211 protein-coding genes, 7 tRNA genes and 2 pseudogenes (2 of these 220 only partly in view) are annotated in these 227863 nt (G+C 60.1%); 103 read left to right on the top strand and 117 right to left on the bottom strand.

Translation table 11 applies throughout. The annotated features are described in order from the left end of the window. The 3 genes from ACXADQ_RS15750 to ACXADQ_RS15740 all read left to right on the top strand — a co-directional run. A protein-coding gene (locus tag ACXADQ_RS15750; protein WP_475322868.1) for a DctP family TRAP transporter solute-binding subunit crosses the window boundary here: on the top strand, positions 1-697 show its 3' portion. The gene continues 311 nt to the left of window position 1, outside the view; the window shows 697 of its 1008 coding nt (coding positions 312-1008); its start codon lies off the left edge, out of view; it ends in the stop codon at positions 695-697. Between the two features lie 80 nt (positions 698-777). Then, positions 778-1467: a TRAP transporter small permease gene (locus ACXADQ_RS15745; protein WP_475322864.1), complete on the top strand. Its 690-nt coding sequence runs from the start codon at positions 778-780 to the stop codon at positions 1465-1467. A 4-nt stretch (positions 1468-1471) separates the two neighbouring features. Further along, entirely contained in the window at positions 1472-2848 is a 1377-nt protein-coding gene (locus ACXADQ_RS15740; RefSeq protein ID WP_475322859.1) for a TRAP transporter large permease, read from the top strand. A gap of 67 nt (positions 2849-2915) precedes the next feature. Here the strand turns inward: ACXADQ_RS15740 and tpiA are convergent, their stop codons facing one another. The 5 genes from tpiA to ACXADQ_RS15715 form a co-directional block, all read right to left on the bottom strand. Continuing rightward, positions 2916-3665 (bottom strand): triose-phosphate isomerase, encoded by a 750-nt coding sequence (gene tpiA / locus ACXADQ_RS15735; RefSeq protein ID WP_475322856.1) that lies wholly within the window; start codon positions 3663-3665, stop codon positions 2916-2918. A gap of 95 nt (positions 3666-3760) precedes the next feature. After that, positions 3761-4138 (bottom strand): TfoX/Sxy family protein, encoded by a 378-nt coding sequence (locus ACXADQ_RS15730; protein ID WP_475322853.1) that lies wholly within the window; start codon positions 4136-4138, stop codon positions 3761-3763. After that, the gene (locus tag ACXADQ_RS15725) at positions 4139-4489 is read right to left on the bottom strand and encodes a HesB/IscA family protein (protein WP_475322849.1); all 351 of its coding nucleotides are present in this window, start codon (positions 4487-4489) and stop codon (positions 4139-4141) included. It lies immediately after the preceding gene. 59 nt (positions 4490-4548) lie between these two features. Further along, a complete protein-coding gene (locus tag ACXADQ_RS15720) occupies positions 4549-4920 on the bottom strand; it encodes an SUF system Fe-S cluster assembly protein (RefSeq protein ID WP_475322845.1) in 372 nt (123 codons plus the stop codon). A gap of 94 nt (positions 4921-5014) precedes the next feature. Continuing rightward, entirely contained in the window at positions 5015-5785 is a 771-nt protein-coding gene (locus ACXADQ_RS15715) for an enoyl-CoA hydratase-related protein (RefSeq protein ID WP_475322840.1), read from the bottom strand. A 108-nt stretch (positions 5786-5893) separates the two neighbouring features. Between ACXADQ_RS15715 and tgt the strand changes: the two genes are divergently transcribed. The 3 genes from tgt (at position 5894) to ACXADQ_RS15700 (ending at position 9943) form a co-directional block, all read left to right on the top strand. Next, positions 5894-7024 (top strand): tRNA guanosine(34) transglycosylase Tgt, encoded by a 1131-nt coding sequence (gene tgt, locus ACXADQ_RS15710; protein WP_475322836.1) that lies wholly within the window; start codon positions 5894-5896, stop codon positions 7022-7024. A 316-nt stretch (positions 7025-7340) separates the two neighbouring features. Then, positions 7341-9746, top strand: a complete 2406-nt coding sequence (gene lon / locus ACXADQ_RS15705) for an endopeptidase La (protein WP_475322834.1) — start codon at positions 7341-7343, stop codon at positions 9744-9746. 122 nt (positions 9747-9868) lie between these two features. Beyond that, positions 9869-9943 (top strand) — tRNA-Val (locus tag ACXADQ_RS15700). An 84-nt stretch (positions 9944-10027) separates the two neighbouring features. Here ACXADQ_RS15700 and ACXADQ_RS15695 read toward each other — a convergent pair. Continuing rightward, on the bottom strand, positions 10028-10753 hold the full coding sequence (locus tag ACXADQ_RS15695) for a glutamine amidotransferase (protein WP_475322831.1): 726 nt from the start codon (positions 10751-10753) through the stop codon (positions 10028-10030). Positions 10754-10910: 157 nt separating this feature from the next. Beyond that, a complete protein-coding gene (gene mepK / locus ACXADQ_RS15690; protein ID WP_475322828.1) occupies positions 10911-11480 on the bottom strand; it encodes a peptidoglycan L,D-endopeptidase MepK in 570 nt (189 codons plus the stop codon). Positions 11481-11812: 332 nt separating this feature from the next. Between mepK and ACXADQ_RS15685 the strand changes: the two genes are divergently transcribed. Genes ACXADQ_RS15685 through ACXADQ_RS15670 form a run of 4 tightly spaced genes read left to right on the top strand, consistent with a single transcriptional unit; the run spans position 11813 to position 16062 of the window. After that, positions 11813-13438, top strand: a complete 1626-nt coding sequence (locus ACXADQ_RS15685) for a L,D-transpeptidase family protein (protein WP_475322826.1) — start codon at positions 11813-11815, stop codon at positions 13436-13438. A 34-nt stretch (positions 13439-13472) separates the two neighbouring features. After that, positions 13473-14564: a UDP-3-O-(3-hydroxymyristoyl)glucosamine N-acyltransferase gene (lpxD, locus tag ACXADQ_RS15680; protein WP_475322820.1), complete on the top strand. Its 1092-nt coding sequence runs from the start codon at positions 13473-13475 to the stop codon at positions 14562-14564. A 32-nt stretch (positions 14565-14596) separates the two neighbouring features. Next, a complete protein-coding gene (locus tag ACXADQ_RS15675) occupies positions 14597-14857 on the top strand; it encodes an acyl carrier protein (protein ID WP_475322819.1) in 261 nt (86 codons plus the stop codon). After that, positions 14854-16062, top strand: a complete 1209-nt coding sequence (locus ACXADQ_RS15670) for a beta-ketoacyl-[acyl-carrier-protein] synthase family protein (RefSeq protein ID WP_475322816.1) — start codon at positions 14854-14856, stop codon at positions 16060-16062. The genes ACXADQ_RS15675 and ACXADQ_RS15670 overlap by 4 nt, the downstream gene beginning before the upstream one ends. 75 nt (positions 16063-16137) lie before the next feature. Here the strand turns inward: ACXADQ_RS15670 and ACXADQ_RS15665 are convergent, their stop codons facing one another. Beyond that, entirely contained in the window at positions 16138-16710 is a 573-nt protein-coding gene (locus tag ACXADQ_RS15665; protein WP_475322812.1) for an invasion associated locus B family protein, read from the bottom strand. A gap of 437 nt (positions 16711-17147) precedes the next feature. Here ACXADQ_RS15665 and ACXADQ_RS15660 point away from each other — a divergent pair, with 437 nt between their 5' ends. Continuing rightward, positions 17148-18698, top strand: coding sequence for a helicase HerA-like domain-containing protein (locus tag ACXADQ_RS15660; protein ID WP_475322808.1), 1551 nt, complete (start codon positions 17148-17150; stop codon positions 18696-18698). Between the two features lie 105 nt (positions 18699-18803). Here the strand turns inward: ACXADQ_RS15660 and ACXADQ_RS15655 are convergent, their stop codons facing one another. The 5 genes from ACXADQ_RS15655 to ACXADQ_RS15635 form a co-directional block, all read right to left on the bottom strand. Beyond that, complete coding sequence (locus ACXADQ_RS15655) at positions 18804-20108, bottom strand: branched-chain amino acid ABC transporter permease (protein WP_475322804.1); 1305 nt, start codon at positions 20106-20108, stop codon at positions 18804-18806. After that, entirely contained in the window at positions 20105-21115 is a 1011-nt protein-coding gene (locus ACXADQ_RS15650; RefSeq protein ID WP_475326095.1) for a branched-chain amino acid ABC transporter permease, read from the bottom strand. Before ACXADQ_RS15650 ends, ACXADQ_RS15655 begins: the two co-directional genes overlap by 4 nt. A 9-nt stretch (positions 21116-21124) precedes the next feature. Next, positions 21125-21952, bottom strand: coding sequence for an ABC transporter ATP-binding protein (locus ACXADQ_RS15645; protein WP_475322801.1), 828 nt, complete (start codon positions 21950-21952; stop codon positions 21125-21127). Then, positions 21949-22731 (bottom strand): ABC transporter ATP-binding protein, encoded by a 783-nt coding sequence (locus ACXADQ_RS15640; RefSeq protein ID WP_475322796.1) that lies wholly within the window; start codon positions 22729-22731, stop codon positions 21949-21951. The genes ACXADQ_RS15645 and ACXADQ_RS15640 overlap by 4 nt, the downstream gene beginning before the upstream one ends. Positions 22732-22821: 90 nt before the next feature. Beyond that, positions 22822-24018: an ABC transporter substrate-binding protein gene (locus ACXADQ_RS15635; RefSeq protein ID WP_475322792.1), complete on the bottom strand. Its 1197-nt coding sequence runs from the start codon at positions 24016-24018 to the stop codon at positions 22822-22824. 169 nt (positions 24019-24187) lie between these two features. On the opposite strand from ACXADQ_RS15635, the gene ACXADQ_RS15630 reads away from it, so the two are divergent. Further along, the gene (locus tag ACXADQ_RS15630) at positions 24188-25285 is read left to right on the top strand and encodes a PQQ-dependent sugar dehydrogenase (RefSeq protein WP_475322787.1); all 1098 of its coding nucleotides are present in this window, start codon (positions 24188-24190) and stop codon (positions 25283-25285) included. Here the strand turns inward: ACXADQ_RS15630 and ACXADQ_RS15625 are convergent. Continuing rightward, a complete protein-coding gene (locus tag ACXADQ_RS15625; RefSeq protein WP_475322783.1) occupies positions 25282-26280 on the bottom strand; it encodes a GlxA family transcriptional regulator in 999 nt (332 codons plus the stop codon). The genes ACXADQ_RS15630 and ACXADQ_RS15625 overlap by 4 nt on opposite strands. 184 nt (positions 26281-26464) lie before the next feature. Here ACXADQ_RS15625 and ACXADQ_RS15620 point away from each other — a divergent pair, with 184 nt between their 5' ends. Continuing rightward, a complete protein-coding gene (locus ACXADQ_RS15620; RefSeq protein WP_475322779.1) occupies positions 26465-27832 on the top strand; it encodes a class II 3-deoxy-7-phosphoheptulonate synthase in 1368 nt (455 codons plus the stop codon). Positions 27833-27915: 83 nt separating this feature from the next. Here ACXADQ_RS15620 and ACXADQ_RS15615 read toward each other — a convergent pair whose 3' ends face one another. Further along, on the bottom strand, positions 27916-28635 hold the full coding sequence (locus ACXADQ_RS15615; RefSeq protein ID WP_475322776.1) for a PAS domain-containing protein: 720 nt from the start codon (positions 28633-28635) through the stop codon (positions 27916-27918). A gap of 223 nt (positions 28636-28858) precedes the next feature. On the opposite strand from ACXADQ_RS15615, the gene ACXADQ_RS15610 reads away from it, so the two are divergent. From ACXADQ_RS15610 to phoB, 10 genes are all read left to right on the top strand, one after another. Further along, positions 28859-29764 carry a YicC/YloC family endoribonuclease gene (locus ACXADQ_RS15610; RefSeq protein WP_475322772.1) on the top strand — a complete coding sequence of 302 codons (906 nt, stop codon included), beginning with the start codon at positions 28859-28861 and terminating at the stop codon, positions 29762-29764. 3 nt (positions 29765-29767) lie between these two features. Beyond that, entirely contained in the window at positions 29768-30406 is a 639-nt protein-coding gene (gene gmk / locus ACXADQ_RS15605; protein WP_475322770.1) for a guanylate kinase, read from the top strand. Next, positions 30403-30933 (top strand): gamma carbonic anhydrase family protein, encoded by a 531-nt coding sequence (locus ACXADQ_RS15600; protein ID WP_475322768.1) that lies wholly within the window; start codon positions 30403-30405, stop codon positions 30931-30933. The genes gmk and ACXADQ_RS15600 overlap by 4 nt, the downstream gene beginning before the upstream one ends. 22 nt (positions 30934-30955) lie before the next feature. Continuing rightward, positions 30956-31996, top strand: coding sequence for a sensor histidine kinase (locus ACXADQ_RS15595; RefSeq protein ID WP_475322766.1), 1041 nt, complete (start codon positions 30956-30958; stop codon positions 31994-31996). A gap of 372 nt (positions 31997-32368) precedes the next feature. Then, positions 32369-33424 carry a substrate-binding domain-containing protein gene (locus ACXADQ_RS15590; protein WP_475322761.1) on the top strand — a complete coding sequence of 352 codons (1056 nt, stop codon included), beginning with the start codon at positions 32369-32371 and terminating at the stop codon, positions 33422-33424. Positions 33425-33508: 84 nt separating this feature from the next. Beyond that, positions 33509-34981, top strand: a complete 1473-nt coding sequence (gene pstC / locus ACXADQ_RS15585) for a phosphate ABC transporter permease subunit PstC (RefSeq protein WP_475322757.1) — start codon at positions 33509-33511, stop codon at positions 34979-34981. Then, positions 34978-36300 carry a phosphate ABC transporter permease PstA gene (pstA, locus tag ACXADQ_RS15580; RefSeq protein ID WP_475322755.1) on the top strand — a complete coding sequence of 441 codons (1323 nt, stop codon included), beginning with the start codon at positions 34978-34980 and terminating at the stop codon, positions 36298-36300. Before pstC ends, pstA begins: the two co-directional genes overlap by 4 nt. Positions 36301-36315: 15 nt before the next feature. Then, positions 36316-37113 carry a phosphate ABC transporter ATP-binding protein PstB gene (pstB, locus tag ACXADQ_RS15575; protein WP_475322751.1) on the top strand — a complete coding sequence of 266 codons (798 nt, stop codon included), beginning with the start codon at positions 36316-36318 and terminating at the stop codon, positions 37111-37113. 11 nt (positions 37114-37124) lie between these two features. Then, positions 37125-37841, top strand: a complete 717-nt coding sequence (gene phoU / locus ACXADQ_RS15570) for a phosphate signaling complex protein PhoU (RefSeq protein WP_475322748.1) — start codon at positions 37125-37127, stop codon at positions 37839-37841. Positions 37842-37871: 30 nt separating this feature from the next. Then, positions 37872-38564 (top strand): phosphate regulon transcriptional regulator PhoB, encoded by a 693-nt coding sequence (phoB, locus tag ACXADQ_RS15565; RefSeq protein ID WP_475322744.1) that lies wholly within the window; start codon positions 37872-37874, stop codon positions 38562-38564. Here phoB and ACXADQ_RS15560 read toward each other — a convergent pair. After that, complete coding sequence (locus tag ACXADQ_RS15560) at positions 38561-39469, bottom strand: LysR family transcriptional regulator (RefSeq protein WP_475322738.1); 909 nt, start codon at positions 39467-39469, stop codon at positions 38561-38563. The genes phoB and ACXADQ_RS15560 overlap by 4 nt on opposite strands. Before the next feature lie 101 nt (positions 39470-39570). Here ACXADQ_RS15560 and ACXADQ_RS15555 point away from each other — a divergent pair, with 101 nt between their 5' ends. Then, the gene (locus ACXADQ_RS15555) at positions 39571-40791 is read left to right on the top strand and encodes an acyl-CoA dehydrogenase (RefSeq protein WP_475322734.1); all 1221 of its coding nucleotides are present in this window, start codon (positions 39571-39573) and stop codon (positions 40789-40791) included. A 253-nt stretch (positions 40792-41044) separates the two neighbouring features. Beyond that, on the top strand, positions 41045-41803 hold the full coding sequence (locus tag ACXADQ_RS15550; protein ID WP_475326094.1) for an autoinducer binding domain-containing protein: 759 nt from the start codon (positions 41045-41047) through the stop codon (positions 41801-41803). 490 nt (positions 41804-42293) lie between these two features. Here the strand turns inward: ACXADQ_RS15550 and tsf are convergent, their stop codons facing one another. The 3 genes from tsf to ACXADQ_RS15535 all read right to left on the bottom strand — a co-directional run bounded on the left by tsf (position 42294) and on the right by ACXADQ_RS15535 (position 45301). Beyond that, complete coding sequence (tsf, locus tag ACXADQ_RS15545; protein ID WP_475322730.1) at positions 42294-43169, bottom strand: translation elongation factor Ts; 876 nt, start codon at positions 43167-43169, stop codon at positions 42294-42296. Positions 43170-43250: 81 nt separating this feature from the next. Next, positions 43251-44012: a 30S ribosomal protein S2 gene (rpsB, locus tag ACXADQ_RS15540; protein WP_475322727.1), complete on the bottom strand. Its 762-nt coding sequence runs from the start codon at positions 44010-44012 to the stop codon at positions 43251-43253. Positions 44013-44173: 161 nt separating this feature from the next. After that, on the bottom strand, positions 44174-45301 hold the full coding sequence (locus ACXADQ_RS15535) for a HupE/UreJ family protein (RefSeq protein WP_475322725.1): 1128 nt from the start codon (positions 45299-45301) through the stop codon (positions 44174-44176). Here ACXADQ_RS15535 and ACXADQ_RS15530 point away from each other — a divergent pair. The 4 genes from ACXADQ_RS15530 (at position 45291) to ACXADQ_RS15515 (ending at position 48820) form a co-directional block, all read left to right on the top strand. Next, complete coding sequence (locus ACXADQ_RS15530; protein ID WP_475322722.1) at positions 45291-46091, top strand: DUF4198 domain-containing protein; 801 nt, start codon at positions 45291-45293, stop codon at positions 46089-46091. The genes ACXADQ_RS15535 and ACXADQ_RS15530 overlap by 11 nt on opposite strands. Before the next feature lie 150 nt (positions 46092-46241). Continuing rightward, positions 46242-47135 (top strand): PfkB family carbohydrate kinase, encoded by an 894-nt coding sequence (locus ACXADQ_RS15525; protein WP_475322719.1) that lies wholly within the window; start codon positions 46242-46244, stop codon positions 47133-47135. Beyond that, a complete protein-coding gene (locus tag ACXADQ_RS15520; protein WP_475322716.1) occupies positions 47132-48043 on the top strand; it encodes a pseudouridine-5'-phosphate glycosidase in 912 nt (303 codons plus the stop codon). The genes ACXADQ_RS15525 and ACXADQ_RS15520 overlap by 4 nt, the downstream gene beginning before the upstream one ends. A gap of 93 nt (positions 48044-48136) precedes the next feature. Further along, on the top strand, positions 48137-48820 hold the full coding sequence (locus ACXADQ_RS15515) for a DUF502 domain-containing protein (protein WP_475322714.1): 684 nt from the start codon (positions 48137-48139) through the stop codon (positions 48818-48820). A 3-nt stretch (positions 48821-48823) separates the two neighbouring features. On the opposite strand, the gene ACXADQ_RS15510 is transcribed toward ACXADQ_RS15515, so the two are convergent. Then, complete coding sequence (locus tag ACXADQ_RS15510) at positions 48824-49870, bottom strand: patatin-like phospholipase family protein (RefSeq protein WP_475322712.1); 1047 nt, start codon at positions 49868-49870, stop codon at positions 48824-48826. An 84-nt stretch (positions 49871-49954) separates the two neighbouring features. Beyond that, positions 49955-50728, bottom strand: coding sequence for a 3-hydroxybutyrate dehydrogenase (locus tag ACXADQ_RS15505; RefSeq protein WP_475322707.1), 774 nt, complete (start codon positions 50726-50728; stop codon positions 49955-49957). Between the two features lie 322 nt (positions 50729-51050). Between ACXADQ_RS15505 and ACXADQ_RS15500 the strand changes: the two genes are divergently transcribed. Together ACXADQ_RS15500 and ACXADQ_RS15495 are read left to right on the top strand one after the other, a co-directional pair. Further along, positions 51051-52868, top strand: coding sequence for an extracellular solute-binding protein (locus ACXADQ_RS15500; RefSeq protein WP_475322703.1), 1818 nt, complete (start codon positions 51051-51053; stop codon positions 52866-52868). 6 nt (positions 52869-52874) lie between these two features. Continuing rightward, entirely contained in the window at positions 52875-52991 is a 117-nt protein-coding gene (locus ACXADQ_RS15495; RefSeq protein WP_475322699.1) for an entericidin EcnA/B family protein, read from the top strand. Between the two features lies 1 nt (position 52992). Here the strand turns inward: ACXADQ_RS15495 and ACXADQ_RS15490 are convergent, their stop codons facing one another. After that, entirely contained in the window at positions 52993-53616 is a 624-nt protein-coding gene (locus ACXADQ_RS15490) for a helix-turn-helix domain-containing protein (RefSeq protein WP_475322697.1), read from the bottom strand. Positions 53617-53681: 65 nt separating this feature from the next. Between ACXADQ_RS15490 and ACXADQ_RS15485 the strand changes: the two genes are divergently transcribed. From ACXADQ_RS15485 to ACXADQ_RS15470, 4 genes are all read left to right on the top strand, one after another. Beyond that, positions 53682-55199 carry a class I adenylate-forming enzyme family protein gene (locus ACXADQ_RS15485; RefSeq protein ID WP_475322693.1) on the top strand — a complete coding sequence of 506 codons (1518 nt, stop codon included), beginning with the start codon at positions 53682-53684 and terminating at the stop codon, positions 55197-55199. A 61-nt stretch (positions 55200-55260) separates the two neighbouring features. Beyond that, positions 55261-55905 (top strand): DsbA family oxidoreductase, encoded by a 645-nt coding sequence (locus tag ACXADQ_RS15480; protein ID WP_475322688.1) that lies wholly within the window; start codon positions 55261-55263, stop codon positions 55903-55905. Further along, positions 55902-56291 (top strand): potassium channel family protein, encoded by a 390-nt coding sequence (locus tag ACXADQ_RS15475; RefSeq protein ID WP_475322683.1) that lies wholly within the window; start codon positions 55902-55904, stop codon positions 56289-56291. The genes ACXADQ_RS15480 and ACXADQ_RS15475 overlap by 4 nt, the downstream gene beginning before the upstream one ends. A 48-nt stretch (positions 56292-56339) precedes the next feature. After that, positions 56340-56413: transfer RNA gene (locus ACXADQ_RS15470), tRNA-Gly, on the top strand. Between the two features lie 308 nt (positions 56414-56721). Here the strand turns inward: ACXADQ_RS15470 and ACXADQ_RS15465 are convergent. Both ACXADQ_RS15465 and ACXADQ_RS15460 read right to left on the bottom strand, forming a co-directional pair. After that, positions 56722-58755 carry a calcium-binding protein gene (locus ACXADQ_RS15465; protein ID WP_475322679.1) on the bottom strand — a complete coding sequence of 678 codons (2034 nt, stop codon included), beginning with the start codon at positions 58753-58755 and terminating at the stop codon, positions 56722-56724. Positions 58756-58965: 210 nt separating this feature from the next. Further along, a pseudogene (locus tag ACXADQ_RS15460) lies at positions 58966-59297 on the bottom strand (IS3 family transposase); the annotation flags it as partial. A gap of 13 nt (positions 59298-59310) precedes the next feature. On the opposite strand from ACXADQ_RS15460, the gene ACXADQ_RS15455 reads away from it, so the two are divergent. Further along, positions 59311-59490 (top strand): hypothetical protein, encoded by a 180-nt coding sequence (locus tag ACXADQ_RS15455; protein WP_475322674.1) that lies wholly within the window; start codon positions 59311-59313, stop codon positions 59488-59490. 308 nt (positions 59491-59798) lie between these two features. On the opposite strand, the gene ACXADQ_RS15450 is transcribed toward ACXADQ_RS15455, so the two are convergent. Beyond that, on the bottom strand, positions 59799-62288 hold the full coding sequence (locus ACXADQ_RS15450) for a calcium-binding protein (RefSeq protein ID WP_475322670.1): 2490 nt from the start codon (positions 62286-62288) through the stop codon (positions 59799-59801). Between the two features lie 415 nt (positions 62289-62703). Further along, positions 62704-63399: an SOS response-associated peptidase gene (locus ACXADQ_RS15445; RefSeq protein WP_475322666.1), complete on the bottom strand. Its 696-nt coding sequence runs from the start codon at positions 63397-63399 to the stop codon at positions 62704-62706. 250 nt (positions 63400-63649) lie between these two features. Here ACXADQ_RS15445 and ACXADQ_RS15440 point away from each other — a divergent pair, with 250 nt between their 5' ends. Both ACXADQ_RS15440 and ACXADQ_RS15435 read left to right on the top strand, forming a co-directional pair. Then, positions 63650-64717: an AbrB family transcriptional regulator gene (locus ACXADQ_RS15440; protein ID WP_475322662.1), complete on the top strand. Its 1068-nt coding sequence runs from the start codon at positions 63650-63652 to the stop codon at positions 64715-64717. Between the two features lie 62 nt (positions 64718-64779). Continuing rightward, positions 64780-65535: an SDR family NAD(P)-dependent oxidoreductase gene (locus ACXADQ_RS15435; protein ID WP_475322658.1), complete on the top strand. Its 756-nt coding sequence runs from the start codon at positions 64780-64782 to the stop codon at positions 65533-65535. A gap of 49 nt (positions 65536-65584) precedes the next feature. Here the strand turns inward: ACXADQ_RS15435 and ACXADQ_RS15430 are convergent, their stop codons facing one another. The 3 genes from ACXADQ_RS15430 to ACXADQ_RS15420 all read right to left on the bottom strand — a co-directional run bounded on the left by ACXADQ_RS15430 (position 65585) and on the right by ACXADQ_RS15420 (position 68751). Then, positions 65585-67393, bottom strand: coding sequence for an ABC-F family ATP-binding cassette domain-containing protein (locus ACXADQ_RS15430; RefSeq protein ID WP_475322653.1), 1809 nt, complete (start codon positions 67391-67393; stop codon positions 65585-65587). A gap of 40 nt (positions 67394-67433) precedes the next feature. After that, positions 67434-68168 carry a GNAT family N-acetyltransferase gene (locus tag ACXADQ_RS15425; RefSeq protein ID WP_475322649.1) on the bottom strand — a complete coding sequence of 245 codons (735 nt, stop codon included), beginning with the start codon at positions 68166-68168 and terminating at the stop codon, positions 67434-67436. Positions 68169-68295: 127 nt separating this feature from the next. Next, a complete protein-coding gene (locus ACXADQ_RS15420; protein WP_475322644.1) occupies positions 68296-68751 on the bottom strand; it encodes an outer membrane protein assembly factor BamE in 456 nt (151 codons plus the stop codon). A 100-nt stretch (positions 68752-68851) separates the two neighbouring features. Here ACXADQ_RS15420 and ACXADQ_RS15415 point away from each other — a divergent pair, with 100 nt between their 5' ends. The 10 genes from ACXADQ_RS15415 (at position 68852) to ACXADQ_RS15370 (ending at position 76657) form a co-directional block, all read left to right on the top strand. Continuing rightward, positions 68852-69403: a YceD family protein gene (locus ACXADQ_RS15415; RefSeq protein WP_475322640.1), complete on the top strand. Its 552-nt coding sequence runs from the start codon at positions 68852-68854 to the stop codon at positions 69401-69403. Positions 69404-69555: 152 nt separating this feature from the next. Next, a complete protein-coding gene (gene rpmF, locus ACXADQ_RS15410) occupies positions 69556-69762 on the top strand; it encodes a 50S ribosomal protein L32 (protein ID WP_475322636.1) in 207 nt (68 codons plus the stop codon). 23 nt (positions 69763-69785) lie between these two features. Then, entirely contained in the window at positions 69786-70868 is a 1083-nt protein-coding gene (gene plsX / locus ACXADQ_RS15405; protein ID WP_475322632.1) for a phosphate acyltransferase PlsX, read from the top strand. Positions 70869-70886: 18 nt separating this feature from the next. Then, on the top strand, positions 70887-71861 hold the full coding sequence (locus ACXADQ_RS15400) for a beta-ketoacyl-ACP synthase III (protein WP_475322628.1): 975 nt from the start codon (positions 70887-70889) through the stop codon (positions 71859-71861). Positions 71862-71968: 107 nt separating this feature from the next. Next, entirely contained in the window at positions 71969-72271 is a 303-nt protein-coding gene (gene ihfA / locus ACXADQ_RS15395) for an integration host factor subunit alpha (RefSeq protein WP_475322624.1), read from the top strand. An 18-nt stretch (positions 72272-72289) separates the two neighbouring features. After that, positions 72290-73108: a MerR family transcriptional regulator gene (locus tag ACXADQ_RS15390; protein ID WP_475322620.1), complete on the top strand. Its 819-nt coding sequence runs from the start codon at positions 72290-72292 to the stop codon at positions 73106-73108. A 66-nt stretch (positions 73109-73174) separates the two neighbouring features. Beyond that, a tRNA-Pro gene (locus ACXADQ_RS15385) sits at positions 73175-73251 on the top strand. 178 nt (positions 73252-73429) lie between these two features. Continuing rightward, complete coding sequence (locus ACXADQ_RS15380; RefSeq protein WP_475322616.1) at positions 73430-74230, top strand: crotonase/enoyl-CoA hydratase family protein; 801 nt, start codon at positions 73430-73432, stop codon at positions 74228-74230. A gap of 108 nt (positions 74231-74338) precedes the next feature. Beyond that, the gene (locus ACXADQ_RS15375; protein WP_475322612.1) at positions 74339-75421 is read left to right on the top strand and encodes a 2'-deoxycytidine 5'-triphosphate deaminase; all 1083 of its coding nucleotides are present in this window, start codon (positions 74339-74341) and stop codon (positions 75419-75421) included. 72 nt (positions 75422-75493) lie between these two features. Next, positions 75494-76657 carry an MFS transporter gene (locus ACXADQ_RS15370; RefSeq protein WP_475322608.1) on the top strand — a complete coding sequence of 388 codons (1164 nt, stop codon included), beginning with the start codon at positions 75494-75496 and terminating at the stop codon, positions 76655-76657. Here the strand turns inward: ACXADQ_RS15370 and ACXADQ_RS15365 are convergent. The 7 genes from ACXADQ_RS15365 to ACXADQ_RS15335 form a co-directional block, all read right to left on the bottom strand. Next, a complete protein-coding gene (locus ACXADQ_RS15365) occupies positions 76632-76817 on the bottom strand; it encodes a hypothetical protein (RefSeq protein WP_475322604.1) in 186 nt (61 codons plus the stop codon). The genes ACXADQ_RS15370 and ACXADQ_RS15365 overlap by 26 nt on opposite strands. A 72-nt stretch (positions 76818-76889) precedes the next feature. Next, positions 76890-77537: an SMC-Scp complex subunit ScpB gene (scpB, locus tag ACXADQ_RS15360; RefSeq protein WP_475322600.1), complete on the bottom strand. Its 648-nt coding sequence runs from the start codon at positions 77535-77537 to the stop codon at positions 76890-76892. Continuing rightward, complete coding sequence (locus ACXADQ_RS15355; protein WP_475322596.1) at positions 77530-78351, bottom strand: segregation and condensation protein A; 822 nt, start codon at positions 78349-78351, stop codon at positions 77530-77532. The genes scpB and ACXADQ_RS15355 overlap by 8 nt, the downstream gene beginning before the upstream one ends. A 6-nt stretch (positions 78352-78357) precedes the next feature. Continuing rightward, positions 78358-79368 (bottom strand): beta-N-acetylhexosaminidase, encoded by a 1011-nt coding sequence (gene nagZ, locus ACXADQ_RS15350; RefSeq protein ID WP_475322592.1) that lies wholly within the window; start codon positions 79366-79368, stop codon positions 78358-78360. Then, entirely contained in the window at positions 79344-80240 is an 897-nt protein-coding gene (locus tag ACXADQ_RS15345; protein ID WP_475322588.1) for an SPOR domain-containing protein, read from the bottom strand. Before ACXADQ_RS15345 ends, nagZ begins: the two co-directional genes overlap by 25 nt. A 66-nt stretch (positions 80241-80306) precedes the next feature. Next, the gene (gene argS, locus ACXADQ_RS15340; RefSeq protein WP_475322584.1) at positions 80307-82052 is read right to left on the bottom strand and encodes an arginine--tRNA ligase; all 1746 of its coding nucleotides are present in this window, start codon (positions 82050-82052) and stop codon (positions 80307-80309) included. Positions 82053-82121: 69 nt separating this feature from the next. Continuing rightward, positions 82122-83309 (bottom strand): deoxyguanosinetriphosphate triphosphohydrolase, encoded by a 1188-nt coding sequence (locus ACXADQ_RS15335; RefSeq protein ID WP_475322581.1) that lies wholly within the window; start codon positions 83307-83309, stop codon positions 82122-82124. A gap of 95 nt (positions 83310-83404) precedes the next feature. Between ACXADQ_RS15335 and ACXADQ_RS15330 the strand changes: the two genes are divergently transcribed. Further along, positions 83405-83728: a HesB/IscA family protein gene (locus tag ACXADQ_RS15330; protein WP_475322577.1), complete on the top strand. Its 324-nt coding sequence runs from the start codon at positions 83405-83407 to the stop codon at positions 83726-83728. A gap of 123 nt (positions 83729-83851) precedes the next feature. Further along, positions 83852-84658, top strand: a complete 807-nt coding sequence (gene xth / locus ACXADQ_RS15325; protein WP_475322575.1) for an exodeoxyribonuclease III — start codon at positions 83852-83854, stop codon at positions 84656-84658. A 3-nt stretch (positions 84659-84661) separates the two neighbouring features. On the opposite strand, the gene ACXADQ_RS15320 is transcribed toward xth, so the two are convergent. Both ACXADQ_RS15320 and dksA read right to left on the bottom strand, forming a co-directional pair. After that, positions 84662-85831 (bottom strand): FAD-dependent oxidoreductase, encoded by a 1170-nt coding sequence (locus ACXADQ_RS15320; protein WP_475322571.1) that lies wholly within the window; start codon positions 85829-85831, stop codon positions 84662-84664. A 101-nt stretch (positions 85832-85932) separates the two neighbouring features. Then, a complete protein-coding gene (dksA, locus tag ACXADQ_RS15315) occupies positions 85933-86355 on the bottom strand; it encodes an RNA polymerase-binding protein DksA (RefSeq protein ID WP_475322568.1) in 423 nt (140 codons plus the stop codon). 182 nt (positions 86356-86537) lie between these two features. On the opposite strand from dksA, the gene ACXADQ_RS15310 reads away from it, so the two are divergent. Genes ACXADQ_RS15310 through ACXADQ_RS15295 form a run of 4 tightly spaced genes read left to right on the top strand, consistent with a single transcriptional unit; the run spans position 86538 to position 90145 of the window. Further along, entirely contained in the window at positions 86538-87380 is an 843-nt protein-coding gene (locus tag ACXADQ_RS15310; protein ID WP_475322565.1) for an AAA family ATPase, read from the top strand. 48 nt (positions 87381-87428) lie between these two features. Then, a complete protein-coding gene (locus tag ACXADQ_RS15305; RefSeq protein WP_475322563.1) occupies positions 87429-88793 on the top strand; it encodes a DUF2927 domain-containing protein in 1365 nt (454 codons plus the stop codon). Beyond that, a complete protein-coding gene (locus ACXADQ_RS15300) occupies positions 88790-88957 on the top strand; it encodes a hypothetical protein (RefSeq protein ID WP_475322561.1) in 168 nt (55 codons plus the stop codon). The genes ACXADQ_RS15305 and ACXADQ_RS15300 overlap by 4 nt, the downstream gene beginning before the upstream one ends. A gap of 3 nt (positions 88958-88960) precedes the next feature. Next, positions 88961-90145: a vWA domain-containing protein gene (locus tag ACXADQ_RS15295; RefSeq protein WP_475322558.1), complete on the top strand. Its 1185-nt coding sequence runs from the start codon at positions 88961-88963 to the stop codon at positions 90143-90145. On the opposite strand, the gene ACXADQ_RS15290 is transcribed toward ACXADQ_RS15295, so the two are convergent. Continuing rightward, positions 90142-90867 (bottom strand): maleate cis-trans isomerase family protein, encoded by a 726-nt coding sequence (locus ACXADQ_RS15290; protein ID WP_475322556.1) that lies wholly within the window; start codon positions 90865-90867, stop codon positions 90142-90144. The genes ACXADQ_RS15295 and ACXADQ_RS15290 overlap by 4 nt on opposite strands. Positions 90868-90968: 101 nt before the next feature. Here ACXADQ_RS15290 and ACXADQ_RS15285 point away from each other — a divergent pair, with 101 nt between their 5' ends. After that, positions 90969-91658, top strand: a complete 690-nt coding sequence (locus ACXADQ_RS15285) for a M48 family metallopeptidase (RefSeq protein WP_475322554.1) — start codon at positions 90969-90971, stop codon at positions 91656-91658. On the opposite strand, the gene ACXADQ_RS15280 is transcribed toward ACXADQ_RS15285, so the two are convergent. Genes ACXADQ_RS15280 through ACXADQ_RS15270 form a run of 3 tightly spaced genes read right to left on the bottom strand, consistent with a single transcriptional unit; the run spans position 91648 to position 96134 of the window. Next, a complete protein-coding gene (locus ACXADQ_RS15280; protein WP_475322550.1) occupies positions 91648-92190 on the bottom strand; it encodes an RSP_2648 family PIN domain-containing protein in 543 nt (180 codons plus the stop codon). The two genes, ACXADQ_RS15285 and ACXADQ_RS15280, sit on opposite strands and share 11 nt — an antisense overlap. Next, the gene (locus ACXADQ_RS15275; protein ID WP_475322546.1) at positions 92187-93383 is read right to left on the bottom strand and encodes an RSP_2647 family RNA methyltransferase; all 1197 of its coding nucleotides are present in this window, start codon (positions 93381-93383) and stop codon (positions 92187-92189) included. Before ACXADQ_RS15275 ends, ACXADQ_RS15280 begins: the two co-directional genes overlap by 4 nt. 42 nt (positions 93384-93425) lie before the next feature. After that, positions 93426-96134: a CHAT domain-containing protein gene (locus ACXADQ_RS15270; RefSeq protein WP_475322541.1), complete on the bottom strand. Its 2709-nt coding sequence runs from the start codon at positions 96132-96134 to the stop codon at positions 93426-93428. A gap of 63 nt (positions 96135-96197) precedes the next feature. On the opposite strand from ACXADQ_RS15270, the gene edd reads away from it, so the two are divergent. Further along, positions 96198-98003, top strand: a complete 1806-nt coding sequence (gene edd, locus ACXADQ_RS15265) for a phosphogluconate dehydratase (protein WP_475322537.1) — start codon at positions 96198-96200, stop codon at positions 98001-98003. 7 nt (positions 98004-98010) lie between these two features. After that, positions 98011-98649 carry a bifunctional 4-hydroxy-2-oxoglutarate aldolase/2-dehydro-3-deoxy-phosphogluconate aldolase gene (gene eda, locus ACXADQ_RS15260; protein WP_475322533.1) on the top strand — a complete coding sequence of 213 codons (639 nt, stop codon included), beginning with the start codon at positions 98011-98013 and terminating at the stop codon, positions 98647-98649. 22 nt (positions 98650-98671) lie between these two features. On the opposite strand, the gene ACXADQ_RS15255 is transcribed toward eda, so the two are convergent. Next, a complete protein-coding gene (locus tag ACXADQ_RS15255) occupies positions 98672-98941 on the bottom strand; it encodes a hypothetical protein (RefSeq protein WP_475322530.1) in 270 nt (89 codons plus the stop codon). After that, positions 98942-101737, bottom strand: coding sequence for a bifunctional [glutamine synthetase] adenylyltransferase/[glutamine synthetase]-adenylyl-L-tyrosine phosphorylase (locus tag ACXADQ_RS15250; protein WP_475322525.1), 2796 nt, complete (start codon positions 101735-101737; stop codon positions 98942-98944). 84 nt (positions 101738-101821) lie between these two features. Between ACXADQ_RS15250 and ACXADQ_RS15245 the strand changes: the two genes are divergently transcribed. The 4 genes from ACXADQ_RS15245 (at position 101822) to ACXADQ_RS15230 (ending at position 104245) form a co-directional block, all read left to right on the top strand. Then, complete coding sequence (locus ACXADQ_RS15245; protein WP_475322521.1) at positions 101822-102289, top strand: YbaK/EbsC family protein; 468 nt, start codon at positions 101822-101824, stop codon at positions 102287-102289. Between the two features lie 112 nt (positions 102290-102401). Further along, positions 102402-102833, top strand: coding sequence for a DUF2852 domain-containing protein (locus ACXADQ_RS15240; protein ID WP_475322516.1), 432 nt, complete (start codon positions 102402-102404; stop codon positions 102831-102833). 70 nt (positions 102834-102903) lie between these two features. Next, positions 102904-103347 carry an RDD family protein gene (locus ACXADQ_RS15235; RefSeq protein WP_475322513.1) on the top strand — a complete coding sequence of 148 codons (444 nt, stop codon included), beginning with the start codon at positions 102904-102906 and terminating at the stop codon, positions 103345-103347. Between the two features lie 88 nt (positions 103348-103435). Beyond that, on the top strand, positions 103436-104245 hold the full coding sequence (locus ACXADQ_RS15230; RefSeq protein ID WP_475322509.1) for an arginyltransferase: 810 nt from the start codon (positions 103436-103438) through the stop codon (positions 104243-104245). A 71-nt stretch (positions 104246-104316) separates the two neighbouring features. On the opposite strand, the gene ACXADQ_RS15225 is transcribed toward ACXADQ_RS15230, so the two are convergent. The 3 genes from ACXADQ_RS15225 to ACXADQ_RS15215 form a co-directional block, all read right to left on the bottom strand. After that, positions 104317-106671: a TRAP transporter large permease gene (locus tag ACXADQ_RS15225; protein WP_475322504.1), complete on the bottom strand. Its 2355-nt coding sequence runs from the start codon at positions 106669-106671 to the stop codon at positions 104317-104319. A gap of 17 nt (positions 106672-106688) precedes the next feature. Next, complete coding sequence (locus ACXADQ_RS15220; RefSeq protein WP_475322500.1) at positions 106689-107615, bottom strand: TRAP transporter small permease subunit; 927 nt, start codon at positions 107613-107615, stop codon at positions 106689-106691. A gap of 118 nt (positions 107616-107733) precedes the next feature. Next, positions 107734-108819, bottom strand: a complete 1086-nt coding sequence (locus ACXADQ_RS15215; protein ID WP_475322496.1) for a TRAP transporter substrate-binding protein — start codon at positions 108817-108819, stop codon at positions 107734-107736. Positions 108820-109068: 249 nt separating this feature from the next. On the opposite strand from ACXADQ_RS15215, the gene ACXADQ_RS15210 reads away from it, so the two are divergent. Together ACXADQ_RS15210 and ACXADQ_RS15205 are read left to right on the top strand one after the other, a co-directional pair. After that, positions 109069-110496 (top strand): cache domain-containing protein, encoded by a 1428-nt coding sequence (locus ACXADQ_RS15210; protein ID WP_475322492.1) that lies wholly within the window; start codon positions 109069-109071, stop codon positions 110494-110496. Then, positions 110493-111137, top strand: coding sequence for a response regulator transcription factor (locus ACXADQ_RS15205; protein WP_475322488.1), 645 nt, complete (start codon positions 110493-110495; stop codon positions 111135-111137). The genes ACXADQ_RS15210 and ACXADQ_RS15205 overlap by 4 nt, the downstream gene beginning before the upstream one ends. Here ACXADQ_RS15205 and ACXADQ_RS15200 read toward each other — a convergent pair whose 3' ends face one another. Both ACXADQ_RS15200 and ACXADQ_RS15195 read right to left on the bottom strand, forming a co-directional pair. Further along, positions 111138-111497 (bottom strand): hypothetical protein, encoded by a 360-nt coding sequence (locus ACXADQ_RS15200; RefSeq protein ID WP_475322483.1) that lies wholly within the window; start codon positions 111495-111497, stop codon positions 111138-111140. Between the two features lie 197 nt (positions 111498-111694). After that, positions 111695-113566, bottom strand: coding sequence for a PhoX family protein (locus tag ACXADQ_RS15195; protein WP_475322479.1), 1872 nt, complete (start codon positions 113564-113566; stop codon positions 111695-111697). Positions 113567-114044: 478 nt separating this feature from the next. On the opposite strand from ACXADQ_RS15195, the gene ACXADQ_RS15190 reads away from it, so the two are divergent. Both ACXADQ_RS15190 and ilvN read left to right on the top strand, forming a co-directional pair. Then, positions 114045-115799, top strand: coding sequence for an acetolactate synthase 3 large subunit (locus ACXADQ_RS15190; RefSeq protein ID WP_475322475.1), 1755 nt, complete (start codon positions 114045-114047; stop codon positions 115797-115799). A gap of 60 nt (positions 115800-115859) precedes the next feature. Continuing rightward, positions 115860-116420, top strand: coding sequence for an acetolactate synthase small subunit (gene ilvN, locus ACXADQ_RS15185; RefSeq protein ID WP_475322471.1), 561 nt, complete (start codon positions 115860-115862; stop codon positions 116418-116420). Between the two features lie 54 nt (positions 116421-116474). Here the strand turns inward: ilvN and ACXADQ_RS15180 are convergent, their stop codons facing one another. From ACXADQ_RS15180 to ACXADQ_RS15150, 7 genes are all read right to left on the bottom strand, one after another. After that, positions 116475-116879, bottom strand: a complete 405-nt coding sequence (locus ACXADQ_RS15180; RefSeq protein ID WP_475322467.1) for a c-type cytochrome — start codon at positions 116877-116879, stop codon at positions 116475-116477. A 117-nt stretch (positions 116880-116996) separates the two neighbouring features. After that, positions 116997-117773 carry a DUF2189 domain-containing protein gene (locus ACXADQ_RS15175; RefSeq protein WP_475322463.1) on the bottom strand — a complete coding sequence of 259 codons (777 nt, stop codon included), beginning with the start codon at positions 117771-117773 and terminating at the stop codon, positions 116997-116999. A gap of 69 nt (positions 117774-117842) precedes the next feature. Further along, positions 117843-119258, bottom strand: coding sequence for an amidase (locus ACXADQ_RS15170; protein ID WP_475322460.1), 1416 nt, complete (start codon positions 119256-119258; stop codon positions 117843-117845). A 90-nt stretch (positions 119259-119348) separates the two neighbouring features. After that, positions 119349-120476: a peptide chain release factor 2 gene (gene prfB, locus ACXADQ_RS15165; protein WP_475322455.1), complete on the bottom strand. Its 1128-nt coding sequence runs from the start codon at positions 120474-120476 to the stop codon at positions 119349-119351. 75 nt (positions 120477-120551) lie between these two features. Beyond that, the gene (locus ACXADQ_RS15160; protein WP_475322452.1) at positions 120552-123104 is read right to left on the bottom strand and encodes a penicillin-binding protein 1A; all 2553 of its coding nucleotides are present in this window, start codon (positions 123102-123104) and stop codon (positions 120552-120554) included. Between the two features lie 100 nt (positions 123105-123204). Further along, positions 123205-124425: an N-acetylmuramoyl-L-alanine amidase gene (locus ACXADQ_RS15155; RefSeq protein ID WP_475322449.1), complete on the bottom strand. Its 1221-nt coding sequence runs from the start codon at positions 124423-124425 to the stop codon at positions 123205-123207. A 93-nt stretch (positions 124426-124518) separates the two neighbouring features. Further along, complete coding sequence (locus tag ACXADQ_RS15150; protein WP_475322445.1) at positions 124519-125664, bottom strand: pyridoxal phosphate-dependent aminotransferase; 1146 nt, start codon at positions 125662-125664, stop codon at positions 124519-124521. Between the two features lie 60 nt (positions 125665-125724). Here ACXADQ_RS15150 and ACXADQ_RS15145 point away from each other — a divergent pair, with 60 nt between their 5' ends. Both ACXADQ_RS15145 and ACXADQ_RS15140 read left to right on the top strand, forming a co-directional pair. Further along, entirely contained in the window at positions 125725-127053 is a 1329-nt protein-coding gene (locus ACXADQ_RS15145) for a M48 family metalloprotease (protein ID WP_475322441.1), read from the top strand. A 1-nt stretch (position 127054) separates the two neighbouring features. Beyond that, positions 127055-127807 carry a DsbA family protein gene (locus ACXADQ_RS15140; RefSeq protein ID WP_475322438.1) on the top strand — a complete coding sequence of 251 codons (753 nt, stop codon included), beginning with the start codon at positions 127055-127057 and terminating at the stop codon, positions 127805-127807. A 3-nt stretch (positions 127808-127810) separates the two neighbouring features. Here ACXADQ_RS15140 and ispG read toward each other — a convergent pair whose 3' ends face one another. The 3 genes from ispG to hemA form a co-directional block, all read right to left on the bottom strand. Continuing rightward, entirely contained in the window at positions 127811-128944 is a 1134-nt protein-coding gene (gene ispG / locus ACXADQ_RS15135; RefSeq protein ID WP_475322436.1) for a flavodoxin-dependent (E)-4-hydroxy-3-methylbut-2-enyl-diphosphate synthase, read from the bottom strand. A gap of 76 nt (positions 128945-129020) precedes the next feature. After that, on the bottom strand, positions 129021-130193 hold the full coding sequence (locus tag ACXADQ_RS15130; protein ID WP_475322433.1) for a helix-turn-helix domain-containing protein: 1173 nt from the start codon (positions 130191-130193) through the stop codon (positions 129021-129023). Between the two features lie 109 nt (positions 130194-130302). Continuing rightward, positions 130303-131526, bottom strand: coding sequence for a 5-aminolevulinate synthase (gene hemA / locus ACXADQ_RS15125; RefSeq protein ID WP_475322428.1), 1224 nt, complete (start codon positions 131524-131526; stop codon positions 130303-130305). Positions 131527-131732: 206 nt separating this feature from the next. On the opposite strand from hemA, the gene ACXADQ_RS15120 reads away from it, so the two are divergent. Together ACXADQ_RS15120 and ACXADQ_RS15115 are read left to right on the top strand one after the other, a co-directional pair. Beyond that, positions 131733-133109: a M20/M25/M40 family metallo-hydrolase gene (locus ACXADQ_RS15120; protein ID WP_475322424.1), complete on the top strand. Its 1377-nt coding sequence runs from the start codon at positions 131733-131735 to the stop codon at positions 133107-133109. A gap of 67 nt (positions 133110-133176) precedes the next feature. Continuing rightward, positions 133177-134028 (top strand): alpha/beta fold hydrolase, encoded by an 852-nt coding sequence (locus ACXADQ_RS15115; RefSeq protein WP_475322420.1) that lies wholly within the window; start codon positions 133177-133179, stop codon positions 134026-134028. Here ACXADQ_RS15115 and ACXADQ_RS15110 read toward each other — a convergent pair. Continuing rightward, the gene (locus ACXADQ_RS15110; RefSeq protein WP_475322417.1) at positions 134025-134900 is read right to left on the bottom strand and encodes a glycosyltransferase family 2 protein; all 876 of its coding nucleotides are present in this window, start codon (positions 134898-134900) and stop codon (positions 134025-134027) included. The two genes, ACXADQ_RS15115 and ACXADQ_RS15110, sit on opposite strands and share 4 nt — an antisense overlap. Positions 134901-134973: 73 nt before the next feature. Between ACXADQ_RS15110 and ACXADQ_RS15105 the strand changes: the two genes are divergently transcribed. After that, positions 134974-135747 carry a hypothetical protein gene (locus ACXADQ_RS15105; RefSeq protein WP_475322412.1) on the top strand — a complete coding sequence of 258 codons (774 nt, stop codon included), beginning with the start codon at positions 134974-134976 and terminating at the stop codon, positions 135745-135747. A gap of 52 nt (positions 135748-135799) precedes the next feature. Here the strand turns inward: ACXADQ_RS15105 and ACXADQ_RS15100 are convergent. Both ACXADQ_RS15100 and ACXADQ_RS15095 read right to left on the bottom strand, forming a co-directional pair. After that, positions 135800-135876: transfer RNA gene (locus ACXADQ_RS15100), tRNA-Asp, on the bottom strand. Between the two features lie 41 nt (positions 135877-135917). Continuing rightward, positions 135918-135994: transfer RNA gene (locus ACXADQ_RS15095), tRNA-Asp, on the bottom strand. A gap of 68 nt (positions 135995-136062) precedes the next feature. On the opposite strand from ACXADQ_RS15095, the gene ACXADQ_RS15090 reads away from it, so the two are divergent. Next, complete coding sequence (locus tag ACXADQ_RS15090; RefSeq protein WP_475322408.1) at positions 136063-136242, top strand: hypothetical protein; 180 nt, start codon at positions 136063-136065, stop codon at positions 136240-136242. Between the two features lie 113 nt (positions 136243-136355). Here the strand turns inward: ACXADQ_RS15090 and ACXADQ_RS15085 are convergent. Then, positions 136356-136431, bottom strand: a tRNA-Val gene (locus tag ACXADQ_RS15085). 46 nt (positions 136432-136477) lie between these two features. On the opposite strand from ACXADQ_RS15085, the gene ACXADQ_RS15080 reads away from it, so the two are divergent. Continuing rightward, positions 136478-137275, top strand: a complete 798-nt coding sequence (locus ACXADQ_RS15080; protein WP_475322405.1) for an HAD-IIB family hydrolase — start codon at positions 136478-136480, stop codon at positions 137273-137275. A gap of 3 nt (positions 137276-137278) precedes the next feature. Next, entirely contained in the window at positions 137279-138499 is a 1221-nt protein-coding gene (locus ACXADQ_RS15075) for a glycosyltransferase family protein (RefSeq protein ID WP_475322401.1), read from the top strand. A 15-nt stretch (positions 138500-138514) separates the two neighbouring features. On the opposite strand, the gene ACXADQ_RS15070 is transcribed toward ACXADQ_RS15075, so the two are convergent. The 12 genes from ACXADQ_RS15070 to iscR all read right to left on the bottom strand — a co-directional run bounded on the left by ACXADQ_RS15070 (position 138515) and on the right by iscR (position 148732). Continuing rightward, positions 138515-140272 carry a sugar phosphorylase gene (locus tag ACXADQ_RS15070; RefSeq protein WP_475322398.1) on the bottom strand — a complete coding sequence of 586 codons (1758 nt, stop codon included), beginning with the start codon at positions 140270-140272 and terminating at the stop codon, positions 138515-138517. Between the two features lie 237 nt (positions 140273-140509). Continuing rightward, positions 140510-140586 (bottom strand) — tRNA-Arg (locus ACXADQ_RS15065). Positions 140587-140664: 78 nt separating this feature from the next. Next, the gene (locus ACXADQ_RS15060) at positions 140665-141885 is read right to left on the bottom strand and encodes a cysteine desulfurase (protein ID WP_475322394.1); all 1221 of its coding nucleotides are present in this window, start codon (positions 141883-141885) and stop codon (positions 140665-140667) included. 3 nt (positions 141886-141888) lie between these two features. Then, entirely contained in the window at positions 141889-142461 is a 573-nt protein-coding gene (locus ACXADQ_RS15055) for a YIP1 family protein (RefSeq protein WP_475322391.1), read from the bottom strand. 4 nt (positions 142462-142465) lie between these two features. Further along, positions 142466-142975 carry a YIP1 family protein gene (locus tag ACXADQ_RS15050; RefSeq protein ID WP_475322389.1) on the bottom strand — a complete coding sequence of 170 codons (510 nt, stop codon included), beginning with the start codon at positions 142973-142975 and terminating at the stop codon, positions 142466-142468. Then, positions 142975-144264 carry a Fe-S cluster assembly protein SufD gene (sufD, locus tag ACXADQ_RS15045; RefSeq protein ID WP_475322387.1) on the bottom strand — a complete coding sequence of 430 codons (1290 nt, stop codon included), beginning with the start codon at positions 144262-144264 and terminating at the stop codon, positions 142975-142977. The genes ACXADQ_RS15050 and sufD overlap by 1 nt, the downstream gene beginning before the upstream one ends. Then, positions 144264-145019: a Fe-S cluster assembly ATPase SufC gene (gene sufC, locus ACXADQ_RS15040; protein ID WP_475322383.1), complete on the bottom strand. Its 756-nt coding sequence runs from the start codon at positions 145017-145019 to the stop codon at positions 144264-144266. The genes sufD and sufC overlap by 1 nt, the downstream gene beginning before the upstream one ends. Positions 145020-145136: 117 nt before the next feature. Beyond that, on the bottom strand, positions 145137-145451 hold the full coding sequence (locus ACXADQ_RS15035; protein ID WP_475322378.1) for a heavy metal-binding domain-containing protein: 315 nt from the start codon (positions 145449-145451) through the stop codon (positions 145137-145139). Next, positions 145448-145678: an HTH-like domain-containing protein gene (locus ACXADQ_RS15030; RefSeq protein ID WP_475322374.1), complete on the bottom strand. Its 231-nt coding sequence runs from the start codon at positions 145676-145678 to the stop codon at positions 145448-145450. The genes ACXADQ_RS15035 and ACXADQ_RS15030 overlap by 4 nt, the downstream gene beginning before the upstream one ends. Next, a complete protein-coding gene (gene sufB, locus ACXADQ_RS15025; protein WP_475322370.1) occupies positions 145678-147201 on the bottom strand; it encodes a Fe-S cluster assembly protein SufB in 1524 nt (507 codons plus the stop codon). Before sufB ends, ACXADQ_RS15030 begins: the two co-directional genes overlap by 1 nt. 26 nt (positions 147202-147227) lie before the next feature. After that, on the bottom strand, positions 147228-148271 hold the full coding sequence (locus ACXADQ_RS15020; protein WP_475322368.1) for a cysteine desulfurase family protein: 1044 nt from the start codon (positions 148269-148271) through the stop codon (positions 147228-147230). Further along, a complete protein-coding gene (gene iscR, locus ACXADQ_RS15015; RefSeq protein ID WP_475322363.1) occupies positions 148271-148732 on the bottom strand; it encodes a Fe-S cluster assembly transcriptional regulator IscR in 462 nt (153 codons plus the stop codon). The genes ACXADQ_RS15020 and iscR overlap by 1 nt, the downstream gene beginning before the upstream one ends. Positions 148733-148888: 156 nt before the next feature. Here iscR and ACXADQ_RS15010 point away from each other — a divergent pair, with 156 nt between their 5' ends. From ACXADQ_RS15010 to ACXADQ_RS15000, 3 genes are read left to right on the top strand one after another with little or no spacing between them, the layout of a single operon-like run. Further along, positions 148889-149545, top strand: a complete 657-nt coding sequence (locus ACXADQ_RS15010; protein WP_475322359.1) for an alpha/beta hydrolase — start codon at positions 148889-148891, stop codon at positions 149543-149545. Positions 149546-149552: 7 nt separating this feature from the next. Beyond that, positions 149553-149789, top strand: coding sequence for a hypothetical protein (locus ACXADQ_RS15005; RefSeq protein ID WP_475322355.1), 237 nt, complete (start codon positions 149553-149555; stop codon positions 149787-149789). Next, entirely contained in the window at positions 149782-150363 is a 582-nt protein-coding gene (locus ACXADQ_RS15000; protein WP_475322351.1) for an HD domain-containing protein, read from the top strand. The genes ACXADQ_RS15005 and ACXADQ_RS15000 overlap by 8 nt, the downstream gene beginning before the upstream one ends. A 69-nt stretch (positions 150364-150432) precedes the next feature. Here the strand turns inward: ACXADQ_RS15000 and mfd are convergent, their stop codons facing one another. Both mfd and ACXADQ_RS14990 read right to left on the bottom strand, forming a co-directional pair. Next, positions 150433-153894, bottom strand: a complete 3462-nt coding sequence (gene mfd / locus ACXADQ_RS14995; protein WP_475322347.1) for a transcription-repair coupling factor — start codon at positions 153892-153894, stop codon at positions 150433-150435. Positions 153895-153900: 6 nt separating this feature from the next. Then, entirely contained in the window at positions 153901-154458 is a 558-nt protein-coding gene (locus ACXADQ_RS14990; RefSeq protein ID WP_475322343.1) for a component of SufBCD complex, read from the bottom strand. A 114-nt stretch (positions 154459-154572) separates the two neighbouring features. On the opposite strand from ACXADQ_RS14990, the gene hemB reads away from it, so the two are divergent. The 3 genes from hemB (at position 154573) to gyrA (ending at position 159261) form a co-directional block, all read left to right on the top strand. Beyond that, entirely contained in the window at positions 154573-155577 is a 1005-nt protein-coding gene (gene hemB / locus ACXADQ_RS14985) for a porphobilinogen synthase (RefSeq protein ID WP_475322339.1), read from the top strand. 133 nt (positions 155578-155710) lie between these two features. Beyond that, positions 155711-156271 carry a lipid-binding SYLF domain-containing protein gene (locus ACXADQ_RS14980; RefSeq protein WP_475322335.1) on the top strand — a complete coding sequence of 187 codons (561 nt, stop codon included), beginning with the start codon at positions 155711-155713 and terminating at the stop codon, positions 156269-156271. Between the two features lie 248 nt (positions 156272-156519). Continuing rightward, positions 156520-159261: a DNA gyrase subunit A gene (gyrA, locus tag ACXADQ_RS14975; RefSeq protein WP_475322332.1), complete on the top strand. Its 2742-nt coding sequence runs from the start codon at positions 156520-156522 to the stop codon at positions 159259-159261. Between the two features lie 88 nt (positions 159262-159349). Here gyrA and ACXADQ_RS14970 read toward each other — a convergent pair whose 3' ends face one another. The 3 genes from ACXADQ_RS14970 to ACXADQ_RS14960 all read right to left on the bottom strand — a co-directional run bounded on the left by ACXADQ_RS14970 (position 159350) and on the right by ACXADQ_RS14960 (position 162794). Continuing rightward, entirely contained in the window at positions 159350-160819 is a 1470-nt protein-coding gene (locus tag ACXADQ_RS14970; RefSeq protein WP_475322327.1) for a carboxypeptidase M32, read from the bottom strand. 1 nt (position 160820) lies between these two features. After that, positions 160821-161966: a heme A synthase gene (gene ctaA, locus ACXADQ_RS14965; protein WP_475322323.1), complete on the bottom strand. Its 1146-nt coding sequence runs from the start codon at positions 161964-161966 to the stop codon at positions 160821-160823. A gap of 84 nt (positions 161967-162050) precedes the next feature. Then, a complete protein-coding gene (locus ACXADQ_RS14960) occupies positions 162051-162794 on the bottom strand; it encodes an RNA methyltransferase (protein WP_475322319.1) in 744 nt (247 codons plus the stop codon). 132 nt (positions 162795-162926) lie between these two features. Here ACXADQ_RS14960 and ACXADQ_RS14955 point away from each other — a divergent pair, with 132 nt between their 5' ends. Continuing rightward, entirely contained in the window at positions 162927-163544 is a 618-nt protein-coding gene (locus tag ACXADQ_RS14955; RefSeq protein WP_475322314.1) for a thiamine phosphate synthase, read from the top strand. Here ACXADQ_RS14955 and lpxB read toward each other — a convergent pair. The 13 genes from lpxB to pyrH form a co-directional block, all read right to left on the bottom strand. Continuing rightward, complete coding sequence (gene lpxB, locus ACXADQ_RS14950) at positions 163541-164704, bottom strand: lipid-A-disaccharide synthase (protein ID WP_475326093.1); 1164 nt, start codon at positions 164702-164704, stop codon at positions 163541-163543. The two genes, ACXADQ_RS14955 and lpxB, sit on opposite strands and share 4 nt — an antisense overlap. Then, on the bottom strand, positions 164704-165507 hold the full coding sequence (locus ACXADQ_RS14945; RefSeq protein ID WP_475322310.1) for an LpxI family protein: 804 nt from the start codon (positions 165505-165507) through the stop codon (positions 164704-164706). Before ACXADQ_RS14945 ends, lpxB begins: the two co-directional genes overlap by 1 nt. Next, complete coding sequence (gene lpxA, locus ACXADQ_RS14940; RefSeq protein WP_475322307.1) at positions 165504-166292, bottom strand: acyl-ACP--UDP-N-acetylglucosamine O-acyltransferase; 789 nt, start codon at positions 166290-166292, stop codon at positions 165504-165506. The genes ACXADQ_RS14945 and lpxA overlap by 4 nt, the downstream gene beginning before the upstream one ends. An 11-nt stretch (positions 166293-166303) precedes the next feature. Beyond that, the gene (gene fabZ / locus ACXADQ_RS14935) at positions 166304-166762 is read right to left on the bottom strand and encodes a 3-hydroxyacyl-ACP dehydratase FabZ (RefSeq protein WP_475322303.1); all 459 of its coding nucleotides are present in this window, start codon (positions 166760-166762) and stop codon (positions 166304-166306) included. Between the two features lie 62 nt (positions 166763-166824). Next, the gene (locus ACXADQ_RS14930; protein ID WP_475322299.1) at positions 166825-167415 is read right to left on the bottom strand and encodes an OmpH/Skp family outer membrane protein; all 591 of its coding nucleotides are present in this window, start codon (positions 167413-167415) and stop codon (positions 166825-166827) included. Between the two features lie 38 nt (positions 167416-167453). Beyond that, entirely contained in the window at positions 167454-169808 is a 2355-nt protein-coding gene (bamA, locus tag ACXADQ_RS14925) for an outer membrane protein assembly factor BamA (RefSeq protein ID WP_475322297.1), read from the bottom strand. 126 nt (positions 169809-169934) lie between these two features. Continuing rightward, positions 169935-170060, bottom strand: a complete 126-nt coding sequence (locus tag ACXADQ_RS14920; protein WP_475322295.1) for a hypothetical protein — start codon at positions 170058-170060, stop codon at positions 169935-169937. A 99-nt stretch (positions 170061-170159) separates the two neighbouring features. After that, positions 170160-171500 (bottom strand): RIP metalloprotease RseP, encoded by a 1341-nt coding sequence (gene rseP / locus ACXADQ_RS14915; RefSeq protein ID WP_475322291.1) that lies wholly within the window; start codon positions 171498-171500, stop codon positions 170160-170162. Between the two features lie 28 nt (positions 171501-171528). Further along, positions 171529-172704, bottom strand: coding sequence for a 1-deoxy-D-xylulose-5-phosphate reductoisomerase (dxr, locus tag ACXADQ_RS14910; RefSeq protein WP_475322286.1), 1176 nt, complete (start codon positions 172702-172704; stop codon positions 171529-171531). Continuing rightward, positions 172701-173486, bottom strand: a complete 786-nt coding sequence (locus tag ACXADQ_RS14905; RefSeq protein WP_475322283.1) for a phosphatidate cytidylyltransferase — start codon at positions 173484-173486, stop codon at positions 172701-172703. Before ACXADQ_RS14905 ends, dxr begins: the two co-directional genes overlap by 4 nt. Next, entirely contained in the window at positions 173486-174211 is a 726-nt protein-coding gene (gene uppS / locus ACXADQ_RS14900; RefSeq protein WP_475322281.1) for a polyprenyl diphosphate synthase, read from the bottom strand. The genes ACXADQ_RS14905 and uppS overlap by 1 nt, the downstream gene beginning before the upstream one ends. Before the next feature lie 18 nt (positions 174212-174229). After that, complete coding sequence (gene frr, locus ACXADQ_RS14895; RefSeq protein ID WP_475322277.1) at positions 174230-174796, bottom strand: ribosome recycling factor; 567 nt, start codon at positions 174794-174796, stop codon at positions 174230-174232. A gap of 63 nt (positions 174797-174859) precedes the next feature. Further along, a complete protein-coding gene (gene pyrH / locus ACXADQ_RS14890; protein WP_475322274.1) occupies positions 174860-175609 on the bottom strand; it encodes a UMP kinase in 750 nt (249 codons plus the stop codon). 141 nt (positions 175610-175750) lie between these two features. Here pyrH and miaA point away from each other — a divergent pair, with 141 nt between their 5' ends. Together miaA and ACXADQ_RS14880 are read left to right on the top strand one after the other, a co-directional pair. Further along, positions 175751-176632, top strand: a complete 882-nt coding sequence (gene miaA / locus ACXADQ_RS14885) for a tRNA (adenosine(37)-N6)-dimethylallyltransferase MiaA (protein WP_475322271.1) — start codon at positions 175751-175753, stop codon at positions 176630-176632. Positions 176633-176705: 73 nt separating this feature from the next. Continuing rightward, positions 176706-177542, top strand: coding sequence for an AraC family transcriptional regulator (locus tag ACXADQ_RS14880; protein ID WP_475322269.1), 837 nt, complete (start codon positions 176706-176708; stop codon positions 177540-177542). Here ACXADQ_RS14880 and ACXADQ_RS14875 read toward each other — a convergent pair whose 3' ends face one another. Then, positions 177543-178700: a cytochrome-c peroxidase gene (locus ACXADQ_RS14875; RefSeq protein ID WP_475322267.1), complete on the bottom strand. Its 1158-nt coding sequence runs from the start codon at positions 178698-178700 to the stop codon at positions 177543-177545. It lies immediately after the preceding gene. 100 nt (positions 178701-178800) lie between these two features. Then, positions 178801-179385 (bottom strand): lytic transglycosylase domain-containing protein, encoded by a 585-nt coding sequence (locus ACXADQ_RS14870; protein WP_475326092.1) that lies wholly within the window; start codon positions 179383-179385, stop codon positions 178801-178803. A gap of 182 nt (positions 179386-179567) precedes the next feature. Between ACXADQ_RS14870 and ssb the strand changes: the two genes are divergently transcribed. The 4 genes from ssb (at position 179568) to ACXADQ_RS14850 (ending at position 183646) form a co-directional block, all read left to right on the top strand. Next, entirely contained in the window at positions 179568-180059 is a 492-nt protein-coding gene (gene ssb, locus ACXADQ_RS14865; RefSeq protein WP_475322262.1) for a single-stranded DNA-binding protein, read from the top strand. Positions 180060-180274: 215 nt separating this feature from the next. Beyond that, positions 180275-181186, top strand: a complete 912-nt coding sequence (locus tag ACXADQ_RS14860; protein ID WP_475322258.1) for a GNAT family N-acetyltransferase — start codon at positions 180275-180277, stop codon at positions 181184-181186. Continuing rightward, positions 181149-182966: a translational GTPase TypA gene (typA, locus tag ACXADQ_RS14855; protein WP_475322254.1), complete on the top strand. Its 1818-nt coding sequence runs from the start codon at positions 181149-181151 to the stop codon at positions 182964-182966. Before ACXADQ_RS14860 ends, typA begins: the two co-directional genes overlap by 38 nt. A gap of 98 nt (positions 182967-183064) precedes the next feature. Then, entirely contained in the window at positions 183065-183646 is a 582-nt protein-coding gene (locus ACXADQ_RS14850; protein ID WP_475322252.1) for a VOC family protein, read from the top strand. Positions 183647-183707: 61 nt separating this feature from the next. Here ACXADQ_RS14850 and ACXADQ_RS14845 read toward each other — a convergent pair whose 3' ends face one another. The 3 genes from ACXADQ_RS14845 to recA form a co-directional block, all read right to left on the bottom strand. Next, on the bottom strand, positions 183708-183995 hold the full coding sequence (locus ACXADQ_RS14845) for a DUF1330 domain-containing protein (protein ID WP_475322250.1): 288 nt from the start codon (positions 183993-183995) through the stop codon (positions 183708-183710). A 2-nt stretch (positions 183996-183997) separates the two neighbouring features. After that, the gene (gene alaS / locus ACXADQ_RS14840) at positions 183998-186670 is read right to left on the bottom strand and encodes an alanine--tRNA ligase (protein ID WP_475322248.1); all 2673 of its coding nucleotides are present in this window, start codon (positions 186668-186670) and stop codon (positions 183998-184000) included. 147 nt (positions 186671-186817) lie between these two features. After that, positions 186818-187885 (bottom strand): recombinase RecA, encoded by a 1068-nt coding sequence (recA, locus tag ACXADQ_RS14835; RefSeq protein ID WP_475322246.1) that lies wholly within the window; start codon positions 187883-187885, stop codon positions 186818-186820. Between the two features lie 193 nt (positions 187886-188078). Here recA and ACXADQ_RS14830 point away from each other — a divergent pair, with 193 nt between their 5' ends. Beyond that, positions 188079-188681 (top strand): gamma-glutamyl kinase, encoded by a 603-nt coding sequence (locus ACXADQ_RS14830; RefSeq protein WP_475322244.1) that lies wholly within the window; start codon positions 188079-188081, stop codon positions 188679-188681. Here ACXADQ_RS14830 and ACXADQ_RS14825 read toward each other — a convergent pair. The 3 genes from ACXADQ_RS14825 to guaB form a co-directional block, all read right to left on the bottom strand. After that, a complete protein-coding gene (locus ACXADQ_RS14825; RefSeq protein WP_475322240.1) occupies positions 188676-190979 on the bottom strand; it encodes a hybrid sensor histidine kinase/response regulator in 2304 nt (767 codons plus the stop codon). The genes ACXADQ_RS14830 and ACXADQ_RS14825 overlap by 6 nt on opposite strands. Before the next feature lie 93 nt (positions 190980-191072). Beyond that, positions 191073-192239, bottom strand: a complete 1167-nt coding sequence (locus ACXADQ_RS14820) for an RsmB/NOP family class I SAM-dependent RNA methyltransferase (RefSeq protein WP_475322238.1) — start codon at positions 192237-192239, stop codon at positions 191073-191075. Positions 192240-192245: 6 nt separating this feature from the next. Then, on the bottom strand, positions 192246-193694 hold the full coding sequence (gene guaB, locus ACXADQ_RS14815) for an IMP dehydrogenase (protein ID WP_475322236.1): 1449 nt from the start codon (positions 193692-193694) through the stop codon (positions 192246-192248). A gap of 176 nt (positions 193695-193870) precedes the next feature. Between guaB and speB the strand changes: the two genes are divergently transcribed. From speB to ACXADQ_RS14795, 4 genes are all read left to right on the top strand, one after another. After that, complete coding sequence (gene speB / locus ACXADQ_RS14810; RefSeq protein WP_475322233.1) at positions 193871-194827, top strand: agmatinase; 957 nt, start codon at positions 193871-193873, stop codon at positions 194825-194827. 160 nt (positions 194828-194987) lie between these two features. Next, a complete protein-coding gene (locus ACXADQ_RS14805) occupies positions 194988-197021 on the top strand; it encodes an ASKHA domain-containing protein (protein WP_475322230.1) in 2034 nt (677 codons plus the stop codon). 92 nt (positions 197022-197113) lie between these two features. Beyond that, a complete protein-coding gene (locus ACXADQ_RS14800) occupies positions 197114-198334 on the top strand; it encodes a multidrug effflux MFS transporter (protein WP_475322226.1) in 1221 nt (406 codons plus the stop codon). 4 nt (positions 198335-198338) lie between these two features. Further along, entirely contained in the window at positions 198339-198671 is a 333-nt protein-coding gene (locus ACXADQ_RS14795; RefSeq protein ID WP_475322221.1) for an SMR family transporter, read from the top strand. Positions 198672-198746: 75 nt separating this feature from the next. Here the strand turns inward: ACXADQ_RS14795 and ACXADQ_RS14790 are convergent, their stop codons facing one another. Then, complete coding sequence (locus tag ACXADQ_RS14790; RefSeq protein WP_475322217.1) at positions 198747-199634, bottom strand: NAD(P)-dependent oxidoreductase; 888 nt, start codon at positions 199632-199634, stop codon at positions 198747-198749. A 58-nt stretch (positions 199635-199692) separates the two neighbouring features. On the opposite strand from ACXADQ_RS14790, the gene ACXADQ_RS14785 reads away from it, so the two are divergent. Continuing rightward, the gene (locus ACXADQ_RS14785) at positions 199693-202158 is read left to right on the top strand and encodes a penicillin acylase family protein (protein WP_475322213.1); all 2466 of its coding nucleotides are present in this window, start codon (positions 199693-199695) and stop codon (positions 202156-202158) included. A gap of 28 nt (positions 202159-202186) precedes the next feature. Here ACXADQ_RS14785 and hflX read toward each other — a convergent pair whose 3' ends face one another. The 4 genes from hflX to trkA form a co-directional block, all read right to left on the bottom strand. Then, positions 202187-203461 carry a GTPase HflX gene (hflX, locus tag ACXADQ_RS14780; RefSeq protein WP_475322210.1) on the bottom strand — a complete coding sequence of 425 codons (1275 nt, stop codon included), beginning with the start codon at positions 203459-203461 and terminating at the stop codon, positions 202187-202189. Then, positions 203461-203700 (bottom strand): RNA chaperone Hfq, encoded by a 240-nt coding sequence (gene hfq, locus ACXADQ_RS14775; protein ID WP_475322206.1) that lies wholly within the window; start codon positions 203698-203700, stop codon positions 203461-203463. The genes hflX and hfq overlap by 1 nt, the downstream gene beginning before the upstream one ends. Positions 203701-203828: 128 nt before the next feature. After that, positions 203829-205349: a TrkH family potassium uptake protein gene (locus ACXADQ_RS14770; protein ID WP_475322202.1), complete on the bottom strand. Its 1521-nt coding sequence runs from the start codon at positions 205347-205349 to the stop codon at positions 203829-203831. 3 nt (positions 205350-205352) lie between these two features. Beyond that, entirely contained in the window at positions 205353-206732 is a 1380-nt protein-coding gene (trkA, locus tag ACXADQ_RS14765; protein ID WP_475322198.1) for a Trk system potassium transporter TrkA, read from the bottom strand. A gap of 211 nt (positions 206733-206943) precedes the next feature. Between trkA and ACXADQ_RS14760 the strand changes: the two genes are divergently transcribed. Further along, positions 206944-207387 (top strand): hypothetical protein, encoded by a 444-nt coding sequence (locus ACXADQ_RS14760; protein ID WP_475322194.1) that lies wholly within the window; start codon positions 206944-206946, stop codon positions 207385-207387. Here the strand turns inward: ACXADQ_RS14760 and ntrX are convergent. The 5 genes and pseudogenes from ntrX to dusB form a co-directional block, all read right to left on the bottom strand. Further along, entirely contained in the window at positions 207384-208793 is a 1410-nt protein-coding gene (ntrX, locus tag ACXADQ_RS14755) for a nitrogen assimilation response regulator NtrX (protein ID WP_475322191.1), read from the bottom strand. The two genes, ACXADQ_RS14760 and ntrX, sit on opposite strands and share 4 nt — an antisense overlap. A gap of 6 nt (positions 208794-208799) precedes the next feature. Continuing rightward, positions 208800-210977 (bottom strand): annotated as a pseudogene (locus ACXADQ_RS14750) (sensor histidine kinase NtrY-like). Positions 210978-211138: 161 nt separating this feature from the next. Then, the gene (locus tag ACXADQ_RS14745) at positions 211139-212509 is read right to left on the bottom strand and encodes a response regulator (RefSeq protein ID WP_475322187.1); all 1371 of its coding nucleotides are present in this window, start codon (positions 212507-212509) and stop codon (positions 211139-211141) included. Further along, positions 212509-213600 carry a two-component system sensor histidine kinase NtrB gene (locus ACXADQ_RS14740; protein WP_475322185.1) on the bottom strand — a complete coding sequence of 364 codons (1092 nt, stop codon included), beginning with the start codon at positions 213598-213600 and terminating at the stop codon, positions 212509-212511. The genes ACXADQ_RS14745 and ACXADQ_RS14740 overlap by 1 nt, the downstream gene beginning before the upstream one ends. Continuing rightward, positions 213597-214580, bottom strand: coding sequence for a tRNA dihydrouridine synthase DusB (dusB, locus tag ACXADQ_RS14735; RefSeq protein WP_475322183.1), 984 nt, complete (start codon positions 214578-214580; stop codon positions 213597-213599). The genes ACXADQ_RS14740 and dusB overlap by 4 nt, the downstream gene beginning before the upstream one ends. Positions 214581-214773: 193 nt before the next feature. Between dusB and ACXADQ_RS14730 the strand changes: the two genes are divergently transcribed. From ACXADQ_RS14730 to ACXADQ_RS14715, 4 genes are all read left to right on the top strand, one after another. Further along, positions 214774-215913 carry a bifunctional 2-C-methyl-D-erythritol 4-phosphate cytidylyltransferase/2-C-methyl-D-erythritol 2,4-cyclodiphosphate synthase gene (locus ACXADQ_RS14730; RefSeq protein WP_475326091.1) on the top strand — a complete coding sequence of 380 codons (1140 nt, stop codon included), beginning with the start codon at positions 214774-214776 and terminating at the stop codon, positions 215911-215913. Beyond that, positions 215910-216392, top strand: coding sequence for a phosphatidylglycerophosphatase A family protein (locus tag ACXADQ_RS14725; protein WP_475322181.1), 483 nt, complete (start codon positions 215910-215912; stop codon positions 216390-216392). Before ACXADQ_RS14730 ends, ACXADQ_RS14725 begins: the two co-directional genes overlap by 4 nt. Next, a complete protein-coding gene (locus ACXADQ_RS14720) occupies positions 216389-216856 on the top strand; it encodes a CinA family protein (protein WP_475322177.1) in 468 nt (155 codons plus the stop codon). The genes ACXADQ_RS14725 and ACXADQ_RS14720 overlap by 4 nt, the downstream gene beginning before the upstream one ends. 166 nt (positions 216857-217022) lie before the next feature. After that, positions 217023-218201 (top strand): ammonium transporter, encoded by a 1179-nt coding sequence (locus tag ACXADQ_RS14715; RefSeq protein WP_475322174.1) that lies wholly within the window; start codon positions 217023-217025, stop codon positions 218199-218201. Positions 218202-218257: 56 nt separating this feature from the next. On the opposite strand, the gene ACXADQ_RS14710 is transcribed toward ACXADQ_RS14715, so the two are convergent. Further along, on the bottom strand, positions 218258-218704 hold the full coding sequence (locus tag ACXADQ_RS14710; protein ID WP_475322171.1) for a type II toxin-antitoxin system RatA family toxin: 447 nt from the start codon (positions 218702-218704) through the stop codon (positions 218258-218260). A 72-nt stretch (positions 218705-218776) separates the two neighbouring features. On the opposite strand from ACXADQ_RS14710, the gene hpt reads away from it, so the two are divergent. From hpt to ACXADQ_RS14695, 3 genes are read left to right on the top strand one after another with little or no spacing between them, the layout of a single operon-like run. Further along, on the top strand, positions 218777-219319 hold the full coding sequence (gene hpt / locus ACXADQ_RS14705; protein ID WP_475322168.1) for a hypoxanthine phosphoribosyltransferase: 543 nt from the start codon (positions 218777-218779) through the stop codon (positions 219317-219319). A 4-nt stretch (positions 219320-219323) separates the two neighbouring features. After that, on the top strand, positions 219324-219485 hold the full coding sequence (locus ACXADQ_RS14700) for a hypothetical protein (RefSeq protein ID WP_475322164.1): 162 nt from the start codon (positions 219324-219326) through the stop codon (positions 219483-219485). 4 nt (positions 219486-219489) lie between these two features. Further along, entirely contained in the window at positions 219490-220350 is an 861-nt protein-coding gene (locus ACXADQ_RS14695) for a c-type cytochrome (protein WP_475322161.1), read from the top strand. Here the strand turns inward: ACXADQ_RS14695 and ACXADQ_RS14690 are convergent, their stop codons facing one another. Continuing rightward, entirely contained in the window at positions 220351-220689 is a 339-nt protein-coding gene (locus ACXADQ_RS14690) for a cupin domain-containing protein (protein WP_475322157.1), read from the bottom strand. It abuts the gene before it with no gap. Continuing rightward, complete coding sequence (gene lipA / locus ACXADQ_RS14685) at positions 220686-221636, bottom strand: lipoyl synthase (RefSeq protein WP_475322153.1); 951 nt, start codon at positions 221634-221636, stop codon at positions 220686-220688. The genes ACXADQ_RS14690 and lipA overlap by 4 nt, the downstream gene beginning before the upstream one ends. A 266-nt stretch (positions 221637-221902) precedes the next feature. On the opposite strand from lipA, the gene ACXADQ_RS14680 reads away from it, so the two are divergent. Continuing rightward, positions 221903-222454 carry a redoxin family protein gene (locus ACXADQ_RS14680; protein WP_475322151.1) on the top strand — a complete coding sequence of 184 codons (552 nt, stop codon included), beginning with the start codon at positions 221903-221905 and terminating at the stop codon, positions 222452-222454. Between the two features lie 54 nt (positions 222455-222508). On the opposite strand, the gene ACXADQ_RS14675 is transcribed toward ACXADQ_RS14680, so the two are convergent. Together ACXADQ_RS14675 and ACXADQ_RS14670 are read right to left on the bottom strand one after the other, a co-directional pair. Then, positions 222509-223441, bottom strand: a complete 933-nt coding sequence (locus ACXADQ_RS14675; protein WP_475322148.1) for a LysR substrate-binding domain-containing protein — start codon at positions 223439-223441, stop codon at positions 222509-222511. Positions 223442-223488: 47 nt separating this feature from the next. Further along, on the bottom strand, positions 223489-224616 hold the full coding sequence (locus tag ACXADQ_RS14670; RefSeq protein WP_475322144.1) for a DUF6456 domain-containing protein: 1128 nt from the start codon (positions 224614-224616) through the stop codon (positions 223489-223491). 234 nt (positions 224617-224850) lie between these two features. Between ACXADQ_RS14670 and ACXADQ_RS14665 the strand changes: the two genes are divergently transcribed. Next, positions 224851-225138, top strand: a complete 288-nt coding sequence (locus tag ACXADQ_RS14665) for a DUF6477 family protein (RefSeq protein WP_475322140.1) — start codon at positions 224851-224853, stop codon at positions 225136-225138. On the opposite strand, the gene ACXADQ_RS14660 is transcribed toward ACXADQ_RS14665, so the two are convergent. Further along, positions 225139-226680 carry a trimethylamine methyltransferase family protein gene (locus ACXADQ_RS14660; protein WP_475322136.1) on the bottom strand — a complete coding sequence of 514 codons (1542 nt, stop codon included), beginning with the start codon at positions 226678-226680 and terminating at the stop codon, positions 225139-225141. A 170-nt stretch (positions 226681-226850) separates the two neighbouring features. On the opposite strand from ACXADQ_RS14660, the gene guaA reads away from it, so the two are divergent. Continuing rightward, positions 226851-227863, top strand: the 5' portion of a protein-coding gene (gene guaA / locus ACXADQ_RS14655; protein WP_475322132.1) for a glutamine-hydrolyzing GMP synthase. 553 nt of this gene lie beyond the right edge of the window; 1013 of the gene's 1566 nt are visible here — the first part of the coding sequence; it begins with the start codon at positions 226851-226853; its stop codon lies beyond the right edge, outside the window.

Here is a 227863-nt window from a genome sequence, read left to right as displayed (position 1 = left end):
CAAGAAATTCCGCATCTTCGATCTGCCCTTCATGTTCAAGAACATCGAAGCCGTGAACGAATTCCAGAAATCGGAAACCGGTCAGGCGATGAAGGAAACCATGGTGCGCCGTGGCCTGCTGGGCCTGGGGTTCTGGCACAATGGTATGAAGCAGATGTCGGCCAACAAGCCGCTGATCAGCCCCAAGGACGCCGAGGGCCTGAAATTCCGCGTGCAGAACTCGGATGTGCTCAAGGCGCAGATGGCCGCCCTGGGTGGCAGCCCGCAGCCCATGGCCTTCAAAGAGGTGTATGGCGCGCTGCAAACCGGCGTTGTGGATGGTCAGGAAAACACCTGGTCCAACATCTATGGCCAGAAATTCTTTGAGGTACAGGACGGCACCACCGAGACCAACCACGGTGTGCTGGACTATATGGTTGTGACCAGTGCTGACTGGTGGGACAGCCTGCCTGACGACGTGCGCACCCAACTGGGTCAGATTGTGGACGAGGTCACCGAGACCCGAAACGCAGCTGTGGCCGAGGTCGATGCACAGGCCCGTCAGGCCGTATTGGACGCGGGCGGGGTCATCCGCGAACTGACTGCTGAACAGCGTGGCGAATGGCTGAAGGTCATGAAACCCGTCTGGGAGCAGTTCACCAAAGACGTCGGTCAAGAGAACATCGACGCGGCTCAGGCGATCAACGCCAAACACTAAGCCTGATCAACAGGCCGAACTGACCCGGCCCCAGCAACGGGGCCGGGCTTTTCATATCCTCGGGGGAAAGGGGATACATCATGTCCACCCATTACCATGCAAAAACGGCCCTGGGCCGCTGGGTCAACGAGTTCGAGGAGACCGCCATCGCGGTGCTTCTGGGCCTGATGACCCTGATCACATTCGTCAACGTCGTGCTGCGCTATGGCTTTAACACCGGGCTGATCTGGGGGCTGGAGGCCGTGACCTTCCTGTTCGCCTGGCTGGTTCTGTTCGGGCTGAGCTATGCAGTGAAAGTCACCGCCCATCTGGGTGTGGACGCGTTGATTGCCTTCTTCAACCCATCCCTGCGCCGGGCGGTCGGCCTGATCGCCGGAGCCCTGTGCATCATCTATGCGGCCCTTTTGATGAAGGGCGCCTGGGATTACTGGGCCAACTTTGCCAACCTGCCGCAAACCACCGGGCGCTGGTTGCCCACCGGGCTCGAGGAAATGAAGCGCACCTCGTATCGCGGTTGGTACGAAGTCATCGACATTCCCTTTCCTGAATGGCTGCGCTGGATCGAACCCATCATGAATGACGGCGAAAGCTATGAAAAGCTGCCCCGTTTTATTCCTTATTTCATTCTTCCCTTCGGCATGGCGCTGCTGCTGTTCCGCTTTGTTCAGGCCACCTGGCGCCTGTTCCAGGGCGAGGTCGACAGCCTGATTGTCAGCCACGAGGCCGAGGACGCCGTGGAAGATGTCAAACACATGAACGCCGGAGACTAAGATCATGGAAGTCGCAATTCTCTTTGCCATGGTCATTGGCCTGATGCTGATCGGGGTGCCGATTGCCGTATCGCTTGGCCTTTCGTCCATCGTGTTCCTGCTGGTGCTTAGCGATACCTCGCTGGCCTCTATCGCGCAGACGCTGTTTCAGGCCATGGCGGGCCACTATACCCTGCTGGCGATCCCGTTCTTTATCCTGGCGTCGTCTTTCATGTCGACGGGGGGTGTGGCCAAGCGGATCATCCGGTTCTCGATCGCCATCGTGGGGCACTTCCCCGGCGGTCTGGCCATCGCGGGTGTGTTTGCCTGTATGCTGTTCGCCGCGCTGTCCGGCTCCAGCCCCGCCACCGTTGTTGCCATCGGCTCGATCGTGATCGCGGGCATGCGCCAGGTTGGGTATTCCAAGGATTTCGCCGCCGGTGTCATCGCCAATGCGGGCACACTGGGCATCCTGATCCCGCCGTCCATCGTGATGGTGGTCTATGCCTCGGCCACGGATGTGTCCGTGGGGCGGATGTTCCTGGCGGGTGTGATCCCGGGCCTGATGGCGGGCACCATGCTGATGCTGACCATCTATCTGATCGCCAAGGTGAAAAACCTGCCCAAGGGCGAATGGAAAGGCTGGGGCGAGGCGTTCTCGGCCGGGCGCGAGGCCGGTTGGGGCCTGTTCCTGATCGTCATCATCCTGGGCGGCATCTATGGCGGGATTTTCACCCCGACCGAGGCCGCAGCGGTCGCCGCTGTCTATGCCTTCTTCATCGCGAACTTCATCTATCGCGACATGGGTCCGCTGGCCCGTCCCGAGGGTGAACGCAACCTGTCGCTGCTGCAAAAACCTCTGTCCATCATCACCGCGTTTTTCCACCGTGACACGCGTGATACCCTGTTCGAGGCCGGCAAGCTGACCGTCACGCTGATGTTCATCATCGCCAACGCCCTGATCCTGAAACACGTGCTGACAGACGAGCAGATCCCCCAGCAAATCGCCGAGGCGATGCTGTCGGCAGGGTTCGGCGCGGTCATGTTCCTGATCATCGTGAACATCATCCTGCTGATCGGCGGTCAGTTCATGGAGCCCTCGGGCCTGATCGTGATCGTCGCACCGCTGGTGTTCCCCATCGCGATCGAGCTGGGCATCGATCCGATCCATCTGGGCATCATCATGGTGGTCAACATGGAGATCGGCATGATCACACCGCCCGTAGGTTTGAACCTGTTCGTGACCTCGGGGGTCGCGGGGATGCCGATGATGCGGGTCGTGCGCGCGGCGCTGCCGTTCCTGGCCGTGCTCTTCGTCTTCCTGATCATGGTGACCTATATCCCGTGGCTGTCGACCTATCTGCCGACGACCTTTATGGGGCCGGAAATCATCACCAAGTGATCCGGGATACAGAAACAAAAAACGGCGCCTCTTGGGGCGCCGTTTTGCATGTCTGGGGTAGGGCGGTTCAGGCCGCTTCCAGGGCCTTGATGATCGGGGTGAAATCTGCGGCCTTCAGGCTGGCCCCACCAACCAGCGCGCCGTCCACGTTGGAGACGGCGAAAATCTCTGCCGCGTTGCCGGGTTTGACCGAACCACCATACAGGATACGCACCCCATCAGCGGTGTCCGTGCCATAACGGGTGATCAGCTCTGCGCGGATGAAATCATGCACCTCGGCGATCTGTTCCAGCGTGGGGACCAGCCCGGTGCCGATGGCCCAGATGGGTTCATAGGCGATCACCAGCTTGTCGGCGTCCACCTCGTCGGGCAGCGACCCGGCCAGCTGCGCGCCGATGACTTTCAGGGTGTCTCCGGCCTCGCGCTCGGCCAGCAACTCGCCCAGACAGGTGACTGAGATCAACCCGGCCTCCATCGCGGTCACCGATTTGGCACGCACATCCGCGTCGCTTTCGCCATGATCCTCGCGCCGTTCCGAGTGGCCCAGGATCACTGCGCCAGCGCCCGCATCGGCCAGCATTTGCGCCGAGATATCGCCCGTATGCGCGCCCGAGTCCTTTGCATGGCAATCCTGCCCACCAATCATCAGCGGATGATCGGCCAGTTTCGCGGCGCAAACCCCCACCAGCGTGGCTGGGGGACAAATCAGCAGATCTACCGAAGGGTCGCTGTTCTGGTCGGCAATGGCTTTTAGCTCGGACAGCTGGGCAATCAGCCCGTTCATCTTCCAGTTTCCAGCGGCAAGTTTGCGTCGCATTCACAGCACCCCGTCAAATTTGATTATCTATTGGGCGCAAATATTGCGATGGGGTGCCTTAGGTCAAGTCTGATGACGTCAAAGCAGGCACAAGGTTACGACTTCTTCTTGCGTGCCTTTTGTTTGCGCTTTTCCTCGGCGGCTACGCGGGCCGGGGGAAGGGCCAGATTTGCCCAGTGCATGGCCTGTTCGGGATCGTCCAGCGCGCTTTCAGGAAGGGTCATAAAGGTATGAAGTTCCAGACGTTTTTCGCCGCGCATATACCAGAAGGCTTCGCTGCCGGCAGTCTGAAATTCCTCCAGCGTGCTGTCGTCGGACTTCATATAGACCGTACCCGAGGACGAGATCATCGCGAACATCACGTCGTCTTCGACGAACAGGCCCGCGCCGCCGAACATGCGACCGGTGCGAATGGGGCCAAGATCGGCAAACAGCTCCAGAACATGGGTCAGGAACTCTTGCTCGACCGCCACTTACATGCCCTCGAACTTGATGGATTCCCCGCAGCCGCAAGCCTCGGTGACGTTTGGGTTGTTGAACTTGAAGGCCAATTCCAACAACGAGACCTCATAGTCGATTTCAGTGCCAAACAGGAACATCTGCGCCATCGGAGCAATCATCACGCGTGCGCCGTCCTGTTCGACGACCTCGTCATTCGGATCAACGTCGTCGACATAGTCCATGGTGTATTCCATGCCCGCGCAGCCGCCCTTTTTCACACCGATGCGCAAGCCCTTATGGCCGTCCTTGGCCATCAGCTTGGCGATCTGCGCCGCTGCCTTGGGGGTCATGCTGACCGCTTGTTTTCCCGGAATTCCGAACATGCGCATTTCCTGTGTTGCATGAGGATGACTCTAATCACCCTCGTCCTTTTCTCAAGGGGTTACATGAACCCGAGTTCAAGGCGGGCTTCGTCGCTCATCATGTCCATGCCCCAAGGCGGTTCCCAGGTTAGATCGACGCTGACGGATTTCACGCCTTCCAGCGGCTCCACCGCATCGACCACCCAGCCGGGCATATCGCCGGCCACGGGACATCCCGGCGCGGTCAGCGTCATGATGATACGCACGTCGCTTTCGGGTGAAATATCGATCGTGTAGATCAGGCCCAGATCATAGATATTGACCGGGATTTCAGGGTCATAGACCGACCGACAGCCTTCGACAACGGCGTCGAACAACGGGTGGTCAACGTTCGAAGGGGCGATCAGCGGTGTGCCCTCCATGGGGTCTTTGGGCTCGGGCGTTTCGGTCATGGGGCTGTCCTGTATTTCCTGACCGAAGATATAGGGAATGATGCTGGCTTCGTCCAGAGCGCGCACACACATGTTTTCGCAACTGCGGCAATCCCTAGCGCGTCTGGTCCTTTTTGATGCGGTGCTGATCCATGAAATGCGCGATCATGGTCTTGGTGGCGCGGGCATAGGCCTGTTTCAGCGGTAGCTCCAGATGCTCATACAGCGTTGCTTTGCCCGAGGCGATCGCAGGCGGGTGATAACTGGCGATCTTGCGGGCAAATTCCATTGTGTGGGCGTGGATATCCTTAGCGGGCAAAATGCGGTTGATCAGGCCGGTTGCCAGCGCCCAGTGCGCGTCCATGGGCGTGCCGGACAGGGCCAGCTCCATCATATGTTTGCGCGACAGGTTGCGGGACACGGCAACCGCAGGCGTGGTGCAAAACCCTCCGTTCAACACGCCGGGCAGGCAGAAACTAGCGTCGGGGGTGGCATAGGCCAGATCGCAAGCGGCGACCAGTTGCAGCCCGCCAGCGGTCGCGATGCCCTCGACCAGCGCGATCGAGGGTTTGGGGCAGTTGCTCAGGTCCAGCATCATGGCGCTGCAATCGGTGAACAGCTTGGTCAGGTACGCTTCACCCTGATCAGGATCGTTGCGATGGGCTGCGATTTCCTTGAGATCATGCCCGGCACAGAAAATATGGCCGGGCCCATGGAGAATGATGGCCCTTATGGCCTCATCGCGGGCCGCTTGATCGATCAGATCGTGCAGCGCGTGGATCATCGCCAATGACAGAGGATGGGCCACGCCATTGCCCAGCGACAGTGTCAGGACACCATCGTTCAGATCGGGCTGCACCAGGGGCAGGGGGGTCATATCGGTCATGTCTGTGCCTCTGGGATTGACTATGTCACGCTGAGCGGGGTTTTCAACGCTTGGCATTTCGGGCGCGGCGTGAAAATAAAGCGGGATCCGAAAGAAAAGGGTAGCACAATGGCAGAGAAATTCTCGTTCGAGCATCAGGCAACTGATGGCCAGGCGCGGCGCGGCGTGATCCGCACCACGCGCGGGGATATTCGTACGCCTGCCTTCATGCCGGTGGGCACCGCAGCGACCGTGAAGGCGATGATGCCCGAAAGCGTGGCCGCCACGGGGGCGGATATCCTGCTGGGCAACACCTATCATTTGATGCTGCGCCCCACGGCGGAACGCGTGGACCGTTTGGGCGGGCTGCACAAATTCATGAACTGGGACAAGCCGATCCTGACCGACAGTGGCGGGTTCCAGGTGATGAGCCTGTCGGATCTGCGCAAGCTGACCGAGGAGGGGGTGACCTTCAAATCACATATTGATGGCTCCAAGCATTTCCTGACACCTGAACGGTCAATGGAAATTCAAAAGCTGTTGGGCTCGGATATCGTGATGTGCTTTGACGAATGCCCCGCGCTGCCCGCTGATGAAAAGCGCGTGGCCGAAAGCATGCGCCTGTCGATGCGGTGGGCTCAGCGGTCGCGCGATGCCTTTGGCGATCGGCCCGGACATGCGTTGTTTGGCATCATGCAGGGCGGGGTGACGCCGCATTTGCGCGAAGAAAGTGCCGAGGCCTTGCTGGATATCGGCTTTGATGGCTATGCAGTCGGGGGTCTGGCCGTGGGCGAGGGCCAAGAGGCCATGTTTGGTGTGCTGGACTATGCCACCGGGTATCTGCCGCAGGACAAGCCGCGCTATTTGATGGGGGTGGGCAAACCCGACGACATCGTTGGCGCGGTGAAACGGGGCGTGGACATGATGGACTGCGTTCTGCCGTCTCGGTCAGGGCGGACGGGGCAGGCCTGGACGCGTCACGGGGTGGTAAACATTAAGAACGCGCGCCATCAGGATGATCCGCGCCCTCTGGACGAAGAGTGCACCTGTCCGGCGTGCCGCAACTATAGCCGGGCCTATCTGCATCATGTGTATCGTTCGGGCGAGATGATCTCGGGGATGCTGTTGACCTGGCACAATCTGCATTATTTCCAGGAAATCATGGCCGGAATGCGAGACGCGATTTCCGAGGGGCGCTTTGAGGCCTGGGAGGCGGATTTTCATGCGCAACGCGCCCAGGGTGATATAGAACGATTGTAATTTTATTAGGAACGGTAAGTGACGCTCGCTGACGCATCGCCCCACCCACCGTCCCTATATATTGGGTCTGATGCGGCAAAGCCCGTCTTAATTGGTGGTTTGTTGCTGCCTTTGCGGTCGGATTCAGGTCTTTTCAACCGAAGCGACCGTTCGTGTCTTGCACCTTTGCCCGGGGGCGGGCAGTCTGGTGTCAGGAAATTGTGACAAGGTTGAAATCGGGGGGCTCGCGCCCCAGATTAACAATCTGGAAACGGAGTCAGACGGGGTTGCCGATACTCGGGGCCGGGGCTGACTTGCCAAGAACAAGGAAATGAGCATGCAAGAGCAACTCAACGCATCCTATCCCGTGCTGCCGCTGCGCGACATTGTCGTGTTCCCGCATATGATCGTGCCGCTTTTCGTCGGGCGAGACAAATCGGTGCGCGCGCTTGAGGAAGTGATGCAAGACGACAAGCAGATCCTGCTGTCCAGTCAGATTGATCCGGCGATTGATGATCCCACCGAGGATGGGATTTATCGCACGGGCGTCTTGGCCAACGTACTGCAACTGCTGAAACTGCCGGACGGCACTGTGAAGGTGCTGGTCGAGGGGCAATCGCGTGTGCAGATCACCGAGTTCATCGAGAATGAGCAATTCTTTGAGGCCCGGGCTGAGCTGTTGATGGAAAGCGAGGGCGATCCCGAAGCGATCACGGCGCTGTTGCGGACCGTTGCGGTTGAATTCGAGCGCTATGCCAAGGTGAAAAAGAACATCCCCGAAGAAGCGCTGGTCGCTGTTTCGGAAACCAGCGAAGCCGACAAGCTGGCCGATCTGGTCTCGGGGCATTTGGGCATCGAGGTCAACGAAAAACAGGACCTCTTGGAAACTCTGTCCGTCAGCGAGCGGCTGGAAAAGGTCTATGGCCTGATGCAGGGCGAAATGTCCGTCCTGAAAGTCGAGAAAAAGATCAAAACCCGCGTCAAATCGCAGATGGAGCGCACCCAGCGCGAATATTATCTGAATGAGCAGATGAAAGCCATTCAGAAAGAGCTGGGAGATGGCGAGGATGGCAGCAACGAAATCGCCGAGCTGGAAGAGAAAATCGCCGGGGCGAAGCTGTCGAAAGAAGCCAAGGAAAAGGCCGATGGCGAGCTGAAAAAGCTGAAAAACATGAGCCCGATGAGCGCCGAGGCGACCGTCGTGCGCAACTACCTGGATTGGCTGCTGGGCATTCCGTGGGGCACCAAGTCGCGCGTGAAAAAGAACCTGAACAAGGCCCAAGAGGTGCTGGACGCCGATCACTATGGTCTGGAAAAGGTCAAGGAACGTATCGTCGAGTATCTGGCGGTGCAGCAGCGCTCGGCCAAGCTGAAGGGCCCGATCCTGTGCCTTGTCGGACCGCCGGGTGTGGGTAAAACCTCGCTGGGGAAATCGGTTGCCAAGGCCACGGGGCGCGAGTTCATCCGCATCTCGTTGGGCGGCGTGCGTGACGAAAGCGAAATTCGCGGTCACCGCCGCACGTATATCGGCTCGATGCCCGGTAAGATCATCCAGGCGCTGAAAAAGGCGAAAACCACCAACCCGCTGATCTTGTTGGATGAGATTGACAAGATGGGCCAGGATTTCCGCGGCGATCCCGCCTCGGCGATGCTGGAGGTGCTGGACCCCGAACAGAACGGCACCTTTGTAGATCACTATCTGGAGGTCGAATATGACCTCAGCAACGTGATGTTCCTGACCACCGCGAACTCCTACAACATGCCGGGCCCGCTGCTGGACCGGATGGAGATCATTTCGCTGGCCGGCTACACCGAGGACGAAAAACGCGAAATCGCCCGTCAGCACCTGATTGAAAAGCAGGTGAAAAACCACGGGCTGCGCAAAGGCGAGTTCGAGGTCACGGATGATGCGCTGGACGAGATGATCCGCCGCTACACCCGCGAGGCGGGCGTTCGGAACCTGGAACGCGAGATCGGTAAACTGGCCCGAAAGGCCGTGACTCAGATCGTGAAGGGCGAGGCCAAGACCATCAAGGTGACGCCGGAAAACCTGGATGATTTCCTGGGCGTGAAGAAATTCCGCTATGGTCTGGCCGAGAAAGAGGATCAGGTCGGGGTTGTCACCGGGCTGGCCTATACCTCGGTCGGGGGCGATCTGTTGCAGATCGAAGCCCTGCGCCTGCCGGGCAAAGGCCGGATGAAGACCACCGGGAAACTGGGCGACGTGATGAAAGAATCCATCGACGCGGCCAGCTCTTATGTGCGATCCATCGCGCCGCAAATCGGGGTCAAACCGCCCAAGTTCGACAAGATGGACATCCACGTCCACGTGCCCGATGGCGCTACGCCCAAGGACGGCCCCAGCGCGGGTCTGGCCATGGTCACCGGCATTGTGTCCGTTCTGACGGGTATCCCGGTGCGCAAAGACATCGCCATGACCGGCGAGGTCACGCTGCGCGGCAATGCTTCGGCGATTGGTGGGCTCAAGGAAAAACTGCTGGCCGCCCTGCGCGGGGGCATCAAGACTGTCCTCATCCCCGAGGAAAACGAGAAAGACCTGGCCGACATTCCGGACAATGTGAAGGAAGGGCTGAAGATCATTCCCGTGACCCATGTCAGCGAAGTGCTGAAACTGGCGCTGGTGCGCGAGCCCGAGGCGATCGAATGGGATGAAGAGGCCGAAGAGGCCGCCGCCGCCGCAGCCCTGGCCGCGAAACCGGGGGCAGGGGCTGTCGCGCATTGATCCCCTAGGGATATCGGAAAAGGCGCCCATCGCGGCGCCTTTTTCATGCGCGAAATTCCTGCAGAAACAGCGCGCGAACCCTCTTGCACATCGGTTTGGGATTCTCTAAACACCGCGCTACCGGGTGATTAGCTCAGTGGTAGAGCGCTTCGTTCACATCGAAGATGTCAGGAGTTCAAATCTCTTATCACCCACCATTTTCCCTTTGATCCGACTGATCTGATCCCAGTGCTGTTGCGCTACAGGCATGTTGTTCCGCCTTTGGGGCAAGGATGACTGCGTCAGGCGCCGTAGCGTTGGACAAAGTTGCGCAAAATGCGTTCGGGGGCGTGGACATCGGCGGCGCGACACATGGCGATCAGCTCGTCCGCCTCGTCCGGATGGAAATAGCCTTTGTTTTTGTACAAACGGATGCGCAGTTCGAACCCGGCGCTGTCGGCCTCGGGATGGAACTGGGTGGCATAGACGTTCTGTTTGTAGCGGATCATCTGAAACGGGCAGGGATCCGAGGCCAGGATCTGCACCGCGCCTTTGGGCAGGTGTTGCACGGCCTCTTTGTGGCCGACAAAGGCCAGGAATTCCTGTGGCAGGCCCTCTAGCATCGGATCGTCCGCGGTGATCTTGCAGTTGGTCGGACCCACCGGTTCGCCGTATTTTTCTTTGGACACGGTGGCGCCCAGATGATGCGCCAGAATGCCGATCCCATAGCAGCACCCCATGAAAGGAATGTCGTTTTCGGTGATTTGCGGCATCAGCGACAGAATCTCGGCCTCGATCTTGGCCTCAAGCGGGTCCTTTTTATCGGCTGGGTCGCTGACACAGCCCGGTCCGCCGCCGACGATGACCCCGGAATATTCAGACAGGTCCAGCGCGGGCATGTCTTCTTGTTCCAGCCGGATGCGATGGGTCTGATCCGCGCTCAGCCCGCCCTTGGCCTGAAAGGCGGCATATTCATCGTCCGAGGCTTCGGCCTCGGGGCGCAATTGCAGGATCAGGAAGGGTTTCATCGGCGCAACTCTGTTTTTGGGCCGCGCCGGAGATAAAAGATCAGGCGCAGCGTGAAAAGATCAAACTGCATCTGCGCGTGTATTCTGAGCGCGGGACATCAAAAAACCCGCCGAAAAATCCGGCGGGCTTTTTTTAGCGTTGGAGAGACGCTTGGGATTACCGGCCCCAGCTGCGCACAACACCACAATCCATGTGGACGAAATTCGAGCGGCTATAGCGGCCCACGCCACCGGCCTTGCAGCTGGAGGCGGCGCGATAAATCTGGCTGACCGAGCGCGACGCAAGACGCAAATCCGCCGCCTGGCCTTTCATATGCAGGGAATTCTTGGCGACGGCCCGGGATTTCGAGCGTAGCATCGCGTTGGTTTGAGGGCTGCGATAGCCCGACAGCAACATATAGGGTTCGCTGACATCCAGCAGGTTATGTGTGGCCGAGATGATATCAATGGTGCGGGTGTCCATCGACTTGGTGCCGTCGGTCCGCCAGTCGCGCATGAAATAGTTGATCTCTTTCAGCGCGTCCTTGATGTAGTTGCCTTCGATCCAGTAGATCATATCGATCTTTTCACCCGTGCGGCCGGAATACATGCGGATGCGGCGAATGTCGCCTGACCCGCGCAGAAACCCTGCGGCGTTGGAAAAAGTCGGAGCCGCTGTTACAGCGGTTGCCGCGAATGCGCCCAGTAACGCACGTCGCGAAATGCTCGACGAGCAATCTTCAGTCATGTTAAGCGCCGTCCCGTCGCTCTTGCTTGGCCGCGATGTTACGCGGCACCTGCCTTGTCATCCCCCAGATGCACGGGTTTTATTACACAAGTTTTCCCCGTGACCAACGCCGTTTTTTCGAAAATTTTCGAAATCAAGAGGTCTCGGCGAATTTTTGCTGAAAATTTCAGTTTGTGGCAAACTTGTGAATACGCCACTGAATTGTTGGGGCTTGAATGCATCACTGTCGAAGCTTGCTTTCCTCCTGATCAAAATGTGAATAGACAAGGGGTTAAGACGTTTGTGACACTGGTGCGACGTAACGCGCGAATGAATTTGAAAGGGACGAGATCATGCTGCCGCTGACCCGTTCCGGCTTGGTCCGGTTTTTCAGTGCAACCTTGGTTGCGATTTTTGTTGTTTCTGCCTCGGGGGCGCACACTGGGGCGCAGGCCCAGGGCAACGATATGGCGTTTAAACAGGCGCTCGCCGAGGCTGCGGCTCTGGATCGCGATATCGCCGAGTTTTATAGGGACGGGGGGTATGTCCCTGTTTGGACGGGGAAATCCCGGACCGATCGCAAACGTCGCAGCGCCCTGATCGAGGCCCTGAATGGCGCTGCGCTGCATGGGTTGCCCGCAGACCGTTATAATGTGGCCGAGCTGACGCGGATGTTGAAATCTGTGCGCAGCCCGCGTGATCTGGGCCGGGCCGAGGTCGCGCTGAGCAAGGCTTTTGTGGCCTATGCGCGCGATGTCCAGACCGGGATTCTGACGCCCTCGAAGGTGGACGCTGACATCAAACGCAAGGTCCCGCTGCGCGAACGTAAATCTTACCTGACGTCGTTTGTGCAAAGCTCTCCGGCAGCGTTTCTGCGATCCTTGCCGCCGCAATCGGCTGAATATGCCCGCCTGATGAAGGCGCGTTTGCAGCTGGAACAGGTTGTTGCGCGCGGTGGTTGGGGTGCCAAAGTGCCCGGCAAAAAGCTGGAACAAGGCGACAGCGGCAATTCCGTTGTGGCGCTGCGCAACCGTCTGATCGCGATGGGTTACCTGAAACGGTCCTCGACCCGCAGCTATGATTCGGCAATGGTGCAGGCCGTTCAGAAGTTCCAAAGCGCCCATGGTCTGGAGCCCGACGGCGTGGCCGGTGGAACCACCCTGCAAGAGATCAATGTGCCCGCGGACAAGCGCCTGAAATCCGTGCTGGTCGCGATGGAACGCGAGCGGTGGTTCAACCGCGAACTGGGCAAGCGTCATGTGTTGGTGAACCTGACCGATTACACTGCCAAGATCGTCGACAATGGCAAGGTCACGTTCCGCACGCGCTCGGTGGTTGGGGCGAACCAGTCGGACCGTCGCAGCCCGGAATTTTCGGACGTGATGGAGCATATGGTCATCAACCCGACATGGAACGTGCCGCGTTCCATCGCGGTCAAAGAATACCTGCCGATGATGAAGCGGAACGCGAATGCGGCCGGGCATCTGAAGCTGCTGGACGGGCGTGGACGTGCCGTCAGCCGGGGCAATATCGACTTTAGCCAGTATAACGAGCGGAATTTTCCGTTTGATCTGAAACAGCCGCCCTCGCGCTCGAACGCGTTGGGATTGGTGAAGTTCATGTTCCCCAATCGCTATAATATCTACCTGCATGATACGCCCGCCAAGAACCTGTTCGCGCGGGAAACCCGGGCCTATAGCCACGGCTGTATCCGCCTGCACCAGCCCTTTGATTTCGCCTATGCGCTGCTGAAACCGCAAAGCAGCGATCCCAAGGGCGAGTTCCACCGTCATCTGAAGACCGGGCGCGAAACGCAGGTGGATCTGGTCACTCAGGTGCCCGTGCACATCATCTATCGCACCGCGCTGACCACCGCCAAGGGCGGGCTGGAGTTCCGTCGCGATGTTTATGGCCGCGATGGGCGGATTTGGACCGCCTTGTCCCGCGCAGGGGTGGCATTGGGCGCCGTTCAGGGATAAATCTGCCGCCAGAGTAGTTCTGGAGGCAATCCATATGGCCTATACGGTCCAAGACATCGCAACCGCTTTGGGCGCTTCGGCCTATGGCGATCTGGACCTGACAATCGACGGCGTGGCCGAGCCAGCAATGGCCGGCCCCCGTGATCTGGCTCTGGCGATGAGCCCCAAATATGCCGAAGGCCTGGCCCAGGGACAGGCGCAGGTTGCCATGCTGTGGGACGGCGCAGACTGGCAGGCGATGGGGCTAAAGGCGATGCTGGTCGCGCCGCGTCCGCGCTTTGCCATGTCCAGCCTCAGCCAGATGATGGATCTGGGGCAGGGCTATGCCGCTGGTATCCACCCGTCGGCGGTGATTGATCCCTCGGCCGAGCTGGGTGCGGATGTCTCGGTGGGGCCTTTGAGCGTGATCGGAGCGGGCGCGCGGATCGGTGCGGGCTCGGTCATCGGGCCGCAATGTTTTATCGGAACGGATGTGACCTTGGGCGCGGGCGCCTTTCTGCGCGAGGGCGTCAAGCTGGGCGCACGCGTCACAATCGGTCGCAACTTCATCGCGCAGCCAGGTGCGACGGTTGGCGCAGATGGGTTCTCGTTTGTCACGCCCGAAGAATTGGCCGTGGAACGCGTGCGCGACAGCCTGGGTGATCAGGGCGAGATGAAGGGCCAATCCTATGCCCGCATTCACAGCTTGGGCAATGTCACCATCGGCGACGACGTGGAACTGGGGGCAAATGCCTGTATCGACCGGGGCACCGTGCGCGACACGCGCATCGGCAATGGGGTGAAATTCGATAACCTGGCGCAGATCGGCCACAACGTTGAAATCGGAAATGACTGTCTTATCTGTGCTCAGGTGGGTGTCGCAGGATCGACACGAATTGGGAATAACGTGGTTCTGGGCGGCCAGACCGGTGTCAGCGATAATATTTTTATCGGTGATCATGTGATCACGGGCGGGGCCACGAAAGTGCTGTCAAACGTGCCTGCGGGCCGTGTTTTGTTGGGCTATCCGGCGATGAAGATGGACCAGCATATCGAGGTCTACAAGTCGTTGCGCCGCCTGCCGCGTCTTATGCGTGACATATCCATGTTACAAAAATCGCTTTCTAAGGCGCGAGACAAAGACTAGACAAGCCTCATCACGAGGAAAGGGCCGGGATCATGAGCATCAAGGACAAAGTGATCGCAATTATCGCAGAACAAGCCGTTCTGGAACCATCCGACGTCACCATGGACAGCACGCTGGAAAGCCTGGGCATCGACAGCCTGGGATTGGTGGAATCGATCTTCGCCATCGAAGAATTGTTCGACATCACAGTGCCATTCAACGCCAATGAACCCGAAGAGAGCGATTTCGATATCTCCTCGGTTGCAAGCATCATCGCGGGCATCGAACAACTGGTGGCCGAGCAAGCCGCATGAAACGTGTTGTCATTACCGGGGCGGGAACGATCAACGCCCTTGGGCACTCGGTCGCCGAGACCATGGAGGCCATGCGCGAAGGGCGTTGTGGCATCGGTCCGCTGGAGTTTCGCGACGTTGACCGCCTGGCCATCAAGATCGGCGGGCAGGTTCAGGACTTTGACCCCGAAGAGAAATTCAACCGCCAACAGCTGGCGCTGTATGACCGGTTCACCCAGTTTACGCTGATCGCGGCGCGTCAGGCGATCGCGCAGGCCGGGCTGGAGTTTTCCGGCGAGCTGGCCGCGCGCTCGGGCGTGGTGTTGGGGAATTCGGGCGGCGGCATGACCACGCTGGATGAGAATTACCGCAGCGTTTATGAGGACGGTAAAAACCGCGTGCACCCCTTCGTGGTGCCCAAGCTGATGAACAACGCCGCCGCCAGCCATGTGTCGATGGAGTTCAACCTCAAGGGCCCATCCTTTACGGTGTCGACGGCCTGCGCGTCCAGCAACCACGCGATGAGCCAGGCGTTCCAGATGGTCCATGGCGGTCTGTGTAAGGCGATGGTCACCGGTGGCTCGGAATCGATGCTGTGTTTTGGCGGGGTGAAGGCCTGGGAAGGCCTGCGCGTGATGTCCAAGGATGCCTGTCGCCCCTTCAGCGCCAACCGCAACGGCATGGTGCAGGGCGAGGGTGCGGCGATCTTTGTGTTCGAGGAATACGAACATGCCAAGGCGCGCGGGGCCGAAATTCTGGCCGAGGTGGCCGGGTTTGCCATGTCCTCGGATGCGGCGGATATCGTGATGCCCAGCAAGCAAGGCGCGGCGCGGGCGATTTCCGGGGCGCTAAGCGATGCGCGGATCAATCCCGACCAGGTGGGGTATATCAACGCTCATGGCACTGGAACGGCTGCAAATGATAAAACCGAATGCGCGGCCGTGGCCGATGTGTTTGGGGCGCATTCCGATAAGCTGATGATCTCGTCCACCAAGGCGATGCATGGCCATTTGATCGGTGGCACGGGCGCAGTCGAGCTGCTGGCCGTGATCATGGCATTGCGCGACGGGGTGATTGCGCCGACCATCAGCTATGAAGAATATGATCCCGAATGCGCTCTGGATGTGGTGCCCAACGAGGCGCGCGACGCCAATGTCGAATATGCGCTGTCCAATGCCTTTGCGTTTGGTGGCCTGAACGCTGTGCTGGCGCTGCGCAAAGTCTGATCCAGACCGGCAGACCCCAAAAAAAAGCCCGCGCTGTTCAGGCGCGGGCTTTTCGTATTTCGCGATCTCTGACGCTTACTGGTCGATGATGCTGATCTTATCATAACCCGCAGTGAAGCCCTTCAGCGACATGGTGACGATCATGCGCTCGTTCGGGGCGACAAAGGGGACCACTTCGAACACCACGTTCGAGCCACGTTTGAACGCGTCGATGTCCTCTTGGGTGAAACCGATCCGCGCATAGCAGCCCAGCGGATCACAGACCGAGAACGGATAGCGCTTGGTGGCGCCGTCATCGACGGTCATGGTCATTTGCGCGGTCAGCAGGATTTCCAGGGGGAAGGCGATGACCGATCCGGCTACGGCTTGTCCGCCCTCGGGCAGCTTGAACAGGCGCATGTTGGATTGTTGGTTCCCGTCCGGATCAAAGGCGGCCTGGAACAGCTGGCAGGGTTCTTGCTCTTGGCCGGTGCTCAGGCATTCCAGTTTCCAATCGCCCGAGTCCTCTCGGAAATAGGGTTTGACCTCGTTGACCTCTTCGCCCATCTCCAGATCGGTTTTGGGCGCGTCAGCGGTATCTTGGGCGGCAAGCGGTGCTGCCAGGGCCATCGCCAACAGGGCGGGCAGAGCAGTGCGACGTTTGAACATGGGATCCCCACATTTTAAGTTCATTTGACGCAGGGCTTAGCACGGGGATTTGCGAGTGTCAGGTTACAATTTGGGCATTGGCGCGTGAGCTGTGCAAGAAATTGCCATGTGCTGGCCTGGCAGCATAGAAACGATTTACGTTCAGGCAGGAAAGAATTGAAAAAAGGGATCCCGAAAGATCCCTTTTTCCTATTTTTGCTCCCCGTCGGACTGGCCGACTTAGTAATTGCATGAACGCTAGGCGATCGATTGGGGCGGGTCAACCGGGTTTTCAAGAGGATTGAGAAAAAAAGCCGCGCTAAAAGAAGCGCGGCCAGTCTAACAGGGAGGAAGTCTCCCCAAGAGCCAGAGGACATGGGCCCCGGGAGACAGATTTCACTGTGGCACAAAAGGGTTAAGAGTGTATTTTCAAACCGAATGGTAAAAAGGGGCGGCCTATGCAGGACCATATCTTTATCGGTGGCGGTGGTGAAAATTACGGCGAAAAGCAGGGGCTGAAGCTGAAATATGCCAATCGCCATGGTCTGATCGCCGGGGCGACGGGCACGGGCAAGACAGTGACCCTTCAGATCATGGCCGAAGGGTTCTCGGCTGCGGGCGTGCCGGTGTTCCTGTCCGACGTCAAAGGCGATCTGTCCGGTCTGGCCAAGGCCGGCAGCGAAGGGTTCAAGCTGCATCAGGCCTTTAGCTCGCGCGCGGAAAAGATCGGGTTCAGCGACTATAGCTATGATGCCTTTCCCGTGACCTTCTGGGATATGTTCGGCCAGCAGGGCCACCCGGTGCGCACCACCGTGGCCGAGATGGGGCCGCTGTTGCTGAGCCGCCTGCTGGAACTGTCCGAGGCCCAAGAAGGTATTCTGAACATCGCGTTCCGTCTGGCCGATGAACAAGGCATGGCGCTGCTGGATCTGAAGGATTTGCAGGCGCTGCTGGTCTGGCTGGGCGAGAACCGCAAGGATCTGAGCCTGCGCTACGGCAATATCTCGACCCAGTCCATTGGGGCCATTCAACGCCGTCTGATGGTTCTGGAAAACCAGGGCGCGACCAACCTGTTTGGCGAGCCGGCGCTGGAACTGTCCGACATCATGCGGACCGATCCCGATGGGCGCGGGCGGATCAATATTCTGGCCGCCGACAAGCTGATGGCTTCGCCGCGACTGTATGCGACTTTCTTGCTGTGGCTGTTGTCCGAGCTGTTCGAACAGCTGCCCGAGGTCGGCGATCCGGACAAACCCAAGCTCGTGTTCTTTTTCGACGAAGCGCACTTGTTGTTCGAAGACGCCCCCAAAGCGCTGGTCGACAAGGTCGAACAGGTCGCGCGGCTGATCCGCTCCAAGGGGGTGGGCGTGTTCTTCATCACGCAGAACCCAGCCGATGTGCCCGAGGATATTCTGGGCCAGCTGGGCAACCGGGTGCAGCACGCCCTGCGCGCCTTTACCGCCAAGGATCGCAAAGAGCTGCGCATGGCCGCCGAGACCTATCGGGACAACCCGCGCTTTGATACCGAACAGGCGATCCGCGAGGTCGGGGTGGGCGAGGCCGTGACCTCGTTCCTGATGAAAAAGGGTGTGCCGGGCGTGGTGGAACGCACGCTGATCCGGCCACCCTCTTCGCAATTGGGGCCGATTGAACCGACCGAGCGAAAGGCGCTGGTGGATACCTCGCCCATCGCGGGCAAATACGAAACGCTGCAGGATCGGCACTCGGCCTATGAAATTCTGGCGCAACGGGCGCAGGATGCCGCGCGCGCGGCTGAAAAGGCCGAAGAAGCCGAGGAAGAGGCCGCAGCAGCAGAACGCGAGTATAAATCAGCGCGCCGTTTTACAGGGACTCGCGTCACGCGGTCTACGTCGCGCTCGACCCGCAGCAATGCGCGCGGGGACACGATTGGCGAGGCATTGGGCAAGGCGTTGGTCAAAGAGCTGAAAGGCACCACCGGACGGCGCATTGTACGCGGTATTCTGGGAGGGCTGTTCAAAGGGCGATAGGGGAAGATGGGGGCGTTGCCCCCTCTGGCCTGCGGCCATTCACCCCCAGAGTATTTGAAGAGCAAAGAAGGCGGGCGCTGACGGGATTGTCTGGCGCCCGTTGTGTTATTTTTCGGGGATGAGGCCGCGGGGGCTGAAGCGTAGCACCAGCAGAAGGACCAGCCCCATGGTCAGCAGGCGCATATGGGCGGCGCTGTCCAGAAGGTGATCGCGCAGGGCGCTGTCCTCGGCCATGCCTGCGGTGATCAGCTGCATCATGGCCAGGCCCAGGGGTTCGACCTGTACCCAGAGGAACCAGATCAGAAATCCGCCCAGAACGGCGCCCAGGTTGTTGCCAGATCCGCCCACGATCACCATCACCCAGACGAGGAAGGTAAAGCGCAGCGGCTGATAGGTCCCCGGGGTGAGCTGGCCGTCAAGTGTGGTCATCATCGCACCGGCAATGCCGCAGATGGCGGAGCCGAGGACGAAGATTTGCAGATGGCGGCGGGTGACGTCCTTGCCCATGGCCTCGGCGGCGACCTCGTTGTCGCGGATGGCGCGCATCATGCGGCCCCAGGGGGAATGCAGCGCCCGTTGGGCCAGCCAAAGGATCAGGATCAGGACGATCGCGAACAGCACCCCATAGAGCCCCTTGACCCAGAGCGTCGAGGCTGTGGTGGGATCAAGGCCCAGACCTTCGGCGCGTTCCACGAAGCTGGCCGAATTTTGCAGGTCGACCTCGTAAGGGACAGGGCGGGGCAGGCCGATCACGTTTTTCACGCCGCGCGCCAGCCAGTCTTCGTTTTTCATCACGGCGATGATAATTTCCGCGATCCCCAGCGTGGCGATTGCCAGGTAATCCGAGCGCAGGCCCAGGGCGGTTTTGCCGATGATCCAGGCAGCACCCGCGGCCAGCAGCCCACCAACCGGCCAGGCCAGCAGAACGGGCAGGCCGAGGCCGCCGATATTGCCCTGTGCGGCGGGGTTGATTGCCTCGACGGCGCCGACGGCCGGGTCTAAAACCGCCCGGTAGACAAAGAATCCAACGATCAGCACGGCCAGCAGCGCCAGGGTTCTGGGGGCGCCTTTGGGCATGCGCGTATAGAGCAGGATCGCCGCCACGATGGTTGCCGCGCCCAGGAGCAGCGACAGGACGATGCGAAAGCCGCCGGCGCTCCAGGCTTCGGGGATCGGGTCGCTGCTGACCAGAACGGTGGCCAACCCGCCAAGGGCGACAAACCCCATGACACCGACGTTGAACAGGCCAGCAAAGCCCCATTGCAGGTTCACGCCCAGCGCCATGATCGCGCTGATCAGGCCCATATTCAGGATCAACAGGGCCGAGTTCCAGCTTTGGATCAGCCCGGTGCCGATGATCAGCAGGCCCACCAGGGCGAACAGTCCGGCTTTCTTGGTTGTATCGCTCATACCGATTTCCCCTTGAACAGGCCTGTGGGTTTGAACAGCAGCACGACCACCAGGATCGCAAAACTGACGGCGAATTTGTAATCCGTGGACAAAAGCTGCACCAACGAGGAGGGTTCCAAGCTTTCAGGCAGCAGATACACCAGCACTTTTTTCCATGCATAGGTGATTGTCACCTCGGAAAAGGCGATGACAAACCCGCCCGCGATCGCCCCCAGCGGATTGCCAAGGCCACCGACGATGGCGCTTGCAAAGATCGGCAGCAGAAGCTGGAAATAAGTGAAGGGTTTAAAGGTCTTATCCAGCCCATAGAGCGTGCCCGCGACAGTCGCCAAGGCCGCAACGATCAGCCAAGTGATCATCACTACGCGCTCGGGGTTGATACCGGACAGCAGGGCCAGATCCTCGTTATCGGAATAGGCACGCATGGATTTGCCAGTGCGCGTGCGGTTGAGGAACCAGAACAGCAGCGCTACCACGATGATGGCCGTCACCACCGTCAGCCCTTGGGTCGTCTTAAGCGCCAGACCCTCGCGCAGGCCGGTCATTTGCTTGAATTCGCGCGCGGTGATGATGAAACGCTCTCCATCGGCAAAGCGCTGTTCATTCGGGCCGATTATGAACCGCACGACCGAGTTCATGATGAACATCACCCCCATCGAGACGATCACCAGGATCACTGGCTTGGCCTTTTGCGCGCGATAGAACCTGTAAACCACACGGTCCGTTCCCAGCACCAGCAAGGCGCAGGCTGCAATGCCAAAGGGCAGGGCCAAGAGGGCGGTCGGAAGCGGCCCTAGACTGATCCCCCAGCCCTGGAACAGCCATGTCACCAGAACCACGACCATGGCCCCAAAGGCCATCGTGTCGCCATGGGCAAAGTTGGAAAACCGAAGGATGCCATAGATCAGCGTCACCCCCAGCGCGCCAATGGCCAGCTGTGACCCATAGGCGATGGCAGGGACCAACACAAAGTTGGACAGCGCAACGATTGCATTCAGAAAGTCGATCATTTTGCCTTATCCCCCCAGGAAGCTCTGCCGGACTTCGGGGTCCGCCAGCAGCTCCTTGCCGGTGCCGGTATGGGCATTCGCGCCCTGCACCAGAACATAGCCCCGATCCGCGATTTCCAGCGCCTGACGGGCGTTCTGTTCCACCATCAGGATGGAAATGCCCGTGCGCGCGACCTCGATGATGCGGTCAAACAGCTCGTCCATCACGATGGGGCTGACACCGGCGGTTGGCTCGTCCAGCAGCAGAACCTTGGGCTTGGTCATCAATGCACGCCCTACGGCGACTTGCTGACGCTGGCCGCCGGACAGTTCACCTGCGGGTTGGCGCCGTTTATCTTTGAGGATCGGGAACAGCTCATAGACCTGCGCCATCGTGTCCTTATAGTCATCGGTGCGGATAAAGGCGCCCATCTCCAGGTTTTCCTCGACCGTCATCGAGGTGAAAATGTTGTGCGTCTGGGGCACGAAGCCCATGCCCTGCACCACACGATCCTGCGGGGTAAGTCCGGTGATGTCCACGCCATCCAGCCGCACCGAGCCCTGCCGCAGGTTCAACATCCCAAAGGTCGCCTTCATCGCGGTGGATTTGCCCGCGCCATTGGGGCCCACGATCACGGCGATCTGCCCCTTGTTCACGGCGATCGTGCAATCATGCAGGATATCGGGGCCGGTCTTGCCGTACCCGCCAGTCATGCTGTCACCGATCAAAAAGGCCTCGTCCGTATGTGCCGCCGCACCGGTGCCGGGGGCGGGCTGCATCGTGCCGCCACCATGCGGATTGGCGATCGAAGCATCCTTGTTCCCGTGATCGTCCTGATAAGGGTTCCCGGTCATGCGCCCACCTTGTCTTTGTTCTTAAGGCCGGTGCCCAGATAGGCCTCGATCACCTGTTCGTTGGCCTTGATTTCGGCCAGGGTTCCCTCGGCCAGAACTTTGCCCTCGGCCATGCAGATCACCGGGTTACAGATCTTGTCGATGAAATCCATGTCATGTTCGATTACGACAAATGTATAGCCTCTTTCGGCGTTTAATTGCTTAATTGCATCGGTAATTGTATAGAGCAACGTACGGTTTACGCCCGCCCCGACCTCGTCCAGGAACACGATTTTTGCGTCCACCATCATGGTACGGCCAAGTTCCAGCAGCTTTTTCTGGCCGCCCGAAACCTCGCCCGCCTTCAGGTCAGCGATATGTTCGATGGTCAGGAATTCCATCACCTCGTCTGCCTTGGCCCGCAGGGCGCGTTCCTCGTTGGCGATGCGCTTGCGGCCAAACCAGGTGTTCCACAGGGTTTCGCCCGATTGCCCACCCGGCACCATCATCAGGTTTTCGCGGCAGGTCATCGAGCCGAATTCATGCGCAATCTGAAACGTCCGCAGAAGACCCTTGTGGAACAATTCATGCGGTGGCAGGCCCGTGATGTCCTCGCCATCCATCGTCACGCGACCGCCCGTTGGGGGCAGAACCCCAGCAATCACGTTGAACAGCGTGGTTTTTCCGGCGCCGTTTGGTCCGATCAGCCCGGTGATCGAGCCGGTTTCAATGGTCAGTGATGCTCCGTCTACGGCACGGAACCCGCCAAAGTGCTTATGAAGGTCCTCAACGACAATCATAGGCATCCCCCGTCTAAATGCGCGTTTTCGCGCTGTTATTTTGAAACAGCCCGGCGCATGGCCGGGCTGCTTGGTCGCGTTAAGCGTGACTTAGCGGTATTTCACAGTGGTCAGCTTGCCACCTTTGACTTCCAGCTGGCGATAGCCACCGGCGGCTTCACCGGGGCCAATCAGTTCCACGGCGGTCGCACCGACATAGTCGATGTCACCCCCTGCGGCGATGATCTCCAGGGCTTTGCCCAGCTCGCCAGCCATGATCTTTTCGCCCGGCGCGTTGGCCACGTCCATGATCTTGGCCTTATAGTCCGCTGCCTCGGTCGAGCCCGCAGCCTGCATGGCCAGCATGATCAGGGCAGCAGCGTCATAGCTTTCGCCGATATAGGGGCCTTCGGCGTTGGCACCGGTTGCGGCCACTTTCTCGATCACCATCGAGGCATCCGCCTGATCCGAGCCGGGCACGGTGCCGACCGAGCCGTCGATTTCATCACCAAAGGCCTCTTCCAGGGCCGATCCGATCATACCATCGGGCAGCACGAACAGGTCAAACGCCCCCGAATCCAGCGAGGCGCGGATCATGCCGGGACCACCTTGGTCGACATAGCCGGCAACCACCAGCGCATCGCCACCGGCCGAGGCCAGAGCGCCAACTTCTGCCGAGTAGTCCGCTTTGCCGTCTTCGTGGGCGGCGGTTGCGGTCACTTCGCCACCAGCGGCTTTGAATGCCGCGGCGATGCTGTCAGCCAGGCCCTTGCCATAGTCGTTGTTGGTATAGGTGATGGCCGCGGATTTGATGCCGGCTTCCATCATCACGTCCGCCACAACCTGACCCTGACGCGCATCCGACGGAGCGGTGCGGAAGAACAGGCCGTTGTCTTCGGCCGAGGTCAGCGCAGGCGAGGTTGCCGAGGGCGAGATCATCACAACACCATTGGGCACGGCCACGTTGGCCAGAACCGCGCCGGTCACACCGGAACAGTCAGCGCCCATGATGCCTTTGACGCCGTCAGCGGTGATCAGACGCTCGGCTGCGGCGGTGGCCGCACTTGCATCCACACAGGTCGAATCCGCGCGCACTGGCGTGACCTTGGCACCGCCCATCAGCTTGCCGCTTTCGGTGACTTCGGCCATCGCCGCTTCGGCACCAGCCGCCATGGCCGGGGTCAGCGATTCAATCGGGCCGGTAAAGCCCAGAATGATGCCCAGTTTGACTTCGTTGCCGTGGCCGCCCGCCATGGCCGCACCCGCCATCAGAGCAGACGCCGCAGTGGCCATAAGAAATTTTTTCATGATTTACTCCCAGATTGGAACAAAGGTCCGGATCAAAGCCTATCCCTGAGCTTGCCAAAAGAAAAGATTCTTTCGCGAGGGATTTATTGGGCGATGACAACTATATGTCTCGATATTTTGATCGCTTGGTCTAGCTGCTAAACTGTCCCAAAATGCGGAGAATTCGACCATGTTTCGTTCAATTGCGACCTCGGTTCTGGTTTGTATCCATTTTTTGATTGCGGGTGTCGTGGCGTCACCCGGATGGGCTGACGTCAGGGCACAGAAGATTGCCGAGGGGTTCTTTGTTCCCTGGGCGCTTGGATTTCTGCCTGACGGGGCAATTCTTGTGACCGATCGCGAGGCCGAGCTGTGGCTGATTTCGCCTGACGGGGCAAAGAACCGGGTGGACGGGCTGCCTGACATCGTCGCCCAGGGGCAGGGCGGGTTGCTGGATGTGATGGTCCCGCGCGATTTCGCCCAAAGCCGCGAGCTGTTCCTGAGCTATGCAATCAAACAGGGGCGCGGCAGCGGCACAGCCCTGGCGCGCGCGGTTCTGTCCAAGGATGGAACGCGACTGACCAAATTGGTGCAGATTTTCCAGATGAGCCCCGGCAGCAAAGGCGGGCGGCATTTCGGGGGGCGAATTCTCGAGGCTCAGGACGGGACGCTGTTTCTGACGATTGGCGAGCGCGGCGATCGCCCCTCGGCGCAGGATCTAAGCCGCCACAATGGCAGTGTGATCCGCCTTCACCGTGATGGCTCGGTGCCGCGCGACAATCCGTTTGTTGGCAAACCCGACATTGCGCCAGAAATCTGGTCGTATGGTCATCGCAACCCGCAAGGTGCGGCCTTGGATACGGACGGGCAGTTGTGGGTCAACGAACATGGCGCGCGCGGCGGGGACGAGGTGAACCGCATTCAGAAAGGCGCCAATTACGGTTGGCCCGTCATCGCCTATGGGCGCCACTATACGGGGTTCAAAATTGGAGAGGGTCACGCCAAACCGGGGATGGAGCAACCCGAACTCTATTGGGATCCCTCGATTGCGCCGTCCGGTATGACCTTTTACAATGGAGATCTGTTCCCGCAATGGCGCGGCGATGCCTTTGTTGGCTCGTTGAAATTTGACTATATCGCGCGCTTGTCGGGCGATCCGTTGCGCGAGGTGCAGCAGATCAAATTGCCTGAAACTCTGCGTGTGCGTGACGTGCGTACGGGTCCGGATGGCGCAATTTGGTTCCTCAGCGAGGGGCAGGGCGCGCTGTATCGCCTGATCCCCGACTAGGGCTTGGCCGCATAGCTGCCGCGCTCGCGATAGGGTGTTGTGTGATAGTGCGACCGGTAGCATTTTGAAAAATGTGACGGCGAGGTAAACCCGCAGGCCAGCGCCACGTTGATCACGCTCATATCCGTTTGCATCAGCAGGTTTCGGGCCCGTTGCAGGCGCAGTTCCATGTAATACCGCTTGGGGCTGCGATCCAGGTAGCGGCGAAACAACCGTTCCAGCTGGCGGGTCGACATGTCCACGCTTTTGGCCAGGATCGCGGGCGAGATCGGCTCTTCGATATTGGCCTCCATTTCCTGGATAACCTGGCTGAGCTTGGGATGACGCACGCCGATCCGTGTGGGCGTCGACAGGCGCTGAATATCCTGATCGGTGCGGATCGAGTTATAGATCTGCTGATCGGCCACAGCGTTGGCCAAATCCTCGCCGAAATCCGAGGCAATGAGATTCAGCATCAGATCAATCGAGGACGTCCCGCCCGCCGTCGTCAGCCGTTTGCCGTCGATCACGAAGACCGATTTTGTCAGGTCAATATCAGGGAAATCCTCGGCAAAGCTGTCCTGGTTTTCCCAGTGGATCGTTGCACGCTTGCCGTCCAGCAGTCCGGCCTTGGCCAGCGCATAAGACGCCGTGCACAGGCTACCCAGCGTCAGCCCGCGCCGCGCCTCGCGCCGCATCCACGAGATCAGTTTCTTGGTCGTGGCGTCCTGAATGCGCACGCCTCCGCAGATCAGCACGGTATCATCGCGTGACAGCTCGGCCAGATCGCCGTCCAGTTTGAACTCGGTGCCCGCCGAGCAGGTGACCGTATCGCCACCTTCGCCGATCAGGATCCAGTCATAGATCTGGCGCCCAGCCACGCGGTTTGCGATCCGCAGACTATCCAGCGCCGCAGCAAAGCTGAGAAGCGTAAAATTGGGAAGCAAAACAAAGACAAAGCGTTTGGGCTTGTCCATGGAAGACGGGGTTTGGGTCAGCGTCGCTTTGTCGTTCATCGGCACATCCCTGAGTTGGCACACCAGTTCAGCACCTTTGCCGAACCCGTTCAAGGGGGCGCTAACATCTTGTGCCGCTACGCGCCAATTTCCATATGCCAATTAGACGAATTGTATATGGCGCAGGCGCGCGGGCTCGGATATAGAGGTGCGACCTGAACAGAGGACCAATCGGAGAGAAACGATGAGTGAGTGGCAAAAAACCAACTGGCGCAACAAGCCCAGGGTTCAGATGCCCGACTATACGGACGCGGCAGCCCTGAACTCGGTCGAGGATCAGCTGTCGAAGTATCCGCCGCTGGTCTTCGCCGGAGAGGCGCGCAAGCTGAAAGAATCCCTGGCTGCCGCGTCCCGCGGCGAGGCCTTTTTGCTGCAAGGCGGGGATTGCGCCGAAAGCTTTGACCAATTCAGCGCCAATGCGATCCGCGACACCTTTAAGGTGATGTTGCAGATGGCCATGGTGCTGACCTATGGCGCCAAAGTGCCGGTTATCAAGGTCGGCCGCATGGCCGGTCAGTTCGCCAAGCCGCGCTCGGCGCCCACGGAAACCGTGGATGGTGTGGAACTGCCCAGCTATCGCGGGGATATTATCAACGAGCTGGATTTCACCTCGGATGCGCGCATCCCGGACCCGGCCAAGATGCTGCAGGCCTATACCCAATCGGCGGCCACGCTGAACCTGCTGCGCGCCTTCAGCACCGGCGGTTACGCAGACGTGCACCAGGTGCACCAATGGACCCTGGGCTTTACCGAGGGCGAAAAGGCCGCGAAATACCGCGAAATGGCCAACCGGATCAGCGACACGCTGGACTTCATGAAGGCCGCGGGCGTGAACAGCGCGCATACCAATGCGCTGCAAACCGTCAGCTTCTACACCAGCCATGAATTGCTGCTGCTGGAATACGAAGAGGCGTTGACCCGGATGGATTCGACCTCGGGCAAATGGCTGGCTGGCTCGGGCCATATGCTGTGGATTGGCGATCGCACCCGTCAGCCCGACGGCGCGCATGTGGAATTCCTGCGCGGGGTGATGAACCCGATCGGTCTGAAATGTGGTCCCACAACCACCGCCGAGGATCTGAAGGTTCTGATGAACAAGCTCAACCCCGACAACGAGGCGGGCCGTCTGACCCTGATCGCACGTTTCGGTGCGGGCAAAGTGGGTGAACACCTGCCGCGTCTGATCAAGACCGTGCAGGAAGAGGGCGCCAATGTCGTCTGGTCCTGTGATCCGATGCACGGCAACACGATCAAGTCGGCCTCGGGCTATAAAACCCGTCCGTTCGACAGCGTGCTGCGCGAAGTGCAAGAGTTCTTTGCCATTCACCGCGCCGAGGGCACCATCCCCGGGGGCGTGCATTTCGAAATGACCGGCCAGGATGTTACGGAATGCACCGGCGGCGTGCGTGCCGTCACCGAAGAGGACCTGTCGGCCCGCTACCACACCGCTTGTGATCCGCGCCTGAATGCCTCGCAATCGCTGGAGCTGGCCTTTTTGGTGGCCGAGGAACTGTCGGCCCTGCGAGACGAAAGCCAGGCCGAAGCCGTCTGATTTCAGCACAATATCCAAAGAAAAGCGCGCCGATCTTGGCGCGCTTTTTGTTTTTCGGATCTGCGGTTCGTGCGGTCGCCGCCTTAGTCGTCAGACTTGATCAACCGCAAGTCCGGTTTGCGACGCACCGAGCGCAGCCGAGCGGCATCGGCGTGCTCAAAGACCCGAGCGGGCTCGGCAAAGGCCGGGTTGGGCTGTTGCGCATTGCGAGACACCGACCGAGGCAACGGCACCGACCCCATCAGGGGCTGCAAACGCTGGGTGTTCATCTTGAACCGGCGCGGCGCGCGGCCGATTTCCCCATAGGTCGACAGACATCCCAGCGCCCGCGTCACCCGGTTTTCGTCGTCGGTCAGCGGCAGCAACATCATCCGGCCCAAACATTTCGGTTTGCCAATGGCGCGCTCGGCCGTGAGGTCAGCGATCAGCTGGGCAGGGGCGGAAAACACTTGCTCAAGATGATCGGCAAACCGGGTGCGATGCTCGGGCGTGATCAATGCGGTCAGGGGCATGCCCCGGATTTCCATCCCCATCATGTCATTCAAATGCGAACCCGCCAGCCGTATGCGCCCAACCCCCGGCGCGATCCGTTCGATCATGAAGGTGTGCGACAGCGCCCCTTCTATCCCGCGCGGGTCGATTTCCAACCGAGAGGGCATCTGACGCGAGCCCTTGAGCGCGGTCCAATAAGCCTCGACCTCGGCCAGTTCGGGAAATCTATTCTGCGACACGTGTTTGCCGATCTCGATAACGTTGTTAGATGCCCTGGGGTCATCCGTCCCCAAATACCCACTGAAAAACATGTCCATCACCCAAGTTTGCGGTTTTGCCTGCGCAGCAAACCTGTGTGAGTTCAAAGGTTAACGCGGCAAAGGTTATCTAAATCTTAATATTCCACAGGTTGAGGAAAATTGCTGCGGTATTCGTAATGAAAGGTTAATGATTGCCCGGCAGGTCCTGCTTGCCCCGTTGGGGGGAAATGGCTTAGGGCTGTGCCAAAGAATGCCCAAGCACAGGAGCCACACCTTGTTGAAATCCATGACCGCTTTTTCCTCGGGCACCGGGTCTTTGGACACCAGCGACAGTGCCGCCTTCAGTTGGAGCTGGGAGCTGCGTTCAGTGAACGCCAAGGGCCTGGATCTGCGTCTGCGGGTTCCGGATTGGATTGATGGTCTGGAAACCGGGCTGCGCACGCGTCTGGGCAAGGCGATGGGGCGGGGCAGCGTCGCGCTTTCATTGAAACTGGCCCGCGAAGATCAGGGGGGCACGCTGGCTGTGAACGCGGCGGTGCTGGACTCGGTCCTGGAGGGCATGCGCGTGATCGAAGAGGCCGCCTTGACCAAAGGGGTGTCCCTGACGCCCGCCACCGCCGCCGAGGTGCTGGCGATGCGCGGTGTCGCAGAAACCCGCACCACGGATCAGGACACGACGCAGCTGCGCACCGCATTGCTGGCGGATTTCGAGACGGTTCTGGAGCAATTCCTGTCGATGCGCGCCAACGAGGGCCAGGCGCTGCACCAGGTCTTGCTGGGCCAGATCGATCAGATCGCGTCGCTGACCGCCGAGGCCGCCGAGGTTGTGCTGGCGCGAAAGGCCGACACGGAACAAGCGCTGCGCAACGCGCTGGAACGAGTCATGCAAAACATTGGCGAGGCAGACGAGCAGCGCGTGACTCAGGAACTGGCGCTGATCGCGGTGAAATCCGACGTGACCGAGGAACTGGATCGCCTGCGCGCCCATATCGACGCCGCGCGCGAGCTGCTGGGCCAGGACGGCCCCGTCGGCCGTAAACTGGATTTCCTGATGCAGGAGTTCAACCGCGAGGCCAACACCTTGTGTTCGAAATCGCAAAACACCCAGCTGACCCGTGTGGGGCTGGAACTGAAGACCGTCATCGACCAGATGCGCGAGCAAGTACAAAACGTGGAGTAACCCATGCAACGACGTGGCCTTTTGATCATCCTGTCCTCGCCTTCGGGGGCCGGGAAATCCACTCTGACGGGGCGTTTGCGCGACTGGGACCCTGAAATCAGCTTTTCGGTTTCGGCCACTACCCGTGATCCGCGCCCCGGCGAGGTGGATGGCGAGCACTACCACTTCATGACCCAGGATGAATTCAAAAACACGGTGCACGAAGACGGTATGCTGGAACACGCGCAGGTGTTCGGGAACTACTATGGCTCGCCCAAGGCGCCGGTTCAGGCCGCGATCGAAGATGGCAAGGACGTGCTGTTCGACATCGACTGGCAGGGCGCACAGCAGATCACCAACTCGTCCCTGGCTGCGCATGTGCTGTCGATCTTCATCCTGCCGCCCTCGATCACTGAGCTGCATCGCCGTCTGATCAGCCGTGGTCAGGACAGCGAAGAGGTGATTACCAAACGCATGGCCAAAAGCTGGGACGAGATCAGCCATTGGGGCAGCTATGATTATGTGCTGGTCAACGACGATTTGGACAAGACAGCCGAAGAGCTGAAGACTATCGTGGCCGCAACCCGCATGCGTCGGGTTCAACAGCCGGTGCTGGTGGATCACGTGCGCAGGCTGCAAACGGAATTCGAGGAGCTGAAATGACCCTGTACAGCCTGGATGGAAAATCGCCTGAACTGCCCGAAAACGGGGATGTCTGGGTTGCGCCCGATGCCAATGTGGTGGGGCAGGTTCGGCTGGGGCAGGGGGCCTCGGTCTGGTTTGGTTGCACCCTGCGCGGCGATAACGAGCTGATCGATATTGGTGACGGCTCCAACGTGCAGGAAAATACGGTGATGCATACAGACAAGGGCTATCCGCTGACCATCGGCGTGAACTGCACCATCGGCCACAAGGCGATGCTGCATGGCTGCACGGTGGGGGATAACTCTTTGATCGGGATGGGGGCCACGGTGCTGAACGGTGCCAAGATCGGTAAGAATTGCCTGATTGGCGCCACCGCGCTGATCACCGAAGGCAAGGAAATCCCTGATGGCAGCCTGGTCATGGGCTCGCCCGGCAAGGTGGTGCGCCAACTGGACGAGACCGCGATCCAAAGCCTGACGCTCAGCGCGTTGCATTATCAGGAAAACATGCGACGGTTCCGCGACGGGCTGACACCTGTCGAATAACATGGATCGCGGGGATTGAGCGATGACAGAAACGCTGATTTCAGACACATTGGCGGCCATCCCGATGCCTGCTTTGTTGGTCGCAGCGGGCGAGCGTATTCTGGGCGGCAACATCGCTGCTGAAAAGCTGTTCGAATCCGAGGACCTGACCGGAAGCCACTTGTTGACGGTCTTGCGCCAGCCCTCGGTTCTGGATGCGATTGACGCCTGCCGGTCCAGTCAGACGACGCGTACCACCCGCTATCTGACCACAGTGGGCCGACAGGAGATGACCTATCGCGTGCATTGCGGTTTCATTCGCGATCAGGATCGCTCGGGGGTGCTGGTCACCTTCGAGGACATCACCCATCTGGAAACAGCCGAGCAGATGCGCCGCGATTTCGTCGCGAATGTCAGCCACGAGCTACGCACGCCTCTGACCGCTTTGCTGGGCTTTATCGAAACACTTCAGGGACCCGCGCGGGATGATCCTGTCGCACGAGACAAATTCCTGGGGATCATGGCCAACGAGGCCGGACGGATGAACCGTCTGGTGCGCGATCTGCTGTCGCTCAGCCAAGTCGAAGCCCAGGAACGCATCCGCCCGGGCGAAAGCGTCAACATGACCGAGATGATCAACTCGGTGATCCGCAATCTCTCGCCGCTGGCCGAGGCCTCGAGCGTGACAATGCAGCAGGATGTGCCGTCTGAACCGGTGCTGCTGCCTGCGGATTCCGATCAGATTCGCCAGGTGCTGATGAATTTGACTGAAAATGCCATCAAATATGGCGGGACCAACGGAACGGTAACGCTGTCTTTGTCGGTCATGAGCCGGGATCCGGCCTTGCGCGGCCCGGCCGCACGGATTTCTGTACGCGACGACGGCCCCGGAATCGATCCGGTGCATGTGCCGCGCCTGACGGAACGGTTCTACCGCGTGGATAGCCACCGGTCGCGAGAAATGGGCGGAACGGGGCTTGGGCTTGCGATCGTCAAACACATTATCAACCGTCACCGCGGCCGTTTGAAGATCGACAGCGAGCAGGGCCAAGGCAGCGTCTTCACCGTGATTCTGCCGATTTAGCAGCATACTCGCCCTTGGGATGCGCTCGGTTTGACAGGTTTTACGCAAAGGTGGAACGAATTTGTCACAAACTTCGAATCCAGCGCAGGGATTTTGTTACATTCGCCGGATTTCGCGCGACTCTGAGGCTGCTTCAACGGGGGTTTTAGGATATATCCTAAGAAATTCTGATGGCTTGCATCGCATAGGAAATACCTAACCTACTGGTATTTAAGGTATTAATTTCCGTATGTGACAAATGCAGCCAACCAAAGCCCTATCTGTCATATCCCTGTTACAATAGCGTCACAAAAGATTGGCATTCGCCCGATAGTTCGCGCCGCAGAGGTCGCCTTTACCGAGCGACCCGCAATCGAAATCAGGAGTTTCCCTATGTCCTTCGTGAAACTGACCGCCTCCACTCTGGCGATCGCTGCTGTTTCCGCCACCGCTGCTGCTGCCCGTGATCAGGTGCAGGTTGCCGGTTCGTCCACCGTTCTGCCCTATGCTTCGATCGTTGCCGAAGCCTTTGGCGAAAACTTTGACTTCCCGACCCCCGTTGTTGAATTGGGCGGTTCGTCGGCTGGTCTGAAGCGCTTCTGTGAAGGTGTTGGCGAAAACACCATCGACGTGGCCAACGCCTCGCGCAAGATCAAAGACAAAGAGATCAAGAAATGTGCCGAAAACGGCGTGACCGACATCATCGAAGTCCGCATCGGCTATGATGGCATCGTGTTCGCAAACGACATCAAGGGCGAAAGCTTCCAGTTCACTCAGACCGACTGGTTCCTGGCTCTGTCAAACGAGATCCTGGTTGACGGCAAAATGGTTGCCAACCCGAACAAAACCTGGGCCGACGTGAACCCCGCGTTCCCCGCCCAGCCGATCCAAGCCTTCATCCCCGGCACCAAGCACGGCACCCGTGAAGTGTTCGAAGACAAGGTGATCCTGGAAGGCTGCGAAGCCACCGGCGCATTCGAGCACCTGCTGGCCGAAGCTGAAGGCGACACCGCCAAAGCCAAGAAGAAAGCCGCTGAAAAAGCCTGTATCTCGCTGCGTACTGATGGTGTTTCGGTCGACATCGACGGTGACTACACCGAGACCCTGGCCCGCATCGACAGCAACAAAGACGGCATCGGCGTCTTCGGCCTGGCGTTCTACGAGAACAACACCGACAAGCTGCAGGTTGCCACCATGGCAGACGTTGTTCCCTCGACCGAGTCGATCGCAACCGGCGAATACCCCGTGTCGCGTCCGCTGTACTTCTACATCAAGAAAGCCCACCTGGGCGTGATCCCCGGCATCAAAGAATACGCTGAGTTCTTTGTTTCCGACGAGATCGCAGGCCCCGATGGCCCGCTGGCCGAATACGGCCTGGTTTCGGACCCCGAGCTGGTCAAAACCCAGGAAGCCGTGGCTGACGAGCACACCATGGGCTCGAACATGTAAGACCCTTAGGAAAGAGCGGCCCTTGCCGCTCTTTCCGACCTTTGCTATTGCCGCCAGGCATTTCCCAAATTTTTCGGAGCAGACATGCCCGTACTCTGGCTACTTCTGATTGTCGCCGCTCTGTCCGTTGTCGGTTACGTGTTCAGCCGCATCCGCGCGCTGAAATCCGTAAACGGGGACAGCAGAGCCTTGCACTCGCTACCTAAATACTATGGGGCCAACGCCGTCGTCTTCACGGCGGTTCCTGCGCTTCTGGTGTTGGCTGTTTGGCTTTTGGCCCAACCAATGGTGATCAACTCGAGCGTTTCGAAATTGATCCCTGAAACCGCGATTGCCGAAGGATCTTCGCTGGATCTGGTCATGTCGGACGTACGGCGCGTCGCGGATGGCCTGGATCTGGCCGTTGCCCAAGGCACCATGACCGAAGCCGAGGCCGGCAAGATGCGTGCCTCGTTGTCGGATGTACGCGGTCGACTGGCCGAGATCGGCGTCGCCCTGGGGTCGGATGTGCGCCCCGAGGTGTTGGGCGCCGCACAGGAATACCGCGCGATGACCGCTGCGGGGAACCTGTACATGACGATCGTGGTGCTCGTGGTGTCAATTGCCGGGTTTGCCTGGGCCATTTTCAGCTCGCACGCTGAATTCCGCGCGCGCAACGTGGTGGAAAACGCCATCATGGTTCTGCTGATCGGGGCGGCTTCGCTGGCCATTCTGACCACCGTGGGCATCGTTTTGTCGATGCTGTTCGAGACGGTGAACTTCTTCGGTCTGCACGACTGGAAGGACTTCTTCTTTGGCGCGACTTGGGCGCCGAACTTCCGCGGCGATTCCGAATTGTCGATCCTGCCGCTGCTGTGGGGCACGCTGTATATCTCGGTGATTGCGCTGCTGGTGGCGGTGCCGATCGGGTTGTTCGCTGCGATCTATCTGTCCGAATACGCCGGCCCCAAGACGCGTAGCTTTGCCAAGCCGCTGCTAGAGATCCTGGCCGGTATCCCGACCATCGTTTACGGCCTGTTTGCCCTGCTGACCGTCGGCCCGATCCTGCTGCGCCTGTTTGGCGAAAACGGCGGTCTGGGCGTTGACTGGATGAGCGGCGCCACATCGGTTCTGACCGCTGGTGTGGTGATGGGTATCATGCTGATCCCCTTCGTCAGCTCGCTGTCCGATGACATCATCAACGCCGTGCCGCAATCCATGCGCGACGGCAGCCTGGGCCTGGGTGCCACCCAATCGGAAACCATCCGTCAGGTCGTTGTCCCTGCCGCTTTGCCCGGTATCGTGGGCGCCATTCTGTTGGCCGCCAGCCGCGCCATTGGCGAGACCATGATCGTGGTGATGGGGGCAGGGGCAATTGCGAAATTCTCGGTCAACCCGCTGGAAAGCATGACCACGATCACCACCCGTATCGTCAGCCAGCTGACCGGGGATGGGGATTTTGCCTCGCCCGAGACGCTTGTGGCCTTTGCCCTTGGCCTGACCCTTTTCGTTCTGACGCTGGGGCTGAACGTCCTGGCGCTGTATATCGTGCGCAAATACCGGGAGCAGTACGAATGACCGACGCAACCACTTCGATCCTGACCCCGGACGCCCGCACGAAAAAGCGGAACGCGGCTGAAGGACGGTTTAAACTATACGGAATGGCCGCCATCGGTGTCGGTCTGGCCATGCTGATCCTGCTGGTTGTCACGATCGTGGGCAACGGGATGGGCGCCTTTCAGCAGACCTTTATCACGCTGAATGTAGAGCTGCTGGAAAGCAAACTGGACAAGAAAGGCAACCGGGACATCGACGACATCAAGAAGGTATCCACCTTCGGCTATGCCCCGCTGATGAAAAATGCCTTTGCCGCCGCAGTTGAAGAAAACGGGATCGAAACCAAGCTGAAAACCAAGGATCAGGCCAAGCTGCTGTCGAAATCAGCCGCTGCGGATCTGCGTAATTTCGTGATCGCCAACCCCGACCAGATCGGCAAAACCGTCGAGTTCACCTTTCTGGCCAACAGCCGTGTGGATGGCTATCTGAAGGGCCGCGTCAGTCGCGAAAGCATCGCCAATGACAAAAACATCAACGCCGCGCAGCTGGACCTGGTGGATGCGTTGAAAGAGGCGGGCGTGATCAAGAAACGCTTTAACGCTGATTTCTTCCTGGGCGCGGATGCCTCGGACCAACGGCCAGAAGCGGCCGGGATGGGTGTGGCGATGGCGGGCTCGTTCTTTATGATGATGGTGGTTTTGGCGCTGTCACTGCCCATCGGGGTTGCGGCCTCGATCTATCTTGAGGAATTTGCCCCCAAGAACTGGCTGACCGACATTATCGAGGTGAACATCTCGAACCTGGCCGCTGTGCCGTCGATCGTGTTCGGTATTCTGGGTCTGGCCGTATTCATCAACTATATGCACCTGCCGCAGTCGGCCCCGCTGGTCGGTGGTCTGGTGCTGACGCTGATGACCCTGCCGACGATCATCATTTCCACCCGCGCCTCGCTGAAATCGGTGCCTCCGTCGATCCGCGACGCTGCGCTGGGGATTGGCGCGTCGAAAATGCAGGCCGTGTTCCACCACGTGCTGCCGCTGGCCGCGCCGGGGATCCTGACCGGCACCATCATCGGCCTGGCCCAGGCGTTGGGGGAAACTGCACCGCTGCTGCTGATCGGGATGATCGGGTTTATCGCCTCGAACGCGCCGGGCAGCATCGCCGAAGGCCTGATGTCGCCGAACTCGGCCATGCCGGCACAAATCTACGAATGGGCAAAACGGGCTGACCCCGCGTTCTATGAGCGCGCCTGGGGTGGGATCATCATCCTGCTTGTTTTCCTGATCACCATGAACACAATCGCTGTCATCCTGCGCCGCCGCTTCGAGCGCCGCTGGTAACCCGAGGGGGCAACAATGTACGACGCACCTAGCCTGGAGAAGACCGTGGACCAAAAAAATATCAAGATCGCCGCCAAGGACGTTCAGGTCTACTACGGCCCCAACCACGCAATCAAAGACGTGAATGTGGATTTGCAGGACAAGACCGTGACCGCCTTTATCGGCCCCTCGGGCTGCGGTAAATCCACCTTTTTGCGCTGTCTGAACCGGATGAACGACACGATCGATGTCTGCCGGGTCGAAGGCGACATTCTGCTGGACAACGAAGACATCTATGACCCCAAGGTCGATCCGGTGCAGCTGCGCGCCAAAGTGGGCATGGTGTTCCAGAAACCGAACCCGTTCCCCAAGTCGATCTACGACAACGTGGCTTATGGGCCCCGTATCCACGGCCTGGCCCGCAACAAGGCCGAGCTGGACGAGATCGTTGAAAAATCCCTGCGCCGCGGCGCCATCTGGGACGAGGTCAAGGATCGCCTGGATGCCCCGGGCACCGGCCTGTCGGGCGGTCAGCAGCAGCGCCTGTGCATTGCGCGCGCCGTCGCCACCGAACCCGAGGTTCTGCTGATGGACGAGCCGTGCTCGGCTCTGGACCCAATCGCGACTGCACAGGTCGAAGAACTGATCGACGAGCTGCGCAGCAACTTCTCGGTGGTGATCGTGACCCACTCGATGCAGCAGGCCGCGCGCGTCAGCCAGAAAACCGCCTTCTTCCACCTGGGCAACCTGGTCGAATACGGCGACACCACCCAGATCTTTACCAACCCCGTTGACGCCCGGACCGAAAGCTACATCACCGGTCGGATCGGCTAAGGAGCCTGACAATGTCGGACAAACACATCGTTTCTGCCTTTGACAGAGACCTGGAAGCCATTCAGGCGCAGATCCTGAAAATGGGCGGTCTGGTCGAAGCTGCGATCCTGGACGCAGCCAAATCGCTAGAAGAGCGCGACGAAGAGCTGGCCGAAAAGGTCCGCAACAGTGATCGTGCCATCGACGACCTGGAAGAGCTGATCAACGAAAACTGCGCCAAGCTGATCGCGCTGCGTGCACCCACCGCTGTGGACCTGCGCGTGATCCTGACCGTGATGAAGGTCAGCGGTAACCTGGAACGCATCGCCGACTATGCCAAGAACATGGCCAAGCGGAACGGTGTTCTGGTGCAGATGTCGCCGATCAACGGGTCTTATGCCGCGCTGCGCCGCATGGCGCGCGAGGTTCAGCTGATGCTGAAGGACGCGCTGGACGCCTATATCAAGCGTGACGCTGAACTGGCGATGGACGTGATCCATCGTGACCGCGACGTGGACCAGATGTACAATGCGCTGTTCCGCGAATTCCTGACCTTCATGATGGAAGACCCGCGCAACATCACCCCCTGTATGCACCTGCATTTCATCGCCAAGAACACCGAACGCATGGGCGATCACGTGACCTCGATCGCCGAGCAAGTGGTGTATCTGGTGACCGGTGGTCTGCCCGACGATCTGCGCCCCAAGGGGGACATGACCTCGGTCAATCCCGAGCTGGGCCAGGTCTGAACCGCGACAAGTCTGAGTTGAGTAAATCCGATGTCCGCACAAACGCAACCCACCGTTCTGATCGTCGAGGACGAGCCCGCGCAACGCGAGGTTCTGGCCTATAACCTCGAAGCTGAAGGTTTCCGTGTCGTCAAAGCCGAAAACGGCGAAGAGGGCCTGATCATGGTGGACGAGGAAACCCCCGATATCATCGTTCTGGACTGGATGCTGCCCAACGTGTCGGGCATCGAGGTCTGCCGGCGTCTGAAAACCAAATCTGACACGCGCTCGATCCCGATCCTGATGCTGTCGGCCCGGTCCGAAGAAGTCGACAAGGTGCGTGGGCTGGAAACCGGCGCGGATGACTATGTGGTCAAGCCGTACTCGGTGATCGAACTGATGGCCCGCGTGCGTGCCCAGCTGCGGCGGACACGCCCCGCCACGGTGGGCGAGCGGTTGGAGTTCGAAGACATCATCCTGGACGCGGAAACCCATCGTGTCACCCGCGATGGCGAGGCGCTGAAGCTGGGGCCGACCGAATTCCGGCTGCTGTCAACCTTCATGGAAAAACCCGGCCGGGTCTGGAGCCGCGAGCAGCTTTTGGATCGCGTGTGGGGCAGGGACATCTATGTCGACACCCGCACCGTGGACGTGCATATCGGACGGCTGCGCAAGGCCCTGACGCGCTTTGGCGGCTCGGATCCGCTGCGCACTGTGCGCGGGGCAGGCTACGCATTGGGTTAACGGGGCAGGCCGTCCTCGGTTTCCGCCTGTGTTTCCAACCAATCCCGAAACAGGTTTAGAGCCTGTTTTCGGGATTTTTCTTTGGGCCAGACCAGATAATAGCTGCCCAATGTGCGCGTCGCGGCCCCATAAGCAGGCACCAGACGGCCCGAGCGCAGCTCGGATTGCGCCAGGTAATCCGGCAGCAACGCGACGCCCAAACCGTGAATCGCCGCTTGCAAAATGGTCGAGAATTGATCGTACAGGGTGCCATTCAGGCGATCGGCTTTGACACCGAACGAGTTTAACCATTGCGTCCAGGCCAGCGGGCGGGTCTGGATTTGCAGCAAGGGATAGTCCAGCAAATCCCGCGGGTGCGCGATGGTCTGACCCGCGATCAAATCGGGGGCGCAGACAGGCAAAACCTGCTCGGACATCAGCTTTAGCCGCTCGGTCCCGGGCCAATCATCATTTCCATATTGTAAAGCCGCATCAAAGGGTTCTGCGGCAAAGTTCACGTTCTGCAGGCGCGTTGACATGTTGATCGTTACCTCGGGATGCAGCTGCGCGAATTCTGACAAACGGGGCACCAGCCAACGCATCCCAAAGGTGGGGAGGATGGCCAGGTTCAGGCTTCCGCCCTCGGGGTTCACGCGCAGGTTCAGGCTGGCCTGCGCGATCTGGTGCAGCGCAGCGCGGACATCCTGAACATAGTCCTGCGCGGCGGGCGTCAGGGTCATGCGCTTGCGCTCTCGGAGGATCAACTCGGTTTCCAGATAGGATTCGAGAGACTGCAACTGCCGACTGACCGCGCTTTGGGTCTGGTTCAGTTCCTGCGCAACTGCGGTGGCCGACCCAAGGCGGTCCAGGGCCTCGAGCGCGCGCAGGGACGCGATTGAGGGCAAAAGGCGGCGTGACGGTCCCATATATGCGGTTTACTCATGTTTATATGCAAGTATTTCGCTATTTTAGGCCCGGATTCCGAAATATTGTCAACCACAACGCATATAAAGCACAGGACGGACTCATGACTGATACACCCACGCTGCGCGCCAAAGACGCTCCGGATCTGCACGGTTTTGTTTGGGACGACCCCTTCAAACTGAATGATCAGCTGCAAGAAGACGAGCGTATGATCCGCGACAGCGCCGCGGCTTATTGCGCTGAAAAACTGCAGCCGCGGGTGCTGGAGGCGTTTCAAAACGAGCAGACAGACCCCGAAATCTTTCGCGAAATGGGCGAGATGGGACTGCTGGGCACCACGATCCCCGAAGAATACGGCGGGCTGGGCGCGGGCTATGTGTCCTATGGTCTGGTCGCGCGCGAGGTCGAGCGGGTGGACAGCGGCTATCGCTCGATGATGTCGGTGCAAAGCTCGCTGGTGATGTATCCGATCTATGCCTATGGCAGCGAAGAGCAGCGTCAGAAATACTTGCCCAAACTGTCCAGCGGCGAATGGATCGGGTGCTTTGGCCTGACTGAACCCGACGCAGGCAGTGATCCGGCCGGCATGAAAACCCGCGCCACCAAGACCGAGGGTGGCTATGTGCTGAACGGGTCGAAAATGTGGATCTCAAACAGCCCCATCGCCGATGTGTTCGTGGTCTGGGCCAAGTCCGAGGCCCATGGCGGCAAGATCCGGGGCTTTGTGCTGGACAAGGGCCTGAAGGGGCTGACTGCGCCGAAAATCGAGAAAAAGATGTCGCTGCGCGCCTCGATCACCGGGGAAATCGTGTTGGACAATGTCGAGGTGGGCGAGGATGCGCTGTTGCCGCATGTGGAAGGCCTGAAAGGGCCGTTTGGCTGTCTGAACCGCGCACGCTATGGCATCAGCTGGGGCGTTCTGGGCGCTGCCGAGTTCTGCTGGCACGCGGCGCGTCAATACGGGCTGGATCGGCACCAGTTCAAGCGTCCGCTGGCCGCCACACAGCTGTATCAAAAGAAACTGGCCGACATGCAGACAGAGATTGCACTGGGTCTGCAAGCCAGTCTGCGGGTAGGGCGCCTGATGGACAACGCAGATGCGGCGCCCGAGATGATCAGCATCGTCAAACGCAACAATTGCGGCAAGGCTCTGGATATTGCGCGTCTGGCGCGTGACATGCACGGCGGCAACGGCATTAGCCTGGAGTTCGGTGTGATCCGTCATATGGTCAACCTGGAAACGGTCAACACCTACGAGGGTGCGCACGACGTCCACGCGCTGATCCTGGGGCGCGCGCAAACTGGTCTGCAAGCGTTCTTCTAATGCAGTCTGCGGGCGGCCATAGGGGCATGCCCGCAGCTGCCTCTCACTCACCAGTAATCGTATAATCTGTATTATGGTAATATATGAGTCACCGAGCCAGGATTTTTTTACTATCTGGTTGATGTTTTCTCGACAAACAGCTGTTCGCAGGATTTATTAATAAGACGGTTGGGCGACCACTCGCTGCCTAACCCTGTATCCGAACGGGAGAACCGTTTGGGTTCACTATCACTGTTGTTTACCAAGGAACCACATCGTGTCGCTCTCTAACTATCTGACAGCGCTGACAAATGCAAAAAGCATCGAAGAACTCTGGGATATGCATTCGAGGAAGATGGCCAGCTATGGCTTCGACCGTCTGCTCTATGGCTTTACGCGCTTTAGATCAGGACAATCGCTTGGGGATCCAGAAGACTATGTCATTCTCACCAATCATGATCCGGCCTATTCGGACGTATTCATGAATGATGGATTGTACCACCATGCGCCGATGGTTCGTTGGGTTCTTGAAAATGAAGGCGCCTGCAGTTGGAATATTATCCCGCAATTGGCCAGCAATGGCTTGATGACAGAAAGCGAGAAAAGAGTGATCGAGTTCAATCGTCAGCACAATGTGCTTGCCGGTTATTCGATCAGTTTCAAATCCATTTCTCCGCGTGCTAAAGGCGCCATCGCTCTGACTGCGCGCGCGGAACTCAGCCAAGATCGAGTCGATGCCACTTGGGAACAACATGGCGAAGAGATACTTGTGGTGAACAACGTTGCTCATTTGAAGATCATGACGCTTCCCTATTCCGGCCCCAGTCGGCAGTTGACCAAGCGCCAGCGCGAAGCTTTGCAATGGGTGGGCGACGGCAAAACGGCGCAAGACATCGCGTTGCTTATGGGATTGACGCCCGCCACTGTCGAAAAACACTTGCGCCTTGCACGTGAAACACTGAGCGTCGAGACCACGGCCCAGGCCGTGTTGAAAGCTGCGCTGCAGAATCAGATGTTTGTGATGGAATCCTAACAAAAGCAATTATTTGCATCTTTGCATGAAAAGCACAGACAGAATTGGTGCCCTCGCGATCAGCTTATGGATATAACACCCTGTAATAACACAATAAAAATGCCTTTCTGCAGGCGCGATACGGAAAGGTAGGGAATCCCTTACTTTCTTTACGTGAGGTAAAACGGCAAATTGGCTGTGTTCCGTGAGTGGTGGCTTTGGCCAAGGAACGAAGACCAAGGATCGTTGTGATTTCAAGGCTCTGCTTGGTCTCCGGTTAAAATCCGGGTGCTGGCTTGGGCTGTATAGGGGGTCCGGGTCAGCAGCTAAAAGACCGATCCTCGCTCATCCCCAATAGTCCGGGGATCGGTCGACTTTTTTTGGGTGCCACTGCCTTTGGGCGGTGGCACCTTTTTCTATGTTTGCCCCCTGCCCCAGCGAAAACTCAACAACGAAAAAAGCCCCGAACGAAATCGCTCGGGGCCTTGAGGCTTCAGACTGAAAAAGGCGATTAGCCCTGAACGGCCTTGGCGACTTCGGCGGCGAAGTCTTCTTCTTTTTTCTCGATGCCTTCGCCAACTTCCATGCGCACGAAACCAACGATTTCGGCACCGGCTTCTTTGGCGGCAGCTTCGACGGTCAGGTCGGGGTTCACAACGAACGCCTGACCCAGCAGGGTCAATTCAGCGATGAATTTCTTCATGCGGCCCTTGATCATGTTTTCGATGATGTTTTCGGGCTTGCCGGATTCACGCGCGATGTCGATCTGAACCTGCTTTTCTTTCTCGACAACGGCCGGATCCAGATCAGCTTCGCCCAGAGCGGCAGGGTTCGCGGCTGCGATGTGCATGGCAACCTGCTTGCCGAATGCCTCGTCACCGCCGTTCAGGCCAACCAGAACGCCGATTTTGCCCATGCCGTCGGTGGCTGCGTTGTGGATGTAGGTCACAACGGTGCCCGCTTCGATCGAGGCCATACGGCGCAGCGACATGTTTTCGCCGATGGTCGCGATCTTGTCGGTGATGACGGTTTCGACGGTCTTGCCACCAATCTCGGCAGCTTTCAGCGCGTCAACGTCGGCAACGGTCAGAGCCGCGCCAGCGATGTCTTTCACCATGCCCTGGAATTCGGCGTTCTTCGCAACGAAGTCGGTTTCCGAGTTCACTTCGACAGCAACGCCTTTGCCACCATCCACGGCGACGGCCACCAGGCCCTCGGCGGCGGTACGGCCGGCTTTCTTGGCGGCTTTGGCCAGACCTTTGGTGCGCAGCCAGTCAACGGCGGCGTCCATGTCGCCCTCGTTTTCGACCAGGGCTTTTTTCGCGTCCATCATGCCAACGCCGGTGGATTCGCGCAGTTCTTTTACCTGTGCAGCGGTGATCGCCATAGTGGCTCTCCTCGAATAGAAAAAGGATTGTCGGGCGCGGACATAGCCCGCGGCCCGTATCAGTTTGATGACAGTCCGGCCTTAGCCTTCGGCGCCTTCGATGGCTTCCTCGACGGTCTCTTCCAGAGCGCCCAGGTCAACACCGGCGGCACCCATCTGAGCGGTCATGCCGTCCAGGGCTGCGCGCGACACCAGGTCGGTGTACAGAGCGATGGCGCGGGCTGCGTCATCGTTGCCGGGGATGATGTAATCGATGCCATCAGGCGAGCAGTTGGTGTCGACAACAGCCACAACCGGGATACCCAGTTTCTTGGCTTCGGCGATGGCCAGCGCTTCTTTTTTCACGTCGATGACGAACAGCAGGTCCGGCACGCCGCCCATTTCACGGATACCGCCCAGCGAAGCTTGCAGCTTCTCTTGGTCGCGTTCCATGTTCAGGCGCTCTTTCTTGGTCAGACCTTCGGCGCCGCCGTCCAGTTTCTCGTCGATTTCCTTCAGACGGTTGATCGACTGCGAAACGGTCTGCCAGTTGGTCAGGGTGCCGCCCAGCCAGCGGTGGTTCATGTAGTATTGTGCGCAACGCTCGGCGGCGTCTGCCACAGGGGCAGCGGCCTGGCGCTTGGTGCCGACGAACAGAACGCGGCCGCCCTTGGCAACGGTTTCGCGCACAACATTCAGAGCCGCGTCAAGCATGGGAACGGTCTGGGTCAGGTCCATGATGTGGATGCCGTTGCGCGAGCCGTAGATGAACTCGCCCATGCGGGGGTTCCAACGCTGCGTCTGGTGGCCAAAGTGAACGCCTGCTTCCAGCAGCTGGCGCATGGTGAACTCGGGAAGAGCCATGTCTTTTTCCTTTCCGGTTTACGCCTCAGCGGGGGTAGAAACAGTGTTCAACCGGCGGACCTACAAGGATGTCTCCCTCATACGCCCAACCCCGCCTGCGGGTTTGAATGCGGCTCCTTTACGGCAATGCCAGCCAATGCGCAACCCCCTACGGCTGCTGATCACAGAAAGACCCGTTCGATCACCCAATAGGCCCCGATCACGGCGATCACCAACGAGCCGGGAATGGAAATCATGCGCCGGTACCAGGGTTTGCGGCCAAACCACGCCCCGACGGCCAGGAAGGCAATGGCAATCACGGTCAGTTGCCCCAGTTCCACGCCGACATTAAAGCCCAGCAGCGCCGGGATGAATTGTGAGTTTGGCAGGCCGAACTCGCCCAACACGCTGGCGAATCCCAGCCCATGCAGAAGGCCGAACAGAAACACGATGATCGGGCGCCATGGGGTCAGTCCCTTGGCCAGAATGTTTTCGATCGCGACAAAGCAAATCGACGCGGCGATCAGGGGCTCGACAATACTGCCGGGCACCGAGACCCAGCCCAAAGCCCCGGCCGCCAAAGTAACCGTATGCGCCAGAGTAAAGGCCGAAATTTGCCAGATCAGCGGGCGCAGCCGTGTGGACAGGAAAAACAGCCCCAGAACGAACAGGATATGGTCCAGCCCCTTGGGCAGGATGTGGTCAAACCCAACAGGGATATATTGGACAAAGGCCTGTGTGGCGCTCAGCGTTTCGCCCCCCGACAACGGAACCGGCCCCGAGCTGTCCCCGCCCTGCAATGTCCCGGTATAGGGCGCCTCGACCCCGTTTTGACGCAGGATCAGAGTGCCGTAGCCAACCGGCCAGGTCAGGTCCAGCGTGTCCGCACGAGTTGCGGGCACCGAGGCCAGAATCGTCGCCGCGCGAGCCAGTTCAATCGTTTGCACCATCTGCACATCGACGCGCTGCATGCTCAGGGCCGCAGGCTGGCCGTTCAGCGTGACCTGAACCCGGCCGATCATGTGGTCGAAGCGTGCCTCGATCATCTGTTCCAGCGCCTGCCCCTGCAGCGCGCGCAGGGCATCATACTCCCCTGCCCCCGGTGCGTTGTTGGTATCGTCCAGACCATCCAGATTGATCCCGGCCAGGATTGCCTCGGCATTGATGCGGAACTCGATCTGCAGCTCGTCCTCGAATAGCTGGAAATTCGCGATCCCTGGCGTAACCTCGTGGGCCCAGCCCCCCTGAACCAGCAGGCTTGACATCGCAGCCACAAACGCCAGCCTCACCCATATGAAAATGCGCACCATACCCCTGCTCCTTACCTTGCTGGCCACCCAAGCCGTTGCGCATGAAGTTTGGATAGAACCTCGGCACTATCAAGTCGAAAAAGGCGCGCCAATTGTCGCTTCGCTGAAAAACGGAGAGCGTTTTGCCGGAATCGAGCTGGGCTGGTTTTCAGGACAAATCGCGCGGTTTGATGTCGTGGAACGCGGGAAAAGGCGCGCTTTGAACGGACGGCCCGGCGACATACCTGCCGTGCAAGGGCTAAAGACCGGGGCCGGTCTTGTCGTACTGGTCCACCAATCCAAACCCAAAACCGTAACCTACGAAAATTGGGACAAGTTTCAGAAATTCGTTGATCACAAAGACCTGGGGGATGTGCGGGCGGCGCATCAGGCGCGCCAGCTGCCGGAGTCACCGCTGCGCGAGATCTACACACGCTTTGCTAAGTCCCTGCTGTCGGTGGGGCACGGCAAGGGCACAGACCTCCAAACCGGGATGGAAACGGAAATCGTTGCGCTGGCCAACCCCTACCGAGAGCGCCTGACAGAGATGCCCGTGCTGGTGCTGTACCAAGGCAAACCACGCGGTAAGGTTCAGGTTGAATTGTTCGAGCGCGCTCCGGATGGGGAAGTCCGCGTAAGCACACACCGCACGGATGAACTTGGCAAAGCCACCCTGCCTGTTCGCGCCGGTCACACGTATCTGGTCGATGCGGTTGTTCTGCGCGTGCCCGCAAAGGATCTGGCGCAGCGATACAATGCGCAATGGGAGACCCTGTGGGCCTCTTTGACGTTTGCGCTACCTGAGCCGTAAGCCGATAGATGGGGGCGCTGCCCCCGGCCTGCGGCCTCCCCCGGAGTATTTTGCGAGCAAAGAAAGCGGGGATGGTGGATGATTGCTAAATCTGCCGGGGGTGATTAAGGCGGGCTTGCCAAAGGCGTCATTTCCGACAAAGGCTGTGCCATGACAAGTAAACCAGACATTCTGTGCATCGGGTCTGTCCTGTGGGACGTGATCGGGCGCGCGTCTTTGGTGATGCGCCAGGGCTCGGATGTGCCCGGCCGGATCACGCGTTGCCCGGGTGGCGTGGCGTTGAATATCGCTATGGCGCTGGTGCGCTTTGGGGTGCGGCCTTTGGTGTTGAGCGCGATTGGGCAGGACGAAGAAGGGGCCGAGCTGATTGCAGCCTGTGATCGGTTGGGGGTGGCCACTGATTTGGTCTATCGCTCGGATGATTTGCCAACGGATCGCTATATGGCCGTTGAAGGGGCCAATGGGTTGATTGCTGCGATTGCGGATGCGCATTCATTGGAGTTGGCCGGGGACAAGATATTGGCCCCCTTGCTGGATGGTCGACTGGGCAGTGAGGCGGCTCCGTATGAGGGGGCGATTGCACTGGATGGCAACCTGACTCTGGCGTTGCTTGAGGAGATTGCCCGGCATCCGGCATTTGTCCGTGCCGATTTGCGTGTGGCGCCGGCCTCGCCCGGGAAGGCCGAGCGCCTTTTGCCGTTTTTGCGCCATCCCCGAGCGGTGTTATATGTGAACCTGGAAGAGGCCAATTTGCTGTGTCAGACCCGGTATGAAGATGCCGCCGGAGCTGCTAGGGCGCTTTTGGATCGGGGGGCGGCCCGTGTTTTGGTGACAAATGGCGGGGAACTGGCTGCAGATGGGTCGGTGGATGGCATCCTGACGGCGGCGCCGCCCAGGGTGTTGGTCACTCGTGTCACGGGCGCTGGAGACACTTTCATGGCGGCGCATATCGCTGCTGAACAAGCGGGCATCAGCGGAACTGAAGCTCTGAGCCGCGCTCTGAGTGCCGCAGCAACCTATGTTTCCGGAGAACCGCCAGCATGATCCCGATGATTAAGTCCCCCGATGTCGCGCAGGCGCTGAAGGCAAATCAGCCAGTCGTCGCGCTGGAAAGCACGATCATCACCCATGGGATGCCCTATCCGCAGAACCTGGAAACTGCGCGCTCGGTCGAGGGCATGGTGCGCGATATGGGGGCTGTTCCAGCGACCATTGCCGTGCTGAACGGGAATTTGCATGTGGGGTTGACGGCAGAGCAACTGGAACAATTGGCTCAGGCCAAAAACGTGGCCAAGCTGAGCCGCGCCGATCTGGCCGCCTGTATGGCCATGGGCGGCACCGGGGCGACCACTGTGGCCTCGACCATGATCGCGGCGCATCTCGCTGGCATTCAGGTTTTCGCGACCGGTGGCATCGGCGGGGTCCATAAAGGTGCAGAGCAGAGCTTTGACATCTCGGCCGATCTGTTGGAACTGGCGCAGACGCCGGTCACAGTGGTGGCTGCCGGAGCCAAAGCTATTCTGGACCTGCCCAAAACGCTGGAGGTGCTGGAAACCCAAGGTGTTCCCGTCATCGCCTATGGCCAGGACGCGTTTCCTGCCTTTTGGTCCCGCGAATTTGACCTGAAATCCCCCCTGAGGATGGATCGCGCCGCCCATATCGCACGCGCCCATCAGATGCGCGGCGCGCTTGGGCTGCCTGGCGGTCAACTGGTCGCCAATCCCATCCCTGAAGATCACGAAATCCCGCTGCCAGAACTGGCCCCCATCATCGCCGAGGCCACCCGAAACGCCGAGGAACTGGCGATCACCGGCAAAGAGGTCACGCCTTTCCTGTTGCGCCGGATTTTCGATCTGACCGGAGGCCGATCGCTTAGCGCCAATATCGCGCTGGTCCTGAACAATGCGGCGTTGGCGGCGCGTATTGCTGGTGAATTGGTCAAAGATCGCTAAACCTTGCCGACACAGAGACAGCGCCATTGTGACATGCGACCAAAGTCCCTACATAGCGCGTGACACTCTTTGGTTGGGACCGCTTAGAACGCCATGACCACACCCTTCGACGAAAATCACACACCGCCGCGTCGCCCGGGCCTGTTTGCCCGGCTGCGCTCGTCGTTTCTGACCGGAATTGTGGTGATCGCCCCCGTGGGGCTGACCATCTGGCTGATCTGGACGCTGATGGGCTGGGTGGACAGCGTGGTTCTGCCGCTCGTGCCCGAACGGTTCCAGCCCGAGCCCTATATCGGCATCAACTTGCGCGGTGTCGGGATCATCTTTTTTCTGGTCTTCACCGTCATCATCGGCTGGATCGCCAAGGGCCTGATGGGGCGCTCGTTGATCCGCTGGGGCAAATCCCTGGTCGACCGCATGCCGGTCGTGCGCACCATATATTCTGGCGTGAAACAGATCGCGGAAACGGTCTTTGCCCAATCCGAACGCTCGTTTGAAAAGGCCTGCCTGATCGAATACCCGCGCAAAGGCATCTGGGCCGTGGGCTTTGTCTCGACCCGCGCAAAAGGCGAGGTTGCGCGTCTGGCCGGCACCCAGGAAGAGCTGATCAGCGTCTTCGTCCCCACCACACCGAACCCGACCTCGGGCTTTTTGCTGTTCTTCCCCAAATCCGATGTGATCGAGCTGGAAATGGGCGTCGAAGATGCCGCGAAACTGGTGATCTCGGCCGGGCTGGTCTATCCAAACCCCAAGGATCCGACGCAGCCCCCCGAATAGGGCCTACAGGAACATCTCTTCCAGATCGACGCTGCTGCGCTTGCCCAGTTCATCCTTGTGCTGATCCAAAAACGCGTCCGCCGCCGTGCGTCCGGCCTGCTTCATCCGCACCATCAGAAACGGGCTGGGCACCAGCTTGGTGCTGACGGAAAGCTCGTTCATCAAGACATCATCGGCGATCATATGGATGTTGATATTCTTCATCCCGTCGCGATTGCTGTCCAACGTCCCGCGCATCGCCTGGGCATAAGAAATCACCCGCAACTCGCGCAACAACGAGGTGTTAAAGCTGATCTCGTTGATCCGGTTCTGGATTTCCTGCGGCGTCACGGGCACTTCGTCCCGTTCCAGCGGATTGATGTTCACGATCAGAATGTCATCGGGGTATTGGCGCCCAAACAGCGGAAACAACGCCGGATTGCCAGTATAGCCCCCATCCCAGAACGCCTCTTCCTGCCCGGTCTTCGGATCGTCCATCTTCACCGCCTGGAACAAGGTCGGCAAACAAGTCGAGGCCAACAAAACCTCAGCATTCAGCTCCTCTGCCTCAAACACCCTGATCTTACCGGTGCGCACATTCGTTGCCCCGACAAACAGGCTGGGCCCGGCATTGGCGCAGACCTTGTCATATTCAAACGCCTCGGCAATTGGGCGCAGCGGATTCTGATAAAAGGGCCCAAACGCGTAAGGAGACGACATCCGCGCCATCGTATCCGCAATGGTAAAAGGCAAGGAATACTCCAGCGCCGTATGCATCAGATCCGTCGCATCCGGCAGCCACCCGGCCAGCCAGGTCGCCATGCGCATATCATGCACCGCACCCAGTTTGGACCACAACCAGTCCAGCTTTTCCCGCGCGCCCTCAGCGCCCCCTTCCAGCCACCCCGATTTCAGCGCTGCGCCATTCATCGCCCCGGCCGAGGTGCCTGAAATCGCGACAATCTCAATATCGTCCTCTTCCAGCAGCCGATCCAGAACGCCCCAGGTAAAGGCCCCATGTGCGCCGCCCCCCTGCAGCGCCAGGTTGATCCGTTTTTTTGCCAAAACCAATGCCTCTTCTTTGTTCGTCAAATACTCTGGGGGGAGCGCCGCAAGGCGCGGGGGGCAAAGCCCCCTATGGCCCTATGGCCGGGATCAAAGCGCGGTCCAGCCACCATCCACACTGATCGTGGTGCCGGTGATCTGTTGCGCCGCATCCGAGCACAGGAACACCGTGGTGCCGCCCAACTGTTCGACACTGGCGAATTCTTTCGAGGGCTGGCGCTCCAGCAGAACCTTCTCGATCACGTCCTCGCGGCTCATGTTGTATTTTTCCATCGTGTCGGGGATCTGCGCTTCGACCAGCGGAGTGGACACATAGCCAGGGCAAATCGCGTTGGCAGTGATCGGTTCGCGCGCGGTTTCCAGCGCCGTCACCTTGGTCAGCCCGACAACCCCGTGTTTCGCCGCCACATAGGCCGATTTGAATGGGCTCGCCGTCAGGCCATGCGCGCTGGCGATGTTGACCACGCGGCCCCAGCCCGCTTTGCGCATCATCGGCAAAGCCGCCGCCGTCGTATGGAAGGCCGAGCTCATGTTGATCGCGATGATCGCGTCCCATTTCTCGATCGGGAATTCATCAATCGGAGAAACGTGCTGAATACCCGCGTTGTTGACCAGAATATCGCAGGCACCCGCCGTTTCGACCAGCGCACGGCATTCATCGGCCTTGGACATGTCCGCCTTGATATAGCGCGCCTCAACTCCGAACTCTTTGGCGATCTGGGCGGCCAGCGCGTGATCCTCGTCGCGATCGGTAAACGAGTTCAGCACCACATTCGCCCCGGCCCGCGCCAATTCACGTGCTACGCCCAGCCCAATGCCAGAATTCGATCCGGTGATGACGGCGGTTTTTCCAGTCAAAGTCATAGTGATGCGTCCTTCATCTTTCGCACTTGCAGCAATACAGATTTGGGATAGCACGTTGCAGGGGGAGTTTGGGGAAAAAAGTCACAGGTAGAAACACCTACCCATGCTTGCTCGTATGCTTGGATTTTGCACAAAAAAAACGCCGGCACGAAGCCGGCGTTAAGTTATTGAGGCAGGTTTCATACAGGCAAGAAACCTATCGAGCAGTGACTTCTTTATAAGCAATTGCTTGCGCAACTCCAAGCCTAAAGTTTGTAAAGCCGCCAAATCACCGTTACGCTAAGTCCCAACAAACAAAGGGCCGAGCAGGATTGTCCCCAAAATGAGATCACAGTTTTTCACGCATTTGCGAGCGGCCACGACCGGTTTAACGCTTGTTTTGTTGGGTCAGGTCGCCTTGGCCGAGCCCCAGCACGGAATCGCCATGTATGGCGCCCCTGCGCTGTCCCCCGATTTCACCGCCTTACCCTACGCCAAGCCCGACGCCCCCAAAGGCGGGAAATTCGTGGTCGGAAACACTGGTGGATTCGATTCGCTGAACCCATTCATACGCAAGGGAACGGTCCCCTGGCAGCTGCAATTCCTTGCCTACGAATTGCTCATGGGTCGCAGCCTGGACGAGCCCTTTACGCTGTACGGGTTGCTGGCCGAAACCATCGAGGTGCCCGAAGACCGGTCCTGGGTCGAATTCACCCTGCGGCCCGAGGCCAAATTCTGGGATGGCAGCCCCGTCACGGTCGCGGATGTGATCTGGTCCTATGAAACGCTGGGCACGCAAGGCCACCCCCGGTATCTGGGATTTCACAGCAAGGTGGACAGCATTGCTCAGACCGGCCCGCGCTCGGTTCGGATCAGCTTCAACACCGAGGATCGCGAACTGGCGCTGATCGCGGGGATGCGCCCGATCCTGCAGAAATCGCAATGGGAGGGGCGCGACTTCACCGCCTCGACCATCCATGACGTTCCGATGGGCACCGCCCCCTATATGATCGGTGACTATGAACAGGGGCGCTATGTCAGCCTGATCCGCAACCCCGACTATTGGGGCAAGGATCTGCCCTTGCGCCAGGGCGTTGCCAATCTGGACGAAATCCGCATTGAGTTTTTTGGCGACAGCGCCGTTCTGTTCGAGGCCTTCAAGTCGGGCACGCTCAGCACGCAGCGCGAATTCAATGCCGAGGCCTGGGCAACCCGCTATGATTTTCCCGCGACGCAGCGTGGCGATGTGGTGAAATCCGAGATCACGCATCAACGCCCCACCGGCATCACCGGCTATGTGATGAACACCCGCCGCAAACCGTTTGATGATTGGCGCGTGCGCGAGGCGCTGATGCTGGCCTTCAACTTCCCGTATATTAACGACACCATCACCGGAGGGCGCCAGGACCGGATCACCTCGTTCTATTCCAACTCCGAGCTGGGCTTAATCCCCGGCCCCGCCAAGGGCGCTGTGGCCGATCTGCTGACCCCCTGGGCCGATCAGCTGCTGCCCGGCACGATCGCGGGCTACGCGCTGCCCCAAGGCGACGCCAGTGCGCGCAACCGCAAGGATCTGCGCCGCGCCACCAAGCTTCTGGCGCAGGCCGGATGGTCCGTGGACAAGGGAACGCTGGTGAATGCGGACGGACAGCCCTTTACCTTCGAGGTGCTGTTGCGTCAGGGCGATCGCACCGGTCAGTCCGTGTTCGATCTCTATCGTCCTGCGCTGGAACGGCTGGGTATCGAAATGACGGTCAGCACGGTGGACAACGCCCAATACGCCGCACGTGAGCGAGAGTATGACTTTGATATGATGCCCTACCGACGGGATCTGTCGCTGAGTCCCGGGAATGAACAGAAACTCTATTGGGGAAGCAACGGCGTAACAGCCCCCGGGACGCGCAACCTGATGGGCATGAACAGCCCCGCAGCCGAGGCGATGATCGACACGATGCTGACGGCCCAATCCCGCACCGAGTTCATCCACGCCACCCGAGCGCTGGACCGTATCCTGACAGCGGGGCGGTATGTCATCCCGATTTGGAGCTTTGGTCCAGACCGGATTGCCCATATTAAAGAACTGAAATATCCCGAAACCATCCCGATTTACGGGGCCCGGCTGGTCTGGAGCCCGGAACTCTGGTGGTACGAAGAGGAGTGAGCAGAAATGAAGAAACTGGCAATTTTCGGCGTTATCGCGCTGTTGTCCGGATGCGCGACGGTGGACGGCGTGGGGCAGGATATCTCTGGCGCGGCGCGCACCGTGCAGGGCTGGTTCCGCTAAGTCAGGTCAGCGAGGTGACCCACAGGATCGTCGCGTCCTCGTCGCTGACAGACACCACGTTATGCCCCATGCTGGCGTCGTAATAGGCGCTGTCGCCCCGACGCATTTCCACGGGTTCATAAAACTCGGTATACAGCTTGATCACCCCGGTCAGCACGAACAGGAATTCCTCGCCATCATGGCGGACCCAGCCATCGAATTCGTCCATACTGCGAGCGCGGATGCGGGCGCGATAGGGCAGCATTTGCTTTTTCGTCAGCCCGTTGGCCAGCAGTTCATGTTCGTAAGTGGCCGTCGCATGGGCCGCGCCCTGCCCGTTTTGCGTCAGCACCATGCGCCCATTCACCTGGCCCTTGATCGGAGGGGTGAACAGTTGGGGCACCGAAATCTCCAGACCTGTCGCCAGCTTTTTTAAAGCCTCATAGGTCGGGGACATTTGCCCGTTTTCGATCTTGGACAGGGTCGAGCGCGCCAGCCCGGCCTGATTGGCCGCCTGCTCCAGCGTCATACCGCGATCCTTGCGCAGCTCGCGCACGCGCTCGGCCAGGTTCAGGGGCTCGGCCAGCTCGTCCAACCCGGTTTCGCGGGCAATACGGATCAGCGCTTTGGGATCTTTTTGGGTCATGTCTCCACACTTAGGCCGGTCGTCCCATGCTTGCAACTGTGATCAACTGGGCGTAACCCGAACGCATGTTGTCGATCTTTGATCAGGGTCCGTTCGCCCCCTGCCCCGCTCCGTTCAATCTGGCTGCGCATGTGCTGGCGCGGGCCGACGAACTGTCCGAGAAAATCGCGCTTTCGGTTCTGTCACCATCAAGGTCCGAGCGCTGGAGTTTTGGGCGATTGAAAGCGGCGGTCCTGGGCACGGGAACCGGCCTGTTGCAGGCCGGATTTCAGCCCGGAGACATCCTGTTGCTGCGGCTGGGCAACACGGTCGAGTTTCCTCTGGCCTATCTGGGCGCCATCGCGGTCGGGATTGTGCCGGTGCCCACTTCGCAGATGCTGACCGAGCCCGAAGTTGACAAAATGATCGCCCAGCTTTCTCCGGCGGGGATCTTGCATGATGACGGTGTTCCCTGTCCGATGGAATGCGGCCTACCGATCATTGGAACCAAGGCGTTGCATGACATGCGCGACCTGCCTGCTGCTGCCTATCAAATGGGAGATCCCGAGCGGCTGGCCTATATCATCTACACGTCGGGCACCTCGGGAACGCCGCGCGCGGTGATGCATGCGCACCGCGCGATTTGGGCCCGCAAGATGATGCATGAGGGCTGGTATGGGCTGCAAGAAGACGACCGCTTGCTGCATGCTGGTGCTTTTAACTGGACCTTCACGCTGGGCACAGGATTGATGGATCCCTGGAGCATCGGCGCCACAGCCCTAATCCCGGCGCAGGGCGTTTCGATCGAGTCATTACCTCTGCTTCTCAAGCGACATGATGCGACGCTTTTTGCTGCGGCTCCAGGCGTTTATCGAAAGATCCTGAACCATCACACAAAGCTGCCCCTGCCCAAGCTGCGCCATGGGTTGACCGCCGGGGAAAAGCTGTCCGACACGATCCGTCAGCATTGGGAACAAGCCACAGACGGCACGCAACTGTTCGAGGCCTACGGCATGTCGGAATGTTCGACCTTCATTTCCGCCAGCCCCGCGCACCCCGCCATTGCGGGCAGTCTGGGGCGCCCTCAGATCGGACGCAAACTTGCCATACTGGGTGAAGATGGGCCTGTAGGTTATGGAAAAGAAGGTATTATTTCTATCCATAAGTCTGATCCTGGATTGATGCTGGGCTATTTCGGCGCCGATCGCGCCACCGCGGATAAGTATCAGGGCGATTGGTTTCTGACAGGCGATCACGCGTCGATGGATGATCAGGGCAATATCACCTTCATGGGGCGCGTGGACGACATGATGAATGCCGGCGGATTTCGTGTCTCGCCGCTGGAGGTTGAGGCCGCGCTGCTGCCCCACCCCGGCATCCTGGACATTGGTGTGACCGATGTGGAAATCAAAGAGGACGTGCGGATCATCGCCGCCTTCTATATCTCTGACACGCCCATCCCCGAGTTCGATCTGGCACGCTTTGCCGACGAACATCTGGCCCGCTATAAACAGCCCCGCGCCTGGGTGCGGCTGGACGCATTGCCGACCAATCCGAACGGAAAACTGTCGCGTCAGGGCCTCAAACCCTTGTTTCCACGCTGAACGCCCTTTCCCTTGGGCGCGCCACGGGCTACCAATGCGGAACCCAAGAACGGAGGCCCCGATGGTCAAGCTTGATATTCTGTCCGATCCGATTTGCCCCTGGTGCTATATCGGCAAGGCCAACCTTGACCGCGCGTTGGAGCAGCGCCCAGACCATCCGTTTGTGATCGAATGGCATCCGTTCCAGCTGAACCCCGATATGCCGCGCGAAGGGATGGATCGGCGCGCCTATCTGGAGGCCAAGTTCGGCGGCAAAGAGGGGGCCGTGCGCGCCTATGCCCCCGTCGTGGAGCATGCCCAGCAGGCGGGGCTTGAGATCAATTTCGAAGCTATTCAACGCACCCCCAACACGCTGGACGCTCATCGGTTGATCATGTGGGCCGCGATCGAAGGTCGTCAGACCGCAATCGTGTCATCCCTGTTTCGCGCCTATTTCAACGAAGGTCGTGACATTGGCGATGCTGATACCCTGGCTGATATCGCCGACAGCTGTGGCATGGATGCCAGCGTGGTGTTGCGCCTGCTGGCCACCGACGAAGATGCTCAGGGCGTGCGCGACAAGGATGCCTCGGCCCGCGAAATGGGCGTGAACTCGGTGCCCACCTTTATCGTCGCCTCGCAACATGCAGTGCCTGGCGCGCAACCGACCGAGCTGTGGCTGAAAGTGATGGACGAAATCATCGAAAAGCGCGCCGAGGACGCATGAAGACCCTTCTGGGCCTTTTCTTCCTTCTGACCTCGCTGGCAGGCATCGTTCTGGGCGGCACGGTCTTTTTTCACTATGTCGAGGGCTGGCGCTGGATTGACGCCTATTTCTTTACCGTGGTGACCCTGTCCACAGTTGGCTATGGCGAGCTGGTCCCTGCCACCGATCTGGGCCGCATTGGCACCACGGTGTTTATCTTCCTTGGCCTGGGTGTGTTTGCTGTCGCTGTTCAGCAATTTGGTGCCTTCACCTTGCGCAAACGCGAGGAACATACCGAGTGGCTGATCGCACGACTGGGGCATCACGAAAGCAAATCAGCCCCCCACGCCGCCAACGAAGACGACCGCCCCGATCCGCCGCACATGGATCACGACAAGACCCCATAAATCCGCTTGAACTTGGGCCTGATCCGGCTATACCTCGGGATCACCATTGCGGGTATGATGTAATGGTAGCCTGTCAGCTTCCCAAGCTGAACGCGCGGGTTCGATTCCCGCTACCCGCTCCAATCCCAACACGAATATTATCTATACAAATCAGCACCTTGTGCTGATTTCTGGAGGGGTTCGCAAAATCCGAGCAAGAACTAATCTAGGAAGAATCGGGAACATTCGGGAGGCTTCGGAAGCGCGAGTCCCGAAGAAACGCCCGAAGCGCATTACAAAGGAATCTGAACCACCATCTACTTCGATGTGAACGAAGTGGAGGAGCTTTTGCAGGCCGCGCGGACGACGGGCTCTAAACCGGATTCCCTCAACGCAACCACCTCGACCCGACTTCAGTCTCGCCGGATCGAAGCTTCATTTCCCGTAAACGTTAGACGATGAAATCCGCTGCTGTTATGTCATTCTGCGCCAGACTAACATCTAGCAGGGTTATGGTCCTGGTTAAATCTACTTCAACCACAACGTTTGCTCCGGATTGATAGGCTGCACTATAGGCATCAGCTGCTGTCGCGAAGTTAAATGCGCTCAAGTCCAGGAAGTCTTCATCGGTGAAATCAACGATCGTATCATGGCCAAAAGACCAAGAAAATACAAAGGTATCGGAACCCCAGCCTCCTGTGAGGCTGTCATCTCCCGCCCATCCGGTAAGAGTGTCAGCACCACTACCACCGTTCAATGTGTCGTTGAAATCTCCACCATTCACAGCGTCGTCACCGGCCCCGCCACCGACCATGTTCTCGCCATCACCACCCCAAAGAGTGTCGTTTCCGTTTCCTCCCCAGATCGAGTCGTCGCCGGCACCTCCGTAGAGTTTATCGTTTCCTGCCTCTCCTTCCAGGTAGTCGTTGCCGCCGTTTCCATCGAGGATATCGTTTTCGGCCCCACCTTTCATGGTGTCGTCACCGCCCCAACCATACAGAGTGTCGTTGCCCTCTCCTCCGTAAATCGTGTCCGATGACGAGCCGCCTTCGATTTTGTCGTTTCCGGCGTCACCTTGTGCATAGTTTTGGCCGGCGCCGGTCCAAATGACATCATCGTCACCACCACCATAAAGAGAGTCATTGCCAGCACCGCCACCTAGCGTATCGTTGCCCCAGCCTCCTTTGATCGTGTCGTGACCGTTTTCACCCCAGACAGCATCATCGCCCTGTTGTCCCTTTAGCGAGTCATTTCCGGCATTCCCATAAATGGTGTCCGAACCTTCTTCGCCTTGAATAGAATCCGCACCATCACCCCCCGAAAGAGAATCATCTCCGGTGTTGCCAAACAGCAGGTCATTCCCCCCGTTTCCATTTATGGTGTCTGAACCTTCTTCGCCTTGAATAGAATCCGCACCATCGCCACCCGAAAGAGAATCATCTCCGGTGTTGCCAAACAGCAGGTCATTCCCCCCGTTCCCATTTATGGTGTCTGAACCGCTCCCTCCCCAGACAGTATCATCTCCGCCGTTGGCAGAAACGAGATCATCATTCAGGCCCGCAGCGATAACGTCACCGACATTTGTGCCAGAAATTTCGGCATCTACGTCGGCTTGATCTACGTCAAAGTCATCTAAATATAGCCCGCCAGCATCGGGCAAATACCCAACCGGAACGAAGTTTACCGGATCGACAAAACCAACGCCTTGGGGATTGGTGGCAAGAAAGGCCCTCGTAGGGACTTCGGATACGAAATGATGTTCTTGGTAATCTCCGGGGCTCTCGATGTCACTGTTGTCCACCCTGGCGCCCTCTATGGCGTATAGCAGCGTGCCACCACCTGATGTCTCGATCAACAGCCATTGCTGGGGGTCAGCATTCGGGTCCAGGTGTTCCCCGTTCCATTCGACGATCCGCCAACTGTGACCATTAATGGTGCCAGAGCCGCTTGAAAAATCGATCAAATTATTTGGGCTCACCGCTCCAATATAGACCTGATCCTGGGAGTGATCGAGATCCTCCAAACGCCCCACGACGACATCTTGAATGTTGTGCAAGTTCTGAAAAACAAAAGTGTCAGCGCCCTCGCTTAGCACTCTGCTGTTGGTGTGAGCATCTACCGGGATAATGTGGTCGTCCAAATCGAATGGATCATCAGTGTTAAACTGTTCTCCGTAAGTCATAGCATCCCGCGAACCGCCTCTGGCGTGGTGCCCAGCGGAAAATATTGTGATCAAGCCGAAGTCCAAATAAGTGACATCGTCTCCTGCTCCCGCATAGGTGTGAATCTCATGCCCATATCCCCAGCCGTTCGTAGCGGTTGCACTCAGAGTATCGTTGCCTCCCTTAGCTCTAATACCCCCCCATCCGTCACTAATATAGAGTCCATCAACGACGCCATTGATCGTCCCTTCATCCAAACCTTCACTCTCGTTTGTCCCCTCAACCCTTTCAAATCCAGTTCCTTCAACTTCACGCAGCGGCATCTATAAACTCCTTTTTCACTAGCGAACAATTTTGACTGTTACACTCTTAAATTGTTTTGTGAACCTTTTTTGATTTTTGGGGTCAGGATGCACTGATTTTCGACGCGCTGGTTGTTGCACGGCTCGGGAAACGGAGCGGGGACATTAGCGACCTTTTCTGGCGAACAGACGAGCAGATGGCCAAGCTCGATCTGAGGTGCCCCTAGTTTCCTAGGCACCTGCCTTTTCCAGTTTGTGCTGTCTGTTTTCGAAACCAACCATTGCCGGCAACACATGCCAAGCATGTGTGATAGGGGGCGATAGCATGCCGTTGTTCGTCTGCGTGCGTTTTGGGTCGTAGAACAGCACGATGTATTCAAAGACATCTCGTCTTGCTTCGTCACGTGTCCGGTATTTTCGGCGTCTGACCTTTTCTCGCTTCATGAGCTGAAAGAAGCTCTCAGCGACAGCAATATCATGCAATTGCCGCTACGGCTCATCGAGTGTTCCAGATTGTTTTCGCGCAGGAACGCTGCCCATTCTCGGCTGGTGAACTGGGCACCTCAGGTGGCGACTATGGACTGGCACACACGCAAGGTGCTGGCGTGGCCGATATCGAACACGCTGGAAGCCGATTTTTACGTCGATGCGCTGAACGGGGCCATCCACCGCTTCGGCCTGCCCGAGATCATGAACACGGATCAGTGCAGCTTGTTCACATCATCTGTCTGGACAGACCGTCCGCGCCGATCCTGAGTGCGTATCTCGATGGATGGTAAGGGCCGGTTCCTCGATAGCATCTTCGTCGAGCGCCTGTAGTGATCCCGGAAATACGAGTGCGTTTGTCTTCACGCAAGGGAGACGGGTACAGAGGCAAAAGCTGGCGTCAGGATATGGATTGATTTCTACAATCGCAAACGTCCAGATTCCACCCTTCGCGGCAACTCCCCAGCCGTGGTCTATTGGCTGAGAAATGAAACAACCAACCCCAAGCAGCAGGTGCAAAGAGTAGCTTAAGTCACGCCAAAAACTGCCCAATCATTGGGGAATAGCTCAAGCGGGGGTCAGAAAATCTCAATATCGTCGTGAGTAAGGATCGCGCCTTGGTCAAACGTGGCAACAAGGATCTGGGCCGAGGCGCCGGTGCCGTCCGAGTCATACCAGAGCCGACCCGAGGTTTGATCGAAGATCAGGCGATCCGCTGCATCTTGTGCATTTATACCGGATACGAAAGCCGTCTCATTCAGCGCGCCGTTTGCAATACCCGTGAATACGGCCGACTTCAGCTTGAGGGTATCGCCCTCGCTTGCCGTGTTGGTGTTGAAGTCAATGATCCGATCCACGTTGTCTGCGCCAAGTTGGCGGTCAAAGACAAATGTATCCGCGCCCGCTTGCCCCTTGAGGGTGTCACGCCCCTCACGCCCGATGATCGTATTGGCAAAGGGGGTGCCCACGATGGTGTTGTTCCCGTCGTTGCCAATTCCGTTGAAAATCGCCGGGTTCCCATCCTTGGTATAGACCGTCTGCATGAACAGCCGTTCGACGTTTGCCGTCAATTCATAGGAACGAAAGGCGCGTACTGTATCGGCCAGACCACGCCCTGCCGCTTCGATCACAGTGTCGCCGGGCGCACGGACGAAGTAGGTGTCATTTCCCGCACCACCAATCAGCGTGTCGTTGTTGCGTCCCCCGTCAAGGATGTTCGCCTCACGGTTGCCGCGTATTTCATTCGCAAGACCGTTGCCGCTACCCAGAATGGCTGTATCGGTCAGGTACAGGTCTTCGATATGCGACCGGCCCATTCTGAAATCGACCGAGGCGTAGACGACGTCATTGTGGCTGCCGGTTCGGGATTCAACCACGACGTCGCCGTGATTATCAACATAATAGACATCGCCGTCCAAGCCGCCATGCATGCGGTCCGCACCGGACCCGCCGTCAAGCGTGTCCTCCCCCTGCTCCCCGTACAGCGTGTCGTTGCCGGCACTGCCAGTTATGACGTCCGCCATGTTTCGCCCATAAATGATGTCGTTCTCGGCACCGCCGTCTAGACTGTCTGCCTGTTGGCCTCCTACAATCTCGTCCACGCCGTCACCGCCAAGGATGGTCACAGATCCGTCCTGATTCACTGTGCCCGCACGATCAAACCCGAAAAGCATGTCGTTGCCCGCACCGCCATCGATAAAATCGGCACCGGTACCGCCTTCGATGGTGTCATCGCCGTCCCCGCCTTCCAGACTGTCGGCACCAGAGCCGCCATTGATCGAGTCCGCGCCACCAAGCCCCTGGATCGTGTCGTTCGCTTCGAAGCCAAGGAAAACTTCGGACGCATCTGTTCCTAGAAGAGCATCCTTGCCGCTCGTCCCTTCATAGATGTTTCCTGAGCGGTTGAAGAAAACATCCCCACCCCCGTTTCCGCCCAGAAAGAAGGTGGCAAATCCTCCGACTACTTTTAGAACGACAAGGTCCTGATACCAGTTCGACGCGGCCGATTGACTGAGTGGAAGGATTTCGGTTTCGTCTGGACCTAAACCGATCATATCTCCCTGAAGATCGAGAGTGATGATGTTGTTGGTCCCACGCAGGCGAGAACCTTCGCTGCGGGAATAAGTGACGTGCAACTGATCGTCGTCCCCGGCTACCAGGTCGAGCCCCAACAGATACCCAGACGGACCAACGGAGGTGTCGAAGACCGAGGTACCGTCTGCGTCGAGCCGGTGTACCACAAGTCTTGGTGGTCTACCGGCCCAACCCGCATAGCCGAACGCCCAGCCGCCATCTGGCAGGGCAACGGAATCAATGATGCCTTTCCAAAAATCATGCGTTCGGGAACTGACTGGGTAGTCCTGATACGGGACAACGGTACTAAGGTCGTCTGACACCCGCGCGAAGGACGCCCTAGCGGAGCCGTTGGTGACATAGTAGCTGTCGTCGCTTGTAGTATGGAGGATGGAGGCCACCATCTCGCCCGATGCAAGTGTCAAAAGATCGGCCTGCAGCTCTGAACTTACAAAGCCCGTGTCCCAGACTTTGACGTTGAACGAAACGGGTCCCAGATCGGTGGACCCGATCAGGTCGCCGGTTTCTGGATCGAACTTGCGCAGCACGGTCACAACCTGCTGGCGTGGCGTGTCCCCGCTGGTATCGACAATCCCTTGGGTTGCCTCGAGGACGTTGATGGATCCGTCCTCAGAAATGGTCACGTCAACAACGCTTGTGGCGACGTCGATTGCAACCGTCGTTGCTTCTGGCACCCCGTGTTCGCTGAAATGCTGCACGATGACCTGGTCGCCGGACAAATATGTCAGCGTCCGACGCCCGTTCGAGTCAACGAAAATGTCGTTATCGAAAGCCGATGACACCTCATTCTCGTTCAGGACATCCGTACGCAAGACCGTCCCGGCATCGTTTATGACACGGCTTGTCAGATATCCGTCGTCCTGGTTCAAGAACACCAACAAGTACATTCCGTCGGCAAGGGTCTGAACCGAAAGGAAGTCGCTGTCGAGCGATGTTCCTACGACTTTGTTTGAGGCTGAGGCGGAAAAACTCATTAGAATAGTCCCCCTTAAAAAAGCGAGATATTGAAACTGACAATTCTCAAATTGGAATGCATTTTTAAGTAGAGTGCGCCTGATGTCGCTTTCCGGTCAAGCGTTTTGATACCTTGCCAGATACGCTAATCTACAGAACCGATAATTCCATCTCGGATATGCACACTTCCTGTATGACGACCTCTTAGCTGCCATGGCCAATTTCAGCGCCCTTCGAACCTGTGATACCCAATGAAATTCGCGAAGGAAGTTATAGATTCCTAACTTTTTTCAATAACTTACGATCAATCACCAGCCGTTTCCCAAACTGAACGCGGGTTCGATTCCCGCTACCCGCTCCAATCCTTGCCCTTGCTCAGCGTCTATTCCTTACCCAGCGGACCACCCAGTGTTGCCCGTTGTCAAACAGCGACGGTTATAGAAACCCGTCAATACTGTCGATCAAGGACACGTCGTCGTCGCGGCTGCCGAATTTGGCGACGCGGTGGTGTTGCAGCCGACCCTGAATGCCCAGCCCGTAGCGCGCGATGATTTCTTCGTCACCAACATCATGATCCAGCCAATGCTCTGCCTCGTCCGAGGTTAGCGCGACGGGCATCCTGGCATGTATCTCTTTGATCTCGGGCAAGGCCGCGCGGGTCAGGATGGTGCAGGTCCGCAGCCCGTTCGCAAGCCGGGTCTGCAATCCCGCCAACAGCATATAGGGTTGGTTCTGTTCCAGCCGGATATAGTTCGGCTGGCGGTTGGTCTTAGGGCCGCTCCATTCATAGTAGCCCAACACCGGAACCACGCAGCGCCCCTGCGACCAGGCATCCCGAAACGAGGGCAACCCACGCGCCGTTTCCAGCTTGGCATTAAAGGTGGTCGCTTTCCATTCCGCGATCGGTTTCCTGTGCCAGTGGGGCACCAGCCACCAGCGCGCGCTTGAGGCGACGACCTCGTCCCCGTCCAGAAAAAGCAAATTCAGCAGCTGAGTCGGAGCGACGTTATATCCGGTGGTGGCTTGGGCGGCGTCTTCGGCCCGCCAGGGACGGTTCGGATAAATATACCCGCTGAGTATTTCCAGCATTTCCGCCTGGGTTTTATCGCCCGCAACAATACGTCCGCACATGCAACATGTATCGCCAAACCGCGCCGCCGAGTCCAGATTGTTCGCTTTTAAGGATCCGTCGGGGCTGACAGGGGCCCTGGTCCCCCTGCCCTAAGACGAACAGCCCCAAGCCTGGACCCCAGAGATCTGATTTGCCATTTCCTTTGCTAATTTATGCCAGACAGTTAGACATGGCGGTGCGCCTGCGCGGCCATTTCTCTTGTGCTACGCATATTGTTATGACATATAGCTATATACCTATGAGCCTTTTATGACGACACCAATGACGACCGCGCTGACCACATTGATCCTGATGGCAATCGCCGGTGTCGGAGGCTTTATCGCCTCGTTCCTGCATACGCCGCTGCCCTATATGCTGGGCAGCCTGATCACGACAGCCATTATCGCCTTGTTTTGGTTCGATAAAGTACCGCAGGGCTATAAGTTTCCGATGAAGTTCCGCATGGTCTTTATGTCGGTCATCGGCGTCACCATCGGCACGCGCGTCACGCCCGAGGTTATCTCTTCGCTGTCCGGCTATCTGCCCTCGTTTGCCCTGCTGACAGTGTTTTGCTGCGTGGCGCATTGGATGAATTACCAGATTTTTCGCCGGGCCGGTGGCTATGATCACCCGACCGCGTTCTATTCGGGGACGCCCGGCGGCTTGATTGAATCCATCGCCATGGGAGAGCAGGCCGGGGCCAACATCGCGGTCCTCACCATTCAGCAGTTCCTGCGGATCATCGCCGTGATCACCCTGATGCCGATCGGGATGTCGCTGTGGTATGGCGCGCCGGTCGGGTCGGCCTCGGGGATCAGCCTGGCCGAGGCCGGGACGGATCTGCACGCGATGCCCATGGTGCTGCTGCTGGGGGTAATTGGTCTGGTGATCGGCAGAGGATTGCGCATCCCCGCAGGTCAATTGACCGGCCCCCTGGTTGTGGCTGCCATCGTGACCGTCAGCGGCTTTGCCGATCTGGCCGTGCCCCAATGGGTGATCAACCTGTGCCAGGTGGTGATCGGAACCAGCCTTGGGGTGCGCTTTGTCGGGCTCAAGCGCGATGCGCTGCTGCGGGCTTCGTGGCTGTCGATACTGTCTGTATCCGCGATGCTGGGGCTGGGCCTGATCTGCGCGATCATTCTGGTGCCCATCACCGGCCTGCCCGTGGACGTGTTGCTGATCTCGTTCGCGCCTGGCGGCGTGACCGAAATGGCCCTGATCGCCCTGTCGCTGCACGCCAACCCGGCCATTGTAACGCTCCATCATATCTATCGCATCATCCTGACGGTCATCGAAATGACCGCCGTCGTCCGTTTCATGGACCGCAAGAGGACTTGACTTCACACGAACCACCCTTGAATGAACATGTGTTCATTTATTAGACGAGAGAGGACGTCACCATGCAAATGAATGAAACCTGCGCCGTGATCACCGGAGGCGCGTCGGGCCTGGGCGAAGCAACCGCCCGCCTGTTCGCGGAATCGGGCGCCAAGGTCACCCTGCTGGACCGCGATTCCGAACGCGGCCCCAAGGTCGCAGCCGAGATCGGCGGCACCTTTGTGGAAACCGACGTCAGCAGCGAAGAGTCAGTGCAAAACGCCATCGACACCGCTGTTGCGGCGATGGGCAAGGTCAATACCGCCATCAACTGCGCCGGCATCGGCACCGCCGAGAAAACTCTGGGCAAAGACGGCCCGCACAGCCTGGAACACTACCAGCGCATTCTGAACGTGAACCTGGTTGGCTCGTTCAACGTGGCCCGTCTGGCCGCGGCCGCCATGGCCAAGAACGACCCCACCGAGGACGGACAGCGTGGTGTGATCATCTCGACCGCCTCTGTCGCGGCATTTGACGGTCAGAAGGGCCAGGTCGGCTATGCTGCCTCCAAGGGCGGCATCGTGTCGGGCACCCTGCCCATGGCGCGCGATCTGCAACGTGAAGGCATCCGCGTGATGGCCATCGCACCGGGCATTTTCCTGACCCCCATGCTGATGAGCCTGCCCGAAGAGGTGCGTGACCAGTTGGCCGTGGACGTGACCAACCCCAAGCGTCTGGGCGATCCGCGTGAATATGCCTCGCTGGCGCGTTTCATCTGCGAATGCGGCTATCTGAACGGCGAGACCATCCGCATCGATGGCGCCCTGCGCATGAAGTAACCTATTGGTGGCGCGCTGAAATTCGGCGCGCCCCAGCCCCAATCCGCCCCTATCCGGCGGCTTTTTCTTCCAGAACCAGCCACTCTTCTTCGGCCGCAGCCAGCGCCTGCTGACGTTCGGCCAGGGCCTCGCTGGCCTTTTTGAACTTGACCGGTTCTTTGGTGAACAGATCGGGATCCATCAGGAATTCTTCCAGCTTGGCGATCTCGGCCTCCAGCCGTTCGATCACGCCCGGCAGCGCCTCCAACCGGTGTTTTTCGGTAAAGCTCAGCCCTTCGCTGGCCTTCTCGGCCTTTGTCTCGGTCTTCTTTTTTGCAGGCTTGTCTTTGGCTGGTTTGTCAGGTCCGGAGTCTTGGCGCTGAGCGCGATAATCGCTCCACCCGCCCGCATAGACGGTGGCCCGCCCATCGCCCTCCATCGCGACGGTTTGGGTCGCCACACGGTCCAGAAAATCCCGATCGTGGCTGACCAGCAGGACCGTGCCGTCAAAGTCGTCCAGCAGCTCTTGCAGCAGGTCCAGCGTTTCGATGTCCAGATCGTTCGTGGGTTCGTCCAGCACCAGAATGTTGCTTTCACGGGCCATCAGCTTGGCCAGCAACAGACGCGCTTTTTCGCCCCCTGACAAAGACTTAACGGCCGCTCTTGCCTGCCGTTCGTCGAACAGGAATTCCTTTAGGTACCCGACCACATGTTTGGGCTGCCCGCGCACCATGATCTGATCGGCCTTACCCGAGACGCGCATCTCAGGATCGCCTGCCAGGCTTTCCCACAGGGACATTTCCGGGTCCAGCTGTGCGCGGGACTGATCAAAGATCGCAGGCAGAAGGTTGGTGCCCAGCTTCACCGTCCCGCTGTCCGGGATTTCCTGCCCCATCAGCATTTTCAGCAGCGTGGTTTTACCCACACCATTGGGTCCGACAAAGGCCACGCGATCCCCGCGCTCGATCTTGATCGAGAAGGGTTTCAGGATCACCTTTTCCCCGTAAGCCTTTGTAATATTATCAGCTTCGATGACTTTCTTGCCGGATTTCGGCGCCGAGGACAGCTCCATCGCGGCGGTGCCCTGTCGCCGGATTTGTGCCGAGCGTTCCGCCCGCAACGCATGTAACGCCCGCAAGCGCCCCTGGTTGCGTTTGCGCCGTGCGCTGATGCCTTCGACCGCCCAACGCCCTTCGGATTTGATCTTGCGATCCATCTTGTGGCGCTGCATGTCTTCGTCGTCCCAAACCTTGTCGCGCCAGGCCTCGAAATCTTCGAAACCACGTTCTTGGCGGCGCACCATTCCCCTGTCAATCCAAAGGGTTGCGCGGGTAAGTTCACGCAAAAAAGCCCGGTCGTGGCTGATCAAAACATAGCCCGCGCGGGTCTGTTTCAACTCATTCTCAAGCCAGGCGATGGCTTCGATGTCTAGGTGGTTGGTCGGCTCGTCCAGCAGCATCAGCTCGGGCGCCTCGGCCATCAGCTTGGCCAGCGCCGCGCGGCGTCGCTCGCCCCCCGAGGCGGTTTCAACGGCGCGGGCCGGATCAAACTTCAGCCCCTCGCCAGCCATCTCAACCTTGTACATCTCCGAGGCCTCAAGCCCGCTGGTGGCAAAATCGCCAAGCGTGGCAAAGCCGGTCATATCCGGGTCTTGCTCCATATAGCCGACGCGAATACCGGGCGGTACAATACACGCACCGCTGTCGGCCTCGACCAACCCGGCCATCACTTTCATCAGGGTCGATTTGCCTGAACCATTGCGCCCCACCAGCGCCACCCGATCCCCGGGCTGAACCACCAGCGAAAGATCATGAAAAACAGGATTTCCGCCGAATGTCAGCGAAATATCGGTGAGCTGAAGAAGAGGTGCACGTGCCATACCGCGCAGCTAACCAGCCACCTTTGCAAGGTCAAGTGGATTAGCCCGCGACCCCGCGCAACAACCGTTTCCGCGCCGGGGGAATCGCATTGATTTCCAGCCCGGTGAAAACATGCAGCGTGTTCATGTGCCGATCCACCACCGCGTGATCACTGACCCATCCGCCCATCAGCAGATACGTCCGCAGCAAGGGCGGCATTCGCAGCATCGCCTTTTTCGCATCCGGCTTGCGCCGCAGTTTTTGGGCGAATTTAAAGACCTGAGGCGCCTTCACACGTGGCAGCCATCGCCGTGGGGCCAGGTGGCGCTCTTTCAGCATCGCAAAACTGTCCAGGTATTCCTGTTCATCTGTGCCATGAAACGAAGAGCAGCCAAACAGCATCTCAATTCCATTGTCATCCACGAATTTCGTCATCGCCCCCCAGGCCACGCGCAGGATATCCGGGTCGTTGATCTCAGGATGGATACAGAATTGCCCCATCTCGACCATGGGGCCTGAAAACGCCTGAAGCGCCGATAGCTCGTAGAACTGGGCGGCATAGCTGCGGCCGATCTCTCCGCCATCCGACAGGGGCAGGAACCGAAAGGTACACATCAGCTGCCCCGAGCGCGCCTCTTCGATCAGCACATGATCGCAAATCCCGTCGAATTCGTCGGCATCCCGTCCGGCCGGTTCCCCGCGAAAACACAGATGACGCAGAGATTGCGCGGCCTGAATATCGGCTGGGGTGTCAGCAAGCCGCGCCTGATAGCGGCCTTTGTTCATCAACTGCATCGGACTGATCCTGTACCGGTCATGGCGGCTTGGGCGGCCTTTTGGCTCGCCCTAGCATACCACATGTATCAAGGATGTGACGACAGGCGGATCAAGGTCTTAAATGGACCTATGCGCGAGGCTTTGCTTATTCGACGAAGTCAGCCGCGTTGAATTTGCCCAGGCTGCCCAGAAGCTGCCGCAAGAAGCTAAGATTGGCGACAGGGCTGTCGGTCACGCGCCGATCCAGCGGCACGACTTTGCCGTCCTCCAGCCCGTAGCGTTCGATATTGCTGACCACACCGCGGTTATTAAAGGTGATGGCCACGACCTCGCGGTCGATCACCTTGGGGGCCTGATAGGAATAGTGACGCACGCGAGAGCGCACGTAGTAGTATCCGCTATTGTCCAGAATGCCGCCGGTCGAGGGCGTACCCACGGTTTCGGCCACACTGTCACGGGTGTCAATTCCCACAACCACATTCGCCAGATCATCTGGATGCGGCACATATCCGTGATTGCGGAACTGCGCCGTACAGGCCATCAGCGCGGCCAATGCGCCGCCCATGACTGCGATTCTGATCGATTTGCCCATGCGCGACATGGCTGCTCCCTGTGGTAGCCTCTTGTATTGGCATCGCCTGCCTTTTAATCCGATTACAGAAGGAACGAGCTCTGTTCAAGTTAAGGAAGCCCCAAGCCTGATGACAAAGATGCCAACTCAAGCCCTGCGCGTCGCTGATTTGCCGCAATCCAAGCCCACCCGGTTCGAGCTGGTGCCCGATACGGAGACCCTGTCGGCCATAGCCACCGAACTTGGCCTGCGGGGGCTGCGTAAGCTGCGTTTCAAGGGGCAGATCGTGGCCGAGGGGAAACGTGACTGGCGGCTAGAGGCCGACCTGGGCGCGACCGTGATCCAGGATTGCGTGGTGACACTGGACCCGGTGACGACCCGCCTCGAAGAACCCGTGACCCGGCGATTCCTTGCCAATATGCCCGATGATTCTGGTGATGAGGAAGAAATCGAGATGGCTGAGGACGACTCGATCGAACCGTTGGGCGCGGAAATCGACCCGGCCGTGGTGATGATCGAGGCCCTGGCGCTGGCCCTGCCCCTGTATCCGCGGGCCGACGGGGCCATTCTGGGCGAATCCATCCATACTGAACCGGGCAAAGAGGCGCTAAGTGACGCTGATCTTAAGCCATTTGCCGGTCTGGCCGCCCTGCGCGAGCAGTTGCAGGACAAAGAAGATTGAAAGAGGTGAAAAAACACTTGCGACTTTAAGAAATCGCAGTATTTTCCGCCCCTCATCCGAATTTTGGGTTGGACATGTCGGCTTTGACCGAATATGAGCCACGCACCCACGTGAAACCGGGCGACACGCCCACAGCAAATTGAGATTGTGACATGGCTGTCCAACAGAACAAAGTAAGCAAGTCGCGCCGCAACAACCGCCGCGCACATGACGCGCTGGTAGCGGCAAACCCGAACGAGTGCCCCAACTGTGGCGAGCTGAAACGCCCGCACCACGTCTGCCCCTCGTGTGGCCACTATGCCGACCGTGAAGTGGTCGCCATGGCCGACGAGATCGAGCTGGACGAAGACGCAGCATAAACCTATCGGGGACCGGCGTCCGCATGTCCGTTCAGAATGATCAGACGAAGGCGGGTGCCGGGCGCACCATCATCTCTGTCGATGCTATGGGCGGAGACCGGGGACCGGCGGCAGTTGTCGCCGGTATTTCTGATTCTGCCGCCGTGAACCCTGACATCGGGTTTATCCTGCACGGCCCCAAGAACGAGCTGGAACAGCTGGTCGCCAAGCGCAAGCCGCTTGAGGGCCGGGTTCAGATTCGCGATGCCCAGGACGTTGTCACCATGGAGGACAAGCCCTCTCAGGTGATGCGCCATGGTAAGAAAACCTCGATGTGGTCGGCCCTGAATTCGGTGCGCGATGGCGAGGCTGATGTGTGCGTGTCCTGTGGCAACACCGGCGCCCTGATGGCGCTGAGCATGATCCGCCTGCGCAAGCTACCCGGCGTGAACCGCCCTGCGATTGCAATTCTGTGGCCCTCTCGTAATCCACAAGGGTTCAATGTGATGCTGGACGTGGGCGCTGATATCCGCGCGGACGAACAGGATTTGCTGCAATACGCGTTGATGGGCACGTCCTATGCGCGCAACGGCATGTCGCTGGAACGGCCCCGCATCGGTCTGCTGAATGTCGGCACCGAAGAGCACAAAGGACGTGCCGAGCTGAAAGCCGCGCATGACCTGATCGCCGATGCCGCCCCCAAGGCCGATTTCGAGTTCGTCGGCTTCGTCGAAGGCGGCGATATTCCCGGTGATGCCTGTGATGTGATCGTCACGGATGGCTTTACCGGCAATATCGCGCTGAAAACCGGCGAAGGCACCGCCAGCCTGATCGGCGATCTGATGCGCGAGGCCTTCCGGTATTCGTTCCTGTCCAAGCTGGCCTCGGTACTGGCGCTGACCTCGTTGCAACGTCTGCGCAAACGTATTGATCCGCGTCGTGTGAACGGTGGCGTATTCCTGGGTCTGAACGGCACCGTGGTGAAATCCCATGGGTCTGCCGATGCGACCGGGGTTTCGGCCGCGGTCAAGCTGGCATTCCAGCTGTCTCAGTCCGGCTTTTCAGAGAAACTTGCCGCGCGGGTTGCATCCGCCACTGCACAAGCTAAGAATGCCGACACAGAGTAGCGGAAAGCAGCGAACAAAATGACACTACGCGCCGTTGTGCAGGGCGTTGGGCACTACCTGCCAGAGAGAATTGTTCCGAACAGCGAGTTCGAGAAGACACTTGATACAAGTGACGAGTGGATTCGCGCCCGGTCTGGCATTGAACAAAGACATTTCGCATCCGATGACGAGGCGACCTCGGATTTGGCCACCTATGCGGCACAGGCGGCATTGAAAAATGCCGGGCTTAGCGCCGATGACATCGATGCCGTCGTGGTCGCGACCTCGACCCCGGATCTGACCTTTCCCTCTGTTGCCACCATGGTGCAGGACAAACTGGGCATGACACGAGGCTTTGGCTTTGACGTTCAGGCCGTCTGCGCGGGCTTTGTATACGCGCTGACCAATGCCAACGCGCTGATTCTGTCTGGGCAGGCCAAGCGGGTGCTAGTGATCGGCGCGGAAACCTTCAGCCGGATCATGGATTGGGAGGATCGCGCGACCTGTGTTCTGTTCGGAGACGGCGCTGGCGCTGTGATCCTGGCGGCCGAGGACGGCACCGGCGACACTTCGGATCGGGGTATTCTGTCGGCAGATCTGAATTCGGACGGACGCTATCGCGATATGCTGTATGTCGACGGTGGCGTTTCGACCAGCGGCACCTCGGGCAAACTGCGGATGCAGGGCAACCTGCTGTTCCGCCAAGCGGTCGAAAAACTGACCACAACGGCGACTAATGCCTTGGAAAAAATCGGACTTTCCGATGATGATGTGGCCTGGATCGTGCCGCACCAGGCCAATATCCGCATCATTCAGGGCACCGCCAAAAAGTTGGGCGTGCCGATGGAAAACGTGATCGTCACCGTGCACAAACATGGCAACACCTCGGCGGCCTCGATCCCGCTGGCGCTGTCGGTTGGTGTCGAAGAAGGCAAGATCAAACCCGGCGATCTGCTGGTCACCGAAGCAATCGGGGGTGGTTTGGCCTGGGGCTCGGTCGTGCTGCGCTGGTAAGCCTGCAACAGTGGCGTGCACCAGCGTGCTGAAACTGCGTGGGGCAAGCCATTGATATTGACTCGGAAATTGGCTTGCAGCATGGTGTCCCAAACTAGGGGATTGATATGAGCGAGAAAACTCTGACACGTATGGACCTGAGCGACGCGATTTTTCGTGAGGTCGGTTTGTCGCGCAATGATGCCAGCCAGCTGGTGGAAAGCGTTCTGCAACATATGTCGGATGCCCTGGTCGACGGCGAACAGGTCAAAATCTCGTCCTTTGGCACTTTCTCGGTGCGTGAAAAGGCCGCCCGCGTGGGCCGCAACCCCAAGACCGGCGAAGAGGTTCCGATCAATCCACGTCGCGTGCTGACGTTCCGCCCCTCTCACCTGATGAAAGAGCGGGTCGCCACAGGCAACAAATCCTAATTTCCGGGGGGCGGTAACATGACCAAATCCCCCGACGCGTTTCGTACCATCAGCGAAGTCGCCGAGTGGCTGGACCGCCCGACCCACGTGTTGCGCTTTTGGGAAAGCAAGTTCACGCAGCTTAAACCGATCAAGCGCGCCGGTGGGCGCCGCTATTACCGCCCCGAGGACATGCTGCTGCTGGGGGGCATCAAGAAATTGTTGCACGATGACGGCATGACCATCAAAGGCGTGCAAAAGCTGCTGCGCGAACAAGGCGTGGCGCATGTCGCCGAATTGTCTCAGTCTCTTGACGTGATTGCACCGGCGGATCAGATGGTGCCCTCGCCCGAAAAGGTGGCCGCGCTGAAAGACCAGGCTGAAACACCTGAAAGTGCGACTTTGCTGAAATTCCCCCATGGTGCAGATGCCGCCGAGGAGGAAGTGGCCCAGACCACCTATGAGAAGACGGTCGAAGAGCTAACCCCAGACGATATCCCTCAGGATTTGTCACAGGAAACTCCGCCCGCAGTATCGGAACCGCCCGCGCCAGAGGCTGATTTCGAAGCGCCGTCCTTCTTCAACATGTTTGACGCGCTCGATCCTGCGGCCGCTGAAGAAGCGCCCAAACACCCTGAGGCCGACGCGGAAATCACGCCTGACCCTGTTGAAACTCCGCCTGCTGGCCCCGCGCCCAAAATGGTCGAGGTCCCGGTCGAGGCCAGCTCGACCAAAGGGCCCGGCGTCCTGTCCCGCTTGTGGAAGACCACAACGCCCCTGCCCGCTTCGGAACAGGCGCATCTGTCCGAGTTGCGGCAAAAACTGCGTGCGCTCAGCAATCGAATGCAGACCGGCTGATTAGTTTGAAAAAGTGCGAAATCGCTCTTGTCCCTGCCCGGAAAATCAGTATGAAGAGCGAACCGTCGGGCTATAGCGCAGCCTGGTAGCGCGTCCGTCTGGGGGACGGAAGGTCGCAGGTTCGAGTCCTGCTAGCCCGACCATTTTCCCCAAAAGAGCCGTCCCGACAGGTCCGTTTTGGTACACGACCTGTCGGGGCGGTTTTTCTTTGCCCAACAGCTAAACCGACCAATCGGTCATTTTTACCCAGCGTCGTTATTGACTCCGCGTTCCCAAAACCCAAGCTGGTGCCAATCTGCAGCCAGTCAAGGAAGGGACACCATGGCCAAGACCGTCGATGATTTTCAGCTGGAAAATCTGTTGGTTACGATGGACTCGCAAGGAATCACCACGGTGACCCTGAATTGCGAAAGCAAGCGCAACGCCTTGAACGCGGACACGATCGAGGAACTGATCGAGGTGTTCTCCTCGCTGCCCAGAATGGGGGCGCGCGCGGTTGTCCTGCGCGCTGAGGGCACGCATTTCTGCGCCGGTCTGGACCTGGTCGAACACCATCAAGAGGATCGCCGCCCCGAGGACTTCATGCATGTCTGTCTGCGCTGGCACGAAGCCTTCAACAAGATGGAATATGGCGGCGTCCCTGTGATCGCGGCGCTGAAGGGCGCGGTCGTGGGGGGCGGGCTGGAACTGGCCAGCTCGGCCCATATTCGCGTGGCGGATCAAAGCACCTATTTCGCCCTGCCCGAAGGTCAGCGCGGCCTGTTCACCGGTGGTGGGGCCACGATCCGCGTGGCCGATCTGGTCGGCAAAGCCCGAATGATCGATATGATGCTGACCGGACGCGTGTACAAACAGGACGAGGCCATCCAGGTCGGCCTGGCGCAATACCTGGTCGAGGACAGCGAGGCCAAAGCCTATGATCTGGCGCGTGCGGCCGCTGAAAACCCACCTCTGTCTAATTTCGCGATCTGCTCGGCGATCAGCCATATGCAGAACATGTCTGCGCTGGACGCGGCCTATGCCAAATCCGTGGTGGCTGGGATCGTGAACACACAGCCGGCCTCGCGCGGGCGGTTAGAGGCCTTTGCGAACAAAACCGCGGCCCGTGTGCGCCCCGATTGAACAGCAAGACCGTGCAAACAACGGAACAGGGCTGCGATTTTGGCCCTTTTCCCTGTTGTTTCAGCCCCCTCATTTGCTAAGACAGGTCAATTCCAAGGGGGAAATCTGATGATCGGTGTGCTGCCCAGCCAACAGTTGGAAACCATGATTGACGCGGGCCAGATCCACGCCAATCCTGCGATCATTCCCGAACAGATCCAACCCGCCAGCCTGGACCTGCGCCTGGGCGCGCGCGCGTGGCGGGTGCGGGCCTCGTTTCTGGCCGGGCATGGACGGACCGTGGCCGACAGACTGGCCGGGTTCGAGATGCATCAGATCGACCTGAACGGCGGCTATGTGCTTGAAAAAGGGTGTGTTTACGTCGTCGAGCTGATGGAGTCGCTGGACCTGCCTCAGGGCATTCAGGCCGTGGCCAATGCCAAAAGCTCGACCGGACGGCTGGACCTGCTGACCCGCACCATCACCGATGGCGGGGAAGAGTTCGACCGCATTCAGCCGGGCTATGCTGGCCCCCTGTATGCCGAGATCTGTCCGCGCAGTTTTTCCGTGCTGGTGCGTCCGGGGATGCGCCTGAACCAGATTCGGTTCCGTCAAGGCCAGGCGGTTCTGTCCGACGCCGATCTTGGCGCGCTGCATGCGAAAACACCCCTGGTCGATGGCGAGGCCGTGATCAGCGAAGGATTGGGGTTTTCTGTCGATCTGGAGCCCGCGAACGGCGATCTGGTTGGCTATCGCGCCAAGCCCCATACCGGGGTGATCGATCTGGACCTGATTGGCCATTATGACCCGGCCGAATACTGGGAGGAAATCCGCACCACCAGTGGCCAGATCATCCTGGACCCCGGCGCGTTCTACATCCTGGTCAGCCGCGAGGCCGTGCATATCCCGCCGCAATACGCCGCTGAAATGGCCCCCTATCTGGCCATGGTGGGCGAGTTCCGGGTGCATTACGCGGGCTTCTTTGATCCCGGCTTTGGTCATGCTGCCGCTGGTGGCGCTGGCTCGCGCGGGGTGCTGGAAGTGCGCTGTCACGAGGCCCCTTTTGCATTGGAGCACGGGCAGGTCGTCGGTCGGTTGGTCTATGAAAAAATGGCAGAAATTCCCCAGCAGCTGTATGGCGCCGGAATTGCGTCGAATTACCAGGGCCAGGGGCTGAAACTCAGCAAGCATTTCGCAGTTGACGTAAAGTAATACTGGCGTAAAGCGATCGCCGATATCGTTAACACTTGACGTAACGGGATTTGACTGCCCTACTCTCTACTTATGAGAGTTTTTCAGCGAACGGTTCCGCTACTGACGGCTGCGATGGCAGTGATCGGGGCAAATTCCCTTGTGTTGCCACCAATTGCACCGGCAGTCGCAGCGGATTTGTCTACTGACGTCGCAACGATTTTATGCGCCGCTGCGGCCTATGGGACGGGCACGGCCTTGGCTGCGCTGTTCCTGGCGCCCCGCGCGGATGTGGTCGGCCCGGACCGCGCCCTGCGCGCGGCCTGTGCCATTCTTGTCTTGGCCCTGACCGTGTCAGCGATTGCGCCGGACGTGTCTTTGTTGATCCTGGGGCAGGCCTTGGCCGGGTTGGGCGCTGGCGTCGCCTTGCCTACAATTTATGTTCTTGCCGTCCAAGTTGCCCCCGAGGGACAAAAGAAGCAGACCATAGGGTTTGTGTTGTCTGGCTGGACCTTTTCCCTGATCGGAGGCGTAACGATCTCGGCATTGATGGCCGATTATCTGGGGTGGTATTGGGTTTACGTGCTGATGGCTGTCTTGACTGCGATCGTTTGGTTCTTGCTAAGCCGATGCCAATTCGCCCCTGATCAGTCCGAAACATCCGAGATCCAGTCCTCTCCGTTTACGGCCCTTCAATTGCCCGGCATCTGGCGCGGTCTGTTGTCGAATGCGATGCTGATGCTGGCGTTTAACGGCGCCTATTTGTATCTGGGCAGCCATATCGTCGAGAATTTGGGTCGCAGCACCTCGGCTGCTGGCGCGCTGACCATGTTTTATGGAATCGGATTCGGTCTGGCCTCGTTCCTGAATCATCGTCTCGAAATGGTGTCGCTCCGGACTGCGGGGGTACTGGCCTTTGCAGGTTTGTCGGTTATCTATTTGCTGATGGACCTGTCCGCCGACGCCTTCTTATTGCTGCTGCCCATCGCCTTGGTTTGGGGGGTATTCCAGCATTTAGCGTTGAATATGGTTGTCGAACGCCTGACCGACATTGATCCCTTTCGGCGTGGCGCGATCATGGGCATGAATTCAGCCGTCACCTATGTCACGGTTGTGGGCGGGGCGCTGCTGTATCGTTTGCCCTACGAGATCGGTGGCTTGGCGGCCTGTCTGGGCTTTTCGGCGCTGTTTGCGGTCATCGCCTGCATCGAAAGCCTGTGGCCACGTGGGTTCAGAACTTATTCAGCCGCCGAGTAACCCGGGCCGCCTGTTTCGCACCTTTCAGCGCTTGCTGGTTCTGGCGGGCCTTTTGCGGATTGCCCCCGGCCATACGGTTGATGCCCGCGTTGACGCCCTTGTTCACCGCTTTGCGCAGAACCATGCGCATCACCATATTCACGATTTGATTGGCATTCATTGCCCTGTCTCCTGACTACTCGTGCAGTATATAGCGCAGAAATACGCTCATTTTAGGGCAGAGTGGGCCGGATCAGTCGTCGTCGAACAGCTCGGTCTGATCATCGTCGTCGTCCTCGTCACCTGTGGGTGCCCCCAAGGTGGGCGGAGGGCGGCTTTCCAGTAATCCGGCCGAGCGCAGCTCTTTCAGGCCCGGTAGATCGCGCGCGCTTTCCAGGCCGAAATGATCCAGAAATTCCTGCGTCACCACAAAGGTCACGGGCCGCCCAGGCGTCATCCGGCGACGACCAAAGCGAATCCACTCCATCTCCAACAGCTGATCCACGGTGCCGCGCGACACGGACACGCCGCGGATTTCTTCGATCTCGGCGCGGGTGACGGGCTGGTGATAAGCAATAATCGCCAGGGTTTCGATCGCGGCCCGGCTAAGTTTGCGGGTTTCAACCGTTTCCTTTTGCATCAGGAACCCAAGATCGGGCGCGGTGCGAATGGCCCAGGCATCCCCAACCTTGGTCACGTTCACGCCCCGCCCCTCATAGCGTTTGCGCAGATGTTCCAACGCCTCGCGCGCATCGCAGCCATGCGGCATGCGCGATTCCAGCTCTTTGACCGTGATCGGCTCGGCGGTGGCGAACAGGATGGCCTCGACCATGCGTTCCTGTTCGGCCATGGGGGGCGCTTCGAACAGGCTTTCACCGGTGTCGCTGATGTCTTCAGCCATCGGGGGTCTCCTTGCGGCGCAGTTGAATGGGCTCGAACGTGCCCGATTGGCGAATTTCGGCTTTGCCCTCTTTGACCAGCTCTAGCGAGGCCGCAAAGGTCGCCGCCGTGGCCGAGCGGCGCTTGACCGGATCGTCCCCCCAACCCGGAGGCAAATAGCTGCTGATGTCGGTCCAGGTGCCGGCAAAGCCGATCATGCCGCGGATGCGATCCAGCGCCTGTTCCATCGTGAACACGCTTTCGCGGTCCATCACGAAGGGGCGGAATTCGTCGCGGGTTCGGATGCGCGCATAGCCCTGCATCAGGTCCAGCAGCGTCGCCGAATAGGTGACTTTGCGCACGCGGGTGACGTCTTCGGGGATGCCGCGTGCAAAGAAATCCCGGCCCTTCTGATCGCGCGCCATCAGTTTGGCAGCCACCTCGCGCATGGCTTGCAAGCGTTCCAGCTGAAAGGCCAGATGCGCGGCCAATTCCTCGCCCGAGGGGCCCTCTTCGGTGGGATCAGGCGGCAACAGAAGGCGCGATTTCAGGAACGCGAGCCAAGCGGCCATGACCAGATAGTCCGCCGCCAGTTCCAACCGAAGCGCCTTGGCGCGTTCCACAAAGTCCAGATATTGCTGCGCCAGATCCAGGATCGAGATTTTGCGAAGGTCCACCTTTTGCGTTCGGCTGAGCGTCAGCAACAGGTCCAGCGGGCCTTCGTATCCATCCACGTCGATGATCAGCGCCTCGGCGGCCAGACGTTCAGCGACGCTCTGTTCCTGGAACAGTTCGTTCTGCCCCTCGGGCATCTGATCGAAGGTGTCGTCCGCCATGCGCGCCTATCCGTCCAATAAGGCGTCCAGCTTGGCCTCGAGCGCAGGAATGTCAACCTCGTCGGGCTGTTTTCGGGCGGCAAGGGCGGCCTCGGCGCGGCGCTGGCCCTTTGCGTCCAACCGTCCCGCTGCTGCGGCAACCTCTTGTTTATCGGCCAGTGAGCCATTGCAATGCAGGATCACATCACAGCCCGCCGCGCGCGCCTGCTGGCTGAGGTCGGTCAGCGAGCCACTAAGCGCCTTCATCCCCAGATCGTCCGTCATGATTAGCCCGTCAAAGCCGATCTGATCGCGGATCACCCCCATCATCTTGGCCGACAAGGTCGCCGGGGCGTCATCGAAGGCCTGATACACCAAATGCGCCGTCATCCCCAGCGGCAGGTCATTCAACGCCCGGAACGGTGCGAAATCCACGTACCCGAGCGTATCCGCGTCTGCCTCGACCACGGGCAATTCCAGATGGCTGTCCGCCACCGCGCGCCCATGTCCGGGGATGTGCTTGACCACCGGCAGAACCCCGCCATCCAGCAACCCATCGGCCACAGCACGCCCCAAGGTGGCCACAATACCGGCCTCGGTGCCATAGCAGCGATTGTACAGGAACGGATGGGTCAACTCGGTGGCCACATCCACCAGGGGCGCGCAATTGATATCGATCCCCAGCGCGCGCAGCTCGTGAGCAATCAGACGATAGCGCAGATACATGGCCTGTGCAGGGTCCGCGGCGGCCCGGACGAACTCCAGCGGAGGCAACCAGTGACGCCAGTCCGGCGCGCGCAGACGCTGCACGCGTCCGCCCTCTTGGTCGATCGTGATGGGGGCATCGCGACCCACGGCCTCGCGCAGATCGGCACACAGCGCGCGGATCTGATCAGGCGTGTCCAGATTGCGGGCAAACAGGATAAAGCCAAACGGGTCGGCGTCGCGAAAGAACGCTTTTTCCTCGGCGCTGAGCCGCAGTCCCAGCGGATCCAGAATCGTTGCGCCGAAATTCATCGGGTGGTCACGGGGATACATTCGGCCTTTTCAGCCACCAAAGCCGAGCAGAACCGCCGCGCATCATTGATATCGCCAAAGCCATGGGCGCGCAGGCGATAGAAGGTGCGCCCGCCGCTTTCAGCGCGCTGAATCACGCGCTTTTTGTCTTCCATATAGTCGCCAAAACGGGCGAACAGGCGGTCCCATTCCTTGCGGGCGACCTCGGCGCTTTCATAGGCGCCAAGCTGCGCCAGACGCGTGCCAGCGGGCAACGAGGCCGGATCAACATCCACCGAACCCGCGGCCACCGGTGCCGACACAGGCGCAGGTTTCAGACCCGCCGGGCGCGCACTGGGACGCAAGGAGCGGCCAAGCCCCCCCGGTACGATTTTCACCTCAGGAGCAGGCTCAGCAACGCTGGGCGCTGGCACGGTGACCGGGGCGACCTCTTGCAGGGGTTCGGCGTCTTTGGTCAGGCTGGCGACCAGGTCTTCGACCGACATTTTCTCTTCGGTGACAGGCTCTTGTGGCGTGGGGCTGGTCATCGCCTCGGCCGAGGGCAACGCGCCAATCGGCTTGTCTTCGTCACTCAGCGTGATCGGTTTGGGCGCGAGGATCAACTTGTCAGCAGGTTTCGAGGCGCTTCCTTCGGCGGCAACCGCGTTCACGGCAAGCCCCTGATTGGCGGCGGCGGCCCCGCCAGGATTGTCTGGCTGAATGCGCATCGGGCCTTCGGCGGCGCGGACAACGGGGATGCCGCTGACATCGCGTGTCACCAACTGATAGCCCCAGACACCGACCCCCACCAAAAGGGCCAGCGAAACCGCTGCCCCGGCCAGGTTTGCCATTGCTCCGAATGCGATGCCGTTTTCGGGGGCGTCAAAACCCCCATCCGCCTGTATCTGCGCCATGTTCGCCTCTTGCCCGGGGCCCGTCGGCCCCTGGTTTCATGCTCTGCCCAACCGGCGCGTTGTGCGTTAGCGCATCTCTTCTGCCGGTTTCACGCCCAGAATACCAAGACCTGCTGCAATTACAACGGCTACGGCCCGGGCCAGCGCGATTTTCGCCTGACTGGTGGCGGCGTCGCCCTCTTGCAGGAAACGCAGGGACAGATCGTCGTTGCCGCAATTCCACAGCGAATGGAAATCCGAGGCAAGTTCATACAGATAGAACGCCACCCGGTGCGGTTCGTTGGTGCGGCCCGCGATTTCCACCAGGCGCGGCCATTCGGCCAGCTTTTTGGCAACGGTCAGCTCGGCGTCGTGGGTCAGCCCGGACAGATCGGCGGCCGCCAGCGTTGCGTCATCATGGGTGATCCCGGCCTCGGTCGCCTTCCGCAGGACCGAGCACACGCGCGCATGCGCATATTGCACATAGAACACCGGGTTGTCCTTGGACTGTTCCAGCACCTTGTCGAAGTCAAAATCCAAAGGCGCGTCGTTTTTGCGGGTCAGCATGTGAAAGCGCGTCACGTCCGCGCCCACCTGTTCGACCACGTCGCGCAGGGTCACGAAGGTCCCTGCCCGTTTCGACATTTTGAAGGGCTCGCCATTCTTGAACAGCTTCACCAGCTGGATCAGCTTGATATCCAGCGGGACCTTCTGTTCGGACAGCGCCGCCACCGCCGCCTTCATCCGTTTGACATAACCGCCGTGATCCGCGCCAAACACGTCGATCAGCAGGTCAAAGCCACGCTCGATCTTGGTGAAGTGATAGGCGATGTCGGGCGCGAAATAGGTCCACGAGCCATCCGATTTCATCACCGGACGGTCCACGTCATCGCCGTATTCGGTGGATTTGAACAAGGTCTGCTCGCGCTCTTCCCAATCTTCGGGCAGTTTGCCCTTAGGCGGTTCCAGCACACCTTCGTAGATCAGCCCCAGGCCTTTCAGACGCTCCAGCGCGGCCTCGATCTGGCCGGTGCCATACAGCGATTTCTCGCTGTAGTAAGTGTCCATCTTGACACCCAGAGCCGCCAGATCACCCCGGATCATCTCCATCATGGCTTCGGTCGCGAATTCACGCACATCGGCCAGCCAGTCGGCCTCGGGCTTGTCCAGCAGGCTGTCCCCGTATTTTTCCTTTAGCGCCTCGCCGACCGGGATCAGGTAATCCCCAGGATACAGGCCTTCGGCAATCTCTGGCTCCAACCCGTTGGCCTCGCGGTAGCGTTCAAAGGCTGACCGCGCCAACACGTTCACCTGCGCGCCGCCGTCGTTGATGTAATATTCGCGGGTCACGTCATAGCCCACGTAATCCAGCAGACTGGCCAGCGCGTCGCCAAACACCGCGCCCCGTGTGTGGCCCACATGCATCGGGCCCGTGGGGTTGGCGCTGACATATTCCACGTTCACCTTTTTGCCCTGCCCCATGGTCGAGCGACCATAAGCGGTGCCAGAGCTCAGCGCCGTTTTGACGATCCCGTGCCACTGCCCCGCGTCCAAACGCAGGTTCAGGAAACCGGGGCCGGCAACCTCGGCGCTGGTGATACGCGGGTCTGCGGCCAGACGGGCGGCCAGCTTTTCGGCAATGTCCCGGGGTTTGGATTTCGCGGGCTTGGCCAGAACCATCGCCGCATTGGTCGCCATGTCCCCATGCGCCGGATCACGCGGAGGCTCGACCGCCACGTTTTTCAGATCCAGACCTTCGGGCAGCTCACCTGCAACAGCCATCTGGCCAAGCGCATCCAGCACCAGGGCGCGCATTTCGGTGAAGAGATTCATGGGTTCCATCCTTTTCAGCTTGGCCGGGGTTTACCACGCAAAGCCCAAAGGTCAACGCCCCCGCGCCCCTTAGCCGCCCCGCTGCACCGGTGTCGCCCGCCGCCCGGCCGGAATCGCCTTGCGCCCGGTCAGATGCTCGTGCTCTTGCAGGGCAAACCGGTCGGTCATCCCGGCAATATAGTCCGAGACAATCCTGGCCAGCGCCACCTCGGTCTGGGCCGCGTCCACATCCTTGCGCCATTGTCGCGGCAACAGCTCGGGCTGTTCCATGTAGACAGCGAACAGCTCGCGCACCACGCCTTTGACATAGCTGCGGATTTCCACCACCTCGGGGGCGCGATACATGCGATGAAACAGGAACTCGCGGATAACTTTCAGGTCTTCCCACAAAGGCTGCGAGAATTGCACCATCATCCGCCCGCCATGGCGCACGTCCTCGACCGATTGAGGGTTCAGATCATCCAAATTCGCCTTGGTGGTGGCAAGCACGTCCTCGACCAGCACGCCAAAGAACCGGCGCAACGCCTCGTGGCGACGACGATAGTAGTTCAAACCGGGATAGCACTGATCCACCTCGGCAAAGCAGCCATCCAGAATGGGCATCTCGGCCAGCTCGTCGGTTGAAAACAGCTCGGCCCGCAGCCCATCATGCAGATCGTGGTTGTTATAGGCGATATCATCGGACAAGGCGGCGATCTGAGCCTCGGCGCTGGCATGGGTGTGCAGCTCCAGATCATGCCCGGCATTATACCCGGCCAGGGCCCAGGGAACCTCGCCCGTCACCGGCCCATTATGCTTGGCGATGCCTTCCAAAGTCTCCCAGGTCAGGTTCAGCCCGTCCCATTCGGCATAGTGCCGTTCCAGCGCCGTCACGATCCGAATGGCCTGCGCGTTGTGATCAAACCCGCCATAGGGTTCCATCAATTCAGCCAGCTCATCCTCGCCCGTATGACCAAACGGTGTGTGCCCCAGATCATGGGCCAAGGCGATGGCCTCGGTCAGCTCCTGGTTCAACCCCAGCGTCCCCGCCATGGTCCGCGCCACCTGCCCCACCTCGATGGAATGGGTCAGACGGGTGCGAAAATAATCACCCTCATGTTCGATAAACACCTGGGTCTTGTGCTTCAGCCTCCGAAACGAGCTGGCATGAATGATCCGGTCCCGATCCCGATGAAAACACGACCGAAATGCGCTTTCGCTTTCGTCATACAACCGTCCGCGACTTTTGCGCGGATCCGATGCAAATGGGGCTGCCATGCCTCAAGAGTCCTTAACTGGTGCTTGTCGCCTGTCCTAACCAAACCTATATTCCAACCCACCCGCCAATAAAACCGTGCAGGAGCACCAAATTCATGCAATTGCCCCCCAAAGTGACCGAGCGCGCCTTTGATCGTCTGTCCGAGATCGGCGCAGCGACCCAAGGCCAGGCCCTGCGCATCGCGGTCGAGGGCGGCGGCTGTTCGGGATTTCAATATGAAATCAAACTGGACACCCCCACCGAGGATGACCTGATCCTGGACAATGGCGCGGAAAAAGTCGTGGTCGACAGCACCTCCCTACCCTTCCTGGCCGGCGCCACCATCGACTTTACCGAAGAACTGATCGGCGCGCGTTTCGTGATCGACAATCCCAATGCAACCGCCTCCTGTGGCTGCGGCACCTCCTTCTCGATCTGACCTTCCCTTTCTTTGCTCCTGCAAATACTCAATTGCCCGGCCTGACCCACACGCCGCACTGGGCTCTTGCGCGCTCCCCTCTCTTGGGGCCATACATCCCGCAGACCCGAACGGAGAGCCGCCATGAAAATCGCCACCTTCAACATCAACGGCATCAAGGCGCGCGTGAAAGCGCTGGGCGATTGGCTGGACGAGGCCCAGCCCGATGTCGCCCTGTTGCAGGAAATCAAATCCATCGACGAAAACTTCCCGCGCGAGATGTTCGAAGAGCGCGGCTATAACGTCGAAACCCATGGTCAGAAAAGCTTCAACGGGGTGGCGATCCTGTCCAAGCTCCCGCTCGAGGATGTCACACGCGGCCTGCCGGGGGATGACAGCGACGAACAGGCCCGCTGGATCGAGGCCACGGTGGTCGGCAAAACCGCGATCCGCCTGTGCGGGCTCTATCTGCCCAATGGCAACCCGGTTGAACTGAACGCCGATGGCACGCCCGTCGAAGGGGGCAAATACGCCTATAAACTGGACTGGATGAAACGCCTCAAGGCCCGTGCCGAACAGCTTTTGGCGGATGAAATACCCGCGCTCATGGCCGGGGATTACAACATCATCCCCCAGGAAGAAGACGCCAAACGCCCCGAGATCTGGCGCGAGGATGCCCTGTTTCGCCCCGAAAGCCGCGCGGCTTATCGCGAGATCCTGAACCTGGGCTTTACCGAGGCCTTTCGCGCCCGCACGCAGGGCCCTGGGCATTATTCCTTTTGGGATTATCAGGCCGGGGCGTGGAACAAGGATGACGGCATTCGCATCGATCATTTCCTGCTGACGCCGCAATGTGCGGACTTGCTGCGCGATTGTCAGATCGACCGCGGTATTCGCGGGCGCGAAAAACCGTCGGATCACGTGCCGGTCTGGGTCGAGCTGGACGCCTGAGCCTTAGGCGCGGCGCGTTTCGTCGTGCAGGTACAACCAATCGAATTGATGCAGCATTTTACCCGGAGCGATCGCACCGCCCAATTTCAGCGCAGAATGGGCGGCAAATCGCAGCGGCCCAAACCCCAGATGGTATTTCCACGCATTGCCCGAAGCCGCATCAATCACCTTGCACGCTCGGGCCCGGCGCCGCGTTTGATAGGCGGCAAGGCCTGCGTTGGGGTCGTCAGTTTGTGACAGCTCCTCGGCCAGGGCCCAGGCGTCCTCCAGCCCCATCGAGGCCCCCTGCGCCAGAAACGGCAGCGTCGGATGCGCCGCATCGCCCAGAATTGCGGTGTTTTCACCGAACCATTGACCCGCAACCGGGTGGCGGAACAGCCCCCACAGTTTGACATCCTCGACCGCGGCCAGCATTTGCTGCACCTCTGGCCCAAAATCCGCAAAAGCTGCACGCAGATTGTCTGCCGAGTCGCTGTGTGTCCAGCTTTCCTCGACCCATTGCTGGCGTTCCTGAACAGCGACGATATTGACCAGCTGCCCCTTGCGCAGAGGATAGCTGACCACATGGCGCCCCGGTCCCATATGCACCCGTGCGACAGGGGGCAGCTGCAGGGTGTTGGGAATCGTCGCGCGCCAGGCAACCTGTTTGGTAAAGAAGGGCTGATCCGCGCCGTTCAGCGCCGTGCGGGTTGGCGAATGCAACCCATCCGCACCGATCACCAGATCCGGATGCAGCACGGTACCCGATTTCAGCTGTACCTCGGGGCGCGATCCGGGGACCACCTTGTCGACATGCTGCAACAGGCGGATCTTCACACCGCAATCCCGCGCGCCTGCGGCCAACAGATCAATCAGATCGGCACGGTGTACGAAAAAGTAGTTCCGGTTTTTCAACTGGGTCAGATCCAACCGGGTGACCTCGCCCTTGCGAAAATCACGCAGCGATACAGCCTGGGCCTGAACGGCGGTTTCGGCCAAGCCCTGGCCCAACCCTAGCGCGTCCAGAATGGCGAATCCGTTGGGGCTGATTTGCAGCCCCGCGCCGACTTCGGTGATCTCGCAGGCTTGTTCCAGAACCGTGACCGAGGCCCCGCGCATCGCCAGGGCGCGCGCCACGGCCAGACCGGCAATCCCAGCGCCGATCACCACGATTTTCATCCCCAACAAACTCATATCACCCCTGATGAATTGAAAAACGCCGAAGGAAACCCCCGGCGTTTTGGATTTCTTCTTCCGTTTGGCCCGCAGACCGGGCCAATGCCAGACCCGGTGACTTAGTCGTCGCGGTGGACTTTTTCACGGCGCTCGTGACGTTCCTGAGCCTCCAGGCTCATGGTCGCGATCGGACGCGCGTCCAGCCGTTTCAGGCTGATCGGTTCACCGGTGACTTCGCAATAGCCGTATTCGCCCTCGTCGATCCGACGCAGGGCCGCATCGATTTTCGAGACCAGTTTGCGCTGGCGATCCCGGGTGCGCAATTCCAGCGCACGGTCGGTTTCCTCGCTTGCGCGGTCAGCAATGTCGGGGATGTTCCGGGTGCTGTCTTGCAGCCCCTCGATCGTGTCACGGCTGTCGGCCAGCAACTCGGCTTTCCAGTCGTGCAGTTTACGCCGGAAATATTCCAGCTGGCGTTCGTTCATGAACGGTTCGTCTTCCGCCGGACGGTAGTCGTCGGAAATAATAGCTTCCGCCTTCATTTTTCTTCCCTCATCCAGGTCCATCTTCGTCAAGGCATTATGATCTGACATTATGGTACCCTCCCGACGCCGGATTTACCCCAAGATATTAGCATTGTCACTACCCATATACGCTATAGATTGCGGCTCACTTATGATCACGCTACTGTGCGCCCTGAACAGGGCAGAAGGGTGAAGACTCCATGAAATTTCAGGGCACAGATGCGTATGTCGCCACGGATGATCTGAAAGTGGCCGTAAATGCCGCCGTAACGCTGGAACGACCGCTTTTGGTCAAGGGCGAGCCCGGCACAGGCAAGACCGAACTGGCCAAACAGGTGGCCTCGGCGCTGGATCTGGAGATCATCGAGTGGAACATCAAGTCCACCACCAAAGCCCAACAGGGCCTCTATGAATATGACGCGGTCAGCCGCCTGCGCGACAGCCAGCTGGGCGAAGAGCGCGTTCATGACGTGAAAAACTACATCAAGAAGGGCAAGCTGTGGCAGGCCTTCGAGGCGGACAAGAAGGTCGTGCTGCTGATCGATGAGATCGACAAGGCCGACATCGAGTTCCCCAACGACCTGCTGCAAGAGCTGGATAAGATGGAATTCCACGTCTACGAGACCGGCGAAACCATCAAGGCCGCGCTGCGCCCGATCGTGATCATTACCTCGAACAACGAAAAGGAACTGCCCGACGCGTTTTTGCGCCGCTGCTTCTTCTTCCACTATATCCGTTTCCCGGAACCCGAAGTGATGAAGAAGATTGTCGAAGTTCACCATCCGGGCATCAAGGAAAAGCTGCTGACTACAGCGCTGACCCAGTTCTATGAAATCCGCGACACCTCTGGGTTGAAGAAGAAGCCCTCGACCAGCGAAGTTCTGGACTGGCTGAAATTGCTGCTGGCCGAGGATCTGTCGCCCGAGGACCTGAAGCGCGACGGTGCCAACGCGCTGCCCAAACTGCATGGGGCGCTGCTGAAAAACGAACAGGACGTCCATTTGTTCGAACGATTGGCGTTCATGGCGCGCGGACAGCGTTAAGGGCGGATTGCCCTTGTTCTAATCCACTCCGGGGGGCAGGATAGCCGTATGAAGAAACTGCTGATCGGCCTTGCTGCATCTGCCCTGCTGGCCTCTTGTACGCCCGCCGGGACCGTCGCCACAACCCGCGCCGCACAATCCCTGCCCCCGATGAAAAGCTTTCAGGGTCAGCGCCTGGAGCGACCCCGGGCCTCGAACAGCGATATCGCGCGGGATTTCATGGATTTGGCCTTTCGTCTGGAATCCGGGCGCGATTTGCAGGTTTTCACCCGGTTCGAAGGCCCGATCACCCTGCGCCTGACCGGCAAGGCACCTGCCTATCTGAAACGGGATCTGACGCGCCTGCTGGCCCGTCTGAAGGCCGAGGCCGGGATCGAGATCACGCTGACCGAGGCCGCAGATGCCTCGATCACCATCAACGCGGTGCGCCGTCGAGATATTCAGCGCCATTTGCCGCAAGCCGCCTGTTTCGTGGTGCCCAATATCTCGGATATCTCGGAATATGCCCGCGCGTCGCGCCAACCGAAAACCGATTGGCTGCAACTGCGCGACCGCAAACAGATCGCGATCTTTGTGCCCGCAGATTCCGCACCACAAGAGCTGCGCGATTGTCTGCACGAGGAATTGGCTCAGGCTCTGGGACCGCTGAACGATCTGTACCGGCTGCCCGATTCCGTGTTCAACGACGACAATATCCACACCGTGCTGACCCGCTATGACATGCTGATCCTGCGGGCCTACTATGCGCCCGAGCTGCGCAGCGGCATGCGCCGCGCCGAGGTCGCCGCCCGCCTGCCCGCGATCTTGGCACGCCTCAATCCTGCGGGACGGTCCCTGCCCTCGCGCCCGTTGCGCGACACGCCGCGCCGCTGGATCGACGCCATCCAATTGGCGCTGGGCCCCGGCACGCCCCCCGTTGCGCGCCATGCGGCGGCGCGGGACGCGCTGGCCATGGCCGAGTTGCAAGGCTGGACCGATCACCGGCGCGCCTTTTCCCATTACGCTCTGGGCCGCCTGACCCAAGGCGTGAATGCCGAGCTTGCTCTGTCGCATTTCCGGGCCGCGCAGACATTTTACACGCGCTCGCCTGTGACCCAGTTGCATGCCGCCCATGTTGCCGCGCAGCTGGCCGCCTATGCCCTGACCGAGGGCAATGGCGAAGAGGCTCTGCTGCAAACTGGCCCCTATCTGGCCGTCGCGGCCCGCCATGAAAACGCGGCGCTATTGTCCACGCTCTTGCTGCTGCGCGCCGAAGCCCTAGATCTGCTGGGACGCAAGCAAGAGGCCGAAACCGTCAGGCTGGACAGTCTGGGTTGGGCGCGATACGGATTTGGCTCGGATAGGGCGGTTCGCACGAAGCTGAATGAAATCACGGCCTTGTCCCCGCTGAACAGAGGAAACGGGCAATCATGATCGTCATCGCAGGTCTTATTCTGGGTATCATCGTCGGCATTCTGCGCGCCAAGGCGCGTGGTGGGAACGGCAAAGACATGGCGCAGCACGCCGCCGTCTATGCAATTTTGTTTGCCATTATCGGCCTGTTCATCACCATCATCATCCATCGGCTGGCGGTCTGACCCATGTTTCTGCCCTTCTTTGAAAATCTCAGACAGACCGGCGTCCCTGTGTCGCTGCGCGAATATCTGAGTTTTCTGGAGGCAATGAAGGCGGGCCTGGTCACCTATGACGTCGAGGGCTTCTATTATCTGGCGCGCACCGCCATGGTGAAAGACGAACGCAACATCGACAAATTTGACCGCGCCTTTGCCACCACTTTTGAAGGGCTGGACCAGATCAAGCTGGGCGAAGTTCTGGACGCCATCGACCTGCCTGCGGATTGGCTGGAAAAGATGGCCGCAAAACACCTGAGCGAAGAGGAAAAAGCCGAGATCGAAGCCCTGGGCGGCTTCGAAAAGCTGATGGAGACGCTCAAGCAGCGACTGGAAGAGCAAAAAGAGCGTCACCAGGGCGGGAATAAATGGATCGGCACCGCAGGCACCTCACCCTATGGCGCGCATGGCTATAACCCCGAAGGCGTGCGGATTGGCCAGGAAAAAGGCCGCCATGGTCGCGCGGTCAAAGTCTGGGATAAGCGTGAATTCAAGAACTTAGACGATACAGTTGAACTGGGTACACGCAATATCAAGGTCGCACTGAAACGCCTGCGCCGCTGGGCGCGCGATGGCGCCCATGACGAGCTGGATATGGATGGCACCATCCGCGCCACCGCCGAACATGGCTATCTGGATGTGCAAACCCGCCCCGAGCGGCGCAACGCGGTGAAGGTGGTGCTGTTCCTGGATGTTGGTGGCTCGATGGACCCGCATATCAAGGTCATGGAAGAGCTGTTCTCGGCCGCGAAATCCGAGTTCAAGCATCTGGAGCACTTCTACTTCCACAATTGCCTGTACGAGGGTGTGTGGAAGGACAACCGCCGCCGTTGGGACGAACAGATGCCCACATGGGAGGTGCTGCGCACCTTTGGCCCTGATTATAAATGCATTTTCGTGGGCGACGCGTCGATGTCGCCCTATGAAATCCACTATCCCGGCGGTGCCAACGAGCATTGGAACCCCGAGGCCGGTGAGGTCTGGCTGGAACGGGCGCGCGATCAGTGGCCCTCGAATTTGTGGATCAACCCGGTGCCTGAACGCTATTGGGCCTATACTCAGTCGATCAGGATGATCCAGGATATCTTCGAGGACAATATGGTCCCCATGACCCTGGAAGGCCTGGAAAAAGGCATGAAAGAGCTGACGCGCTAGACCTCAAACAGCCGCCCCGGCCCCCATCCAGTTGCGTCGACACCGGCCAGCTTGAGCATGTGCCACAGTAACGCCTGGTTCGAACTGATCACGGGCAGACCGGTTTCGCGCTCTAGCTCCTGGAGGATCCCGAAGGTACGCAGGTTGGTACAACTGACAAAAATCGCCTCGGGCTTTGCATCAACTACAGCGTTTAATGCCATGTTTTTTGTGATATTTTCCTGAATACGCGCCACTGCCCTGTCCTCTTTGATCCGAAAACTGGTTTCGACCAATGTCTCGATCCCGTGCCCGGCCAGAAACAGGCGCATGGGCTGAGTCACGGACGGGACATAGGGCGATACATAGGCCACCGAGCCGACCCCAAGCGCCTGACAGGCTGCAACCACGGCTGTGATGGGGTTGGTCACCTTTGCCTCTGGATGTGCACCTTGGATCAGATCTGCGACAACCCCGGGCCCGATCACAGTGGCCCCAGAGGTACAGGCATAGGCGATAACATCCTGATCTTTCGGTAAAAGTGCCGCCGTTTCGGGCAACGCCGCTTCCATCAGCTTCAATGTGTCAGGGGTCACATCGGCATGGGCGGGCACGCGCGAATGCACCAGGCTGACGGGGCGATCCCGCAGAACAAGCCGGGCCTCGTTCTCGATCGTTTCGTCCGTGGACAGTACAATCATCGCCAAGCGCGCCAAGGTCCCATATCCGCGATCCAGTTCCATCGAGCTCTCCTGAGGTTTGAACCCAGCTTTGCCCGCCGATACAGCCCGGTCAATTCCATTTCAGGGCTTTTCATCCCGCCGGATGATCCCATATTTGCCTTATGTTGAAATTCACGCCCCTTTTGCTGGCTTTGCTGTATGCGGTCGCGATGTATCGCGTTTCAGCCTGGCGCACCAAGAAAGAGCTGAACGAGCGCTCGACCGAGTTGATGGACCCGGCCCTGACGCCCGTTCTGGACAGGCTGGCCGCCGCGCTGGAGGTGCCTCGGATCAAGGTTTACCTTTATGAGGTGGACCCGGTGAACGGGTTGGCCTCGCCCGAGGGCAAAGTATATCTGACGCGCGGGTTTTACCGGAAATTCCAGAATGGCGAGGTCAGCGCCGAGGAACTGGCCAGCGTCATCGCCCACGAGCTTGGTCATGTGGCGCTGGGACATACCCGGAAACGGATGATCGATTTTTCCGGCCAGAACGCGCTGCGCGCCGCGCTGGCGATGTTCCTGTCACGGTTCCTGCCCGGTGTTGGGGTGTGGATCGCCAATATGCTGACCACCTTGCTGGCCGCGCGCATGTCGCGCTCGGACGAGTACGAGGCGGATGAGTATGCCTCGGCGCTGATGGTAAAAGCGGGCTTTGGGACGGGGCCGCAGAAATCCTTGTTTACCAAGCTCGAGGATCTGACCGGCGCGCGTGCCGGCGCCATGCCCGCCTGGTTGATCAGCCACCCCAAAACCCCCAAACGCATCGCTGCGATCGAGGCCCACGAGGCAAAATGGGGCCTTACGGACTAAGCGCCTTGCCCAAACGTGGCAGCCGCGCCTTTTTCAACAGTTTGCGCATGTCCCATGTTTCGCCCGACAGTTGGTCGGCGCGCTGACGAACCGTTTCAACAGCATCACGCACCGCATCGGGCGCCTCGCGCCAACAGTGATACAGCAGCTCGTCCGGGGTTTGGCGCGACAGGCCTTCCTCGGCCAGGGTGTGTTTGGGAAAATCCTTGGCGTTCATGGTCACCAGCACATCCGCATGGCCCGCGATGGCCGCAGCCAAGACATGCACATCCGCAGGATCAGGCAAATACAGGCGGCTTTCCAGCGAGGGGGGCCAAGTCACCTCGGCCCTTTGCCACTGCGCCCGCACCAACGCGATTTCAGCGCGCGCCTGAGCCTCGCCGGTTGGGCCAAGTTTGCGCGCGGCGCGGGCCCATTCCTCGAGGATTCGCGCAGACCACAGAGGCTGAAAAGCCCCAGTGCGGGCAACGCCCAGCAGCACCTCGCGCATCACCGTGGGATACATCACACAGGTATCCAGCAGCACCTTCATAGGCGGAAAAACAGTGCCTTCAGATAACCGCTTTCGGCCAGTTGAGGCATCAGCGGATGGTCCGGCCCGGCATAGCCGGTATGGATCAGCTGGGCCGTGCGCCCCGCACGCCCGATCCCGCGGGTGCAGGCCCCTCGGAATTTGGTCAGATCCGCTGCATGGGAACAGGAACACAGGCCCAGATATCCCCCGTCGGCCACCAGGGGGGCAGCCAAACGCGCGATACGTTCATAGGCGCGCAACCCGGCCTCGAGCGCTTGTTTGTTCGGGGCAAAGGCGGGCGGATCACAAATCACCACGTCAAATTTTTCGCCCTCTTGCGCCAGCGCCGCCAGCAAATCAAAGGCATCGCCCTTGCGGGTGGCGAACCGATCCGAGGCCCCCATTTTCTGCGCGCCCATCTCGGCCAGCCCCAAGGCGGCTTCGGACCCATCAACCGCCAAAGCTTGCTTTGCCCCACCGGCCAAAGCGGCCAAAGAGAACCCGCCCACATGGCTGAACACGTCCAAAACGCGCGCGCCATGGGACAGGCTGGCTGCAAAAGCGTGATTGGGGCGCTGATCAAAGAACAGGCCGGTTTTCTGCCCGGCCACCAAATCGGCCATGTATTTGGCCCCGTTCATCGGCACGGTCAGAGGCGCTGTGGGCGCGACACCGATCACGGCGCCGGATTGATCATCCAGCCCCTCAAGCGCGCGGGCCCGTCCTGCGGCATTCTTCAGCACGTTGTCCACACCCGTTACCTGCACCAGCGCGGCCACCAGCGACTCCAGGCGCGCATCAGCCCAGGCGGCGTTCGGCTGCACCACGGCAGTGTCCCCAAAGCGGTCGATCACCACGCCCGGCATGCCGTCGGCCTCGGCGTGGATCAGGCGATAAAACGGTTGATCATAGAGGCGCTCGCGCATCTGCAGCGCCTTGGCGATCCGTTTGGCGAACCAATCCTGATCGATTTGCGCGGTCAGATCGCGATCCAGCATCCGACACATGATACGGCTGCCCGGCGTCACGGCAACAAGGCCGATATCCTTGCGCTCGGCGTCCTGCAAAACGGCGATCGAGCCCGCCGCCAACGCCTTGGTGCGTCGGTCGGTGACCATTTCATTGTCATAGACCCAGGGAAAACCGTGGCGGATGGCGCGGGCATTGGCCTTGGGTTTCAGGCGAACGGAGGGGAGCGTGTTGTCTGTCATGGCGCTGTCTTAGCCCGGTTCCCGCCCTGGGGAAAGCGCCGATCAATCCGGATTGCCCACCAAAATGAAGGGCGCCCAATAGGCCGGATGCGACCAGGCCGGATTGGCCGGGGCATCAATCATCGCCAGAATGGCCTGTTGCTGGGCTTTGGCGGCGCTGAGCGTAGGATCCGCCGCGCGGCGTGCAAACAGGTCGGTCATCAGGGCAACAGCCGAGCGGCTTTCGACCGGCCAATGCGACACCATCAGTGCTCGCGCGCCCGCATAGGCAAAGGCCTGCGCCAGGCCCGACAAGGCCTCGGCCCCCGGTTCATCCCCTACAGCAGTGTTGCATGCGGACAGAACCACCCAATCGGCGTTCAGCTTCAGCGCTGCAATTTCCGAGGCGGTCAACATGCCGTCCTCGCCCTGCCCTGCTGTCAGCGCCAGTGCGGGTTCTGTCAGCTCTTGGCCCGGGCGCACCATATCCCCGGCCACCAGACCATGCGTGGCGAAATACAAAACCCGGTAATCCGCAAGCGTCTCCTGTTTCAGCTGCGCTTCGCTGGCCGCAGATCGCGCCCGCACGGCCTGCGCTGCACTTGTTCCGACGGCCTTGGCGACCTCGCGGGCCTCGATCGCGGTTTCCGGCAAAGGCGCCAGCGCCCCGCGCAACCCGGTGCCTGCTACAGGCGCGTCGGAAAAGATCGGATCGGCAAAGCCCAGAAAGGGTTTGGGCGCGCGTGTGGTCTGACCATGCGACAGCTTCATCGCCGCCACCGAGGGGATCACGGTCATCGCGTGATGGCGCACCAACCAATCGGCCTGCGCCCGCTGGGACACGTCATTGCGCACCAGCAATTGCGGCGGTAAGGCAGTCAGCGCCCCGCGCAGCTCGACATACAGGTGATCCTTACCGGCCAGCACGTCCTCGATCACGCCGAAGGTCTGCTGATAAATCCAATAGGCCGCATAGAGAGAATATTCAGACTTTTCAGGTTGAGCGCGCTGTTTCAGGCTGATCCCCGACCGCAGCCCCATCCGCAGATCAATCGAGCCCCGCAGGTCCGAGATCGCGGCGTTGATGCTATCCTGGCCGAGCGGCATTTCCCGCCAGATGGCGGTGTCAGCCGTGACGACCAGTACAAAACTCCAGTCACTGGGCCGGTCGCCGACGTCAAATATCACCAGCGCCTCATCCGGGCCCAGCAGCGCCTGAGCCTCGCCAAGCGTCAGCGGATCGGTTGCATACATTTCCTCAAAAGGCAGATGCAGGTTACGCAACTGCGCGCCCAGATCGTTGATCTGTTCAGACAGCGCGGCCATTTCCCGGCGGATTTGCCGTTCAGCCTCGGGCTGGCGCTGGGCGCTGGGCAGGCCCGCGAAATAGGACATGTCGGCCTGCAACTGCCCCTGACGGCGCTGCATATCGGTAAAGCGGCGCATCAACTTGGCCTTTTCCCCATCCCCCTGTTCGACCCGCTGCGCCAATGTGGCAAACGCCGCGCGCGCCGCGCTGTCATAGTTCAGCTGCGCCAGCCGAAAGGCCTCTTGCGTGGCCTCAGCATCCGAGATCAGCCCGGAATCACGCATCTGAACCAGGCTGGTTTGCAGCAGGGACCGGCTGCCCTGGCCCGCGGCCTCGGCCTTTTTGGCCAGCTCCCAGGCGACGGCGATATTGCCCAGATCCTGCTCCATCGCGCCCAGATCCAGATAGGCTTTGCCGGTGAATTCATGTGTCGGCGACAGCAACCGCTCGCGCAACGCCACCGAGGCCCGCATATCCGCCATCGCGGCGTCAAATCTGGGCGTTCCCAGGGCCTCCCAGGAACGAGCCAGGGCGCGACGCCCCAGGAACTCGGCATATTGCAACAACTCCTGTCCAAAGGTCGGGATCAAGGCTGCGTGCCAGTCGTCCAGCACCTGCTCCATCCGCGCAATGTCGCGCAGATGATACAGAACCAACGCATATTCCCCCATCGTATAGATGGTTTCCGGGTGGTTTTCGGGATGACACGACCGCATCCGTTCGACAGCAGCTGCGTATTCGGCCGCAGCGCCTTGCAAATCCCCGGCATCTCGCAACAGACGTGCGCGCTCTTTGGACACGGCGCAGGCATAATAGGCGGTCTGGTCGGTCCCGGCCGCGTCCATGCGGGGCAAAACCGCATCAAACAGCGCCAAAGCCTCGTCTATATGGCCAAGCTGCTTGAAAATTCCGGCCGTATTGTACTGCCACAACATGGTTTTTTCGTTTTCCAGCCCCCAAACCGTTTCCGCAAAGCGCGAGGCCTCGAGCGCAAGCGGAAGCGCGTCATTGGAAAATCCCAAACGGGACAGATGCACCGCCAATTGCATCGCAGCATCCTGCCGGGCGGGGTGGAATTTGAAATAGTGCTCTTGCCAGATCTTATAGGCGTCTTCCATCTCGGCCAGCGCATCCCCCGTGCGCCCCTGCAAACGCATGGTGTTGGCCAGCGCCTGACGCAATCGCAACACCTTGACCTGTGTCGGCCCAATCTCGGCAGACAGTTTGGCGATCAACGGGTGTAAAACGGCCTCGGCCTGGGCGTACTCTCCTTGCTTGAAGTAGCCATCCATGATGGCTTCTTGCTTGGCCACATATTGTGACAGGGCCGTGTCCATCACCTGAGCCCCGCTGGGCGGCCCCAAGATCAGCAAAACAATGGTCAAAACTGTGCGCAACATGGTATGAAAATAGACAGGCGACGGCTTTCGGGTCCAGTGCCGAAGTATGACAAGTGCGGTCACGCGCGGCCCCTTGCGGTGTTATCGCTAACAGTTTATAGCGATCACATGATTGGAGAGGTCCGCATGAGTTTGCACCCAAAAGTTTCCGAAGTCACCGATCGCATCATCGCGCGCAGCCAGGACACGCGCTCGGCCTATCTGGAACGCATGCGCTCTGCTGCCGAAGACGGCCCGCGCCGTGCGCATCTGACCTGCGGAAACCAGGCCCATGCCTATGCCGCGATGGGCGATGCCAAGGCTAGCCTGACACAAGGGCGCGCGCCCAATCTGGGGATCGTGACCACCTATAACGACATGCTCTCGGCGCATCAGCCCTTCGAAGCCTATCCCGCGATTATCAAAGACGCCGCCACCAAGGCCGGCGCCACCGCTCAGGTTGCAGGCGGTGTTCCCGCGATGTGTGACGGCGTGACCCAAGGCCAGCTGGGGATGGAGCTGTCGCTGTTTTCGCGCGATGTGATCGCCATGGCAACGGGCGTGGCCCTGTCGCATAACACCTTTGATGCGGCGATCTATCTGGGTGTGTGCGATAAAATCGTGCCCGGATTGGTGATCGCAGCGGCGACCTTTGGCTATCTGCCCGGTATTTTCCTGCCTGCGGGCCCGATGACCAGCGGCCTGCCCAATGACGAAAAGGCCCGCATTCGCAACGCCTATGCCGAGGGTAAGATCGGCCGGGACAAGCTGATGGAGGCCGAAATGGCCAGCTATCACGGCCCCGGCACCTGTACCTTTTATGGCACCGCGAATTCCAACCAGATGCTGATGGAGTTCATGGGGCTCCACCTGCCAGGCGCCAGTTTTGTCACCCCCAACACCCCGCTGCGCGAGGCCCTGACCCGCGCGGGCACAGAACGCGCCGCGGCAGCTACGGCGTTGGGGAATGACTATACCCCGGTTTGCGATATCCTGGACGAGCGCGCCTTTGTAAACGGGATCGTGGGGCTGATGGCCACGGGGGGCTCGACCAACTTGCTGTTGCACCTGCCCGCCATGGCCCGCGCTGCTGGTATCCTTCTGACGATGGAGGATTTCAGCGACCTGTCCGCCGTGACCCCCTTGATGGCCAAGGTCTATCCCAATGGGTTGGCCGACGTGAACCATTTTCACGCCGCTGGGGGGCTGGGGTTCATGATCTCGGACCTGCTGAAACAAGGCTTGCTGCATCCTGATGTGCAAACCATCGCGGGCCCCGGGCTGGATCGCTATGCCCATGAACCCAAGCTGATCGAAGACGCGCTGATCTGGGATGACGCGCCGCGTGAAACCCTGAACGATAAGATCCTGCGCCCCGCCGCAGATCCGTTCCAGCCGTCGGGCGGCCTGTCGATGATGCAGGGCAATCTGGGGCTGGGCGTGATGAAGGTCTCGGCCGTGGCGCCTGAACGACGCGTGATCGAAGCCCCGGCCCGCGTGTTCCATACGCAAGACGCCGTCAAAGACGCCTTCAAAGCCGGAGAGTTCACCAGCGACACCGTGGTTGTCGTGCGCTTTCAGGGGCCAAAGGCAAACGGTATGCCCGAGCTGCACGGCCTGACGCCGACCCTGTCGGTTCTGCAAGATCGCGGGCTGAAAATTGCGCTGGTCACCGATGGGCGCATGTCGGGCGCGTCGGGCAAAGTACCCTCGGCCATCCATGTCAGCCCCGAGGCCGCGATGGGCGGCCCGCTGGCCAAGGTTCAAGACGGGGACATCCTGCGCGTGGACGCCGAGAATGGCGTGCTGGAAAACCTCAGCGCCGATTTTCAGGATCGCCCCGTGGTTCACGCCGACCTAAGCGCCAACGGGTTCGGCATGGGGCGCGAACTGTTTGACGTATTCCGCCAGGCTGTTGGCCCCGCCAGCGAAGGCGCCAGCTCGATTACATGAGGATGTCATGATAACACCCCAAGAAGCCTCCGTTTTTTCGCGCAAGCTCTGTGAAACCGCACCGGTTATTCCGGTGTTGGTGGTAGAAGACGCCGCGATCGCCGCACCGTTGGCGCAGGCATTGGTTGCCGGAGGGCTGCCTGTGCTAGAGGTCACGTTGCGCACCGAAAGCGCGCTGGATGTGATCCGTGAAATGTCCAGCGTTCCCGGCGGAATTGTCGGCGCTGGTACGGTTCTGACCCGCGCGGACGCCGAGGCGGCCAAAGCAGCCGGCGCGCAGTTTGCGGTCTCGCCCGGGGCGACTGATGCCTTGCTGAACGCCTGTGAAGAGTTGGACCTGCCGTTGTTGCCCGGGGCCGCCACGGCCTCCGAGGCCATGGCCCTGCTGGAGCGCGGCTATACCGTACAGAAGTTCTTTCCTGCTGAGGCCTCGGGCGGCGCGCCCGCTCTGAAATCGATTGGGGCTCCGCTACCACAAATCCTGTTTTGCCCAACCGGGGGGATCGGGCCGAAAAACGCGCAGGACTACTTGTCGCTCAGCAACACCCGCTGTGTTGGCGGCAGTTGGGTGGCCCCGGCGGATCTGGTCGCGAAACAGGATTGGGCCGCGATCGAGGCTCTGGCAGCAGCGGCATCAAAACTTTAACTTCGCCCCGCAATTATTTGCTTTAATTGCGAACTCTTCCCTTCCATCCCCCGCGACGCCGCGGGGTAGTGATCTGTTTTAACCCCATGGTCATCACGGCCGTCATGGGGTGATCCGGGTGGTCGTCAGCGTACAGGGCTAACAGAGCCTTGAGCGCCGGTTGCTGCTCGATCCCATCCGGCAGGCTGAGCGCCCAATCCAAAAAGATGGTGCGACACTCAGCGTCTCCGATGCCATCTATTCGATAAGCTTCGCGGACCAAGCCTTTGGGGTCATGTGGATTTCTTTCCATTCACGCCTCTTTCTTCGGGGTGAAATCCCGCGCCAGAACTGCCTGTATCACCTGTTCAGCTTGCGCCGTTTTGGTGGTCAAGGCCGTGCTCAGCGCTTCGATTTCGTCAAATCCGGTTTCGCGCAAAAGCATCTGACGACCGCCTTCTCCGACAACCTGTGGGTCCAGGGGTTTCGTGGTCAACAGCTTAGACACAAGTTGAACTTTCCAACATAAGTCATAGGAATTACAAAGAGTTTCCGACTCAGACTGGGTCAAAAAACCAGAAGTGACCGCGTGCTGCAGAGCGCCATGAACCGTATGCCCGTCAAAACTGGTCAGCAAGGCTCCGGTTTGGGCGATCAGCTCGATATCCTGCAGACGCCCCGGCCCGATTTTGGCGTCCCAGATCCCGTTTGGCGATTTTGCTTGTGCGATCCGCTCTCGCATTTCCGCCACGTCCTGCAACACCTTGGCCGCGTCCTGCGGCATCCCCAGAACCTCCGCCCGTGCGGCCAGAACCTCTTGGGCGACGAGGACCTCGCCCGCCACAGGGCGCGCGCGGGTCAGGGCCAGATGTTCCCACGTCCAGGCCTCGGATTTCTGGTATTCGCGAAACGCGTTCAGGCTGACAGCAACCGGGCCTTGCGTGCCCGAGGGGCGCAGACGCAGGTCGATCTCGTACAGGCGACCTTCGGACATCAGAGCAGTAACCGAGGTCACCATGGCCTGCGTCAGGCGCGCATAATAGGCGCGTGTCGCCAACGGGCGTCGGCCCTCGGAAAAGTCGACGCCATCAGCGTCATAGATCACGATCAAGTCCAAATCCGAAACCGCGTTGATGCGGCCCGCCCCCAACGAGCCCATGCCCAACAGCATCGCCCCCCGGCCGGGTTGGTCCCCATGTTTCTTGGCGAAATTGGCGACAACAACGGGCCAAAGCGCGGCCAGCGCCGATTGCGCCAGATCCGCATATTCGCGCGAGGCCCTGTCAGCATCAATTAGTCCGCGCAGGTGGTGCACGCCGATCCGGAAATGCCATTCCTTGGCCCAGCGGCGGGCCATGTCCAGCTTGCGTTCGTAATCCTGTTCCTCGGCCAGACGGGAGGACAATTCCTGGGTCAGCGCCTCAACTCCGGGCCAATCCGAAAAGAACGACCCGCCGATCACCGCATCAAAAACCGAGGCATGGCGCGACAGGTGTGCCGACAGCGCGGGCGAGGTCCCGGCAATGTCGATCAACAGGTCGATCAGCTGCGGATTGGCTTCGAGCAGCGAAAACACCTGAACCCCGGCGGGAAGGCCCGACAAGAACCCGTCCAGGGCCGCCAGCGTTTCGGCCGGTTTGGCGGTGCCTTCGACCCGCCGCAACAATTCCGGGCGCAGACGTTTGAAAATCTCGACCGCGCGTTCGGACCGCAGCGCCGGATAGCTCTGCCAGCGTTGCAGGGTTTCGGCATCCAGTTCGACCGAGGTCTCGGCTTCGGGCTTGGCGGCATCGGGGGCAAAGAATCCCTCGGTGACCTCGTGGACCTCCTCAAGACGGGCGCGCAGCTCGGCTTTTAGGGCGTCGGTATCGGTGCCCATGAAACAGGCCAGCCGGTCGAATCCCTCGTCCGATTTCGGAAGCTGATGGGTCTGCGCGTCATTGATCATTTGCAGGCGATGTTCGACCTCGCGGTGATAGCGATAGTGCCGGGTCAGGGTTTCGGCCGCGTCTTCGGGAATCCAGCCCTTTGCAGCCAAGGCCGCCAGTCCCGGCACCGTGGCGCGCATCCGCAGATCAGGGTCCCGCCCGCCCGCAATCAACTGGCGGGTCTGGGTGAAAAACTCGATCTCGCGGATACCACCCTGCCCCAACTTCATGTTGTGGTCATACAAAGACAGCGCCCGGCCTGTGCCTTTGTGTTCGCGGATTCGCAGGCGCATGTCATGGGCATCCTGAATGGCGGCAAAATCCAGATGCTTGCGCCAGACGAAAGGCCGCAAAGTTTTCAGGAACCCTTCACCGGCTTTAATGTCGCCAGCGGCCGCGCGGGCCTTGATATAGGCCGCGCGTTCCCAAGTGCGCCCAACGGATTCGTAATAGGCCTCGGCCGCGGCCATCGCCATACAGACCGGCGTGACCGACGGGTCCGGGCGCAGACGCAGATCGGTGCGGAACACATAGCCATCGGCGGTGACATCGTTCAGCAGGCCGCTCATTTTCCGGGTGGCGCGGATGAGCGCGGCGCGAACCTCGAAATAGTCGTCAGGGTCGTAGCGGGTTTCATCAAATAGGCAAATCAGGTCGATATCCGAGGAATAGTTCAGCTCGAACGCGCCGCCCTTGCCCATGGACAATGCAACCAGACCCGCAGCCGTAGGGATGTCATCCTCGGTGGCGCCGGGCAGTTTCTTGCGCTTGATTTCAGCGGCCACGGCGGCCTTCATCGCCACATCACAGGCTAGGTCCGCCAAACGAGACAGCGCCCCCGTGACATCCTCAAGCACCCAAACCCCCGCCACGTCACACAGCGCAGTCAGCAGGGCCACCCGCCGCTTGGCCTGGCGCAATCCGGCAGGCAGGGACTCGGCAGGCATGGCGCGAATGTCGTTGAACACCTGTTCCAAGGCCTGCTCGGGGGACTCCAACGCTTCGGGCAACCACGCGGCCTCTTTCTCCATTAGACGTTTCAAATAGGGGCTGCACCCGGCGGTGCCTGCGATCACCTCGGCCACTTCGGGGCGAAAATCGGGGAACAGCGCCAGCGCCTCGGCACCGCGATCAGAATCAAAAGGACGGGGCGAGCGGGTCAGTCGTGCAGCGAAAGTCATGGCCGCAAGATGCGCCCGCGCGCGGGGCTGGTCAATGCGGCAAAGACAGGAAATAGTGCGACCAATCGGATTTAGGAGAACGCCATGAGCAAGAGCCTGAAACGCGTGGCCCGCGCGTTAGAAGAGCTGGGGATCGAGACCGAAATCAAAGAGCTGGGCCTGGCCCGCACCGCGCAGCAAGCCGCCGACGTGGCCGGGTGCGCCCTGGATCAGATCGCGAAATCCATGATCTTTCGCGGCGAGGAGTCGGGCGAGGCGATCCTGTTCCTGACGGCGGGCGGCAATCAAGTGGATACAGACAAAGCCAGCGCCGTTGCGGGCGAGCCTCTGGGCAAGGCCGACGCGGCGCTGATCCGCAAACAGACGGGCTTTGCCATTGGGGGGGTGGCGCCCGTGGGTCATTTGAACCCGATCCGCGCGTTTTTGGACCCGCGATTGCTGGAATTCCCCACAATTTGGGCCGCAGCGGGCACGCCGCACCATATTTTCGAGCTGGATTCAGCAAAACTATCAGAAATAACTGGCGCGCAAGCTGCTGATTTTACGTCATAATCCAAAATAATGTAAAAAACCTTCACATCACCCCTTGCGGATCAGCCGCCCAACCCCAATCTGTTATAATGTGAAAGACATTCACATCGCAAACAACACAATGGAGAAGCTGATGACACCCGCCGCCGCAACGACCGCACCGACCACCCACCGCATGGGTTGGCTTTCGCGTACCGAGGCCTGGTTGGACAGCAAGGGAAAAGGCGCCTGGATCGCTGCGATGGTCCTGGGATTCGTCTTCTTCTGGCCTGTCGGTCTGGCCCTACTTTTCTATATGATCTGGAGCAAACAAATGTTCGGAAAAAACTGCACACGTCGTAATTCAGTCACCCGCCATGGGTTCCACGCCATGAAATCCTCGGGCAACGCCGCCTTTGACGCCTACAAGGCCGAAACCCTGCGCCGCCTGGAAGACGAACAAGACCAGTTCGAAACCTTCCTGCAGCGTCTGCGCGAAGCCAAGGACAAGGCCGAGTTCGACCAGTTCATGGAAGACCGCGCCCGCAAGGCCGCTGATGACACCGAAGAGCGTGAAGACGCCTGATCCAAACGTCCCCCCGACTGGCCCGGAGCAATCCGGGCCTTTCCCCTGCCCCTTTGACGGACCCAGAAACATGACCTCGTGGCAATTGCCTGATCCCCAAACCCAACCGGAATTTTACGAAGATGTCGCGATGAAGCGCCTGTTTGCTTTTGTCGTCGACAGCATTCTGATTGCGCTGATCACCGTGGCGATCCTGCCGCTGACTGCCTTTACCGGGATCTTCTTTTTCGGGTTCCTGATGGCGATCGTGGGCTTTGTTTACCGTGTGATTTCGCTGGCCACCGGATCGGCCACCCCGGCCATGCGCCTGTTCGCCATTGAGTTCCGCGCCTCGGACGGCAGCCGTTTCGGCCTGGGCCAGGCATTCCTGCACACGGTGGGTCTGTGTATCTCGTTCGGGATTCCGCTGATCCAGGTTGGCTCGGCCATTTTGATGGCCACGACCGAGCGCGGCCAGGGTGTGACCGACTATGTCATGGGATCGGTCGCGATCAACCGACCGGCGCGATACTGACACACTGTTAAGCGGGTTTCCTCCTGACCCCTTGGCGCATCGGGATTTGGTTGCTATCTTTTTGCGACTTCACTGATTTTCGGACCCGATGCGCCATACTTTACCCCTTGCCCCCCAGTTCTATGTGACCGCGCCCCAACCCTGCCCCTATCTTGAGGGCCGGATGGAGCGCAAATTGTTTACCGCGCTGCAAGGCCAGGGCGCCAAACAGCTGAATGACAGCCTGTCAAAGCAAGGCTTCAGGCGGTCCCAGAATGTACTGTATCGCCCCTCTTGTACCGATTGTTCCGCCTGTATGTCCGCGCGTGTGCGGGTCGAGGCGTTCAGCCCGTCGCGCTCGCAACGGCGGGTGATCAAGCGCAACAGCTATCTGACGCGCCGCGCGACTTCGCCCTGGGCCACGGAAGAGCAGTTCGACCTGTTCCGTAGCTATCTGGATGTGCGCCATGCGGATGGCGGAATGGCCGATATGGATGTGTTTGAATTCGCCGCCATGGTCGAGGAAACGCCGATCCGCACCCGCGTGATTGAATATACTGACGCCGCAACCGGCGAGCTGATCGCCGTGTGCCTGACCGACATTCTGGATGACGGGGTCAGCATGGTTTACTCGTTTTACGACCCCGAGCGCGAGCGCGACAGCCTGGGCACCTATATCATTCTGGATCACATTGAAATCGCCCGCGAGGCCGGCCTGCCCTTTGTCTATCTGGGCTACTGGGTCCCCGGCAGCCCCAAGATGGGCTATAAGGCGCGGTTCAAAGGGCTGGAACTGTTCGTGAAAAACGAATGGGAACCGATGCGCGGCGAAGACCACTACAAATCCGAGCTCCACCCCCTGTCCACCGACCCGATCGCGGATCAGGTGGCCAATATCTCATTGCCCGATCTGCGCTAGGGTCTCTGATCCGAGCAAAGCAAAAGCCGCCCCGAAGGGCGGCTTTCTTTTTCTACGGAGGCCCGTTTTTCTTAGTTCGGGATCAATGCGGGCACGATGGTCACGATCGAGGGGAAGAACCACAGGATCGCCAGCCCGACCACCTGGATCAACACGAACGGTATGATCCCGCGGTAGATATGGCCCGTCGTCACGCTGGCCGGGGCCACGCCGCGCAAATAGAACAGCGCGAACCCAAAGGGCGGTGTCAGGAACGACGTTTGCAGGTTCACCGCGATCATGATCGTCACCCACTTGGGATCGAAGGTGCCGCCATAGATGACAGGGCCCACGATCGGGATCACGATGTAGATGATCTCGAGGAAATCCAGCACGAAGCCCAGGATGAACAGCACCAGCATCACGATCAGGAAAACAGTGAACTCGTTATCGAACGACTTGAGGAACTGCTGGATGTAATGCTCGCCCCCGAACGAGATCACCACCAGGTTCAACAGCTGCGACCCGATCAGGATGGTGAACACCATCGAGGTGACCTTGGCCGTTTCGCGCACGATGGGGCTCAGGACCCCGCCCGTGAACAGCACCCAGGCGGCATAAACCAAACCGAAGGCGGCAAACAGGAAGGCAGCATAGGCAACGAAGAACCCGACCCAGCTTTCAAAGCTGACATCTGCATTGTTGATGCGCAGATCGAAGTTCATCCCCACCAGCAGCATCAGCACCACAGCGCCCGTTGCCCACAGGATGATCTTGCCGGATTTGTCCTGGTCCTGCAGCTTGCGATACGCCGCCAGCATAACGGCCCCACCAGCCCCCAGCGCCGCAGCGGGCGTCGGGTTGGTGATACCGCCCAGAATCGAGCCCAGCACCGCAACGATCAGCACCAGCGGCGGGAACACCACGCGGATCAGCTCGTTCTTGGCGCAACGAATGGCGGCCTCGCGACAGCCATACAGCGCAATCACCAGCGGGATCAGCATCAGGACCACCGACACTCCCGAGGACGTGGTTGGCTTGATCAGCACCATGTCCACCAGCGCCAGCAGCAGCAGCCCAATGGCCCCCAGGATCAGGGGTTTGGGATCAGACGACGGCGAGACCCCGCGCCCGATGATCAGGGTCAGGCCCAAAATGATGATGATCGTGGCGATCCCGGTCCCGATGGGGGCGGCATCCGCGATCTTCTGCTCGCGCAGCTCGGCGATTTGTTCGGGGGTCAGGCGTTCAGCCTGGGCCACACCGCCCGCTTGGTCGATGGCTTCTTGTTCCGCCACAGCCGCGTCCCATTTTTCCTGGCCGTGCAGCTCGATCATCGCGGCTTTACAGTCGTCGGACACATTGGTCCGCAGGCTGGCGGTTTGACCCGCATCCGAGAACCCGGACACCGAAATATCCTGGCTGCCCACGACATTCACCTGCCCCAGCAGCATCACACCCGCGATCAAAGCCACCGGCAGGCCGACAAACCAGGTAAAGCCCTCGCCCTTGCTGATGGGTTCTTCGCTGGTGGCGCCCATCTCGACGGCAGGCGCCTTGGACGGGTTGAACATCGCATAGCCGAACGCATAAAGCGCATAGAGCAGCGCCAGCATGATCCCCGGCAACATCGCCGCCTGGAACAGAGTGCCCACGGACACAACGGCCGGTTCGCCCAGATAGGTCAGCGCATCCGAACAGCCCGCCGCGACGGCGCGGCTTTCTTGCGCGGTCGAATACAGGTCACCCGCCAGCGTCCCCAGCAGAACGATCACGATTGACGGCGGGATAATCTGGCCCAGCGTGCCCGACGCGGCGATCACACCGGTGGACAATTCAGGCGAATAGCCATTGCGCAACATGGTGGGCAGGCTCAGCAGACCCATGGTCACAACAGTGGCGCCCACGATCCCGGTCGAGGCGGCCAGGAAGGCGCCCACAACCACAACCGATACGGCCAGACCGCCGGGCAGCGGGCCAAACACGCGCGCCATGGTGGTCAGCAGATCGTTGGCGATCTTGGACCGTTCCAGCGTGATCCCCATCAGCACGAACATCAGCACGGCCAGCAGAGTTTCGATGGATTGACCGGCCAGAACACGCTCGTTCATGCGGTTCACAACGAACGAGATGTTGCGATCCAGCGCGGTTTCCCAACCCTGCGGAAAGACCGAAACGGCCTCGCGCGGGAGATCCGGATATCGGAATATCGAGATCGTATCCGACTTGATCCCGGCATTGACCAGATCGCGATACGCCGCCGAGGACGTATCAATGGCTTGGTGGATCAGCAGGCCGGAACTGTCCAGCGCCGCGATGATCCCGAAGGAGATGACACCGGCCCCACCGATGGCAAACGCCACCGGGAACCCGGAAAGGATGCCCCCAAAGAGGCAGAGAAAGACGATGATCAGGCCGATCTCGACCCCATCTAGACCGAATAGCATATCTGCGTGCCCCTTACTTAATGCGTGCCTTCATAGGCTTCTTCACCCTCGCCAAGCGAATCCCGATCCAGGTGCTTGCCGATGCTTTCCTCGCCTTCGATGAATTCCAGGAAAGAGCGGTAGAAGAAGGCCACAGCGTGGATGAACACCATTGCGGCGAATGCGATCAACAGGACCTTGAACAGGAAGTATCCGTTGAACCCGTTGGGCGAGAAACCGATGGTTTCCACATTCCAGCGCAGCGCGCGGGATTTCATGACCAGCCGTTCAACCGAGTCACTGGCCGAGGGTTTGGGCACGATCAGGTGGCGCCACATGAAGAACCAGCCATACATCCAGACCAGCACCGCCATGGGCATCATGAACAACAGCGACCCCAGCATGTCCACCACCCGCTTGGCGCGGTGCGAAATGCCCGAATAGATCAGATCCACCCGCACATGGCCGCCCTGCACAAAAGTGTAGGTAACACACAGGCAAACGACCATCGCGTTATACAGCTTCAGTTCTTCGGCATACCAGCTGATGTCCATCTCCAGTGGGATGCCGAACCCGAACGCCATGTCAGGCCGGGCAAAGACACGCTGCATGAACACGATCACGATTTGCTGGAACACCATCAGCAGGCCCGCCCAGGCAAAGAAACGCCCGACCACGTTGGCAAAGCCTTCCAGCCCACGCACCATGCCCCACATGAAGTTGCGATAGTACAGACCGATCGCGGTCAGCACCAGGAACAGCGTGAATATTACAAAGAAGAACTCGACCGAGCCCCCGTAATAGACAAAGCGCATGATCGAGGCTTTGTCGCTCCAATCCAGCCATAGCTGCGGATGGGTGACGGCATAGCCGAAATTGTAAAAGGCAAGGCCGATATTCTGGATGACCCACCAGAGCCCCTCAAACAGGGCCCCAATGGCGGATGCGCCACTTTCTTCCTGCATGTATCCCCCGGAATGTTGCTTGCCGCCGTCTGACCCCGGTTCGGGTTTCTGTGGACTGGCAAGTGAAAAGCGATCCCCCGCGCGTGGCGGGGGATCAGGTTAGTGTCAAACGTCTGGATTAACCCAGCACGCGAGTACGTTGAGCGGTGTAGGTGCCCGACGACTGGGCCAGCCAGTTCGACGATGCTTTCATCGAGGACATCGCGCTGTCGTGGATCTTCTTGAACAGCTCGTCGCTCATGTTTTCGGCCAGAACCTCTTGCGAGGCTTTGCCGAACGCATCCCAAACGCTGTCGGGGAATTCCATGACCTTCACGCCGCCAGCCTGCAGACGCTGCAGGGCCGCACCGTTGTTGGCCAGGAACAGCGACAGGTTCCACTGGTGGGTTTCGGCGGCAGCGATCTCGATGATCTTCTGCTGGGCCGGGGTCAGGCTTTCGAACACGTCGCGGTTGGTCGCCAGCGACAGACCCGCGCCCGGCTCGTGGAAGCCCGCGGTGTAGTAGGTCTTGGTGATTTCCTGGAAACCAGCCTTTTCGTCCGCCCAGGGGCCGATCCACTCGGTGCCGTCAATCGCGCCCGAGGACAGCGCTTGGTACACTTCCGAACCGGGGATGTTCTGAACCGAAGCACCCAGTTTACCCAGGGCTTTGCCGCCCAGACCGGGCATACGGAATTTCAGGCCGTTGAAGTCTTCGGGGCTGTTGATCTCTTTCGAGAACCAGCCACCTGCCTGCGCGCCGGTGTTGCCTGCGATGAAGGATTTCAGGCCAAAGATCTGACCCAGCTCGTCATGCAGCTCCATGCCGCCGTCCTGGTAATACCAGTTCACCAGTTCCTGAGCGGTCATGCCAAAGGGCACAGCGGTAAAGAACGCATAGCCGGGGTGCTGACCCACAAAGTAATAGTCAGCAGCGTGGTACATGTCTGCCTGGCCCGAGGACACAGCGTCAAACACTTCGAAAGCACCCACCAGTTCACCGGCGGCTTTAATTTCGACATTCAGGCTGCCGTCGGACATGGTGTTGATCAGGTCAGCCGAACGCTGAGCGGCGTCAAACACGCCCGCCAGACCACGGCCCCACGAGGTCACCATGGTCAGGGTCCGTTTGCCCTGCGCATAGGCCGGTGCGGCCAGAGCGGTGGTCGAAGCGGCGGCCGCGCCACCCAGAGCAGACGTTTTTAGAAAAGAACGACGATCCATTATGTATCCTCCCAGATAGTTTTTCAGTCCGCCCCCTCAGGCAGACGGATCGTTTGAAGTTTGGTCAGGTTAGCTAGCCAATTCCGTATGTGAATACCTAGTACTACGTAGAATGCCGCATTTTTTGCCACAAATTGCGCCAGGCCCTCGCACAGCGGGTTTTTCGCAAAGATCATTTGACAGGAAAAAACCTCTCTGATCGGGACTCGCTTTGCTTTTGCGGCCAAGTTCTCGTATTCGATTCGGGTCATGTACTGGTTGCAGCGCCTTTTCCGACCCTCCTACGCCCAGAAGCTGTTTCTTCTGGCGACGGTCCCGTTGTTGGTGTCGGTTATTGTCATCGCGCTCTTGGTGTCCCACCAGTCCCGGGCCTTCGCCGAGCGCGAGATCCAAGCCCTGGAAGAGCGCATGCTGGCCGCCAAAAAGGAAGAGCTGCGCAACTATGTGACCCAAGCGCGCAACGGATTTTATCACATTTACGGCCTTGCGGCGCCCGACGATGAAGACGCCAAAGAGCAGGTTTCCCAGATCCTTGCCGCGATGATCTATGGCACCGACGGGTTCTTTTTCGTCTATGATTACGACGGCACAAATCTGGTCAGCCCGCGTCAGACCGAATTCATCGGCGCCAACTGGGCCGGTCTGAAGGACAGCGCCGGCACCCCGATCGTGGATCGGTTTATCGAGCTGGCGCGCCAGGGCGCGGGCTATCATCAGTTCCTGTGGGAGAAGCCCTCGACCGGGAAAGAGGCGCAGATGGTGACCTATGTGCTGGGCCTGCAGGATTGGCGGTGGGCCATCGGTACAGGGGTGTTTATCGACGATGTGAAGGCCTCGGTCGCGGCGGCACGGGCCGAAGTGGAACAGCGGGTCGAACGCACCCTGTTCAATATCGGCCTAATCACCTTTGCGGCACTGATGCTGGTGTTTATCTCGGGCATGGCGCTGAACATACGCGAACGGATGCTGGCGGATGCCAAGCTCAAGGAACTGACGCAACGGGTGTTTGATGCCCAAGAGGAAGAACGCGGTCGCGTTGCCCGCGAGCTGCACGATGGGATCAGCCAGATCCTTGTGGGGGTGCGCTATGCGCTGGATACAGCGCGCCGCCGCCTATCGCCCGAACAGGACGAACGCGGGCTGCAAATGCTGGATCGGGGCATCACCCATCTGTCCGGCGCCATCCAAGAGGTGCGCCGCATCAGCCGTGACCTGCGCCCCGGTGTTCTGGACGATCTGGGGCTTGGCCCTGCCGTAAAATCCCTGACCCAGGATTTCAGCGCGCGCACCGGGATTGAAACCTCTTTCACGACCGTGGTGTTTCGCAACCGTCTGGACCAGGAAAGCAAAATTGCGCTCTACCGTATCGCGCAGGAGGCCCTGACAAATGTCGAACGCCACTCGGGCGCGACCGAGGTTTCGGTGGACCTGCGCGGACATCGCACTGGCGCCACCCTGCGAATCTGGGATAATGGGCGCGGAATACCGCAATCCACGCAAGAGGATGGCGGCAAGGGAGGATTGGGCTTGCGCAACATGCAAGAGCGTATCGAGCAATTGGATGGGACGCTGTCCATCACCTCGGGGCGCCATGGCACTGTGATCGAAGCCAAGGTTCCCCTGTCGCACCTGTTGTCGCCGGAAGACACTGAAACGACAAAGAAAGCCGCTGAATGACCGCTCCTGTAAAGATCGTGATTGTGGACGACCATCCCATGGTGGCCGAGGGGATTCAGGCGGTGCTGGAATCCTATGACGATATCGAGGTGCTGGGCGCTCTGAAAACCGGGCGCGAGATCGTGGACCAGGTCGAGACCCTGCGCCCTGACGTGATCCTGATGGATTTGAACATGCCCGAGATTGGCGGTCTGACTGCCACCGAGATGATCCTGGAGCAAAGCCCCGACACCCGCATCCTGATCCTGTCGATGCATGACAGCCCGGAATATATTTCCTCGGCGCTCAGTCACGGGGCCAAGGGCTATGTTCTGAAGGACGTGCCCACCGAAGAGATCAAGACAGCCATTGATACGGTGATGCGGGGCGAGCGGTACCTGTGCACGGGCGCCAAGGGGTCGCTGCAACCCGAAGGGGACGAGCAGCGCGAGCAACTGACGGGGCGCGAACAGACGGTTCTGCTGCAACTGGCGCAAGGCAAATCCAACAAAGAGGTCGCGCTGGCGCTGGATATCTCGGTGCGCACAGTCGAAACCCACCGCAAGAATATCAAGCGCAAGCTGGGCATATCCTCGACCGCGGGCCTGACCCGCTATGCGCTGGAACACGGCGTGTTGCAGGGCACGGGTGTCAGTCTTTGATCACTTCATGGTCGCGTGGAACCGTTCACCCTGATTATTGGTAAATCTGGCGTCGACCCCGGTCTTTTTGATTTTGAACTGAAAGTATCCAGTGGGGATTTTCACCTTCAACTGACCGTTCAGTTGCTTGTGATACCGAAACTCGCCGCACTTGTCTGGGCCCGGCTTCTTTTTGTGATCAAAGCAGTATTCGAGCACCTTATCATTGATCACGGTCAGAGCCGTGAAGGCCCCGAATTCCCAGTTTCCGTCATATCGCTTGCCCATTTCAGCGCTGGCTGCTGTCGATATCAAGCCAAGGGTCAGGGCCGTGGCGAGGGTTTTGGCCAATGTCTGGGCCAGGGTCGTTTTCTGAAACACACTCAATCCTCCGAAGGAATAAGAGCCAGTTTAGAAGGTTTGAGTGTATTTTCTATCGTTAAGTGCAGATCTCTTTGGGGATTTAACCCAAAGGAGCGCGCCCTGACGGGCGCGCGCTGGTTATCTCGGCATTCGGCCTGACGGCCTGCTGCCTCGGGAATGGGGGCGCTGGCGCGCCCCCTGCGCTTGCCGATCGGTTAGCCGATCATTTCGCCATCTTTGCGCCAAACCGACACGACCGAAGAGCGCGGCTTGCCGTTGCCATCGGGCCATTGGCCGCCGGGGTGCTGCACGCCGACAAAGGCCACTTTTTTGTCCGCCGACCAGCACAGGCCGGTGACTTCGGCGCCTTTGGGGACGGTCATGAAGCGTGCGATCTCGCCGGTTTCGGGGTCACCCACCAGCATCTGGTTGTTGCCCATGCCGGCGAATTCGCCTTCGTTGTTGTCTTTGCCGTCGGTTTGGATCCACAGCTTCCCGTCGGACGAGAACGCCATGCCATCGGGCGAGTTGAACATGTTGCCTTCGTTGATGTTGGCCGAGCCCGCATAGGCGTTGTTGTAAACGGTCGGGTTGCCCGCCATCACATAGAGATCCCAGGTGAAGCTGTCCGAGGCGTGGTTTTCATCCGCCGGGGTCCAGCGCACGATCTGACCGTAGTTGTTGGTCTCGCGCGGGTTGGGGCCGTTGACGCTGATGTCATCGCCGCCCTTGTTGGGCTTCTTGCCGCGGTTCTTGTTGTTGGTCAGGGCGCAATAGGCCTCGACCTTCAGCGGGTTGGCGGCAACCCATTCGGGGCGGTCCATGGTGGTGCCTTTGACGGCCGAGGCACCCATGCGGGTGAAGGCCAGGATTTCAGCGGCGGACATGCCGGTGGTTTCCGGGGTCAGGGCCAGCCATTCGCCGGTCTGGTCGTCGTTGAACTTGGCCACATAAAGCGTACCGTCATCCAGCAGGCCTTCAGTGCTGCCACCGGTCGTGTAGGTGCCGGTCGAGACATAGCGGTACAGGTATTCGCCGCGCTCGTCATCGCCCAGATAGACCACGATACGACCGTCCTTGGCGTGGACCATTTCGGCGTTTTCATGCTTGAACCGGCCCAAGGCGGTGCGTTTCACCGGGGTGCTGGTGGGATCGGCGGGGTCGATCTCGGTGATGAAACCGTGGCGGTGAGGTTCGTTCGGCTCGTTCGAGATGTCGTAACGCGGATCGAACTTTTCATAGGCATAACGGCCTTCGCCACCGATGCCGTAACGCTTGTACCCGTCACCTGCGGGCATCTCACCGGTCGCGCCGAAGTAGCCGTTGAAGTTTTCTTCGCAGGTCAGGTAGGTGCCCCACAGGGTCTTGCCCGAGCCACAATTGTTCATGGTGCCCAGAACGGTGCGGCCTTCGGGATCGGCCTTGGTTTTCACCAGATCATGACCGGCCAGCGGGCCTGCCAGCACCATCTCGGTGTCATGCGTGATACGGCGGTTATAGGGGCTGTCGACGACGACTTCGTAGCCGTTACCGGTGTCGGCCACTTCCATCACGGTCACGCCTTGCAGGTTCTTCAGCAGCTTGACCTCGTCAGCGCTGCGCGGGGTGCCTTCGGCCTCGGCGGGCAGGTTCAGCTTTGGGCGCACATATTCCGAGTTCACGGCGATCAGCTGTTTGCCGTCCACTTCGAACAGCTCCATCCCGTCGGTGTTTTCACCAAACACCTTGTCGGACATGTCCACGGACACGCCGGTTTCGGGCGAATAGGCGCCCTCGGCTTCGGAAAACAGCGCGTCGCCCCAGCGGGTCAGGACCTTCCAGTCATAGCCTTCGGGCACGTGGATGTCATAATCGGTGGCGATGTCGATGGGCTGGAAGTTGAAGCCCTTGGTCATGGCCGCGGCGCTGTCAAACAGGCCCGAGCCAAACACGGCCGCGCCCGACCCAAAGGCCAGCGCACCACCCAGGAACCCACGACGCGAGATGGCGCGGTCTACAACGGCGTCAAAGCCGTTTTCCTCGGGGCGCGGATCGCGCATTTCGTCAAATTCATCCCAGGACAGGTCACTGCTGTCGTGCTTTTGCATGGCTAGCCTCTTTGTAGCTATGTGAGAAGGTCAGCGCGCTTTGAGGGGTCAAAGCGTCCGCCCTGAGAGGTCGTTTACTTTCGTGACAGGAGCGTTAACGAAAGATGAAACCTATCTAACAGCGCGAGAATGCACCGCATGTCGTCGCGTCACCCTGTCAGACACCCAGGAGATTCTGCTTAAATTCACCGCGGATATTCCGAAAATTTCCCCCAAACCTCTGCCCGCGCAACTTTCGCAAAGAATTTAGGGCAGAAATGTTCGCAAAGACCGCATTTTCGCGGTTGACGCTACTTCCTTGCGCTCCTAATGTCGCGCTCGCACGAAGGAGCCTTTTGATGACCACGCTAGTCGTAATCGTAGGTATATGGCGCATGGGCCGGTAACGGACACCATAACGGTACCCCATGCGCCCCCGACTGAACATCGGGGGCTTTTCTTTGGCAGATACAGTGACGTCGTAAACGGAGCAAACAAGATGACACGTCAAATGACCGGAGCGAAAATGGTAGTCCAAGCCCTCAAGGATCAGGGTGTGGACGTCGTATTCGGATATCCCGGTGGCGCGGTGCTACCGATTTACGACGAGATTTTTCAGCAAAATGACATTCGTCACATCCTGGTGCGCCATGAGCAAGGCGCCGTGCACGCGGCCGAGGGCTATGCCCGCTCGACCGGCAAACCGGGTTGCGTTCTGGTGACCTCGGGGCCCGGTGCCACCAACGCGGTGACCGGCCTGACCGATGCCTTGCTGGACAGCATCCCGATTGTGGTTCTGACCGGCCAGGTGCCGACCTTCATGATCGGTTCGGACGCGTTCCAGGAAGCAGACACCGTGGGCATCACCCGCTCCTGCACCAAGCATAACTGGCTGGTGAAGGAAACCGACGAGCTGTCCGCGACCCTGCACGAGGCCTTCCACGTGGCGACCTCGGGTCGTCCCGGCCCGGTCCTGATCGACATTCCCAAGGATGTGCAATTTGCCAGCGGTGAGTATACCGCACCCCAGAAAGTCGTGAGCAGCCGCTATCAGCCGCAGGTCAAGGGCGACATGGAAGCGATCACCGAGCTGGTCGCCGCCATCGAGACCGCCAAGAAACCTGTGTTCTACACCGGTGGCGGCGTGATCAACTCGGGCAACGCGGCCAGCCAACTGCTGCGCGAACTGGTCGAACAGACCGGCTTCCCGATCACCAGCACCCTGATGGGTCTGGGCGCTTACCCTGCCTCGGGCGACAAATGGCTGGGGATGCTGGGTATGCATGGCCTGTACGAGGCCAACATGGCGATGCACGATTGCGATCTGATGATCAACATCGGTGCGCGTTTTGACGACCGGATCACCGGCCGTATCGACGCGTTCAGCCCGAACTCGACGAAGGCGCACATCGACATTGACCCGTCCTCGATCAACAAGGTGATCCGTGTGGACATCCCGATTGTCGGCGATGTTGGCCACGTACTGGAGGACATCCTGAAGGTCTGGAAAGCCCGCGGTCGCAAAACTGACAAGGCAGCGCTGAGCGAATGGTGGAAACAGCTTGAGGCGTGGAAGTCGGTGAAGTGCCTGACGTACAATGGCTCGGACAAGATCATCAAACCGCAATACGCGCTGGAACGTCTTGAGGCGCTGACCAAGGACCACGACCGTTACGTCACCACCGAGGTGGGCCAGCACCAGATGTGGGCCGCGCAGTTCCTGGGCTTTGAAGATCCGAACCGCTGGATGACCTCGGGCGGCTTGGGCACCATGGGCTATGGCTTCCCGGCCTCGATCGGTGTGCAGATGGCGCATCCCGACAGCCTGGTGATCAACGTCGCGGGCGAGGCCAGCTGGCTGATGAACATGCAGGAAATGGGCACCGCCGTTCAGTTCCGCCTGCCGGTGAAACAGTTCATCCTGAACAACGAACGTCTGGGCATGGTGCGTCAGTGGCAAGAGCTTCTGCATGGCGAGCGGTACTCGCACAGCTGGTCCGAGGCCCTGCCCGATTTCGTCAAGCTGGCCGAGGCGTTCGGCGCCAAGGGCATCTATTGCGACAACCCCGATGATCTGGATGACGCCATCCTGGAGATGATCAACTATGACGGACCGGTGATCTTTGATTGCCTGGTGGAAAAGCATGAAAACTGCTTCCCGATGATCCCGTCGGGCGCGCCGCATAACGAGATGCTGATGGGTGACGCGAACACCCAAGATGCCATCGGCAACACCGGCGCCGTTCTGGTGTGATGAGCCCCGGGGGGCGCCTGTCCCCCGGCCCCTTAAAGGATAGAAAAGAAGAGAAACGATATGTCTGCTCTGCAAATCAAAAAAGGCTCGACCAAGCATTCCGCCTACAACCTGCGGCCCAACTTTTCCGATGTCAGTGAAAAACACACCCTGGCTGTCATCGTCGACAACGAGGCGGGGGTTCTAGCCCGCGTTATCGGACTGTTCGGCGCGCGCGGCTATAACATCGACAGTCTGACCGTGGCCGAGATTGATCACGCGGGCCATCGCTCGCGCATCACCATCGTCACCACCGGCACGCCGCAGGTGATTGAACAGATCAAGGCTCAGCTGGGCCGCATCGTGCCCGTCCACGAGGTGCACGACCTGACCGTCGAGGGGCCCTCGGTCGAGCGCGAACTGGCGTTGATCAAGGTTGAAGGGGGTGGCGACAAGCGTGTCGAGGCGTTGCGCCTGGCCGATATTTTCCGCGCCAATGCGGTGGACAGCACCTTGGAAAGCTTTGTGTTTGAAATCACTGGTACGCCTGAAAAAATCGACGCTTTCGCCGACCTGATGCGCCCTCTGGGCCTGGTCGAGGTTGCCCGCACGGGCGTGGCGGCGCTGTCACGCGGCGTCTGACCTGTCGGAGACAAATGAAAATGGGCCGGTGCATCGCCGGCCCTTTTCTGTTGTCTAATTCTGAAGCAATTCCAGATAATACGCCACGGACAGGATTTTGCCGCGGGTATAGATCGGGCCTCCATAGGGGCCAGGCGAGATCGCCTCGTCGTCGAAAACCGCGCCATAGACTGGCATCGGCCCACCATGGCCGCGCAGGCCAGTGCGCCCATCGATCACATGGATCACTTCGAGCATCGGGAATTTCCCGTCATTGCGCGCGCTGAGCGCAGTCAGATCAGGCACTTCGGCCGTGATCATCTCGGTCATCGGGCCGGTTCCGTCCCCTTTCAGACCGTGACAGGTTGCGCAATATTGTTCAAATGCGGATTGGCCCGGGTCTGTCATGTCGTCTGCAACCGCTAAGGTGGCGGTACAGGTCAGGGTGACTGCTGCGAGCGTGCTAAACTTCTGTCGCATGATCTTTCCTTCTCCTCCTAAGGTCAGAAAGACGCGGCACATCAAAGGGACACTGAACCAAACATTCCGCGTCCCTAATATGATATCGTTCGAGGTCGTTTTGTGCGTTGACCTGCGTCAACCCTGCTGGGTCGAAAGCAGGCGACAGAGATGCCAGGTGGCGTGTCCCAACAGCGGCAGCACGAAAAACAGGCCCAAAAAGCCTGGGATCATGGCGAAAAACGTAATCACAGCAATAAAGAGCGCCCAAGCCAGCATTGGAATCGGATTCTGAGCCACAGTTTGAAAGCTGGTGATCATCGCGGTGACGAAATCTACTTCGCGGTCCAGCAACATGGGCAGGCTCATCACTGTGATCATGAACAGCAACAGCGCAAACAAGGCACCGACCACGGTGCCAACCGCGAGCATCATCAGCCCGTTGGAGGTCAGATAGATTTCGAAGGATGATGACACATTCGTCATCGTACTCAGCCCCAAAAACAGCGCAAAGATCATATGGGCGATGAAGAACCAGAACAGGAACATGAAGATCACGATGGCGCAGATCGACGGAAGCTGGCGCTTGGATTGCAGCAGCACCACGCCGAAAATCTGATAGATGTCCATCGCGCGCTCTTGTTCGATCCGGCGGCTGACCTCATACAGACCCACAGCGGCGAACGGCCCGATCAACGGAAACCCCACCGCCGCAAAGATCAGCCAATAGCTTTTGCCGGTGACCAGCGTGATCCAGGCAAAGATCAGGCCCAGCCCCACATAGAACGACGCGAACACCAGCCCAAACCCCGGAGCACGCTTCATATCCGACCACCCACGGCGCAGGGCCTCTTTCAGCGTCTCAAAGCTCGCCTGCCCCATTTCTGGTGCGCCATGTTCCAATTCGTATGGCATTCACTCCTCCCAAAGCGATATATTCTTGTTTTTGAGTATGGGAGCGGGTTTTCGGACTAAAATCAAGCGTCAGGGTTGTTGCGGAGGCATTTTCTGGGGCCAAAGCGTGGCGCGATGATAGGCCTGCCCCAAATGCAGGACCGTATGATCCCCACGCGCTGCCCCGATCAGTTGCATGCCCATCGGCAGACCGGTGTCGCTGAACCCAACCGGAACCGACAGCGCAGGCAGTCCGATCAGGCTGGCCGGCACCATGACCTCCATCCAGCGATGATAAGTGTCCATCGGCGTGTCGTTGATCATGCTCGGATGGGTCTGCTGCGTGGGAAAGGGCCAGACATGCGCGCTTGGCAGTACCACGGCATCATAGGTTTCAAACATTCGAGCGGCGGCGCGGAACCACTCGGATCGCAGAACGCTGGCGTGATGGATCTGCATGGCGCTCAGCCCCAGACCGCTTTCGATCTCCCATTGTGCGGCGGGTTTTAAGCGCGCGCGGGTTTTGGGCTGCTCATACAGCGGCGCCAGTTTCGAGGCCACGGCGAACCAGCGCAAGGTCTGCCAACTGTCCCAGATTTTCGCGGCCGGAAAGGGCGGCGCGATCGGTTCAACACTGGCGCCAAGATCCTCGAACACGTTCAGCGCAGATTGGCAGAGCGACAGGATACCCGGCTCCATCGCGTAGGCCCCGCCCCAATCGGCCAGCCAGCCGATACGCTTGCCTTGGATCGGAGCATTCAGTCCCTCGGTGACCTTTGTATGTCCGACCCCAAAGGGCTGCCCCGGATCGCGCCCGGCCTGTACCTCTAGCAGCGCGGCGATATCGGCGGGCGAACGCCCCATCGGCCCGTTTGTCGCCAGAGTTTGCAGATACATATCGCCCAGAGCTTCGTTCGGGATGCGCCCCCAGGTGGGCCGCAACCCATAGACATTGCACCACGCGGCCGGATTGCGCAGGCTGCCCATCATGTCCGAGCCATCCGCGACAGCCAGCATCTGCGTGGCCAATGCCGCCGCCGCCCCGCCCGAGGACCCGCCCGCGCTGCGCTCCAGCTGATAGGGATTCAGCGTTGCGCCATAGACCGGATTATAGGTGTGGCTGCCCAGCCCGAACTCGGGCACATTGGTTTTACCGATGATCAAGGCCCCCGCCGCGCGCATCCGGGCGACATAGATGTCATCCTTTGGCGCCACCTGATCGGCAAAAACCGGCGAGCCCATCGTAGTCGCCAACCCCTGCGCATTCGCCAGATCCTTGATCGCAACGGGCATCCCATGCAGCCAGCCCTTGCGTTCGGAATTGTCGGCCTTTGCGGCCAGCCCCAGCGCCTGATCGGGGTCCAGCGGTGCGACGATGGCGTTTACATGCGGGTTCCAGGCGTCGATTTGGGCCAGGGTTGCGCGCATCAGCTCGACCGCGCTGATGTCTTTGCGCGCAATCATGCCTGACAGGCTTAGCGCGTCATTGTCCAGTAAATCACCCATTTGGCCTCCCACGCGAAACGGGCAGAGGTTGCCCCCTGCCCGTTCACGATTTCGCAAAAGCCGTTTGGGATCAATCCCCCAGCGGGTGCCTTATTCGTCCGAGTTCGCCTCGGCGCGCGATTTGCCAGACACCTGCATCGCCAGCGTGGCGGCCATCAGCCCGTCCAGATCGCCATCCAGAACGCCCGCGCTGTCCGAGGTTTCAAAGCCCGTGCGCAGGTCCTTGACCATTTGATAAGGCTGCAACACGTAAGACCTGATCTGGCTGCCCCATCCCGCGTCGCCCTTGGATTCGTGGGCGGCGTTGATCGCCTCGTTGCGGCGGTCCAGTTCCATCTGGTACAGGCGCGATTTCAGCGCTTTCATGGCGATATCACGGTTCTGGTGCTGCGATTTTTCCGAAGATGTCACCACAATCCCCGTCGGATTGTGGGTGATCCGCACGGCCGAGTCGGTAGTGTTCACGTGCTGACCGCCCGCACCCGAGGAGCGGTAGGTATCGATGCGGATATCGGCCGGGTTCACCTCGATTTCGATGTTGTCATCCACCACCGGATAGACCCAGACCGAGCTGAACGAGGTGTGCCGCCGTGCCGAGCTGTCATAGGGCGAGATTCGCACCAGCCGGTGCACACCGCTTTCGGATTTCAGCCAGCCATATGCATTGTGCCCGCTGATCTTGTAGGCGGCGGATTTGATACCGGCCTCTTCACCATAGTTGATCGACTGAAGCTCGACCTCGTACCCCTTTTTCTCGGCCCAGCGGACATACATCCGCGCCAGCATTGAGGCCCAGTCGCAGCTTTCGGTGCCACCCGCGCCCGAGTTAATTTCAAGGAATGTGTCCGAGCTGTCCGCCTCGCCATCCAGCAGGGCTTCCAGTTCTTTTTCGGCGGCTTTGGCGGCCAGGGACTTGATGGTTTCCTCGGCCTCGGCGACGACCTCGTCGTCCTCTTCCATCTCGCCCAGTTCGATCAGTTCGATACTGTCGTTCAGCTCGGTCTGGATGTCATTGTGACCGGCCACCGCGTCCAGCAGCGACTGACGTTCGCGCATCAGTTTCTGCGCGCCTTCGGGGTCATCCCACAAGGTCGGGTCTTCGACACGAGCGTCGAATTCTTCCAGCCGGTATTGCACGGTGTCCCAGTTCATGCGCTGACGCAACAGGGCCAGCGATTTCTCGATAGCTGCAACCGTGTTCTGAACTTCTGCGCGCATAGGAGGCCCCTGAATTTTTCGTTATCCGGCTTGGGTGATAGCCCAGCCCGCAGGCCGGGGCAAGCGGGCCTGCGTTTAATACAGCCCGCCCGAGGAAACAGACCCAAAGCTGGCCTTGGGCCCTACCACTGCGCGCTGGCCGGTCGAGGTCGTGACCTCTTGGGAATATTCCTGCACTTCGTCGATCAGAGGCAGGTTCGAACCCATGGCAAAACCACCGTCATAGGTAATACCAAAGATCGGCTCTTCGCCGTCGCGGAAATATTCGGCCACCACATGGGTGCCGCTGGCGTCATTGGCCAGGCGAGCCCCAGTATAGCGGTCGATCTTGATGAAGTGACCGCCATCCGGCACGCGGAATTTGCCGCCGCCGTATTTCTTGGTGGCCTTTTTCATGAACTCCTGGAACACCGGGCCGCACATGGTGCCGCCATAGGCCCCACGGCCCAGCGGACGCGGCGTATCCATCCCCATATAGCACCCGGCCACGATGTTGCTGGTGAAGCCGACAAACCAGACATCTTTGGATTCGTTGGTGGTGCCGGTCTTGCCTGCGGTGGGCACGCCCAGATTGATCACGCTTGATGCTGTACCGCGCTGAACCACGCCCTGCATCATCGAGGTCAGCTGATAGGCCGTGATGGCATCCATCACCCGTTCGCGGTTGCTGACGATATAGGGCTTGGTGCCGGGACTGAGGAAGCTATCGGAACAGTTGGTACAGGTCCGTTTGTCATGGCGATAGATCGTCTGGCCATAGCGGTCCTGCACGCGGTCCACCAGCGTCGGTTCCACCCGCTCGCCCCCATTGGCGAACATGGCGTAGGCGGCGACCATTTTGAACAGAGTGGTTTCCTCGGCGCCCAAAGAGTTCGCCAGGAATTCGCCCATTGAATTATAGACCCCGAAATCCTCGGCGTAATTGGCCACAACATCCATCCCGACCTCTTGTGCCAGACGGATGGTCATCAGGTTCCGCGACTGCTCGATCCCGGTGCGCAGCGGTGTGGGGCCATAAAACTGGTTCGACGAGTTCTTGGGCCGCCACAGACCTTGGGGCGTGTCGATTTCAATCGGGGCATCAATTACGATGGTGGCGGGGCTATAGCCGCTGTCCAGCGCCGAGGCATAGACGAAGGGTTTGAAGCTCGAGCCCGGCTGACGGTTCGCCTGCGTCGCGCGGTTAAAGACCGAGTGCTGATAGCTGAACCCGCCCTGCATGGCGATCACGCGGCCGGTGTTGACGTCCATCGCCATGAAACCACCCTGGATTTCGGGCACCTGGCGCAGGGTCCAGCGGATAAAGCTGCCATCGCTGTCCTTGGTCATCGCACGCACCAGAATGACATCGCCGACCTCGAACAGGTCGCTTGCGCGGCGGGCTTTTCGGGCCAGTTTGCCGTCTTCCAGCTGTTTGCGCGCCCAGGTCACGTCTTTGGCGACGATCCAATGGCCTTCGGATTCGTCTGGGACGCCCTCGATCCCGATGCGGGCGTCGTTCTTGCCCAGTTCCAACACCACGGCGGGATACCACTGGCCGTCCAGCACGATGTCGCGGGGCACTTCAGTCGCATCCAGGGCCGCGCGCCATTTGGCTTCGCTTGTCAGTTGGTCGGCGGGGATTTTCACGCCGGTGCCGCGCCAGACACCCCGGCTGCGGTCGTATTTTTCCAATCCACGACGCAGGGCGCTGGCCGCGTCCACCTGCATGTCAGGATCAATCGTGGCACGCACGGACAGCCCGCCCGAGAAGAACTCGCCCTCGCCGAATTCCTCGGACAGCTGGCGGCGGATTTCATCGGTGAAATAGTCGCGCGGCGGCAGCGCGGTGCGGAAGCTTTCGAAATCGCCATTCTGGACCGAGCGCAGCGGCTTTTCCTTTTCCGCCTCATAGGCTGCCTGCGAGATATAGCCGTTTTCAGCCATTTCCTTCAGAACGAAATTCCGGCGCGATAGCACACGTTGCTTGTTGCGCACCGGGTGGAATTTGCCTGGCGCCTTGGGCATCGAGGCCAGCGTGGCGGCCTCGTGCGGGGACAATTCGCCCAGGGTTTTGTTGAAATAGGTCTGCGCGGCCGCCGTCACACCATACGAGTTCTGACCCAGGAAAATCTCGTTCAGATACAGTTCCAGGATCTGGTCCTTGTTCAGGGTTTCTTCGACGCGGGTGGCCAGGATGATTTCCTTGATCTTGCGCTCGATCCGACGCTCGCCGCCCAGCAGGAAGTTCTTCATCACCTGCTGCGTAATTGTGGACGCGCCACGCACGCTTTGCCCGCGCGAGCGCACAGCCTCGATCGCGGCAGCGGCGATCCCGCGCGCGTCATAGCCCTTGTGGGTATAGAAGTTCTTGTCTTCCGCGCTGATAAAGGCGTTTTTCACCAGGTCCGGGATCTCGTCTGCCGGGGTAAACAGGCGGCGTTCCTTGGCGAATTCGTCGATGATTTGGCCTTCGCCCGAATAAATCCGGCTGATGGTCGGGGGTTTATACTGCGCCAGGCTTTCGTGGCTGGGCAGGTCCTTGCCATAGATCCAAAAGACCGCGCCAATGGACAGGGCCACAACCGTCAGCCCCAGCGTCACCGCCGTAAAGATCGACCCAAAGAAGGAAAGAATGAACCTGATCACCCAGCGCGCCCTTTTTCATGTTCTGGCGTCTCTATAATGATCACAGTCTGTAGCGTCAAAACAAGAAGCGTTGATCAGCGCGCGAGTTTCCGCTGTTTTCCTAATGTCTGGCCAGCGCACGCAGGTTGGCGTCGGCCTCCATCCAGGCGCGCAGCGCGTCGCGAATGGCCACCGAGGCATTCAGCCGCCAATTCTTGTCCAACAGGTTTTTCAGATCCCGTTTCGAGGACATAAAGCCGATCTCGAGCAGAACCGAGGGGATATCGGCCGATTTCAGCACCGAAAAGGACGCGTGTCGGATCGGCTTGTTGTTCACCGGCGTACGCCCGTTGCGCAGCCCCTGCACCAGATTCAGCGCCAGTTGATCCGCGCGCGGTTGGGTTTCCTGGCGGGCCAGATCCATCAGGATACCGGCGACCACGTCATCCTGACCGGACAGATCAACACCCGCCAGAATATCATCGCGGTCATGACGTTCGGCCAGTTGCTGGCTGGCCTCGTCGCTGGCGCTTTCGCGCAGCAGATACACGGTGGCGCCATGGGTATTGCCCTCGGCCAGCGCATCCGCATGCAAGGACAAGAACACATGCGCTCCGGCCTGATGCGCGATGGCGATACGCCGTTCCAACGAGACAAAGCTGTCATCCTCGCGCGTCAGAACCACCTCGAAACGGCCCGAGCGCACCAGGACCTCTTTCAGTTCCTTGGCGAATTTCAGGGCAATCGTCTTTTCCTGATGTCCCTGGCGTTCAGCCCCCGGATCAATTCCCCCATGACCGGGGTCCAGCACCACAACCAAGGGCCCATCCCCGCGATTTTGCGATTTCGCGACCGCGGCTGGCGGCGGCAGGTCCCAGCGCGGATCATAGGGCGCCCCGGCACGGGCGGCGAAATCCTCGGGCGTGACATCGGACAGCGCGACTTTCAGCCGGGCTTTGCTGGTTTGCGGATCGATTTTCATCTCGATCGTTTCGGGCAAGAGCGGATCAGCCAGATCAATCACCATGCGCGACCAACCGGGACGGAACGCGCCAAAACGCACATCCGAGGCGCGGTTGGCGTTCAACAACACGTCTTTGGACACGTTGGTCCAGTCGATCTCGCGAAAATCCAGCACCAGACGGCGCGGTTCATCCAGCGTATAGACTCGGTAGGGCACGCCCTGGGTCAGCGCCAGTTCCACCGACAGCCCCCCGCCCCAGGTATCGCGGATCTGAGAATAGCCCACATCCACGCGCGCCAGGCCGCTTAGCTCTTGCGCTTGCGTTTTGACTGGCAACAGGGCCAGCACCACCAAGAGTACCGATAATATACTGCGCATCCGCTCTTTCCGGCGTGTCTGTGCCTCGTTGAGGATAGGATACGCCAAGGGCGGGGCGCTGCCCAGCCCCCTGCCCGCCTCAATGCGCGAAAATCAGCCTCGGGTGGCCATATAGCGGGTCAGCCTGTCCAGACCTTCCACGATATCGGCTGTTGCGCGCGCATAAGAGAACCGCAACGTCCCCACCCCGCGCACCGGATCGAAATCCAGCCCCGGCGTGACAGCCACGCCCGCATGTTCCAGAATTTCGGCCGCCAGCGTTCGGCTGTCCTCGGTCAGGTGGCTGACATCGGCATAGACGTAAAAGGCCCCATCGGGTGGCGCGATCCTGTCAAACCCGGCCTTGGGCAGGCCCTCCATCATCAATTGACGGTTCTTTGCATAGATCGCGATATTCTGGTCCAGCTCGTCGGTGCACTCCATCGCGTGCAGCGCCGCGACCTGGCTGGCATGGGGTGGACAGATGAACATATTCTGCGCGATCCGTTCCACCAAACGCACGTGATCCTGAGGCACCACCATCCAGCCGACGCGCCAGCCGGTCATGCTGAAATATTTCGAGAACGAGTTGATCACATAGCACTCATCCGTGACCTCAAGCGCGGTCACGGCTTTCTGATCGTATTCGATGCCGTGGTAGATCTCGTCACTGATCAGGATCGTATCGCTGTCGGCACAGGCCTGCGCGATGGCGGTCATCGCAGCCTTGTCCAGCATTGTCCCCGATGGGTTGCCGGGCGAGGCAATCATCAACCCATCCAGCTTCAGATCGGCGAAATCGGCAGGCACGGGTTGCAGGCGGTTTTCATCGCTGGCGGCCAGGCCCACGGGCTCTAGATCCAGCGCCCGCAGGATTTGCCGATACGAGGGATAGCCCGGCTCGCCAACGCCCACACGGGCCCCGGCATCAAATAAGGCGGTAAAGGCCAGGATGAACGCCCCGGACGAGCCCGGCGTCACCACCACCCGGTTCCAATCCAGATCGACCCCGTACCATTGCGCGTAAAGCTGCGCGATGCGTTTGCGCAGCGCGGGCAGACCCAGGGCCACGGTGTATCCCAGCGACTGATCGGCCATCGCCTGCGTCAACGCCTGCCGCGCCCCGCTGGGCGCGGGCGTGCTGGGCTGCCCGACCTCCATATGGATAATGTGGCGGCCTGCCTCTTCTGCGGCGCGCGCGGCCTCCATCACGTCCATCACAATAAAGGGATCGACCTCGCCACGTCTTGAGTTTCGCATGTGTAGTTTCCTATGGTGCCGCAAGAGACGCCAATTCACAGCGAAACAGGACAATCGTCAATGCACCTGATGGGCCGTTTGGTCATTATTCCCCTGCTCTGCCTGATGATGGCCGTTCCTGCCCGAGCAGCCACGTTTCTGCGGGACGCGGATATTGAACATTCGCTGAACCAACTGGCCCACCCGATTTTGGCGGCGGCGGGGTTGTCGCCCAGCTCGGTGAAAATCGTGGTGATCAAGGACAGCGCCTATAATGCCTTCATCGTGGACCGGCGCCATATCTTCATCAACTCGGGCCTATTGCTGAAGATGCAAAGCGCCGCTCAACTGCAATCGGTACTGGCGCATGAGGCCGCCCATATCGCCAACGGCCACATCACCCGTCGGCATCAAAACGCCCTTGCCGCCAACACCATCGCCGGTCTGGGCATGGCGTTGGCCGCAGCGACCGCTGTGAGCACAGGCAATGGGGATGCAGCGGCTGGCCTGGGCATGGGGATCAATTCCACGGCCCAGCGGCTGTTCCTGTCTCATACCCGGGCCGAGGAAGCGGCCGCAGACTTGTCGGCCTTGCGATACATGATCTCGGCTGGGGTCAACCCCGAGGCCTTTTTGGAAGTGTTGGATATTTTTCGCGGTCAGGAAATGCTGTCGGCGGCGCATCAGGATCCCTATGCACGCTCGCACCCGTTGACCCGGGACCGCATTCGCGCGTTCAAGGCGCGGGTCACGGCGCTGAATGGCTTGCCCAAGCCCGACCCCAAGGCCGAATACTGGTACGCCCGGGCCCAAGGCAAGCTGTCGGCGTTTTTGCGCGCGCCCAGCTGGACGTTGCGCCGCGCGCCCAAAAGCCTGACCAAAGATATCCGCCTGATGCGAGAGGCCGCCGCCCATCACCGCCAACCCGACAGCAAAAAGGCCATCGCGACCGTGAATAAACTGGTGGCCCTGCGCCCCAAAGATGCCTTTGCGCATGACCTGCGGGGGCAAATCCTGCTGGAGTCGCGCCAGACCAAAGCCGCAGTTGCGGCCTTTCAAACCGCAGCCGATCTGGCCCCCAAGAACGCCCTTATCCTGGGTGGCTATGGCCGGGCATTGCTGGTTGCGGGCCAACACAAAACCGCGCGCAGCGTGCTGGAAAAAGCCCGTGCGCGCGATGCGACCAATCCCAGCCTGTTGCGCGATCTGGCCATGGCCTATGCGCAGCTTGGTCAAACCGGTCTGGCCTCGGTCGTGACGGCTGAACGCTATGCCCTGATCGGGCGCCCAAAGGATGCGCTGATCCATGCCAAACGCGCCGAGGGGCTGTTGCCCCGCGGCTCTGCCCCTTGGCTTCGGGCGCAGGATGTGATTTCTGCCTCGAAAGCCGCCGTAAACAAAAGGAATTGAAATGAAACACCTTCTTGCCTCTGCGGCGCTGCTGATCGCTGGTGCGACGGCCCCCGCCTTTGCCTCGGACCTGACACAGCTCAGCGATGCTGAACGCGCAGCCTTTCGCGCCGAAGTCCGGGCCTATCTGCTGGATAACCCCGAGGTGATCCTGGAAGCCTATCAGATCTACGAAGAACGCCAGGCCGCAGCCCAAGCCGCAGTCGAAGAACAGATGGTCGCGGCCTATGCCGGCAAGATCTTCGACGACCCGAATTCCTGGGCCGGAGGCAATCTGGACGGTGATATCGTGCTGGTCGAGTTTTCCGACTATCGCTGTGGCTACTGCCGCAAGGCCCATTCCGAGGTGAAGCAGCTGGTCGAAACCGACGGCAACATCAAGCTGATCATCAAGGAATTCCCCATTCTGGGCGACCAGTCGGTGCTGGCCTCGCGCTTTGCCATCGCCAGCCGGATCGTCGGGGGCGACGAAGCCTATGAGAAACTGCACAACGCCATGATGGAAACCAAAGGCGCGGTCAGCGAAAAATCCCTGTCCCGTCTGGCGGACAAGCTGGGGCTGGACGGTCAGGCGATCCTGGCCAAGATCAATGATCCGCTGGTCAACCAGATTATCGGCGAAAACCACCAACTGGCCCAGGCGCTGCAAATTTCGGGGACGCCGACCTTTGTATTGGGCAACGAATTGCTGCGCGGCTATGTCCCGCTGGCCGATATGATGGAGCTGGTCGACGCCGCCCGCGAAGACAGCTGAGGCCTAGACGTCCTCGTCCATGACCTTGACCGCGCCGTCCTCGATCTGGGCGGCGCGTTTTTCGACCTCTTCCACGATGTGATCAACCATCTGGTCGTTGGACATCTTATGACTGGCCTTGCCGGCCAGATAGACCATGCCACTGCCGGCCCCGCCGCCGGTGAAACCGACATCGGTCATCAGCGCCTCGCCGGGGCCGTTCACCACGCAGCCGATGATGCTCAGGCTCATCGGGGTCTTGATGTGCTCCAGCCGCTGTTCCAGCGTTTCCACGGTCTTGATCACGTCAAAGCCCTGACGCGCACATGATGGGCAAGAGATGATATTGACGCCCCGGTGCCGCAGCCCCAGGGATTTCAGGATTTCATAGCCGACCTTGACCTCTTCGACCGGATCGGCAGACAGGCTGACGCGGATTGTGTCGCCAATCCCCATCCACAGCAGGTTCCCCAGCCCGATCGAGGATTTGATCGTGCCCGACATCAGCCCACCCGCCTCGGTAATCCCCAGATGGATGGGCGCGTCAGTCATTTCGGCCAGTTGCTGATAGGCAGCGGTGGCCATGAAGACGTCACTGGCCTTCACGCTGATTTTGAATTCGTGAAAATCATGGTCCTGCAGGATCTTGATGTGGTCCATGCCGCTTTCGACCATCGCATCGGGGGTCGGCTCGCCATATTTGTCCAGCAGGTGTTTTTCCAGCGATCCGGCATTCACCCCGATCCGGATCGAGCAATCATGGTCGCGCGCGGCCTGGATGACTTCTTTGACACGATCCTCGGAGCCGATATTGCCCGGGTTGATCCGCAGACAGGCGGCACCGGCCTCGGCGGCCTCGATCCCGCGTTTATAGTGGAAATGGATGTCGGCCACGATGGGCACCGGGCTTTCGCGCACGATGTCCTTGAGCGCCTTCGAGCTGTCCTGATCGGGCACTGACACCCGCACGATATCTGCCCCGGCTTCGGCTGCACGGATCACCTGGTCCAGCGTGCCTTTGACATCGGTGGTCAGCGTGTTCGTCATCGTCTGAACCGAGATCGGCGCATCCCCCCCAACGGGAACCGAGCCCACATGAATTTTCCGGCTTTTGCGGCGATAGATATTGCGCCACGGGCGAACATGGTTCAGCGACATGGGGTCGTCCTTGCATCCAGAAGGTCAGCTTAGGGGCTACTTAGCGCCAGCGCCCGCCCGCATCAATGGGGTGCGCTCAGTTGTCCGGCTGATGGCTCAGCTCGGCGACGGTGCGGGCCAGTTCCTGATGCTGTTCCAGCTCGGCCACGCTGTAGATGTCGGTCAGGTGATCCTGAGACAGCGCCAGATCCTTGGTCACGGTGCCACGGGTGCCTGCCGGGCCATAATGCTGGCCATTGACCGCGAAATAGATCGCGCTGGATTCGCCGACGCGCAGCACAGGCGGCTGTTCGGTCTGCGGAACGATCCAGCGATCGCCCGCCTCCATAATGCCTTCGAAGATCACACTGCCGTCGGCGGCGCGCACACGCACCCAGGCGGGGCGTACAGCGACCATGGCAACCTGCGGCGCAGCATCGGCAACCACCTGCGGAGTGGCGACGGGTTCGGGAACCGGCGCAACATCCACCAAATCAGCCTTGGCAGTACGGAAGCTGCCCACCATATCGGGATCCAGCGTCGAAATCGGCGCATCCCGCGCGACCATCACCGGCACATCCAGCGCCTCGGGGCGGTACAAACGATCCAGCGCATCCACCTGCGGGACGGTCAGCCCGGCATCGGCCATTTGCGGCCCAACGGTGCCAGCATTCAGCGGATCCAGATCGGCCAGAACATCGGGCGTGTTTTCAACCGGGGCCAGACGCACGCGCTGCACCTCGTTCAGAACGGTATAGCCGCCAAACCCAATCGAGCCGATCAGCAGCAGCAGAACCAGCGCAGACCCAATCGCGCCGGGTTCGATATTGGACAAGAAGGCCTCTTTCGCGGGGGCGAAGGGCGTCGCGTTCTTGGCAAAGGGATCGCTGTCACCTGCAACCGGCTGACGCTGCGTGGTCACCTTGCGGATCGAGGACGCCTCGGCCGACATGCCATGCGCCGTAGAGAATCCGCTTTCGGCACAGAAATCAGCAAAGGCCTGATCGGGGTCCATGTTTAGGTAACGCGCATAGGACCGCACATAGCCCGCAATAAAGCCAGGCGTGTCAAAGGCACTAGGATCGGAATTTTCGATGGCTGCAATATAGGAGGCTTTGATCCGCAACTCGCGCTGCACATCCAGCAAGGATTTGCCCATGGTGGCCCGTTCGCCACGCATCAAATCGCCCAGACGTGTTTCGAAACTGTCGAACCCTTTGGGTTCAACCTGCTCGTCTTCATCCATACGCGGTGTCTTGCGCCTGATCATCCCCATCTGCCCCTTTAGCAATTCGCTTTTCCGAACCTGCCGATTCGAGACGCGACCTTTATTTTCTTCACGTTAGCACAACTCAAGGGAAAAAGCAGCCCGGGGCCCCTCAGGCGGGTAATTCGGCGCAATTCAGCTCACATCGAGACCAGAGCTCATCCAGTGCGCGAACCAACGCGTCCATCTCTTGTGGGCCGTGTACCGGCGACGGTGTAAAGCGCAACCGCTCGGTGCCGCGGGGTACAGTGGGGAAGTTGATGGGTTGGACATAGATGCCAAAGGTTTCCAGCAACATGTCGCTTAACTGCTTGGTATGTACCGGATCGCCCACAATGACCGGCACGATATGGCTGCCATGGTCGATGATCGGCAGCCCCAGCCCTTTGAGGCGCAATTTCAACGTGGCCGCTTGTTGCTGGTGCTTGGCCCGCAGATCGCGATCAGATTTCAGATGCCGCACCGAGGCCGCAGCCCCCGCCGCCACAGCGGGCGGCAAGGACGTGGTAAAGATGAAGCCCGGCGCGTAAGACCTGATCGCGTCGCACATTTTTACCGAGGCCGCGATATAGCCGCCCATCACCCCATAGGCCTTGGCCAAGGTGCCGTTGATGATATCCAACCGGTGCATCAGCCGGTCACGCTCGGCCACTCCGGCCCCGCGCGAGCCGTACATGCCCACAGCGTGGACCTCGTCGATATAGGTCAGCGCGCCGAATTCATCGGCCAGATCACAAATCTGTTCGATCGGACCGAAATCACCATCCATCGAGTAAACCGATTCAAAGGCGATCAGCTTGGGCGCTTTGGGATCATCGGCCTGCAACAGTTCGCGCAGATGCGCCACGTCATTGTGGCGGAAGATCCGCTTGGCCCCGCCGTTGCGCCGCACCCCCTCGATCATCGAGGCGTGGTTCAGCGCGTCGCTGTAAATGATCAGCCCAGGAAACAGTTTTGGCAGAGTGCTTAGCGTCGCGTCATTGGCGATATAAGCGCTGGTGAACAACAGCGCGGCCTCTTTGCCATGCAAATCGGCCAGCTCGGCCTCGAGCTGTTTGTGATAGACCGTCGTGCCAGAAATATTCCGTGTCCCGCCCGAGCCGGCACCGGTGGCGTCAATGGCCTCGTGCATGGCGGCCAGAACGACGGGGTGCTGGCCCATGCCCAGATAGTCATTGCCGCACCAGACCGTCACGTCGCGGGCCGAGCCATCCGAATGCCGCCAGATCGCATGCGGGAAATTTCCCTTTTGCCGTTCGATATCGATAAAGGTGCGATAGCGGCCTTCGTCATGCAATTGGTTCAGGGCCTGATCCAGTTGGGCAGAATAATCCACGGCGATGATCCTTTTCCTTGTTCGCTGTATGCCGCTTGGGCCGCTTCCCGGTCGGCTGCCCCGCAGGGCAAACGGCATTTTCCTGCTCACCTTTTAGGCAGACTTGTGACCGCAAACTTTGATTTCCATCAATACGGCGGCTCTGGACAGTACAGCGGCGGGTGCTACGCTCAGGCTCAAAGAATCCCCCCACCCGGAGTGACCTGATGACCCTTGATCCCGTTCTAAGCCGGATTGACCAAGACCTGCCGCAAGCCCTGGATCGCCTGTTGGACCTGCTGCGCATCCCCTCGATTTCCACCGATCCGGCCTACGCAGACAAATGTCAGGCGGCGGCCGATTGGCTGGTGGCGGATCTGCAAAGCATCGGGATTGACGCGGAAAAGCGCCAAACACCGGGGCATCCGATGGTGGTGGGGCATGTCGACGGCGACGGGCCGCATGTGCTGTTTTATGGCCATTACGATGTGCAACCGGTGGACCCGCTGGAACTATGGAACCGTGACCCGTTTGATCCGGCGATCGAAGAGGAAAACGGCAAACAGGTGATCCGGGGTCGGGGATCCTCGGATGACAAAGGCCAGCTGATGACCTTTGTCGAGGCCTGCCGCGCCTGGAAAGCGGTGCACGGCGCCCTGCCCTGCAAAATCACCTTCTTTTTCGAAGGCGAAGAGGAAAGCGGATCGCCTTCGCTGATCCCGTTCATGCAGGATAACGCGGACGAGCTGACATCCGACATCGCGTTGATCTGCGATACGGGCCTGTATGGAGACAGCACTCCGGCCATCGTGACCATGCTGCGTGGACTTCTGGGCGAAGATTTCACCATCACCGGGCCGGACCGCGACCTGCATTCGGGCATGTATGGTGGGATCGCGATGAACCCCATTCGCGTGCTGAACAAAATCCTGGCCGAGCTGCATGACGATACCGGCCGGATCACACTGGACGGGTTCTATGACGATGTGCCCGAACTGCCCGACGATGTTCGTGCCCAGTGGCAGGGCCTGGGGTTTGATCACACCAGTTTCCTGGGCGAGGTCGGGCTGAAACACCCCGCTGGCGAGCAGGACCGCACCCCGCTGGAGATGATCTGGTCGCGCCCCACCTGTGATGTGAACGGCATCTGGGGCGGCTATACAGGGGCCGGGTTCAAGACCGTTCTGCCCAGCCAGGCCAGCGCCAAGGTCAGCTTCCGTCTGGTCGGGCAACAAGATCCGGAGAAGGTGCGCGCGGCCTTTCGGGCCCATGTCGAAAGCCGCCTACCCGAGGGGTTCTCGATCGAGTACCGGACGGAAAAGGGCGCGCCAGCCTCGCAAATGTCAATCGAGAACCCGATGTTCGACAAGGCGCGCCTGGCGCTGTCGGATGAATGGCCCAACGCTGCGGCCTATGTGGGCTGTGGGGGCTCGATCCCGATTGCCGGATATTTCAAGGATATCCTGGGCACGGACGCCATGCTGATCGGATTTGGCAAGGATGACGACCAGATCCACAGCCCGAATGAGAAATACGACCTGAGCAGCTTTCACATGGGTATCCGCAGCTGGGCGCGGGTGTTGGAGGCACTGACGCGCGGATAAAGACCTCCGTGTCTGTGTTCAGGTCGGGTTTGTTGAGTATTTGAAGAGCAAAGAAAGAGGGGCTCTCATGGCGAAAATGCAGGTCGGTGGGCTGGAGCTGGCGTATGATGTCCAGGGATCGGGGCCACCGGTGTTGTTGTTGCATGGGTTTCCGCAGACGCGGGCGATGTGGGGGCCGATCGTGCCGGTTTTGGCCGAGCGGTTTACGGTGGTTTGCGCGGATTTGCGCGGCTATGGGGGCTCGGGCAAGCCGGAGCGGGTTGTGGAGTATTCGTTTCGGGAAATGGCCGCGGATCAGGTTGGCTTGATGCGGGCGTTGGGATTTGAACGTTTCCATGCGGTTGGACATGATCGCGGGGCGCGCACAGTGCATCGGATGGCGCTGGATCATCCGGACCTGGTGATGTCGATGACGGTGATGGATATCGTCCCCACGCATCTGATGCTGGATCAGCTGTCGCGACACGTGGCCAAGGCCTATTATCATTGGTTCTTTCTGGCGCAGCCCGCGCCCTTTCCTGAAACCCTGATCGGTGCGGACCCGGACCAGTATTTCGAAAGCTGTTTGCTGGGTTGGGGGGCGTCGAAACTAGAGGATTTCGACCCGGATTTGCTGGCACAATATCGGAGCGCGTGGCGCCAGCCAGACACGATTCGCGGCATGTGCAACGATTATCGCGCCGCGCTGGAGGTGGATTTCGATCTGGACGCGCAGGATTTAGAGCGGCGTGTGCGCTGCCCGGCTTTGGTGCTTTATGGGGCAGATGGGGCGATGGCCAAAGCCTATGATTTCAACGAGGCCTGGGCCCCGCGTTGCGCACATATGCAGACCGAAGGGATTCCAGGGGGCCATTTTTTCCCGGATACGGCCCCGCGCGCGACGGCAGAATCGATTCTACGCTTTTTATCAGAGACTTAAAGCACACCCTTAAAGCGATCCGGCAGGCGAAATTGCAGATCATAGTCCGGGCGTTTGAAGTCGAAATAGCCGGTGTCACCGCGCGGGCCAAAGCTGCGGTGCATTTTCCTGCGATAGGGGCGCATGTCGAATCCCTCGACCATCTCCAGATCTGCGAAACTTTCAAACAGGGTGCGATCCTCACCACGGGCCTCGGCGAACCAATGGCGTCCGATAGCAGTGTCCTGGACCGAGCCTCCGATGTCAGCGGTGACCTGATTGCGCCGGTTCATGGCGCTGACATATTCACCGAAATCGCAGAATTTCAGATGCAAGAGGTACAGGTTATCGGGCGTGAACAGCGTGTCGAACTGGGTAAAATGCCCCCCGCGCGCGATCTTGGTGCCCACGGACAGAATACAGGGTTTTGAATAATGCGGCGCCAGGCGCACATGCATGCGCGGCCCCAGCAGGTGATCGGTGATGGGCTGTTCTTCTTGGTCAATCCGGTGGATCACCTCCAGCCCAAGCGGTGTGTACACCCGCCCTTTGCGCACGTCTTGCAGGAATTCCAGCAGCGTCCGCCCGTCCTGAGGATCATTCACCACCACTTCATCCACATCGCCGACGATCACATGGGTATAGTAACTGCGCAGCCCCATCACGAGATTGTTCAGCAGCCGCCAGCGCTTCATATCGAAATTCTTGTGCGGGTCGCCGGGAATGCCGATGATGTTGCAGCCTTCGGCCAGTTTCGCGACGTCCTCGCCCCGGCCATGGTTGACGATATACAGGTTTTCGCGCCCGAATATCCGTTCGTAATGCCGAAGCCAGATCTTCAGGAAAAACAGGTCGTCCCGCACCATGGTGACGACCGCAACGGTGGACTGCATTTGGGGTGGCCTCTGCTCAACTGCCTTTTGGCAAGCCTAACCGTTTTGCTGCTATAAGAGAATTGAATTTTGAATGATTGGAACGCCCCCTGTGACCGTTGCCGCGCTTGTGCCTGATGATTTTGCCCGGACCGGGCTGTATTTTGCGTCTAACGGGGTGGTTCCGACCCGCTATCAGGTGATCGGAGAGCGCAGCAGTGGCACCAACCATGTAAAGCGACTGTTGGGGCGCAATACGCCTCTGGCGCCGGTCGAGATCCTGGGCTGGAAACATGGTGGCCTGCAGGCTCTGGCCGTGCCGCGCGATCTGGTGGTGGTGCTCAGCCTGCGCAACGCGCTCGATTGGGCCTTGTCGATGTATGCCAAGCCCTGGCACACGCCGCCAGAGATGCAGCGGCTTGAGTTTTCGGCGTTTTTGCGGGCCGAATGGGCCACGATCATCGACCATCAGAAATATTTTCAGGACGCCGGCCCCCTGATGGTTGGCGAGCCCCTGCAGCAGGATCGCGACCCGCTGGGCCTGGCCTATGCCAATCTGTTCGCGCTGCGTGTGGGCAAGTTGGCCGCGCATCTGAGCCTGATCAATCGCGGCTGTTCCCTGGTGATTGCGCGGCACGAAACCGTTCTGGCCGATCCCGGGTCCTTCTTGGCGCAATTCCGGTCTGGGATGGGCCTGCCGCCATCGGAACTGCCGCTGCGGCCGGTGGTCAAGCGGCTTGGGTCTCAATTCATGCCTGCCGTTCCGGATCGCCCTGCCCGGCCAGACGCGATGCCCCAAGCGGACCACGCCTATATGCTGGAACAGCTGGACCTGGGGCTGGAATCTGCGTTGGGCTATCACTACTGACGCCAACCCCAAGGTCCTGCGCGTCGTGACATCCATTTCGAAGAAGGGAAAGTGGCGCGGTTGACGGGGCTCGAACCCGCGACCCCCGGCGTGACAGGCCGGTACTCTAACCAACTGAGCTACAACCGCGCATTTTCCCTCGGGTCTATCGCCTGTGGATCGGACAGTGGTGGCGCGGTTGACGGGGCTCGAACCCGCGACCCCCGGCGTGACAGGCCGGTACTCTAACCAACTGAGCTACAACCGCTCACTGTCCGCTCAGGCGACCCGAGCGTGAGAGGCTGTTTATGCGAGGCCCTGTCGGGCGTCAAGCGGATGATGCGGGAAAAAGCGCAATTATTTTCGCAAAATTTCCACCGCCCGCCCGACCTGGAATTTGCCCTCGTCCCGCTGGTTTTTGGCAACGGCGCCAACGCCCCTAATCGCCTTGCGCAATTGCCCAACAAACAGGCAAAACCGCTCGTCATGTCACTATTTCCAGCAAAAACCCCGTGAAACGCCTGTTTCACAGGCAAAATCAACACTACCCTGTTAGCGACAACACCAAGAAAGGCACTGCCGAGACCGGCCTGCAAACATATGGAAGACAACAGAAAATCCGAAGGGAATGGTGGGTGATGAGAGACTCGAACTCCCGACATCTTCGGTGTAAACGAAGCGCTCTACCAACTGAGCTAATCACCCGTGGCGCCCCTGTTACCGAAAGCAAACCAAAGGCGCAAGAGGTCAGATGACGGAAATTTCTGCAATTGTGTTTACGGATCTGGATGGCACGCTTCTGGATCATCACAGCTATGACTATTCGCCTGCTCTGCCCGCATTGGAATCCCTGGCACACCACGCGATTCCGGTGATCCTGGCCAGTTCGAAAACCGCAGCCGAGATCGCGCCCCTGCGCGCGGAACTTGGGCTGTCTCAGCATCCGGCCATCGTTGAGAACGGCGCAGGATTGCTGCCCGCTGGGGCGGCGTCATTGGCCGACAACTCGGACTATCAGAAACTTCGCGCCGCGCTGGACGCCGTACCCGAAGCGCTCAGGCGACTCTACACGGGTTTTGGGGATATGACGGCCCAGCAGGTGGCCGATCATACCGGCCTGCCCTTGCCTCAGGCCAGGCTGGCCAAGACGCGGCTCTATTCTGAACCGGGGATTTGGGCTGGCCCCCCCGCGCAACAGGCCGCGTTCGAAACCGCCCTGACGGCACAAGGGATCAGCCACAAATTCGGAGGGCGGTACCTAACGCTCAGCTTTGGCCGCACCAAGGCAGACCAGATGGAGGCGATCCGCGCGCAATATGGTGCCCGCACTGTGATTGCCTTGGGGGATGCCCCCAATGATCTGGAAATGCTCGCCGCCGCGGACCACCCGATTCTGATCACCAACCCGCAGGCCAAGCCCTTGCCAGGGTTGACATCCGACCTGTCAGCCCGCCTGATCCGAAGCACACGCACCGGACCTGCTGGCTGGAATGAAACACTCAACGCCTTGCTGCCCTCGCTGCTAATAGACGACCCAAAAGGAGCCTAACCTGTGGCTGACTTTCACCAGAACGGCAATATCGCCACCCTGCACAACCTGCGCGCCAATGATGGCGCTGCCTTGACCCGCGAGTTGGAGACCTTTTCCACCTCCCGCAAGATCTCGTTGATTCTGCCGTCGCTGTTTTCCGAGCTCGAAGGCGACGCCCTGCCCCGCATTCTGGATGAGCTGGCCGAGGTGCCCTATCTGCACCGCATCATCATCGGGCTGGACCGCGCGAACGAAGAACAGTTCCGTTATGCCAAGCAATTCTTCTCGCGGTTGCCGCAGGAACATATCGTCATCTGGAATGATAGCCCGCGGATGAAGGCGATTGATGATCGGTTGGCTGCCCTGGGTCTGGGCCCGTCCGAGCCGGGCAAGGGTAAAAACGTCTGGTCCTGCCTTGGGTATCTGATGGCCTGTCAGGACAGCGCGGTCGTGGCGATCCATGATTGCGATATCGTCACCTATGAAAAGGACATGCTGGCCCGGCTGGTGTATCCGGTGGCCAACCCGACCTTTCCCTATCAGGTGTCCAAGGGGTTCTATGCCCGCGTCGGCAACGGCAAGATCAATGGCCGCGTGTGCCGGATGCTGGTCTCGCCCACGTTGATCGCGCTGAAAAAGGTGATCGGGGATCGGGACTATATCGATTTTCTGCGCTCGTTCCGCTATCCGCTGTCGGGCGAATTCGCCATGCGCACCTCGATCCTGCCCGACCTGCGGATGCCTTCGGATTGGGGGCTGGAGATCGGCCTTCTGTCCGAGGCCTGGCGCAATCTGGCCCGCAAATCCGTGTGCCAGGTGGAAATCGCCGATCACTATGACCACAAACACCAGGACCTAAGCCCCGAGGACAAGACTACGGGCCTGAGCCGCATGTCCATCGACATCTGCAAGTCCATGTTCCGCAAACTGGCCACGGATGGCACCGTGTTCACCGAGGAAACCTTCCGCACGCTCAAAGCCACCTACTACCGGACCGCCTTGGATTTGCTGGAGGATTACTATCACGACGCTCAGATGAACGGGCTGGAGGTCGATCGCCACCAAGAAGAGCGCAGCGTGGAAATGTTTGCCGAAAACATTGTCGAGGCGGGGCGCGTCTATCTGGAAAACCCTGCCGAAACACCCTTTATCCCGACCTGGAGCCGCGTGCATTCGGCCGATCCCGACCTGATGCGCGACCGCAAAGCCGCGGCCGAGGCCGATTTTGCCGAATACAGCTGAGGGGCGCGCAGCCCCTTAGAATTTGTTGGTGATCCAGCGGCACTGGTAGGGCGCGAAAGAAATTTCGCTGCCTGCCGGGTCGATATGTTCGCCGCTCAGCAGATCCACCCATTCTTCTCCGTCGATCAGGTTGATCGCTTGTGGGGTGATGGTCAGCCCGTCCGCGCTGACATTGTGCAAGGCGAAAATCGACTGGTCGCGTTCCAGGCTTTGCCGCCAGAGCCCGAACAGCCGGTCATCAATCTGCAAAGTGAACTGCGTCGCATTGGGATGGAACGCCGTCTGCTTGCGCCGCACGGACATGCGCCGCAGCAGCTCGTTCATCACCCGCGACTGTACGGTTTCCGGGTCAGACAGGCGCGCGTTCAGTTCGCCATAATCCCAACGATGCCGGTTGATCGCGCGGTTATGGCCGGATTTTTCGACCCCTTCGTGATCATTCGGCGTGCCCAGCAGCGCATGAATGTAAAAGGCCGGGATGCCCTCCAGCGCCATGATCAAGGTTTGCGACGCCATGAAGCGATCAAATTGCCAGTGATCCGGCCCCTCGAAGGTGCCCTTCATTGCTTCGTACCAGGTGATGTTCAGCTCGTAGGGGGCCTCGCCCCCGCCGGGCAGCGCGCGCATGCTGACCTCGCCACCGAATTCGCGCACCATCCCGATGACCTGATCGACCTCGGCCGAGCTAAGCAACCCTTCGGCCGGACGCATCCCGATCCCGTCATGGCTGGCGGTGAAATTCAGGTAGGCACAACCCATCTGCGCGGGCGGCATCGAGCCCTGCCAGCAATTCAGATACTCGGCCTTGCCCGCCATCATCGCATGCAACACCAGCGGCGGCAGCGAGAAGTTATAGACCGCGTGCGCCTCGTTGCGGTTACCGAAATAGGACAGGTTTTCCGCCTTGGGCACGTTGGTTTCGGTCAACAGGATCACCGGTTCAACCGCGTAATCCGCCAGCAGCCGCATCAGCCGCACAATCGCGTGGGTCTGGGGCATGTGAATGCTGGTGGTGCCGATTTCCTTCCATAGGAAAGCCACCGCATCCAACCGAATGATCCGCACACCCATGTCGATATGCAGCCGCATCACCCGCAGGAATTCCAGCAGAACCTCGGGGTTGCGAAAGTCCAAATCCACCTGATCATGGCTGAACGTGCACCACACATGGCGCGACCCGTTCACCGTCTCGACCTCGCGCAGCAACGGGTGCGTGCGGGGGCGCACGACGCTGCTCAGATCGTCCGTGGGGTCGGCCTCGAAAAAGAATTTGTGATAAGGTTCATGACCTTGCAAGTAGGCGTTAAACCACATCGACTGGCTGGAGACATGGTTCAGAACCAAATCTGACATCAGCTTGAACTCGGCCCCGATGCGGCTGATATCGGCCCAATCGCCCAGCACCGGATTGACCGCGCGGTAGTCGGTCACAGCAAATCCATCATCCGAGGTATAGGGAAAAAACGGCAGAATATGCACCCCGTCGATCACACCCTTCAGATGCCGTTCCAGAAAGTCATGCAGCAGGTCCAGCGGTTTATGCTGCCCGTCAACGATCGAGTTGCCATAGGTGATCAGCAGCGAATCCCGCTCGGACCACTGGTTATTCCCGGGAACGCGTCCGCGTTTGCGGCGATGGTTGTCTTGCTCGGAATTTGTTGGCCAGAATGCCTCGATCACCTGAGAGGAAAGGATCGCACTGTCCAGATCGGGATAGACCTGTTCCAGAAGCGCGCCGAGTTTGATGCTGAAGGATTGATTTTGAGAGGCCATTTCAACGTCTTACTATTTTCTCTTGTTGTGCCCGGTTCAAGGGCACTTGCGCAAGAGATCCGGGCAAATGACTTCAAATTAGACAGTTTCTACAGCAAGTGCGGTCAAAAACTAGTCGCCTGGGCACCCTCGGGTGCTGAAAAATTGCGTCGCCGCAAGCCCATCAAGGGGCGCTCCAGCCCCCAACAAACGGCGGCGGTGCCCCTCGGATTCCTCTTACCAATTGTAAAGAAAAGATGGCGCACCCGATAGGATTCGAACCTATGGCCTCTGCCTTCGGAGGGCAGCGCTCTATCCAGCTGAGCTACGGGTGCCTGAACGCGTCTTTAGCGAATGCCCGCGCTGGGTGCAATCGGTAACGCGCGGGCATCAGGATTTTTCATCGCTGAGGGTCAGGCGAACAGGTCATGCGCCAGTTCCAGCGCATCCACCAACACGTCCACCTCGGCCGTGGTGTTGTACATTCCAAACGAGGCACGGCAGGTCGCCGGAGTGCCCAGATGATCCATCAGCGGCCCCGCGCAATGGTGCCCGGCCCGCACGGCCACGCCCTTCTTGTCCAGAATGGTCGAGATGTCATGCGCATGCGCTGCCCCCTCCATCGTGAACGAGAAAATCGCCGCCTTACCAGGCGCAGTGCCCTGCAGGTTCAGCCAGTTAATGCCGGACAGACGCTCCATCGCGTATTTCGCCAGCGTGGCCTCGTGCGCGGCGATGTTTTCTATGCCCACGCCCATCATATATTCCAGCGCGACGCCCATACCGATGGTTTGTACGATCCCGGGGGTGCCGGCCTCGAACTTCATGGGGGGATCGTTATAGGTCACGACGTCTTTGCTGACCTCTTTGATCATGTCGCCACCGCCGATGAAAGGACGCATCTCGGCCATGCGCTCTTTGCGGATATAGATCGCGCCCGAGCCAGACGGGCCGTACAGTTTATGCCCGGTGATCGCATAGAAATCGCAGCCCAGATCTGCCACGTTCACCGGCATATGCACCGCGCCTTGCGAGCCATCCACCAGCACCGGAACGCCCATATCGCGTGCGGCAGCGCAGATGGATTTTACATCAACAACGGTGCCTAAGACATTGGAACATTGGGTAATTGCGACAAGCTTGGTTTTAGGACCGATGGCTTCGATCACCTTTTGTGGATCCAGCGAGCCGTCGGGCTCGGTGTCGACCCATTTCAGCACGACCCCCTGGCGTTCGCGCAGGAAATGCCAGGGCACGATATTGGCGTGGTGCTCGGCGACGGACAGGACAATTTCGTCACCCGCCTGCATCCGCGGCATGGCCCAGCTGTAGGCAACCAGGTTGATCCCTTCGGTTGTGCCCGAGTTGAAAACGATTTCATCCTCGTCCGGCGCGCCCAGGAACTTGGCGACGATCCCACGCACGGCCTCGTATTTTTCGGTCGCCAGATTCGACAGGTAATGCAGCCCGCGATGGACGTTGGCATATTCCTCGGCATAACCACGGGTCACGGCGTCAATCACCACCTGAGGTTTCTGCGCACTGGCGCCATTGTCCAGGTAAACCAAGGGCTTGCCGTTCACTTCGCGTGCTAGAATGGGAAAATCCGCGCGGATTTTTTCGACGTCATACATGGGTCAGAATCCTGTACCACCGGCCCCAATCAGGAGCAAAAAGAGAGAAAGCCCAAAGGCAAAGCCAAAGCCCGCGATCAGCATCGAGATGATGGATTTCCCCAGCGAGCGCCAGCCTTGGGCCACATCGATGAAATTGGCCAAAATCCACAGCCCATAGAGACCAATCGCCAGCGACAAAAGATCGGCCAGCCCCGGCTGGATCAACATCAGGATCATCACGCCCAGCTGTGCCGCCGCGCGCAGGGCCTGCAGCCAGACGACCAGCGGCAGCAGGTCCATCAGCTTGGCGCGACCGCCCAGGACCTGCCCGATCCAGGACAGCACCATCGAGCCGATGACCATCGCGGCCACCATCAGCGCCAGGTACAGAAACGGCAGGTTGATCCCCGAGGCAAACCCGCCGCGGGTTTCAAGCAACGTAATCGACGCGGAAAACAACAGCGCGTTCAGCACCGCCACCAGGGCAAGCGCGGTCCAAACGGCCTCGGAACGGAAGGACTGCGAAAGGATCTTTTCGGCCGCGTTGCGCGGCGTGCGGATCGTTTCGATTGCCAGTTCCTTGAACGGAAACATCGACTTACCCTTTCTTGGCCGGAGTTTCTGCGGGCGGCCATTCGGCCTGTCGCAACCCGGAAATCCAGAACCACAGGAACACGACCAGCCAGATCAGACCAACCAGCGTCAACGCGCCCCCGGCCCCGATAAAGCCAGCCACCATTCCCTGAAGCAAGATCAACGGGGAGGACGCCAATAGCGCCCAGAACAGCGCGATCCGCGCCCCATATCCCGTGCCCCGCCCTCCGGCCGCACGGGCCACCAGATGCGAGACGAAAGCGATCACATACATCAATAGCGGCGCGATCATGATCCAGGCCAGCAAGGTGGCCCCCAGCAGCATTTGCAGCTCAAGCTCGGGGTCCAGATGGGCCTGACGGGCCAGTCGCGGCCATTGCGCCACAAAGACCACGGTGCACGCCGCCATCAGGATGGCAAGTGCGCGATCCTCGCGTTGACCCATATCCAGCAGGCGGGCCACAACCCGGCCCGGCCTGCGGTAACTGGCCACGATGTCAGCGGTTACAGGCATCAGTCGCGCCGGCGCTCCAGCCAGCCTTCCAGACGCGAGACGATCTCGTCCCGCAGTTCCTCGGCCTCGATCTCGTCCACTGCTTCGGCAAGGAAGGCCAGCACCAGAAGATCCGTTGCCTCGACCGTGGGCACCCCGCGCGAGCGCAGGTAGAACAGAGCTTCCTCGTCGATCGCCCCCGAGGTCGAGCCATGCGAACAGGCCACATCATCGGCATAGATTTCCAGCTCGGGTTTGGCCAGAAACTGGCTGTCCTCATCCAGCAACAGAGACTGGCTGATCTGATAGCCGTCCGTTTTCTGGGCGCCCTCTTTCACCAGGATTTTGCCCTGGAAGACGCCGGTCGCCCCGTTGCGCAGCACCTTTTTGAACACCTGACGGCTTTCGCAATTCAGCGCATCATGGGTGACAAACACGGTGTCATCATGGTGGAAATCACCGTCCCCCATACAGGCGCCAGCGACATGGGCCACGGCGTCATCCCCCAGCAGTTCGATAAAGCACTCGTTGCGGGTCAGCACCCCATTGGCGGTCAGCGTGAAGCTTTTGAAAACGCTTTCGGTGCCCAGACGCGCGAACATATGGGTCACGGCGCGGCGCTGGTGATCACGACCTTGCGCACGCACATGGTGGAACTGCGCTTTGTCGGCGACCTCGACCTCCATGCACTTGTTGAACCGTGCCGCTGCGGGCCCGTTTTCCAACAAGGTGAACGAGGCGCCCTCTTCAACCTTGATCACATGGTGCAACACCGCGTCCGAGCTGTCAGACCCATGGATATAAACCAGGCTGACCGGCTTGCTGGGGGTCGCGGTCACGCGGATCAGCACGCCGTCGGTCGCAATGGCCGTGTTCAACGTCGCCAAGGGGCGCTCGACCGGGGTTTGCCCGTTGGTTTCAAGCACACCATAGGCGTCTTTTGCCCAGTGAATATCGGTGGCGCCAGCGGTTTCCAGACGGTCGATCTCGATCCCTTCCAGGGCCAGATCATCGCTGGCCTCGGCGTCAAACACACCATCCACAAAGACCAGCTTCAACCGATCAACACCGTCAAAAACGGGGATTTCCCCACCGGTGTCGAACAGCGCAGCCACGGGGGCCTGGTCCGCTGTCAGCGTCTCTGGTCGGGTGTATTTCCAGTATTCATCGCGACGCACGGGCAGACCCATGGCGCGCACCCGCGCCAAAGCATCCTGACGGGCCGCCGCCAACCAGCCGCCCGATTGCGGCACGGAAATGTCCGCCAGTCGGGCCTGGGTTGCGTCCAGTTTTGCCTGAGGAACGGCCATTACTCGACCTCCGCCAGAATGTCGGCATAGCCGTTCTGTTCGACTTCCAGCGCCAGTTCGGGACCGCCGGATTTGACGATACGACCCGCGGCCATGATGTGCACGACATCAGGTTTGATGTGGTCCAGCAGGCGCTGATAGTGGGTGATCACCAAGAACGAACGCCCCGCGTCGCGCAACGCGTTCACGCCCTCGGACACCAGTTTCATCGCATCCACGTCAAGACCCGAGTCGGTCTCGTCCAGAATGCACATTTTCGGCTGAAGCATCGCCATTTGCAGGATCTCGTTGCGCTTCTTCTCGCCGCCCGAGAAACCCACGTTCACAGGGCGTTTCAGCATATCCGCGTCGATTTTCAGGGTCTTGGCCTTGGCGCGGACCTCTTTCAGGAAATCGGTGGCGGACAGCTCTTCTTCGCCGCGCGCTTTGCGCTGTGCGTTCACGGCCGTGCGCAAGAAGGTCATGTTGCCCACGCCGGGGATTTCCACCGGGTATTGGAAGGCCAGAAAGACACCCGCAGCGGCGCGCTCTTCGGGCTCCATCTCCAGGATGTCTTCGCCGTTCAACGTTGCTTCGCCGTCGATCACCTCGTATCCGTCCTTACCGGACAGAACATAGGACAGTGTCGATTTACCAGAGCCATTCGGCCCCATGATCGCATGGACCGAGCCCGCTTCGATCGACAGGTCGACCCCTTTCAGGATCTGCTTGTCTTCTTCTTCAAGTTTGACCTGCAGGTTATTGATTTCCAGCATGTTTTTCCCTTTTCACTCACTGCGCACGGCGGCGCTGTCTGGCCTTGGTCCCTGGCTGTTTTCTAGCGCGTTCCAGGGGGAAGGCTGTTGTTCCTTTGGGCCCTTGCCCCGCTTAATTCACTCGACGATCACCGCCGTGCCCGAGGCACTGACCATCAGCATTGACTGGCCGACCACCTCGTAATCCAGATCCACGCCGACAACGGCATTGGCGCCCAGAACAGCGGCGCGCTCTTCCAGTTCACGCAGGGCCGTGTCGCGGGCGTCTTGCAGCTTGGATTCATACGCCCCCGAGCGCCCGCCGATGATGTCAGTGACCGACGCGAACAGATCGCGCACCACGTTGGCGCCCATGATCGCCTCACCGACGACAATACCCTTGTAGGCGGTAATGCTGCGGCCTTCGACAGACGGAGTGGTTGTGATGATCATTTACGGACCTCTTTTAAGTCAACGTATCTAGCCAGGCGAATGCCCTTGCGGATCTCCGTCCCATAAGACCGATGTCCCGTACCGATTTCAGCGATATCGTTAATGGAATGCCCACCCAATTCGCTAGCAAATTCAATGCCAAACAGATGAATCGCGAGCACGACCTCTCGCTTTTCAGCTTGCTCGTAACGTTCACGCAAAACCTCGGCTAGCTCGCTTACTTGCATTACCCCACCGAACCTTCCAACGAGATCGCGACCAGCTGTTGTGCTTCCATGGCGAATTCCATTGGCAAGGCTTGCAGGACGTCCTTACAGAACCCGTTCACCACCAGCGCCACGGCCTCTTCCTCGTCCATGCCACGCTGACGGCAATAGAACAGTTGATCGTCATCCACCTTCGAGGTCGTCGCCTCGTGTTCGACGCGGCTGGAGTTATTTTTCACCTCGATATAGGGCACCGTGTGGGCCCCGCATTTATCGCCGATCAGCAGGCTGTCACATTGGGTATAGTTGCGCCCGTTCTTGGCCTTGGGGTGCATCGACACCAGCCCGCGATAGGTGTTCTGAGCCTTACCCGCACTGATGCCCTTGGACACGATGCGCGACTTGGTGTTCTTGCCCAGATGCACCATTTTCGTGCCGGTGTCGGCCTGCTGCATGTTGTTGGCGATGGCGATCGAGTAGAACTCGCCCTGGCTTTCATCGCCGCGCAGGATGCAGGACGGGTATTTCCACGTCACGGCCGAGCCGGTTTCCACCTGCGTCCACATCACCTTGGACCGATCCCCACGGCAATCGGCACGCTTGGTCACAAAGTTATAGATACCGCCGTTGCCCTCTTCGTCACCGGGATACCAGTTCTGAACGGTTGAGTATTTCACCTCGGCGTCTTCTTCGACGATGATTTCCACCACGGCGGCGTGCAGCTGCGCGGTGTCACGCTGAGGCGCGGTGCAGCCCTCCAGATAGGACACATAGCTACCCTTGTCGGCGATGATCAGGGTGCGTTCGAACTGGCCGGTGTTTTCGGCGTTGATGCGGAAATAGGTCGACAGCTCCATCGGGCAGCGTACACCGGGGGGCACGTAGACGAACGAGCCGTCCGAGAACACGGCCGAGTTCAGCGTGGCATAGAAGTTGTCCGACTGCGGCACGACCGAACCGAGGTATTTTTTCACCAGTTCGGGATGTTCCTTGATCGCCTCGGAGATCGAGCAGAAGATCACGCCGGCTTTTTTCAGCTCGGCCTGAAAGGTGGTGCCGACACTGACCGAGTCAAATACCGCGTCCACTGCAACCTTGCGGCCCTCGGCGGGCATATCCTCGGCGCCTTCGACACCGGCCAGGATCATCTGCTCCTTCAGCGGGATGCCCAGCTTTTCATAGGTCGCCAGCAGCTTGGGATCGACCTCGTCCAGCGACTTGGGCTTTTCTTCCATCGATTTGGGACGGGCATAGTAATACTGGTCCTGGAAATCGATGTCCGGATAGCTGACCATGGCCCATTTGGGCTCTTCCATCTGGGTCCAGCGCTCCAGCGCTTGCAGACGCCAGTCGGTCATCCATTCGGGTTCGTCATTCTTGTCCGAGATCAGCCGGACGATATCGGCGTTCACACCCTTGGGCGCGTATTCCATCTCGATCTCGGTTTCCCAGCCATACTTGTACTTGCCGCCGACTTCGCGCACGGCATCGACCGTTTCCTGGTCGACCCCTTCTTTAACGTCGCTTTGATCCAAAGCAGCCATGATGCACCTCTTGTTCGCGTCTTATTTCATGCCACGCGGGCACGGAATTTCTGTTGTTTGGACAGCCAGCTTTGCGCAAAGCGCAGCACGTCCTCTTCGCTTGTTTCCAGCCCCAAGGACACGCGGATCGCGCCTTTGGCCACGTCTTCGTCATACCCCATCGCCCGCAAAACCGGGCTGGCCCGCAGTTTTCCCGAGGAACAGGCCGAGCCCGCCGAGATGGCAAACCCCGCCAGATCCAACTGCATGACCTGCGTTTCCCCTTTCCAGCCCCGTGTTGCGAAACAAGAGGTATTGGGCAAGCGCTTGGCACCTTTCCCCACAAAAATAGTATCTGGTGCGTCGGCCTCAATGGCCTCTTCCAACAAATTGCGCAAGCCCTGCACTTTGTCCCAGCGACCATTCGCCAGATCCCGCGCCGCGGCCTCGGCAGCGGCCCCGAAACCGGCAATGCCCAGAATGTTTTCTGTCCCGGCACGGCGCCCCATTTCCTGACCTCCGCCCTTCAACTGAGCCGCCAATTCGGTGCCACGTTTTACGACCAGCGCACCAACGCCCTTGGGTCCCCCCAATTTATGCGCTGAAACCAAAACGGCCTGCGCCCCACACCAGTTGAAGGCAAACGGCAACTTGCCAAAGCCCTGCGTAGCGTCACTGACCGCCAGATCCTGAGGCAAGTCCTGCACCACCCCGGTTTCCGAATTGGCCAGTTGCAAAACCGACCCGGCCGGATCTTCAACCGCGACCTGACCCGACGCATCAACGCCCAATACCGGATCGATCCACGACAGCACCGCGTCATGTTCGACCGGAGCGCCCTTCAGATCCCGGCCCGCACAGATCAACGCCGCCGCCTCGGTCGCGCCCGAGGTAAAGATCACATCCGCCCCTTCAGCCCCCAACGCCGCAGACACCTGTGCGCGCGCGCGCTCGACCAACCCTTTGGCCGCGCGTCCTTCCGCATGGACGCTGGAGGGATTGCCCACCACATCCATCGCCGCGATCATCGCGGCCTTGGCCTCGGACCGCAGGGGCGCTGTTGCGTTGTGATCCAGATAGACCCGCGCCATTACTCTTCGTCCACCACCGCAAACAGGCCGGGGACAGCCGGGCACGGGGCCAGCGAATTGTCGATCACATCTGACAGACGGGCATTGTGCAAAAAGACATAGACATTGGCGCTGAGGCTTTGCCACAAACGGTTCGTCATGGATTGCGCGCGCGAACCCGAGGCCCCACCGCTGGCACCAGCGCCCTTATGCATGGCGTCCACGGTTTCATCGACGGCGCTCAGCACCTCGACCACACGAATCTCGGCACTGGGGCGCGCCAAACGGTATCCACCACCGGGGCCGCGCACCGATTCCACCAGCCCGGCCCGGCGCAGCTTGACGAACAATTGCTCAAGGTAAGGCAAAGAAATATCCTGACGTTTCGAGATATCCCCCAGCGACACAAGTGTCTGAGCCGGTTGCAGTGCAATATCGGCCAGGGCCACCATCGCATATCGTCCTTTGGTACTAAGTTTCACGGTGCAATTCCCTCGTGAATTGATTGACGACACGGTCCGCAAAGCGTATCTGCAATGCAGCCACTGGCCTGGCCGGCCTCTATATTAGAACCGTTCTAAGCTGCTTGACCAAATTCGTCAAGAATGAACAACCCCGCGAGGAGAGACGCAAGACATATGCCCGAGGTTATTTTTCCCGGTCCCGAAGGTCGGCTGGAAGGTCGTTATCATCCGCAAAAAGACCGTGACGCCCCGATCGCCATTGTTCTGCATCCGCACCCCCAATTCGGTGGCACCATGAATAATAAGGTGGTGTATAATCTGCACTACGCTTTTTATAACATGGGCTTTACGGTGCTGCGGTTTAACTTCCGCGGTGTGGGCCGCAGCCAGGGTGAATATGATCAGGGCGTGGGCGAGCTGTCAGACGCGGCCTCGGCGCTGGATTATCTGCAATCGATGAACAGCAATTCGAAACATTGCTGGGTCGCGGGCTTTAGCTTTGGCGCCTGGATCGGGATGCAGCTGCTGATGCGCCGCCCCGAGATCACCGGCTTCGTGTCGGTCTCGCCGCCCGCCAATATGTATGATTTCTCGTTCCTGGCGCCCTGCCCCAGCTCGGGCCTGATCATCAACGGCACCGCCGATCGCGTGGCCCCGCCCGCGGATACGGCCTCGCTTGTTGGCAAACTGCACGAGCAAAAAGGCATCACCATCACCCACGAAGAAGTGGACGGTGCTGGTCACTTCTTTGAAAAAGAAGAGCAGATGGATCACATGATCGGCAACGTCACCTCGTATGTGAAACGTCGTCTGACCGAAACCACACGCTGAGGCCGTCATGGGAGTCACCGAGGATCTTGCCGACGCCCTGGCCAAGGACGCCATCGAAGCGGCCGAGACCCTGGGCGACGAGCTGTTGATCGATCAGATCGCAAAATCGCTGGGCGACAGTTCGACCACCACGCAAGAGGCGTTTTTGACCGCCGTGCGCGTGCGTCAGGCCGAAAAGCGTGCCCGGCGCTTTCTGAACTCCAAAATCGAGGCCGCGCTGAAATCGCAGTCCGGGAATGACTGAGCGGCTGGACGCGCAGATGGCCTTCTTGACCGAGGCCTGCAAACTGAAAACCGTGACCCGCGCGACGCTGCTGTGCGATGGGTCCCGGCGCGAGAACTCGGGCGAACACAGCTGGCATCTGGCGCTGTATGCGCTGACCCTGGCCGAGCATGCGCCCGACGGAGTGGATATCAACCGCGTGATCCGCATGCTGCTGTTGCATGATCTGGTGGAGATCGACGCGGGCGACGCGCCGATTTTCGGCACCCATGATGTGCAGGAAACCGAAGCGCAAGAGCAGGCCGCCGCCGAGCGGATTTTCGGACTATTGCCTGTGGATCAAGGCGTTGAGTTGCGCGCACTTTGGCAGGAATTTGAGGCCAATCAAACTCCGGACGCGAAGTTCGCCAAGTCGCTGGACCGTTTCCAGCCCCCCAACCAGAACCTGGCCTCGGGCGGGGGCAGCTGGGTGGAATACAATGTCGATTTTGACACGGTTTCCAGCAAGGTCGGCGCAAAGATCGCTCATGGGGCGCCAGGGCTGTGGGCCTGGATCGCGCCGAAAGTCCGGGCGTTCTTTGACGCGCGGGGATAGGGGGCGCTGCCCCCGGCCTTGCGGCCTCCCCCGGGGTATTTGGACCAAGAAAAAGCGGGAAGATGGCGCCTAGTTCTGGCGCTTTTTCTTTGATTTTTTCAGGGCGACAACCTTTTCGGCCAGGTCGCGGGCGATGGCGAAGGCGCCCTTGATCTTGTCGCTGTCTTTCGCCCAGTCCCGGCGCACGACGATCTTATTGTCTTTGACCTTGGCGAGGCCTTTTTGCGCGGTGATATATTCAACCAGTCCCTGGGGGGAGGCGAATTTGTCGTTGTGAAATTGGATCGTCGCGCCTTTGGGGCCACCATCCAATTTCGCGATTCCAGCGCGTTTGCACATGGCTTTGATGCGCACGATCAATAGCAGTGTGTTCAGCTCTTTGGGCAGTTTTCCAAAGCGGTCGATCAGTTCGGCGGCGAAGCCTTCGAGTTCAACTTTGCCCTGCAAGCCACTGAGGCGTCGATACAATCCCAGGCGCACATCCAGATCGGGCACGTAGTCTTCGGGGATCAGGACGGGGACGCCAAGGTTGATCTGTGGCGCCCATTGGTCGCCGGAATCGCTGAGGCCTTCCATCTCGCCGGATTTGATCTTGGCGATCGCCTCTTCCAGCATCTGTTGATAGAGCTCGTATCCCACATCGCGCATCTGACCGGACTGTTCTTCGCCCAAGAGGTTGCCAGCGCCGCGAATATCGAGGTCCTGGCTGGCCAGGGTGAAGCCCGCGCCCAGCGTATCCAGCGAGCCCAGAACGCGCAGGCGTTTTTCAGCGGCAGGTGTCAGAGGCGCGCGCGGTTTGGTGGTCAGATAGGCATAGGCGCGGGTTTTTGAGCGCCCCACACGGCCGCGAATTTGATAGAGCTGCGCAAGTCCGAACATGTCAGCGCGATGCACGATCATCGTATTGGCCGTTGGAATATCCAGACCGGATTCGACGATGGTGGTGGCCAGTAGCACGTCATACTTGCCGTCGTAAAAGGCGTTCATGCGCTCATCGAGTTCGCCAGCGGCCAGCTGACCATGGGCGGTGACATAGCTGATCTCGGGGACGTGATCGCGCAGGAATTGTTCGATTTCGGGCAGGTCAGAAATGCGCGGCACCACATAGAAGCTCTGCCCGCCACGGTAATGTTCGCGCAGCAGGGCCTCGCGGATGGTGACGGCGTCGAATTCGCTGACATAGGTGCGGATGGCCAGACGGTCCACGGGTGGCGTGCCGATGATGGACAGGTCGCGCACACCGGACAGGCTGAGTTGCAGCGTCCGGGGGATCGGCGTGGCGGTCAGCGTCAGCACATGGATGTCGCTGCGCATCTGTTTCAGCCGTTCCTTGTGGCCCACGCCGAAATGTTGCTCTTCGTCGATGATCAACAGGCCAAGGTTTTGGAAACGAATATTTTTTGCCAGCAATGCATGGGTGCCGACGACAATATCAACAGTGCCGCGCGCCATGCCGTCACGGGTTTTCGCGGCCTGTTTGGGGCTGACGAAACGCGACAGGGCGTGGACCTCAAGCGGGAAACCGCGGAACCGCTCGGCAAAGCTTTTGTAGTGCTGACGGGCCAGCAAGGTGGTGGGTGCAATCACCGCCACCTGCACGCCCGACATGGCGGCGACAAAGGCGGCGCGCATGGCGACCTCGGTCTTGCCGAAACCAACATCGCCGCAGATCAGACGGTCCATGGGGCGCCCGCTGGTCAGGTCGTCCAGCACGTCCTCGATGGCGCGCAGCTGATCGTCGGTTTCCTGATAGGGAAAGCGCGCGCTGAAGGCCTCCCACGCGTGGTGCTGCGCCTCGAGTGCGGGGGCGGTGCGCAGTTCGCGTTCGGCAGCGACCCGGATCAGGCGGTCGGCCATCTCGCGGATACGTTCCTTGAGCTTGGCCTTTTTGGCCTGCCAGGCGCCCCCGCCCAGCCGATCCAGAAGGCCTTCGTCATGGCCATATTTCGACAGCAATTCGATGTTTTCGACCGGCAGATACAGGCGCGCGCCCTCGGCATATTCCAGCAGCAGGCATTCATGCGCGGCGCCGGCGGCGGTCACGACCTCCAGCCCCAGATACCGGCCGATCCCGTGGTCCACGTGCACGACCAGATCGCCAGCGGCCAGCGATTGGGTTTCGGTCAGGAAATTCTCGGCGCGCTTGCGTTTGCCTTGTTTGCGGACCAACCGTTCGCCCAGCACATCCTGTTCGGAAATCACCGTCAGGCCGGGCGCTTCGAACCCGTGTTCCAGCGGCCAAACCGCCAGATGCAGCCCGTGCTTGCCCACGCCGCGCATATCGGTGACGGGCACGGCGCCCAGCAGGCCCTCGTCTTCTAACAAGCCGTCCAGACGTTCGCGCGCGCCTTCGGAGTAAGACGCCACAACAACCGGACCATTGGCCAGTTTGGCCGTTACATGATCGCTAAGCGCGCTGAAAAGATTGACATTTTCCAGCTGGCGTTCAGGCGAGAAATTCCGGCCGATCCGCCCGCCCCCGTCGACAACACCAGGCCCCGAGGCCTGGGCCAGCGGATGGAATTGCACCACGCGCCGATCCGCAATGGCGGTCATCCAGGCCGCGTCATCCAGGTACAGTTGCTCTGGCGGGACAGGTTTATAGATCGTGTCGATCCGCCCCTTTTGGGCCATCGCGATTTTGCGGGTTTCATACTGGTCGGCGATGCCTTCCCAGCGCGACAGGCGCGCGGGGGTGATCTGATCGTCCAGCGTCACCGGGGCGTCGGGCAAATAGTCGAACAACACCTCCAGCCGGTCATGAAAAAAGGGCAACCAGTGCTCGATGCCTTGGTGTTTTCGCCCCGCGCTGACGGCCTCGTACAGAGGATCATCGGTGCCCGCGGCGCCGAAAGCGATGCGGTAATTCTGACGGAACCGCAGGATCGCAGCCTCGTCCACGATCACCTCGGACACCGGGGCCAGTTCGATCATATCCAGCTTTTCAATGGTGCGCTGACTGACCGGATCAAAACGGCGCGCGCCATCCAACACATCGCCGAACAGATCCAGACGCACGGGGCCAGAATCGCCGGGCGGAAAGATGTCGATGATGCCGCCACGGATGGCATAGTCGCCCGGCTCCATCACCGTGGGGGCCTGTGAAAACCCCATCCGCACCAGAAAATCACGCAGCGCCTTTTCATCAACGCGCTGATCCACGCGGGCCGAGAACGCCGCCTCTTTCAGCACTTCGCGCGCCGGAACCCGCTGCATCGAGGCGCTAAGCGTCGTCAACAGCACAAACCTGTCCGGCATTCCATGCGCCAGCCCCGCCAAGGTCGCCATCCGCGCAGCCGAGATATCGGCATGCGGGCTGACGCGGTCATAGGGCAGACAATCCCAGCCCGGAAAAGTGATCACTGGCAAATCGGGCGCGAAAAAGCGCAAGGCGGCCTCGGTCGCGGCCATGCGTTTATCGTCGCGAGCCACATGGATAACGGGCCCGCCAGCCTTTTCCACCTCGGCCAGAATCAGCTTGGCGTCAAAGCCCTCGGGGGCACCCCCGATGGTGATCTGGTTGTGTGACATGCGCGCTTAACCCAGGTGCCAGAAACTGTTCGGAAGATTGACCGTATAGATCTGGTAGATGCCCCAGATCGTTGTCACGAAGATCGAAATCATCCCCAGAACCTGAACCCAAATTCGATGCCGGGTCAAGCGCTTGCGCAGAAGGGCGCCGCTGGCCTCTTCTTCGCGGATGCGCCGAGCGGTGTTCAGACTGAGGATGCCAACCAGCGCCAGCGGGAACAGCAGACAAAAGATCGCCTGCGCCAGCTGCACATCATACACAAAGCCCAGCCCGCCCAGGATGGTAAAGAAAAAGCACCCCAATCCCAGCAGCCACAACCCGGACACCCCCGAGATATAGAGCAACCGGTTGACGTTGACGCGCACCAGATCCTCCAGATCCTGCTGCGCCTGATTGGGGCCTTCGCGCTGTGCGTGACGGCCCGCGCGCACCACCATGTCATAGGGCACGCCCAGCACCCAGTGGCTGGTCGTCGACCACATGACCGCCAGTGCAATCCAGAACCAAAGGTTCGAAAAGGACCGCATGTCGATCATTTCATTGAGAAGTTCGTACCAGCTCACTCCGGGTGCCCCAATCCTGTTTTGGCCTGATTACCCGGCCTGCGCGGCAATTCCTACCCTTGAGTGCGCTCAAATTCCATGCGACCCATGCAGCAGACAGGAAGGAAACACCAGATGCCCCATCAATCCCAGGCCCCCTTTCCCACCACACGGTTCCGCCGGACACGCCAATCGGCGCAGATTCGGGCGCTTGTTCAGGAAAACACGCTGAGTGTGGGCGATCTGATCTGGCCGGTTTTTGTGCGTGATGGCGAGGGCGTCTCGGAGCCCGTGCGCTCTATGCCCGGTGTCAACCGCCTGTCCGTGGACAAGATTGTCGAGGCCGCGCGCGAGGCCGCCGATCTGGGCATTCCGGTGATCTGCCTGTTCCCCTATACCGATCCCGCGCTTAAAACCCCGGGCTGTGAAGAGGCTTGGAACCCCGACAACCTGTCCAACCGCGCGACCCGCGCCATCCGCGATGCCGGGATCGAGATCGCGATCATGTCGGATGTGGCGCTGGACCCCTATAACTCGAACGGGCATGACGGGATCGTTGAGGACGGGAAAATCCTGAATGACGAAACGGTCGAGGCGCTGGTCAAACAGGCGCTGGAACAGGCCCGCGCGGGCGTCGATATCATCGGCCCTTCGGATATGATGGATGGCCGCATCGGCGCCATTCGCGGTGCCCTGGAATCCGAGGGCCACAAGGACACGATGATCCTGTCCTACGCGGCCAAATACGCCAGTGCCTTTTACGGGCCGTTCCGCGATGCGGTTGGGGCCTCGGGGGCTCTGAAGGGCGACAAGACCACCTATCAGATGAACCCCGCCAATTCAGACGAGGCCCTGCGGATGATCGAACGCGACCTGTCCGAGGGCGCGGATATGGTGATGGTCAAACCCGGCATGCCCTATCTGGACATCTGTCAGCGCGTCAAAAGCACCTTTGCCGTGCCCACCTATGCCTATCAGGTGTCGGGCGAATACGCGATGATCCAGGCTGCGGCGCAGAACGACTGGATTGATGGCGAACGGGCGATGCTGGAAAGCCTGATGTGCTTCAAACGCGCGGGATGCGATGGTGTGCTGACCTATTTCGCCCCCGCCGTGGCGCGCCTGCTGCAAACCGCCTGAGGCGCGCCTTTTTGCCGACCCGTCCGCGCAGGCCAGCACCCTAGTGACAGTGCTGCGCGCGCGGCGTATAGTTGCCCCATGAACCGGCCCAATCAGAGGCTGGCCCAACAGGCAACAAATACAGGCGATCCTTATGACCCAATTTACCCGACGCAGCTTTACGCTGGCCGCGCTGGCCGGTGCTGGTGTGACGGCCGCGTGCTCGAACGGCACGGGCACCCCGAATGCAGATACGATTGATGCGCGCGTGAACGCGACGATGGACTATCTGCTGACCAACTATCCCAATGTGCAGGAAGTCATGGACAAATCCGTGGCCCAGCTGGTGATGCCCCTGGTAACCGAGGCAGGCCTGTTCATCGGTGGCGGATATGGCCGCGGCGCCCTGCGCGTGGACGGTATGACCGTGGATTATTACTCGGCCGCGAAAGGCAGCTTTGGCCTGCAAATCGGCGCGCAGCAATATGCGCATGTTCTGTTCTTCATGACCCAAACCGCGCTCGAGAATTTCCGTCGTGGCTCTGGTTGGGCCGTGGGCGCGGATCTGGAGTATGTGTTCTCGGATGTTGGGGAAAACGTGCGCACTGATACCACGACCGCGACCTCACCCGTTCTGGCCGTTGTGTTTGGGCAGGCCGGGATGCTGGCCGGTGCCAGCCTGGAGGGGCTGAAATACACGCGGATCATTCCCTGATTTCTGGGTCAAAAGCGGGCCGCACGCCCCTGCGAACAGGACAAAGAACAAACGGGCCAGACGCGGAATTCCGCGCTGGCCCTTTTCCATATTTCTTTTGCGGTGGTTTTTCTTTTATTTCTGACCCTTAGCGTGTTTTTCACGGCCGAGGCCTCAGCGCCGAACATGGGCCATTGCACCCTGTATATGGGCTCTGATATAACTTGTGTAACAAAATATAGACACTCAAGACCGAGCGGTGGGACCACGTGAACGACACGCCTCAAACCCCTGATAACGAAGACGAAAACACGGTAGATCGCCCCGTATATGACGGGCCGAGCGTGTCCATCACGGACGAGATGAAATCGTCCTATCTGGACTACGCCATGAGCGTGATCGTCAGCCGTGCGATTCCGGACCTGCGCGACGGGTTGAAGCCTGTTCACCGGCGCATCCTTTACGCGATGCACGAGACCGGAAACAGCCATGACAAGGCCTATCGCAAATCGGCCCGTCCGGTCGGCGATGTCATGGGTAAATACCACCCGCATGGCGACAGCGCGATCTATGATGCGCTGGTGCGGATGGCGCAGGATTTCTCGATGTCGCTGCCCTTGCTGGACGGTCAGGGGAACTTTGGCTCGATGGACGGGGATAACCCGGCGGCCATGCGCTACACCGAAGTGCGGATGGACAAGCCCGCCGCCTTCCTGCTGAACGACATCGACAAGGACACTGTCGATTTCCAGGATAACTATGACGGCAAGGACCAGGAGCCGACGGTTCTGCCCGCACGTTTCCCCAATATGCTGGTCAATGGTGCCGGCGGTATCGCGGTCGGTATGGCCACCAACATCCCGCCGCATAACCTGGGCGAAGTCGTGGATGCCACGCTGGCTCTGATTGACGATCCGGACCTGACCAGCGAACAGCTGATCCACTACGTGCCCGGCCCCGATTTCCCCACGGGTGGCATCATGCTGGGCCGCTCGGGCGCGCGCAAAGCGTATCTTGAGGGGCGCGGCAGCGTCGTGATCCGCTCTAAAACCCGGGTCGAGGAGATCCGCAAGGATCGCTATGCCATTGTCATCGACGAGATCCCCTATCAGGTCAACAAGGCCTCGATGATCGAAAAGATCGCCGAGGCTGTGCGCGAAAAACGCATCGAGGGCATCAGCCACGTTCAGGACGAATTTGACCGCAACGGTGTGCGCGTGGTGGTCGAGCTGAAACGTGACGCCACCGCCGAGGTCGTGCTGAACCAGCTGTTCCGCTTTACGCCGATGCAGACCTCGTTTGGCTGCAACATGCTGGCGCTGAATGGCGGGCGGCCTGAACAACTGACGCTGCGCCGCTTCCTGACCTCGTTCATTGATTTCCGCGAGGATGTCGTGGCGCGCCGCACCGCCTATCTGCTGCGCAAGGCGCGCGAGAGGGCGCATATCCTGTGTGGTCTGGCCGTCGCCGTCACCAACGTGGACGAAGTGGTCGCCACCATCCGCGCCAGTACTGATGCCGCCGAGGCGCGCGAAAAACTGATGACCCGCCGCTGGCCCGCTGAATCCATCGCCGAATACATCCGTCTGATCGACGATCCGACCCACAAGATGAACGATGACGGCACCTATAACCTGTCCGAAACGCAGGCCCGTGCGATCCTTGAGCTGCGCCTGCAACGCCTGACCCAGATCGGCGTTCAGGAAGTCACGGACGAGCTGCAAGAGCTGGCTGGCAAGATCAAGGAATACCTGGAAATCCTGGGCTCGCGCGATCGCATCATGGGCATCATCGCGGACGAGCTGCGCGACGTGCGCGAACAATTCGCCGTGCCGCGTCGCACCGAGATCGTCGACTGGTCCGGCGACATGATGGACGAGGACCTGATCGAACGCGAAGACATGGTCGTGACCGTGACCTCGGGGGGCTATATCAAGCGCACGCCGCTGGCCGATTTCCGGGCACAGAAACGCGGCGGCAAGGGCCTGTCTGGCATGCAAACCAAAGAAGAGGACGTGGTCACCACGCTCTTCGTGGCCAACACGCATACGCAGCTGTTGTTCTTTACCACCGATGGCATGGTCTACAAGCTGAAGACATGGCGCCTGCCCCAGGGTGGCCGCACCGCCAAGGGCAAGGCCATCGTCAACATCCTGCCCATCCCGCAGGGCGTTTCCATCGCGGCGATCATGCCTGTGGACGTCCCCGAGGATGACTGGGCCAACCTGCAAATCGTGTTCGCCACCAGCGCGGGCGATGTGCGCCGCAACCGACTATCGGACTTCACCAACGTGAAATCCAACGGCAAGATCGCGATGAAACTGCCCGAGGATGGCAGCGTCAGCCTGGTGAACGCGCGGATTTGTTCCGAGGATGACGACGTGATGCTGGTCACCAATTCGGGCCGGGCGATCCGCTTCCCCACCACGGATGTGCGGGTGTTCGCGGGGCGGAACTCGACCGGGGTGCGCGGGATCAAGCTGTCTGGCAGCGATATCGTTGTGTCCATGTCGGTGATCCGTCACTTTGACGCCACGCCGGACGAACGCGCAGCCTATCTGAAGATGCGTCGCCTGATGGCCGGTGTCACCGAAGAGGCCGAGGGCGACGAGGATGGCGGCAACGCTGACGCCGCCCTGCCCCAGGAACGTTATGCCGAGATGTCGGCAGCTGAAAACCTGATCCTGACCATCACCAGCGAAGGCGCGGGCAAGCTGAGCTCGAGCCACGATTACCCGGTGCGCGGACGCGGCGGCATGGGCGTGATGGCCATGGACAAGGCGATGCGCGGCGGCGAGCTGGTCGCCTCCTTCCCTGTTGAACTGGACGATCAGGTGATGCTGGCGACCTCGAAAGGGCAATCCATCCGGGTGCCGGTCGAGGGGATCTCGTTCCGGTCACGCTCGGCTGGTGGAGTCAAGGTGTTCAACACCGGCAAGGGCGAAGAGGTTGTCTCGGTTGCCCGGATCGCGGAACAGGGGGATGAGGACGAGGGTGAAGCTGAAAGCTGAGCCAAGGCTGGGGGCGCTGCCCCCAGACCCCCGGGATATTTTTAAAAGAAGAAGCCCGCTTCTGAGACAATCAGGAGCGGGTTTATTGTTACAGCTGGTACAGCGCGCTGAATTTTTCGGTGAGATAGGTGATCAAAGGCTGTTCGCTGGGCGGCGTGCCACAAGCGTGAGTGATCGTATCCTGGGGGCTGCGCAGGCCACCATGGGTTTGTAGCTTGGCCTTTAGCCAATCGGTGGCCGGTCGGGTATCGCCCTGGGCCAATGCGTCATCCAGATCGGGGACATCCTTGCGCAGGGCCGCGTGCAGGCAGCCAGCATAGACATTGCCCAGGCTATAGGTCGGGAAATAGCCAAACAGGCCGACCGACCAGTGCACATCTTGCAGGCACCCGTTCGAAGGCTTATCGACCTCGTATCCGAAATCCGACTTGAACCGGTCGTTCCAGGCCGCAGGCAGGTCGTTGACCGACAGATCCCCGGCGATCAGGGCGCGTTCCAGGTCAAATCGCAGCATCACATGCAGGTTATATTGGACTTCGTCGGCCTCGGTCCGGATAAAGCCGTTTTGCAGCCGGTTGACGGCGGCATAGAACGCGTCCTCGGACGTGATGCCGAAATCACCGAACCGGTCACGCATTTGCCCAAAAAGCCAGCCTGTAAAGGCACGGCTGCGCCCCAGTTGGTTTTCATAAATGCGGGACTGGGATTCATGCACGCCCATCGACACGCCCTGCCCCAGCGGGGTCAACAGGTAGGACCGGTCGATGTTTTGCTCATAGCAGGCATGCCCGACCTCGTGGATGGTGGAATAGATGCAGTTGAACGGATCGCTTTCATCTGTGCGGGTGGTGATGCGCACATCCAGCCCCGAGCCCGAGCTGAACGGATGCACGGCCTGATCCACGCGGCCGTGATCGGCGTCATAGCCAAAGGTTTGCGCCAGCATGCGGGCCAGCGCGATCTGTTGGGATTCGTCGAAATGACCGCTCAGGCCTGCAGGGGCGGGCTGGTCCAGGGCCGCAGCCCGCAGCGCCACAAGATGCGGGCGCAGCGCATCGAACATGGCTTGCAGATCGGCCGCTTTGCAGTCGGGTTCGTAATCGTCCAGCAGCGCATCATACAGATCCCCGCCCTGGGCCAGCGCCTCGGCCTCTTGGCGGCGCAGGGTCAGGACCTCGTCCAAGATCGGGGCGAAGGCGGCGTAATCTTCGTCTGCGCGGGCCTGAGCCCATTGGCCCTGGGCGCGGCTGGTGGTGCGGGCCAAGGCGCTGGCCAGATCGGCGGGGACTTTGCTGGCGCGCTCAAAGCTGCGACGGATGTGGCGCAGTTGCGCGGCGGCGACGTCATCCGATGGCGCGGCGTCCACCAGCCAATCGGCGATCCGCGGGTCCGTGCGCCGCGCATGCAGCACCGATTCCAGGGCGGCCATTTCCTCGGCCCGTTGTTCGGCGGCACCGCGCGGCATCATGGTTTCCTGATCCCAGCCAAGGCGCCCGGCCACCTGCGCAAGCGCCATGGTTTCACGGGTAAAGCCCATCAGGGCGTCATAGGCGTTCATGTCAGGTTCTCCGGATGGCGTCGGTGATCGGATAGCCCGACAAGAACCGCGCCCGCAGGATCAGCACCCAGACCAGCACGGCGATGATTTGGTGGGTCAGCGCCACATGCGCCTGTACGCCAGAGAAGAGCACATAGATGCCTAGGCAAACCTGTCCGAACACCGCGATCGAGGCCGCGATAAAGGCCGCGCGGGTGCTGGCATTGGCGGACTTGCGCCCCTTGATCAGCGCCATGATCGTCATCGCCAGCAACAGGTAGGCCACACACCGGTGGATGAACTGCACCAGACCTGCGTTCTCAAAGAAGTTGCGCCAGACCGGGGTCAAATCAAAGGCTTCGGGCGGGATGATCTGGCCCCCCATTGTGGGCCAGTCGGTAAAGCTTTGGCCCGCGTCGATGCCGGCGACCAGTGCACCCAGCAGGATTTGCACAAAGGCCAGGTGCAGCCAGCCGGTCGAGATCCCCCACAGCTTGGCCTCGCGCAGGCGGCGGGCCTGCATCAGGTCCCGTTCTTCCCGGCCCAGCAGGAAGATATACCAGGTGATGAACCCCAGAATGACAAAGGCCAGCCCCAGATGCGTGGCCAGGCGATAGCTGGCGACATCCAACATCGTCCCCGTCAGGCCCGAGCTGACCATCCACCAGCCGACAGCGCCTTGCAGGCCGCCCAAAGCACCGATGGTGACCAGCCGTCCTGTCCAGCCCGTCGGGATCGCCCGCGCCAGAGCAAATCCTGCGAAACCCAGCGCCCAGACCAGCCCGATAAAGCGACCCAGCTGACGGTGGCCCCATTCCCACCAGTAGATGGTTTTGAATTCCTCAAGGCTCATGCCTTTGTTTTGCAACTGGAATTCGGGGATTTCCTGGTATTTGGCGAACTCGGATTCCCAATCTGCCTGCGACAAAGGCGGGATCGCGCCGGTCACGGGTTTCCATTCGGTGATCGACAACCCGCTATCGGTCAAGCGGGTCAGACCACCCACGGCGATCATCACAACGACCAAAGCGAACAGCACCGCCAGCCAGGCGCGAATGCCGCGCCGCGCGCCGCGTTTGCCCTGATCGATCATGCCGCCCGCAGGCGTTTTGCGTTCTGCCGGGGCCTCGTCTGTGACCTCTTCGAAGATGCTGCGTTTGTCGCTCATTCGCTTGCTTTCCTGTGCTCGCCGCCCGAAGGCGCACCATCCTTTTGCCGCAAGTTAGGGCGCGCGCGCCCTCGCGTCCAGCGCTCAGCCGCGTTCTTTCCAGCGCACCATTTGACGCATGATCCCATGCAACATCTGCACGTCGCTGCGGGTCAGTTGCATGCGGCTCCAAAGATTGCGCAGAACCACCTTCATCCCCTCGGCCTTGGTCTCAGGGAAAAAGAACCCGGCCTCGTCCAGACGTTGTTCGTAATGCTCGGCCAGCTTTTCCACCTCGATGGTGCTGGCCCAGTCTGCGCCCGCCATTTCGACCGTTTCAGCCACCGTTTCCACGGACTGACGGCGCCATTCATAGGCCGTCAGCAGCACGCATTGCGCCAGGTTCAGCGAGGCAAATTCGGGGTTTACAGGGACCGAGATAATGGCGTTGGCGCGCGCGATATCCTCGTTTTCCAGACCCGCACGTTCAGGACCAAACATTACGGCGACCTTTTCCCCAGCAGCGATTTTTTCCCGCGCCATTTCCATCGCACGCTCGGGCGTGAACACCGGCTTGGTCAGGCCGCGTGGCCGGGCGGTGGTGGCGAAAACATAGGTGCAATCCCCCAGCGAGTCCGCCAGGTTGTCATAGAGCCCCGCCTCGTCCAGCAGCCGCCCCGCACCACTGGCCATGGCCACGGCTTTTTGGTTGGGCCAGCCATCGCGCGGGCTGACGACCCGCATCCGGTCCAGCCCGAAATTCCACATCGCACGCGCGGCCCCACCGATGTTTTCACCCATCTGCGGGCGCACCAGGACAAAGGCGGGTTGAGGGGTCTCGCTGGGCATCCAAACTCTCCGATTGATATCCGGATGCTGATACGCCAGCGCAGCGCGCTTTTCCACCCCTGCGCTGCCCCATTTTCAAACCCGGCGAACCGGGGTATAGCGTGCTCAAACCAAGTGACAGGAGCCTTCGCCATGGCCGAATCCGAGCAGCCGCAGATTTATCTTATCACCCCGCCCGAATTCGAACTGTCGCAATTCCCTGACCAATTGGGCCGCGTGCTGGACAGCACGGAAATCGCCTGCGTGCGCCTGTCCATGTCCACCCGTGACGAAGATCGCCTGTCGCGCGCTGCCGATGCGCTGCGCGAGGTGACAATCGCGCGGGACGTGGCGCTGGTCGTGGACAGCCATATCCTGATGGTCGAACGTTTGGGACTGGATGGTGTGCATCTGACGGACGGCGCGCGCTCGGTCCGCAAGGCGCGCAAAGAGCTGGGCGATGACGCCATTGTCGGCGCCTTCTGCGGGGCCTCGCGCCACGACGGCATGAGCGCGGGCGAAGCCGGATCGGACTATGTCAGCTTTGGCCCGGTGGGGCAGACCCCCCTGTTCGACGGCACAGTGGCCGAACACGAATTGTTCGAATGGTGGTCCATGATGATCGAGGTTCCGGTCGTGGCCGAAGGCGCGCTGACCCCCGAACTGATCGCCAAAATCTCACCCGTGACTGATTTCTTCGGCATTGGCGAGGAGATCTGGAAATCTGACGATCCCGTCGCAGCCCTGGCCACGCTACAGGCCGCGTTTTAATGCGCGCCCTGCCCTAACCCGCGCAGCACCGCGCGGGCCGCGCGCAATCCAGGCGCTTCGCCATCGCGACCCAAACGCTCCATCGTGAGGCGCATGGCCTCCAGCTGAGTGCCGGGATTGTCCAGCACGTCCAGCAAGCCAGCCGCGATCTGATCGGGCTTGCAATCCGCCCCGATGAATTCGGGCACCGCGCGGGTGTCGCTGACCAGATTGACCAGCGTCACCGTATCCACCTTCAGCATCCGCCCGATGATCTGACGGCTCAGCCAGCTCATGTCATAGGCGATCACCATTGGTGTGTTCGTCGCTGCCAGTTCCAAAGACACCGTGCCTGACGCCGCCAGCGCTGCATCGGCTGCCGCGAAACAGGCGCGTTTTTCGGCCAGATAGGCCTCTTTGTCCTGACCCTGTGGGGACAGGATCAGCGGTTGCACCGGCCAGTCGGCCACTTGGTCGCGCACCAGATCGGTGACATTGGCCGTGGTCGGGATCACAACTTGCAACTCGGGTCGCGCGGCCAGAACCGGCGCCAGCGTTTGCCCGAAAATCGGCGCCAGACGGGATACCTCGCCCCGGCGCGAGCCCGGCAGCACCATCAAGACCGGCCGATCCCCAAGCCCGTGCTGATCGCGAAACGCCCGGGCCTGCGCGGCGTCAGCCAGAGGCTCGGCCACGACCGGATGACCCACGAAATCGCACTCCATCCCCTCGGCTTCCATATAGGGGGGCTCGAACGGGAACAGCGCCAGCACATGGTCGATTTTCTTGGCCATTTTCGCAGCCCGCCCGGCGCGCCAGGCCCAGACGGTGGGAGCGACGTAATGCACGGTGCGGATATTGGAATGCTCTTTGACCCGCGCGGCCACCCGCAGACAGAAATCGGGGCTGTCGATTGTGATCAACACATCCGGTTGCGCATCCAGAACAGCCTGCGCGGTTTGCTCCATCCGACGTTTCAGGTGCCGGTATTTGGGCAGCACCTCGGCGATGCCCATCACCGACAGCTCGTCCATCGGGAAGTTGCTTTCCATCCCTTCGGCCTGCATCAGAGGGCCGCCGACCCCCATGAATTCCACATCGGTCAGGGATTTCAGCCCCGCCATCAGGGCCGCGCCAAGTTTGTCGCCCGAGGCCTCGCCAGCGATCAGGAAAACCCGGATCACAGCTGCCGTCCCAAGATGAAAATCCCTGCATTTTCTGCGGCTTGCAGCATGTCGTCGCGATCCAGCAGCAACACCTGACCGGCCTGAACCACAATGCCGTGAACCCCAGCCGCAGCGGCATTTTCCACGGTCGCAAGGCCGATCGCAGGCATATCGACCCGCAAATCCTGCCCGCGCTTGGGGGATTTCACAAAAACCGGTGCCTGCCCGCGCAGCAGATGTTTCGGTGTCTGCGCCACCATCTGCAACAGCGCATCGGTGCCCTGAATGGTCTCGATCCCAACGCAAATGCCGCCCGCCACAACGCAGCCCTGCCCAACATCGACTGGCGCCAAGGCGCTTAGGATATCCGCCGCGCGCTCGGCGTCTTTCAGCGCTTGCTCCGAGGGCGCAGGCCCGCACAAAAGGCCTTCGGGGACGGTCAGATCGGGGGCGATTTCATGGGCGCCGACCACCTGAAAACCCTGCTCTTCGAAAATCTCGATCACCAAGCGCAATAAGGCGTCATCGCCCCCCTGCATCCCCGCCAAAAGACGCGGCGCCAGAGCAATCATCGTCGTGTCGAAATTGGCTGGATTCAGCGGCGGGCGGCTCATGGAACCGCCAAAACTGACGCGGGTCACCTGATTGGCGCGCAGATCGTCAAACAGTGCACCCAGCTTTTCGAACTGATGTTCTTGCGTGGCGCTCAGCCCGGTCGGGACCCCGGCGAAACTCACGCAATAGGCATCCGGTGCGGCCTTGGCCAAGGCCACGGGCAATCCGCCGCTGCCCGCCAATATGGCCAGGCGTCCGCTCATGTTTTCGGGGTCAGGAATGACCGGTCCGAGGCGCCCGTCACGAATTCCACGATCTGGCGCACATAGTCGCTGTCGGTTTCTTCGCCCAGGGCGCGTGCGCGTTCCTGGAACGAGCCGTCGCCCGAGCCCAGTTTCTTGAACGCCTCGCGCAGGGCCGAGATATCCGCCCGCGCCACACCACGCCGTTTCAGACCCACCAGGTTCAGCCCGTCCAGCTCGCCCCGGTCGGCCTGAACCAGGCCATAGGGCATCACGTCGGCCGTCACCATGGTCACAGCGCCGATGATGGCGCCCTGCCCGATCCGCACCCATTGGTGAATGCCCGACAGCCCGCCGATGATCACGTCGTCCCCGATGATGCAGTGCCCCGCCAATGCGGCCGAGTTCACCACGATCGCCCGATCCCCCAGGATAACATCGTGGGCCACATGACAGCCGGCCATAAACAGTCCGTCATCGCCCACCTTGGTCAGCCCTCCGCCGCCCTCGGTGCCAGCGTTCATGGTGACATGTTCGCGGATGCGGTTGCGTTTGCCGATCTCCAGACGGGTCTTTTCACCGGCGAATTTCAGATCCTGCGGAATCTCGCCGATCACGGCGAACGGAAAGATGACCGTGTCTTCGCCGATCTGAGTGTTGCCGGTGACAACCACGTGGCTTTTCAGCTCGACCCGGTCGCCCAGAACGACCTCGGGGCCAACTATACAGAACGGACCAATCTTGACGTCCTCGCCCAGCTGGGCACCGTCTTCGATGATGGCCGAAGGATGAATGTCGCCGCTCATGCGCGCGCTCCTTAGCCCAGATCCATCATGGCGGTGAATTCGGCCTCGGCGGCCATTTCGCCGTCAACCGTGGCCACGCCCGAGAATTTCCACACCTTGCCACCGGGTTTGCCGCGCACGGTGGTGATGTTCAGCTCCAGCACGTCGCCGGGCACGACCATGCGGCGGAACTTGGATTTGTCGATGGCCATGAAATAGACCAGCATGTTCTTGTCAGCCATGTCCAGCGCGGTTCCGACCATAACGGCGGCGGTCTGGGCCATGGCTTCAATGATGGTGACACCGGGCATGATCGGCTTGCCAGGGAAATGGCCCTGGAAATGGGGCTCGTTCATGGTGACATTCTTGATGCCACGGCCCGATTGATACCCGTCAATATCGACGACCTTGTCCACCAGAAGGAACGGATAGCGATGCGGGATGATCCGCTGAATCAAGGCGATATCCGCGCTCAACAACTGCTCTGACATGGTCGATTTCCTTTCTTTTACTTGGCCCATCCCCTACCAACTGAGACCCCGCTGGGCAAGCGTCACTGCGCGTCTTCCGTGCTTTGTGGGCTGGCTTCAGGAGAAGGAGCCGGATCGGGCTCTGGGTTGGGCTCTGGGTTGGGCTGATTGCCAGCCCCAATTTCCGCATCCAGACGCTCGATCGCCAGGTTGGTGATGTCGATGGACAAACGGCTGAGGAATACGCTGCGCTGTTCGACAATGATGGCCGCGTTGGTTTCGGTCATGATCCGGGCCAGGATGGGTTGCACCGCACTCAGGAACTCTCGCCGTCCGGTATCCAGAGCTTGGGTCAACGCGCGCGATTTGGAGCTTTGTTGCAGGCGGATCAGTTCGACCTTTTGATCAAAGGCATCCGCGAGGGCGCGAAACTCTTCGGTCGAAAGGGTCGCGCGCTTATCGGTCAGTTCTTGCTCTTCGGCGATCAACTCGGCTTCGATCTCGCGGTTTTCGGCCTCAAGCTGCTTGCTTTGCGCTTCGAAATCCTGCGTCACCCGCTGACCAAACAGGGAATCCGCAAACATACGTTCGGAATCAATGGTCAGAACAGAGCTTTGCGCGGGCATCGCCTCTTGGGCGGTGACCATCGGAGCAAAAAACAGAAGGGCCAGCACGGCCAGCCCTTTTGCACTACGTTGAACCGCCACACGCATCAGAATGTGGTTGCGATGGTCAGGTTAAAGGTCTGCTCTTTGTCCTGCGCTTCTTTCTTCAACGCTTTGGAGAAATTGAACCGCAGCGGACCAATCGGCGTGGTCCAGAAAACCGAGATCCCAACCACATGGCGCGCATTGAAATCATCGTACAGAACCGGGTTGGTCGCGCTGCCCAGGTTATTCACCCCCCAGACCGAGCCGACATCATAGAACAGGCCACCGGTGATGCCATATTCCTCGGGTAGGCCCAGCGGGAATTCGGCCTCGAACTTGGCGACGGCAAACATGTCCCCGCCCAAGGCGTCATCCACGGTGCCAGCTGCATATTCCCGCGGACCGATGCCATCGGGCTCAAAACCGCGCATGATGCCCGACCCGATGTTGAAACGGTCAATCGAACGCCCCGTGGTGCCACTGCCATAGGCCAGCATACCGGCTTCTAGGCTGGCGCGCAGGGTGACCTCTTCGTGGAAGATCTTTTTCTGAGCAATGGCCCGGGCCGTAGTCTTGATATACTCGTTGTCACCACCGGCACCGCCAAATTCCTGACCGAACTCCAGCAGCCAGCCAGCGGTCGGATCCAGACCGGTGCGGCGGGTATCATAGGTGTATTTGTATCCCAAAGCGCTGGACCACAGGGCCCCCTGCGCGATCTCCGAGGCGACAATTCCGCCCGTCGTGCTGCCATTGTCCAGCATCTCGCCACGCACGGCGCTATAGGTCAGATTCAGGCGACCATTCTGGCTGAGCGGGAACCCAAATCCGGTGCGGAAACTGCCGACCGTGGTGTCATAGTTCGCATAAGAGCCTTGGGTCTCGGCATAGTTCAGACCAACACTAAAGCTGACATCCCGTCCCAGAAACGCTGGTTCGGTAAAGCTGAAGCCATAGCCAGATTCGCTATCCGCGCCGGAAAAGGACAAGGTTAGGCGTTGGCCGCGTCCCAGGAAGTTATCCTCGGACAGTTTGATCACAAGCCCCAGGCCGCTGTTGGTCGAATAGCTGCCCCCCAGGGTCAAAGACCCTGTCGGTTGTTCCTCGACATCCACGTCCACGATTACCTGATCGGGCGCCGAGCCTTCACGCGCTTTCACATCTGCATTGGCGAAATACCCCAGCGCGCGGATGCGTTCGGCACTTTGACGGATTTCACGCGGGTTGAACGGATCACCTTCGGCAATGCGGAACTGATGCCGGATCACACGGTCCAGCGTGGCCGCGTTGCCCTCGATATCGATCCGCTCGACGAACACGCGTTGGCCGCGCTTGATCAGGAATTCAACATCCAGCGTCAGATCACGGTCGTTGCGGGTAATACGCGGTTCGACCCGCACAAAGTCCAGCCCCTTAGCGACAGCCAGACGTTCCAGACGCGTGATCGCGTTTTCGATCAGGCTGGGCGAGTATACCACGCCTTCGCGCAGCTTATGCTCGGCGGCGAATTCATCCGCGTCCACATCTGCCAGATCAGTACTGGCCGTGATTTGACCCAGGCGGAACTGCTGACCCTCTTGGACATTCACCACCATGAAATAGGCGTCACGTTCTTCGGACAGTTCTACATTGGTGCCAGTGATGCGGAAATCGACATAGCCGCGCGATTGATAGAAGTCGCGCAACACCTGTTGATCAAAGGCGATCCGGTCCTCGACAAAGGTGTCCGAGCGGATCAGCTGACGCAACAAACCGGCCTGCTTGGTGGACAGAACGCGGCGCAGACGGCGGTCGCGATAGGCCTCGTTTCCGACAAAGCTGATGCGTTCAATTTCGATCACACCGCCTTCGAACACCTCAAAGACCAGATCAACACGGTTGTCGCTGCGGCGGATGATCTTAGGGCTGACACGGGCCGACAGACGTCCCTCTTGGGCATAGGCGGCGGCGATCAGTTCGGCATCGGATTCGACAATCGAGGGCGACAGCACCCGGCGCGGCTGCGATTGCAGTGCGGCCATAAGAACCTCGTCCTTGATGCGCTTGTTGCCCTCGATCGAGATGCGGTTGATCGTGGGGTATTCCACCACTTTAATGACCAGGGTGCCGCCACGGGGCACGATCTCGACGGATTCGAACAATCCGCTGGCAACGATCCGCTGATAGGCGCCGTTCAATTGGGCGGCCGATACGGTCTGGCCCCGCGCGATTCCCGCATAGGTCAGAATGGCGTCGCCCCCGATGCGCTGGTTCCCTTCGATCCGTACCGAATTGAACTTATAGCTTTGCGCCATCGCCCCTTGCGGGACCGAGGCAAAAGCCATTGCGATCAAAAGAAAAAACAGAGCGCCATAGCGGCGGATTTCGATGTGTTTCACGGCGCGGCTTAGCCGCAGACCGCCGATCATAGTGGTCATGTGGTCAACTCAGTCTGACATCCCATTGGCGTCCTGAGTATCGGGAAAGCCCTGTATTGTCAAAACGGCAAAACACCCGCCTGAGCAAACAAGCGGGCGTTTCACGACTGACGTAACCAAGGACACTCAGAAAGATCGCCAGTAAGACCCCAGGGCCAGGGCCAGCATCAGCGTGCCGACCACCAGAAAACGGTCCCAATTTAGCAACAGAAGCAGGCTCAGGCCGCGTGTTCCATTCTGAATCGTTTGCATCGTTTTCCGCCTTCTAAAGGATTTCGTTACCTAGAAACCTATCGGCGGAAAATGGCGGAAGTTGGGCGCAATGGGGGCGATCCGCCGACCAAAGCGCCCTTAGGGACAGAAGATATCGCTGGACAGAGCGAACAACATCGTGGTCAGGATCAGCGCCAGACCGGCGGTCATCAGGATGCGCAGCACCTTGTCGCTGGGGGTGCGCCCCGTCACGGCCTCGTAGGCGTAAAACACCAGGTGGCCACCATCCAGAACGGGAATCGGGAACAGGTTCAGCAGGCCCACTGCCGCTGAAAGTACCCCGATAAAGTAGATAAAGCTTTGTGTCCCCTGGCTGGCCATCGCGCCAGACACCTCGGCGATGCCCAGCGGGCCGGACATATTGCAGTTGCTGATCGCGCCGGTGATCATGTGATACAAGCCCGAGATCGAGCCGCGCATGATCTCCCATGTGATCAGGATACCGCTGGTAAACGCGCTGCCCAGGCCGGCATATTCGGTGGCGGGCTCAAAGAACATGCCGCCCACGATGCCGATGCGCCAATGGGTCTTGAACCCGCCCTCGGGCTGAGGCTCATCCACGCGGCGCGGCGCAAGGGTGAAGTCCAGCTCTTGTCCATCGCGCCAGATCGTTACGACCAGGGGCGCGCCCTCGGCGGCGACAACAGCCTCTTTCAGCTGCTCGAATACCAGGATCGGTTCCCCGTCCACGGCCAGGAACACATCGCCAATTTTCAGGTCAATATCATAGGCCGCCGATTGCGGCGCCAATTGCGAAATGATCGGGGTCATCGGGTGCGGCGCAGTCACGTCCAGCGTTTGCCCGTCGCGTTTCACAGTATAGGTCAGCGTCGATTGCACCGGCAGCGCATCGATCAGATCATCCATATACCCGGCCGTATGGTCGGACAGGCGCAGCCCCTCGATCGAGACGATCTCATCCCCCTCGGCCAGATTCACCTGATAGGGAACCGGCAGAACCTCGCCCACGGTCAACGGATCCTTGATCACGCCCGAGGTCAGGCCGATCCCCGTAAACACCAGAATCGAAAAGATAAAGTTGAACACAGGCCCCGCGGCCACAGTGGCGGTACGCGCCCACAAAGGCGCGCCCAGCATGGTGTGGCGCTGCATTTCAGCGGGCATGGCAGCCACGGCCTCTTCGTCGGGGCCACTGGCGGCGTTCGCATCGCCCAGAAATTTCACATAGCCCCCAAAGGGCAAGGCCGCGATCTGCCATTGGGTGCCGCGCTTGTCCTTGCGCGAAAACAGCACAGGCCCAAAGCCCAGCGAAAACACCTCGGCATGGATGCCCGACCAGCGGCCAACGATGTAGTGGCCGTATTCATGGATCGCGACAATCACGGACAGGGCCACAACAAAGGCCACCAAGGTTGAAAGAACGCCACCAACTGCGGGGATTGCGTTTAGAAATTCCACTGTTCTGTCCCGTTCTTGCCTGTTTGGGTCATTCTGCTGCTTGGGCCGACATGATTTGATCGGCCCGCATACGCGCCATTTGATCGGCTTTGGACACGTTATCAAGGGTAAACCCGGCGCGAATAAGGCCATTATCGGATGACAATTGTGTCATCACCTCTTCCACGACATGGGCCATATCCAGAAATCCGATGCGCCCCTCGATGAAAGCATCCAGCGCCCGTTCCTTGGCCCCGTTAAAGATCGCCCCCATCATCCCGCCGGTCTGCATGACCTCTTGGGCCAGGCGAAGCGCGGGATAGCGTTCAGGGTTGGGTGCGCGAAAGGTCAACTGCCCGATCTGGGCCAGATCCAGCCGCTCGACCGGCAGATCACGCCGCTGGGGCCAGTGCAGTGCATAGCCGATGGCGTGGCGCATATCGGGCGCGCCCACATGGGCCATCAGCGCGCCATCATTGAAGCCCACCAAGGCATGCACCATGGATTCTGGATGCACCAGCACCTCGATCTGATCTGGACGGACGCCAAAAAACTCTTTGGTTTCAATGACCTCAAGCGCCTTGTTGAACATCGAGGCGCTGTCGATCGTGATCCGCTGCCCCATGTCCCAGTTGGGATGCGAGGATGCTTGCTCCAGCGTCGCGCCAGCCAGTTTGTCCAGCGGCCAATCGCGAAAGGCCCCGCCACTTGCGGTGATGATAATGCGCTCGACCGCGTTGATGTCCTCGCCCACCAGCCCTTGAAAAATCGCGGAATGTTCGCTGTCAACGGGCAACACGGTGGCATCATTCTGGCGCGCGGTGTCCACCAACAGCGGTCCCGCCGTCACCAGCGATTCCTTGTTGGCCAGCGCCAGCGTCGCGCCTTGTTCCAAGGCCGTCAAACCGGGCGCCAGCCCCGCCGCACCGACAATGGCGGACATGACCCAATCAGCAGGGCGCGCCGCAGCCTCGGTCAAGGCCTGCGTGCCGGAAGCGGCCTCGACACCCGTTCCGGCCAGGGCTGCGCTCAGATCGTCCAGCAATTCGTCATGCGCGGTCACGGCCACATCGGCCTCCAGCGCAATCGCGTCCCGCGCCAATTGCGCGATATTACGCCCGCCGGTCAGCGCAACCACGTCATAGTCGTCCGGCGCCCGTGCGATCAGGTCCAGCGTGTTCTGCCCGATCGAGCCCGTCGCCCCGAATACCGAAACCCGTCTCATGACGCCACCGGCGGGAATCCAGCCAGTCCGCCCGCGATCAGGAACAACAGCAACGCGCCCAGCATCCCATCGAACCGGTCCAGCAATCCGCCATGCCCAGGAATCAGGTTGGAACTGTCCTTGACGCCGGTTTTGCGCTTGATCGCGCTTTCGGCGGCATCCCCCATCTGCGAGGCAAAGCTCATCACCATGCTGATCCAGACAAGGCTGCCCCCTGCCCCGGTCAGGTTGATAAAGACCAGCGCCACAATCGCTGCGCCGATCCACCCCGCAACGGTGCCGGACCAGGTTTTCTTGGGGCTGACCTTGGGCCAGAATTTCGGCCCGCCCAGGATACGACCGGCGAAATAGCCAGCAACGTCCGTAACGATCACCACGCTGACCAGCCACAGCATCCAGATCACTCCATGATCCAAGCGCAGCACCATCGCGCCCAGGCATGCCAGCAGCAAAAACGGTGTATAGGCCAGGTAGATTCCGCGATGCGTTTTGACCAAGCTGAGCCCCACGATCCCCGGCGCCACCAGCACCGGCAGCGCATAGATCGGCGGCAGATACAGCGCCAACAAGACGGCACCAGCCCCCAAAGCCCCCAGCTGGAGCGCGATGGTCGGTGTGTCGGGCTGCAACATGCGCACCAGCTCCCACACCATCAGGCCGCACACAGCTGCCAATAGCACGGTAAAGACCCAACCGCCCTGCCAGATGGCAAAACAGCCCACCGCCAGCATCGCAATCGCCGACAAGATCCGCGGCGCCAGATCATCCCATTTCGAGGCCATTATGCTTTCACCCCGCCATACCGGCGTTCCCGGTTGGAATAGCTGCCGACGATCTCGCCAAAGATCTTTGCGCTGAAATCGGGCCACAGCGTGTCGATGAATTCGTATTCAGCATAGGCCGACTGCCACAGCAAGAAGTTCGAGATCCGCGCCTCGCCGCTGGTGCGGATGACCAGATCGGGATCGGGCAAAACACAGGTGTCCAGGTATTTCGGCAGGGTCTCTTCATCGACGCTGGCCGGGTCCAGGCGGCCATCGGCCACGTCCTGGGCCAAACGTTTGGTGGCGCGGGCGACCTCGTCGCGGCCACCATAGTTCAGCGCGATGGTCAGGTTCACCTTGGTGTTCTCGGCGGTCAGCTGTTCCAACTCGTCCATCAAAGAGATCAGCTTGCCGTCCAGCTTCACCCGATCCCCTATAAAGCGCACGCGCACGCCCTCTTCTTTCAGGGCGCGGGCCTCTTTGGTGATATAGCGGCGAAACAGGCTCATCAGACCGGCAACTTCGACCTGGGTGCGTTTCCAGTTCTCGGTCGAGAAGGCAAAGATCGTCAGGTATTCGACCCCCAGATCGGGGCATGCCTCGACGATCTCGCGCACGCGTTTGGCCCCGGCATGGTGGCCAAACAGGCGCGGTCTCCCACGCGCCTGCGCCCAACGGCCATTGCCATCCATGATGATGGCGACGTGGCGGGGGCCACGCTCGGAGTAAGCGTCAGCGGGCATAAGACCCCCTTTCGGTCCTTAGACCTGCATGATCTCGGCTTGCTTGCTTTCCAGCGCCTTGTCGACACCGGCGATATGAGTGTCGGTCAGCTCTTGCACCTCGGTTTCCCAGAATTTCTGGTCGTCCTCGGACATGCCGTTGGATTTCGCCTTTTTGATCTGGTCCATCCCGTCGCGGCGCACGTTGCGAATGGCGATCCGGGCGCGCTCGGCATAGTCGCCGGCGACCTTGGTCAGCTCGCGGCGGCGTTCCTCGTTCAGTTCGGGAATGGGCAGCATGATGATGGTGCCGTTCAGCTGCGGGTTGATGCCCAGGCCGCTTTGACGAATGGCTTTTTCAACGGGGCCCACCATGGATTTGTCCCATACGTTGATGGTGACCATGCGCGGTTCGGGGACGTTGACGGTGCCAACCTGGTTGATCGGAGTCATCTGGCCGTAGGCTTCGACCTGGATCGGGTCCAGCATCGAGGCCGAGGCCCGCCCGGTCCGCAACGAGGCAAATTCGTTGCGCAGCGCGTTCATGGCGCCATCCATCCGGCGGGACAGATCGTCAGTGTCGATCATGAATTCTTCGTCAGACATATTCTTGCTCTTCCTGTTTGCCCGCTTGGGCGCGGGTCATAGTGCCTTTGCGACAGGATACCCTTATCCCGCCACCGTTGTATAGGTGCCTTGCCCGGCCAGAATACCGCGGAACCCGCCCGGTTCATCCAAAGAGAAGACGATGATCGGCAGGTTGTTGTCGCGGGCCAGGGCGATCGCGCTGGCATCCATCACGCCCAGATGCTGCGCCAGAACGTCGTCATAGCTGACGGTGTCGAACCGCTTGGCATCGTCGAATTTGACCGGATCCTTGTCATAGACCCCATCCACCTTGGTGCCCTTAAAGATCGCCTGACAGGCCATTTCATTGGCGCGCAGCGTGGCCGCAGTGTCGGTGGTGAAATAGGGGTTGCCGGTGCCGGCTGCAAAGATGCAGACGCGTTTCTTTTCCAGGTGGCGCACGGCGCGGCGGCGGATATAGGGCTCGCAGACCTGATCCATCGGAATGGCGCTGATGACGCGGGTGAAGACGCCCAAGCTTTCCAGCGCGGACTGCATTGCCAAGGCGTTCATCACCGTGGCCAGCATGCCCATGTAGTCGGCGGTCGTGCGCTCCATCCCTTGCGCGCTTCCGGACAGGCCTCGGAAAATGTTGCCGCCACCGATGACCATGCAGATCTCGACCCCCAGGTCATGAACCGATTTCACCTCGCGTGCGACGCGTTCCACGGTCGGCGGGTGCAGGCCAAACCCTTGCGGCCCCATCAACGCCTCCCCCGAGATTTTCAGCATCACCCTTTTATACTTGGTGTCAGAGGGCAGCTCGGCGGGGGTTTGGGCGTCATCGGCCATGGGGTGCTCCGGGTAAGGCAATTCTGATTGCGCGCAAAATGTCGGAAAACGCGGCCGGGTTCAATCCGAGAGTCCCGAATTGCGCAGGATTTCCCATGCTTGGTCTTTGCCAACAGGGCACCAACCGGCTATGGCGGGGAAATGATCGACCTGACGCAAATCCCACCCGACAGGCCGGTGCTGATCGCGGGGCCCACGGCCTCGGGGAAATCTGCGCTGGCGATGGACATTGCCCGCCATTCCGGTGGCCTGATCATCAATGCCGATGCGCTTCAGGTCTATGACAACTGGCGCGTGCTGTCCGCGCGTCCCTCGGAACAGGACGAGGCCGAACTGCCGCATCGCCTGTATGGACATGTGCCCGGAGCGGCAGACTATTCCGTGGGTCATTGGCTGCGCGAGGTTGCTCCGGTATTGCAAGGGCCCCAGCGCCCGATCATCGTGGGGGGCACGGGCCTGTATTTCAGCGCCCTGACGCACGGATTGGCCGACATCCCCGCCACGCCCCCGCAGATCCGGGCCGAGGCGGACCAGATCATCGCCACCCAAGGCCACCACCCTCTTCTTGAAGCGCTGGACCCAGAAACTCGCGCGCGCATCGACATACAGAATCCGATGCGGGTCCAGCGCGCCTGGGAGGTCCTGCGCGCCACCGGCACGGGGCTGGCGGCTTGGCAGGACGCCACGCCCCCGCCTCTGCTGCCGTTGGATCAGACGACTGCGATCCTGTTTGACGTCGACAAAGACTGGCTGAACGCCCGCATCGCCCGTCGGTTCGATCTGATGCTGGAACAAGGCGCGCTGGACGAAGCCCGCGCCAATCTTCCCAACTGGGACCCAACCCGCCTGTCCGCCAAGGCCATCGGCGCGCCGGAATTGATCGCCCACCTGAATGGCGAGCTGACCCTGGACCAGGCCCGCGAGGCCGCCACGATCGCGACCCGCCAATTCGCCAAAAGACAGCGCACCTGGTTCCGATCCAAAATGAAAACCTGGCAAAAATACCGCCCGTCGGGCATATAATCATTTACTTTTTACGATTTTCTGCGCTTGATTTCTGGCAAAGCACCGCAGCAAAATTGCCGAAAACCAACCAATGGCGCAGAAACTGACAGAATTGACACCCGACAGTATCACCGTGTCTTCGCTGAACCAGTGGAACCGCGCGGGCGCTTGGCGGCTGACGCAATTGCACGAGCATGACAAGGACCTGCTGATCTGGGTCACCAAGGGGCACGGGCTGGCTCTGCTGCAAGGGGTGCGGCGTGGGGTTGGCGCGCATAACGCCTTTCATATTCCGGCCGGAACGCTGTTTTCCTTAGACACGGGGCGCACGGGGTTTGGGCTTGTCGTCGAAATCCCGCATGACCACGCATTGACGCTGCATGACGCCCCGATGTTGCTGCGGATTCGCGACGTACATGCGCAATCCGAGCTCACCGGGTTGCTGGACAATCTGCAACGCGAGCTGGACCAGAACGCCCCTTTCGCCGCCGAGGCCGCCCGCGCGCAAGTGACGCTCATTTCGGTATGGATGCGGCGGCAGGCCCTGGCGCTGCATGGCCCCAAAGAGCCGAAACCTCCGGCCGGGCAACGCCTGGTCGAGGCCTTCAGCGCCCTGGTCAGCCAGGAATTCCGCTCGGGCAAGCCAATGGCCGAGTTTGCCGCCATGCTGGGCGTCACCCCCACTCATCTGTCGCGGGCGTGTCGCGAATTCGCAGGGATCACTGCCGCCGATATCCTGACCCAGCGCAGCCTGTACGAAGCGCGCGAGATGATCGAAACCACCAGAATGCCGCTTAAGCAGATCAGCGAAGAGCTGGGCTTCGGCAGCCCTGCCTATTTCTCGCGTTTCGTGTTGCAGCACACGGGCAAGACGCCCTCGGATCTGCGCCGGCAAATGGCGCAGGTCAAACCAGAGAACCGATGCTGATCACTCGTCGCGATCGGTGGCAAGCTCTTGCATCAACGGTTCATAGCGCGCATCCGTCAGCGTACGCAAAAAAGCTACCAATGCGTCAATGCGCTCGTCCTCCAGCGCCGGGCCCGTTTCCAGTTCTTTCAGAGACAAGGTGCCGTCGACCTCGGGCGCGCGCCAGGGCTTACCAGTTTCCGGGTTGATCTGACGCATTTGCGAACGCGCGTTGAACTTGTTGTAGAACAGGACCACGGTGCGCAGATCCTGAAACACCCCATTGTGCATGTATGGCCCGGTGACCGCGACATTGCGCAATGTGGGCACCTTGAACTTGCCCGCCTGTCCGGGATCGTCAACCGCCGGGTTCTCCAACAGCCCTTTGTCGTTCACTGGTGCGCCCAGTTTGGCCTCAAGCTCGGCATTCGCCGGAACCCCGATATTGTGGTATTCATAGTTGGTAAATGTCTCGGTCTGATCCACTTCGCTTTCGCGCAGTTTGTGGCACAGATTGCAGTTGGTGAACTGCTGCGAAAAGAACAACACGCGCCCCAAATCTTCTTGGCGTGTTAGTTTAGCTTCGCCGCGTAAGTATCTGTCATATTTAGAATCGAATGGTGAGAAGACCTCGGCATTCTCGAAACTTGCGATGGCCTGCGTCATCGCCTGATAGGCGTGTTCCGGGTCCAAGAAGATTTCATTCCCAAACAGCGTTTTGAACGCCTCGACATATAGCGGGTTTTCCATCAGGCGCTCGACAACGGCGGCTTTGCTGGGCATGGCCATTTCGACAGGATTTAGCGGAGGCCCCCCCGCCTGTCCAGCCAGATCGGTTTCGCGCCCGTCCAGAAACTGCCCGCCAACATAGACCCCATCCGCGCGCTGATGAAACCGCGGTGAAAAAGACGCATAGGCTGCCGTGGGCGCGTTGCGCCCGCCCAGCAATTCTGCATCGTCACCAATTGATGTGGCCCACCCCAGAAAGGTTCCATTGGGATCAGCAAACCCGGTTTCCGGCGCGTGGCACGAGGCACAGGCCTGGGTCCGATCCCGCGACAATTCGGTATCAAAGAACAACATCTCGCCCAGTTCGGCCTGTGTGGAAATCGGGTCTGCACTGCCCGCCGTCGCAGCTATGGCCAGCGCCACCGCAGCCAGTTTTGTCGTTCGCCTCATCAGCTTTCGTGCCTCAATCAAATGGGTGCGTGTTCCTGCCCCCACTGGTGGCACAGCCGACGGAAAATTACCAGAGTATTTTAGTCACCAATTTGTGGCGTCAACTGCCCCAGATCGCCCGGACGTAGCCTTGGGTTTCCTTATAAGGAGGAACGCCGCGGTATTTCTTTACCGCGTCCGGGCCAGCGTTATAGGCCGCCAGAGCCAGTCGCCAATTGCCAAAGGTCCTGTACTGCTCCGCCAGATAGCGCGCGCCGCCATCCAGATTTTCAAACGGCACTTTCGGATCCACGCCCAGCGTCTTGGCCGTACCGGGCATCAGCTGCGCCAGACCCAGCGCGCCCTTGTGCGATTCTGCCTTGGCGTTGAAGCGGCTTTCCTGATTCACCAGGCGCAAGAACAGCTCTTCGGGCACTCCGTGACGGCGCGCGGCGGATCGCGCCATGTCCAGATAGGGCCCGCGATAGGTGCCGTCATACATCAAAGGTCCCCATTTCGTGGGAGTGTGAATGCTGGGAGGCTGCAATCCGACGCTGTTTTTGTATTGCGAGGCCGCTCGCGTATCCAAAACACTGGTCTGCGATTTGAACAGCCGCGATCGGGATTTGGTCGACAGCACATCGGCGCTGGCAACCCCACTGATCACCAACGTCATGGCACAGCCAAGGCACAGAATTTTCCGCATCACACCGCCCAAACCCGTTTGAATTGCCCACAAGATAGGCAAATACGCGATGAAATCCAGCCCTGCCGTGCGGATGCGCGGGCGCTTGCTGATCCAATGCCGACGGGCCGCGCGGATCATAACTTTACCTTTTCGCGTCCCCATGGTGTAAGCAGGATCAAACGAGTCAACGGGAGAGACAGATGGCCGGATCGGTGAACAAGGTAATTCTGGTGGGCAACCTGGGCCGCGACCCCGAGGTCCGGCAATTCCAGAACGGCGGCAAGGTCTGCAACCTGCGGATCGCGACCTCGGAAACCTGGAAAGACCGCAACACCGGCGAGCGTCGCGAGCGCACCGAGTGGCACTCGGTCGCGATTTTCCAAGAGGGTCTGGTTCGCGTGGCCGAGCAATACCTGCGCAAGGGCTCGAAAGTGTATATCGAGGGCCAGCTGCAAACCCGCAAATGGCAGGACCAGTCTGGTCAGGATCGCTACTCGACCGAGGTCGTTCTGCAAGGGTTCGGCGGCACACTGGTGATGCTGGATGGCCGCAATGAAGGCGGTCAAGGTGGCGGCGGCTATGGCGGAGGCAGCAGCGGCGGTGGCTACGGCGGCGGCTATGACTCGGGCCCCTCTGGTGGCGGCAGCGCTCCGGCCCGTGGCGGGGATCTGGACGACGAAATCCCGTTCTAAGCCAAGCTGAAACAGATGCAACAAAGCCGCCCCAACCGGGCGGCTTTGTTGTGGGTTAAATCAACGCCTCGATCAGCCAAAGAATGGCCGCCACAGGAGTCGACAGAACCACAGCGATCAGGGTCAGCGCCTGCCAGGTCAGACGTGGTGGCGGGAATTGATTTTGCATAGGGCACGTTAACTCTGTCTTCACTGACATCCGGTTAACAAACCATATGTCCCTGCACCCGTTGCAACAGTCCCGTGAATACGCTCAGGCCCTGCGCCGCCTCGGTGCCGAGGTGGATATGGGCGATCAAATCTGCCTGTATCGGAACGTCCCCCTGCTGGGCAGACTGGCCTATCTGCCGCGCGGACGTTGGCCAGAAATCGCCCCCCGGACGGCGACGGTGATCAATGCCGCTGACCCCAACCAAGACCTGACCCTGCTCGCGCAGGGGGCGATCCCGGTGATGAGCCAGCAATGGCTGGCCGTGCTGGACCTGCACCAAGGCGAACCCGCACTGATGGCGGCAATGCACGGAAAATGGCGCAATCGGCTGCGCGCGGCGATGGCCGGGCCACTGACGCTCACGAGCGGGCGTTTCTGTTCGCGAAAACACGCGTGGCTGCTGGCTGCTGACTCCCAACAACAGGCCGAGCGGGGCTATACCGCCCTGCCCCATGCGATCTTGGATTCCTACCCGGCCGACAGAACCCTGTTGATCGAGGCGCGCCTGGGCGCGACCCCCGTCGCGGCGATGCTGTTTTTGCTCCACGCACCGGGGGCGACGTATCACCTGGGCTGGACCGGCGCGCAAGGGCGCAAACACCACGCCCACACCCTGATCCTGTGGCACGCGATGCAGCGGTTGCGCGGCCTTGGCGTCCTGGATCTGGAGCTGGGGACGCTGGACGACACCAATACGCCAGGCCTGGTCCGGTTCAAGCTGGGCAGCGGTGCCAAGCCCGTACAATTGGGCCAAACATGGCTGTATCTGCCCCGTCTGGCGCCGCTGATCCGGGCGATCCGGCGCGGTGGTGGCTTTCTCTCTGGCCTTTTGCGCAAAGGCAGTATAGGCGGACCCCGAACAAGTCAGGATACGCCTCATGGATCTGCGCAACATCGCCATTATCGCCCACGTTGACCACGGGAAAACCACCCTGGTGGACGAATTGCTGAAACAGTCCGGGGCCTTCCGGGAAAACCAGGCCGTCGCCGAGCGCGCCATGGACAGCAACGACCTGGAACGCGAACGTGGTATCACCATCTTCGCCAAGCCCACCAGCGTTGAATGGAAAACCACCCGCATCAACATCGTGGACACCCCCGGCCACGCCGATTTCGGCGGCGAGGTCGAACGGATCCTGAGCATGGTGGATGGTGTTGTCCTGCTGGTGGACGCGGCCGAGGGCCCGATGCCGCAGACGAAATTCGTGACCTCCAAGGCGCTTGCGCTGGGTCTGCGCCCGATCGTGGTGCTGAACAAGGTCGACAAACCCGACGCCGAGCCTGACCGCGCGCTGGACGAATGCTTTGACCTGTTTGCCAGCCTGGGCGCGGACGAGGATCAGCTGGACTTCCCGCACATGTATGCCTCGGGGCGCAACGGCTGGGCCGACGCCGAGTTGGATGGGCCGCGCAAAGATCTGCACGCCCTGTTCGAGCTGATCGTGAACCACGTGCCCAAGCCCAAGCAGCTGGCGCACCAAAACGAAGATTTCCGCATGCTGGCCACCACGCTGGGCAGCGATCCCTTCATGGGTCGGACCCTGACAGGGCGCGTCGAATCGGGCACCGCCAAAGTCGGCGCCACCGTGCAGGCCATCAGCCGCATCGGCCAAAAGATCGAACAGTTCCGCATCACCAAGATCCAGGCGTTCCGCGGTCTGGCCATGCAGGAAATCGACGAAGCCGTCGCCGGTGACATTGTAACCCTGGCCGGTATGGCCAAGGCCACCGTGGCTGACACGATCTGTGCTCTGGCTGTCGAAGAACCGCTGGACGCGCAGCCCATCGATCCGCCCACCATCACCGTGACCTTCGGTATCAACGACTCGCCCTTAGCGGGCCGGGACGGCAAGAAGGTTCAGTCGCGCGTCATCCGTGACCGCCTGATGAAAGAGGCCGAATCCAACGTCGCTATCAAGATCGGCGAAACCCCCGGTGGCGAGGCCTTCGAGGTTTCCGGCCGTGGCGAACTCCAGATGGGGGTTCTGATCGAAAACATGCGCCGCGAAGGGTTCGAACTGTCGATTTCCCGCCCGCAGGTGATCATGCGCGAAGAAAACGGTGTCCGCATGGAGCCCGTCGAAGAAGCCACCATCGATGTGGATGACGATTACTCGGGCGTTGTGATTGAAAAACTGACCAGCACCCGCAAGGGCGAGCTGGTGGAAATGAAACCCGCCGGCGCCGGCAAAACCCGGATTGTGGCCCATGTGCCCTCGCGCGGGTTGATTGGGTATCACGGCGAGTTCCTGACCGACACCCGCGGCACCGGCGTGCTGAACCGCGTGTTCCACGGCTGGACCGAGCACAAAGGCGCCATTCCGGGCCGTCGCGCGGGCGTTCTGATCTCGATGGAGGACGGCGACGCGGTGGCCTATGCGCTGTGGAACCTCGAAGATCGCGGCAAGATGTTCATCGGCGCGCAGGCGAAGGTGTACCAGGGCATGATCATCGGCGAGCACAGCCGGGACAATGACCTGGAGGTCAACCCGCTGAAGGGTAAGAAGCTGACCAACGTGCGGGCCTCGGGCTCGGACGAGGCCGTGCGCCTGACCACCCCCGTCACCCTGTCGCTGGAAGAGGCCATCGCCTATATCAACGATGACGAGCTGGTCGAGGTGACGCCCAACGCGATCCGCCTGCGCAAACGCTATCTGGACCCGCACGAGCGCAAGCGGATGGCCAAACAGGCCTGATCGTCCAGCACCTCACAAAACCTGCGCATCAGCGCACAAAGCCCGGCCTTGCCGGGCTTTTTTGTGCGCACTACCTTCTGTTCAAACGGAGGACAACCATGCGTAAGATCCAAGCTCAGGGCGTACACCACATCACGCTGACCGGTGCTGACCGGCAAACCTCGATCGATTTCTGGGAGGGCGTGCTGGGCATGCCCTTCGTGTTCGATCAACCCAATCTGGACAACCCGGACGAAGGCCATCTGTATTTCGATCCCGGTGACGGGCGGCTGATCACCATTTTCACCAATGAAACCCGTAAGCCTGATCGGCGGCGCACACCTACAGAACCGGGCTGCGTGCATCATCTGGCGTTCAATCTTAGCCGGGCCAGCTTTACCCAGGCGGCCGAGCGGCTGGAGGCGCGCGGAATCGGGCATTCAGGGGTGAAGGATCGCGGGTTCATGGACTCGATCTACTTCAAGGACCCGCTGGGCATGCTGATCGAGCTGGCCACCTATAAATTCGAGCCCCCCGTTGGCTGCACCCATGCGGACGTGATGATCCTGGCGCATAAGCTGCGGGTCGAGCGGGGCGATTACAACATCCAGGAAATCCACCTGGCCGATGCGATCGAACAGCTGGTCGAGTCGCGCCAAGCCTCGCTCTCCGATGATCGCGGCGCGAAGAACCCGTTCTAACCAATTGAAAACAAAAGGCCGCGCTGGAATGGCGCGGCCTTTGATGTCGGGGCTGACAGGGTCACTCGTTGGTTTCAACCACCAGCAATTCCCGCTCGGACGCGCCTTTGGCGAATTGCAGCGCCTCTTGGTATTCGTCGCTGTGATAGCACGCGACGGCGGTGTCCAGATCGGGGAAGCGCGCGACCACGTTGCGCGGGCGCTCTTTGCCTTCCAGCTGAACATAGCGCGCGGCGCGGGCGATGAACTCGCCTCCGTGCTTGGTGACGGCCGGACCGGCCAGAGCCGCGTATTTCGCATAGGCCTTTTCGTCAGTCACAGTGACATGTGCGATCCAGAGTGCGCTCATCTTTATTCTCCAATAATTGCTTTGGCCGCATCTATGGCCGATTGTGCATTGCTTGCGTCGCGACCGCCACCCTGAGCCATGTCCGGGCGACCACCGCCACCTTTACCACCCAGTTCGGGCGTCGCGGCGCGGACCAGATCTACTGCAGAAACCGTTCCGGTCAAATCTTCGGTCACACCTGCGGCCACAGCGACTTTACCATCTGCATCCGCAATCAGCAGAACCGCCCCCGATCCAAGGCGAGACTTGTGCTCGTCAATCAACGCGGGCAGATCTTTGCCCGAAACACCCGACAACACCTGCGCCAGGAATTTCACGCCGTTTACCTCTTCGGCCTCGGCGCCCCCCCCTTGACCCGCGCCACCAGCCATCGCCAGTTCGCGGCGCAGTTGGGCAACCTCGTTGCTCAGCTGTTTGCGCTCGCTCAGCAGGGCCTCGACCCGGTCGGTTAGCTCGGACGGTTGCGCCTTTAGCGCGCCCAGAACCGCGTTCATGGTTTTGGCCTGATCGCTCAGATAATCCAGTGCGCCCTGCCCGGTCAGAGCCTCGATCCGGCGCACCCCGGCGCTGGAGGCACTGTCGCCCAAAATCACACACATGCCGATATCGCCGGTCTGTTTCACATGCGTCCCGCCGCACAGCTCCAACGAATAGGTCTGGCCGTCCTGGCCCTTGCCAGTGTCAGCGCGGCCCATGGACACAACGCGCACCTCGTCGCCATATTTTTCGCCAAACAGGGCCTGCGCGCCAATCGCACGGGCATCATCCGGCGTCATGATCCGGGTTTCAACGGGCGTGTTCTGACGGATAAAGGCGTTCACATCGGCGGCCACCTTGGACAGCTCGTCCTCGGTCAGGGCCTTGGCATGGCTGAAGTCGAACCGCAGACGATCGGGCGCGTTCAACGAGCCGCGCTGCGCCACGTGATCACCCAGGGTTTCGCGCAGGGCCTCGTGCAGCAGGTGCGTAGCCGAGTGGTTCGCCCGAATGGCCGAGCGACGGGTGTGATCCACCTCCAGCTCGACCGGGTCCCCCTTGGACACTGTGCCGCGTTCGACATCGACACGATGTGCAAACACCTTACCATCCGCGAATTTGCGCGTATCCGTGACCGAGGCCACGTCGTCACGGTTTTCGATCCGGCGGATCACGCCAGTATCCCCGACCTGACCCCCGGATTCACCATAAAACGGCGTCTGGTTCACCACGATCCAGCCGCTTTGACCCTCGGCGATCTTGTCGACCAGCGCACCGTCAACGATCAAGGCGGTGACCTGACCTTCGGCTTTTTCGGTGTCATAGCCCAGGAAATCGGTGGCGCCTTCGCCATCCATCACGTCGAACCAAACCGCGTTGTCAGCGGCCTCGCCGGAACCCGCCCAAGCGGCCCGCGCCTTGGCTTTTTGCGCGTCCATCGCAGCGTCAAATCCATCCGTGTCGACGGTCAGGCCCTTTTCGCGCAGCGCGTCCTGGGTCAGATCCAGCGGGAACCCATAGGTGTCATACAGCTTGAACGCAGCCGCGCCGGGCAGCGCGCCGCCCTCGCCCAGGCCGGCAACCTCGTCATCCAGCAGCTTCAGACCACGATCCAGCGTTTGCTTGAACCGGGTTTCTTCCAGCAACAGCGTTTCTTCGATCAGCGCCTGGGCCTGACGCAATTCGGGATAGGCATCGCCCATCTGAGCGGTCAACGCGGGCACCAGCTGATGCATGATCGGGTCCTTCGCGCCCAACAGATGCGCATGCCGCATGGCGCGGCGCATGATCCGGCGCAGCACATACCCGCGGCCGTCATTGCTGGGCATCACCCCATCCGCGATCAGGAACGAGGTCGAGCGCAAATGGTCCGCGATCACCCGGTGATGAACGTTTTTATCCCCGTATGGGTCCACGCTGGTGGCATGGGCCGAAGCCTCGATCAGCGATTTGAAAAGATCCGTGTCATAGTTGTCGTGGCTGCCTTGCAACAACGCGCCGATCCGCTCCAGCCCCATGCCGGTGTCGATCGATTGCATGTCCAGATCGACCATCGAGCCGTCTTCGAACTTTTCGTTTTGCATGAAAACGACGTTCCAGATCTCGATGAACCGGTCGCCGTCTTCCTCGGGGCTACCCGGAGGGCCACCCCAGATGTGATCGCCGTGATCATAGAAAATCTCGGTGCACGGTCCGCAAGGGCCGGTCGGGCCCATCTGCCAGAAGTTGTCCGACGTGTCGATGCGGATGATCCGATCCTCGGGCACGCCCACCTTTTTCCAGATCTCGAACGCCTCGTCATCGGTATGGTAAACGGTGGTCAACAGGCGGCTTTTGTCGATGCCGAATTCCTTGGTGATCAGCTCCCATGCGAAAGGAATGGCCTCAGGTTTGAAATAGTCCCCAAAGCTGAAATTCCCCAGCATTTCAAAGAACGTATGGTGGCGCGCCGTGTAACCAACATTGTCCAGATCGTTGTGCTTGCCGCCCGCGCGCACACATTTCTGCGAGGTCGTGGCGCGGACGTAATCGCGCTTGTCGACCCCGGTGAAACAGTTCTTGAACTGCACCATGCCCGAGTTGGTGAACATCAGGGTCGGGTCGTTGCGCGGAACCAGCGGGCTGGAGGGCACGATCGTGTGCCCCTGCTTCTGGAAATAGTTAAGGAACGTCGAGCGGATATCGTTCAGGCTGGGCATGCGTTTCAGGTCTTTCCGGACAAGGCCAATGGTCCCGCAGATTTAGCCCCGCCCGCGCCCGGTGTCCACCGTTAGGTGCGCCCTCATCGGCATAGCAAAGGCCGGCCCCGTTTTCGGAACCGGCCTTGTGTTGAATTTACGGGCGGATTAGGCCTCCAACACGTCTTCGTCTTCGTTGGACATCTCGAAATCCAGACCATGCGCGGCACGGATTTTATCTTCGATTTCAAACGCAACGTCTTCGTTTTCCTTGAGGAAAGTCTTGGCGTTCTCGCGCCCCTGCCCCAAGCGTTCATCATTGTAGCTGAACCAGGACCCGGATTTGTCGACCACACCAGCCTTCACACCCAGATCCAGCAGCTCGCCGGTCTTCGAGATGCCCTCGCCATACATGATGTCAAATTCGACCTGTTTGAACGGCGGTGCGACTTTGTTTTTCACCACTTTCACACGGGTTTGGTTGCCAACAACCTCGTCCCGGTCCTTGATGGCCCCGATCCGGCGGATGTCCAAACGAACCGAGCTGTAGAACTTCAGCGCGTTGCCCCCCGTGGTCGTTTCCGGGCTACCAAACATGACCCCGATTTTCATCCGGATTTGGTTGATGAACACGACCATACAATTCGAGCGGCTGATCGAACCGGTCAGCTTGCGCATCGCCTGGCTCATCAGACGGGCCTGAACGCCAACGTTGCTGTCGCCCATGTCACCTTCGAGTTCGGATTTCGGTGTCAGCGCCGCCACCGAATTGACCACGACCATGCTGACCGCACCAGAGCGCACCAGCGTATCCACGATTTCCAGCGCCTGTTCGCCCGTGTCTGGCTGGCTGATCAGCAGCTCATCCAGGTTCACACCCAGCTTCTTGGCGTATTGCGGATCCAACGCATGTTCCGCATCGACAAATGCGCAAATCCCGCCCTTTTTTTGCTCCTCAGCGACGCAGTGAAGTGTCAAGGTTGTCTTACCCGAGCTTTCAGGCCCGTAGATCTCGATGACTCGCCCTTTGGGCAGCCCTCCGATTCCCAAGGCAATATCCAGCCCGAGCGATCCGGTCGACGTTGCCTCGATCTCTTGAACGGCGTTTTCGCCCCCCAGTTTCATGATCGACCCTTTGCCAAACTGGCGCTCGATCTGGGAAAGCGCACTATCCAGTGCCTTTTGTTTGTCCGCGTTGCGTTTACTATCCATCGAAAGAAGATCTGCCGTTGCCATTGTTCACATCCTTATCCCACACGTTCTGCCTTGCGGCAATCATCACGTTTGTTCCCCATGTGTTCCTAGATGCATCATGAGCACAAAGCAGGAACATTTCAATCAAAATTTTCTGATTTTAATTTGGCGTGCGGTCGTTAAGTTTCAGTAAACACGCGCACAAGAAGCGCCCCCTGAGAATGGAAACAGATCTATGTTGATGTTTTGGAAAGAAAAGCTTGTGTTCCTGTCTGTTCCCAAAACGGGTACGACGGCCTATCACGAAGCGCTTGCGCAACGGGCGGACATGGTTGTCAGTGACCCGCCCGAGTTAAAACATGCCCCGCTATACCGCTACAATCGGTTCTTTCGGCCAATGTTTGAAAAAGTGGGTGGCGAAGGGTTTGAAACGCTTGCGGTTGTGCGTGAACCGATAAGCTGGCTTGGAAGCTGGTATAGATACCGACGTCGTCCGTTCATGTTGGGCCATCCGAATGCAACTCATGAGGTCACTTTTGATGACTTTGTGCTTGAGTACATTAAGGGATCGCCAGCAGGATTCGCGAATGTGGGAAGCCAGGCAAAGTTTCTGGAGCCCCGCCCAAACGGCGTCCGCGTCAATCACCTGTTTCGCTACGAAGATCAGGCCGGACTCCAGAAATTTCTCGAAGAGCGCCTAGAGTATCGGTTCGATTTGAACCGCGCGAACGTGTCCCCTCAGATGGAACTGGAATTAACCCCCGCCACGGAAAGACGATTGCGCCGAAAACGGGCGGAGGAATTCGAGCTTTGGGAAGGCGCGTCTACACACTCATGACATTTGATCATGAACGGTCTCCAACAGGTCGTTCAGCGAAAACGGTTTGGGCAGGAAGACCGAGTTGCTGACTGGTTCAGCGCTATCATCCAACGCATCCTCGGCATATCCGGAAACAAAGACAACGCGGGTATCAGGTCGTGATTTTCGCGCCTGTCTGACCCAGCTTGGGCCATCCATACCGGGCATAATCACATCGCTAATGAACAGATCGACATGCAGATGCGCGTCACTGAGCACATCAATCGCTTCTTCCCCCGTGCCGGCCTCGATCACGGTATAACCGCGAAGTTTTAACGCTTGCGAAGCAAAAGCGCGGACCGGTGCTTCGTCTTCAACCAAAAGAACCACGCCTTCGTCTCGATGCATATTGTTTTTTGGCTTCTCCGTTACGGGCTGCTGAACTTTTTGGGGTGGTTTCTCGCGATGCGCTGGCAACAGGATTGTAAACACAGTGCCCTGACCTACGATGCTGTCGATAAAGATGAAGCCACCACTTTGCTTGATGATTCCATAGGCTGTTGAGAGACCAAGCCCTGTACCTTCTCCTGTTCGTTTGCTCGTATAGAAAGGTTCAAAAACCTTCTGCAATTTGTCCTGAGGAATGCCGCATCCCTGATCGGAAACTCGCACGCTGACGTAGTCGCCCGGCGGGACAGTTGCCCGATCTCGGCGCAGCTCTTTTTCCAAAGTCTGACCACTCGTTTCGATACGGATCTCTCCGCCCTCTGGCATGGCGTCGCGGGCGTTCACGACCAAGTTCATAAGGACCTGTTCGAACTGGCGTTTATCAGCGCGAACCGGCATCAGAATGGGATCATGGCTAAATGTCAGCGTTACTTTTTCACTTACCAAGCGGTTCAACAAATGGGTGAGATCCGAAAGCGTATCGCGCAAATCCAAGGTCTCGGGACGCAATGTCTGTTTTCGCGAGAACGCAAGTAGCTGACCGACCAAAGCCGCCGCACGATTGGCATTCTGAGAGATCTGCACGAGGTCAGCGAAATCTGTGTCTTCTTGATCGTGCCTGAGCAGTAGTAAATCACAATGGCCCGAGATAGCCGTGAGCAAGTTATTGAAATCATGTGCCACTCCGCCCGCTAACTGGCCGATCGCCTGCATTTTCTGGCTTTGAACGAACTGGGCCTCCAGGCTTTTGAGCTCGGTCGCGTCATGCAGGACCGCAACCAGCGCATGTTTGCCCTCCGGTGTGGAAATACGCCCGAGCGAAACCTGTAAAAACACCTCTACGTCATTGTTTTTTAGGCGTAAAAACTCGGATTTGTTTAGGTACTTTCCCAAGGACGCATCAGTCAGCCAATCGCTGATCGGCCGGCCTAAACCTTCTAATATCCCTTGTAGCGATTGCCCCTGAGTCGTTTCGAGATGAAGCAATTCGCGCGCCAACCGGTTCGATTGAACGATCTGACCGTCATCTTCCAGTCTGAGAACCGCGACGGGCAGACGATCAAAAGCTGACCATTCAGACGCATCGGCAAACTCGGAAACGCTAATGGGAAGGAACACGAACTCTCGGCGCCCTGGATGCGTGACGGTTTCGGCGACCGCACAGGGGTGCAGGGTTTCCCCATTGCGCGCGACACAGATCTGACCATGCTCGGGCACACCTTCTGGAAAGACATCCAACAAAGTGCGCGCTCGGTCCCCGACGAATTGCCGCGCCGAGTCGTTCATCGACAGCACCGCATTTCGACGCCCGATCGTCACCGTCGGCAGACTTGGTCCACGCCCCGCGCGCAGCGGCGCCTCGCGTGTTTCGTCAATACGCCAGGCAATTTCCTGTTTTCCCAGCGCGGTGGCCTTTAGCCACAAATGTCCGCGCCGCGTGGTGACATCCTCGGTCGCACCGCCAGTGTCCAGCGCGCGAATTTGCATGCGCGTCAACAAGGTGCCCGGATTGCCCATCAGATCCTTCAGAACATTTGCCAGCGTCTGACCGTCTTCTGGTGACAGCCCCTCCTTGGCGGCCTGGTTCGCAAATGTGATGCGCCCAATATCATCCGTGACAAAACAGTAGCTGGAATCGCTTGCCAAATAGGCGCTGATGATCGAACGGTGCAGGCGCGCACGATGTCGCGCGCGCAGATAGAGCAGCGCAAACAGCCCCCCCGCCGTGCTGAGTCCGACGGCCAAGGACAACAACGCCTGCCCGGTCAGCCCTTGTTCGACCTGTGTCGACGCAAACGCACACAATCCAGCGCCCACTAGCAGAGCGAAAACTTGCCGCGCGTTTATACGCCCGCCCAAACCAGGTGCGGCTTGTGCTGAAACACTCATTTACCTTGCCATATGCTGATTCCACGTTGCTACAGTCTCGGCGCGCAACGGTTAATCCACCCTTAATCAGAACACATTCCCTTAAAGGTAGAATTATTCAGCATTTCTGGTCAAGCATGCCGCATAGAAGCCATCGTTTTGCGGTCCTGGCAGCCAGGCCTGCTGCCATACAAGAGTCCAGCCGGGGTTTCGCGTCTGGAATGCCGCGATCTGATTTTGGTTCTCGGAGCTTAGAACCGAGCAGGTCGCATAGATCAACGCGCCTGAATCTGCGACAAGCTGTTGTGTTTTATCCAGAATATCGGACTGGGTTGCGTTCAGATCCGCAAGTCCCTTGGGTGTCAGGGCCCATTTCCCCTCAGGAGAGCGGCGCCAGGATCCGCTACCCGAACACGGAACATCGCACAGGACGACATCATAGGGCGCCTGTGTTTTCAGCTGCGCGCTTTCAAGCAGGCGAACGGACACCCCGGCCCGTTTGGCACGGTTTGGAAGGTCCTTCAAGCGACCAGGATTCGCGTCATAAGCGCAGAATTTCCCCTGTACCCGCCCGGCCATCGCCAGAGTCTTGCCCCCGCCCCCGGCGCAATAGTCCAGAATGTTGTGCCCGTCCCGCAACGGCACCCGGTCGATCAGAGCCTGCGATCCACCATCCTGCAATTCAATCCAGCCATCTTTGAACACACTCGATTGGCTGACTTTCCGCGCGCCTTCGGTGACAATCAGAGCTGTCGGCGAGATCTCTGCCACATGCGCCGCGATGTCCTCTTGCGACAAGCGGGCAATGGCCTGGTCCCGCGTGGCTTTGCGCAGATTCACCCGCAACATCACCGGCGCGCGATGTTGCAGCGTGTCGCAGACCGCCTGGGCCTTGTCCTGCAGGCTGTCCTGAAACAGTGGGATCAGCCAATCGGGCAGGTTCATCGCCTCGGCCTGGTTCGGTGGGCGCGTGTTTTGTTCTGCCTCGGACAGCGGGGCTGGCGCATGGCCCTGACCGGTAAAGAAGTCTTCGGGCTCTTGCCCACCGGCCCGCAGCGCGCCGATCATCAGCCCACGGCCGGTTTCTGCGCCGCCCAAAGCCGCGAAAGAGCGTCGGCACCGCAGCGCCTCGAACACGTGATCCCGGATCGCGGCACGGTCCTTGGACCCGGCAAAACGCGAGCGCCGCGCCCAGCCGGTCAAGGTCTTTTCTGCGGGCGCGCCATCCAGGATCAGATCCAGAATCTCGGCCGCCGCCTGTAGTCGCGCCGCAGGGGTCATGCCAAATCAGCCGATCCGGTAGTTCGGGCTTTCGCGGGTGATCTGAACGTCATGCACATGGCTTTCCTTCAGACCCGCACCAGTGATTTTCACGAAATTGCTGTTCTTGCGCATCTCGTCCACGGTGGCATTACCAGTATAGCCCATGGCCGCGCGCAGACCGCCCACCAGCTGGTGGATCACGGTGCCAGCTGGGCCTTTATAGGGCACCTGGCCTTCGATCCCTTCGGGCACCAGTTTGTCGCTGGCCGCGTCCTTCTGGAAATAGCGATCGGCCGAGCCACGCGCCATTGCGCCCAAGCTGCCCATACCGCGATAGGATTTGAACGAACGACCCTGGTAAAGGATCACCTCCCCCGGGCTTTCATCGGTGCCCGCGATCATCGAGCCGACCATGGCGCAGGATGCCCCCGCCGCAATGGCCTTGGCAAAGTCGCCCGAGAACTTGATGCCGCCATCGGCAATCACCGGGGTATCCCCGGCGGCCTTGGCACAATCCATGATCGCGGTCAGCTGGGGCACACCCACACCGGCCACCATCCGCGTGGTACAGATCGAGCCCGGTCCGATCCCGACCTTCACCGCATCCGCGCCCGAGTCGATCAGCGCCTTGGTGGCCTCGCCGGTGGCCACGTTGCCCGCCACGACCTGCACTTCGTTGGACAGGCTCTTGGCCCGTTTGACGGCCTCCAGAACGCCCTCGGAATGGCCATGCGCAGTATCGACAACCAGAATGTCGACCCCTGCATCCACCAAAGCCTCGGAGCGTTCAAAGCCCGCCTCGCCAACACCAGTGGCCGCCGCCACACGCAGACGGCCCAGCTGGTCCTTACACGCCGTGGGGTTCAGCACCGCCATTTCGGTGTCTTTCAGCGTCAGCAGGCCCGTCAGTTTGCCCTGGCCATCATGTACCAACAGCTTTTCGATGCGGCGGGCCTTCATCAGGCTCTTGGCCTCGTCCAGATCAGCAGGTTCCGCCAACATGGCCAGATCATTGCTGGTCATCATCTCCGACACGGGCATGTCATCCGAACTGGCAAACCGCATATCCCGGTTGGTCAAAATACCCACAACCAGGCCATTTTCATCGACAACCGGGAAACCGGTGAAGTTATAGCGCTCGACCAAGGCCTTGGCGTCCGCCAGCGTCTGATCCACCCGCAGCGTCACCGGGTTATAAACGATCCCGGATTCAAACCGCTTGACCCGGCGAACCTCGCGCGCCTGTTCATCCACGGTCAGGTTCTTGTGAATCACGCCCATGCCACCGGCCTGCGCCATGGCAATCGCCATGCGCGATTCCGTGACGGTATCCATCGCAGAACTCAGCAGAGGGATATTCAGCGCAATCGAGTTCGTCACGCGTGTCCGCGTGTCTGCGGTCGACGGCAGAACGCTCGACGCAGCAGGAACCAGAAGAACATCATCGAAGGTTAGGGCCTCACGAATTTCCATAGGGGACTCCGGGAAAATGGGGATCGGTGTTGGCACGTCCCTATCTCATGCATCCGCAGGAAAGAAAAGCCCCAACTGACGTTTCGTGACCGGTTTATGCCGCTTGATACGCTTGTTTGCAGGCCCCACCCCCGCCATTCTACCCCCAAGCAGCACGCGGTTCTCAAGAGGTTCTCATGGCACACGGATATGAAAGCGGCAGGCTGGACCTGCCATTTGTCGGCATCGCGACCTTCGGCAAACGCCCCTATCAGCCCGAATGGGACCAGCTCGAGGCCGACGTGGCCATCATCGGCGCGCCCTTCGATTTCGGCACGCAGTGGCGCTCGGGCGCCCGGTTTGGCCCCCGTGCGGTGCGCGAGGCCTCGACCCTGTTCAGCTTTGGCCACGCCGGAGCCTATGATCACGAGGATGACGCCACCTATCTGCCCGGATCGGTCCGGATCGTCGACATGGGAGACGCGGACATCGTCCACACCGACACCGAAGCCAGCCATGCCAATATCGAAACCGCCGTGCGCGCTGCCCTCAGGGCCGGTGCCCTGCCCGTCACCATCGGCGGGGATCACTCGATCAACATCCCCTGCTTGCGCGCCTTTGACACACAGGGCGATTTCCATGTCCTGCAAATCGACGCCCACCTGGATTTCGTCGATGAACGCCACGGGGTGCGCCATGGTCACGGCAACCCCATGCGCCGCGCAGCCGAGCTTCCCTACGTCACCGGCCTGACCCAGGTCGGCATCCGCAATGTCTCCTCCACCGCGCGCGAAGGCTACGAGGACGCGCGCCAGATGGGCTCGGATATCCTGTCCGTGCGCCAGGCCCGCAAACTCGGCCCCCAAGACCTCGCCGCGCGCCTCCCGGCGAAAACACCGGTCTACATCACCCTTGATATCGATGCCTTCTGCCCCTCCATCGCACCGGGCACCGGCACCCCCAGCCATGGCGGATTCCTCTACTACGAGGTGCTCGAGCTGCTCCAACAGGTCGCCCGAAACCACGACATCATCGGCATCGACCTGGTCGAGGTCGCCCCCGACTACGACCCAACCGGCTCGACCGCCATCCTCGCCGCCCAGATCTTGCTCAACACGCTGGGCTTCATCTTCCACGCCAAGGGCCACCGCTAACCCTTTCTTTGCTCGCCCAAATACTCCCGCCGGAGGCATCCTTCCCCAGCGACCCATACCAACGATGACGCAGCGCGCGCCGCAAATGCCGTTTCCCGGCTTTCCTTCGCCCGCGCAGGCCCTATGATCCGCCGCAACGCGAACACCCAAGGCCTGATCCATGTCCGATCCTCTCGTTATCTTTACCCCCTCTGGCAAACGTGGCCGTTTTCCGGTGGGCACGCCCGTTCTGACCGCAGCCCGCCAGTTGGGCGTCGATCTGGATTCGGTCTGCGGCGGGCGGGGCATCTGTTCTAAATGCCAGATCACCCCCTCTTATGGTGAATTCCCCAAACACGGCGTCACCGTGCACGACACCGCGCTGTCCGACTGGAACGCGGTCGAGCAACGCTATGACGACAAACGCGGGCTGACCAAGGGCCGCCGCCTGGGCTGTCAGGCCACGGTTCAGGGCGATATCGTCATTGACGTGCCCCCTGAATCCCAGGTCCACAAACAGGTGATCCGCAAGGCCGCCAGCGCGCGCGCCATCACCATGGACCCGGCCACGCGGCTCTATTTCATCGAGGTGTCCGAGCCCGACATGCACGTGCCCACCGGCGATTTCGAACGCCTGAAATCCGCTCTGCGCGACCAGTGGCAGATCCAGGACCTGCGCGCCGATCTGTCCATCCTGTCCAAACTGCAACCCACCCTGCGCAAGGGTAACTGGCAGATCACCGTCGCCCTGCACCACGATCATACCGGCACCGCGCCGCACCTGATCGAGCTCTGGCCCGGCCTGCATGACAGCGGTCTGTACGGGCTGGCGATTGATCTGGGCTCGACCACCATCGCGGCGCATCTGTGCGATCTGCAAACCGGCGAGGTCATTGCCTCCTCGGGCCTGATGAATCCGCAGATCCGCTTTGGCGAAGACCTCATGAGCCGCGTCTCCTATGCCATGATGAACCCCGGTGGCGATGCTGAAATGACCACCGCCGTGCGCACCGCTTTGAACGAGCTGGCCGCCGCGCTGTGCACCGAGGCGCAGATTGATCCGGCCCTGCTGATCGAGGCGACCTTTGTCTGCAACCCGGTGATGCACCACCTGCTGCTGGGCATCGATCCGGTCGAGCTGGGCCAGGCCCCCTTTGCGCTGGCAACCTCTGACAGCCTGTCGCTGCCCGCTGCGCAGCTGGATCTGACCGCCCTGAACCCACGCGCGCAGGTCTATGTTCTGCCCTGTATCGCCGGCCATGTGGGCGCAGATGCCGCCGCTGTTGCCTTGTCCGAAGAACCCAATAAATCCAAAGACCTGGCGCTTATTGTTGATGTTGGCACCAACGCGGAAATCCTGCTGGGCAATACCGAACGGGTGCTGGCGTGCTCGTCCCCCACGGGCCCCGCATTCGAGGGCGCCCAGATCAGCAGCGGCCAGCGCGCGGCCCCCGGCGCCATCGAACGGATCGAGATCGACCCCACCACCAAAGAGCCCCGGTTCCGCATCATCGGCGTGGATATGTGGTCGGATGATCCGGGCTTTGCCCAGGCCGCCGCCGCGACGGGGATCACCGGTATTTGTGGCTCGGGCATCATCGAGGCCGTGGCCGAAATGCGCATCGCGGGCCTGTTGGATCCCTCGGGCCTGATCGGCTCGGCCGACCAAACTGGCACCCCCCGCTGCATCGCCGAAGGGCGTACCCATGCTTATGTCATCCATGACGGCACGGCGGATGGCGGCCCTTTGATCACCGTCACCCAAGGCGACATCCGCGCCATCCAGCTGGCCAAATCCGCGCTCTATGCCGGGGCGCGGCTGCTGATGGACGAAATGGGCGTTAACAAGGTGGATCGCGTGGTGCTGGCCGGGGCGTTCGGCGCCCATATCAGCCCCAAACACGCGATGGTGCTGGGCATGATCCCTGATGTGCCGCTGGATAAAGTTCAAAGCGCGGGCAATGCTGCGGGCACCGGTGCGCGGATCGCCCTGTGCAATATCGCAGCGCGCGCCGAGATCGAACAGACCGTGCATCAGATCACCAAGATCGAAACCGCGATCGAGCCACGGTTCCAGGAACATTTCGTCGCCGCCAACGCCATCCCTCACGCGACCGAGCCCTTTCCGGAACTGGCACAAGTGGTTGACCTGCCAAACGTCAGCTTCAACGTCAAAGCCGAAGGCACCGGCGGGCGCAGGCGCCGACGTCGTTAATTCGTTAACTTTCCACACTACCGTAGTCCTCACATCTGGCCCGGTCGTGCAAAACATGCTAGCGCGGGCGGACACAACCCAGGACACCTGCCATGACCCCGCGCCCTGCGCTGTCTCGTGTCGAGTTCATTGCCCTGCTGGCGATGCTCTTCGCGACGATCGCCTTTTCCATCGATTCCATGCTGCCCGCCCTGCCCGAGATCGCAGCCGAGCTCAGCCCCAATGACGTCAACCGCGCTCAGTTGATCCTGACCAGCTTTGTGCTGGGCATGGGGGCGGGCACATTTTTCACTGGGCCACTGTCAGATCGCTTTGGGCGCAAACCTGTCATCCTGGCCGGGGCGGGCCTGTATATCCTGGGGGCTGCGCTGGCCTTTGTCGCGCAGGGGCTGGAGCTGGTCCTGTTCGCCCGCTTTCTTGGCGGTGTCGGCGCCGCTGCGCCTCGTGTCGTGGGGCTGGCCATTATCCGAGACCTATATTCAGGCCGCGAGATGGCACGGATCATGTCCTTTGTGATGATGGTGTTCACGCTGTTCCCCGCTGTTGCGCCTCTGCTGGGGTCGATCATCATCGCATTTGCCGGATGGCGCGCGATTTTCCTGACCTTTATCCTGTTTGCAGGCGTCGCCGCTGCCTGGCTGGCCATCCGCCAACCCGAATCCCTGCCCCTGGACAAGCGCCGCTCGCTCCGCCCCGCCGATATGTGGGCCGCGATCCAAGAGATGTTCGCCCACCCCCGCGTGCGCCTGTCCATCCTGGCGCAGACCCTGTGTTTCGCCATCCTGTTCATGACCATCAGCCTGATTCAGCCCATCTTTGACGTGGTATTCGCCAAGACCGCCTCGTTTCCCTATTGGTTCGCTGGGATGGCGCTGCTGGCCGCCAGCGGGAATATTCTGAACGCGGCCCTGGTGGTTCGCTACGGCATGCGAAACCTGGCGACCATCGCCCTTGGCATCCAGATGGTCCTGTCGCTGCTGATCACGCTGGCCTGGCTTTCGGGATATTTCCCCAACGCGATGTTCTATCTGTTTCTGGCCTGGATGACCTCGGTGTTTTTCCAGATCGGCCTGACATTGGGCAACCTGAACGCCATCACGATGGAGCCCATGGGCCATATCGCAGGAATCGCGGCCAGTGTGTCGGGCGCCGTCGCCACCGTGATCGCCGCAGGCCTGGCCATCCCCGTGGGGCTCAGCTTTTCCAACACACCGCTGCCCCTGACCATCGGCATCCTGATCTCGGCCACAGCGGCGTTTCTGGTCCTGCTCAGAATGCGCCAGATCGACCTGCGCAACCCGGACGAGATCTAACCCCATGCAAACCTATCTGATCCTGTTCCTGGCCATCGCCGCTGAAACCATCGGCACCACCGCCCTGCAAGCCAGCCAGCAATTCACCCGGTTCTGGCCCTCAGTGCTTGTTGTGGTGGCCTATGCGCTCAGCTTCTGGCTGCTCTCGCTCACCCTGAAAACCATGCCCGTCGGCGTGGTCTATGCCATCTGGAGCGGCCTTGGCATCGTGCTGATCGCCCTGATCGGCCTGACCATTTTCGGACAAAAACTCGACCTGCCCGCGATCCTGGGCATGGGCCTCATCCTGACGGGCATTCTGGTGATTCACCTGTTCTCGAAAACCGCCCCGCACTAAGCCCGCTTTTTCTTGGCCCAAATACCCCGGGGGGAGGCCGCAGGCCGGGGGGCAGCGCCCCCAACCCGGTCAAAATCAATCCAGCGCCCGCAAGCGTTTGATCAAACTCGAAGTATCCCAGCGCGCCCCGCCCAGTTTCTGGACATCCTTATAGAACTGATCCACCAAAGCGGTCACCGGCAGGCTGGCTTCAATCTCGTCGGCGGTGGACAGGCAGATCCCCAGATCCTTGCGCATCCAGTCCACGGCAAACCCGTGCTCGAACTCATCATCCAGCATGGTTTCATAGCGGTTCACCATCTGCCAGCTGCCCGCCGCGCCTCCGCCGATCACCTCGACCACGGCGCGCCCGTCCAGACCGGCCTTTTCGGCGAAATGCAGCCCTTCGGACAGGCCCTGCACCAGACCCGCGATACAAATCTGGTTCACCATCTTGCACATCTGCCCCATGCCGCTTTCGCCCAGGCGTTTACACATCTTGGCATAGGCGTCGATCACCGGCTCAGCCTTATCATAGGCAGCCTGATCACCCCCGCACATCACCACCAGCTGGCCATTCTCGGCCCCGGCCTGCCCGCCGGACACGGGCGCGTCGACAAAGGCCACGCCTTGCCCGGCCAAGTCCCGGGTAACGGCCGCTGACACCGTTGTGTGATCCACAAAAACCGCGTCGTCCGACATGCCCGCAAAGGCGCCGTCCTCCCCCACACAGACCGAGCGCAGATCATCGTCATTTCCAACACAAGCCATCACGAAATCGCAGCCCTGTGCGGCCTCGCGCGGGGTCAGGCCTATTGCGCCCCCATACTCGGCCACCCAGGCCTCGGCCTTGGCGGCGGTGCGGTTATAGACCACCACCTCGTGCCCAGCCCTGGCCAGATGACCCGCCATCGGATAGCCCATCACCCCAAGGCCCAGAAACGCCACTTTCGCCATGTCACACTCCCTAGCATTTGTATTCACCCAAGTTTGTGGCTAGCTATCAGAACAAAGGCAAGGGCGAACGGGGACTCACCGCAAAATGGCGTTATTCATTACTTGGTTGTTCCGACTGTCCAGCGTGTTGATTGTGCTGGCGGTGATGGTCGTTCTGGTGATCTATTATCTCGCCTCGCGCTCGCTGCCTGACTATACCAAATCCCTAGAGGTCCGCGGGATTTCCGCCCCGGTCGAGATCGTGCGCGACAACGCCAATGTGCCTCATATCTTTGGGGCGACGGATGGGGATGTGTTCTTTGGTCTGGGCTATGCCCATGCGCAGGACCGGCTGTGGCAGATGACGGTGATGCGCCGCACGGTCCAGGGTCGCCTGTCCGAGGTTTTCGGCGCCCGCACGGTGGAAATCGACAAGCTGTTGCGCCGGTTTGATCTGTACAGCGCGGCCCAACGGTCTGTCAGCGCGCAAGACGCGCGCACGCAAGGGGCCCTGACCGCCTATGCCGCCGGAGTGAACGCCCGTGTCAACGAAATCAACCGTGATGCCCTGGGCCGTGGCGCGCCCGAAATGTTCCTGTTCAACGCGCCGATCGCCCCGTGGACCCCTGCGGATTCGCTGGCCATTGTCAAATTGATGTCCGTGCAACTGTCGGGCCAGCTGGAAACCGAGGTCCTGCGGGCGCGGACCTCTTTGTTGCTGCCGGATGCGGATCGTCTGGCCGACATCCTGCCCGATGCCCCGGGCAGTGGCGTTGCAGCGCTGGCCTCTTATGCCAGTTTGTTCGACACGCCCTTGCCTCGCTATGCCGAAGGACACCGGATCAGCGACCAGCTCTCGCCTTTCCCGCGCAAAGAGCTGGCCGGCGCGTCAAACGCCTGGGCGGCGGCCAAGCATCGTTCAGCGGCCGGGGGAACCTTGTTGGCCAACGATCCGCATCTGGGGTTCAGCGCGCCGACCATCTGGTATCTGGCGCGCCTTCAACTGCATGACGGCGGCGTGATCGGCGCCACCATTCCCGGTATTCCCACGGTCCAGTCGGGCCGCAGCGAGGATCTGGGCTGGGGCGTGACCTCGTCTTACATGGATGATCTGGATGTCTATATCGAGCGCCTGAACCCAGACAATCCCGAGCAATATCAGACACCTACTGGGTTCAAACCCTTCAGGACCCGCAAATCCATCATCCAGATCAAGGATTCCGAACCCGTCACCATCACCCTGCGCTGGACCGAGAATGGCCCCGTCCTGCCCGGCAGCCACGCCAATCTGGGCACGATCACCCCGCCCGGCCACGTGGCCAGCATCGCCTGGACCGCGCTTGGCGACAATGACACGACGCTCAGCGCCGGTGTCGGGCTGATGTATGCCAAATCGGTCCAAGAGGCCCTGTCGGCTCTGCGCCCCTATGTGGCGCCCTCGCAAAACGTGACCATGGTGGACAGTGACCAGATCGCCATGAAAACCGTGGGAGCGATGCCGCGCCGCTCGGCCCGCCATCAAAGCCAGGGGCGCATGCCCTCACCCGGCTGGCTTCAGGAAAACCGGTGGCAAGGGCACAGCGCCTATGCCGCGAACCCCGAATTCCTGCAACCGCTGGGCGGAATTGTCGGCAATACCAACAATAAAACCGTCGACCGCCCCTTTCCTTTGCATGTCAGCTTTGATTGGTCCGACTCGCAACGGGTGCAACGCTGGCAGCGCCTGATGCAGTCGCGTCAGGTCCACACCCGCGACAGCTTTATCGAGGCGCAACTGGATACCGTCAGCCCCGCCGCGCGCACGATACTGCCGCTGATTGCAGCGGATCTGTGGTTCACTGGTCAGGCCGCCCCCGATGGCACCCCCGAACGCCAACGCCAGCGCGCCCTGACATTGCTGGCCGAATGGAACGGCGAGATGTACGAACACGCCCCCGAGCCGCTGATCTACTCGGCCTGGGTCCGTGCCTTGCAAGCCCGCCTGATCCGGGACGAACTGGGACCGCTAGCCAAAGAATTCACCCATGTCGAACCCCTGTTTATCGAGCGGGTCTACAAGGATGTGAACGGTGCCTCGGTCTGGTGCGATGTGCTGCAATCCGCCCCGGTCGAGACATGTTCAGATCTGGCGCGGATGGCGCTGGATGACGCAATTATCTGGATCGAGGAACGCTATGGATCGCAGCTGGAATCGCTGCGCTGGGGCGACGCGCACCAGGCCACCCATGACCACCCGATCCTGGGCGAGGTGCCTTTGATGCGCTTCTTCGTCAATATCCGCCAATCCACCAGCGGCGGGGATCACACCCTGATGCGCGGCAAAACCAGTGGCGAGGACAGTGCGCCGTTCCAGAACGTCCACGGCGCAGGCTATCGCGGGGTCTATGATTTCGCCGATCCAGACAGTTCAGTTTTCATCACGTCGACCGGCCAGTCGGGGCATTTCCTGTCGCGCCATTATGACGATCTGGGCGAGCTATGGCGGCGCGGCGAATACATCCCGATGTCGCTGGATGTGGATCTCGCGCGCGCGGCCTCGGTGGGGGTGACGATGCTGCGCCCTGCCCCGTAAAGAACAGCTCGTAAAGAGCGCCCCGTAACTACATCTCGCGAAAGCGTTTTTCCTGCCGGTTTGTCCAGCGAACCGTCAGGTTGAACCCGGTGTCGTCCTGGGTCTCTGCCTCGACCAGTTCCTGTTCGAACAGCCAGGCCCGCTTGCGTCCTTCGGCGAAGGTCAGGTGGAGCTCGCTGATGTGATGTTCGGCCTCAAGCGCGCGGGTGATGCGCTCCATCAGCTCTGACAGCCCCTCGCCGGTGATCGCCGAAATCGCAAAGATATCATCCTCGCGCGCGGCACGGGACATGTGGGCGGCGCGAGTTTCATCGTCGAAATTGTCGATCTTGTTCCACAGCTCTAACACGGGCACGTCCTCGGGGACGCCCAGCGAATCCATGATTTCGTGCACATCCTTGGCCTGATTATCCGTCTCGGAATGCGAGATGTCGCGGACATGTAGGATCAGGTTGGCCGAAAGCACCTCTTCCAGCGTCGCGCGGAACGCAGCCACCAGTTCGGTGGGCAGATCGCTGATGAATCCCACCGTGTCCGACAGGATCACCTCGGGGCCGCCATCGGGCAGCTGAACACGCCGCATCGTGGGGTCCAGCGTGGCAAAGAGCATATCCTTGGCCATCACCTCGGCACCCGTCAAGCGATTGAAAAGCGTGGATTTTCCGGCGTTGGTATAGCCCACCAGCGCCACGATCGGATACGGCACCTTGGCGCGCGAGGCCCGGTGCAATTCGCGGGTTTTCACCACCTTGGCCAGCTGCCGACGCAGGCGCGTCAGCTGTTCATCAATAGCGCGGCGGTCCGCCTCGATCTGGGTCTCACCAGGTCCGCCGACAAAGCCCAAACCGCCCCGCTGACGCTCCAGGTGGGTCCAGGCGCGCACCAGACGGGTCCGTTGATAGGACAGCGCGGCCATTTCCACCTGCAACACGCCTTCACGGGTGCGGGCGCGGTCGCTGAAAATCTCGAGGATCAGACCGGTCCGATCCAAGAGCTTCACCTTCCACTCTTTTTCCAGATTGCGCTGCTGCACGGGCGTGACGGGGCCATCGATCAGTACCAGCTCGACCTCGGCGGCCTTCAGCTTGGCCTTTAGCTCCTCGATCTTGCCCGAGCCAAAGAACAGCCCCGGCTGAGGCCGCTGAACGCGCACGGTTTCCGCCCCCACGACCTCGAGGTCAGGGAGCGCCGCAGCCAGAGAAACGGCCTCGTCCAGCGCAAAGGCCGGATCGCGCCGTTCACGTTCGGATTTGATGTCAGGATGCAGAACCCAGGCGAGGGTTGCCTCCTTGTCATGCGTCATCAATTGGCGTCGTCACCGTCATACAGGTTGATCGGCTGCGACGGCATAATGGTCGAGATCGCATGCTTGTAGACCAACTGGGACTGGCCATCGCGGCGCAGCAACACACAAAAATTGTCAAACCAGGTGATAACACCCTGCAATTTGACACCGTTGATCAGGAAAATAGTGACCGGAATTTTGGTCTTCCACGTGTGATTCAGAAACGCGTCTTGCAAGTTTTGCTTATCGGAAGCCATGGAATAAACCTTTGTTCTTGCGCAGAGTCGCGGACCGACCCTGGTGTTCTAAGGCTAAGTATGTCGCGGCCAGAACCGAGTTACCAGCCCAAAAGTAAAATAGTTACCTTGTGAACTGCTTGGCACTGTCAACTACGCCAAACATCACTGGTCAGCAGCGCAATAATGGCCAGCATTTCCAGCCGCCCCAGGATCATCGCCGCGCAGAATGCCAGCTTGGCCGAGCCCGCCAGCTCCAGCAGGCTGAAACTGTCTTCTGGTGCGATCACGACCAGCGGGCCGGTGGTGGACAGGGCAGAGATCGACAGGATAATCGCGTTCTCAAAGCTCAGCCCCAGGCCGGCAAAAATCACCGTGAAGCCGGACAATGACAGCGCAAAAAGCATAAAGAAGATCCAGGCGATATAGGCGCCTTTTTTGCGAATGCGGCGCGACACTCCGGTGCTGCGCCCCACCGAGGACGGATGCACCAGCCGATCCATCTCGCGCAGACCGTTCAGGTACAGCGCCCAGACGCGCAGCAGCTTGACGCCTCCGGCCGTGGTCGCAACCCCACCCCCGATCAGCGCGAGCCCCAGAAAAATCAGACCGGGCGTCGACATGCCCGACCAAAGCTGCGCCGTATCCCATTGCGCGCTGATAAACCCTGTCGTGCTAAGAAAGGACAGTGCGGTGAATATGCTGCCCCAGAAGGCCCGCAAGGCGATCATAACCCCGCCCGCTTGGGTGCCGTCCACGGCCTCGGCCCCCCACCAATGGCGCAGGAACAGCAGCACAGGCACGGCGATCACGATCATCATGCCCAGACGGAATTCGGGGTCGGTATGAATGCCTCGACGGGCGGTGGTGATGGTGTCACTGGAAAACGTCAGACGCGACAGGGCGAACAGCATGAACAACGCCATCACGATTTCGCCCGGAATGCCCGAGCCCCCGGCCTGCGCCCCCGCGATCGGAGAAATGCCACTGGTCGCCATCACAGACATCGCATGGCACAGCGCCACCAGGGGACGGTCGCCACTGATGACCATCATGATCCACAAAGCCAGCGTTAGCCCGCCATAGATCGGGATCAGCTGCGCCGAAATCCTGAGGATGCGCCGCTGTGGATCGCTGGTATCCAACCCCCGCCCCGGCCCCTCGCCCTGCCCCGGTTCGGCCGAGGCCGTGACCTCGAAGCCCCCCAGGTTCAGCGGCGCCAGAATGGCCGCAGCCGCAATCCACATCAGCAGCCCGCCCAGCCAACCGACCTGTGCGCGCCACAAATGCTGGGTCGAGCTCAGCCGATCCGCGTCAAACAAGGTCGCCCCGGTGGTGGTCAGGCTGGACACCATTTCGACATAGGCATTCAGGAAACTGGTGGTGCGGATGGTTTCATACAGCGGCACCGCCAACATCACCGGCAGAACCACGAAACAGGCAAACAGCGCCAGCAGATCGCCCATGGTGCCGCGTTTGCGCTGGCGTCCCCACATTGCCATTGCCACCAGGCTGACTGCCAACAAAAACAGCGTTCCAGAATAGAAGAACGTGCGCGCCTGGAAAAAATCATCCACCGCCAGCGCATGGGCTGCGGGCAGATACATGGACAGGGCGCCGATCCCCATCAGCAGCAAAAACAGCGGTTGGTTTCGCAGCTGGTCCCACATGGCTTAGAAGAAATCGATCGAGACTTGCAGCAGTCGTTCCACCTCGGGGACATCCGAGGCCATCGAGAACAGACAGATCACATCGCCTTCGTCCACGCGCGTATCGCTGCCGGGTTTGACCACGCGATCGCCCTTCAGGATACCACCGACCAGCACACCTTCGGGGAAATCAATGTCGCGCACCCGCTGGCCCGCAATGGGCGAGGTCGACAGCACTTCGGCCTCGATCATCTCGGCCTCGGCATCCCCGATCGAATAGACACCCCGCACCCGGCCATGCCGAATATGTCGCAGGATCGAGGACACAGTGGTCGCGCGCGGGTTGATATAGGCATCAATCCCCAACGGCCCCATCATGGTGGTCAGGGTCGGGTCATTGATCAGCGCGATGGCCATCGGGCAGCCTTCGGTTTTGGCACGCACGGCGGCCAGCATGTTGGTTTTGTCGTCATCGGTCACACACAGGATCGCATCGGCGCGGCTGATATTGGCCTCGGCCAGCAAGGTCGAATCCAGCCCATCGCCATGCAGCACAATCGTGCGCTCCAGCGCATCCGCTGCCAGCTCGGCGAATTTGCGTTTCTTTTCTATCACTTTTGCGCGGATGCGCCGATCTGTGCGCGATTCCAGCGCACTGGCGACGGCCAGCCCCACATTGCCACCACCGATGATGACCACACGTTCCTGGGTCTTGCTGGTTTTGCCGAATACTTCCATCGTGCGGGGCACGTCTTCGTTGACCACGAAGACATAGCACTCGTCCCCCACAAACAGCTGATCCCCGGCCTCGGGCGCGAACAAGGACCCCTCGCGGCGCACCCCAACCACCACGATCCGCAGCGTCGGGAACAGCTCGTTCAGCTGGCGCAGAGGTGTGTTCACAACGGGGCATTCTTCCTCGATGGTGATGCCCAAAAGCTGCGCGCGCCCGTTCAGAAAGGTTTCGGTATCAAACGCCGCCGGAGAGGCCAGCCGCTGGAGCGCAGCCTCGGCCACTTCGCGTTCGGGGCTGATAACCACATCAATCGGCAGGTGATCCCGGCGATACAGATCCGAATAAATCGCAGTCAGATAGCTTTGGCTGCGCAACCGGGCGATCTTGCGCGGAATGGCGAACACGGAATGGGCCACCTGACAGGTGACCATGTTAACCTCGTCCGAATAGGTTGCGGCGATGATCATATCCGCATCCCGGGCGCCCGCGCGATCCAGCACATCCGGATAGGAGGCAAAGCCCGCGATCCCCTGCACGTCCAGCGTATCCGTCGCGCGACGGACCAGGTCGGGGTTGTTATCCACCACCGTCACGTCGTTGCGCTCGCCTGACAGGTGACGCGCGATCTGCCAGCCCACCTGACCGGCACCGCATATGATGACCTTCATGCCAACAATCCCTCTGGTGTCAGTGGTCTTGAATTGCATGCCCCCAGAACAGCGTCAATTGATTAATGCCGGAAATCCCGCCAAACTGAGCCCGCAAACGCAGCCTCAGCCGCGCTGGCCCGAATTCTGCCTGATCTGGCGACGGAGAATACAGGCAACAACGTAGTACTGACAGTGGCGCGCCCTGAAAGCTCAGTTTAGGATGCAGAACATGCGTATCATTTCTGTCCTGGCCTTTGGCCTTGTGGCCGGGTGTTTCCCGGTCGAGATCTACCACAAGACCGGTGCCTCGGTGGCGCGGCTTCAGGCAGACGAGACCGCCTGCGAGGTCGAGGCACTGAAAGAGGTGCCGGTGAACAAGATGACCCGCATGACGCCGATCCGGTTCCACCCGCGCGAAACCTGTGACCGCAATGGCAATTGCCGCACTGTCTATATCAAAACCGGCGGCGAGATCGTGACCTATGACGCCAACAAACGCCTGCGCGCGCGCTATGCCACCCAATGTATGGCCAACAAAGGCTATAGTGAGGTCGAGCTGCCGATCTGCACTGGCGAGACGCCCGACACCCTGCCAGGACGCATGCCAAAGCTGACCGAGGACAGCTGTGCCGTACGTACCAAGGCTGGCTACCGGGCGCTTACGCCAACTTAAACTTCTGCGTCCTCGTCTTCGACATGCGCGACCCGCGCGCCGGATTTGTTCGACGTCACCACATTCAGCGATTTCAGTTTCCGATGCAGCGCGCTGCGCTCCATCCCCACGAAATTTGCGGTGCGGCTGATGTTGCCGCCGAAACGGTTGATCTGCGTCAGCAGGTATTCACGCTCGAAAACCTCGCGTGCCTCGCGCAGGGGCAACGTAGCCAAAGTGCCGGTCAGAACCACGCGATCATCTTTGCCGCTGCTTTCTTCGTCCTGAGGCAAGTCTTTGACTTCGATGGCTTTATCGCCATCTCCCAGGATTAGAACCCGTTCGATCAGATTGCGTAGCTGGCGCACGTTTCCTGGCCAGATCATGGTTTGCATCAGCGCCGCCGCATCATCAGAGATACCGCGCATCGGCAGACCCTGCGTGCGATTGAACATTTCAATGAAATGCGCGGCCAGTTCGGGAATGTCCTCGCGACGTTCCTCCAACGAGGGCACGCTGATCGGCACTACGTTCAGGCGATGATACAGTTCCTGGCGAAAACTGCCGGCGTCAATTTCAGTTTCCAGACGCCGGTTTGTCGACGAGATCACCCGCAAATCGACCCGCACCTTTTCGGTGCCGCCGACGCGCTGGAACTGCTGGTCCACCAACACCCGCAGGATCTTGGATTGGGTGCCCAAGGGCATGTCTGCGACCTCGTCAAAGAACACCACACCACCATGGGCCTGTTCCAGCAGGCCGGGCTCCACCCCGCGTTCACTGCTTTCGCGGCCAAACAGCACTTCTTCGACGCGATCTGGTTCGATCGAGGCACAGCTGACCGTCACAAACGGCGCCGCAGCCCGGCTCGAATTGGCATGAATATAGCGCGCAGCAACCTCTTTGCCGACACCGGCCGGGCCGGACAGCATCACGCGCCCATTGGACTTGGTCACCTTGTCCAACTGGCTGACCAGCGCCCGAAAGGCCGCGGACGAGCCGACCATTTCAAACGAACTCACCTCACGCTGGCGCAGTTCCCGGTTCTCGCGACGCAAACGCGAGGTTTCCATCGCGCGCCGGATCACGACCAGCAACTGATCAATATTGAAGGGTTTTTCAATGAAATCGAAGGCGCCCTGCTTGATCGCCGCCACCGCGATCTCGATATTCCCGTGCCCCGAAATGATCACGACCGGTACGTCCGGGTTATCGCGCTTGGCGGTTTTCAGAATGTCGATCCCATCCATCCGGCTGTCCTTCAGCCAGATATCCAGGATCATCAGCGCCGGGGCTTCGGCATTGATTTCTTTCATCGCGTCATCCGAGTTTCCGGCCAGACGGGTCGTGTATCCCTCGTCCTCCAGAATGTCCGAGATCAGTTCGCGGATGTCGCGTTCGTCATCGACAATCAGAATATCACCCATGGGTCCTCAACGCTCTTTATGTTCTTGGTTTTCTTCAATGGTTTCAGAAAGTGGCAGCCGCATAACGGCCATGGCGCCACAGCGGCCGGTATCATCGAACGGCTCGGCATCGACCAGATCCAGCGTACCGCCGTGTTCTTCGACAATCTTGCGCACGATGGGCAGGCCAAGGCCCGTGCCCTCGCTGCGAGTCGTCACGTAGGGCTCGAACAGGCGCGCGCGATCCTCGGGCAGCCCGATCCCGTTATCCGCAATGGTCAACACGGCGCTGTGCCCCTCGACCGTTGCCTTCACGCGAATTTCGGGCGCCAGATCATTCCCATTTTCCCGATATATTTCAATTGCTTCACCGGCATTCTTCAACAAGTTTGTCAAAGCCTGATTGATCATGGTCGCGTCCAGATCCGCCCGCATCGGATCGTCGCCAAGTTCCGAGGAAATCGTTACATCGGGTTGGCCGTTTTGTTGCAGCACAACCGCCGCCTCGGCCAGGTCGCGCAAGCTGACGGTGCGCAATTCGGGTTCGGGCATCCGCGCAAATTTTGAAAACTCATCAACGATGCGGCGCAGGTCATCCGTTTGCCGCACGATCACACTGGTCAGTTGGGTCAGGTCGTCGCTCAGCGGTTCATCCAGATGTCGACCGAACTTGCGCTTGATGCGCTCGGCGCTCAGCTGAATGGGTGTCAGAGGGTTCTTGATCTCGTGTGCGATACGACGGGCAACATCGCCCCAGGCGGCCATCCGCTGCGCCGCAACAAGGTTGGTCACATCATCAAAAGCAACCACATAGCCTTCGAGCTGGCCCTCTTCGCCATAACGTGGCGACATCCGCACCAGCAGGTTTTCCAGGCGGCCACTCCGTGTGACCTTGATCTCTTGCTGAACGGCGGCGCCCTCGCCTGAGATCAGCCGCTGGAACAAGGCGCTAAACTCGGGCACGGCCAGTTCCAGCGCCAGTGACTGGTTCTCATCATCCCAATCCAACAGACGTTGCGCCGAGCGGTTCACAAAGGCCACGCGCCCGGCGTCATCCAACCCCACAACACCCGAGGTGACCGAGCTGAGCACAGAATCAAACAAGCGTCGGCGGCGCTCGATCTGATTGGTGTTTTCCAACAATGTCGTGCGCTGTGCCTTCAGCTGTCGGGTCATCTGGTTGAAGTACCGGCCCAACATGGCGATTTCGTCATCGCCCTCTTCCTCGGTGACGCGCACATCCAGATCCCCGGCGCCGACACGTTTCGCAGCCCCTGTCAGGCTGCCCACGGGCCGCGAGAGCCGTTCCGCGAACCACAGGCCCAGCCAGATCGCGGCCAGGATCAGAATGACGGCAAAACCCAGATAGATAAGACCGAATTCGAACAGCACCCGGCCACGCTCGTTTTCCAGCTGTTGATAGAACTGGGCGGTTTCCTTGGTTTCATCCAGCAGGCTCAGCAATTCGCCATCCACAGCGCGGCTGACATACAGGAACCGGTCCACAAAGGCGTTCAGCGGCACCAGCGCGCGGAATTCGTTGTTTTCCCAATCCTCGATGATCAGCAGACTGTCGGCAATTGAGGCTTCTATTTCTGCGGCCGAGGGCTTTTCATAATCAAACAGATAGGATCGTTCGCCGCGCGCTTTGATCTCGCCGCTGCCGTCGATGACAAAGGCTTCGCGCAGACCGCGCTAAATCTGGGCCTGTCCTTGTGCCAACACGTTGCGAATGTTGTTGTCGCCCATAAAGAACGTGCGCTGGCGCGTCGCGTCCAGAATCCCAGCCAATATCAGCGCGTCCTGGCGCAGGTCGCGACGGTGCTCTTCCTCATAGGCTTCGGCGGCTTCAAGCGAGCTGCCAACCACCCGCTGCACCCGATCCGAGAACCAGCCCTCGAGCCCCACATTCACGGTCAACGCCGCGAAAATGGCCACGGAAACGGTGGGAATAAGCGCAAGAACCGCGAAGGCCCCGGTCAGGCGCAGGTGTAGGCGGGAACCTGCCGATTTCGCCCGTCTGGCCGAAATAAGCGCCACGATCCGCTGCAAAACCAGCGCGGCCACCAGCAGCACATAGACGAAATCCGCCAGCAGAATCAGGCGCAGGCTCAGCGAAGACGTGCCCTGATCCAGCGGCCCCAGAATCATGAAGGTGCTGATGGCCAGAATGGGCCCCAGCAGCACAAGCGCAAAGGTCGCCATGTTCTGCACACGACGCTGACGCCTTAGGCGTTGCAGCCTTTGCCACGCTGTCGGATATCGTGTCCGGGTTGTCACCCGCCACCTCTCGTTGATGTGCCGCTATGTTGCGGCTTACCGCCTCTTTGATGACCCGATGCAATCGGGCCACGCCTGTTGCGGTTTTACATCAATTTGCGGCGGCGTGTCACGCGAATATCCAGATCGGTGATTTTCTTACGCAAGGTATTGCGGTTGATCCCTAAAAGATCGGCACATTTGGCCTGGTTCCCACCGGTGGCCTCCAGCGCAATTTCGATCAGGGGTTGCTCGACCTCTTTCAAAATCCGGCCGTACAGGCCCGGGGGCGGCAGCATATTGCCATGCAGATCGAAATAGCGACGCAAATGGCGCGACACTGAGGCCGAGAGCTTCTCGGTATCGCCGCCGCCCAGAACGGGCTCCATCTCGGGCTGATTGCCCAGCACGGCTTCGACCTCGGAGCGCGCGATTTCATCCGAGCGCGACGTCAGCACCAGCCGTTTGATCGCGTTTTCCAGCTGGCGCACGTTGCCCGGCCAGCTATAGGCGCGCATCAGTTCCAGAGCGTCTTTGGACAGAATGCGCTTGGGCGCCCCATCGCGTTCTGCACGCGCCAGAAAGTGATCCGCCAGCAACGGGATATCCTCGACCCGTTCCCGCAGCGAGGGCACCTGAAGCGTCGCGCCGGACAGCCGGTAATACAGATCCTGACGCACATTGCCTTTTTCCAGCGCATCCGACAGATCGCTTTGGCTGGTGGCCATGAACCGGGGCACGTTGTCACCGGGGCTGTCCATCATGCGCACGATGCGGGCCTGGACCTCCAGGTCGATGTCGCCGATCTCGTCAATCAGCAGCGTCCCGCCTTTGACGCGGGCCAGAATACGCGCCGGACCTTCGATATCTTGCAAATCACTGGCCGTGGCCGTGATAAAGGGCAAGGTACGCCGGTCTGAAAAATCGTGAATGGCCCGAGCAATCAGGGATTTCCCAGTCCCGCTTTCGCCCGCGATCAGCACCGGCAAATCGGTGTTCATCACTTTGGCCACCAAGCGATACAGCGCCTGCATCGCCGGAGTGCGTCCCACCAGTGGCAGATCATCGGGCCGGTCGTTGCTTTCCACCACCGGAGCGGCCGGGGCCGCACGACGGCGCTGATCCAGCGCCCGGGCGGTGCGCTTCATCAGGTCGGGCAGATCGAAGGGTTTGGGCAGATAGTCATAGGCCTCGGCCTCGGCGGCCTGAATGGCGGTCATGATGGTGTTCTGCGCCGAGATCACGATCACCGGCAGACCGGGACGGTCCTCGGCGATCTTGGGCAGCATTTCCAGACCATTGCCATCGGGCATCATCACATCGCTGATCACCACGTCGCCTTTGCCCTCGCCGACCCAACGCATCAACGTGGTCAGCGACGAGGTCGCGTGCACCTTACACCCTGCGCGGGTCAAGGCCTGCGTCAGAACCGTTCGGATCGTGCGGTCGTCATCTGCTACAAGTACGGTCCCGTCCATTACTGGTTCTCCTTCTTCTTGCGCCGCGTCTGAGACTCGGGGTCCAGAGGCAGTGAAATCTTGAATACGGTGCGTCCTGGCACCGAGTTGACAGAGATCCAGCCATCGTGGTCTCCGATAATTTTGCTGACCAGCGCCAGGCCCAGGCCGGTGCCGTTTTCCTTGCCGGACACGAAGGGATCAAAGATATCGCCCTTGATGTCGTCCGGCAGTCCGGGGCCGTCATCCATGATCTCGATCTGCAGCGGCAGCGCCTGCCCGGTGCCGTCACTGCGCCGCAGACGAAAGCTGTGCTCATAGAAGGTACGCAGCCGAATGGTGCCACCCTCTTTGCCTGCGGCCTCAGACGCGTTCTTGATCAGGTTCAGGATGACCTGCAACAACTGGTCCGGGTCCCCATAGGCCATCGGCAACGAGGGATCGTATTCCTCGAAAATCTTCATATGGGCACCAAACCCCAGCAGGGCCGAGCGCCGCGCCCGATCCAGAACATCGTGGATATTCACGGGCTTGCGTTCCGGGGCGGTCAGGTTGCCGAACTGTTCAACCTGTTCCAGCAACTTCACGATCCGGCGGCTTTCCGCGACGATCAGATCCGTCAGCTCCAGATCATCAGCGGGCAGGTTCATCGACAACAGCTGCGCCGCGCCGGTGATGCCCGCCAAGGGGTTCTTGATCTCATGCGCCAGCATTTCGGCCATCCCGATCGCCGATTTGGCGGCCGATTTCACCGAATGGCTTTGCGTCAGCTGGCCAGCCAATTCGCGCGGGGAAATCAGGAACAGCATGTGCCCCTCCAGCCCCAGCATCGGCGCGATTTGCAGGTTACAATGCAAGGGCGCGCGTTCACCCGTGCCGACATCGACGTCATTCACAAACAAGGGCGTTTTGCTGGAGCGCGCACGTTGAAACGCTTCTTCCAGAGGCGCGTCGATCATGATGCGGTCCCAGACGGGTTGGCCCTTGATCGATTTGGACGATGAGTTCAAAAAACCCTCGGCCGCCGGGTTGATATCGGCGATATTGTCCTCTGCATCGACCAGAATGCCGGGCACAGGCAGGTTTTGCCAGATCAGGTTATCGCGCATCATGCCGCCACCTCTTGCTGAGGGCTAAGCGCGTCGGGCAACAATCGGATGACCTGTGCCGGATCGCGCGCGGTCAGAACGGCGCGGCGCAGTTGAGCGCCTGTCCCGGCCTCGTCCATGTACCAGCCAAGGTGTTTGCGCGCGACGCGCCCGCCCAGATCAGCACCGTAAAAGTCCAGCATGGCCTCGTAATGGGTGATCACCATGTCGACCAGATCGTTGCCGTCAGGAATCTCTGGCGCCTCGGCGCCATAGAGTTCATGCGCGATCTGCGCCAGCAGCCAGGGCCGCCCCTGAGCACCGCGACCAACCATCACGCCATCTGCGCCGGATTTGTCCAGCGCTGTGCGCGCGGTGTCGGCGCTGACGATGTCTCCGTTCGCGACGACCGGGATCGACACGGCCTGTTTCACATTCGCAATCGCGGCCCAATCCGCGCGCCCTTTGTAGAACTGACAACGCGTGCGGCCATGGATGGTAATCATCTGGATACCCGCATTCTGCGCCCGCTGCGCCAGCTCGGGGGCGTTCAGCAGATCGTCGTCCCAGCCCAAGCGGGTCTTCAGCGTGACCGGCAGATCGACCGCATTCACGACCGCCTCGATCAAGGTCAACGCGTGATCCAAGTCTTTCAGCAAAGCAGACCCGGAATACCCGTTCACGACCTTTTTCGCGGGGCAGCCCATGTTGATATCGATGATCTTGGCCCCGTTATCCTGCACCATACGCGCAGCACGCGCCATCCATTCAGCATCGCGCCCGGCCAGTTGCACCGAGGTATTCGCGGCCTCGAAACCCAGCTCGGCCTTTTCGCGCACTCCGGGTTTGGCCTGCACCATTTCCTGGCTGGCAACCATCTCGCTGACGACCAGCCCGGCACCGAACCGAGACACAAGATTGCGAAACGGCAGGTCCGTGATTCCGGCCAGAGGCGCGAGAAAAACCGGTGGTGTCAGAGTTTTGTCCGCGAGAGTCAGCGACACATGCCTAATCCTTGTGCATTTGCCTTTGGACTAGCTGATAGCCCTAACCGCTTCAATCCATAGCGCCCAGAAATCAGACCGCCCCGGGCAGTATGCCTAATTTTTCATCAAATACCACAAATCCACGGATGGATTGCTCTTGGGCGCCACACGTCCTATGCAACAGAACAAGGCAGCAAAACCCGAGGATTTCATGCGCACGGACGCCATCATAGTCGCCGCAGGACGTGGCCGCCGCGCAGGCGGTGGATTGCCCAAGCAATGGCGTGATCTGGGTGGCGTTTCGGTTGCGGCGCGCACGGTTCAGGCCTTTCTGGATCACCCACTGATTGAGCGGATCGTGCTGGTGCATCACCCTGATGACGCCGCAGATGTGGCCCGCCTGCCCGGCCAAGATCAGCTGATTTGTGTGCTTGGGGGCGAAACCCGCAACCAATCCGTTCGCAATGGGCTTGAGGCCATGGCGACCGATCCCCCTGCCAACGTGCTGATTCATGACGTGGCGCGCCCTTGCGTGCCTGCACAGGTGATCTCGGACGTGATTGATGCGCTTGGCACCGCGCCCGGGGCGGCCCCTGCCCTGCCCGTCACCGATGCTTTGTGGCGCGGCGAAGACGACAGCGTCACCGGTGTGCAGGATCGCGCCGGACTGTATCGGGCGCAAACTCCGCAAGGCTTTGACTTTGGCAAACTGCTGGCGGCGCATCGCCTGTTTCAGGGCGAGGCAGCAGACGACGTTCAGGTCGCCCGCGCCGCGGGTCTGCGCGTGGCGATTGTACCGGGCCACGAAGACAATTTGAAAATCACCCATCCCGGCGATTTCGACCGGGCGCTGAAAATACAACGAGGACAAATGGATATTCGTTTGGGCAATGGCTATGACGTGCACCGGTTCGGGCCGGGGGATCATGTGATCCTGTGTGGCGTCGAAATCCCGCATGGTCGCGGGTTGCAGGGGCACTCGGACGCGGATGTGGGTATGCATGCGGTCACCGATGCGATCTATGGTGCGCTGGCCGAGGGCGATATTGGCCGCCATTTTCCACCCTCGGATCCGCAATGGAAAGGCGCCGCCAGCGAAATCTTCCTGAAACACGCCGCCGAGCTTGCGCGTGAAAAAGGGTTTGAGATCAGCAATATAGATTGCACGCTAGTCTGCGAATACCCCAAGGTCGGGCCTCATGCGGCTGCCATGCAGGCGGAAATGGCGCGTATCATGGGCATGGCGCCCGAACGCGTTTCCATCAAGGCGACAACCAGCGAACGTCTGGGCTTCACCGGACGCGAAGAAGGCATCGCCGCCATCGCAACAGCCGCATTGGTGAAAGCATGATCAGACTGATTAACACCTTTTTCTACACGGGCCTTCTGCGCCCCGCGCCGGGCACCTGGGGGTCTTTGACTGCGCTGGCCGTAGGCTGGGGAATCGAACGCTATCTGGGGTTCTGGCCGCTGGTCGTCGCGACGCTGATCGCCACCACCGTCGGGTTCAAAACCATCGCCATCGAGCTGAAAGACCGCCCCGGGGATGATCCCGCGGAGATCGTGATCGACGAGGTTGCAGGCATGTGGCTGGCGCTACTGTTCCCAGCGGCGGCCTTCTATTCGCGCGACATGTCCATGATCTGGCCGGGCCCTATCGCGGCGTTTCTGTTCTTCCGCCTGTTCGACATCACCAAGCCCTGGCTGGTGGGACGCGCAGACCGCCGTCACGACCCGATCGGCGTGATGCTGGATGACCTGTGGGCCGGGGTATTCGCGGGCATCTGCACCTTGATCGCAGCGGCGCTGTACCACGTGGTGCTGATATGAGCGTTGCGGATCTGCTGGAACTGTACAAGGCCAAAGGCCTGCGCATCGCCACCGCTGAAAGCTGCACAGGCGGCATGGTCTCTGCCGCGATCACGGATGTTGCGGGCTCGTCCGCGGTGTTCGAACGGGGGTTTGTCACCTACACCAATTGCGCCAAAATGCAGATGTTGGGGGTTCGCGAGGAAACGCTAGAGGCACACGGCGCAGTGTCCGAAGAAGTCGCGGCTCAGATGGCATTTGGGGCGCTGGCACACTCGGATGCGGACGTCGCTGTGGCGATCACTGGCATCGCTGGTCCGGGGGGCTCTGAGTTCAAACCCGAGGGGCGCGTGTGCTTTGGATTGGCGACAAAAACCGGCACTGTGCAGACCGAAACAACAGAGTTCGGTGCCATCGGTCGGGCCAATGTCCGCGCCAAATCTGTTCAAAAAGCAATCTCTCTGCTCAATTCCGCAGCAACTTAAAAACGCTTACAGATTGCTCTTTATCCCTATTTTTAGTCTATTTATTAGGCATTTTTCTAACTGCGCACTTTTTAATCACCCTGAATCCACTTTGCTTCTTTCTTTTGCGCCTTGATTCCGTTTGATCCCCCGCAAACAAAACCAAGGGATCGGAAAGGAAGGACACATGAACGGAGCGGATACCGCCTGGATCATTGTCGCAACAGCGCTGGTGCTGTTCATGACGCTGCCAGGGCTGGCACTGTTTTACGGGGGGCTTGTGCGCGCCCGGAACGTGCTGAGCGTCTTTATGCATGTTTACGCCATCGCTTGCTTGATGAGCGTGCTTTGGTTCGCCGTTGGCTACTCGGTGGCATTCGGGGATGGAGGCGCCTATTGGGGCGGCCTGGGCAAGATGTTCCTGGGCGGCATCACGGCCGACACCCTGTCGGGCAACCTGCCCGAGGTGCTGTTCTTTGCCTTCCAGATGACCTTTGCCATCATCACCCCGGCGCTGATCGTGGGTGCCTATGTGGAGCGCATCGGCTTTGGCTTTGTGCTGCTGTTTTCGGCACTGTGGATGGTGCTGGTCTACGCGCCCGTCACCCACTGGATCTGGGGCGGAGGCTTCCTGGCCGATGGCGGCATCTTTGGCGAGACCGGCGTGAAGGACTTTGCCGGTGGCATCGTTGTGCACGAGACCGCAGGCATCGCCGCGCTGGTTCTGGCCGTCATGCTGGGCGCGCGGAAGAACAAGACCACCCCGCCGCACAACCCCGGTTACGTGATGATCGGCGCGGCCATGCTGTGGGTCGGCTGGTTCGGCTTTAACGGTGGTTCGCAGCTGGCTGCGGATGGTGGTGCGGCCATGGCGCTGACCGTGACGCATATCTCGGCCGCAACGGCGTCGCTGACCTGGGCGCTGTGGGAAAAGATCAAGTATGGCAAAGCCTCGCTGGTCGGTATCGTCACCGGCACCATCGCGGGTCTGGCCTCGATCACCCCGGCCTCGGGCTTTGTCGGCCCGGTCGAGGCGCTGATCATCGGTGCCGTCGCAGGTATCCTGTGCCAGGAAGCGGTGAACCTGATCCGCAACAAGGCCAAGATCGACGACACGCTGGACGTGTTCGCCGTGCACGGCGTGGGCGGCATCTTTGGCACCATCATGATCGCCGCCTTTGGTGCCGGGTCCTGGGCGGCTCAGCTGGGCGCGCTGGCCATCGTGGGCGTGTTCACGCTGGTGGCCTCGATCATCATCGCCAAAGTGGTCGGCCTGATCACACCGCTGCGCGTGGATGAAGAGACCGAGACCAACGGCCTGGACCTGTCGGCCCACGGCGAACGGGCCTACGATCACAACTCATAAAGCTTTGATATTTATGATGAAAGGCCGTCCTTCCGGGGCGGCCTTTTGCGTTGGGATCAGGTATACAGATCCGCCGCGCGGCGCTCGAATGCTCGTACAATCCGCTGCATGGCCTCGTTGAAAACCACGCCGATGATGCCTTGCAGCATGGCGTTGCGGAACTCGAAATCAACGAAGAACTGCACCTCGCAGCCGCCCTCGACATCCGCGAAATCCCAGCTCGAACGCATGTGCTTGAACGGCCCGTCCAGGTACTCGATCTCTAGCCGCTTCTGATCGGGGCGCAGCACCACGTTGCTGCCGAACCGTTCGCGAAACACCTTGAAGCTAATCACCAGGTCCGCCTTCATCAGGCTGGCTCCATCGGCAACTTCGCTGACCGAGCGCACCCGCGCCGCCGCGCACCACGGCAGAAACTGCGGATATTTGGCCACATCGGCCACCAGATCATACATCTGTTGCGCCGTGTAAGGCAGAATGCGGGTTTCGGAATGAGTTGGCATCTCAGCCCTTGTTTTTCGCGTGACAGGTGGGGGGTATTTCGTAGACTGAACGCGGGAATTCAAGGGGAAGTCATGCCACAGCGTCCTTATGTCATTAACGAAATGATCTCGGCCAAACAAATCGCCGCGAGGATCGAGGAATTGGCCAGCGAAATCCGCCAGGAATTCGCCGATACGGACAAGCTGGTGGTGGTGGGTCTGCTGCGCGGCAGTTTCGTGTTCATTGCCGATCTGGTGCGTGAACTGGACCTGCCGGTCGAGGTCGATTTCCTCGAGGCGTCGTCTTATGGCAATTCGACCGAAAGCTCGCGCGAGGTGCGGATTCTCAAGGATCTGCGCGGCGAGATCGAAGGGCGTGACGTACTGGTCGTCGAGGATATCGTCGACACCGGGTACACGCTGCACCATGTGCGCCACCTGCTGGAAGGGCGCGCACCGCACAAGATGAAGATCATCGCCTTGCTGGACAAACCCGCCCGGCGCGAGGTTGAAATGCAGGCCGATTGGACAGGCTTCACCATCCCGGATGAATTCGTTGTGGGCTATGGCATTGATTTTGCACAGCGCAATCGCAACCTACCTTTTATCGGCAAGGTTCGATTTACCGAGGAATGAACCAATGATCTGGTTTCTTCGCATGGCCCGCTGGGCCCGCAATCCGCCGTCGACCCAACGGGTTGTTCTGGTTATTGCTGTGATCGCACTGTGCCTGGGACTGTATGCGGTTGAACGTTGGATCGGCTGGCCGGATGCGCTGAGGGTAGAAAAATTGCGGAGGTAGGCCAATGCGGCTGGTCATATTTTTACTGGTGACAGCCGCATTGGCAGGCTGGTTTGTTACAGAGCCCGGTCAGGTAGATACGCAACAGTACGGCGACTTGAAAGGTGATGCAGGCAAAGGCGAAATGGTGTTTCACGCGGCTGGATGCGCCAGCTGCCATACGGTCCCGAATGCAGAATTTTCCAAGCAGCCAGTGCTGGCCGGGGGACGCGCTTTTGCCAGCGAATTCGGCACGTTTTATGCCCCGAATATCTCTTCCGACCCGACCCATGGTATCGGCTCTTGGGGGCTGACGGACCTGGCGAACGCGCTGGTTCATGGCACGTCGCCTTCGGGGACGCATTACTATCCCGCCCTGCCCTATACGACCTATGCCAAGGCTGCGCCACAAGACATCGCGGACCTTTACGCGTTTTTGAAGGCCTTGCCGGCGGATGCTACACCAAGCCGTGCGCATGACGTCGATTTTCCCTTCAACATCCGTCGCAGCCTGGGTGGATGGAAACTGTTGTTTGCGTCCAACGCGTGGTTGGCTGAAGCGCCCACCGAACAGTTGCAACGCGGCCGCTACCTTGTAGAAGCGCTGGCCCATTGTGGCGAATGCCATACGCCGCGCAATGCCTTGGGCGGAATGGATCGCGCCAAATGGCTGCAAGGGGCTCCAAACCATTCAGGACGCGGGAAAATTCCGAACTTGATCACGATGGATTGGTCACAAGCGGATTTGGTAGAGTACCTGACAAGTGGTTTCACCCCCGATTTCGACAGCGCGGGCGGTGAAATGGCCGAGGTCGTGCAAAACATGGCCCGCCTGCCTCTTTCGGACCGCGAAGCCATTGCCGCTTATCTGATCGCTCTGCGCTGATTAGCGTTTCAGGGGATAGCGGTCGCCCTCTTCAAAGACATCAATCGCCTTGGCCCCGGCCTTGATCACACCGCTATGTACGACGCCCGCGGGGATGTCATAGGTGTCGCCCGCGCGATAGGTGCGGGTTTCATCGCCAATGGTCAGCTCGATCTCGCCATCAATGACGGTGCCCCACTGCCCCAGATGCGAATGCGGCGGCAGCACCGCGTCTTTGTGAAAGTGAAAGAACGCCACCATCCCGTCGTCAGAGGCGATGGCACGAATGGTCACGTCCTCTTCGGAAAACGCGGTTTCGAGGCTGGGAAAGCGATGGATGAATTCAGCGAAATCGCTCATTCGGCCCCCAGTTTGGCCAGACGGTTTTCGCGCAGCCGCGCAAAATCATCGCCCGCGTGATAAGACGAGCGCGTCAGCGGCGTGGCCGAGACCATCAGGAAGCCCTTGCCATAGGCGGCTTTTTCATAGGCGGCGAATTCATCGGGATGCACGAACCGATCCACGGCGTGGTGTTTCGGGGTCGGCTGCAGATATTGACCAATGGTCAGGAAATCAATGTCAGCAGCGCGCATGTCGTCCATGACCTGATGCACGCCCTGTTTATCCTCGCCCAGGCCCACCATGATGCCCGATTTGGTGAACATGGTCGGGTCCAGCTCTTTCACCCGTTGCAACAGACGCAGCGAGTGGAAATAGCGCGCACCGGGGCGGACTTCGGGGTACAGACCCGGAACCGTTTCCAAGTTATGGTTGAACACATCCGGCTTGGCCGCGACCACGGTTTCCAGCACGTCATCCGAACATTTCAGGAAGTCAGGCGTCAGGATTTCGATCGTGGTGCCCGGGCTGCGGTGACGCACGGCGCGGATGGTCTGCGCAAAATGCTCGGCGCCGCCATCCTCAAGGTCATCGCGGTCCACACTGGTGATCACCACGTGGTTCAGGCCCAGTTTCTGCACGGCGTCCGCCACGCGACCGGGTTCGAACGCGTCCAGGGTCTGCGGCTTGCCTGTCGCGATGTTGCAGAAGGTACAGCCGCGGGTACAGATCTCGCCCATGATCATCATGGTGGCGTGGCCCTGGCTCCAGCATTCGCCCGCATTGGGGCAGCCCGCCTCTTCGCACACGGTGACCAGCTTGTTTTCCCGCATGATCTTGTGCGTTTCCTTGTATCCCTCGGACACCGGAGCCTTCACGCGAATCCAGTCCGGTTTTTTCGGCTGGGCATTGTCCTTGCGATGCGCCTTTTCGGGGTGCCGTTGCTGGGGGATTTTCAGGTCACGCACGATCATATTCCTGCTGTTTGTTCAGGCACCACTATAAAACTTAGGCAGGTCAAGCACCAGTGACGCCAACGTGAAAATGTGAGCAATGGCCATGTCAACGCCGCATGGCAGCAATTTTTCGTTACCTACCATAGCGTTATACCCTCAACATGCAGAAAGAATGAATCTTTTCTCGCACTGCAACGCAGAATTTGGCCTTGGCAGTAGTTTAGAAACGTTTTAAGAAGTGGCCAAATCAGCCTTTAACCGCAAAAGAGGATAAATCGATGCAAGCTGGCGCAAAACTGCCTAACGTCACTTTCCGTACCCGTGTTCGCGACAAATCCGTGGGCGGCCCGAACCCGTTCCGCTGGGAAGACAAAACCACCGCTGACTATTTTGACGGCAAGCGCGTGATCCTGTTCTCGCTGCCCGGCGCGTTCACCCCCACCTGCTCGACCTACCAGCTGCCCGGCTTTGAAAAAATGGCCGGCGAGTTCGCTGAAAAAGGCATCGACGACATCTATGTCATGTCGGTCAACGACAGCTTTGTCATGAACAAATGGGCCCAGGACCAGAACCTGGAAAACGTCAAAGTGATCCCTGATGGCTCGGGCGAATTCACCCGCAAAGTCGGCATGCTGGTCGCCAAGGACAACCTGGGCTTTGGCATGCGTTCGTGGCGCTATGCCGCCATCGTCAACAACGGTGTGATCGAAGCCTGGTTCGAAGAGCCCGGCCTGTCCGACAACCACGGCGAAGACCCCTACGGCGAAAGCTCGCCCGAAAACCTGATGAAATACCTGGACGCCGCAGGCGAGCCCGTCGCCGCCGAATAATCCGGCAGTCCCATGAATTTGCGAAGGCCCGCCCGAGAATTGGCGGGCCTTTTGCTATCCGGCTTTCTCGCGCGAGGATTGCACCAGCCCCTGTCCAATTTGGCGCAAGATCACAGCCAGGTCGCTGAACCAGCCATCATCGACTGACGATGCGCGCCGCACCAGTCCGATCATCCGGGAGGGCTGAGGCTCGGCAAAGCGCAGCAAGTGCATGTCCGGCGCCGCGCGCTGTTCGGACATCGCAGCCATCTCGGGCATCAGAGTAAGCCCGAAACCCGCTGCGACCAGCCGTGTCAGCGTCGCCAAAGAAGACGCACCCATATTGATTTGACCAACTGTATCCGGGGATTGTCCGCACACCTCCAGTGCTTGATCCGTCAGGCAATGTCCGTCCTCAAGCAACAATAATTGAGCAGGGCGCAGTTCTGTCGGACGCAAAGTTTCCGGGTTCCCGATCGCCCGAAGGCGGGCCGCACTTCCTGCCAGTAAAAACCTATCCTCGAACAAAGGCTCTTCGATGAGGCCATGATCGCCAGTTGGAAGGGCCAACACCGCGGCATCGATTTGCCCGGCCGTCAACGCTTCCAGCAATCGGTGGGTTTTCCCTTCTTGGATTTGAACGTCCAGTTGAATGTCATCTGTACGCAGGGCGGCCAATGCCCCTGGCAACAAGTAGGGCGCAATCGTCGGGATGACACCCAGAGTCAGTTGCCCGGACAACCCGGTTTGCCACCGGGCGGATTCTTCTAGAACGCGCACCCCATCCAGGACATTGTTCGCCTGCTGCAAAATGCGCCGCCCGAATGGGGTCAACAAAACGTCGCGCGCCTGGCGCTCGACCAGCGGCGCGCCCAGAGTTGTTTCCAATTCCTTGATCTGAACCGAAAGCGCGGGTTGAGAAACGTGAACAACTTGCGCGGCCCGACGAAAGTTTCGTTCTTCTGCGAGCGCCTGAAAATACCGTAATTGGCGAAGGGTGATTTTCATAATCTCACCCTATCACCTTTTATGATTTCGAAAAGCCTTGACTATCGCTAGCCGATCATTTGGGCGGATGCTCCTTGCGCATCATAGTGCCGTTTCAGCCTTTGCAGCGCGATCCGAAGAACGATTTTGCCCGAACGCGCAGACCATCCCATGCGTTTTTCCGCTGTTTCCAGACCCTCCAGATAACAGCAGCACCGCAACGCCACGTCGCCCAGGCCCGGCCCCAGATCCCGCAAAGCCGAGGCCATCCGCGCGCGCGCGGCGGCAGGTCCGGTGACGCCCAATTCGCCGCTGCCGGTATCAGCGCCGCCACGGCCGCTTAGGAAATGATCCCAATTCTGAGTGATGCCCGGCTCGATCTGAGACAGTTCGAAATCCTCGCGCAGACGTTCCCCCACCGCGACCAGATCATCGGACAAAAACGGGTTGCCCTCTTTGTCTTTGCGCCGGGCCAGCAGGGTCAAGGGCGAATCCGGGGCCGAGTAACGGCTGCGCCCGCTTGGTCGTGCCGCCCCCGCGCCGATCCCGACCGTTTCAGCCCCCGCGAATCCGGCCTGAGCCTCGGCAAAACCGGGCTGCGCTGAATTCTCTCGCTTGGCCACCAATGTCGCAAGCGCCGCCCGCCCTGCCGAGGTGACGCAATAGCGCGAAATCCGCCCCGGAGCCTCGCAGGTGATCCATTCCTTCAACGCCATGGCCTGCGCCACCTCGCGATCCACCACGGCGGTGCGGGTGGTCGTGCCACTGTCGTTTTCACGCACGACCACTGCCTTTTCCATTTCCTGAGCGACAGCCAGAACCGAGCCGGTTTCTGTCATCCGTCGCAGGATGCGCGCGGCCTCTTTTTCGAATGCATCGGTTTCCACAGGTTGGTGAGAGTTTTCTGGGACGCTCATGATGTCTGGCTCCGGTTTCTTGGTCGGTGAGGTCAGTCTCGGCACCTGAAAATGCGTTCGGCTCAGGCGCAGAAGGGCTTCGTCAACCAAAAGATCCTCGCGTCGGCATTCCACCTTTCGAATCTGGCGCAAGATAGTCGAAGCATGACAGCCGGCTTCGCGTGCGATGGCACGGATGGTCAGACCGGTTTCAGTATGCGCCAGGTACCGTACGGCACTGTCTGGCACCCATTCCGGCACAGTTGCGGCACTTGCGGGCGTCGCGATTGCATTCGGCATGTCAGCTCCATAAAGGTCACGTTTCTTGACCCGGTTATCCACGCGATATCCCCAGATCACCCGCAACCTAAGCGCGGGTTTGTTACCCTTTGGTTAACAATTATTGTTCTGACAATCTTTGTTTCCAATTAGTAAACATTTGAGGTGCCCAGCGTTCGGTAGTTGCGACCATTGCGCAACACTACCCTAGGATGTGTCATCGTGCTTCTCGACCTCTGGAAAGGAGTACAAGACATGATGGACCTGCTGAGTTTTCTGACCACCCTGCGTCGCCCGCGTCTGCTGATCCGTGCGGCACGGTACGGAATTGCGGAATACCGCCGCGACATTCACCTGGCACGCATTCTGGGAACGTCGCGCCTGCCGCGTTCGGCGGCGGCACTGTCTGAACTGATCAATCTGGAAATGGAAACGGACGAACTGCGACGCCAAAAAGCGGCCGATTACTCGCCCGCGCGCCATGTGGAATTGTTGATCGCTGTCATGGGCGAGGCACAGCTCTTGCGTGCCTCGAGCAGTTGATCAACTGAACGCGTCCGGCATCGAGGCCTTCTTGCCAGCGACATAGGCGGCCAGCGCTTCGGCGGTGGCCGGCTCGATCGAAGGCGCCACATAATCCGCCAGCATCTTTTCGACCCGAGCCGAGGCCAGCGCCATGGTGTCGCGTGCGCCCTCTTCGGCCCAGGTTTCAAAGGGCTTGTAATCCAGCACATCGGACCGCCAGAACGCCGATTGAAAATTCGCCTGGGTGTGCGCACATCCTAAATAGTGCCCACCCGGCCCGACCTCGTGAATGGCGTCCAGGGCCTGGGCGTTTGCGTCCACGCTGATTCCCGCAGCCATCTTGTGCAGCGCGCCCAGTTGATCGGCATCCATCACGAATTTCTCGTACGAGGACACCAGCCCGCCTTCCAGCCAACCACAGGCGTGCAACATGAAATTCACCCCCGACAGCAGCCCCATGTTCAGGGAATTCGCGCTTTCATACCCGGCCTGCGCATCTGGCAGCTTGGACCCGGTGAATCCGCCCGACGACCGGTAGGGCAGCCCCAGGCGCCGCGCCAACTGCCCGGCCCCATAGGTGATCTGCGCGGCCTCGGGCGTCCCAAAGGTGGGCGCGCCTGAATTCATGTCGATCGATGTCACGAACGCCCCCATGATCACCGGCGCCCCTTTGCGGATCAGCTGGGAATAGGCCACGCCGGCCATGGTCTCGGCCAGGACCTGCGTCAAAGTTCCCGCAACCGACACCGGCGACATCGCGCCGCCCACGATAAACGGGCTGATGATACAGGCCTGATTGTTGCGCGCATAAACCTCAAGACTGCCCATCATCACATCGTCAAAGGTCAGCGGCGAGTTGATGTTGATCAGCGAGGTCATCACCGTGTTTTCCTGCACGAAATCCTTGCCGAACAGAATCTCGCACATCTCCACCAAATCCTGTGCGCGGCTGGGTTCGGTGACCGAGCCCATAAAGGGCTTGTCCGACAGAGTCATATGGGCATGGATCATGTCCAGATGGCGCTTGTTCACCGGGACATCCGTCGGCTCGCACACCGTACCACCCGAGTGATGCAGCCATTTGGACATATATCCCAGCTTCACGAAGTTGCGGAAATCCTCCATCGTGGCATAGCGGCGGCCACCTGCTGCATCATGCACAAACGGGGGCCCATAGACGGGTGCCAAAACCAGGCTGCCATCCCCGATCACGACCGAGCGTTCGGGGTTACGGGCGTGCTGCGTAAAGGTGTTGGGGGCCGTCTGGCACAACTGGCGCGCCAAACCGCGTGGGAAACGGACGCGCTCGCCCTCGACGCTCGCCCCGGCATCGCGCAGCAGGTCCAGCGCAGCGGGGTTATTGACGAAATTCACACCGATCTCTTCCAGAACGGTTTCGGCGTTGTGTTCGATGATCTCCAGCGCTTCGTCGTTCAGCACCTCCAGATTGGGGATGTTGCGTTCGATATAGCGCGCGGTCTCAAAGGACACCGCTGTGCGTGCTGCCCGTCGGGCGGCCCCGCCGCCCCCACGTCGTCTGCGCCCGGCCTGTTCGCTCATTCCTGATTCTCCCCAGATGTCGCGTTTTCCTATTCCTAGGACGCTTCGCGCGGCCCGCTTGGATGGAATGCGGCCTCTGAGGCGCAAAAACGACCTCTCCCCGCGTTCCGGCAAGCTTTGTCGCGCTGCGCCCTCTTGCACGGGCAATCAAGCCGCCGTATTGGGCGTACATGACCCAAGACACCCATGACCGCCTTCTCATCATCGACTTTGGCAGCCAGGTCACGCAGCTGATTGCGCGTCGCCTGCGCGAGCTGAGCGTCTATTGCGAAATCCACCCCTATCAGAACGTCACCGACGCGTTTCTGGCCGAGTTTGCGCCCAAGGCCATCATTTTCTCGGGCGGCCCGGATTCGGTGATGCGCGAGGGCTCGCCCCGTCCGCCGAAATCGGCCTATGACCTGGGCGTGCCGATCCTGGGCATTTGCTATGGTCAGCAGGTGATGATGCATGATCTTGGGGGCCGGGTCGAAGCCGGTGAACATGCCACCGCTGAATTCGGTCGCGCCTATGTCACGCCCGGCGACACTCATCCCGATTTCCTGACCGGTTGGTTCCTGGACGGGCAAGAGCAGGTTTGGATGTCCCACGGTGACCACGTGGCCGAGATTGCCCCCGGCTTCGAGGTTTTTGGCACCTCGCCCGGCGCGCCTTTTGCGATCACTGCCGATCTGAGCCGCAACTTCTTTGCCGTGCAGTTCCACCCCGAGGTGCACCACACCCCGAACGGCGCCACCCTGTACGAGAACTTTGTGAAACTGGCGGGGTTCAGCGGCGACTGGACCATGGGTGCCTATCGCGAGGAAATGATCGCCAAGATCCGCGAGCAGGTCGGCGACAAGAAAGTCATCTGTGCGCTGTCCGGAGGCGTGGACTCATCCGTGACCGGCATCCTTTTGCACGAAGCGATCGGCGATCAGCTAACTTGTGTCTTTGTCGACCATGGCCTGCTGCGCCTGAACGAGGCCGAGCAGGTCGTCTCGATGTTCCGCGACAACTATAACCTCAACCTGATCCATGCAGACGAAAGCGATCTGTTCCTGGGCGAGCTGGAGGGCGTTTCCGATCCGGAAACAAAGCGCAAGACTATCGGCAAACTGTTCATCGATGTGTTCCAGAAATACGCTGATCAGATTGAAGGCGCAGAATTCCTGGCCCAAGGCACCCTGTACCCCGACGTGAT

Source organism: Thalassovita sp. ABM4_323 (assembly GCF_056158665.1).
This window is presented reverse-complemented; position numbering and strand designations above follow the sequence as displayed.

Excerpts from the sequence above, each read along its gene's own strand:
- ACXADQ_RS15745 (WP_475322864.1), top strand. The coding sequence starts at position 778 with ATGTCCACCCATTACCATGCAAAAACGGCCCTGGGCCGCTGGGTCAAC.
- ACXADQ_RS15740 (WP_475322859.1), top strand. The coding sequence starts at position 1,472 with ATGGAAGTCGCAATTCTCTTTGCCATGGTCATTGGCCTGATGCTGATC.
- tpiA (WP_475322856.1), bottom strand. The coding sequence starts at position 3,665 with ATGCGACGCAAACTTGCCGCTGGAAACTGGAAGATGAACGGGCTGATT.
- ACXADQ_RS15725 (WP_475322849.1), bottom strand. The coding sequence starts at position 4,489 with ATGTTCGGAATTCCGGGAAAACAAGCGGTCAGCATGACCCCCAAGGCA.
- ACXADQ_RS15720 (WP_475322845.1), bottom strand. The coding sequence starts at position 4,920 with ATGACCGAAACGCCCGAGCCCAAAGACCCCATGGAGGGCACACCGCTG.
- ACXADQ_RS15715 (WP_475322840.1), bottom strand. The coding sequence starts at position 5,785 with ATGACCGATATGACCCCCCTGCCCCTGGTGCAGCCCGATCTGAACGAT.
- tgt (WP_475322836.1), top strand. The coding sequence starts at position 5,894 with ATGGCAGAGAAATTCTCGTTCGAGCATCAGGCAACTGATGGCCAGGCG.
- lon (WP_475322834.1), top strand. The coding sequence starts at position 7,341 with ATGCAAGAGCAACTCAACGCATCCTATCCCGTGCTGCCGCTGCGCGAC.
- ACXADQ_RS15695 (WP_475322831.1), bottom strand. The coding sequence starts at position 10,753 with ATGAAACCCTTCCTGATCCTGCAATTGCGCCCCGAGGCCGAAGCCTCG.
- mepK (WP_475322828.1), bottom strand. The coding sequence starts at position 11,480 with ATGACTGAAGATTGCTCGTCGAGCATTTCGCGACGTGCGTTACTGGGC.
- ACXADQ_RS15685 (WP_475322826.1), top strand. The coding sequence starts at position 11,813 with ATGCTGCCGCTGACCCGTTCCGGCTTGGTCCGGTTTTTCAGTGCAACC.
- lpxD (WP_475322820.1), top strand. The coding sequence starts at position 13,473 with ATGGCCTATACGGTCCAAGACATCGCAACCGCTTTGGGCGCTTCGGCC.
- ACXADQ_RS15675 (WP_475322819.1), top strand. The coding sequence starts at position 14,597 with ATGAGCATCAAGGACAAAGTGATCGCAATTATCGCAGAACAAGCCGTT.
- ACXADQ_RS15670 (WP_475322816.1), top strand. The coding sequence starts at position 14,854 with ATGAAACGTGTTGTCATTACCGGGGCGGGAACGATCAACGCCCTTGGG.
- ACXADQ_RS15665 (WP_475322812.1), bottom strand. The coding sequence starts at position 16,710 with ATGTTCAAACGTCGCACTGCTCTGCCCGCCCTGTTGGCGATGGCCCTG.
- ACXADQ_RS15660 (WP_475322808.1), top strand. The coding sequence starts at position 17,148 with ATGCAGGACCATATCTTTATCGGTGGCGGTGGTGAAAATTACGGCGAA.
- ACXADQ_RS15655 (WP_475322804.1), bottom strand. The coding sequence starts at position 20,108 with ATGAGCGATACAACCAAGAAAGCCGGACTGTTCGCCCTGGTGGGCCTG.
- ACXADQ_RS15645 (WP_475322801.1), bottom strand. The coding sequence starts at position 21,952 with ATGACCGGGAACCCTTATCAGGACGATCACGGGAACAAGGATGCTTCG.
- ACXADQ_RS15640 (WP_475322796.1), bottom strand. The coding sequence starts at position 22,731 with ATGATTGTCGTTGAGGACCTTCATAAGCACTTTGGCGGGTTCCGTGCC.
- ACXADQ_RS15635 (WP_475322792.1), bottom strand. The coding sequence starts at position 24,018 with ATGAAAAAATTTCTTATGGCCACTGCGGCGTCTGCTCTGATGGCGGGT.
- ACXADQ_RS15630 (WP_475322787.1), top strand. The coding sequence starts at position 24,188 with ATGTTTCGTTCAATTGCGACCTCGGTTCTGGTTTGTATCCATTTTTTG.
- ACXADQ_RS15625 (WP_475322783.1), bottom strand. The coding sequence starts at position 26,280 with ATGAACGACAAAGCGACGCTGACCCAAACCCCGTCTTCCATGGACAAG.
- ACXADQ_RS15620 (WP_475322779.1), top strand. The coding sequence starts at position 26,465 with ATGAGTGAGTGGCAAAAAACCAACTGGCGCAACAAGCCCAGGGTTCAG.
- ACXADQ_RS15615 (WP_475322776.1), bottom strand. The coding sequence starts at position 28,635 with ATGTTTTTCAGTGGGTATTTGGGGACGGATGACCCCAGGGCATCTAAC.
- gmk (WP_475322770.1), top strand. The coding sequence starts at position 29,768 with ATGCAACGACGTGGCCTTTTGATCATCCTGTCCTCGCCTTCGGGGGCC.
- ACXADQ_RS15600 (WP_475322768.1), top strand. The coding sequence starts at position 30,403 with ATGACCCTGTACAGCCTGGATGGAAAATCGCCTGAACTGCCCGAAAAC.
- ACXADQ_RS15595 (WP_475322766.1), top strand. The coding sequence starts at position 30,956 with ATGACAGAAACGCTGATTTCAGACACATTGGCGGCCATCCCGATGCCT.
- ACXADQ_RS15590 (WP_475322761.1), top strand. The coding sequence starts at position 32,369 with ATGTCCTTCGTGAAACTGACCGCCTCCACTCTGGCGATCGCTGCTGTT.
- pstC (WP_475322757.1), top strand. The coding sequence starts at position 33,509 with ATGCCCGTACTCTGGCTACTTCTGATTGTCGCCGCTCTGTCCGTTGTC.
- pstA (WP_475322755.1), top strand. The coding sequence starts at position 34,978 with ATGACCGACGCAACCACTTCGATCCTGACCCCGGACGCCCGCACGAAA.
- pstB (WP_475322751.1), top strand. The coding sequence starts at position 36,316 with ATGTACGACGCACCTAGCCTGGAGAAGACCGTGGACCAAAAAAATATC.
- phoU (WP_475322748.1), top strand. The coding sequence starts at position 37,125 with ATGTCGGACAAACACATCGTTTCTGCCTTTGACAGAGACCTGGAAGCC.
- phoB (WP_475322744.1), top strand. The coding sequence starts at position 37,872 with ATGTCCGCACAAACGCAACCCACCGTTCTGATCGTCGAGGACGAGCCC.
- ACXADQ_RS15560 (WP_475322738.1), bottom strand. The coding sequence starts at position 39,469 with ATGGGACCGTCACGCCGCCTTTTGCCCTCAATCGCGTCCCTGCGCGCG.
- ACXADQ_RS15555 (WP_475322734.1), top strand. The coding sequence starts at position 39,571 with ATGACTGATACACCCACGCTGCGCGCCAAAGACGCTCCGGATCTGCAC.
- tsf (WP_475322730.1), bottom strand. The coding sequence starts at position 43,169 with ATGGCGATCACCGCTGCACAGGTAAAAGAACTGCGCGAATCCACCGGC.
- rpsB (WP_475322727.1), bottom strand. The coding sequence starts at position 44,012 with ATGGCTCTTCCCGAGTTCACCATGCGCCAGCTGCTGGAAGCAGGCGTT.
- ACXADQ_RS15530 (WP_475322722.1), top strand. The coding sequence starts at position 45,291 with ATGCGCACCATACCCCTGCTCCTTACCTTGCTGGCCACCCAAGCCGTT.
- ACXADQ_RS15535 (WP_475322725.1), bottom strand. The coding sequence starts at position 45,301 with ATGGTGCGCATTTTCATATGGGTGAGGCTGGCGTTTGTGGCTGCGATG.
- ACXADQ_RS15525 (WP_475322719.1), top strand. The coding sequence starts at position 46,242 with ATGACAAGTAAACCAGACATTCTGTGCATCGGGTCTGTCCTGTGGGAC.
- ACXADQ_RS15520 (WP_475322716.1), top strand. The coding sequence starts at position 47,132 with ATGATCCCGATGATTAAGTCCCCCGATGTCGCGCAGGCGCTGAAGGCA.
- ACXADQ_RS15515 (WP_475322714.1), top strand. The coding sequence starts at position 48,137 with ATGACCACACCCTTCGACGAAAATCACACACCGCCGCGTCGCCCGGGC.
- ACXADQ_RS15505 (WP_475322707.1), bottom strand. The coding sequence starts at position 50,728 with ATGACTTTGACTGGAAAAACCGCCGTCATCACCGGATCGAATTCTGGC.
- ACXADQ_RS15500 (WP_475322703.1), top strand. The coding sequence starts at position 51,051 with ATGAGATCACAGTTTTTCACGCATTTGCGAGCGGCCACGACCGGTTTA.
- ACXADQ_RS15495 (WP_475322699.1), top strand. The coding sequence starts at position 52,875 with ATGAAGAAACTGGCAATTTTCGGCGTTATCGCGCTGTTGTCCGGATGC.
- ACXADQ_RS15490 (WP_475322697.1), bottom strand. The coding sequence starts at position 53,616 with ATGACCCAAAAAGATCCCAAAGCGCTGATCCGTATTGCCCGCGAAACC.
- ACXADQ_RS15485 (WP_475322693.1), top strand. The coding sequence starts at position 53,682 with ATGTTGTCGATCTTTGATCAGGGTCCGTTCGCCCCCTGCCCCGCTCCG.
- ACXADQ_RS15480 (WP_475322688.1), top strand. The coding sequence starts at position 55,261 with ATGGTCAAGCTTGATATTCTGTCCGATCCGATTTGCCCCTGGTGCTAT.
- ACXADQ_RS15475 (WP_475322683.1), top strand. The coding sequence starts at position 55,902 with ATGAAGACCCTTCTGGGCCTTTTCTTCCTTCTGACCTCGCTGGCAGGC.
- ACXADQ_RS15465 (WP_475322679.1), bottom strand. The coding sequence starts at position 58,755 with ATGCCGCTGCGTGAAGTTGAAGGAACTGGATTTGAAAGGGTTGAGGGG.
- ACXADQ_RS15455 (WP_475322674.1), top strand. The coding sequence starts at position 59,311 with ATGGACTGGCACACACGCAAGGTGCTGGCGTGGCCGATATCGAACACG.
- ACXADQ_RS15450 (WP_475322670.1), bottom strand. The coding sequence starts at position 62,288 with ATGAGTTTTTCCGCCTCAGCCTCAAACAAAGTCGTAGGAACATCGCTC.
- ACXADQ_RS15445 (WP_475322666.1), bottom strand. The coding sequence starts at position 63,399 with ATGTGCGGACGTATTGTTGCGGGCGATAAAACCCAGGCGGAAATGCTG.
- ACXADQ_RS15440 (WP_475322662.1), top strand. The coding sequence starts at position 63,650 with ATGACGACACCAATGACGACCGCGCTGACCACATTGATCCTGATGGCA.
- ACXADQ_RS15435 (WP_475322658.1), top strand. The coding sequence starts at position 64,780 with ATGCAAATGAATGAAACCTGCGCCGTGATCACCGGAGGCGCGTCGGGC.
- ACXADQ_RS15430 (WP_475322653.1), bottom strand. The coding sequence starts at position 67,393 with ATGGCACGTGCACCTCTTCTTCAGCTCACCGATATTTCGCTGACATTC.
- ACXADQ_RS15425 (WP_475322649.1), bottom strand. The coding sequence starts at position 68,168 with ATGCAGTTGATGAACAAAGGCCGCTATCAGGCGCGGCTTGCTGACACC.
- ACXADQ_RS15420 (WP_475322644.1), bottom strand. The coding sequence starts at position 68,751 with ATGTCGCGCATGGGCAAATCGATCAGAATCGCAGTCATGGGCGGCGCA.
- ACXADQ_RS15415 (WP_475322640.1), top strand. The coding sequence starts at position 68,852 with ATGACAAAGATGCCAACTCAAGCCCTGCGCGTCGCTGATTTGCCGCAA.
- rpmF (WP_475322636.1), top strand. The coding sequence starts at position 69,556 with ATGGCTGTCCAACAGAACAAAGTAAGCAAGTCGCGCCGCAACAACCGC.
- plsX (WP_475322632.1), top strand. The coding sequence starts at position 69,786 with ATGTCCGTTCAGAATGATCAGACGAAGGCGGGTGCCGGGCGCACCATC.
- ACXADQ_RS15400 (WP_475322628.1), top strand. The coding sequence starts at position 70,887 with ATGACACTACGCGCCGTTGTGCAGGGCGTTGGGCACTACCTGCCAGAG.
- ihfA (WP_475322624.1), top strand. The coding sequence starts at position 71,969 with ATGAGCGAGAAAACTCTGACACGTATGGACCTGAGCGACGCGATTTTT.
- ACXADQ_RS15390 (WP_475322620.1), top strand. The coding sequence starts at position 72,290 with ATGACCAAATCCCCCGACGCGTTTCGTACCATCAGCGAAGTCGCCGAG.
- ACXADQ_RS15380 (WP_475322616.1), top strand. The coding sequence starts at position 73,430 with ATGGCCAAGACCGTCGATGATTTTCAGCTGGAAAATCTGTTGGTTACG.
- ACXADQ_RS15375 (WP_475322612.1), top strand. The coding sequence starts at position 74,339 with ATGATCGGTGTGCTGCCCAGCCAACAGTTGGAAACCATGATTGACGCG.
- ACXADQ_RS15370 (WP_475322608.1), top strand. The coding sequence starts at position 75,494 with ATGAGAGTTTTTCAGCGAACGGTTCCGCTACTGACGGCTGCGATGGCA.
- ACXADQ_RS15365 (WP_475322604.1), bottom strand. The coding sequence starts at position 76,817 with ATGAATGCCAATCAAATCGTGAATATGGTGATGCGCATGGTTCTGCGC.
- scpB (WP_475322600.1), bottom strand. The coding sequence starts at position 77,537 with ATGGCTGAAGACATCAGCGACACCGGTGAAAGCCTGTTCGAAGCGCCC.
- ACXADQ_RS15355 (WP_475322596.1), bottom strand. The coding sequence starts at position 78,351 with ATGGCGGACGACACCTTCGATCAGATGCCCGAGGGGCAGAACGAACTG.
- nagZ (WP_475322592.1), bottom strand. The coding sequence starts at position 79,368 with ATGTATCCCCGTGACCACCCGATGAATTTCGGCGCAACGATTCTGGAT.
- ACXADQ_RS15345 (WP_475322588.1), bottom strand. The coding sequence starts at position 80,240 with ATGGCGCAGATACAGGCGGATGGGGGTTTTGACGCCCCCGAAAACGGC.
- argS (WP_475322584.1), bottom strand. The coding sequence starts at position 82,052 with ATGAATCTCTTCACCGAAATGCGCGCCCTGGTGCTGGATGCGCTTGGC.
- ACXADQ_RS15335 (WP_475322581.1), bottom strand. The coding sequence starts at position 83,309 with ATGGCAGCCCCATTTGCATCGGATCCGCGCAAAAGTCGCGGACGGTTG.
- ACXADQ_RS15330 (WP_475322577.1), top strand. The coding sequence starts at position 83,405 with ATGCAATTGCCCCCCAAAGTGACCGAGCGCGCCTTTGATCGTCTGTCC.
- xth (WP_475322575.1), top strand. The coding sequence starts at position 83,852 with ATGAAAATCGCCACCTTCAACATCAACGGCATCAAGGCGCGCGTGAAA.
- ACXADQ_RS15320 (WP_475322571.1), bottom strand. The coding sequence starts at position 85,831 with ATGAGTTTGTTGGGGATGAAAATCGTGGTGATCGGCGCTGGGATTGCC.
- dksA (WP_475322568.1), bottom strand. The coding sequence starts at position 86,355 with ATGAAGGCGGAAGCTATTATTTCCGACGACTACCGTCCGGCGGAAGAC.
- ACXADQ_RS15310 (WP_475322565.1), top strand. The coding sequence starts at position 86,538 with ATGAAATTTCAGGGCACAGATGCGTATGTCGCCACGGATGATCTGAAA.
- ACXADQ_RS15305 (WP_475322563.1), top strand. The coding sequence starts at position 87,429 with ATGAAGAAACTGCTGATCGGCCTTGCTGCATCTGCCCTGCTGGCCTCT.
- ACXADQ_RS15300 (WP_475322561.1), top strand. The coding sequence starts at position 88,790 with ATGATCGTCATCGCAGGTCTTATTCTGGGTATCATCGTCGGCATTCTG.
- ACXADQ_RS15295 (WP_475322558.1), top strand. The coding sequence starts at position 88,961 with ATGTTTCTGCCCTTCTTTGAAAATCTCAGACAGACCGGCGTCCCTGTG.
- ACXADQ_RS15290 (WP_475322556.1), bottom strand. The coding sequence starts at position 90,867 with ATGGAACTGGATCGCGGATATGGGACCTTGGCGCGCTTGGCGATGATT.
- ACXADQ_RS15285 (WP_475322554.1), top strand. The coding sequence starts at position 90,969 with ATGTTGAAATTCACGCCCCTTTTGCTGGCTTTGCTGTATGCGGTCGCG.
- ACXADQ_RS15280 (WP_475322550.1), bottom strand. The coding sequence starts at position 92,190 with ATGAAGGTGCTGCTGGATACCTGTGTGATGTATCCCACGGTGATGCGC.
- ACXADQ_RS15275 (WP_475322546.1), bottom strand. The coding sequence starts at position 93,383 with ATGACAGACAACACGCTCCCCTCCGTTCGCCTGAAACCCAAGGCCAAT.
- edd (WP_475322537.1), top strand. The coding sequence starts at position 96,198 with ATGAGTTTGCACCCAAAAGTTTCCGAAGTCACCGATCGCATCATCGCG.
- eda (WP_475322533.1), top strand. The coding sequence starts at position 98,011 with ATGATAACACCCCAAGAAGCCTCCGTTTTTTCGCGCAAGCTCTGTGAA.
- ACXADQ_RS15255 (WP_475322530.1), bottom strand. The coding sequence starts at position 98,941 with ATGGAAAGAAATCCACATGACCCCAAAGGCTTGGTCCGCGAAGCTTAT.
- ACXADQ_RS15250 (WP_475322525.1), bottom strand. The coding sequence starts at position 101,737 with ATGACTTTCGCTGCACGACTGACCCGCTCGCCCCGTCCTTTTGATTCT.
- ACXADQ_RS15245 (WP_475322521.1), top strand. The coding sequence starts at position 101,822 with ATGAGCAAGAGCCTGAAACGCGTGGCCCGCGCGTTAGAAGAGCTGGGG.
- ACXADQ_RS15240 (WP_475322516.1), top strand. The coding sequence starts at position 102,402 with ATGACACCCGCCGCCGCAACGACCGCACCGACCACCCACCGCATGGGT.
- ACXADQ_RS15235 (WP_475322513.1), top strand. The coding sequence starts at position 102,904 with ATGACCTCGTGGCAATTGCCTGATCCCCAAACCCAACCGGAATTTTAC.
- ACXADQ_RS15230 (WP_475322509.1), top strand. The coding sequence starts at position 103,436 with ATGCGCCATACTTTACCCCTTGCCCCCCAGTTCTATGTGACCGCGCCC.
- ACXADQ_RS15225 (WP_475322504.1), bottom strand. The coding sequence starts at position 106,671 with ATGCTATTCGGTCTAGATGGGGTCGAGATCGGCCTGATCATCGTCTTT.
- ACXADQ_RS15220 (WP_475322500.1), bottom strand. The coding sequence starts at position 107,615 with ATGCAGGAAGAAAGTGGCGCATCCGCCATTGGGGCCCTGTTTGAGGGG.
- ACXADQ_RS15215 (WP_475322496.1), bottom strand. The coding sequence starts at position 108,819 with ATGGATCGTCGTTCTTTTCTAAAAACGTCTGCTCTGGGTGGCGCGGCC.
- ACXADQ_RS15210 (WP_475322492.1), top strand. The coding sequence starts at position 109,069 with ATGTACTGGTTGCAGCGCCTTTTCCGACCCTCCTACGCCCAGAAGCTG.
- ACXADQ_RS15205 (WP_475322488.1), top strand. The coding sequence starts at position 110,493 with ATGACCGCTCCTGTAAAGATCGTGATTGTGGACGACCATCCCATGGTG.
- ACXADQ_RS15195 (WP_475322479.1), bottom strand. The coding sequence starts at position 113,566 with ATGCAAAAGCACGACAGCAGTGACCTGTCCTGGGATGAATTTGACGAA.
- ACXADQ_RS15190 (WP_475322475.1), top strand. The coding sequence starts at position 114,045 with ATGACACGTCAAATGACCGGAGCGAAAATGGTAGTCCAAGCCCTCAAG.
- ilvN (WP_475322471.1), top strand. The coding sequence starts at position 115,860 with ATGTCTGCTCTGCAAATCAAAAAAGGCTCGACCAAGCATTCCGCCTAC.
- ACXADQ_RS15180 (WP_475322467.1), bottom strand. The coding sequence starts at position 116,879 with ATGCGACAGAAGTTTAGCACGCTCGCAGCAGTCACCCTGACCTGTACC.
- ACXADQ_RS15175 (WP_475322463.1), bottom strand. The coding sequence starts at position 117,773 with ATGCCATACGAATTGGAACATGGCGCACCAGAAATGGGGCAGGCGAGC.
- ACXADQ_RS15170 (WP_475322460.1), bottom strand. The coding sequence starts at position 119,258 with ATGGGTGATTTACTGGACAATGACGCGCTAAGCCTGTCAGGCATGATT.
- prfB (WP_475322455.1), bottom strand. The coding sequence starts at position 120,476 with ATGCGCGCAGAAGTTCAGAACACGGTTGCAGCTATCGAGAAATCGCTG.
- ACXADQ_RS15155 (WP_475322449.1), bottom strand. The coding sequence starts at position 124,425 with ATGCGCAGTATATTATCGGTACTCTTGGTGGTGCTGGCCCTGTTGCCA.
- ACXADQ_RS15150 (WP_475322445.1), bottom strand. The coding sequence starts at position 125,664 with ATGCGAAACTCAAGACGTGGCGAGGTCGATCCCTTTATTGTGATGGAC.
- ACXADQ_RS15145 (WP_475322441.1), top strand. The coding sequence starts at position 125,725 with ATGCACCTGATGGGCCGTTTGGTCATTATTCCCCTGCTCTGCCTGATG.
- ACXADQ_RS15140 (WP_475322438.1), top strand. The coding sequence starts at position 127,055 with ATGAAACACCTTCTTGCCTCTGCGGCGCTGCTGATCGCTGGTGCGACG.
- ispG (WP_475322436.1), bottom strand. The coding sequence starts at position 128,944 with ATGTCGCTGAACCATGTTCGCCCGTGGCGCAATATCTATCGCCGCAAA.
- ACXADQ_RS15130 (WP_475322433.1), bottom strand. The coding sequence starts at position 130,193 with ATGATCAGGCGCAAGACACCGCGTATGGATGAAGACGAGCAGGTTGAA.
- ACXADQ_RS15120 (WP_475322424.1), top strand. The coding sequence starts at position 131,733 with ATGACCCTTGATCCCGTTCTAAGCCGGATTGACCAAGACCTGCCGCAA.
- ACXADQ_RS15115 (WP_475322420.1), top strand. The coding sequence starts at position 133,177 with ATGGCGAAAATGCAGGTCGGTGGGCTGGAGCTGGCGTATGATGTCCAG.
- ACXADQ_RS15110 (WP_475322417.1), bottom strand. The coding sequence starts at position 134,900 with ATGCAGTCCACCGTTGCGGTCGTCACCATGGTGCGGGACGACCTGTTT.
- ACXADQ_RS15105 (WP_475322412.1), top strand. The coding sequence starts at position 134,974 with ATGATTGGAACGCCCCCTGTGACCGTTGCCGCGCTTGTGCCTGATGAT.
- ACXADQ_RS15090 (WP_475322408.1), top strand. The coding sequence starts at position 136,063 with ATGATGCGGGAAAAAGCGCAATTATTTTCGCAAAATTTCCACCGCCCG.
- ACXADQ_RS15080 (WP_475322405.1), top strand. The coding sequence starts at position 136,478 with ATGACGGAAATTTCTGCAATTGTGTTTACGGATCTGGATGGCACGCTT.
- ACXADQ_RS15070 (WP_475322398.1), bottom strand. The coding sequence starts at position 140,272 with ATGGCCTCTCAAAATCAATCCTTCAGCATCAAACTCGGCGCGCTTCTG.
- ACXADQ_RS15060 (WP_475322394.1), bottom strand. The coding sequence starts at position 141,885 with ATGTATGACGTCGAAAAAATCCGCGCGGATTTTCCCATTCTAGCACGC.
- ACXADQ_RS15055 (WP_475322391.1), bottom strand. The coding sequence starts at position 142,461 with ATGTTTCCGTTCAAGGAACTGGCAATCGAAACGATCCGCACGCCGCGC.
- ACXADQ_RS15050 (WP_475322389.1), bottom strand. The coding sequence starts at position 142,975 with ATGCCTGTAACCGCTGACATCGTGGCCAGTTACCGCAGGCCGGGCCGG.
- sufD (WP_475322387.1), bottom strand. The coding sequence starts at position 144,264 with ATGGCCGTTCCTCAGGCAAAACTGGACGCAACCCAGGCCCGACTGGCG.
- sufC (WP_475322383.1), bottom strand. The coding sequence starts at position 145,019 with ATGCTGGAAATCAATAACCTGCAGGTCAAACTTGAAGAAGAAGACAAG.
- ACXADQ_RS15035 (WP_475322378.1), bottom strand. The coding sequence starts at position 145,451 with ATGATCATCACAACCACTCCGTCTGTCGAAGGCCGCAGCATTACCGCC.
- ACXADQ_RS15030 (WP_475322374.1), bottom strand. The coding sequence starts at position 145,678 with ATGCAAGTAAGCGAGCTAGCCGAGGTTTTGCGTGAACGTTACGAGCAA.
- sufB (WP_475322370.1), bottom strand. The coding sequence starts at position 147,201 with ATGGCTGCTTTGGATCAAAGCGACGTTAAAGAAGGGGTCGACCAGGAA.
- ACXADQ_RS15020 (WP_475322368.1), bottom strand. The coding sequence starts at position 148,271 with ATGGCGCGGGTCTATCTGGATCACAACGCAACAGCGCCCCTGCGGTCC.
- ACXADQ_RS15010 (WP_475322359.1), top strand. The coding sequence starts at position 148,889 with ATGCCCGAGGTTATTTTTCCCGGTCCCGAAGGTCGGCTGGAAGGTCGT.
- ACXADQ_RS15005 (WP_475322355.1), top strand. The coding sequence starts at position 149,553 with ATGGGAGTCACCGAGGATCTTGCCGACGCCCTGGCCAAGGACGCCATC.
- ACXADQ_RS15000 (WP_475322351.1), top strand. The coding sequence starts at position 149,782 with ATGACTGAGCGGCTGGACGCGCAGATGGCCTTCTTGACCGAGGCCTGC.
- mfd (WP_475322347.1), bottom strand. The coding sequence starts at position 153,894 with ATGTCACACAACCAGATCACCATCGGGGGTGCCCCCGAGGGCTTTGAC.
- hemB (WP_475322339.1), top strand. The coding sequence starts at position 154,573 with ATGCCCCATCAATCCCAGGCCCCCTTTCCCACCACACGGTTCCGCCGG.
- ACXADQ_RS14980 (WP_475322335.1), top strand. The coding sequence starts at position 155,711 with ATGACCCAATTTACCCGACGCAGCTTTACGCTGGCCGCGCTGGCCGGT.
- ACXADQ_RS14970 (WP_475322327.1), bottom strand. The coding sequence starts at position 160,819 with ATGAACGCCTATGACGCCCTGATGGGCTTTACCCGTGAAACCATGGCG.
- ctaA (WP_475322323.1), bottom strand. The coding sequence starts at position 161,966 with ATGAGCGACAAACGCAGCATCTTCGAAGAGGTCACAGACGAGGCCCCG.
- ACXADQ_RS14960 (WP_475322319.1), bottom strand. The coding sequence starts at position 162,794 with ATGCCCAGCGAGACCCCTCAACCCGCCTTTGTCCTGGTGCGCCCGCAG.
- ACXADQ_RS14955 (WP_475322314.1), top strand. The coding sequence starts at position 162,927 with ATGGCCGAATCCGAGCAGCCGCAGATTTATCTTATCACCCCGCCCGAA.
- ACXADQ_RS14945 (WP_475322310.1), bottom strand. The coding sequence starts at position 165,507 with ATGAGCGGACGCCTGGCCATATTGGCGGGCAGCGGCGGATTGCCCGTG.
- lpxA (WP_475322307.1), bottom strand. The coding sequence starts at position 166,292 with ATGAGCGGCGACATTCATCCTTCGGCCATCATCGAAGACGGTGCCCAG.
- fabZ (WP_475322303.1), bottom strand. The coding sequence starts at position 166,762 with ATGTCAGAGCAGTTGTTGAGCGCGGATATCGCCTTGATTCAGCGGATC.
- bamA (WP_475322297.1), bottom strand. The coding sequence starts at position 169,808 with ATGACCACTATGATCGGCGGTCTGCGGCTAAGCCGCGCCGTGAAACAC.
- ACXADQ_RS14920 (WP_475322295.1), bottom strand. The coding sequence starts at position 170,060 with ATGCAAACGATTCAGAATGGAACACGCGGCCTGAGCCTGCTTCTGTTG.
- dxr (WP_475322286.1), bottom strand. The coding sequence starts at position 172,704 with ATGAGACGGGTTTCGGTATTCGGGGCGACGGGCTCGATCGGGCAGAAC.
- ACXADQ_RS14905 (WP_475322283.1), bottom strand. The coding sequence starts at position 173,486 with ATGGCCTCGAAATGGGATGATCTGGCGCCGCGGATCTTGTCGGCGATT.
- uppS (WP_475322281.1), bottom strand. The coding sequence starts at position 174,211 with ATGCCCGCTGACGCTTACTCCGAGCGTGGCCCCCGCCACGTCGCCATC.
- frr (WP_475322277.1), bottom strand. The coding sequence starts at position 174,796 with ATGTCTGACGAAGAATTCATGATCGACACTGACGATCTGTCCCGCCGG.
- pyrH (WP_475322274.1), bottom strand. The coding sequence starts at position 175,609 with ATGGCCGATGACGCCCAAACCCCCGCCGAGCTGCCCTCTGACACCAAG.
- miaA (WP_475322271.1), top strand. The coding sequence starts at position 175,751 with ATGATCGACCTGACGCAAATCCCACCCGACAGGCCGGTGCTGATCGCG.
- ACXADQ_RS14880 (WP_475322269.1), top strand. The coding sequence starts at position 176,706 with ATGGCGCAGAAACTGACAGAATTGACACCCGACAGTATCACCGTGTCT.
- ACXADQ_RS14875 (WP_475322267.1), bottom strand. The coding sequence starts at position 178,700 with ATGAGGCGAACGACAAAACTGGCTGCGGTGGCGCTGGCCATAGCTGCG.
- ACXADQ_RS14870 (WP_475326092.1), bottom strand. The coding sequence starts at position 179,385 with ATGCGGAAAATTCTGTGCCTTGGCTGTGCCATGACGTTGGTGATCAGT.
- ssb (WP_475322262.1), top strand. The coding sequence starts at position 179,568 with ATGGCCGGATCGGTGAACAAGGTAATTCTGGTGGGCAACCTGGGCCGC.
- ACXADQ_RS14860 (WP_475322258.1), top strand. The coding sequence starts at position 180,275 with ATGTCCCTGCACCCGTTGCAACAGTCCCGTGAATACGCTCAGGCCCTG.
- typA (WP_475322254.1), top strand. The coding sequence starts at position 181,149 with ATGGATCTGCGCAACATCGCCATTATCGCCCACGTTGACCACGGGAAA.
- ACXADQ_RS14850 (WP_475322252.1), top strand. The coding sequence starts at position 183,065 with ATGCGTAAGATCCAAGCTCAGGGCGTACACCACATCACGCTGACCGGT.
- ACXADQ_RS14845 (WP_475322250.1), bottom strand. The coding sequence starts at position 183,995 with ATGAGCGCACTCTGGATCGCACATGTCACTGTGACTGACGAAAAGGCC.
- alaS (WP_475322248.1), bottom strand. The coding sequence starts at position 186,670 with ATGCCCAGCCTGAACGATATCCGCTCGACGTTCCTTAACTATTTCCAG.
- recA (WP_475322246.1), bottom strand. The coding sequence starts at position 187,885 with ATGGCAACGGCAGATCTTCTTTCGATGGATAGTAAACGCAACGCGGAC.
- ACXADQ_RS14830 (WP_475322244.1), top strand. The coding sequence starts at position 188,079 with ATGTTGATGTTTTGGAAAGAAAAGCTTGTGTTCCTGTCTGTTCCCAAA.
- ACXADQ_RS14825 (WP_475322240.1), bottom strand. The coding sequence starts at position 190,979 with ATGAGTGTTTCAGCACAAGCCGCACCTGGTTTGGGCGGGCGTATAAAC.
- ACXADQ_RS14820 (WP_475322238.1), bottom strand. The coding sequence starts at position 192,239 with ATGACCCCTGCGGCGCGACTACAGGCGGCGGCCGAGATTCTGGATCTG.
- guaB (WP_475322236.1), bottom strand. The coding sequence starts at position 193,694 with ATGGAAATTCGTGAGGCCCTAACCTTCGATGATGTTCTTCTGGTTCCT.
- speB (WP_475322233.1), top strand. The coding sequence starts at position 193,871 with ATGGCACACGGATATGAAAGCGGCAGGCTGGACCTGCCATTTGTCGGC.
- ACXADQ_RS14805 (WP_475322230.1), top strand. The coding sequence starts at position 194,988 with ATGTCCGATCCTCTCGTTATCTTTACCCCCTCTGGCAAACGTGGCCGT.
- ACXADQ_RS14800 (WP_475322226.1), top strand. The coding sequence starts at position 197,114 with ATGACCCCGCGCCCTGCGCTGTCTCGTGTCGAGTTCATTGCCCTGCTG.
- ACXADQ_RS14795 (WP_475322221.1), top strand. The coding sequence starts at position 198,339 with ATGCAAACCTATCTGATCCTGTTCCTGGCCATCGCCGCTGAAACCATC.
- ACXADQ_RS14785 (WP_475322213.1), top strand. The coding sequence starts at position 199,693 with ATGGCGTTATTCATTACTTGGTTGTTCCGACTGTCCAGCGTGTTGATT.
- hflX (WP_475322210.1), bottom strand. The coding sequence starts at position 203,461 with ATGACGCATGACAAGGAGGCAACCCTCGCCTGGGTTCTGCATCCTGAC.
- hfq (WP_475322206.1), bottom strand. The coding sequence starts at position 203,700 with ATGGCTTCCGATAAGCAAAACTTGCAAGACGCGTTTCTGAATCACACG.
- ACXADQ_RS14770 (WP_475322202.1), bottom strand. The coding sequence starts at position 205,349 with ATGTGGGACCAGCTGCGAAACCAACCGCTGTTTTTGCTGCTGATGGGG.
- trkA (WP_475322198.1), bottom strand. The coding sequence starts at position 206,732 with ATGAAGGTCATCATATGCGGTGCCGGTCAGGTGGGCTGGCAGATCGCG.
- ACXADQ_RS14760 (WP_475322194.1), top strand. The coding sequence starts at position 206,944 with ATGCGTATCATTTCTGTCCTGGCCTTTGGCCTTGTGGCCGGGTGTTTC.
- ntrX (WP_475322191.1), bottom strand. The coding sequence starts at position 208,793 with ATGGGTGATATTCTGATTGTCGATGACGAACGCGACATCCGCGAACTG.
- ACXADQ_RS14745 (WP_475322187.1), bottom strand. The coding sequence starts at position 212,509 with ATGGACGGGACCGTACTTGTAGCAGATGACGACCGCACGATCCGAACG.
- ACXADQ_RS14740 (WP_475322185.1), bottom strand. The coding sequence starts at position 213,600 with ATGATGCGCGATAACCTGATCTGGCAAAACCTGCCTGTGCCCGGCATT.
- ACXADQ_RS14730 (WP_475326091.1), top strand. The coding sequence starts at position 214,774 with ATGCGCACGGACGCCATCATAGTCGCCGCAGGACGTGGCCGCCGCGCA.
- ACXADQ_RS14725 (WP_475322181.1), top strand. The coding sequence starts at position 215,910 with ATGATCAGACTGATTAACACCTTTTTCTACACGGGCCTTCTGCGCCCC.
- ACXADQ_RS14720 (WP_475322177.1), top strand. The coding sequence starts at position 216,389 with ATGAGCGTTGCGGATCTGCTGGAACTGTACAAGGCCAAAGGCCTGCGC.
- ACXADQ_RS14715 (WP_475322174.1), top strand. The coding sequence starts at position 217,023 with ATGAACGGAGCGGATACCGCCTGGATCATTGTCGCAACAGCGCTGGTG.
- ACXADQ_RS14710 (WP_475322171.1), bottom strand. The coding sequence starts at position 218,704 with ATGCCAACTCATTCCGAAACCCGCATTCTGCCTTACACGGCGCAACAG.
- hpt (WP_475322168.1), top strand. The coding sequence starts at position 218,777 with ATGCCACAGCGTCCTTATGTCATTAACGAAATGATCTCGGCCAAACAA.
- ACXADQ_RS14700 (WP_475322164.1), top strand. The coding sequence starts at position 219,324 with ATGATCTGGTTTCTTCGCATGGCCCGCTGGGCCCGCAATCCGCCGTCG.
- ACXADQ_RS14695 (WP_475322161.1), top strand. The coding sequence starts at position 219,490 with ATGCGGCTGGTCATATTTTTACTGGTGACAGCCGCATTGGCAGGCTGG.
- ACXADQ_RS14690 (WP_475322157.1), bottom strand. The coding sequence starts at position 220,689 with ATGAGCGATTTCGCTGAATTCATCCATCGCTTTCCCAGCCTCGAAACC.
- ACXADQ_RS14680 (WP_475322151.1), top strand. The coding sequence starts at position 221,903 with ATGCAAGCTGGCGCAAAACTGCCTAACGTCACTTTCCGTACCCGTGTT.
- ACXADQ_RS14675 (WP_475322148.1), bottom strand. The coding sequence starts at position 223,441 with ATGAAAATCACCCTTCGCCAATTACGGTATTTTCAGGCGCTCGCAGAA.
- ACXADQ_RS14670 (WP_475322144.1), bottom strand. The coding sequence starts at position 224,616 with ATGCCGAATGCAATCGCGACGCCCGCAAGTGCCGCAACTGTGCCGGAA.
- ACXADQ_RS14665 (WP_475322140.1), top strand. The coding sequence starts at position 224,851 with ATGATGGACCTGCTGAGTTTTCTGACCACCCTGCGTCGCCCGCGTCTG.
- ACXADQ_RS14660 (WP_475322136.1), bottom strand. The coding sequence starts at position 226,680 with ATGAGCGAACAGGCCGGGCGCAGACGACGTGGGGGCGGCGGGGCCGCC.